General features: G+C 39.3%; 203 protein-coding genes and 2 pseudogenes (2 of these 205 only partly in view). 100 read left to right on the top strand and 105 right to left on the bottom strand.

Annotated elements, in window-relative coordinates; translation table 11 throughout:
• Positions 1 to 1,121, top strand: partial view of a S8 family serine peptidase gene (locus H5092_RS09250; protein WP_154902977.1) — the end only. It extends 1,381 nt beyond the left edge of the window; the window shows 1,121 of its 2,502 coding nt (coding positions 1,382–2,502); its start codon lies off the left edge, out of view; its stop codon occupies positions 1,119 to 1,121.
• Between the two features lie 65 nt (positions 1,122 to 1,186).
• Here H5092_RS09250 and puuE read toward each other — a convergent pair whose 3' ends face one another.
• From puuE to xdhA, 8 genes are read right to left on the bottom strand one after another with little or no spacing between them, the layout of a single operon-like run.
• Positions 1,187 to 2,119 carry an allantoinase PuuE gene (gene puuE / locus H5092_RS09245; protein ID WP_182733388.1) on the bottom strand — a complete coding sequence of 311 codons (933 nt, stop codon included), beginning with the start codon at positions 2,117 to 2,119 and terminating at the stop codon, positions 1,187 to 1,189.
• 1 nt (position 2,120) lies between these two features.
• Complete coding sequence (locus H5092_RS09240) at positions 2,121 to 3,332, bottom strand: urate hydroxylase PuuD (RefSeq protein ID WP_182733387.1); 1,212 nt, start codon at positions 3,330 to 3,332, stop codon at positions 2,121 to 2,123.
• A gap of 5 nt (positions 3,333 to 3,337) precedes the next feature.
• Complete coding sequence (gene guaD, locus H5092_RS09235) at positions 3,338 to 4,702, bottom strand: guanine deaminase (protein WP_182733386.1); 1,365 nt, start codon at positions 4,700 to 4,702, stop codon at positions 3,338 to 3,340.
• A 2-nt stretch (positions 4,703 to 4,704) separates the two neighbouring features.
• Entirely contained in the window at positions 4,705 to 5,043 is a 339-nt protein-coding gene (gene uraH, locus H5092_RS09230) for a hydroxyisourate hydrolase (protein ID WP_182733385.1), read from the bottom strand.
• A complete protein-coding gene (gene uraD, locus H5092_RS09225) occupies positions 5,040 to 5,540 on the bottom strand; it encodes a 2-oxo-4-hydroxy-4-carboxy-5-ureidoimidazoline decarboxylase (RefSeq protein ID WP_024606698.1) in 501 nt (166 codons plus the stop codon). Before uraD ends, uraH begins: the two co-directional genes overlap by 4 nt.
• Complete coding sequence (gene xdhC / locus H5092_RS09220; protein ID WP_182733384.1) at positions 5,537 to 6,427, bottom strand: xanthine dehydrogenase accessory protein XdhC; 891 nt, start codon at positions 6,425 to 6,427, stop codon at positions 5,537 to 5,539. The genes uraD and xdhC overlap by 4 nt, the downstream gene beginning before the upstream one ends.
• Positions 6,420 to 8,759: a xanthine dehydrogenase molybdopterin binding subunit gene (gene xdhB / locus H5092_RS09215; protein ID WP_182733383.1), complete on the bottom strand. Its 2,340-nt coding sequence runs from the start codon at positions 8,757 to 8,759 to the stop codon at positions 6,420 to 6,422. The genes xdhC and xdhB overlap by 8 nt, the downstream gene beginning before the upstream one ends.
• Entirely contained in the window at positions 8,746 to 10,245 is a 1,500-nt protein-coding gene (gene xdhA, locus H5092_RS09210) for a xanthine dehydrogenase small subunit (RefSeq protein ID WP_182733382.1), read from the bottom strand. The genes xdhB and xdhA overlap by 14 nt, the downstream gene beginning before the upstream one ends.
• Positions 10,246 to 10,443: 198 nt before the next feature.
• Here xdhA and H5092_RS09205 point away from each other — a divergent pair, with 198 nt between their 5' ends.
• The 9 genes and pseudogenes from H5092_RS09205 (at position 10,444) to H5092_RS09165 (ending at position 19,872) form a co-directional block, all read left to right on the top strand.
• The gene (locus tag H5092_RS09205) at positions 10,444 to 12,003 is read left to right on the top strand and encodes an ABC transporter ATP-binding protein (protein ID WP_182733381.1); all 1,560 of its coding nucleotides are present in this window, start codon (positions 10,444 to 10,446) and stop codon (positions 12,001 to 12,003) included.
• A complete protein-coding gene (locus tag H5092_RS09200; protein ID WP_182733380.1) occupies positions 12,000 to 13,103 on the top strand; it encodes an ABC transporter permease in 1,104 nt (367 codons plus the stop codon). The genes H5092_RS09205 and H5092_RS09200 overlap by 4 nt, the downstream gene beginning before the upstream one ends.
• A 3-nt stretch (positions 13,104 to 13,106) precedes the next feature.
• Positions 13,107 to 14,033 (top strand): ABC transporter permease, encoded by a 927-nt coding sequence (locus H5092_RS09195; protein ID WP_182733379.1) that lies wholly within the window; start codon positions 13,107 to 13,109, stop codon positions 14,031 to 14,033.
• 72 nt (positions 14,034 to 14,105) lie between these two features.
• Positions 14,106 to 15,173, top strand: a complete 1,068-nt coding sequence (locus tag H5092_RS09190) for a BMP family ABC transporter substrate-binding protein (RefSeq protein ID WP_182733378.1) — start codon at positions 14,106 to 14,108, stop codon at positions 15,171 to 15,173.
• 74 nt (positions 15,174 to 15,247) lie between these two features.
• Positions 15,248 to 16,623: pseudogene (locus H5092_RS09185) on the top strand (uracil-xanthine permease family protein).
• A 29-nt stretch (positions 16,624 to 16,652) separates the two neighbouring features.
• Positions 16,653 to 17,387, top strand: coding sequence for a DUF5020 family protein (locus H5092_RS09180; protein WP_182733377.1), 735 nt, complete (start codon positions 16,653 to 16,655; stop codon positions 17,385 to 17,387).
• 137 nt (positions 17,388 to 17,524) lie between these two features.
• Positions 17,525 to 18,121: an RDD family protein gene (locus tag H5092_RS09175; protein ID WP_182733376.1), complete on the top strand. Its 597-nt coding sequence runs from the start codon at positions 17,525 to 17,527 to the stop codon at positions 18,119 to 18,121.
• Between the two features lie 135 nt (positions 18,122 to 18,256).
• Positions 18,257 to 18,658 (top strand): hypothetical protein, encoded by a 402-nt coding sequence (locus tag H5092_RS09170; RefSeq protein WP_182733375.1) that lies wholly within the window; start codon positions 18,257 to 18,259, stop codon positions 18,656 to 18,658.
• A gap of 578 nt (positions 18,659 to 19,236) precedes the next feature.
• Positions 19,237 to 19,872, top strand: a complete 636-nt coding sequence (locus H5092_RS09165; protein WP_004334621.1) for a trimeric intracellular cation channel family protein — start codon at positions 19,237 to 19,239, stop codon at positions 19,870 to 19,872.
• A gap of 2 nt (positions 19,873 to 19,874) precedes the next feature.
• Here H5092_RS09165 and H5092_RS09160 read toward each other — a convergent pair whose 3' ends face one another.
• Together H5092_RS09160 and H5092_RS09155 are read right to left on the bottom strand one after the other, a co-directional pair.
• Positions 19,875 to 20,309, bottom strand: a complete 435-nt coding sequence (locus H5092_RS09160) for an N-acetyltransferase (RefSeq protein WP_182733374.1) — start codon at positions 20,307 to 20,309, stop codon at positions 19,875 to 19,877.
• A gap of 96 nt (positions 20,310 to 20,405) precedes the next feature.
• The gene (locus H5092_RS09155) at positions 20,406 to 21,872 is read right to left on the bottom strand and encodes a DASS family sodium-coupled anion symporter (protein ID WP_182733373.1); all 1,467 of its coding nucleotides are present in this window, start codon (positions 21,870 to 21,872) and stop codon (positions 20,406 to 20,408) included.
• Positions 21,873 to 22,156: 284 nt separating this feature from the next.
• Between H5092_RS09155 and H5092_RS09150 the strand changes: the two genes are divergently transcribed.
• From H5092_RS09150 to H5092_RS09085, 14 genes are all read left to right on the top strand, one after another.
• Positions 22,157 to 22,996 carry a DUF417 family protein gene (locus H5092_RS09150; protein ID WP_182733372.1) on the top strand — a complete coding sequence of 280 codons (840 nt, stop codon included), beginning with the start codon at positions 22,157 to 22,159 and terminating at the stop codon, positions 22,994 to 22,996.
• Positions 22,997 to 23,006: 10 nt separating this feature from the next.
• Positions 23,007 to 23,258, top strand: coding sequence for a Rho-binding antiterminator (locus H5092_RS09145; RefSeq protein ID WP_165744461.1), 252 nt, complete (start codon positions 23,007 to 23,009; stop codon positions 23,256 to 23,258).
• A gap of 235 nt (positions 23,259 to 23,493) precedes the next feature.
• Positions 23,494 to 23,814, top strand: coding sequence for a hypothetical protein (locus H5092_RS09140; RefSeq protein ID WP_024596161.1), 321 nt, complete (start codon positions 23,494 to 23,496; stop codon positions 23,812 to 23,814).
• A 111-nt stretch (positions 23,815 to 23,925) separates the two neighbouring features.
• Positions 23,926 to 24,324, top strand: a complete 399-nt coding sequence (locus H5092_RS09135; RefSeq protein ID WP_024593234.1) for a hypothetical protein — start codon at positions 23,926 to 23,928, stop codon at positions 24,322 to 24,324.
• Positions 24,325 to 24,402: 78 nt separating this feature from the next.
• Positions 24,403 to 24,825, top strand: a complete 423-nt coding sequence (locus H5092_RS09130) for a hypothetical protein (protein ID WP_182733371.1) — start codon at positions 24,403 to 24,405, stop codon at positions 24,823 to 24,825.
• Positions 24,826 to 25,141: 316 nt separating this feature from the next.
• Positions 25,142 to 25,726, top strand: a complete 585-nt coding sequence (locus tag H5092_RS09125) for a GNAT family N-acetyltransferase (protein ID WP_182733419.1) — start codon at positions 25,142 to 25,144, stop codon at positions 25,724 to 25,726.
• A 188-nt stretch (positions 25,727 to 25,914) separates the two neighbouring features.
• Positions 25,915 to 26,376, top strand: a complete 462-nt coding sequence (locus H5092_RS09120; protein WP_182733370.1) for a hypothetical protein — start codon at positions 25,915 to 25,917, stop codon at positions 26,374 to 26,376.
• A gap of 252 nt (positions 26,377 to 26,628) precedes the next feature.
• Positions 26,629 to 27,006 carry a hypothetical protein gene (locus H5092_RS09115; RefSeq protein WP_310736008.1) on the top strand — a complete coding sequence of 126 codons (378 nt, stop codon included), beginning with the start codon at positions 26,629 to 26,631 and terminating at the stop codon, positions 27,004 to 27,006.
• Between the two features lie 123 nt (positions 27,007 to 27,129).
• Entirely contained in the window at positions 27,130 to 27,642 is a 513-nt protein-coding gene (locus H5092_RS09110; RefSeq protein WP_024596157.1) for a hypothetical protein, read from the top strand.
• A 171-nt stretch (positions 27,643 to 27,813) separates the two neighbouring features.
• Positions 27,814 to 28,038 carry a ribosomal protein L7/L12 gene (locus tag H5092_RS09105; RefSeq protein ID WP_007378552.1) on the top strand — a complete coding sequence of 75 codons (225 nt, stop codon included), beginning with the start codon at positions 27,814 to 27,816 and terminating at the stop codon, positions 28,036 to 28,038.
• A gap of 363 nt (positions 28,039 to 28,401) precedes the next feature.
• Positions 28,402 to 29,940, top strand: a complete 1,539-nt coding sequence (locus H5092_RS09100) for a glucan biosynthesis protein (RefSeq protein WP_182733369.1) — start codon at positions 28,402 to 28,404, stop codon at positions 29,938 to 29,940.
• A 236-nt stretch (positions 29,941 to 30,176) separates the two neighbouring features.
• A complete protein-coding gene (locus H5092_RS09095) occupies positions 30,177 to 30,539 on the top strand; it encodes a 2OG-Fe(II) oxygenase (protein ID WP_007584341.1) in 363 nt (120 codons plus the stop codon).
• Entirely contained in the window at positions 30,533 to 30,781 is a 249-nt protein-coding gene (locus H5092_RS09090; protein WP_182733368.1) for a DUF1272 domain-containing protein, read from the top strand. Before H5092_RS09095 ends, H5092_RS09090 begins: the two co-directional genes overlap by 7 nt.
• 43 nt (positions 30,782 to 30,824) lie before the next feature.
• Complete coding sequence (locus H5092_RS09085) at positions 30,825 to 31,127, top strand: hypothetical protein (RefSeq protein WP_024596154.1); 303 nt, start codon at positions 30,825 to 30,827, stop codon at positions 31,125 to 31,127.
• Positions 31,128 to 31,254: 127 nt separating this feature from the next.
• Here H5092_RS09085 and H5092_RS09080 read toward each other — a convergent pair whose 3' ends face one another.
• The 7 genes from H5092_RS09080 to H5092_RS09050 all read right to left on the bottom strand — a co-directional run bounded on the left by H5092_RS09080 (position 31,255) and on the right by H5092_RS09050 (position 38,947).
• Positions 31,255 to 32,538 carry an allantoate amidohydrolase gene (locus tag H5092_RS09080; protein WP_182733367.1) on the bottom strand — a complete coding sequence of 428 codons (1,284 nt, stop codon included), beginning with the start codon at positions 32,536 to 32,538 and terminating at the stop codon, positions 31,255 to 31,257.
• A gap of 14 nt (positions 32,539 to 32,552) precedes the next feature.
• Complete coding sequence (locus H5092_RS09075) at positions 32,553 to 33,782, bottom strand: alanine--glyoxylate aminotransferase family protein (RefSeq protein ID WP_182733366.1); 1,230 nt, start codon at positions 33,780 to 33,782, stop codon at positions 32,553 to 32,555.
• 3 nt (positions 33,783 to 33,785) lie between these two features.
• Positions 33,786 to 34,610: a sulfite exporter TauE/SafE family protein gene (locus H5092_RS09070; protein ID WP_007378545.1), complete on the bottom strand. Its 825-nt coding sequence runs from the start codon at positions 34,608 to 34,610 to the stop codon at positions 33,786 to 33,788.
• Entirely contained in the window at positions 34,598 to 36,199 is a 1,602-nt protein-coding gene (locus tag H5092_RS09065; RefSeq protein WP_182733365.1) for a gamma-glutamyltransferase family protein, read from the bottom strand. Before H5092_RS09065 ends, H5092_RS09070 begins: the two co-directional genes overlap by 13 nt.
• The gene (locus H5092_RS09060; RefSeq protein WP_182733364.1) at positions 36,196 to 37,398 is read right to left on the bottom strand and encodes an amidase family protein; all 1,203 of its coding nucleotides are present in this window, start codon (positions 37,396 to 37,398) and stop codon (positions 36,196 to 36,198) included. Before H5092_RS09060 ends, H5092_RS09065 begins: the two co-directional genes overlap by 4 nt.
• A 409-nt stretch (positions 37,399 to 37,807) precedes the next feature.
• Entirely contained in the window at positions 37,808 to 38,290 is a 483-nt protein-coding gene (locus H5092_RS09055) for a putative 4-hydroxy-4-methyl-2-oxoglutarate aldolase (RefSeq protein WP_182692420.1), read from the bottom strand.
• 3 nt (positions 38,291 to 38,293) lie between these two features.
• Positions 38,294 to 38,947: a TetR/AcrR family transcriptional regulator gene (locus H5092_RS09050; RefSeq protein ID WP_004334664.1), complete on the bottom strand. Its 654-nt coding sequence runs from the start codon at positions 38,945 to 38,947 to the stop codon at positions 38,294 to 38,296.
• Positions 38,948 to 39,394: 447 nt separating this feature from the next.
• Here H5092_RS09050 and yddG point away from each other — a divergent pair, with 447 nt between their 5' ends.
• On the top strand, positions 39,395 to 40,315 hold the full coding sequence (gene yddG, locus H5092_RS09045; protein WP_182733363.1) for an aromatic amino acid DMT transporter YddG: 921 nt from the start codon (positions 39,395 to 39,397) through the stop codon (positions 40,313 to 40,315).
• Between the two features lie 56 nt (positions 40,316 to 40,371).
• On the opposite strand, the gene H5092_RS09040 is transcribed toward yddG, so the two are convergent.
• Both H5092_RS09040 and H5092_RS09035 read right to left on the bottom strand, forming a co-directional pair.
• Positions 40,372 to 40,887, bottom strand: coding sequence for an ankyrin repeat domain-containing protein (locus tag H5092_RS09040; RefSeq protein WP_004334678.1), 516 nt, complete (start codon positions 40,885 to 40,887; stop codon positions 40,372 to 40,374).
• Positions 40,888 to 40,985: 98 nt separating this feature from the next.
• Positions 40,986 to 42,512 carry a catalase gene (locus H5092_RS09035; RefSeq protein ID WP_039488381.1) on the bottom strand — a complete coding sequence of 509 codons (1,527 nt, stop codon included), beginning with the start codon at positions 42,510 to 42,512 and terminating at the stop codon, positions 40,986 to 40,988.
• A 427-nt stretch (positions 42,513 to 42,939) separates the two neighbouring features.
• Between H5092_RS09035 and H5092_RS09030 the strand changes: the two genes are divergently transcribed.
• The 5 genes from H5092_RS09030 to H5092_RS09010 all read left to right on the top strand — a co-directional run bounded on the left by H5092_RS09030 (position 42,940) and on the right by H5092_RS09010 (position 49,942).
• The gene (locus tag H5092_RS09030; protein ID WP_182733362.1) at positions 42,940 to 43,614 is read left to right on the top strand and encodes an HAD family phosphatase; all 675 of its coding nucleotides are present in this window, start codon (positions 42,940 to 42,942) and stop codon (positions 43,612 to 43,614) included.
• 372 nt (positions 43,615 to 43,986) lie between these two features.
• Entirely contained in the window at positions 43,987 to 45,708 is a 1,722-nt protein-coding gene (locus tag H5092_RS09025; protein WP_165723387.1) for a cytosine permease, read from the top strand.
• Between the two features lie 60 nt (positions 45,709 to 45,768).
• A complete protein-coding gene (locus tag H5092_RS09020; RefSeq protein WP_182733361.1) occupies positions 45,769 to 47,292 on the top strand; it encodes a mannitol dehydrogenase family protein in 1,524 nt (507 codons plus the stop codon).
• Between the two features lie 2 nt (positions 47,293 to 47,294).
• Positions 47,295 to 48,212 carry a carbohydrate kinase gene (locus H5092_RS09015; RefSeq protein ID WP_182733360.1) on the top strand — a complete coding sequence of 306 codons (918 nt, stop codon included), beginning with the start codon at positions 47,295 to 47,297 and terminating at the stop codon, positions 48,210 to 48,212.
• A 260-nt stretch (positions 48,213 to 48,472) separates the two neighbouring features.
• The gene (locus H5092_RS09010) at positions 48,473 to 49,942 is read left to right on the top strand and encodes a carbon starvation protein A (protein WP_004334688.1); all 1,470 of its coding nucleotides are present in this window, start codon (positions 48,473 to 48,475) and stop codon (positions 49,940 to 49,942) included.
• 84 nt (positions 49,943 to 50,026) lie between these two features.
• On the opposite strand, the gene H5092_RS09005 is transcribed toward H5092_RS09010, so the two are convergent.
• Positions 50,027 to 50,545: a TetR/AcrR family transcriptional regulator gene (locus tag H5092_RS09005; RefSeq protein ID WP_182733359.1), complete on the bottom strand. Its 519-nt coding sequence runs from the start codon at positions 50,543 to 50,545 to the stop codon at positions 50,027 to 50,029.
• Positions 50,546 to 50,934: 389 nt separating this feature from the next.
• Here H5092_RS09005 and H5092_RS09000 point away from each other — a divergent pair, with 389 nt between their 5' ends.
• The 3 genes from H5092_RS09000 to H5092_RS08990 all read left to right on the top strand — a co-directional run bounded on the left by H5092_RS09000 (position 50,935) and on the right by H5092_RS08990 (position 52,822).
• On the top strand, positions 50,935 to 51,555 hold the full coding sequence (locus tag H5092_RS09000; RefSeq protein WP_182673696.1) for a glutathione S-transferase family protein: 621 nt from the start codon (positions 50,935 to 50,937) through the stop codon (positions 51,553 to 51,555).
• Positions 51,556 to 51,604: 49 nt separating this feature from the next.
• The gene (locus H5092_RS08995; protein WP_182733358.1) at positions 51,605 to 52,297 is read left to right on the top strand and encodes a cupin domain-containing protein; all 693 of its coding nucleotides are present in this window, start codon (positions 51,605 to 51,607) and stop codon (positions 52,295 to 52,297) included.
• Positions 52,298 to 52,441: 144 nt separating this feature from the next.
• A complete protein-coding gene (locus tag H5092_RS08990; protein ID WP_002960091.1) occupies positions 52,442 to 52,822 on the top strand; it encodes an STAS/SEC14 domain-containing protein in 381 nt (126 codons plus the stop codon).
• A gap of 95 nt (positions 52,823 to 52,917) precedes the next feature.
• Here the strand turns inward: H5092_RS08990 and H5092_RS08985 are convergent, their stop codons facing one another.
• Positions 52,918 to 53,805, bottom strand: a complete 888-nt coding sequence (locus tag H5092_RS08985; RefSeq protein WP_182733357.1) for a LysR family transcriptional regulator — start codon at positions 53,803 to 53,805, stop codon at positions 52,918 to 52,920.
• Positions 53,806 to 53,924: 119 nt separating this feature from the next.
• Between H5092_RS08985 and H5092_RS08980 the strand changes: the two genes are divergently transcribed.
• The 3 genes from H5092_RS08980 (at position 53,925) to H5092_RS08970 (ending at position 55,966) form a co-directional block, all read left to right on the top strand.
• Positions 53,925 to 54,803: an MBL fold metallo-hydrolase gene (locus H5092_RS08980; protein ID WP_182733356.1), complete on the top strand. Its 879-nt coding sequence runs from the start codon at positions 53,925 to 53,927 to the stop codon at positions 54,801 to 54,803.
• Between the two features lie 40 nt (positions 54,804 to 54,843).
• On the top strand, positions 54,844 to 55,494 hold the full coding sequence (locus H5092_RS08975) for a DsbA family protein (protein WP_024595727.1): 651 nt from the start codon (positions 54,844 to 54,846) through the stop codon (positions 55,492 to 55,494).
• 82 nt (positions 55,495 to 55,576) lie between these two features.
• On the top strand, positions 55,577 to 55,966 hold the full coding sequence (locus tag H5092_RS08970) for a nuclear transport factor 2 family protein (protein ID WP_149603532.1): 390 nt from the start codon (positions 55,577 to 55,579) through the stop codon (positions 55,964 to 55,966).
• 45 nt (positions 55,967 to 56,011) lie between these two features.
• Here the strand turns inward: H5092_RS08970 and H5092_RS08965 are convergent, their stop codons facing one another.
• The 3 genes from H5092_RS08965 to H5092_RS08955 form a co-directional block, all read right to left on the bottom strand.
• The gene (locus H5092_RS08965; protein WP_182695369.1) at positions 56,012 to 56,959 is read right to left on the bottom strand and encodes a carbohydrate kinase; all 948 of its coding nucleotides are present in this window, start codon (positions 56,957 to 56,959) and stop codon (positions 56,012 to 56,014) included.
• A 113-nt stretch (positions 56,960 to 57,072) separates the two neighbouring features.
• Positions 57,073 to 59,469 carry a TonB-dependent siderophore receptor gene (locus H5092_RS08960; protein ID WP_182692364.1) on the bottom strand — a complete coding sequence of 799 codons (2,397 nt, stop codon included), beginning with the start codon at positions 59,467 to 59,469 and terminating at the stop codon, positions 57,073 to 57,075.
• 171 nt (positions 59,470 to 59,640) lie between these two features.
• A complete protein-coding gene (locus H5092_RS08955) occupies positions 59,641 to 60,867 on the bottom strand; it encodes a sugar MFS transporter (RefSeq protein ID WP_039488390.1) in 1,227 nt (408 codons plus the stop codon).
• 176 nt (positions 60,868 to 61,043) lie between these two features.
• On the opposite strand from H5092_RS08955, the gene gtfA reads away from it, so the two are divergent.
• Positions 61,044 to 62,516, top strand: coding sequence for a sucrose phosphorylase (gene gtfA / locus H5092_RS08950; RefSeq protein ID WP_182733355.1), 1,473 nt, complete (start codon positions 61,044 to 61,046; stop codon positions 62,514 to 62,516).
• A gap of 95 nt (positions 62,517 to 62,611) precedes the next feature.
• Here gtfA and H5092_RS08945 read toward each other — a convergent pair whose 3' ends face one another.
• Positions 62,612 to 63,643 carry a LacI family DNA-binding transcriptional regulator gene (locus H5092_RS08945; RefSeq protein WP_182695370.1) on the bottom strand — a complete coding sequence of 344 codons (1,032 nt, stop codon included), beginning with the start codon at positions 63,641 to 63,643 and terminating at the stop codon, positions 62,612 to 62,614.
• 80 nt (positions 63,644 to 63,723) lie between these two features.
• Positions 63,724 to 64,617, bottom strand: a complete 894-nt coding sequence (locus H5092_RS08940; RefSeq protein WP_024596981.1) for an AraC family transcriptional regulator — start codon at positions 64,615 to 64,617, stop codon at positions 63,724 to 63,726.
• A gap of 171 nt (positions 64,618 to 64,788) precedes the next feature.
• Between H5092_RS08940 and H5092_RS08935 the strand changes: the two genes are divergently transcribed.
• The 6 genes from H5092_RS08935 (at position 64,789) to H5092_RS08910 (ending at position 70,141) form a co-directional block, all read left to right on the top strand.
• Complete coding sequence (locus tag H5092_RS08935) at positions 64,789 to 66,309, top strand: aldehyde dehydrogenase family protein (RefSeq protein ID WP_182724079.1); 1,521 nt, start codon at positions 64,789 to 64,791, stop codon at positions 66,307 to 66,309.
• Positions 66,310 to 66,647: 338 nt separating this feature from the next.
• Positions 66,648 to 67,037 carry a hypothetical protein gene (locus tag H5092_RS08930; protein WP_182733354.1) on the top strand — a complete coding sequence of 130 codons (390 nt, stop codon included), beginning with the start codon at positions 66,648 to 66,650 and terminating at the stop codon, positions 67,035 to 67,037.
• Positions 67,034 to 67,267, top strand: coding sequence for a hypothetical protein (locus H5092_RS08925; RefSeq protein ID WP_007379016.1), 234 nt, complete (start codon positions 67,034 to 67,036; stop codon positions 67,265 to 67,267). Before H5092_RS08930 ends, H5092_RS08925 begins: the two co-directional genes overlap by 4 nt.
• Before the next feature lie 632 nt (positions 67,268 to 67,899).
• Positions 67,900 to 68,259: an AAA family ATPase gene (locus tag H5092_RS08920; protein ID WP_182733353.1), complete on the top strand. Its 360-nt coding sequence runs from the start codon at positions 67,900 to 67,902 to the stop codon at positions 68,257 to 68,259.
• Between the two features lie 658 nt (positions 68,260 to 68,917).
• Positions 68,918 to 69,271: a MerR family transcriptional regulator gene (locus H5092_RS08915; protein ID WP_096794380.1), complete on the top strand. Its 354-nt coding sequence runs from the start codon at positions 68,918 to 68,920 to the stop codon at positions 69,269 to 69,271.
• 60 nt (positions 69,272 to 69,331) lie between these two features.
• A complete protein-coding gene (locus tag H5092_RS08910; RefSeq protein ID WP_007377192.1) occupies positions 69,332 to 70,141 on the top strand; it encodes an SDR family oxidoreductase in 810 nt (269 codons plus the stop codon).
• Positions 70,142 to 70,180: 39 nt separating this feature from the next.
• Here the strand turns inward: H5092_RS08910 and H5092_RS20685 are convergent.
• Both H5092_RS20685 and H5092_RS08905 read right to left on the bottom strand, forming a co-directional pair.
• Positions 70,181 to 70,354 (bottom strand): annotated as a pseudogene (locus tag H5092_RS20685) (IS110 family transposase); the annotation flags it as partial.
• A 62-nt stretch (positions 70,355 to 70,416) separates the two neighbouring features.
• A complete protein-coding gene (locus H5092_RS08905) occupies positions 70,417 to 71,319 on the bottom strand; it encodes a LysR family transcriptional regulator (protein ID WP_182733352.1) in 903 nt (300 codons plus the stop codon).
• A 130-nt stretch (positions 71,320 to 71,449) separates the two neighbouring features.
• On the opposite strand from H5092_RS08905, the gene H5092_RS08900 reads away from it, so the two are divergent.
• Positions 71,450 to 72,208 (top strand): SDR family NAD(P)-dependent oxidoreductase, encoded by a 759-nt coding sequence (locus H5092_RS08900; RefSeq protein ID WP_182733351.1) that lies wholly within the window; start codon positions 71,450 to 71,452, stop codon positions 72,206 to 72,208.
• A 243-nt stretch (positions 72,209 to 72,451) separates the two neighbouring features.
• Here H5092_RS08900 and H5092_RS08895 read toward each other — a convergent pair whose 3' ends face one another.
• The 10 genes from H5092_RS08895 to H5092_RS08850 all read right to left on the bottom strand — a co-directional run bounded on the left by H5092_RS08895 (position 72,452) and on the right by H5092_RS08850 (position 88,824).
• Positions 72,452 to 75,385, bottom strand: a complete 2,934-nt coding sequence (locus tag H5092_RS08895; RefSeq protein ID WP_182695376.1) for a TonB-dependent receptor — start codon at positions 75,383 to 75,385, stop codon at positions 72,452 to 72,454.
• 241 nt (positions 75,386 to 75,626) lie between these two features.
• Positions 75,627 to 77,753, bottom strand: coding sequence for a glycoside hydrolase family 16 protein (locus H5092_RS08890; RefSeq protein WP_182733350.1), 2,127 nt, complete (start codon positions 77,751 to 77,753; stop codon positions 75,627 to 75,629).
• Positions 77,754 to 78,196: 443 nt separating this feature from the next.
• Positions 78,197 to 78,988: a sterol desaturase family protein gene (locus H5092_RS08885; protein ID WP_182733349.1), complete on the bottom strand. Its 792-nt coding sequence runs from the start codon at positions 78,986 to 78,988 to the stop codon at positions 78,197 to 78,199.
• Entirely contained in the window at positions 78,981 to 79,661 is a 681-nt protein-coding gene (locus H5092_RS08880; protein ID WP_076924246.1) for a CDP-alcohol phosphatidyltransferase family protein, read from the bottom strand. The genes H5092_RS08885 and H5092_RS08880 overlap by 8 nt, the downstream gene beginning before the upstream one ends.
• 42 nt (positions 79,662 to 79,703) lie before the next feature.
• Positions 79,704 to 80,342, bottom strand: coding sequence for an ATP-binding cassette domain-containing protein (locus H5092_RS08875; protein ID WP_170071288.1), 639 nt, complete (start codon positions 80,340 to 80,342; stop codon positions 79,704 to 79,706).
• 55 nt (positions 80,343 to 80,397) lie between these two features.
• A complete protein-coding gene (locus H5092_RS08870) occupies positions 80,398 to 82,152 on the bottom strand; it encodes an ABC transporter permease (protein WP_182733348.1) in 1,755 nt (584 codons plus the stop codon).
• The gene (locus H5092_RS08865) at positions 82,149 to 83,483 is read right to left on the bottom strand and encodes an ABC transporter substrate-binding protein (protein WP_182733347.1); all 1,335 of its coding nucleotides are present in this window, start codon (positions 83,481 to 83,483) and stop codon (positions 82,149 to 82,151) included. Before H5092_RS08865 ends, H5092_RS08870 begins: the two co-directional genes overlap by 4 nt.
• Positions 83,470 to 84,288 (bottom strand): DUF547 domain-containing protein, encoded by an 819-nt coding sequence (locus tag H5092_RS08860; RefSeq protein WP_182733346.1) that lies wholly within the window; start codon positions 84,286 to 84,288, stop codon positions 83,470 to 83,472. The genes H5092_RS08865 and H5092_RS08860 overlap by 14 nt, the downstream gene beginning before the upstream one ends.
• A 2-nt stretch (positions 84,289 to 84,290) precedes the next feature.
• Positions 84,291 to 86,444 (bottom strand): FAD-dependent oxidoreductase, encoded by a 2,154-nt coding sequence (locus H5092_RS08855; protein WP_039488400.1) that lies wholly within the window; start codon positions 86,442 to 86,444, stop codon positions 84,291 to 84,293.
• Positions 86,445 to 86,463: 19 nt separating this feature from the next.
• The gene (locus H5092_RS08850; RefSeq protein ID WP_182733345.1) at positions 86,464 to 88,824 is read right to left on the bottom strand and encodes a TonB-dependent siderophore receptor; all 2,361 of its coding nucleotides are present in this window, start codon (positions 88,822 to 88,824) and stop codon (positions 86,464 to 86,466) included.
• A gap of 417 nt (positions 88,825 to 89,241) precedes the next feature.
• Here H5092_RS08850 and H5092_RS08845 point away from each other — a divergent pair, with 417 nt between their 5' ends.
• Positions 89,242 to 89,655, top strand: a complete 414-nt coding sequence (locus H5092_RS08845) for a hypothetical protein (protein WP_002960120.1) — start codon at positions 89,242 to 89,244, stop codon at positions 89,653 to 89,655.
• Between the two features lie 93 nt (positions 89,656 to 89,748).
• Here H5092_RS08845 and H5092_RS08840 read toward each other — a convergent pair whose 3' ends face one another.
• Entirely contained in the window at positions 89,749 to 90,174 is a 426-nt protein-coding gene (locus H5092_RS08840) for a hemerythrin domain-containing protein (RefSeq protein ID WP_008134499.1), read from the bottom strand.
• A gap of 331 nt (positions 90,175 to 90,505) precedes the next feature.
• Between H5092_RS08840 and H5092_RS08835 the strand changes: the two genes are divergently transcribed.
• The 3 genes from H5092_RS08835 to H5092_RS08825 are packed head-to-tail and all read left to right on the top strand — an operon-like array spanning position 90,506 to position 91,322.
• A complete protein-coding gene (locus tag H5092_RS08835; RefSeq protein WP_076924239.1) occupies positions 90,506 to 90,760 on the top strand; it encodes a hypothetical protein in 255 nt (84 codons plus the stop codon).
• A 59-nt stretch (positions 90,761 to 90,819) separates the two neighbouring features.
• Positions 90,820 to 91,074: a hypothetical protein gene (locus tag H5092_RS08830; protein ID WP_096794392.1), complete on the top strand. Its 255-nt coding sequence runs from the start codon at positions 90,820 to 90,822 to the stop codon at positions 91,072 to 91,074.
• A gap of 29 nt (positions 91,075 to 91,103) precedes the next feature.
• Positions 91,104 to 91,322, top strand: coding sequence for a DUF6500 family protein (locus H5092_RS08825; protein WP_024591904.1), 219 nt, complete (start codon positions 91,104 to 91,106; stop codon positions 91,320 to 91,322).
• 32 nt (positions 91,323 to 91,354) lie between these two features.
• On the opposite strand, the gene H5092_RS08820 is transcribed toward H5092_RS08825, so the two are convergent.
• Both H5092_RS08820 and H5092_RS08815 read right to left on the bottom strand, forming a co-directional pair.
• Positions 91,355 to 93,274, bottom strand: a complete 1,920-nt coding sequence (locus tag H5092_RS08820) for a GGDEF domain-containing protein (RefSeq protein WP_182733344.1) — start codon at positions 93,272 to 93,274, stop codon at positions 91,355 to 91,357.
• 179 nt (positions 93,275 to 93,453) lie between these two features.
• Positions 93,454 to 95,109 carry a pseudouridine synthase gene (locus H5092_RS08815; RefSeq protein WP_182733343.1) on the bottom strand — a complete coding sequence of 552 codons (1,656 nt, stop codon included), beginning with the start codon at positions 95,107 to 95,109 and terminating at the stop codon, positions 93,454 to 93,456.
• A 316-nt stretch (positions 95,110 to 95,425) separates the two neighbouring features.
• Here H5092_RS08815 and poxB point away from each other — a divergent pair, with 316 nt between their 5' ends.
• On the top strand, positions 95,426 to 97,150 hold the full coding sequence (gene poxB, locus H5092_RS08810; RefSeq protein ID WP_182733342.1) for a ubiquinone-dependent pyruvate dehydrogenase: 1,725 nt from the start codon (positions 95,426 to 95,428) through the stop codon (positions 97,148 to 97,150).
• 553 nt (positions 97,151 to 97,703) lie between these two features.
• Here the strand turns inward: poxB and H5092_RS08805 are convergent.
• The 3 genes from H5092_RS08805 to H5092_RS08795 all read right to left on the bottom strand — a co-directional run bounded on the left by H5092_RS08805 (position 97,704) and on the right by H5092_RS08795 (position 101,268).
• The gene (locus tag H5092_RS08805) at positions 97,704 to 98,930 is read right to left on the bottom strand and encodes a threonine/serine exporter ThrE family protein (protein ID WP_182733341.1); all 1,227 of its coding nucleotides are present in this window, start codon (positions 98,928 to 98,930) and stop codon (positions 97,704 to 97,706) included.
• A gap of 116 nt (positions 98,931 to 99,046) precedes the next feature.
• A complete protein-coding gene (locus tag H5092_RS08800) occupies positions 99,047 to 100,276 on the bottom strand; it encodes a glycosyltransferase (RefSeq protein ID WP_182733340.1) in 1,230 nt (409 codons plus the stop codon).
• On the bottom strand, positions 100,273 to 101,268 hold the full coding sequence (locus H5092_RS08795) for a LacI family DNA-binding transcriptional regulator (protein WP_182733339.1): 996 nt from the start codon (positions 101,266 to 101,268) through the stop codon (positions 100,273 to 100,275). Before H5092_RS08795 ends, H5092_RS08800 begins: the two co-directional genes overlap by 4 nt.
• A gap of 166 nt (positions 101,269 to 101,434) precedes the next feature.
• Here H5092_RS08795 and H5092_RS08790 point away from each other — a divergent pair, with 166 nt between their 5' ends.
• From H5092_RS08790 to H5092_RS08780, 3 genes are all read left to right on the top strand, one after another.
• The gene (locus H5092_RS08790) at positions 101,435 to 103,897 is read left to right on the top strand and encodes a prolyl oligopeptidase family serine peptidase (RefSeq protein WP_182733338.1); all 2,463 of its coding nucleotides are present in this window, start codon (positions 101,435 to 101,437) and stop codon (positions 103,895 to 103,897) included.
• Between the two features lie 71 nt (positions 103,898 to 103,968).
• Complete coding sequence (locus H5092_RS08785; RefSeq protein WP_024595057.1) at positions 103,969 to 104,586, top strand: LysE family translocator; 618 nt, start codon at positions 103,969 to 103,971, stop codon at positions 104,584 to 104,586.
• An 80-nt stretch (positions 104,587 to 104,666) separates the two neighbouring features.
• Positions 104,667 to 105,158 (top strand): DUF2798 domain-containing protein, encoded by a 492-nt coding sequence (locus H5092_RS08780; RefSeq protein ID WP_182733337.1) that lies wholly within the window; start codon positions 104,667 to 104,669, stop codon positions 105,156 to 105,158.
• 52 nt (positions 105,159 to 105,210) lie between these two features.
• On the opposite strand, the gene uvrA is transcribed toward H5092_RS08780, so the two are convergent.
• Positions 105,211 to 107,769, bottom strand: a complete 2,559-nt coding sequence (gene uvrA, locus H5092_RS08775) for an excinuclease ABC subunit UvrA (protein WP_182733336.1) — start codon at positions 107,767 to 107,769, stop codon at positions 105,211 to 105,213.
• A 268-nt stretch (positions 107,770 to 108,037) separates the two neighbouring features.
• Between uvrA and H5092_RS08770 the strand changes: the two genes are divergently transcribed.
• The gene (locus tag H5092_RS08770; RefSeq protein WP_024597346.1) at positions 108,038 to 108,442 is read left to right on the top strand and encodes a hypothetical protein; all 405 of its coding nucleotides are present in this window, start codon (positions 108,038 to 108,040) and stop codon (positions 108,440 to 108,442) included.
• 13 nt (positions 108,443 to 108,455) lie between these two features.
• Here the strand turns inward: H5092_RS08770 and H5092_RS08765 are convergent, their stop codons facing one another.
• Genes H5092_RS08765 through H5092_RS08755 form a run of 3 tightly spaced genes read right to left on the bottom strand, consistent with a single transcriptional unit; the run spans position 108,456 to position 112,163 of the window.
• Complete coding sequence (locus tag H5092_RS08765) at positions 108,456 to 109,244, bottom strand: LytTR family DNA-binding domain-containing protein (RefSeq protein WP_024597345.1); 789 nt, start codon at positions 109,242 to 109,244, stop codon at positions 108,456 to 108,458.
• The gene (locus H5092_RS08760) at positions 109,241 to 110,281 is read right to left on the bottom strand and encodes a sensor histidine kinase (protein ID WP_182733335.1); all 1,041 of its coding nucleotides are present in this window, start codon (positions 110,279 to 110,281) and stop codon (positions 109,241 to 109,243) included. Before H5092_RS08760 ends, H5092_RS08765 begins: the two co-directional genes overlap by 4 nt.
• Before the next feature lie 28 nt (positions 110,282 to 110,309).
• Positions 110,310 to 112,163 carry a CIA30 family protein gene (locus H5092_RS08755; protein WP_182733334.1) on the bottom strand — a complete coding sequence of 618 codons (1,854 nt, stop codon included), beginning with the start codon at positions 112,161 to 112,163 and terminating at the stop codon, positions 110,310 to 110,312.
• Between the two features lie 1,052 nt (positions 112,164 to 113,215).
• Between H5092_RS08755 and H5092_RS08750 the strand changes: the two genes are divergently transcribed.
• A complete protein-coding gene (locus tag H5092_RS08750; protein WP_182733333.1) occupies positions 113,216 to 114,193 on the top strand; it encodes a helix-turn-helix domain-containing protein in 978 nt (325 codons plus the stop codon).
• A gap of 362 nt (positions 114,194 to 114,555) precedes the next feature.
• Here the strand turns inward: H5092_RS08750 and H5092_RS08745 are convergent, their stop codons facing one another.
• The 7 genes from H5092_RS08745 to H5092_RS08715 form a co-directional block, all read right to left on the bottom strand.
• Complete coding sequence (locus tag H5092_RS08745) at positions 114,556 to 115,482, bottom strand: DMT family transporter (RefSeq protein ID WP_182733332.1); 927 nt, start codon at positions 115,480 to 115,482, stop codon at positions 114,556 to 114,558.
• A 101-nt stretch (positions 115,483 to 115,583) separates the two neighbouring features.
• The gene (locus H5092_RS08740; protein WP_182695406.1) at positions 115,584 to 116,291 is read right to left on the bottom strand and encodes an AraC family transcriptional regulator; all 708 of its coding nucleotides are present in this window, start codon (positions 116,289 to 116,291) and stop codon (positions 115,584 to 115,586) included.
• 310 nt (positions 116,292 to 116,601) lie between these two features.
• The gene (locus tag H5092_RS08735; protein WP_310736007.1) at positions 116,602 to 116,946 is read right to left on the bottom strand and encodes a sulfotransferase; all 345 of its coding nucleotides are present in this window, start codon (positions 116,944 to 116,946) and stop codon (positions 116,602 to 116,604) included.
• Between the two features lie 35 nt (positions 116,947 to 116,981).
• Positions 116,982 to 117,587 (bottom strand): hypothetical protein, encoded by a 606-nt coding sequence (locus H5092_RS08730; RefSeq protein WP_182711695.1) that lies wholly within the window; start codon positions 117,585 to 117,587, stop codon positions 116,982 to 116,984.
• Positions 117,588 to 117,629: 42 nt separating this feature from the next.
• Positions 117,630 to 118,049: a glycoside hydrolase family 19 protein gene (locus H5092_RS08725; RefSeq protein ID WP_182733331.1), complete on the bottom strand. Its 420-nt coding sequence runs from the start codon at positions 118,047 to 118,049 to the stop codon at positions 117,630 to 117,632.
• 692 nt (positions 118,050 to 118,741) lie between these two features.
• Positions 118,742 to 120,322 (bottom strand): sulfotransferase, encoded by a 1,581-nt coding sequence (locus H5092_RS08720; protein WP_182733330.1) that lies wholly within the window; start codon positions 120,320 to 120,322, stop codon positions 118,742 to 118,744.
• 85 nt (positions 120,323 to 120,407) lie between these two features.
• Positions 120,408 to 122,825 carry a TonB-dependent receptor gene (locus H5092_RS08715; RefSeq protein WP_182733329.1) on the bottom strand — a complete coding sequence of 806 codons (2,418 nt, stop codon included), beginning with the start codon at positions 122,823 to 122,825 and terminating at the stop codon, positions 120,408 to 120,410.
• 478 nt (positions 122,826 to 123,303) lie between these two features.
• On the opposite strand from H5092_RS08715, the gene H5092_RS08710 reads away from it, so the two are divergent.
• Together H5092_RS08710 and H5092_RS08705 are read left to right on the top strand one after the other, a co-directional pair.
• Positions 123,304 to 124,398, top strand: coding sequence for an NADH:flavin oxidoreductase/NADH oxidase (locus H5092_RS08710; RefSeq protein ID WP_182733328.1), 1,095 nt, complete (start codon positions 123,304 to 123,306; stop codon positions 124,396 to 124,398).
• 75 nt (positions 124,399 to 124,473) lie between these two features.
• Entirely contained in the window at positions 124,474 to 125,670 is a 1,197-nt protein-coding gene (locus H5092_RS08705; RefSeq protein ID WP_182733327.1) for an MFS transporter, read from the top strand.
• A gap of 72 nt (positions 125,671 to 125,742) precedes the next feature.
• Here H5092_RS08705 and H5092_RS08700 read toward each other — a convergent pair whose 3' ends face one another.
• The 4 genes from H5092_RS08700 to H5092_RS08685 all read right to left on the bottom strand — a co-directional run bounded on the left by H5092_RS08700 (position 125,743) and on the right by H5092_RS08685 (position 130,044).
• The gene (locus tag H5092_RS08700) at positions 125,743 to 126,606 is read right to left on the bottom strand and encodes a DMT family transporter (RefSeq protein WP_182694245.1); all 864 of its coding nucleotides are present in this window, start codon (positions 126,604 to 126,606) and stop codon (positions 125,743 to 125,745) included.
• A 232-nt stretch (positions 126,607 to 126,838) separates the two neighbouring features.
• Entirely contained in the window at positions 126,839 to 127,582 is a 744-nt protein-coding gene (locus H5092_RS08695; protein ID WP_002960591.1) for a FadR/GntR family transcriptional regulator, read from the bottom strand.
• Between the two features lie 427 nt (positions 127,583 to 128,009).
• Positions 128,010 to 128,996 carry a Gfo/Idh/MocA family protein gene (locus H5092_RS08690; RefSeq protein ID WP_182733326.1) on the bottom strand — a complete coding sequence of 329 codons (987 nt, stop codon included), beginning with the start codon at positions 128,994 to 128,996 and terminating at the stop codon, positions 128,010 to 128,012.
• 37 nt (positions 128,997 to 129,033) lie between these two features.
• The gene (locus H5092_RS08685) at positions 129,034 to 130,044 is read right to left on the bottom strand and encodes an AraC family transcriptional regulator (protein WP_182716293.1); all 1,011 of its coding nucleotides are present in this window, start codon (positions 130,042 to 130,044) and stop codon (positions 129,034 to 129,036) included.
• A gap of 102 nt (positions 130,045 to 130,146) precedes the next feature.
• Here H5092_RS08685 and H5092_RS08680 point away from each other — a divergent pair, with 102 nt between their 5' ends.
• A complete protein-coding gene (locus H5092_RS08680) occupies positions 130,147 to 131,751 on the top strand; it encodes a GMC family oxidoreductase (RefSeq protein ID WP_182733325.1) in 1,605 nt (534 codons plus the stop codon).
• Between the two features lie 27 nt (positions 131,752 to 131,778).
• Here H5092_RS08680 and H5092_RS08675 read toward each other — a convergent pair whose 3' ends face one another.
• The 3 genes from H5092_RS08675 to H5092_RS08665 form a co-directional block, all read right to left on the bottom strand.
• On the bottom strand, positions 131,779 to 132,594 hold the full coding sequence (locus H5092_RS08675) for a class I SAM-dependent methyltransferase (RefSeq protein WP_182695219.1): 816 nt from the start codon (positions 132,592 to 132,594) through the stop codon (positions 131,779 to 131,781).
• Positions 132,595 to 132,597: 3 nt separating this feature from the next.
• Positions 132,598 to 132,999, bottom strand: coding sequence for a hypothetical protein (locus tag H5092_RS08670; protein ID WP_002960599.1), 402 nt, complete (start codon positions 132,997 to 132,999; stop codon positions 132,598 to 132,600).
• A 67-nt stretch (positions 133,000 to 133,066) separates the two neighbouring features.
• Positions 133,067 to 133,486 (bottom strand): DUF3429 domain-containing protein, encoded by a 420-nt coding sequence (locus H5092_RS08665; protein WP_182716295.1) that lies wholly within the window; start codon positions 133,484 to 133,486, stop codon positions 133,067 to 133,069.
• Positions 133,487 to 133,767: 281 nt separating this feature from the next.
• On the opposite strand from H5092_RS08665, the gene ahpC reads away from it, so the two are divergent.
• Together ahpC and ahpF are read left to right on the top strand one after the other, a co-directional pair.
• Positions 133,768 to 134,337 (top strand): alkyl hydroperoxide reductase subunit C, encoded by a 570-nt coding sequence (gene ahpC / locus H5092_RS08660; RefSeq protein ID WP_002960601.1) that lies wholly within the window; start codon positions 133,768 to 133,770, stop codon positions 134,335 to 134,337.
• Between the two features lie 155 nt (positions 134,338 to 134,492).
• Entirely contained in the window at positions 134,493 to 136,067 is a 1,575-nt protein-coding gene (gene ahpF, locus H5092_RS08655) for an alkyl hydroperoxide reductase subunit F (RefSeq protein ID WP_182692532.1), read from the top strand.
• Positions 136,068 to 136,184: 117 nt separating this feature from the next.
• Here ahpF and H5092_RS08650 read toward each other — a convergent pair whose 3' ends face one another.
• From H5092_RS08650 to H5092_RS08635, 4 genes are all read right to left on the bottom strand, one after another.
• Positions 136,185 to 136,442, bottom strand: a complete 258-nt coding sequence (locus H5092_RS08650) for a hypothetical protein (RefSeq protein WP_182692531.1) — start codon at positions 136,440 to 136,442, stop codon at positions 136,185 to 136,187.
• A gap of 58 nt (positions 136,443 to 136,500) precedes the next feature.
• Positions 136,501 to 138,519: an ATP-binding protein gene (locus H5092_RS08645; protein ID WP_182711688.1), complete on the bottom strand. Its 2,019-nt coding sequence runs from the start codon at positions 138,517 to 138,519 to the stop codon at positions 136,501 to 136,503.
• A gap of 172 nt (positions 138,520 to 138,691) precedes the next feature.
• Positions 138,692 to 138,913 (bottom strand): hypothetical protein, encoded by a 222-nt coding sequence (locus H5092_RS08640; protein ID WP_002960604.1) that lies wholly within the window; start codon positions 138,911 to 138,913, stop codon positions 138,692 to 138,694.
• Between the two features lie 205 nt (positions 138,914 to 139,118).
• Complete coding sequence (locus H5092_RS08635) at positions 139,119 to 139,892, bottom strand: undecaprenyl-diphosphate phosphatase (RefSeq protein WP_182692529.1); 774 nt, start codon at positions 139,890 to 139,892, stop codon at positions 139,119 to 139,121.
• Between the two features lie 236 nt (positions 139,893 to 140,128).
• Between H5092_RS08635 and H5092_RS08630 the strand changes: the two genes are divergently transcribed.
• Genes H5092_RS08630 through H5092_RS08620 form a run of 3 tightly spaced genes read left to right on the top strand, consistent with a single transcriptional unit; the run spans position 140,129 to position 142,250 of the window.
• Positions 140,129 to 140,416, top strand: a complete 288-nt coding sequence (locus tag H5092_RS08630) for a hypothetical protein (protein ID WP_182692528.1) — start codon at positions 140,129 to 140,131, stop codon at positions 140,414 to 140,416.
• Complete coding sequence (locus tag H5092_RS08625) at positions 140,413 to 142,008, top strand: PepSY domain-containing protein (protein ID WP_182733324.1); 1,596 nt, start codon at positions 140,413 to 140,415, stop codon at positions 142,006 to 142,008. Before H5092_RS08630 ends, H5092_RS08625 begins: the two co-directional genes overlap by 4 nt.
• The gene (locus H5092_RS08620) at positions 142,005 to 142,250 is read left to right on the top strand and encodes a hypothetical protein (protein WP_182733323.1); all 246 of its coding nucleotides are present in this window, start codon (positions 142,005 to 142,007) and stop codon (positions 142,248 to 142,250) included. Before H5092_RS08625 ends, H5092_RS08620 begins: the two co-directional genes overlap by 4 nt.
• A 9-nt stretch (positions 142,251 to 142,259) precedes the next feature.
• On the opposite strand, the gene H5092_RS08615 is transcribed toward H5092_RS08620, so the two are convergent.
• On the bottom strand, positions 142,260 to 143,096 hold the full coding sequence (locus H5092_RS08615; RefSeq protein WP_182733322.1) for a patatin family protein: 837 nt from the start codon (positions 143,094 to 143,096) through the stop codon (positions 142,260 to 142,262).
• A gap of 167 nt (positions 143,097 to 143,263) precedes the next feature.
• On the opposite strand from H5092_RS08615, the gene H5092_RS08610 reads away from it, so the two are divergent.
• Positions 143,264 to 144,136: an SMP-30/gluconolactonase/LRE family protein gene (locus tag H5092_RS08610; protein ID WP_182733321.1), complete on the top strand. Its 873-nt coding sequence runs from the start codon at positions 143,264 to 143,266 to the stop codon at positions 144,134 to 144,136.
• Positions 144,137 to 144,375: 239 nt separating this feature from the next.
• Here the strand turns inward: H5092_RS08610 and H5092_RS08605 are convergent, their stop codons facing one another.
• Positions 144,376 to 145,815, bottom strand: a complete 1,440-nt coding sequence (locus tag H5092_RS08605; protein ID WP_182724046.1) for a diguanylate cyclase domain-containing protein — start codon at positions 145,813 to 145,815, stop codon at positions 144,376 to 144,378.
• 197 nt (positions 145,816 to 146,012) lie between these two features.
• Between H5092_RS08605 and H5092_RS08600 the strand changes: the two genes are divergently transcribed.
• Positions 146,013 to 146,906: a cation diffusion facilitator family transporter gene (locus tag H5092_RS08600; protein WP_002960617.1), complete on the top strand. Its 894-nt coding sequence runs from the start codon at positions 146,013 to 146,015 to the stop codon at positions 146,904 to 146,906.
• Between the two features lie 74 nt (positions 146,907 to 146,980).
• Here H5092_RS08600 and H5092_RS08595 read toward each other — a convergent pair whose 3' ends face one another.
• On the bottom strand, positions 146,981 to 151,480 hold the full coding sequence (locus H5092_RS08595; RefSeq protein ID WP_182733320.1) for an EAL domain-containing protein: 4,500 nt from the start codon (positions 151,478 to 151,480) through the stop codon (positions 146,981 to 146,983).
• 166 nt (positions 151,481 to 151,646) lie between these two features.
• Here H5092_RS08595 and H5092_RS08590 point away from each other — a divergent pair, with 166 nt between their 5' ends.
• The 3 genes from H5092_RS08590 (at position 151,647) to H5092_RS08580 (ending at position 154,321) form a co-directional block, all read left to right on the top strand.
• Positions 151,647 to 152,198, top strand: coding sequence for an isochorismatase family protein (locus tag H5092_RS08590; protein WP_182733319.1), 552 nt, complete (start codon positions 151,647 to 151,649; stop codon positions 152,196 to 152,198).
• A gap of 148 nt (positions 152,199 to 152,346) precedes the next feature.
• Positions 152,347 to 153,813 (top strand): methyl-accepting chemotaxis protein, encoded by a 1,467-nt coding sequence (locus H5092_RS08585; RefSeq protein WP_182733318.1) that lies wholly within the window; start codon positions 152,347 to 152,349, stop codon positions 153,811 to 153,813.
• Complete coding sequence (locus tag H5092_RS08580) at positions 153,797 to 154,321, top strand: DUF6436 domain-containing protein (RefSeq protein ID WP_182733317.1); 525 nt, start codon at positions 153,797 to 153,799, stop codon at positions 154,319 to 154,321. The genes H5092_RS08585 and H5092_RS08580 overlap by 17 nt, the downstream gene beginning before the upstream one ends.
• Before the next feature lie 61 nt (positions 154,322 to 154,382).
• Here the strand turns inward: H5092_RS08580 and H5092_RS08575 are convergent, their stop codons facing one another.
• Positions 154,383 to 154,940 (bottom strand): TMEM165/GDT1 family protein, encoded by a 558-nt coding sequence (locus H5092_RS08575; protein ID WP_024605680.1) that lies wholly within the window; start codon positions 154,938 to 154,940, stop codon positions 154,383 to 154,385.
• Positions 154,941 to 155,282: 342 nt separating this feature from the next.
• On the opposite strand from H5092_RS08575, the gene H5092_RS08570 reads away from it, so the two are divergent.
• Entirely contained in the window at positions 155,283 to 155,477 is a 195-nt protein-coding gene (locus tag H5092_RS08570; protein ID WP_002960627.1) for a (2Fe-2S)-binding protein, read from the top strand.
• A 65-nt stretch (positions 155,478 to 155,542) separates the two neighbouring features.
• On the opposite strand, the gene bfr (H5092_RS08565) is transcribed toward H5092_RS08570, so the two are convergent.
• The 5 genes from bfr (H5092_RS08565) to H5092_RS08545 all read right to left on the bottom strand — a co-directional run bounded on the left by bfr (H5092_RS08565) (position 155,543) and on the right by H5092_RS08545 (position 161,023).
• Positions 155,543 to 156,007 (bottom strand): bacterioferritin, encoded by a 465-nt coding sequence (gene bfr / locus H5092_RS08565; RefSeq protein ID WP_002958984.1) that lies wholly within the window; start codon positions 156,005 to 156,007, stop codon positions 155,543 to 155,545.
• Positions 156,008 to 156,020: 13 nt separating this feature from the next.
• Positions 156,021 to 156,491 carry a bacterioferritin gene (bfr, locus tag H5092_RS08560; protein ID WP_002958985.1) on the bottom strand — a complete coding sequence of 157 codons (471 nt, stop codon included), beginning with the start codon at positions 156,489 to 156,491 and terminating at the stop codon, positions 156,021 to 156,023.
• 272 nt (positions 156,492 to 156,763) lie between these two features.
• On the bottom strand, positions 156,764 to 158,899 hold the full coding sequence (locus tag H5092_RS08555; RefSeq protein WP_182733316.1) for a TonB-dependent receptor: 2,136 nt from the start codon (positions 158,897 to 158,899) through the stop codon (positions 156,764 to 156,766).
• Between the two features lie 72 nt (positions 158,900 to 158,971).
• Positions 158,972 to 160,042: a PepSY domain-containing protein gene (locus H5092_RS08550; protein WP_182695205.1), complete on the bottom strand. Its 1,071-nt coding sequence runs from the start codon at positions 160,040 to 160,042 to the stop codon at positions 158,972 to 158,974.
• Between the two features lie 114 nt (positions 160,043 to 160,156).
• Positions 160,157 to 161,023, bottom strand: coding sequence for a cation diffusion facilitator family transporter (locus tag H5092_RS08545; RefSeq protein ID WP_182733315.1), 867 nt, complete (start codon positions 161,021 to 161,023; stop codon positions 160,157 to 160,159).
• 251 nt (positions 161,024 to 161,274) lie between these two features.
• On the opposite strand from H5092_RS08545, the gene H5092_RS08540 reads away from it, so the two are divergent.
• The 8 genes from H5092_RS08540 (at position 161,275) to H5092_RS08505 (ending at position 171,184) form a co-directional block, all read left to right on the top strand.
• Complete coding sequence (locus H5092_RS08540; RefSeq protein WP_182733314.1) at positions 161,275 to 166,038, top strand: PAS domain-containing protein; 4,764 nt, start codon at positions 161,275 to 161,277, stop codon at positions 166,036 to 166,038.
• A 12-nt stretch (positions 166,039 to 166,050) separates the two neighbouring features.
• Positions 166,051 to 166,533 carry a GNAT family N-acetyltransferase gene (locus H5092_RS08535; protein WP_024608844.1) on the top strand — a complete coding sequence of 161 codons (483 nt, stop codon included), beginning with the start codon at positions 166,051 to 166,053 and terminating at the stop codon, positions 166,531 to 166,533.
• 79 nt (positions 166,534 to 166,612) lie between these two features.
• Positions 166,613 to 167,119, top strand: coding sequence for a hypothetical protein (locus H5092_RS08530; RefSeq protein ID WP_182724041.1), 507 nt, complete (start codon positions 166,613 to 166,615; stop codon positions 167,117 to 167,119).
• Between the two features lie 22 nt (positions 167,120 to 167,141).
• Positions 167,142 to 167,753, top strand: coding sequence for a superoxide dismutase (locus tag H5092_RS08525; RefSeq protein WP_154902934.1), 612 nt, complete (start codon positions 167,142 to 167,144; stop codon positions 167,751 to 167,753).
• A 74-nt stretch (positions 167,754 to 167,827) separates the two neighbouring features.
• A complete protein-coding gene (locus tag H5092_RS08520; RefSeq protein WP_182733313.1) occupies positions 167,828 to 169,180 on the top strand; it encodes a DNA-3-methyladenine glycosylase 2 family protein in 1,353 nt (450 codons plus the stop codon).
• Positions 169,180 to 169,650: a methylated-DNA--[protein]-cysteine S-methyltransferase gene (locus H5092_RS08515; protein WP_182716314.1), complete on the top strand. Its 471-nt coding sequence runs from the start codon at positions 169,180 to 169,182 to the stop codon at positions 169,648 to 169,650. The genes H5092_RS08520 and H5092_RS08515 overlap by 1 nt, the downstream gene beginning before the upstream one ends.
• 72 nt (positions 169,651 to 169,722) lie before the next feature.
• Complete coding sequence (locus H5092_RS08510) at positions 169,723 to 170,517, top strand: amino acid ABC transporter substrate-binding protein (protein WP_182716315.1); 795 nt, start codon at positions 169,723 to 169,725, stop codon at positions 170,515 to 170,517.
• A gap of 82 nt (positions 170,518 to 170,599) precedes the next feature.
• Positions 170,600 to 171,184, top strand: coding sequence for a thymidine kinase (locus H5092_RS08505; protein WP_182716316.1), 585 nt, complete (start codon positions 170,600 to 170,602; stop codon positions 171,182 to 171,184).
• On the opposite strand, the gene ltaE is transcribed toward H5092_RS08505, so the two are convergent.
• Together ltaE and rlmF are read right to left on the bottom strand one after the other, a co-directional pair.
• Positions 171,167 to 172,171 carry a low-specificity L-threonine aldolase gene (gene ltaE / locus H5092_RS08500; protein ID WP_182733312.1) on the bottom strand — a complete coding sequence of 335 codons (1,005 nt, stop codon included), beginning with the start codon at positions 172,169 to 172,171 and terminating at the stop codon, positions 171,167 to 171,169. The genes H5092_RS08505 and ltaE overlap by 18 nt on opposite strands.
• A 40-nt stretch (positions 172,172 to 172,211) precedes the next feature.
• Positions 172,212 to 173,144: a 23S rRNA (adenine(1618)-N(6))-methyltransferase RlmF gene (rlmF, locus tag H5092_RS08495; protein ID WP_182733311.1), complete on the bottom strand. Its 933-nt coding sequence runs from the start codon at positions 173,142 to 173,144 to the stop codon at positions 172,212 to 172,214.
• Positions 173,145 to 173,272: 128 nt separating this feature from the next.
• On the opposite strand from rlmF, the gene H5092_RS08490 reads away from it, so the two are divergent.
• A complete protein-coding gene (locus tag H5092_RS08490; protein WP_182712354.1) occupies positions 173,273 to 174,175 on the top strand; it encodes an alpha/beta fold hydrolase in 903 nt (300 codons plus the stop codon).
• Positions 174,176 to 174,490: 315 nt separating this feature from the next.
• On the opposite strand, the gene H5092_RS08485 is transcribed toward H5092_RS08490, so the two are convergent.
• The 3 genes from H5092_RS08485 to H5092_RS08475 form a co-directional block, all read right to left on the bottom strand.
• A complete protein-coding gene (locus H5092_RS08485) occupies positions 174,491 to 175,924 on the bottom strand; it encodes a sulfotransferase (protein WP_182733310.1) in 1,434 nt (477 codons plus the stop codon).
• 249 nt (positions 175,925 to 176,173) lie between these two features.
• Entirely contained in the window at positions 176,174 to 178,756 is a 2,583-nt protein-coding gene (locus tag H5092_RS08480; protein ID WP_182716321.1) for a TonB-dependent siderophore receptor, read from the bottom strand.
• A 317-nt stretch (positions 178,757 to 179,073) separates the two neighbouring features.
• Positions 179,074 to 179,247: an oxidoreductase-like domain-containing protein gene (locus H5092_RS08475; RefSeq protein ID WP_154902924.1), complete on the bottom strand. Its 174-nt coding sequence runs from the start codon at positions 179,245 to 179,247 to the stop codon at positions 179,074 to 179,076.
• A gap of 103 nt (positions 179,248 to 179,350) precedes the next feature.
• Between H5092_RS08475 and H5092_RS08470 the strand changes: the two genes are divergently transcribed.
• Together H5092_RS08470 and H5092_RS08465 are read left to right on the top strand one after the other, a co-directional pair.
• Entirely contained in the window at positions 179,351 to 179,773 is a 423-nt protein-coding gene (locus tag H5092_RS08470) for a hypothetical protein (protein ID WP_002959004.1), read from the top strand.
• Positions 179,774 to 179,860: 87 nt separating this feature from the next.
• Entirely contained in the window at positions 179,861 to 181,225 is a 1,365-nt protein-coding gene (locus H5092_RS08465; RefSeq protein ID WP_154902923.1) for a M17 family metallopeptidase, read from the top strand.
• A 39-nt stretch (positions 181,226 to 181,264) separates the two neighbouring features.
• Here H5092_RS08465 and H5092_RS08460 read toward each other — a convergent pair whose 3' ends face one another.
• Complete coding sequence (locus tag H5092_RS08460; RefSeq protein ID WP_182733309.1) at positions 181,265 to 181,651, bottom strand: VOC family protein; 387 nt, start codon at positions 181,649 to 181,651, stop codon at positions 181,265 to 181,267.
• 70 nt (positions 181,652 to 181,721) lie between these two features.
• Positions 181,722 to 182,801, bottom strand: a complete 1,080-nt coding sequence (locus H5092_RS08455; RefSeq protein WP_182712350.1) for a ketoacyl-ACP synthase III — start codon at positions 182,799 to 182,801, stop codon at positions 181,722 to 181,724.
• A gap of 153 nt (positions 182,802 to 182,954) precedes the next feature.
• Between H5092_RS08455 and H5092_RS08450 the strand changes: the two genes are divergently transcribed.
• The 6 genes from H5092_RS08450 (at position 182,955) to H5092_RS08425 (ending at position 187,318) form a co-directional block, all read left to right on the top strand.
• Positions 182,955 to 184,262 (top strand): amidohydrolase family protein, encoded by a 1,308-nt coding sequence (locus H5092_RS08450; protein ID WP_182733308.1) that lies wholly within the window; start codon positions 182,955 to 182,957, stop codon positions 184,260 to 184,262.
• An 8-nt stretch (positions 184,263 to 184,270) separates the two neighbouring features.
• Positions 184,271 to 184,675 carry a DUF4440 domain-containing protein gene (locus H5092_RS08445; RefSeq protein ID WP_024595765.1) on the top strand — a complete coding sequence of 135 codons (405 nt, stop codon included), beginning with the start codon at positions 184,271 to 184,273 and terminating at the stop codon, positions 184,673 to 184,675.
• Positions 184,676 to 184,736: 61 nt separating this feature from the next.
• The gene (locus tag H5092_RS08440) at positions 184,737 to 185,978 is read left to right on the top strand and encodes a HAMP domain-containing sensor histidine kinase (protein ID WP_182733307.1); all 1,242 of its coding nucleotides are present in this window, start codon (positions 184,737 to 184,739) and stop codon (positions 185,976 to 185,978) included.
• The gene (locus H5092_RS08435) at positions 185,975 to 186,502 is read left to right on the top strand and encodes a response regulator transcription factor (RefSeq protein WP_182733306.1); all 528 of its coding nucleotides are present in this window, start codon (positions 185,975 to 185,977) and stop codon (positions 186,500 to 186,502) included. The genes H5092_RS08440 and H5092_RS08435 overlap by 4 nt, the downstream gene beginning before the upstream one ends.
• A 27-nt stretch (positions 186,503 to 186,529) precedes the next feature.
• Positions 186,530 to 186,952, top strand: a complete 423-nt coding sequence (locus H5092_RS08430) for a thiol-disulfide oxidoreductase DCC family protein (RefSeq protein ID WP_182692720.1) — start codon at positions 186,530 to 186,532, stop codon at positions 186,950 to 186,952.
• 87 nt (positions 186,953 to 187,039) lie between these two features.
• Positions 187,040 to 187,318: a peptidylprolyl isomerase gene (locus H5092_RS08425; protein WP_004588770.1), complete on the top strand. Its 279-nt coding sequence runs from the start codon at positions 187,040 to 187,042 to the stop codon at positions 187,316 to 187,318.
• A 67-nt stretch (positions 187,319 to 187,385) separates the two neighbouring features.
• Here H5092_RS08425 and H5092_RS08420 read toward each other — a convergent pair whose 3' ends face one another.
• The 3 genes from H5092_RS08420 to H5092_RS20680 all read right to left on the bottom strand — a co-directional run bounded on the left by H5092_RS08420 (position 187,386) and on the right by H5092_RS20680 (position 189,670).
• Positions 187,386 to 187,730, bottom strand: a complete 345-nt coding sequence (locus tag H5092_RS08420) for a TonB family protein (protein WP_029771693.1) — start codon at positions 187,728 to 187,730, stop codon at positions 187,386 to 187,388.
• A gap of 106 nt (positions 187,731 to 187,836) precedes the next feature.
• Positions 187,837 to 188,568, bottom strand: a complete 732-nt coding sequence (locus H5092_RS08415; protein WP_154902917.1) for a MauE/DoxX family redox-associated membrane protein — start codon at positions 188,566 to 188,568, stop codon at positions 187,837 to 187,839.
• Positions 188,569 to 189,547: 979 nt separating this feature from the next.
• Entirely contained in the window at positions 189,548 to 189,670 is a 123-nt protein-coding gene (locus H5092_RS20680) for a hypothetical protein (RefSeq protein WP_259397865.1), read from the bottom strand.
• 38 nt (positions 189,671 to 189,708) lie between these two features.
• Here H5092_RS20680 and H5092_RS08410 point away from each other — a divergent pair, with 38 nt between their 5' ends.
• Positions 189,709 to 190,407, top strand: a complete 699-nt coding sequence (locus H5092_RS08410) for an immunity 49 family protein (RefSeq protein ID WP_182733305.1) — start codon at positions 189,709 to 189,711, stop codon at positions 190,405 to 190,407.
• Positions 190,408 to 190,463: 56 nt separating this feature from the next.
• Here H5092_RS08410 and H5092_RS08405 read toward each other — a convergent pair whose 3' ends face one another.
• The 5 genes from H5092_RS08405 to H5092_RS08385 all read right to left on the bottom strand — a co-directional run bounded on the left by H5092_RS08405 (position 190,464) and on the right by H5092_RS08385 (position 194,295).
• Positions 190,464 to 191,123, bottom strand: a complete 660-nt coding sequence (locus H5092_RS08405; protein ID WP_182733304.1) for a DsbA family oxidoreductase — start codon at positions 191,121 to 191,123, stop codon at positions 190,464 to 190,466.
• A gap of 114 nt (positions 191,124 to 191,237) precedes the next feature.
• Complete coding sequence (locus H5092_RS08400) at positions 191,238 to 192,458, bottom strand: Xaa-Pro peptidase family protein (RefSeq protein WP_182733303.1); 1,221 nt, start codon at positions 192,456 to 192,458, stop codon at positions 191,238 to 191,240.
• 101 nt (positions 192,459 to 192,559) lie between these two features.
• Positions 192,560 to 193,168, bottom strand: coding sequence for a flavin reductase family protein (locus H5092_RS08395; RefSeq protein ID WP_182733302.1), 609 nt, complete (start codon positions 193,166 to 193,168; stop codon positions 192,560 to 192,562).
• A gap of 9 nt (positions 193,169 to 193,177) precedes the next feature.
• On the bottom strand, positions 193,178 to 193,900 hold the full coding sequence (locus H5092_RS08390; RefSeq protein WP_154902913.1) for an SDR family NAD(P)-dependent oxidoreductase: 723 nt from the start codon (positions 193,898 to 193,900) through the stop codon (positions 193,178 to 193,180).
• Positions 193,897 to 194,295 (bottom strand): thiol-disulfide oxidoreductase DCC family protein, encoded by a 399-nt coding sequence (locus H5092_RS08385; protein WP_154902912.1) that lies wholly within the window; start codon positions 194,293 to 194,295, stop codon positions 193,897 to 193,899. Before H5092_RS08385 ends, H5092_RS08390 begins: the two co-directional genes overlap by 4 nt.
• Before the next feature lie 120 nt (positions 194,296 to 194,415).
• Here H5092_RS08385 and ppc point away from each other — a divergent pair, with 120 nt between their 5' ends.
• The gene (ppc, locus tag H5092_RS08380) at positions 194,416 to 197,061 is read left to right on the top strand and encodes a phosphoenolpyruvate carboxylase (protein WP_002959021.1); all 2,646 of its coding nucleotides are present in this window, start codon (positions 194,416 to 194,418) and stop codon (positions 197,059 to 197,061) included.
• A 136-nt stretch (positions 197,062 to 197,197) separates the two neighbouring features.
• Positions 197,198 to 198,124, top strand: coding sequence for a cytidine deaminase (cdd, locus tag H5092_RS08375; RefSeq protein ID WP_182733301.1), 927 nt, complete (start codon positions 197,198 to 197,200; stop codon positions 198,122 to 198,124).
• Positions 198,125 to 198,222: 98 nt separating this feature from the next.
• Here the strand turns inward: cdd and udp are convergent, their stop codons facing one another.
• The gene (gene udp / locus H5092_RS08370) at positions 198,223 to 198,978 is read right to left on the bottom strand and encodes a uridine phosphorylase (protein WP_007582384.1); all 756 of its coding nucleotides are present in this window, start codon (positions 198,976 to 198,978) and stop codon (positions 198,223 to 198,225) included.
• Between the two features lie 454 nt (positions 198,979 to 199,432).
• Between udp and H5092_RS08365 the strand changes: the two genes are divergently transcribed.
• The 7 genes from H5092_RS08365 (at position 199,433) to H5092_RS08335 (ending at position 209,550) form a co-directional block, all read left to right on the top strand.
• Entirely contained in the window at positions 199,433 to 200,542 is a 1,110-nt protein-coding gene (locus H5092_RS08365; protein WP_182733300.1) for an arginase family protein, read from the top strand.
• Between the two features lie 129 nt (positions 200,543 to 200,671).
• Positions 200,672 to 201,361 (top strand): transporter substrate-binding domain-containing protein, encoded by a 690-nt coding sequence (locus H5092_RS08360; RefSeq protein WP_182733299.1) that lies wholly within the window; start codon positions 200,672 to 200,674, stop codon positions 201,359 to 201,361.
• A gap of 147 nt (positions 201,362 to 201,508) precedes the next feature.
• Entirely contained in the window at positions 201,509 to 202,810 is a 1,302-nt protein-coding gene (locus H5092_RS08355) for a hemolysin family protein (protein ID WP_002959027.1), read from the top strand.
• A 285-nt stretch (positions 202,811 to 203,095) separates the two neighbouring features.
• On the top strand, positions 203,096 to 204,265 hold the full coding sequence (locus tag H5092_RS08350; RefSeq protein WP_182720159.1) for an efflux RND transporter periplasmic adaptor subunit: 1,170 nt from the start codon (positions 203,096 to 203,098) through the stop codon (positions 204,263 to 204,265).
• 12 nt (positions 204,266 to 204,277) lie between these two features.
• Positions 204,278 to 207,412: an efflux RND transporter permease subunit gene (locus tag H5092_RS08345; protein WP_182733298.1), complete on the top strand. Its 3,135-nt coding sequence runs from the start codon at positions 204,278 to 204,280 to the stop codon at positions 207,410 to 207,412.
• Entirely contained in the window at positions 207,409 to 208,827 is a 1,419-nt protein-coding gene (locus H5092_RS08340) for an efflux transporter outer membrane subunit (RefSeq protein WP_165742544.1), read from the top strand. The genes H5092_RS08345 and H5092_RS08340 overlap by 4 nt, the downstream gene beginning before the upstream one ends.
• Before the next feature lie 96 nt (positions 208,828 to 208,923).
• The gene (locus tag H5092_RS08335) at positions 208,924 to 209,550 is read left to right on the top strand and encodes a TetR/AcrR family transcriptional regulator (protein ID WP_002959031.1); all 627 of its coding nucleotides are present in this window, start codon (positions 208,924 to 208,926) and stop codon (positions 209,548 to 209,550) included.
• Between the two features lie 66 nt (positions 209,551 to 209,616).
• On the opposite strand, the gene H5092_RS08330 is transcribed toward H5092_RS08335, so the two are convergent.
• The 6 genes from H5092_RS08330 to H5092_RS08305 all read right to left on the bottom strand — a co-directional run bounded on the left by H5092_RS08330 (position 209,617) and on the right by H5092_RS08305 (position 215,294).
• Positions 209,617 to 210,729 (bottom strand): HupE/UreJ family protein, encoded by a 1,113-nt coding sequence (locus H5092_RS08330; protein WP_154902906.1) that lies wholly within the window; start codon positions 210,727 to 210,729, stop codon positions 209,617 to 209,619.
• Positions 210,726 to 211,751 (bottom strand): hypothetical protein, encoded by a 1,026-nt coding sequence (locus H5092_RS08325; RefSeq protein WP_182733297.1) that lies wholly within the window; start codon positions 211,749 to 211,751, stop codon positions 210,726 to 210,728. The genes H5092_RS08330 and H5092_RS08325 overlap by 4 nt, the downstream gene beginning before the upstream one ends.
• A gap of 54 nt (positions 211,752 to 211,805) precedes the next feature.
• Positions 211,806 to 212,315, bottom strand: a complete 510-nt coding sequence (locus H5092_RS08320) for an Ig-like domain-containing protein (RefSeq protein WP_024600513.1) — start codon at positions 212,313 to 212,315, stop codon at positions 211,806 to 211,808.
• 11 nt (positions 212,316 to 212,326) lie between these two features.
• Complete coding sequence (locus H5092_RS08315) at positions 212,327 to 213,919, bottom strand: DUF4331 domain-containing protein (RefSeq protein WP_182712336.1); 1,593 nt, start codon at positions 213,917 to 213,919, stop codon at positions 212,327 to 212,329.
• A gap of 158 nt (positions 213,920 to 214,077) precedes the next feature.
• On the bottom strand, positions 214,078 to 214,761 hold the full coding sequence (locus H5092_RS08310) for an anti-sigma factor domain-containing protein (RefSeq protein ID WP_182716340.1): 684 nt from the start codon (positions 214,759 to 214,761) through the stop codon (positions 214,078 to 214,080).
• The gene (locus H5092_RS08305; RefSeq protein WP_182716341.1) at positions 214,758 to 215,294 is read right to left on the bottom strand and encodes a sigma-70 family RNA polymerase sigma factor; all 537 of its coding nucleotides are present in this window, start codon (positions 215,292 to 215,294) and stop codon (positions 214,758 to 214,760) included. The genes H5092_RS08310 and H5092_RS08305 overlap by 4 nt, the downstream gene beginning before the upstream one ends.
• A 349-nt stretch (positions 215,295 to 215,643) precedes the next feature.
• Between H5092_RS08305 and H5092_RS08300 the strand changes: the two genes are divergently transcribed.
• Positions 215,644 to 217,263 (top strand): diacylglycerol kinase family protein, encoded by a 1,620-nt coding sequence (locus H5092_RS08300; protein WP_024591821.1) that lies wholly within the window; start codon positions 215,644 to 215,646, stop codon positions 217,261 to 217,263.
• 51 nt (positions 217,264 to 217,314) lie between these two features.
• Here the strand turns inward: H5092_RS08300 and H5092_RS08295 are convergent, their stop codons facing one another.
• Together H5092_RS08295 and H5092_RS08290 are read right to left on the bottom strand one after the other, a co-directional pair.
• A complete protein-coding gene (locus tag H5092_RS08295) occupies positions 217,315 to 217,623 on the bottom strand; it encodes a VF530 family DNA-binding protein (protein ID WP_024591820.1) in 309 nt (102 codons plus the stop codon).
• A 54-nt stretch (positions 217,624 to 217,677) separates the two neighbouring features.
• Positions 217,678 to 217,980, bottom strand: coding sequence for a DUF1496 domain-containing protein (locus H5092_RS08290; protein WP_002959040.1), 303 nt, complete (start codon positions 217,978 to 217,980; stop codon positions 217,678 to 217,680).
• A gap of 126 nt (positions 217,981 to 218,106) precedes the next feature.
• Here H5092_RS08290 and H5092_RS08285 point away from each other — a divergent pair, with 126 nt between their 5' ends.
• Positions 218,107 to 218,340 (top strand): TIGR02647 family protein, encoded by a 234-nt coding sequence (locus tag H5092_RS08285; RefSeq protein WP_007375551.1) that lies wholly within the window; start codon positions 218,107 to 218,109, stop codon positions 218,338 to 218,340.
• Positions 218,341 to 218,351: 11 nt separating this feature from the next.
• Here the strand turns inward: H5092_RS08285 and maiA are convergent, their stop codons facing one another.
• A complete protein-coding gene (gene maiA / locus H5092_RS08280) occupies positions 218,352 to 218,981 on the bottom strand; it encodes a maleylacetoacetate isomerase (RefSeq protein WP_182724024.1) in 630 nt (209 codons plus the stop codon).
• Positions 218,982 to 218,983: 2 nt separating this feature from the next.
• Entirely contained in the window at positions 218,984 to 220,285 is a 1,302-nt protein-coding gene (gene hmgA, locus H5092_RS08275; RefSeq protein ID WP_182733296.1) for a homogentisate 1,2-dioxygenase, read from the bottom strand.
• Positions 220,286 to 220,436: 151 nt separating this feature from the next.
• Here hmgA and H5092_RS08270 point away from each other — a divergent pair, with 151 nt between their 5' ends.
• Entirely contained in the window at positions 220,437 to 220,868 is a 432-nt protein-coding gene (locus H5092_RS08270) for a MarR family winged helix-turn-helix transcriptional regulator (RefSeq protein ID WP_182733295.1), read from the top strand.
• Between the two features lie 52 nt (positions 220,869 to 220,920).
• Here H5092_RS08270 and H5092_RS08265 read toward each other — a convergent pair whose 3' ends face one another.
• The 3 genes from H5092_RS08265 to H5092_RS08255 all read right to left on the bottom strand — a co-directional run bounded on the left by H5092_RS08265 (position 220,921) and on the right by H5092_RS08255 (position 228,481).
• A complete protein-coding gene (locus H5092_RS08265; protein WP_182733294.1) occupies positions 220,921 to 224,040 on the bottom strand; it encodes a TonB-dependent receptor in 3,120 nt (1,039 codons plus the stop codon).
• Between the two features lie 336 nt (positions 224,041 to 224,376).
• Positions 224,377 to 227,583: a TonB-dependent receptor gene (locus tag H5092_RS08260; protein WP_182733293.1), complete on the bottom strand. Its 3,207-nt coding sequence runs from the start codon at positions 227,581 to 227,583 to the stop codon at positions 224,377 to 224,379.
• 43 nt (positions 227,584 to 227,626) lie between these two features.
• Complete coding sequence (locus H5092_RS08255) at positions 227,627 to 228,481, bottom strand: S1/P1 nuclease (RefSeq protein ID WP_024594577.1); 855 nt, start codon at positions 228,479 to 228,481, stop codon at positions 227,627 to 227,629.
• Positions 228,482 to 228,732: 251 nt separating this feature from the next.
• On the opposite strand from H5092_RS08255, the gene H5092_RS08250 reads away from it, so the two are divergent.
• Both H5092_RS08250 and H5092_RS08245 read left to right on the top strand, forming a co-directional pair.
• Positions 228,733 to 229,599 (top strand): hypothetical protein, encoded by an 867-nt coding sequence (locus tag H5092_RS08250; RefSeq protein ID WP_182712369.1) that lies wholly within the window; start codon positions 228,733 to 228,735, stop codon positions 229,597 to 229,599.
• Positions 229,592 to 230,536 (top strand): hypothetical protein, encoded by a 945-nt coding sequence (locus tag H5092_RS08245; protein WP_024594579.1) that lies wholly within the window; start codon positions 229,592 to 229,594, stop codon positions 230,534 to 230,536. The genes H5092_RS08250 and H5092_RS08245 overlap by 8 nt, the downstream gene beginning before the upstream one ends.
• Positions 230,537 to 230,565: 29 nt before the next feature.
• Here the strand turns inward: H5092_RS08245 and ushA are convergent, their stop codons facing one another.
• Positions 230,566 to 230,686, bottom strand: the 3' portion of a protein-coding gene (gene ushA, locus H5092_RS08240) for a bifunctional UDP-sugar hydrolase/5'-nucleotidase UshA (protein ID WP_182716350.1). 1,511 nt of this gene lie beyond the right edge of the window; the window shows 121 of its 1,632 coding nt (coding positions 1,512–1,632); the start codon falls outside the window, past its right edge; it ends in the stop codon at positions 230,566 to 230,568.

The following is a 230,686-nucleotide window of genomic DNA, read 5'->3' as shown; positions in this document are numbered from 1 at the left end:
AAGCAGGCCAAGCTACTAACTACACATTTACAATTGGTTCAATTGCCGAATGGGATGAAGAAGTAACGCTTGAGTTATCAACAACATTAGGCGGCGCTTATTTATCATCGCTTACAGCGCGCCCAGGCGATGAAGTAATGCTAAATGTTGAAACCGATACTAACACTCAGTGGGGCGAATACGAGCTTACTGTAACAGCTACAGCTGGTGATATTGTTAAAGAGCAGTCAGTTAAATTAATGGTTCAACCTGTTGGCTTAAACGACTTTACTTACAGCAGTAACACAAGTGTTGATATTCCTGATAACTCGCCAGTAGGTGCAGTGTCAGTAATTAATGTTCCTGATGACTTAACAGTATTTGGTACTACTGCTGATGTAGATATTTCGCATACTTACTCAGGCGACTTAGTGGTTAAGTTAGTATCTGCTCAAGGCACACAAGTAACGCTACAAAGCAATGTGGGTGGTTCAAACGACGACATAGTTAGAAGCTTTACTTCTGAATCATTTAACGGCGAAGTTGCTACAGGCGATTGGACACTACAAGTAGAAGATACTGCTGCAGCCGATACCGGCACAATTAATGGCTGGTCATTAACGCTAAGCGCTATTGGCGAAGTTAGCCCACAACCACCACGTGCTAGTTTTGACGTTGAGACACAAGGCTTAACAGTTAACTTTATTGATTCAAGCACTGATTCAAATAACGATATTACACAGTGGAGCTGGAGCTTTGGCGATGGTGCAACATCATCTGATCAAAACCCTATGCATGTGTATGCAGCATCAGGTAATTACGATGTAGAACTAACGGTAACAGACAGTGAAGGCAATACAAGTACATCAACTCAAACGGTTGTTGTAAGTGATGTAGAGCTAGAAATTACCTTAAAACGTGCTAATAAGTCTCGCCTTGATACTATGCGTGTAGAGCTTAGTTGGGAAAGTGTTGGCGCTGAATCACTAAGTGTTTACCGTAATGGTGAGCTTGTAGATACTACTGCTGACCGAGGTCGTTACCGCGACTACGTACGTGGTGCTACATTACCATCGTACGATTACCAATTATGTGTAACTGAAAATGTATGTTCTAACATCATTACGGTTTCATTTAACTAACTACTCCTAAAGTGACTTTAAGCCCAGCATTGCTGGGCTTTTTTTATGTTTTAAAAAAATATAAACTATGCTTTTTTATACGGATGGGTTTTAAGCCAGTGCTCGGCTATTTGCTCACGTGTGGCAAACCAAACCTGATCATGCGAGCGAGCATATTCTAAAAACCGTGCTAATGCTTTTATTCTTCCTGGTCTGCCAATTAGGCGGCAATGCAAACCTATCGACATCATTTTTGGGGCGTTTTCACCTTCTGGGTCGCCTTCCTCGTATAGTGTATCGAATGCATCTTTTAAATAATTATAAAATTGATCCCCGGCATTAAAGCCCTGCACGGCAGCAAAGCGCATGTCGTTTACATCAAGCGTGTAGGGCACTATTAACTGTGGTTTACCTTCTTTAATACTGTAAAAAGGTAGGTCGTCGCTGTAATCGTCGGCATCATATAAAAACGAGCCATTTTCTACCACAAGGGCTGCTGTGTTAGGGCTTGTGCGCCCTGTGTACCAGCCTTTGGGCTTTTTACCTGTGAGCTTTTTAATGACATCAATGGCTTGTTGCATATGCTCGCGTTCGGTTTGCTTATCTATATTTTGATAATTAATCCAGCGCAGGCCATGGCTTGCAATCTCGTGGCCCGCTTTAACAAAGGCTTTAGCTACATCGGGGTGGCGCTCAAGGGCCATCGCCACTGCAAAAATGGTGACCGGTATATCGTATTTTTTAAATAAACGCAGTAGCCTCCACACGCCAGCGCGTGAGCCATATTCGTAAATAGACTCCATGCTTATATGGCGGTCTTCAACATGCGGGGCACTGACTATTTCTGATAAAAACGTTTCGGCCGCTGCATCACCATGCAGCACGCAGTTTTCGCCGCCTTCTTCGTAATTTAATACCACTTGCAAGGCAATACGTGCTTTATTGGGCCAATTTGCATGGGGTACATCTGGACCATAACCAATTAAATCGCGCGGGTAGTTTTTAAATTGCTCGCTCATTTTATTGCTCCTCTTTAAGTGCTGAGAGCCAAGCGCCTAGCGTTTCGCGCTCTGTGTCTGTCATTTTGGTCATATTGGCCAGTGGCATATCTTTGGTTATAACCGCGCGGGTATGAATAAGCGTGCTGGATTTTTTTACATCACTAATAGAGTCGAGTTTAAAGCCTAGCGGCGCGGTTTGAAAAAGCTCAGAGGTGGGTGTTTCGCTGTGACACTGTGTACAGTGCTTGCTAATTATATCCCACGCTTGTGCGTCGGTAATACTTGTTTGTAAAGGCGCGCTTTCGCCTGCATTTGTTGGTGTACTGGGCCAAGGGGCTATGGCGAGCATAAGAGCAAAAAAAGCTGCAATACCGCTTACAAGTACTGAGGGTTTATTAATACCTTGATGTTTTAAGTTAAAATAATGGCGTATCCACATACCAATACCAAACAGCGCAATTAAAATAAGCCAGCCAAAGTTGTGGCTGTAGGTATAAGGAAAGTGGTTGCTCAGCATTATAAATACCACAGGTAACGTGGCGTAGTTATTATGAATAGAACACAGCTTTGCCTTTAAACCTGGCGCTGAATCAGGGATTCTACCGGCTTCTACTTCACTTACCATATAGCGTTGCCCTGGCATAATAATGTGATACACATTGCCAACCATACAAGTACCAATAAGTGCACCTACATGAATATACACAGCGCGGTCGCTAAATAATTGATCAACCCCAAAAGTCCACAGAGCTAATAAACCAATAACTACAGCAATAAACACTTTGCCGTTTTCGACCAGTGAGGTTTTACACAATAAACGATAAACACCATAACCTAAGCCAATAAAACCAAGGGATGCGCCAATAGCTGCAAATTTACTTAGCTCACTTTTACTGTTATCAATTAAATACACATCGGCGCCAACATAATAAAGTAAGCTAAATAGTAATATACCGGTGATCCACGTTGTGTAGGCTTCCCACTTAAACCAGTGCAAAGTATGCGGCATTTGTTCAGGGCCATTTTGATACTTAGCCACTTCGTAAAAGCCACCACCATGCACGGCCCATAAATCGCCTTTTATGCCTTTATCTATTTTCCACTGCGGTGGTGTTTGTAGGTTGTTATCAAGCCATGCAAAATAAAATGAAGCGCCAATCCATGCTATACCAGCAATAACATGAAAATAACGCAGTACTAAATGAGCAAGCTCAAATAAATAGTTTTCCATAACGGTTAAGCCTCTTCTAATACCGGTGAGCGGGTGTCTGAAAATTGATTGTTATCATCGCGCTTATACACACTTTTACCCATAATGTAGGTTTGCTCAACGCAGCGGTCGTCGCCTAACATCATCATTGCAAATAATTTTTCATGCAGGGTTTTGGCATGCTGTATTCTAAATTTTAAAAATGGGGTTGCTGAACAATCCATTACAATAAAATCGGCTTCACAACCGGCTTCAAAATTACCAATTGTCCCTTCTAAATCGAGCGTTCTAGCACCGCCGAGTGTTGCTAAATACAACCCTTTAAATGCTGAAAACTTTTGACCTTGTAATTGCTGAATTTTGTACGCTTCGTTACCTGTTTGTAGCATAGAAAAGCTTGTTCCCGCGCCTACATCGGTACCCATGCCTACGTTTATGCCGTGCTCTTCACAGGCTTTTAAATTTAAAAGTCCTGATCCTAAAAATAGGTTTGAGGTAGGGCAGTGCGATATTGCCGCATTGTTATCTGCAAGGCAGCATAGCTCGCGCTCAGATAAATGAATACTATGGGCAAATACTGAGCGTTTACGTACCATTTTTGCTTGCTCGTACACGCCTAAGTAATCTTCGGCTTCTGGAAATAGTCCTTTTACCCATTCGCACTCGTCTTTGTTTTCAGATAAGTGTGTATGCAGGTAGGTGTCTGGGTATTCTTCAAGCAACTGAGTACATTTTTGAAGTTGCTCAGGGGTTGATGTGGGGGCAAAACGCGGTGTAACTGCGTAGCTTAACCTATCAATATTGTGCCATTTTTCGATGAGGGCTTTAGATTCGTCATAACTTGTTTGCGCGCAATCAGATAAGTCGTCAGGGCAGTTACGGTCCATCATTACTTTACCGGCAATCATGCGTAAATTGCGTTTTTGTGATTCTTTAAAAAACGCATCAACCGATTGCGGATGCACAGTGCCAAATACAAGGGCAGTGGTTGTGCCATTGCGCAGCAGCTCGTCTAAAAAGCGGTTAGATATCTCTTTTGAATAATGCTCACAGGTAAACTTTTTTTCGGTTGGGAAGGCGTATTCGGTGAGCCAACTTAAAAGCTGCTCGCCATACGCGCCTACCATTTCGGTTTGCGGCAAATGTATGTGTGTGTCAATCATACCAGGCATAACGAGTTTGCCATCGTGGCGGATAGCACGCGCTGATTTATCAATTGTAGGCAGTATGTCGTGCTCATAGCCAAGTTTAACTACTTTGCCGTGCTTGATAACTAATGCGCCTTTTTCAAAAAAACGATGGGCGTTTTCGCCAGCAATGGCAGGGTCGTCAACAAAGTCGAGTATATCGGCACAAACTACTGTTAAGTCATTATTGTTTTGTGTGCTCATTATTAGCTACCTCTGTATGTAGAGTAGCCAAACGGGCTAAGCAACAATGGGATATGATGATGTTTAGTATCTTGTAATCTAAACGTTATTTGTGCCTCTGGGTAAAACGCAGGGGTAGGTTGGTTTTGGTAATAACTATCTAAATCAAATACTAGCTTATAAGTTGCAAATTCTACTTCTGTATTTAGCCAGTCGGTAATACGCCCATCGGAATCTGTTTTGCCTTGGGTTAGTTGTACCCATTTGTTATTTGTAAGTTTAAATAGCTTAACAGCAACGTTTGCTGCTGGTTTTCCGGTGCTGGTATCAAGTATATGGGTGGTTATAGGGCTTTTGCTCATAGCAGTGACTCCAATCTTATTTTTGTTATTTTGGCTTGTTCGCCCGCGGCTATATTTAGCTCTGTACTGCGGGTGTTGTGTATGCGCTGCTCTATGAGTTCGAGCATTTGTTCGGCCGTTTTACCGGTGGCGCACACAATAAAAATAAAGCCAAACTTGTTCAGGTACTCTTTATTGAGGGCAATCATTTTGGTAAGTACGGCTTCGTTTGCTTTGCTCATACCCGATTGCTCATGCCCCGCTTTTTGTGCGGTAGCAGCGTATTTTTTGCTAAGGGTTGATAAGTCGCCTATTTGCGGGTGGCCTTCAAAGGCAGCTAAATAGTCGCTTTCGCCAAGGTTATCCCATGTGCTTTGTGCGCATTCAAACAGCTGCTGAGCACTTTTAAATGGCATTGCTTTTACCATGCCCGCCACCCAGTTAGGGGCCGCGCAGCAATGCTCAAGTGCTTGTTTTACTTGTGCATCATTTAGCGTATTTATTTGTAAACTACTCATGCGTTTACTTCCTCTTGCGTGGTGCTAATTAAGGCATTTTTTAGTGTGCGCCATTGCAAGCCTTGGCGTTTTGGCTCTTGGGTTTGCATAGCCTGATAAAGGCCAATTAGCTGTCCACTAATCGAAATAGCCACTTCCATTGGTAATTTGCCCGAAATGTTATTAAGCCCAACAGGGCAGGTCATTTGCTGCATTTGAACGGCTGTAAAATCGCGATGTGCTAGGCGCTGCTTAAAGCGTTTGGCTTTAGTGTCAGAGCCAATTACACCAAGCCAATTGGCATCGGCGCGTTTAATAATGGCTTGGGTGAGTGCAAAGTCGAGCTGGTGGTTATGGGTCAATATTAAGTAGTTGTTAGCTTTAGGCGCACGTTTTACTTGCTCTGTTGGTTCTTCATCAACCACTTTTACTACGTTATTTGGAATAGCCTGTGGGAATACATCGGCGCGGCTATCTATCCAGCGTATGCGCATAGGTAGTTGTGCCAATATACCAATAAGCGCCTGTGCTACGTGGCCTGCGCCATAAATGTCTAAGGTAAAGCGCTCGCATTGCATGCATTCAAGCATAACGGTGGCAGCCCCGCCGCAGCACTGGCCTAAATTTGCACCTAGGTTAAATTGCTCAATTACTTGGGCGGCTTCGCCTTTGGAAAGTAGTTCGCGGGCTTTTTCTATTACTACGTACTCAAGATGGCCACCGCCAAGGGTGTCGTAAATATGCTCGCCGCTTATTACCATTTTAGAGCCTGTGCCGCGTGGGGTTGAGCCATTGGTGCCAAGTACCGTGGCAATTACATAGTTAGTGCCGCTTTGTTCGTGCTCGTTTATAGCCTGCGCCCAATTTTGCGTATGAAAACCCTGAAACGACTCATTTAAATTAGTCATGTTGATGCTCCTTAAACCAGCTAGCGGTTTGCTCAATTGCACTCAATACTCGCTCTGGGGTTGCGGGTGTATCCAGTGGGGCGGTGTATTTGTAATCAGCCACACTGCTTATTGCATTACGAATGGCGCTCCATACACTAAAGGCCAGCATAAATGGCGGCTCGCCTACGGCTTTTGATCTAAACACGGTGGTTTCTGGATTTGCTGAGTTATAAAGATTGACGTTAAATTCGGCAGGGGTATCGCCAATGGCTGGTATTTTGTAGTTGGCTGGGCCAAAGCTTGCAAGCTGGCCTTTATCATTCCATTGTAAGTCTTCGGTTGTTAGCCAGCCCATACCTTGCACAAAGGCGCCTTCAATTTGGCCTATATCAAGAGCTGGATTAATTGAACTGCCTACATCGTGCAGTATATCAACGCGAGTTACCGTGTTTTCGCCAGTTAGGGTATCTACATCTACTTCGCTGAGTGCTACGCCGTGAGCGTAGTAAAAAAATGGGCGGCCTTCACCTTTGGCTCTGTCGTAATGAATTTTTGGTGTGGCGTAATAACCGGTAGATGAAAGCGATATACGATTCATGTAAGCAAGATTCGCAAGTTCGCTAAAGCTAATTTCCCCTTTACTAAAAGTAATGAGGTTATCTTTAAATGTAATACTTTGGCTGTCTACTTCAAAGTGCTCGGTAATAAAGTTTATTAAGCGCTCTTTTATTGTGTTTACTGCATTTAGCGCCGCCATGCCGTTTAAGTCGGTACCGCTTGAGGCCGCTGTTGGTGAAGTGTTTGGTACTTTGTCGGTACGCGTAGCACTAATACTTACCGCGTTAAAATCGACCCCAAAGCCATGGGCCACAATTTGCGCAATTTTGGTGTTCAGCCCTTGGCCCATTTCGGTGCCGCCGTGGTTTAAATGTATAGAGCCATCGCTATATACATGCACTAATGCACCGGCTTGGTTTAAGTGTTGTACAGTAAACGATATACCGTATTTAACCGGCGTCATTGCGAGGCCTTTTTTTATAATAGGTGACGATACGTTAAATGCTTTAATAGCCTCTTTACGTGCCCAGTAGTCACCCGACTCCTCAAGCTGAGCAATCATATCTATTAAAATATGTTGCTCTACGGTTTGATGGTACGGCGTGGTATCGCGGCCTTTTTTGTATAAATTAAGTTTTCGGATCTCAAGCGGATCTTTACCTAATTTGGCGGCTATATCGTCCATTATTAGCTCGCCCATAATCATGCCTTGCGGGCCACCAAATCCTCTAAATGCGGTATGGCTTACGGTATTTACTTTACAGCGATTACCCTTAATTGTGGCGGCTGGGTAGTAGTAGGCGTTATCGACATGAAACATGGCGCGGTCTACAATTGCATCTGATAAATCAGGCGAGTAGCCACAAAATCCGTTTACGGTAATGTCGGCACCTTCTATTAAACCATTTTCGTCAAAACCAACATGATAGTGATTATAAAACGGGTGGCGCTTACCGGTTAATTTAAAATCGTCGCTACGGGCTAGGCGCATTTTTACTGCGCAGCCAAGGTGGTAAACCGCAAGAGCTGCAAGGCATGCCCATGGTGCGCCTTGGGTTTCTTTGCCGCCAAAAGCACCGCCCATACGGCGGGTTTCTACGTTTACAAAGCTAAATGGCTTTTTTAAAATTTTAGCGACTAAGTGCTGCACCTCAGTAGGGTGTTGCGTAGAGCACTGAACATGAATGCCCCCGTCATTATCAGGTTGCGCCAGCGCAATTTGGCCTTCTAAATAAAAGTGTTCTTGCCCGCCTATGCTTATTTCGCCTTTAAGCTGGTGGGTTGCGTCATTAATGGCGTTTTCGCTGTTACCACGGTTAAGTGAATGGGGCGGCCTTACCCAATGCTCTTTGCTAATGGCTTCTTTAATATCAAGTATGGGTGTAGTTTGCTCACACTCTATAACCACCAAGCGTGCAGCGCGGCGCGCTATTTCATAGGTGTCGGCAACGACAATTAATACAGGTTGCCCGTGGTATTGAATTTCATGGCTGGTCAGCAGTACATCACCAGGAAATACCGGGCCAATATCTAATTTACCCGGAACATCTTCGGCCGATAAAATACGTTTAACGCCTTCAACTGCCAGTGCGAGACTGGTATCTATTGATTTAATAAAGCCGCTTGTAACAGGGGCGAGCACTGGGTAGGCATGCAGGCAACCGTAAGGCTCAGGGTTATCGTCGGCAAAATTTGCACTGCCACAAACTTGTTTAATAGCGCTTTCGTGATATTTAGATTCTCCAACGCTACCACCTTGCGCTTTTAGTTTATCCATTTCAAAGTGACGCATGTGAGATCCTCGTAATGGCAATGTTGTTATTGTTGCGTGCTTGTGGCTCACAAAACTCAATACCAATGCGTTGTAATAAGTTTTTGCTTACCGTGGTGCGGTAATGCGCACTGCTTCTTACATCGCTCATGGGCGTAAAGTCATCGTTAATAGCCGTTGCTGCGTCTATAAAACTACTTACTTGTAATGATTGAGATATCAGCTTTTGCTCAATATGATGTGCGCGCTTAGGAATAGCAGCCATACCGCCCATAGCGCAGCGGGCTTGAGTAATCATGTTTTGTGAATGCTCTATAGCAAGCACCAAACACACGGTAGATATATCGTCTTCAAAGCGTTTTGATATTTTATAACAGGCCAGTTTTAGCGACTCTGGGCGCTTTGGAATGGTGAACTTACTAATTACTTCATCGCTTTTAAGAACCGTTTTTTTGTAATCAATGAAGTAGTCGGCAACTTTAATAGTGCGCGTACCAGCGCTGCTTAATAAATCCATTGATGCATTAAGAGCGATTAAAATGGGAGCGGGATCGCCAATAGGAGAGGCATTCCCTATGCTGCCACCAAGCGTGCCGCTGTTACGTACTTGGCTTGATCCTAAGCGTTCAAATAGCTCTTTTGACTCTGGGTAATGGTTATAAAATACTTCAACAAATTGGCTATAAGGGAGTGCTGCACCAATGTGTAACTCACCGTTATTATCTGCCAAGGTGCAAAACTCCTTTACTTGGCTAAGGGAGATAATTACATCTGGTAAGAGCATGTTTTGGCTAAGCTCAATGGCAAAGTCGGTGCCACCAGCAACTAAATGTGCATAAGGATAAAGCGCTTTTAGCTCAACAAGTTGCTGGGCAGTTTGTGGTAAGTAAAATTTACGAGGACCATTTTTTAAAAATGGAATATCGTCATCATATTGCGTATTAAGTGATGCTTTAAATTGAGCGGCCATTGCTGAGTACGGTTCAGCTTTACGCTCATAGCTATAGGCTTTTTCGGCTGCAAGTAATATAGGGCTATAACCTGTACAACGGCATAAGTTACCGCCAAGTGCATGAATAACCGCTTTTTTACCAGGGTACGTTGGCTCATTAATATAAAGAGCCAACAAACTCATTATTATACCGGGCGTGCAAAAACCACATTGCGAACCATGGCACTCTACCAGTGCACGTTGTACGGGATGTAAATCGGTTAAGTTTGGGTATAAGCCAGTAGTCACAGCCTCTACCGTTACTATATGTTTTGCATGCGCATTACCTAATAACAATAAACAGCTGTTCATTGTTTTGTATTGCCAACTAGTTTGCCCGTTTGCATTTATACGCTCTTCACCCACTAAAATTGTGCACGCGCCACAGTCGCCAGTTGCACACCCTTCTTTGGTGCCCACTTTCCCTTTTTTGGTGCGTAGCCAGTCCAAAATGGTGAGACTTGGCGAACATTCTTGTACTTCAATTGGTGTGTTATTTAATAAAAATTGAATCACACAGACCCCCTTAATTTTTATAAAGCCCTGATACATAAAGGCTTGGCGTATGTTTTTTCTTGTTGTTTGCGCACGGGTAAGAAAAATACTTTTTCATCTTGGTAAGTATATTGCAGTTACCATGCCATTGTTGACCGGTTGGTCAGTTGATGTTTTGAGTAGGCTAAATTGCTCATTAAGTACAAATAGGCCCTAATAATGAATAATAAATACCGCCTTACTATGCAGGGAATGACAAAGCAGTATCCCGGATGTATAGCCAATAATGACGTAACCTTAAAAATTAAGCATGGTGAAGTGCATGCCTTATTAGGTGAAAACGGTGCAGGTAAAAGCACATTAATGAAAATGCTTTATGGTGTGATTAAACCTGACCAAGGGGACATGTTTTTCAACGGTCGTATAATGAATATAAAAGAGCCTGCTGATGCGCGTGATTTAGGCATTGGAATGGTGTTTCAGCATTTTTCGTTATTTGAAACACTTACGGTCGCCCAAAATATTGAACTAGCGTTAGGTGATTTAGCAGGGCATAGCAGCACGCTTGCGGGTCGAATTACGAAAACATCAACACGTTATGGTATGCCATTAGACCCCCATAGACTGGTATCAACACTTTCAACTGGCGAGCGCCAACGAGTAGAAATTGTTAGATGCTTATTATTAGATATTCAGTTACTTATTTTAGACGAACCCACTTCAGTACTGACTCCACAAGAAGTCGATGCATTATTTAAAACCCTAAAGTCACTTAAAAAAGAAGGCTGCTCTGTGCTGTTTATCAGCCATAAACTGCACGAAGTGATTGAGCTATGTGACAGTGCGACCATTTTGAGAGGCGGGAAAGTAAGCGGGCATTGTATTCCTAAAAACGAAACTAGTGAGTCAATTGCTAGGCTGATGGTAGGCGACAACACGCCAATTAGTAACCAAACTCGCAGAGCTTTGGGTACTGCGGATTTTTTAACCGTTAATAATCTAACCACCGCCGCACAAGCATTATTTGAAACACCCCTTAAAAACATTAACTTTGCAGTACAGCAAGGCGAAATAGTGGGGATTGCGGGTGTTGCTGGCAACGGACAAGAAGAGTTATTAAAAGTGCTTTCGGGGGAGCAAATTCAAGCTAGTAGTAGCGCCATTAAATTTAAAAATACCGTAGTTGATGCACTGTGCCCGCTAAAAAGGCGCCGCCTTGGGCTTGCATGTGTGCCAGAGGATAGGCTTGGGCGAGGAGCTGTGCCCACTATGGATTTAGCACAAAATGCACTGCTTACTAGTTTTGATAATGGGCTGGTTAAAAATGGCTTTTTAGTAAAACAAAAAATTACTGAGCTTGCTAATAAAATCATTACAAAATACAAGGTTAAAACGCCAAGTTTTCGCACTCATGCAGCTAGCCTTTCAGGTGGTAATTTACAAAAATTTATTATTGGTCGCGAGGTAGAGCAAAGCCCAAAACTACTCGTTATGTCGCACCCTACTTGGGGTGTAGATATAGGTGCACAGGTGGCGATACATGAAGCTATTTTAAAGCTTCGCGACGAAGGGTGTGCGGTACTCGTTATTTCAGAAGATTTAGACGAACTTTATAAAATTTGCGACCGTATTGGCGCAATTTGTGATGGCAAACTGTCTCCCATTTTAAATACCGATACCGTACCGCTTGTGCAGTTAGGGCAGTGGATGGCTGGCGACTTTAGCGATGTTTTTAATAACCAGCCTAAAGTACACACACCACAAGGGGCACTCGCATGATTAAGTTAGAACCACGTGTTGAACGCTCACCAGCTTGGAGTTATCTCTCTCCTGTTTTAGCTATTTTACTCACATTAATAACCGGTTACGTGGTGTTTGCCTTATTAGGGCATGATCCTTTAAATGCCTTGTATACATTGCTTATAGCACCTGTTGCCGATTGGTATGGTGTAACTGAGCTACTTGTAATGACCATTCCTATTTTGCTATGCGCCTATGGCTTAGCGCTTTGTTATAGAGCATCGGTTTGGAATATAGGCGCAGAAGGGCAACTGCTTATTGGTGGTGTATGTGCAAGTGCTGTAGCCGTTAACTTTGTTGATTCAACAAGTGCTTTTGCAATGCCACTTACATTACTCGCTGGTATTGCTGGTGGCATGTTGTGGGCGGGGCTTGCTGCTTTTATGAAGCTGCGTTTAGACACCAATGAAATTTTAGTCACCATAATGCTCAACTACATAGCAGTAAATGTATTGCTGTGGGCTGTTCATGGGCCACTCAAAGATCCTCACGGTTATAACTTTCCTGAAAGTGCATTGTTTGGCGATAGCACGTTATTGCCTGTTTTATTCGACGGTACTCGATTGCACTTAGGCCTGGCGTTTGCGTTATTGGCGCTATGCGCCACATGGGTTTTTATTAGTAAAACCTTTATAGGCTTTCAAATACAAGTACTTGGGCTTGATGCATCCGCGGCCAAAATGGCGGGTTACAAGCGAGCATTATTAATTGCCGGAGTGCTAGTTATTAGCGGGGGCTTGGCGGGGCTTGCTGGAGCGGGCGAAGTAGCTGGGCCTATTGGGCAGCTGGTTCCGCAAATATCACCCGGTTATGGCTATGCCGCCATTATTGTTGCTTTTTTAGGGCGACTCCACCCAGTAGGAATTACGTTTGCGGGTTTATTAATGGGGCTTATTTATATGGGAGGTGAGCTTGCGCAAATTAACATGGGATTACCTAACGCTATAACCGGTATTTTTCAGGGGTTAATGCTGTTTTATTTACTCTCGTGCGATGTGCTTATTACTTATCGCCTTAGATTTTCGCTGCCATTTAAACAACAAAAAGCGCAGCCAATACATATTGCACAGGAGTCTTAAATCATGGAATTAGATGTAATTACTAATATTTTATACGCCACTATTCGTACAGGCACCCCCTTATTGCTGGTGGCGCTGGGTGAAATGGTATGCGAAAAAAGCGGCACCTTAAATTTAGGGCAAGAAGGCATGATGCTCTTAGGCGCGGTGGCAGGGTTTATAACTATGTACCAATGCGACAACCTATTTATTGGTTTTACTGTAGCAGCTTTGGTCGGGGTTATGGCCTCACTTATTTTTGCTTTTGTAGCACTTAATTTAAATGCTAGCCAAGTAGCGGCAGGTTTAGCGCTGACTATTTTTGGTACAGGCCTTTCGGCATTTTTAGGTGCTGACTATGAGGGAAAAACCATTAACGCGTTACCTACTTTAGCAATTGCAGGGTTTGAGCATATTCCGGTTTTAGGCAAAGCGCTATTTTCGCAAGACGCCATTGTGTATTTAAGTTGGGGTTTAGTGCTTGGTGCGTATTTGTTTTTTAAATACCACAGAGCAGGGCTTGCAGTACGAGCTATTGGCGAAAACCCAAGTGTGGGTAATAACTTAGGATTACCTGTAATGCGTACACGTTATTTAGCCGTAATGTTTGGCGGCGCACTGGCTGGCATTGCGGGCGCATATTTGTCGTTGGCTTATACACCACTTTGGACTCAAAACATGACGGCAGGGCGAGGTTGGATAGCCCTTGCTTTAGTGGTGTTTGCAAGCTGGCGTATTGAGCGCGTAATGCTTGGCGCTTATTTATTTGGCTTTGCCAGCATTATGCACTTAGTGGCACAGGCTTTTGGGTGGGCTGTGGAGTCTAACTTACTGGCCATGTTGCCTTATGGTGCAACGCTTATAGTACTGATTATGCTCAGCAAAAATAAACAAAAATTAAAAATGTACGAACCCATGTGGCTAGGTAAGTCTTGGCACAAGGGTCATTAAATTAATTACAAAATCAATAAGGTAAATCACCTGCTTCAACAGGATATTAAAAATATAACACGGAGAATAACAATGAAAAAACTTATAACAGCACTCGGGGTTGCATTGAGTTTAGGCATAAGCGCATCTGCTATTGCAAAAGATAGCGTAAAAGTTGGCTTTGTATATGTAAGCCCCATAGGTGAGGCCGGTTGGACTTATACACATGACTCTAGCCGCCACTACCTAGAAGAAAAGTTTGGCGACAAAATAGAAACCACTTTTGTCGAAAGCGTACCAGAAGGAGCGGATGCAGAGCGTGTTATTACGCAACTGGCTAAAAGCGGGCACGATTTAATATTTACCACGTCGTTTGGCTACATGAACCCAACACTTAAAGTGGCTAAACGATTTCCTAATGTAAAGTTTGAGCATGCCACAGGCTATAAACGCGCAAAAAACGTAAGCACTTACTTTGATCGCATTTACGAAGGACGCTACCTAACAGGTGTTATTGCAGGGCACATGAGTAAAACCGACAGTATTGGTTATATTGCTGCGTTTCCTATTCCGGAGGTAATACGCGGTATAAATGCATTTACGCTTGGCTTGCGCTCAATAAAGCCGAATGCAAAAGTAAAAGTAGTGTGGGTTAATAGCTGGTTTGATCCGGGTAAAGAGCGTGAAGCTGCCGATAGCCTAATAGATCAAGGCGTTGATATTATTACTCAACATACTGATTCGCCTGCACCACTGCAAGCAGCGCAAGCCGCTGGTATTTACGCTATTGGCTACCACTCAGATATGAGCGGATACGGAAAAAAAGCACATTTAACGGCGGCGGTTCATCATTGGGATGAATTTTACGCAGACCGTGTACAACAGGTACTTGACGATAAATGGCAATCGCAAGATATATGGAAAGGGATAGGCTCAGGGATGACTCGCTTAGCGCCGCTAAGTAAAGACATTCCAAGTAATGTTGTGAGTGAAGTGAACGCGATTTCAGACAAAATTGGTAAAGGTGAATTTCATCCATTTACTGGCCCTATAAAAAATCAGCAAGGTGAGCTGATTATTGATGCGGGTAAAACAATAGACGACAAAACCTTGTTGGGTATGGATTTTTATGTTGAGGGCGTTGAAGGGCAGCTTAAATAAGCGGTTAACGCAATAACAATGAGTTAATCACTTAGACAAATACAGTGGCTAACTTGCAAAACGTAGAGGTTTATATGTCAATAAATACAAGCTCGTCTGACGATATTATATATGCAGTTGATGACAAACCAGGCGTAACTGAATCATTTTTTGCCGCACTACAGCATGTACTCGCAAGCTTTGTAGGTATTATTACACCCACGCTTATTATTGGCGGTGTGCTTGGTTTAGCTGCTGAAATACCTTATTTAATTAGTATGGCATTATTTGTATCTGGTGTGGGCACGGTTATACAAGCGCGGCGTGTTGGCCCTGTGGGTTCAGGATTAATATGTGTGCAAGGTACAAGCTTTGCCTTTTTAGGGACTATTTTAGCAACAGGCTTTACCGTTAAAGCCACCGGAGGCAATAACGACGAGGTCCTTGCCACTATATTTGCAGTGTGCTTTTTGGCCGCTTTTGTTGAAGTATTTATTAGTTTTTTATTAGTAAATTAGGCAAAATAATTAAGCCAGTAGTTACTGGTGTGGTCATCACTACTATTGGTATTTACCTAATTAAAGTAGGTATGACTGATATAGGTGGCGGGCAATGGCTACTTACTAATATGCCTGAAAAATTTGCTTCAACGAGCAACTTAATTGTTGGTTTTTCGGTTGTTGCTTTAGTGGTGCTGCTTAATGCAAGTAAAAACCAATGGGTGAGGCTAACGGCTGTGGTAGTTGCAATGATACTTGGCTGGTTACTTGCGTTTGTATTAGGTATCGCTAATTTTAAATTAGGTGAATTTGACCTAATTGCTATCCCACTGCCTTTTAAATACGGCTTTAATGTTGATTTTGGTGCACTCATAGCCTTTGGTTTTTTATACCTTATTACTGCAATTGAATCGACAGGCGATATTACTGCCAATTGTGCGGTTTCTAAGTTACCTGTTAGAGGACCTAGTTACTTAGCACGTATTCGCGGCGGTATTTTAGGTGATGGTGTTAACTCGATGATTGCCGCTTTATTTAATACTTTTCCTAATACTACTTTTAGTCAAAACAACGGCGTTATTCAGCTAACTGGAGTTGCCAGCAGACATATAGGCCTGTGGATCGGCAGTATTTTAATCATTCTTGGTTTGTTTCCTGTGATTGGTGCTGTATTACAAAATATACCTAAACCTGTTCTGGGCGGTGCAACGCTTGTAATGTTTGGCACCGTTGCCGCCGCGGGCGTAAAAATACTCGCAAGCGAAAAAATAAATCGCAGAAGCCTACTTATTATTGCAGTGAGTTTAGGGCTCGGGCTAGGTGTTAGTTTTGTACCAGAGTTGTTTGCAAACGCACCTAAGTTAGTTACCGCTATATTTGGTAGCGCAGTGACGGTATCGGGTATCACCGCAATAATAATGACGTTGGTACTACCAGAGAATTACTCAGCAAGTACAGATCATCTTAACTAAACTAATAAAAATCATTAAAGGGATTAACAATGAAAATCAAAATAATAAAAAATATAGCGTTCGTAACTGCAATTACAATGTGCTCTACAGGTGTATCGGCTAAAGAGCTTTGGTCTGATTTTAGTATTACCGCAATGACAGGAGCCGACTACCTAGAGCCGTTTTCAGGTACTGAAGATGATAGAAGTGTTGTTACTATAGAGCATGCATCGGGACATACTTGGGGCAGTACGTTCTTCTTTATGGATAGGCTAAGTAATCCCGATGAAGTGTACGGTGAGCTAAACATAAACCCTACTCTTTACAAGCCACAAAATAGCTTTGTTAAAGAGGTGTTTTTAGGCCTACAAACAGAGTATGGCTCGGGAGATACGGATCAAAATAACTATTTATTAGGGGGCGGTGTATCACTTGATGTACCTGGCTTTCAATATTTTAATGTGGCTTATTATCGTCGTTTTCAAGATGATATAGGTATTCAACGTGAAGATAATAACCAAATAACAGTCACGTGGGGCTACAACAAAGGTAACTTTAGATACGATGGCTTTTTAGATATTGTAGATAGCACCGACACAATGTTTGGTAAAAGTGAAGGTGGCTTTAACTTTACCTCGCAGATTAAATACAATATTGCCCCTATGCTCGGCTTAGATACAGGCCGCCTTGATGTGGGTATTGAGTATGTTTATTGGAAAAATAAATTTGGTGTAGATGGGCAAACCGAACATAATCCAAACTTGCTAGTTAAATGGCATTTTTAACAGCAAATTGAATGGTATTTAATTAATAATTAAAGGCTACTTTTTAGTAGCTTTTTTATTTGATTATTTTAAATAATTGAATAGCTTAAATTAATTGTGTTAAATTACTTTTTAATAACACTATATGGATTTTTTGCATGGATTCTGAAATTGATTTTTCTACCTACACTTTAGATGAGCTTTACTCATCAGCGAGAGCTATAGATCGCGAAGCCTACCCAGAACGAGCAAAAGAAATAGACGACTTAATTGAAACGCGAGAAGCACAGAGCCCATCTGAAAATATTGTATCAAAAGTAGCAGGAGAAAAAGCAACGCGCTCAGATAGGCTAGTGGCTGCTATTGTTGATGGCGTTTTAGGTGTTGTTTGTTTTATACCTGTATTCATACTCGTAGGGTTTGATAATTTAAGCCAACCAACACTTACTTTATCTGCAGGTTTGCTAGGTTATGGCATATTAAGCACGTTAGTGCTTCATGGTTACCTTATGTACCAACGCGGACAAACAATTGGTAAATCTTTAATGTCTATCCGTATTGAAAATTTAGATGGTACACAAGCAAGCTTTACTACAATTTACTTTAAACGCATGCTTTGTATGCAACTATTATCACTTGTCCCTTCGGTAGGTCAGTTTATAGCTGGTTTTGTTAATCCATTATTTATATTTGGAAAAGATAAACGATGTTTACATGATCATTTAGCGGGAACAAAAGTGAGTTATGTAGATTAATCAGAATATTAATTATGGCAGCTTTGCCCGGATTTAAGTTTGATTAGCAAAAGTTACAAAATGGCGTATTTCACTAAATTGGTAATATAATTAAAAAACCTTACCGATTTTTTTGACTAGTAACCAAGGATGATTATGAAAAACAACACACAACTAATTTTAGCACTAGCGGCCTCTTTAATTTGTTACTCAACATATATTGTATTGATAGATAAACCTTTTAGTTTGCAAGCGTTTAACCTGTTTTTATTTCCCGTTATTTTATATTTTGTGTTTATTCGTTCGCGCAATGTTGAGCAAAGCCCGTTAAAGGCTGTACGCGTTGAGGGGCAAATATTATACGTTTATAAGCAAGTGTTTAATATTAACGATATTAACAAAGTTGTCATCGACAAAACTAAGAGGCACGGTGTATTTGCACTACCGTATAATCAAGTTAATGGTAAAACAACTGAGTTTATTTTCAATAAAGATGCGTTTGAATCTTTAAAATCCTACCTTTTACAAAACATTCCAAATGTAAAAATTATTGAATAAAGTAAAGAAGTAACAATGAATTTAAAGAGCATATATTATTCATTGGGTTTCTTACTGCGGCGAAAATCAATGAGGTGATAAATGAGAATATTTAGGAACACAAACGAGTTTGATAAACTGTCGAGGTGTTACGCATGTATTAAATGTGGTACTTGGGTGAGCATAAAAGCCCAAAACTGTATGCAGTGCCAGCATAGTTTTACCAATAATGATAAAAGCTCAATGCAAACACTCTATAATCAAAATAAAGAACAAAACTGGCAACATGCAATATTGCCTATTATTTTTGTAATATTGGTAATAGCTTTATTGTTCATTTAATTTTTGCTTAAAATTTAAAAGTGCTCGACTGCAACTCTGTAACAAAATCCCTCTGTACTTTAACGTGTAAAAACTACCCATAATTAAAATAATTACTCTTGTTAATCCTTCACTAAATATCACATAGCTAACGTTTTTTAATAAATTAAATAAGCTTATAAATTTCAGTCACTTAAATTTTTGGTTTATTTATATTTACTCAGTTTTTTGGCACGTAAGTTGATACAACTCCTAATAAACTTTAAAAAGGAATTACCATGACTGCTGAATACTTTATGGTACTAGGGTTACTCGGTGTTGCATTTTTTGCTGTTGCAGGGGCATTGCTTGGGTATGAAAAAAACATTAGTGGCTTTGGCGTCGTAGTGGTTGCAACCGTTACTGCACTAGGGGGCGGTACCCTCAGAGATATACTTTTAAACAAACCGGTATTTTGGATTGCAACCCCAGAGTATTTATATTCAACCTATGGGGCCGTTATAGCAACAATTGCCTTTATTCGATATTTACCGCGCGTTAATAACTACTACTTTTTATTGGTAGACGCTGTGGGTATGGCGCTATTTAATATTATGGGGATAGAAAAAGCACTCATTAATGGCTCTGGCATGGTGGTCGCAATTACCATGGGTATCACTACAGGTATATTTGGTGGTTTAATACGTGACGTAATTTGCCGTGAAGTACCAACTGTTATGCGCAGCGAACCTTACGCCTCTGCGTGTTTAGCGGGTGGCGCAGTTTATGCTGCTTTATTTAGCCTTAATGTAGATTACATTTGGTGTATTTTAGGCTCATTTTTCACGACTATCTTTTTAAGATTAGGCTCTTTGCATTGGGGTTGGCATTTAACTATTTTCAGAAAAAAAGACTTCAGAGATCAAAGCGACTAATTTTAGCTACGAGTAGCTCGCGTTTGCATGTGGTACTCGTAATTATCCTCATCCGTTATAGTAAAACCCAGCCGCTTATAAAGTCCTAATGCTGGGTTGTTTTTAAGCACGGTGAGTTTAATGGGTTTTGACTGCGCATTTGTAATAACTTGTTCAATAACCGCTTTCCCATACCCTTTATTTTGGTGCAATGGATGTATTTGTAATTGCATTATTTCAACGTATTGAGCGTGTGTTTGGTATTTTAAAGTACCAATTGGTACCTCATTTATAACTATAAGATGGGAGCAGTCATATTGATCATTAAGCCTTAAAACATGCTGTTGATCTGTTAAAAATAACCCGGCATTTTCTAAGTGTTCGACCATAGTCAGTTTTCTGAGGCTTAATAAGTAGTCTCGGTCTGAATATGCTGCCTTTATAAATTTAAAAACCATAGTGCTCCCTTGCAACAGCCTCAATGTTTATATTTGTAGAACTAACTAAAATAAGTGCGCAGTATTAAATGTGCAAGCCAAACTAACAAGGCAATATTACCAATACCCAAGTGCTTTCCACCAAAGCCCGCCAATAATTCCCCATACACTTAAATTAATAACGCTCATTATAAGGCCCATTACCCACCAGTCTTTTAACGATACATAGCCTGAGCCAAACACTATGGGTGATGTGCCTGTTGCGTAATGTGTTAACGACATCATCAGTGATGAGGCGCCAGCTAACAGTAAACCTAAAAATAAAGGCGGAGCGCCAAGCGCTAAACCTGCGGCGTAAAATGCGGCAAACATAGCAGTGATATGTGCTGTGGTACTGGCAAAAAAGTAATGAGCATAAAAATACACAGCTACCAATATAATAGCCGATACAATCCAGTCAAAGCCCAGTTGCGCAATGTTGCTCTCAACAAGTGTTGAAAACCACGTTACCAAACCTAGTTTATTTAAAAAAGTGGCCATCATTACTAATGCAGAAAACCAAACAACGGTATCCCACGCTGACTTTTCTTTAAGTACATCGTCCCAGCTTAATACACCAGTCACTAATAAAACCGACAAACCCAAAAAAGCCACTGCGGTTGTATTAACTGCGTATTCAGCCCCTAAAATCATTGCAGGCACGCCGGCCCATAAAATAAGCAGCATAGCAAAAACACCCACCATTATTTTTTCGCCATAACTCATTGGGCCCATTTCAGTTAATTTAGATTCTGCGTAGGTTTTAGCGTCGGGCGTACTTTTAACTTCAGGTGGGTAAATGGCATAAACAACCAAAGGCACAAGGGCAATACATAGCAAACCAGGAACAAGCGCTGCCAGCGCCCACGTACTCCAAGTAATACTAATATTTGCACCAGTAGCATCTGCAATCAGCTTTACAATTAGCGGGTTAGGAGCCGTGGCGGTAATAAACATAGCTGATGTAATAGGGTTTATATGGTAGCTAACTAAAGCAAGGTAGTGGCCAATTTTACGAGATGTGCCTTCCTCAGGGGAAGAGCCAAAGCTTGTTGCTATAGACTTCATTATTGGGTGAATAATAGCGCCGCCTCGCGCGGTATTACTTGGCGTTACAGGCGCTATAACAAGTTCAGAAAGTGCGAGTGCATAGCCAATACCAACTGTTTTTTTACCAAAAAGAGAAATAAAATTATAGCCAATACGATTTCCCAAACCAGTTTTAGCTAAACCCCGAGAAATAATAATAGCAATACCAATCAACCAAATTAATGAGTTAGAAAAGCCACTTAATGCATCTTTAATAGCGCCAGATGGGCTGTCATTAGTTACGCCGGTTAACGCAACAGAAGTAATAGCTAACATAGCAATGGCGCCGATAGGCATTGCTTTACCAATAATGGCAACTACAGTACCAATAAATAAAGCGAGCAAATGCCATGCGTTTTCGGTAACACCTTGCGGAGGCGGTACAGCAAACCAAAGTAGTAAAACAATGGCTATAGAAATCAGTCCAGAGGTAACTCGAATATCAGTACCCTTCATTAAAAATGTCCCTAAGTTTTAGAAATGCATGCATTCTGTTTATTGAAAAGACGACGTTATTCTACTTCATTTAATAATAAAAAAGATGACGCACATCATATGAATATTAGACTTATTTAATTTTATTAATAAAGAGGAAATAAACTATAAACTAAAGTGATTGATTACATTACCCGATAAGAGCTTACAGTGTGCTTAATTAACTCTGATTTTTAAGAGTTAGCTTGAATTGTTTTATAGGTTCGTAAGGTCTTTATAAACCTCAACGAATACTTGGAAATACAATGAACTTAAAACTAACCAATAACGTGATTACTTTTTTATTAACGAGTAGCTTTTTACTACTTGGCTTGTCGTTTGCGTTAGGAGCAAACCCTAATACGTTAACGGCTACGTTTAGTTATTATGGCGTTGATTCGCTAATGTCTGTATCTGCGTTAGGTTTAATTAGTGGCTCATTTATGATTGCCTTAGCGTTTGCCACCGTGCTCGCTCGCCTTAAACTAATGAAACCTACACCAGCACTTTTACTTGCAGCAATTATAAGTTTAGTAGCATTACTTACCTTGTTTGCCAGTAACCGTTGGATGGCGCAACTTGGTGGCTTTCCAATCATTGGTAGCGGGCAGGGCATAATTAAATACTTTGCTGTAGTGCCTTTGTATTTGTTTTTGTTTTATAAAGACAAACTTACCGACAAACAACACGTACTATTAAACTTTATACCTGTTGCTATGGTTTTATTATGGATTGGCGGCATGAAGTTTTATGAGTTTGAAGCAAAAGGCATTGTAAGTTTAGTAGAAACCTCACCGTTTATGTCGTGGTTATACACGGTATTTAGCGTACAAGGCGCGTCTAACATGATTGGCGGGTTTGATGTATTATTTGCTGTGTTATTGGGCTTAGGGCTATTTTTAAATAATAAAAAGCTAATTATTGTAAGTGGCTTAGCGTGTTTAAGCGTATTTATGATGACCCAAACATTCTTAATTACCGCAACCGGTGCATTTAGTTCATCCACTTTATTGGATCGTTTAGGGCAATTTGTAATTAAAGATTTGTGGTATATAGCCAACCTTGTTGTTATTGCTTTTTTAATGATTTTTAAGCCGACTAAATAAAGAGAGCGTTATGATCAGTTGCAACCAATACGACTACATCGAAATTGCTTGTATGCACCATTTAAGCATTGAGCTTATATTAAAAAATGGTGATGGTGTATGTGGCGTAGCAACTGACACAAAACGCAATGCTAATAGAGACGAATGCATAGTTGTTAATGTAAATAGCGAGTTGAAACTCATTGTGCTAACTACAATCAGCGTACTTAAAGCGCATGAGAAAAACCCATACTTTGACCATGTGAATTTTGAAGTAAAGTAAATGCCTCACTCATTCGTTTTTATCATAAATAAAGCCCTATTTTTGTTTTGTCCAATAACATTATTAAACACCGTTTTGGTGAAAAATAACAAAGGGTTTTTTGTAACATATTTAATTACTTGTTTACATTGAAGTTGTTTAGTGGAATTATTGAACACTGTAATATACGCCGTTTTGGGGTGCTATAAATCCCCAAAGTGGTGTTGAATAAGCTGTTAGGTGTTTAAGGATAAGCATGAAAAAGTATCTACCTTTAATCATATTAATAATCTCTGGTTGTGTTGGAATGAAAACTTATAAAGGTGTCATAGTCCAATATAGCGATGTAAGCAAAAATTCTGATGGGACGTATTCAATTGAGGTTCTTGGTCATACCGATCTTAATGAAACAGATATGGTCGAATTGGTAGAGCTCAAAGGAAAAGAGTTATGCAAATCTAGTGATATATACGTTAAAAAATATAAAATGGGTACTTATGGCTCGCATAGTCAGTTTGGTTCTGTCTACCCACCAAAGATTAACGCAACAATTGACTGTAGTGTAAACAATGCATAACAGGCTGTTAAACAAGGATAAAAATAGTTGGCTTTGTTCCTTTGTTGCTAATTTAACTAACTATTTTCTGCCTGTTAACAGGCTCTTTATATAACTACGTGAGGAGAGATGATGAACAAGGAAACTATAGGGAAATACGTCGCAGTTCTGGGATTATTGCTTTTCTGGGCACCTCTTTGGGGAATTGTTGATTCGTATTTAATTATGTCCTCTTCATTTCAAGAGATAACGCTGTTTGGAAGTAATGAACCTAAAATATCACAAGAAGAAATGTCATCAACAGCTTTGTCTACAGTAACAGGGTTCATCTTATTTTTAGTTGCACTTTGCTTTTTAACATTTTCCGTTGTGGGCTTAAACTATCGAACTAAGTGGCTTTTTTGGGCACTAATAATATATTCAACATTGTTACTCTTCATGTTCCCTGTTGGTACAGTGTTAGGAGTAACTGTGCTGGCAGCGCTAGTTTTGAACAGGGAAAAATTTGGACTTGACGGTGACCTTACATAACAAAGCCATTAACCGGATTTGTGCAAGAGCGCCACAAATCGGTTATGGTAGGCGTTAGCTTTCTAAGAAGGTTTCGAGTTGAGAACAATATTTAGCTTTATTTTAGCCTCTTTAATTGTTGCATTTTTAGCGCCAATGGCAATTGAAAGGAAATTTACTATTATGCCTTTTAGTATATTTATTTGGACGTTAATAGTTGTTCTAATTTTGGTTCCAGTAACAGCATTTCCCATTTATAAATTTATCACTAAAAGCTGTGGTTATTCGCTAAATACAGTGCTCAAATCTTCAGTTATATCTACTTGCTTAGTTTCTTTCTTTTTTGTTTTCCCTTCAGGTTTAGATAGCTCAATCATTAATGGTAAGGTATTGGTCGAAAATGGTTCAATTACGTTAATAGGTTATGGATATAGCTTTTTACAATTATTTTTATTTTCTATAGTAGGCCTTGTTGCTGGTATTGTATTTTACGTTTCAAAAATAGAGTTAAACAAAAGCTAAAGAGTTAGGATGAGATTCATTCTAACTTTTACATAAATAATAAATTAAAGCAGCGGGTTAAGTGAGTTTTATAAAAATGAATCACGCAAAAAGCTGAGCTACAATGAAAGAAAGAGTAAAAAGACACTCACACTAAATTATCCAGTAATACCCTCCAAAACATCAATTAAAACAACAGTTAACAATTTTTTATATTCCACGTGAAATACAGTAATAGATTGAACCAAAATAGGAACTCAGCTATGGTTTGTTTATCAATAAAAAATTAAAAAACGAGTTAATCTACAGGCTTGTTATATTTCACGGAGGATTTAGGTTGTTATTTCCAACTTTAGAGACAAATCGCTTAAGGTTAGATCAATTATCAAAAGAAGATTCAAATAGTTTGTTTGAGTTGTTCTCGGACAATTCAGTTGTAGAATATTATGATTTAGAGGTGTTTACTGAACTGTCACAAGCCAGCCATTTAATTGAGTTTTTTAATGCTCGTTTTAAAGAAAACTCAGGTATTCGTTGGGCTATTCGCCTAAAAGAAACAGATCAACTTATAGGTACTTGCGGCTTTAATACTTGGAGCCCTAAAATGAAAAATGCTGTTATTGGATATGATTTACTGCCTAAATATTGGGGTAAGGGTTTTTCCACTGAAGCAGTTCATCGAATAGTTAAAGCCGCATTTTCAGGTGACTTATCTTGCGGTAAACTTAATCGTATTCAAGGCGATACTGTTCTTGGAAACTCTGCATCTGAGTCACTCCTTTTAAAAGTTGGGTTCAAAGAGGAAGGTATAAGGCGTCAAAGTGGTTACTGGAAAAATCAGTTTCACGATCTTAAATGCTTTGGCTTAATTCAGTCCGAGTACTCTGAGATACGCCAAGTTAGGATAATAACAAACAGTTAGCACACTAAATTTCCAGTAATACCTTCCAAAACGTCAATTAAAACAACACCGAGTCCTCTTCTTATATTTCACGTGAAATACAATAACGATTGAACCAAAATAGGAACTCAGCTATGGTTTGTTTATCAAAAAAAATAAAAAACGAGTTAATCTACAGGCTCGTTATAATTCAAATCAGATAGGTGTTTATGCGTTATATATATTTTTTCTTACTATTATTTTTAAGTGGTTGTGCTTCAGCCCCAAGAGATGCTTTAACTTTTGACCAGGTACAGCTACCTCAACCAAATGAAGAGCAAAGTGTCTTAGTATTCCATAGGTTGTTTACCCCACCAGCGGCATCAGATATGCGTGTAAGTATAAATGATAAAAAAATTGTAGCACTACCAAACAATACTTTCTCTTACATAAAATTACCTGCGGGCAATTACGATTTAAAAATTAGCTGGAGCCCACTCACAGGAGTGTGGAGGAATACAAAACAGCTAATAATTGCACCTAATCAAACTAAATATTTACAATTAAATAGCAGTGTTTATACGGCAATGGGTGTTGAACTAGGTTCGAGTAAACATGATCCATCTAACAAAGAGGCCGCAGAGATCTTGTTAAGAGAGTGCTGTAAATATGTACAAGCTACCGAACTCTAATAGTTGCTTAAACGGACTTCTAATAGTTAGTTTTTTTGTTCGTACCTAGCTTATTGTAACCAGCTATTTTACGCTGTTTAATTGAGGCGTTGAGATTGTAGAATTACTCTTTTTATGAAAACAGCCTGTTTAATGGGTAATACATTTATTACACATTACTTTAAAATGCTTAGAGTTAATTAAAGAAACTAATTAATTGAATTTGGCTATAGAAGTTATTCTACAGCCTCGTTGTATTGCTAAAGGATTATCGTGAAATGCTCTAGGATTGTACTCTTTTCAGTAGGCTTGTATTTATTGCTAGTTGCTTTATCAACAATAGCAACAAAGATTGTTGGCTTTGATGAAATGACTCAAAGTACCTCATTAACTTTTACTTATTACGTCCTCGGATTTGTAACCTCTTTAATCGTTTATTGTTACCTAGGCTATATGCAAACAGTGAGTCCGTATAAACAAGCCTTTTTAGTTGCGGCGGTTTATTGGTTTATTGATCTAAGTGTCGGTGCCTTACTATACATTTTATTAGAAATATCAATGGATCCTCTGATATATTTAATTTCAGCTTTGCTGCATGTTATTGCTGTTTTATTAGGTACATTACTTGGTATTCAATTACGTCGAAAATAGTTGGGCGTAAATAAACAAATCGTAAAGCAGAGCAAAAACAGCTGGTTTTTGCTTTTTCGCCCTAACCTTAGATAACAACCTTACGGCCTATTTATTCGGCATAAGTAAAAAAGGAATTTAAATTTGCTATTCGATTGGTTTAGCTCTGAAAAGCCAAATGTTTATTTGGGATCGTTAGCTGTAGCTAATAACAGCCATTTTTCTAAGGTAGAGTCGTTTTTTTATATAACGGGCGATTCACTACAAGATCATATGCACAAGAAGCTTGAAGATATTTTTTGTCTTCACAGTATTTCGTCTATTAAAGAGCCTAAAAAGTCAGATATTGGTTTAGATGTTGTGATAGTTACTTTGCATGGTGGTGATGCATTCACTATAGATTTTGATACAGCTATTATTCCGCTATTTTGGCGACCAAAAGTTAAGTTAGTATCGCGCTTGTATAATATTAAACACAATAAGACGATTAAAACGTTCAGCGTTTCTAAATCTGTTACGTGGCGCGAATTCATAGCTAAAAAATTTAGCTTAAGAGGCTTTTTTCGTTGGGGTCCTTTGTACCATAACGAAGACATGGAAATACTGTTGTATAAAGCATGCTACGAGTTATTAAATAAAATGCGAAAGGCTATTTAACCAGTAGCCAATAAGAATAATTAAAATAAGATAAAATAAAAATACATTTTGCTCTTGGTGAACATTATTACAAACAAAAGAGGAACTCAGCTATGGTTTGTTTATCAATAAAAATAAATAAAAAACGAGTTAACCTACAGGCTCATTATTTTTCGAACATCGAGGATATTTATGGAAATTGAATATATTTGGGGTGTTTTAGCGGTTATTGCAGTTTTATTTATATTAATATTTGGTAACTCAATACCTAAGCATGGCAGCGTAACTGAAGGTGATGTTATTGTTGCTTTAAAATCAGGTCATAAAGTTAGAGCAATAAAATATTATAGATCTGTTCATGGTGTAAGTTTGAAAGAAGCTAAAGATGCTATTGAAAAATTAACTTCAAAAACATAAAAACATGCCCTGAAGTGAGGGCCAAATAAAACTCAGCCATTAATTGCAAGTTTTAAAAGGGGTGAGCCTCTTCGTTTTCCACCACCTAAATACAACCCTTATCCATTTGAATACCAGCGATCTAATAATAAATTGGGCTATCCCACTTATTTTCACTTCAGCGATATCATCAAACGCGCGCAATATCCCTTAAAACCAATACCTAAAAAAATAACTATGGGAGGTCCTGTAGTCAAATAACTATATTTTAGTAAACACTAGTTCATATTACGTCACGTAATATCCATACAGAACTTTAAGTTAAACATACGTTCGTGCAGCGTTCCCATTTTTATTTGACTCAATTTATTGGACATTCTTTTTATGAAATTAAAGTTATTTATCGCAATTATTTTTAGCACTTCGATGTCGTCTTACGCGACAGAAGCAGTAGATAAAACGGAGTTTTCATTCGAAGACTTAAAAGCCCTAGCAAAAGCCTCAGCCGAAAAGCCCTATACGCCAACTAAGGTGCCAGCGCCGGAGTTAATCGATAAAATTACGTATGACGAACACTGGAAAATACGCTTTAAAGAAGATGAAACCTTATACCCAAGTGGAAAAAAGGCGCCCGTACAATTATTTTACCCTGGCCGATATTTTCCTGAGCCAGTAAGTATTTACATCAGAGATGATAAAAATCAGGTTCAAAATGTACCTTTTAGTAATGACGTTTTTGATATGCCCGATAATAGCCCAGCTCACGATCTCCCAGAAGGGTTTGGATTTGCAGGCTTTAGAATAATGCGCCCAGATATGAAACCCGATTGGATATCTTTTTTAGGCGCGTCTTATTTTCGTACCGACGGCCCAGAGGGGCAATATGGACTCTCGGCCCGAGGTATCGCGATTAATACGGGCATGAATCAGCCAGAAGAATTTCCGCGTTTTTCTGCATTTTGGATTGGCCCCGCAGAGAAAAAAGGTGAAAGTGTGTCTGTTTGGGCATTGCTTGAAGGGCCTTCTATCACTGGTGCTTATCGATTTGGTTTAAGTAAAGATAACAAAGAAGCCAAAGGCCATATTACCTCTGTAACGGCTAATTTGTATATGCGCGCCGATGTTGAGCGTTTAGGTATAGCGCCATTAACCAGTATGTATTGGTACTCACAAAAAGATAAAACAGAAGCTAAAGATTGGCGCCCAGAAATTCACGACAGCGATGGCCTGGCGATTCACACAGGATCGGGTCAATACGTTTGGCGCCCATTAAATAACCCTCAGTCGGTGTCGACCAATAGCTTTATTGATGAGAACCCAAAAGGGTTTGGTTTAATCCAAAGAGATCGTGACTTTAATAACTACCAAGACGACGGCGTATTTTACAATAAGCGTTCATCAGCGTGGATTAAACCTACTGGCGATTGGGGCAAAGGCGCAGTTCAGTTAATCGAAATTCCTACAAAAGATGAAACGTTCGACAATATTGTTGCCTACTGGGTGCCCGAAAAAGAGGCGCGCAAAGGTGATGAGTTTACCTTTTCTTATGATATTGAATGGCGTCCACTCGATCCAAAATCAAAAAACCTTGCAAGCGTTGTAAATACTCGCCAAGGCTTAGGCGGAATTCCCGGCCAGCCTATTCCTGAAGGCGTTAACAAGATGGTGATTGATTTTGAAGGTCCAGTATTTAAAGGCTTAGATAACAAAAGTGGTATAAAGCCGATTGTTGAAGCCAGCAACGGTGAAATATTAGAACCTATTGGAGTTTATCCGGTAGTTGGTACAAACCAATGGCGATTAGCGTTTGACTACAAACAAGCTAACAACAATCCGGTGAACATACGCGCGTATTTAGTTGATAAAAATGATGAAGCTATAACTGAAACATGGGTAAGTGATGCAAAGGTAACGATTAAATAAGACCTTAAATAAGCATTAAAGTAAAACGGGTGGCTATATTTTGGTTTACTAATCAATTATAGCCACCATAATGTCTTTTAAAGCGCCAATCAAAACACCATTAAAACTCCCTTTTATATCCCACCTAAAATACAGTAATCGATTGAATCAAAATATGAACTCGGCTATGGTTTGTTTATCAATAAAAATAAAAAAACGAGTTAACCTGTAGCTTGTTAGCTGTTTCGAGGGATTGTATGTTTTTTTTGAGTAAATTATTTTGTTGGGAGCGAGGCCGACAAAAATCAGGCTACGATAAAATGTTGATTTGTGGTGCTACGTGGCCAATTAAATTTGATACATATTTGCTTAAATTCCCACAAGGAAGTGAAATAGCACCACACACAGACAAAGTTGAATCTGGTAAACACTATCGATTGAATATAGTGCTTAAAGAAGCAGATTTGGGTGGTGAGTTTATTTGCAGTAATCCGATATTTGAAACAAAGCGGGTTAAGCTATTCCGCCCTGATGTAAGTGAGCATCAGGTATCAAAAGTTATAAAAGGTAATAGATATTTACTCAGCATTGGGTGGATAAAAGGGAGCGCTAAATGCTAGATTTAAGACCTAATTGTGAATGTTGTGATAAGAATCTACCTGCAAAGTCCACAGAGGCTTTTATTTGTTCATTTGAATGCACATTTTGTTCTGGCTGTGCTCAAACGGTATTAAATAACGTGTGCCCAAACTGCTCAGGTAATTTGGTTCAGCGGCCAATTCGCCCTTTGGCTGCACTAAAAAATTACCCAGCATCGACTAAACGGGTATTAAAAGAAAGTGCTTGTTCGCCAAGCACATAAAAACATAAAGTATAATAATTACATTTCTGGGTATGGAGATCTGATGAGAAAATCCTTTGAATTTACTGTTAAGTCAATCAAAGTTAAAATAATTAACACTTGGTTTAGTGGTGCTAAATTATATGTGAATGGTGACTTACGAGATACTGACAAAACTTTGTTAGCTATTAGGAATAATACTTTACTATCTGCAAATTTAGGTGAGTTGGGTGTTCTAGAAATCAAGCCATTATCGGGTTTAATTACCGTCGAAATGGATGCATATTTGGTTAATGGTACAAACATTCAACATGTATATAGCTCACATAAACGCCTTAGCCTAAAAGAGCAAAGGGCAGCCCGATAAAGCTACTTTAAATAACATATATTCCTGCATTTACCTGCCTTCAGTAATAACCTCCAAATGACTTTGAGGAGGTTTAAGCCCCTAAGCATACCAAGTTAATATACTTGGTTTACTCGATTACCTTAAATCACTCACACTCTTTCACATAAAGTAAAAGCGCGCTGTACATTACACTGAGTGCCTTTGTTACATCGCTGTCGATAACCGCTTCTGCTGGGTGATGGCTTATACCGCCAGGGCTGCGTATAAACAACATGCCAACGGGGCAAATTGGAGCGATTGCCATTGCATCGTGCCCAGCGCCTGAGGCAAGTGAAGGCGATGCTTGGTTATTGAGTTTACATGCGCTTGAAAACAAATGCTGAATAGTGGTGTCGCACGCTACGGCATCGGCGGCATGCGTCCATTGCCAATCAAGCGTTAAACTGCGTTTGCTTGCTATAGATTGTGCACTGCTTTGTATGGCGCTTAGTAAATTAGCGAGATCGGTGTCGCTTTGTGCACGTGCGTCTAGGCTTATGGTTGTTTTGCCTGCAATCACGTTTGTAGCCCCAGGGCGAGACTGTATTTGCCCTACGGTGGCTACTTCGCCATTACTCGCACTTTTTGCTAGTTTTTCAATTTCGGTTACTAATTCAGCGCAGCCTGCTAGTGAATCCTGACGTAAATTCATAGGGGTTGTACCCGCATGACCGCTTTGGCCTGTTAGGGTAAGCATGGCGCGTTTTGCCCCTGCAATAGCCGTTACAACCCCTAACGCCTGATTAACCGATTCGAGCACCGGACCTTGTTCAATATGAGTTTCCCAGTAACCTAGTAATTCGTTTTTGTTTAGTGCGGCCTTTGCGTAGTCGTTAGGGTTTAGGCCAAAGTCGAGCATGGCTTGGCGCATAGTTATGCCGTTTGTGTCTTCAATGTTTAGCCACTGTGGATCAAATTCGTTAGCGAGGGCTTTTGAGCCAATTAAAGTTGTGGCAAAGCGGGTGCCTTCTTCATCGCAAAAGCCCACTACATCTAAATGAAAGGGCAGGTCGAGCTTTAACTTATGTGCAAGCGCTGCAATTTCTATCCCCAGCAGTACACCTAAAATACCATCAAACGCACCTGCGTTTGGTACTGTGTCGAGGTGCGATCCTATAATTAAACGTTTAGCATGTGGGTTTGATGATTTTAGTCGCCCCCAAAGGTTGCCCACTTCGTCTTGCCACGATTGCATGCCTGCCTCAACCATCCACGATGCAGTAACAGCGTTACAGTCTTTGTGCTCTTTTGATAAGTACACGCGGTGAATACCGCCTTGCATTTGCGATAGTGCGCTGAGGGTTTTACAGCGAGATAAAGCGCGTGTTGCGTATTCATCAGCAAGTTCTTTATCTAATAAAGGGCTGTGTTGTGGGCTTACAATCGTCATGCTAAATCCTTTTTTTATTTATAGTGAGCAAGGGCGGCAATAGAGGCTTCGCCTTTAGGGCCTTTGTAACCGTTGGCATGTAAGCAAGCGTCTAAGCTTGCGAGTGTTTGTAATACAGCATCTTTGCGGGCGTTGTAGCCCATAGTGCCAATACGCCAAATTTTGCCATGCAGCGGGCCAAACGAGGTGCCAATTTCTATTCCGAAATCGGTTAGCATTTGTCCGCGTACGTGATCGGCATTAATGCCCTCGGGTATATACACACCCAGTACGTTGTTCATTTTATGTGTTAAATCACCAAATACATTTAAGCCGAGCGCTTGAATGCCTGTTAGCATGGCATCGCCATGTAATTTGTGGCGCGCTACGCAGTTATCCACGCCTTCTTCAATAACAATGCGAGCACATTCTGAGGCGCAATACAGCATGCTGGTGGCTTCGGTATGATGGTTGAGGCGCTCCTCTCCCCAGTAATTCATGATCATGCCTAAATCAAAGTAGTTTGAGCGTACAAATGGCTCGGTGCCATCGGTATGGTCGGCCGTGCGAATACCTGCTTCTACCTTTTTACGTTTTTGGATCCACTCGGCGCATTTGTCGCTTAGTGTTAATGGCGCAGACCCAGAAGGACCGCCTAAACACTTTTGCAGACCAACAGAAAGTGCATCGAGTTTCCATTCATCGGCAGGAAGTTCGTTGCCCACAATAGATGCGGTAGCATCACAATAAAATAGTACATCGTGCTTTTGGCAAATATCGCCAATATGCTCAAGAGGTTGGTTCATGGTGGTGGATGTATCGCCTTGTACCATAGCAAGTACATGGGGTTTTACATCAACAATGGCTTTTTCGATTTGTTCTGGCGTAAACACTTCGCCCCACGGTACTTCTATTGTGTGCACCTTTGCGCCAACGCGTTCTGCTATTTCAGCAAGTAGGTGGCCAAAGCGCCCCATAATTGGCACAAGGACTTTATCGCCTGGGCGTAAAATTGAGCATAATACGGCTTCAATCCCTGCGCGCGATGTGCCATCTATTAGCATGGTCCATTCGTTTTTGGTTTTAAAAATTTCGCGGTAACGTGCCATGGTTTCGTTCATAAAACCGGTCATTACTGGGTCGTATTGGCCTATAAGCTGCGCCGACATAGCACGTAAAACACGAGGGTCGGCATTAATTGGGCCTGGTCCCATTAATAAACGCTGTGGTGGGTTTAAGGTTTGAACTTGCGTGTTATTAAACATATTTTAGGCTCCCAGAGTCTGAATAAGCATGCGTATGCCGGTTATCATTAAGACAACGGCAAAGGCGCGTTTTAGTTGTTTTTGATCCAGCTTGCTACCAATTTTTACGCCAATAGGCGCAAATAAAATAGTTAGCGGAATAATAAGAAAAAAGGCAGGGAGGTTAACCAACCCCCACGTACCTAGGGGAGCATCGGTTGGCGTTGTGCCAATACTTAATAAGGTAATAACGCCAGGTAGTGCAATCAATAAACCAAAAACGGCCGCAGTACCTACTGCAACATGGGCGCGTACATTAAATGCGTTTAGCATAGGTACGCCAATAGTGCCGCCACCTATGCCAATCATTACCGACAAACCACCTACAATACTTGCCATAACGCCTTGACCAAATTTTCCTGGCAGTTGTTTTACAAGCGCGGGTGCGCCGGCTCTAAATAGCATGTTTAAACTGACTAAAATAGCAATACAGGCAAACATAAGTACCAGTGCATTACCGCGTATTGAGTGCGCTAAGTAGCTGCCTACAACGGCCATAACTAAAATAAATGGTGCCCAGTATTTTATTAGCGCAAGGTCAATATTCCCTTTGCTATGATGCGAGCGAATAGATGAAAGCGAAGTAGGTACTATGGTTGCAAGTGATGTAGCGGTGGCTATCATCATTGCCGACTCTGGGCTTACGCCAAAACCTTGCAGTAAAAAATACAGCACAGGGACGATAACAATACCGCCGCCTACACCAAAAAGTCCTGCTAAAATACCGGCAAAAATACCGGTTGCTATTAAGGCTACTATAATTGGCCATTGATTTATTATTTCTGACATTGTGTTCCTGCTGTAGTTACTGTTGCACGTCCATCTGAACGAGGATCTGTTGCAGCTTCAAGGCTTGTAGGTGTATCTAAAATAGCCCCAGCGTGCCCCATCATTTCGTTATTATTATCAACGCTTACCCAATCGTGGTCACGTTGATTTAATTCATGTTCTATATGAAAAACTAACTCTTTTTCAATTTTTAAATTTGTACTCGTATCGCCCCATGTGCGTCCAAGTAACCAACGAGGGTCGCTAATTGCTTGTTTTATTGATTTATTTCGCCACGCGTAGCCTGCAAAAACAGCGGCTTGAGTTTGTGGCTGCCCTTCACCGCCCATTGTTCCGTAAGCAAGTCGACGACCATCGCTAAACTTTGCCAGTGCTGGGTTAAGTGTATGAGCGGGCTTTTTATTTGGCGCAAGGGCGTTGGTATTATTACTCGCATCAATATCTTCATTGTTTAAACTAAAGCTTAAACCACGGTTATTCCACACAAAGCCGCCTTCACTCATTAATATTCCGCTGCCAAATTCCCAGTAAATACTTTGGATAAAGCTGACTAATTGCCCGTTTTTATCTCTGGCTGCCATCCATACAGTATCGCCAGGCTCTGCGTTAAATGGCCATTTTTTGGCTTTACTCATATCAATATTATTAGCAAGTTCGCTTAAGCGATTATCGGTTAGTGCGTTTTTATAATCGTCTCCTAATGCTTCAGGGTCAGCCCAAAGGGTAGGGCGATGGGTAAAGCTTTGTTTAGTTGCTTCAACAATTAAATGTGTCCAGTCGGCATCGGTTTTAGCTAAATGCTTTAACTTATTTACGGCACCAATTATTTGTAGTGAATGCACGCCTTGTGTTGGCGCGGGTAAGTTGTAGCAATTAATACCACTGAGGTTTGCATTTAGCGCAGTAACTACCTCGGCTTTAGTATTTGCAATGTCACCTGCGGTAATTGAGCTGCCTGCTTTTGCTAAGTCGGCGGCAAATGAGTTGGCAAGTGCGCCTTCATAAAATGCGTTTAAACCATGCTTTGCTAGGTATTCAAACGTTGCTGCAAGTTTAGGGTTTTTAAAATGCTGGCCTTCTTGTAAGGGCTTGCCATTGGGTATGTAGAGGTTTTTAAACGCGTCATTGGTATTATTTGCAGCAGCTAGTTTTTCGCAGCCTGCTTGCAAGCTTTTTGTAACGGTAAAGCCCTCGCGAGCAAGTGCAATGGCGGGCGCTAAAATTTTTGACAGTGGTAGTGCTGCGTGCTCATCTAGTTCAAGCGCTTTTTGCCAGCCGCGTATTGTACCCGCTTGAGTTAGTGCGCTTAATCCGCCGCGCTCTGGTATTTGCGTGAGCGAGTTATAGGGCGTTGTATTAGTTGCTGCGCGGCCGCAGGCGTCAATAGCGGTAGGCGTTTTTTGGCTTGGGTTATCGATAAGCCAAAAGCTGTCGCCACCAATTGAGTTCATATGTGGATATACAACGCTAATAGCAGCGGCAGCCGCTACCATAGCCTCGGTAGCTGTACCGCCTTGTTTTAGTATATTTATACCCGCCTCTGTTGCCGAAAAATGAGACGCGGTAAATGCAATGTTGTGTGTGGTCATGCCGGTGTGTCCTGTTTAAAGTGTGCAGCTAGGTGCTTAACGCAAGCAAGTAGGCTTTTATCGTTACCGTGGCTCATCATTAATGAAAAACCATACGGATGATCATTTGCTAAATCAGCCAGCGGTAAATGCACTTGCGCTGAGCCACTAAGCCCTGCAATTGCCGAAAGCGTAATAATTTGCATGCGTAAGGCGCTTGTGTCGGCGCCTAATTTAGGTGCGGTTGTGGGGGTGGTTGGCAAAAATAAACAGCTGTTTGTATTTAGGTTTTTAGCTATTAGTGTTTGCCATTGGGTTTGTACTTTTAGTGCTTCTTGTTCTTCTTGAACAGTTAGGGCAAGCGCCATATTAAAACGTGCCGCAATTGCTGGAGCAAACTGGGGAAGTTGCCCCGGCAATTGAAGCCGGTCTTTATGCGTTTTTGCGATTGCTCGCCCTTGCAGTACTCTAAAACTATCAGCAAGTTCATTTAATAAGCTGCTGTTAGGTAGTTCAAATTCTTTATGGTGCTTAAAATTAGGCTTGGTTTTTTCAAGCAATTGTTTAAGTGGGGCTTGTAAAACAGGGTCAACGAGTTCAAATAACGGCTCGCAAATAACTAAGGTATCAACGTTATTAATAGCTTGATTTGGTAGCAGTACATTACCTACATCGCTTAATAGCTCGGCGCTTTGGGTAAGCCAACCTATGGTATCAAAAGGCGGAGCCAACGGTATTAGGCCGTCTTTTTCAATCACGTTATGGCTTGGCCTTATGCCATATAAACCACAATAGCTGGCGGGTATTCTAATTGAGCCGCCGGTGTCGGTGCCTAAGCCAATATCAGCTAAGTTAGCAGCAACTGCAGCAGCAGACCCCATACTCGAACCACCGCAAGCATGCCCTTTTAATTTAGGATTTTGCGCAGCGCCATAATGTATATTATTACCCTCTAAGCTATAAGCCAGCTCGTCAGTATGGGTAAAGCCTATAAAGTTACAACCAGCGGTCATGAGCTTATTAACCGAGCTTGCCGTATTTTGAGCCGGTTTAGCTGTTTTAAACCAGTGTGGGTTGCCTGCGCTGTTAAGCTCGCCCTTTACTGCAAATACATCTTTTACAGCTAAGCGATTGTTTGCAAGCACTCCAGAGTGGTTTGTTTGCCACAGGGTAGGACCGTGATTGCAAAATATACCTTTGTTGTTTTTTTTATCACTCATTTGCAGCTCATTATTATAAAACTGACCAAGTACTTACTTATTAAGTTAAGAGTGATTAAAAAGCGGGCTGGTTATTATTATTATGAATACCAATTTTATTAAAAACATGATCATTCTATCGGATTAAATAGCGCACTCACTGCGTCATTTTCTTCGCGTTATAATAGATCACTAATTTAATGCAATTGCTAAAGCTCCGCTTTTTAATCGGTAGTTTTGATTTTATAGTGCTTAGACTAAGCAAGAGGAATGCCATAAATTAAAATCCTGTCCAACTGGTCAGGATTTGGTGGGTTGTATGAGATTTGTAAGTGTGGGCTATAAAAATAGTGAGATTAAAATGAGCTAAAACAAACCAATTTGGTGCGCAGATGCACCAAGTTGGTCTTTATTTATATGGTTTTAAGTGCTAAATAAGGGGCGTTTTACTGATGATTAAACCGTTAATATCAGCGTAAACCCAATTGTTAGGTTCAATAGTGGTGCTAAGCATGGTAACAGCTTGGTTTTTATCACCAAAGCCGCGCTTTAAGGTACTACGCGGTGTAGAGCCTAGCGCCATTACAGGTAAGTTCATCGTGGCAAGTATTTCTATATCTCGGCAACAGCCATTTATTATTACGCCTTCCCAGCCATTATTTAGGGCACGCTCAGCCATAATATCGCCTATAAACGCAAAGCGTTTGCTCGCAAACCCGTTTATAACCAATACTTTACCTTCACCATTTTCATGCAATATATCGGCGGCAAAAGAGTTGTCTTCTGGGCAGGTAACGGTAACTACTTTGCCATAAAACGTGGTTTTTTTACCAAAGTGATAAAGGCCGCTGTCTGCTACTTGCACGTTATCGCGATGATCGTCAAATAAATCGGGTGTAGTAAAGGATGTCATGGGTTAAGTCTCACTTTGCTCAGGTATTTTAAGACCAATACCTTTTAAAATTATGTGGGCAATTGATTGCGTAATTTGTGCCACATCGGTTTCGTCGTACTCTAATTTGTTCATTACGAGTAAAACCTCAGCCTGAAAGTCGGCGTAATATTGCGTGGTAGACCAAATAGTAAAGAGCAAATGGTAGGGATCAACCTTATCCATTTTATCAGCGTCCATCCATGCTTGAAGTACATCAACCTTTTGTTTAACCCAAGGGCGGGTATTGGTTCTAAAGTAGTTTTGTAAATAGGGTGCACCGCGCAGTATTTCACTGGCAAATAAGCGAGATTGCATTGGCTGATTTACGGCCAGTATTACTTTGCTTTTAATATAGTTATAAAGCACGGTAGCTGGATCGTCGTTAATTGTGACGTTATCGAGCCCTAAGTTCCAATTAGCTATTATGCGGTCAATCACAGACTCGTACAGACCATCCTTACTTTTAAAGTAATACAAAATATTAGCTTTTGGCACCTGCGCTTCTTTAGCAACCATGCTCATACTTGCTCCGTCGTAACCTAATTGCGAAAACAATTGCTCGGCGGCATCTAAAATTAGTTTTTGGTTTTTCTCGCGTGTGACTTCTTTTTTATTTGGCTTTATTTGTGTGGTCATTATAAAGTTTGCGTGTTTAACGTATTGATTGATTGTAGCTTTACTGACCAAAAGGTCAATTACTAAAAAGGGTGAATGCTAAAAACAAACGAGAGGTTTAAGCTATTAACTTTAGGGTCTGTTGATCTTTGCGGATTAAAATTTGTTCAAACTAGGGGCTATTTAATCACGGCGCGAGATTTGTAACCTAGTGGGCTAAGTAAAAACCGAGCAACAAAGAGTAAGTAGCCCCTAGGAAGAACCCTTTGGGCAGCGCCTGTTTGGCATTAATGCTACGTTATCGCCCATTAATGGGGAATAACCACACTATATAGGCTCTGCCTTGCCTAAATACCAAACAGACTGCTGCAAATTCAACCTTGAAAGAACAACAGACCCTTATTGTTTAATTAAATAATTACTGTTAGTTTAGTTTCAAATTTACGAGTAGTACTTTTGGATTGGCAAATGGATTTTATAAGCAAAAATAAATACACGCTTTATGGAGTCGCGGCCATATTACTGTGGAGTTGCTTAGTTGCATTACTACGGGATATTTCTGAGTTGTTTAGCCCCATTGGTGGTGCGGCGGCTATGTATTCTGTCAGTGCGATATTTTTAATTTTGGTTATGGGAGTGCCCAAGTTTAGTGGTTTTTCGAAACGTTACTTGGGAGTAGGTACTTTATTATTTGTAGCGTACGAAATTTGCTTGGCGCTTTCTATTGGTATGGCAAACAGCCGTCATCAGGCAATGGAAATGGCGGTTATTAATTATTTATGGCCCACGCTGACTATATTGCTCTCTATTATTATTGGTCGTAAAAAAGTAAGTTACTGGGTTTACCCAAGCATGATCATTGCTTTTTTAGGCGTTGCTTGGTGTATTACGGGCGATCAAAAAATGTCGGTCGATACGCTTGTTACTAACTTTGCTGATAATCCTGCTACTTATTTAATGGCATTAGCTGCAGCGTTTATATGGGCTATTTATTGCGTAGTTACGCAAAAGCTGAGTAATGGTAAAAATGCTATTACGTTATTTTTTACTGTCACGGCAATGAGTTTGTGGGCGCAATATGGTTTTAGTAATGAAGCACCATTAACGTTTTCACTGGGCTCAAGCATAACGTTGCTATTAGCTGGTGTAGTAGTGGGGAGCGGTTATGCACTGTGGAATCAAGCTATTATTGGCGGTAACTTAATGCTTTTGGGAACACTTTCGTACTTTACACCGGTGTTTTCTACTATTATTTCGGCGTTGTATTTATCTATTACGCTGAGTGCTTCGTTTTGGCAGGGGGTTGTACTGGTAACAGTGGGCTCGCTAATTTGCTACTTTGTAACGCGAGAAAAGCCTAAACAACCTCAAATAGCGTCTGCAACATAAGACTAATTTTATTAAAAATAAGCCCTATTATTTTAGGGCTTTTTGTTGCGTGCAGATTATTTTGCATTATTTACCTGCGCTAGTAACTCTATAACTTTTTGTTGACCAAATGTTTGTGCAAATTGCTCGGCTGTTTGACCGGCTTTGTTTTGATGCGCGTTATCGCAATCAAGTGATACGAGTGTTTTAGCTATACTAAATTCACCTCTAAAAATAGCGGCCATTAGCGCTGTGTTGCCACGGTTATCTTCTAGACAGGCATTAGCGCCTAAGTGTAAAAGTGTGTTAACCGTGTTTTTATTACCATGGTAAGTAGCAATCATTAACGCGGTGTAGCCTTTATTGTTGTAGCTGTCGATAGGAATACCGGCATCTACAAATTGCTCTATTACAGCTGTGTCGTTTGTGCGTGCTGCGGCAAAGTAATAAGCAAATAAACTATCGTATTGAGTTTTTGCAGAATGTTGGGTTTCAGATTGCGTACTGGGTGTTTGTGTATCTGATGTATTTTGAGCGTAAACGCTACTGGTAAAGCTCAGAAATAGAGCGACTATAATTAATAAATTACGCATAACAATTGTCTCTTATAAAAGAGGAAGGGTTTATTCCTTCCTCATGATTGTGGTTTAAATAGCTATTTAGTTGGGACTAATTGCTTTTAACTAGTTGCTTATAAGTTAGCGGCTAGTTGTTTAACCATTTTAAGGTCGCCGTTTACAGCTTTAGTTAAGCGTGTACCGTACTCACTATCAGCTTTGTAAAAGTGGCTAAGCATTTTGTGTTTAACACTGCTGTTTTGCACTTTGCCTAAATCGCCTGCTAGGTTATTAATTAGGTTTGTACGTTCTTGCTTGCTAAAACCACGGTATATAACACCTGCTTGCGCGAAGTTTTGCTGCTTTTTAATCGCAGCTTGTTGTACAAAGCCTTTTAGCTCTGTGTTACTTCTACGTGCAATTGGGTTTTCAGCTACGTTTTCTTGGCTTGGCTGGTAGTTCACATTGCTTGTAGTGTTACCAATATTCATTGCGCCGTCTTGGTTGTAGTTAACCACTTCAACTTTTGCACGGTTAATTGGCAGTTGCTGGTGGTTAGCACCTAGGCGGTACATTTGTGTATCAGCGTAAGAAAACATACGACCTTGTAATAGTCTGTCTTCTGATGGCTCAATACCTGGAATAATGTTTGCCGGTGCCATTGCTACTTGTTCCGTAGATTGGAAGAAGTTAGTTGGCATACGGTTTAGGGTCATTGTTCCTACTTTAGTTTCTTTAATGTCTAACCACATTTTTGTTGCATCTAACGGGTTGTAATCAAAGTCATCAAGCTGCGATGGATCAAGCGTTTTAATGTACAGATCCCATTTAGGGAAATTGCCTTTGCCAATTTCGCTGTAAAGGTCGCGTGTTAAGTGTTGGAAGTCTTGGCTTTGCACTTTAGCTACTTCTTTTGCGTCAAGGTTATCAATACCTTGTTGGCTTACCCAATGAAACTTAACGTATTTAACATCGCCCGATTTGTTAATCATTTTGTATGCATGTACACCCCAACCGTCCATTTTACGAAGACTTGCTGGTGTACCGTAGTCGCTGTAAACCCACGTTAGCATTTGTGTAGAACCTGGTTCGTGCGAGAAAAAGTCAAATACGCGGTTAGGATCTTGAATGTTATCAACCGGAGATGGTTTTAAAGAGTGAACCATGTCTGGAAATTTAATCGCATCGCGAATAAAGAACACCGGTAAGTTGTTACCTACTAAATCCCAGTTACCTTGGTCTGTGTAAAACTTAGTTGCAAAGCCACGTGGGTCACGCAGTGTTTCTGGGCTGCCTTTTGAGTGAATTACCGATGAAAAACGAACAAATACGTCTGTTTCTTTACCAGCTTGTGCAAACGGTGCTGCAATTGTTAAATCGTCTAGCTCTTTTGATGCTACAAACACACCGTGTGCGCCGGTACCACGAGCATGCACAACACGCTCAGGAATACGCTCACGTGCAAAGCGTTGCAGTTTTTGAATTAGTTGCACGTCTTCTAGTAATACACTGCCACGTTCGCCAGCAGTAATTGAATTTTGGTTGTCGCCAACAGCTGCGCCGTTATCTTTAGTAAGAGTTGTTGCTGCGCTTGCCGGTAATGCCATTGCAAGTGCCAGTGCAGTTAGTGTTAATTTTGTTTTGTTTATTTGAGTATTCATTGTCGACCTCATCTATTTAAAAGTGCCGGCAGTGGTGCAGGCTGTTAATCTGTTAACGATAGTATTAATTTTATTAACTTCGGTAAAACTGATTAATTAGATTGATGTTATTTGTAAAATAGATGAGATGAATTTGCAGATACACTTTTTACATTAATGTAATTTTTTTACTACGACCTTAGTCGCAATATGCTTTTATAAAATTTATTAAATACAAAGGTTTTTAGTTTTATCTGGCGGTATTTTCACCAAGCTGGTGCGTTTTATACTTACAGTGTGTTGACATATTCGCACAATAAAGGGAATATGCTCAACCAGTGAGCTTATGCTCATTACTGAGTTGCACTAAAAAGTTGCACAATATTAATCGCGCTTAACTCGTTATACTTAAATTAGCTAAACCAAACAGTGTTAATAAGGTGACAAGATGAATACTAATATTGAGCTAGTGATATTTGATTGTGATGGCGTTGTTATTGATAGCGAAATTTTAAGCGCACAAGTACTCATTAATATGCTTGTTGAAAAAGGCGTTGAGATTGACCGCGCTTATGTACAGCAACACTTTTTAGGCTGCAACTTTAAAACAGTAAGCCAAAAAATAGCGGATGCATTTAATGTCACTCTTCCTGAAAGCTTTGAAGGTGACTACCGCGAGGCACTATTAAACGAATTTGAAACCGGACTAACCACGACTGATGGTATAGAAGACGTACTTAACAATTTAGCTGTGCCTATTTGTATAGCCACTAGCAGCAGCCCAGCACGCACCGCAAAAGCGTTGAGCGTAGTGAGTTTAAGTAAGTACTTTAGCGATACGGTTTTTACCAGCAGCGAAGTTAAGCGTGGTAAACCGGCGCCTGATTTATTTTTACATGCAGCTAAGCAAATGGGTGTAAAGCCAGAGCATTGCTTAGTAATTGAAGACAGTAAAGCCGGCGTAAATGCAGGAATTGACGCCAATATGCAAGTACTGCATTACAGCGGTGGGCAACATATGCAAGGCTCTGTTAATCATGTACACAGTGCTTACCCAAATGTTGATCATTTAACGCATTGGCAAGATTTTTTTAGTGCATACCATGCACTTAAAAAGCAGTAAACACGCAGCTTTTTAAATAAACAAAGTTTTTAACGTGATTTGCTCGCCTTACACACTGACAGGCAAGTAAACGCAAAATATAAATGTAGATGGTTTTGCTTTACTAAAAATAAAACAAAACATGGCAAAACATCATGCGTTTATAAGCCAAATTATAAAAGGCAAAGTATTTAGGTACTATACAAATCTGCTTGGATATGGGGTTTATTTAACGATAAGAAAATTGCACTGTAACTAGGCAAAAATTTTTATATCTAGTTGTTCTAAATATAAAATTTTTAACGACGTTATGGGGTAATTTAACTCGTTAAATTATTCAAATAGTTATGCAGATTGGTATTAAATGCTTTGCTGTTAACAATAGGAAATACCATGGCAACGAGTCCACACACACAAACATTTAAAGATGTAAACGAAGAGCAACTTCCTGTTGCTAATAATAAGCTTCACGGCTGGAAGCATTTTGCAGGGCTATACGCCGGCGAACATGTTGCGGCTACTGAATTTGTTATTGGTGCAACGTTTGTTGCATTAGGCGCTTCAACCATCGACATTCTACTGGGTTTATTAATAGGTAACCTGTTAGCAATGTGTTCTTGGTGGCTGATTACTGCACCCATTGCAGTAGAAACCCGCTTAAGTTTATATAACTACTTAAACAAAATTGCTGGTAACTCAATGACCAAGCTCTATAACTGGGCTAACGTGGTTATTTTTAGTGTAATATCGGCCGCGATGATCACGGTATCCTCCACCGCCGTGCGGTTTTTGTTTGATATACCTGCGCAACTTGATTGGTATCCAAATAGCTTTTGGTTTGTAGCCATTGTTTTAGCTGTTGGCTCCATTGTTGTATTTGTTGCGATGTATGGCTTTTCTACGGTTGCTGACTTTTCAAAGCTGTGTGCGCCGTGGCTATTTGTTATATTTATTGCAGGCTCGTTTGCGTTATTCCCTGAGCTTTCAAATCACGTATTAGGTTCTACCTCTTTAACTAGCTTTAGCGACTTTATGACCATAGGCGACTCCTCCATATGGACGGGCACCAATGCCGATGGTGAAAAGGGCATTGGCCTATTAGAAGTGATTGGCTTTGCATGGGCTGCTAACTCAATAACTCACTTTGGTTTAATCGACATGGCTATTTTTAGATTTGCTAAACGCAAAAGCTATGGTTTGTTTTCTGGTGTGGGCATGTTTTTTGGTCATTACTTAGCGTGGATCTCTGCCGGTATTATGGGCGCAGGTGTTGCGGTATTACTTAAAACAACTATTTCATCACTTGATCCGGGCGATGTTGCATACCATGCATTAGGTTGGACTGGCTTTGTTATTGTAATTATTGCCGGTTGGACTACAGCTAACGCAAACCTTTACCGTGCAGGCCTTGCAGCGCAATCTATATTTGTTAATCAATCACGTGAACGCACCACCGCTATTGTAGGTGTTGTAACCGTAATTATTGCATGTTTCCCGTTTGTATTTTCTCAAATGCTTCCGCTACTTACTTACGCAGGCTTATTAGTTGTACCAGTAGGCGGCATTGTGTTTGCTGAGCATGTGTTATTTCCTAAAATTGGCCTAACACGTTACTGGGCTAAATATAAAAATATTACCCGCAGCGTACCGGCTATAGCATCTTGGGCGTTAGCACTTGTGTTTGGCTTTGGCTTAAACGCAATTGATGTAATGTCGTTTTACTACTTATTTATTCCTACATGGATTTTCACCATTGCTGTTTACACGCTTTTAGCTAAAAAATACGGCGCTGGTGACGACTACACACAAGAAATTGCAGCAGAAAAACAAGAGCAACGTGATATTAAAGAATATCAAGCAGCTGAGGCTAAAGACATTCCAAAGCCAGTAATTGACAGCTCTGTATTTACCAAAGTACTTAACGCGGTTTCTACTGTTTCGTTGGTTATTATTTTTATATTTGCCAGCCAAGTGATGTTTTTCAGTGAAACTATGAGTATGTACAGCGCTAATAAATCGCAATTCGAAATAGCCTGTTTTATTTGTACTGTTATTTATTTTGTTACTGCGTACTGGTCGTTAAAACGCCATAAAGTACTCAATACAGCATCGTAATTACTTATCGTAATACAGTATCGTAATTTATATTTTATCTTTGTTTAGTAAGGTCACACCATGACACAATACCAACACACTGACGCTCTAGTTACAGGGCTAAACCAACAGAGCTTGGCTCAATTACCAAGCCATGTTGATACACCAACCTACGACCGTAGCGCAGTTAAAGCCGGTATTGTACATATTGGTGTGGGCGGTTTTCATCGTGCTCACCAAGCAGTGTATGTTAACGAGCTTTTAAAAACTCCGGGCTCTGAGCAATGGGGTATATGCGGTGTTGGTCTTTTAGAGGGTAACCGTGGTCTGCGTGATATTTTAAAGCAGCAAGATTACCTTTACACGCTTACTGTTAGACACCCAGACGGTACAATAGATAACAAAGTAATTGGCTCAATGATCGACTTTTTGTTTGCTCCAGAGGACAAACAAGCGGTAATTAATAAGCTAGCGCACAGCGATACTAAAATTGTGTCGCTTACTATTACCGAAGGCGGTTACAACTTTAACCCTGCAACGGGCGAGTTTGATTACAGTAATCCAGATATTATTAACGACATTAATAACCCGAACGACCCAATTACAGCGTTTGGCTACATTACGGCTGCGTTAAAACTGCGTAAAGAACAAGGCCTAGGCGCGTTTACAGTACAGTCGTGCGATAACATTCAGCACAACGGTAACGTAACACGCAAAATGCTTTTAGCCTTTGCTACAGAACAAGACAAAGACCTAAGCGAGTGGATTGAGCAAAACGTATCGTTTCCAAATGCGATGGTTGACCGTATTACACCGGTATCTAAAAAGAGTGATATTGATTACGTGGTTGATGCATATGGTGTTAGCGACGAGTGGCCAATTACCTGTGAGTCGTTTACACAATGGGTAATAGAGGACACATTTAGTGACTCTCGTCCAAATTGGGATGTTGTTGGTGCACAGTTTGTTACTGATGTAACGCCTTATGAAACCATGAAAATACGTTTACTTAATGCAGGGCATTCTGTGCTTGGTTTATTAGGTTCAATCCATGGCTACGGCACTATTGACGAAACGGTATCGGATGAATTATTTGCCACATACCTACGTGCTTTTATGGATAAAGAAGTAACCCCAAATCTTGAAGCACTTGAAGGCATTGACCTTGAAAGCTACAAAGATACGTTAATAGAGCGTTTTGCTAATCCTAATATTAAAGACAGCCTAGCGCGTATCTGTAGTGAAAGCTCAGCTAAACTGCCTAAGTTTTTAATTGCCACAATTAACGAAAACCTAGTACAAGGTCGAGATGTATCACTGGCAACGCTTGTTATTGCTACTTGGTGTTTGTACAGCGATAAAGGTTTAAGTGAAAACGGCGAGCAACTTGAAATTCAAGATGCGATGCACAAAGAGCTTAATTCTTACGCGCAAGAGACTCAAACTAGCCCAATTGCATTTTTAAAGTTAACGAGCTTGTTTGGTAAGCTTGAGCATAACGAAACGTTTACTGCTGAATATAAAAAGTCGATTGCTGCGTTGTATGCACCTAATAGTAAAATTAAAGCCATTATGCAGGCTGTACTTGATCAAAAGAGTAACTAATTATGAGCATTTTAATTAATCATAAATCAGGCGAAAACGTAAGTGTTAGCTGTTTTGGCGAAGTACTGTGGGATTGTTTTGATTCAGGTAAACGCTTAGGTGGCGCGCCACTTAACATGTGTGTGCGTATTAACTCACTTGGCATTAAAGCCGACATGATCAGCGCTGTTGGTAACGACGAGTTAGGCGCTGAGCTACTAGGCGAAATTACTAGCAAAGGCGTAAGCTGCGAATACATTGCTATTAATAGTGACAAAAAAACTAGCATGGTTGAGGTAACGCTCGACAGTGGTGGCTCTGCAAGTTATGAAATAGTGGCAGACTCTGCGTGGGATAATATAGCGCTTACCGATGAGTTACTTAGTAAAGTTAAAAGTAGCGATGTATTTGTATTTGGCAGCCTAATTGGGCGAAGCGAAGCGTCTTTAGCAACATTAAATCAACTAGTTGATGTAGCAAACTTTAAAGTATTTGACGTAAATCTACGTGCACCGCATTACAAGCTAGAAACACTTGTAGATTTAATGAATAAAGCAGACTTTATTAAGTTAAACGATGAAGAGCTATACGAAATTGCAAAAGCGATGGGTTGTAAGTTTCATTCGCTTGAACAAAATTTAGCGTTTATAGCACAGCAAACAAATACCGATTACTTATGTGTAACCAAAGGTAGCCACGGTGCTTTATTAACAATCAAAGGCGAGAATTTTTATAATTCAGGTTATTTAATTAGCGTAATTGACACTGTTGGCGCAGGGGATTCGTTTTTAGGTTCGTTAATTTATCAGCTTTGTAGCAACGACGACGCGCAATATGCCGTTGACTTTGCATGTGCCGTTGGAGCAATGGTCGCCGAAAGTTCTGGTGCAACACCTACTTTAACGCATCAACAAATTAGTGAGTTTATGAACCCACTTTAAAAAAACATTGTGTGTGAAAGCGGTTATACGTAAAAGTTTAACCGCTTTTTTTTGTGCCTAAAATAAGACATAGGCGATAAGTGAGTGTTAAGTGCGCAGGTTGCGTAAATAGTGGCTTATATCGATTATTGTATTAGCTAAACGTCTTATTGTTTGAGGGTTAAAGCTTTGTTATCGTTCGTCGATTATTCACGGATTGAAAAGGCGGGGCGACACACAATGCGCTCTATAACTAAAATACAAAAAGAGAAACGTGCTTTATGATCATCTTTTTTATCTGCCTCACTATTTTAATACTGGGCTATAAGTTTTACAGCCCATTTGTTGAAAAACAAGCCGGTTTGGATTCAACTGCTGACACACCACAAAAACGCTTTAGCGAAGGTGTTGATTACGTAGCTATTCACCCTGTACGAGCATTTTTAATTCAGTTTTTAAACATTGCTGGCGTAGGTCCAATATTTGGCCCAATTTTAGGTGCTTTATACGGACCAGTTGCACTAGTATGGATTGTACTTGGTAATGTTTTAGGTGGAGCTGTACACGACTTCTTCTCAGGTGTAATGAGTATAAAAGAAGACGGTAAAAGCCTACCAGAAATCGCAGGCCATTATTACAACGTCGTATTTAAAGGCTTTATGCTTGTATTTACTGCCATGCTACTGTTTTTTGTAGGTGTAGTATTTATTATGAGCCCTGCCGGTTTGCTAAGTAACCTTGATTTTTTTGAAGGTACAATACTGGCAAACAACACCTTTTGGGTACTTGCTATTTTAGCGTATTACTTTTTAGCTACCTTGCTACCAATTGATAAAATTATCACTAAGTTTTACCCAATTTTTGGTGCGCTAATGATTGTAATGACAGTGGCAATTGCTATTTCATTACTTATTAATGCGCCGCACTTACCGGTACCAAGTGACTTTTTAGCTTACTTTGAAGCTGATCACGCACATGACTTTTTAGAGCCAAACCCAGATGGATTACCAACATGGCCATTGTTATTTATAACAATTACCTGTGGTGCTATTAGTGGTTTTCACTCTACTCAAGCGCCTATTATTGCGCGCTGTTTAACTAACGAAAAATACGTACGTCCAGTTTATTACGGCGCTATGATGTGTGAAGGTATTGTAGGTTGTGTATGGGCACTTGCTGGTATTGCAGCGTTCCCAGATGGTTACGCAGGCTTAAAAGCATTGCTTGACCAAGGTGGTCCAGGCTTAGTTGTTAACCATGTAGCTAACAGTTACTTAGGCGTATTTGGCGGTATAATGGCAATTATTGCAGTAGCCGTATTCCCAATTACTTCTGGTGATACAGCGTTCCGCTCATTACGTTTAACTGTTGTTGATGCGTTTAATATTCCACAAAGCTTACGTAATCGCTTACTAGTGGCGGTGCCTATACTTGCTATAGCGTACTTTATGACGAAGCTCGATTTCTCATTAATTTGGCGCTACTTTGCATTTTCAAACATGCTGCTTTCTACAAGCGTATTATGGCTTGCCACTAAGTACTTGTTTGACCGTGGTACATTCCATTGGATTGCCAGTGTTCCTGCTGTTATAGCAACAGCGGTAACGGTTTCTTATATTGGCACTGCAGCAATTGGTCTTAACTTATCAAGCGATTTAGGTAAACCTATTGGCGCTGTAGTAACAGTGATTGGCTTAATTGTTTTAGCAATTGTGCACTCTAAGCATAAAGTTAAACCAACAGCGGTTTAATAATCACATAAGTTATTTCAAGCATTAAAAAAGCGAGCTATTGATAATCAATAGCTCGCTTTTTTTGTGTACTAAATTTAGGTATTACTGAGTTGCAAGTTCAAAGTAACTATTATCGTCGAGCGTTTTGCTTATCATCATAGCGCCCTCAAGCAGGCTCACTGTTTGAATAGCTGCTTGAGCGGGGTTAGGCTCACCATTAGTTAAGTGTGCAGCGCTAAGCCATGTTAGGTTTTGTTTAAAAAAGCGTTTTACTTCAAGGCGTACTTTATCTGGAAGGCTATCGCTTTCGGCTCCTAGTAACCCACATAAACACATTTTTTTATCGGTTACTAATGCACGTCTAAAAAGCTGAGTGTACACATCAATAGGATTTTTACCGCTTGCTTTAAGCTCGCTTGGCTCGCCTAACGCAGCTAAAAAAGAATTAGTATATTGATGAGCAAGCTCAGCACCTAAATCGGCCTTAGTCGCAAAGTGATAGTGCACACTGGCGCTTTTAATGCCGACTTCGCAGGCTAGCTCTCTAAAACTAAAATTACTGTATCCGCCAAGGCGCACCTTGTTTTCAGCTGCTTTTAATAAAGCTTCTTTTTTACTCATTTTTAATATTTCCTATCTGCAGTAACACCAGTTTTATTAAAAACATGATCATTGTATCGCATTAAGTAACACACTAACTGCGTTAAAAATTATTCATACAGAATAACTAGATGTCATGATTTTCGCCTCGTTATTGCGCTATTTTCCTAGCGCAATAATAGATCACTTATTTAATGCAATTGGTACAGCAAAATTATCGACCAGTAGGTAGTTATTTACAAGTGTTTTTACTTTTAAGCAACTCCATAATTTTATTATGAATTAAGTTAAATCCCATAAATCAGAAAAATTTAAACGTTGACTTAAATTTAGTTTAACATTATAAATTACCTATCGATAGGTAGTTTCTGCCATTGGCTCACTTTTAAACAATAAAGATAGAGATTGCTATGAAAATTTATGATGTAGAAAACTTTCCAAATCCACTTCGTGTTCGTATCGCTTTAGCTGAAAAAAATGCCACTTCAAATGTTGAGTTTGTACCTGTTGATTTATTAAATGGTGAACACAGAACAAAAGCCTTTTTAGCTAAAAATCCATTAGCAGGTGTACCCGTATTAGAGCTAGATGACGGCACGTTTATATCAGAAAGTACCGCTATTACTGAGTATATTGATACCGCATTTGAAGGCCCATCTTTAATGGGTGAAACCGCAAAAGAGCGTGCAGTAATTAACATGATGCAAAAGCGTGCAGAATCTATGGTGCTTGACGCTGTGGCAACTTACTTTCATCATGCAACTGATGGCTTAGGTCCTGAGCTTGAAACATATCAAAATGTGGCTTGGGGTGAAAAACAAGGCGAAAAAGCGCGCCAAGGGTTTAGCTATTTTAATGATGTACTAGCGCAATCGGCGTTTGTTGGCGGCGAGCAGTTTAGTATTGCTGATATTACATTGTATGCTGGGATGGTATTTGCTGGATTTGCACAAATAGCAATCCCGAATGAGTTAACCCATTTAGTTGCATGGCAAGAAAAAGTAGCAAAACGCCCAAGTGTTGCAGCTTAATTAGGTTATTAGTTTAAAATTTAAGTGAAGTTACGCTTAGGAGCCAAATATGAAAATAGCTGCCGATTTTAGTAAACGAGTTGTGGTACATAGCGAATCACTTCCGTGGGTTGCATCGCCAATGGCGGGCGTTGATAGGCGAGCGCTCGATAGAGTGGGCGACGAAGTTGCTCGCGCAACGACCATTGTTCGTTATGCACCTGGGAGTGAATTTTCGCCGCATGTACATACAGGCGGTGAAGAGTTTGTTGTGCTTGAAGGGGTATTTCAAGATGAGCATGGTGACTTTGCGGCAGGTTCTTATATCCGTAATCCACCGCAATCAAAGCATAAGCCGGGGTCTGAAAATGGCTGCGTTATATTTGTAAAGTTATGGCAGTTTCAACCAGATGACCGAACGCACGTCCGTTTGCAAACAAACTTGATGCAAAGTACGGCGCACCCTAGTTTTAAAAATGTAGCCGTAACCCCTTTATACAAAGACGATTTTGAAGACGTAAGCTTGTTGGACTTTAAGCCCAACGCCTGCATGGTTATAAGCGCAAAAGGCGGAGCTGAGCTGCTAGTACTTGAAGGCTCATTTGATGAGCAAGCCGATACCCTTGTAAAAAACAGTTGGTTAAGAGTGCCTATTAATAGCTCTGTTAACGTTAAAGCGGGAAGTAATGGTGCAAAAGTATGGCTTAAAACGGGCCATTTAACTGATGTAGAAAACCAGATATCTCGCGTACAAAATGCGTAATTGAGTCGTTTATTTGAGACTATTTAATGATCTAGCTCAGAACTATTTATTGATTTAGTTCAGGACTATTTATTGATTTAGTTCAGGACTAATTAATTTTAGAAGGTGTACTTTTACCACTCAGCCTATTTAAGGAGAGCAGTAATGGTACACACAACACATGGTTTATCGATTGGTCTTGAACGTGCAGGAAGAGAGTTTTTTTTAAAACTTAAAGCCGTTGGTACGCTTACTCACGACGACTACAAAATAATTACCCCAATGATAAATTCAGCTCTTGGCGAAGTTAAGCACCCAGTTGTAAACGCCTTAATAGATGGTAGCGAGCTTGAAGGTTGGGAATTACGCGCAGCGTGGGACGACCTCAAGTTAGGTGTTAAGCACTCTAAAGAATTTAAAAAAGTAGCTATTTACGGTAATAAAGAGTGGCAAGCTCGAATGGCCAAAATAGGTAACTGGTTCATATCGGGTGAGGTTCAATACTTTGAAAATGCTACCGCAGCCATAGATTGGCTAGACGAATAATAAATCCCTTCTTTCAAAAAATAGCGCTTACAAAGCGCTATTTCAACTCTTAAATAAAGGACTTATAGCGAACGTTTAATAGTTTTCGCTTATTGTTAAGTATCAATTTTATCAAAATACGTTACTAAGCTATCAATAAATGAACGAAGTGCAAGTGACTGATGTTTCCTAGAGCGGTAAATACCGTATATGCTCAAAGTTTGTGGTTTAAGGTGTGGTAGTAAATGTATTAACGTTCCATTATTTATATATTTCTGCGCAGCAAACTTAGGTTGTAGAGTTATTCCTTGATTATTAAGAGCAGCTTTTAACAGTAAGCTCGAATCATTAGCACTGAAGTTACCAGCAATCGCTACAGATACGGGTTTTTCAGGGTGTGAAAAATGCCACATACTTTTTTCAAACCGTGAATAGTTCAAACAGTTATGGCGACTCAAATCATCCGTAGTTATAGGCTTAGAGTTTTTTTCTAAATATTCTGGGCTTGCACATAATACTGAATGGCATTTCCCAAGTGGGCGAGCAATTATATTAGGATCTAAGTCATTGGTAATTCTAATTGCTAAATCTATTCGCTCTTCTACCAAATTTGTAACGTGATTACTAATTTGTACATCAATACTGACTTCGGGATGAGCGTGCAAGAATTGTTGCAACATATCTGGTAGTACATCATGTGCTAAAAAAGGCGAGCACGACAACCTAATTTGCCCGTTTAATCTGTTATTACTTTCTATTGGCGCACTGATGTTTTGGGCGATGGCAATGAGCTCTCGGCTATGATTAAGTACTTTTTCACCCTCTGACGTGAGTGTTATTTTTCTTGTTGACCGATGGAGTAGTTGGGTATTTGCCCACTTTTCCATTTGATTCAAATACCGTGTAACCATAGATCTAGACATATCTAAAGCACGGGCAGCACCGGCTAGACTTTTCTGCTCTACAATTTTTATAAATACATCAGCTGCAATAATTCTATCCATTCACTTTACCTATATGTTCGATTTATGCAACAGATAGTTGCATTCTGCCTAGTTTTTCATTCTTAAATTGCAACATACAATAGCCTCATCTTAACGAAATAACAAACAGGCTACTGAGAATGAAAAAAGTTAAACACGTATTAGCAGCAACAGCTTTATTAGCAAGCACATTAATGCAACCGGTATTAGCGCAAAGTGAATTAGTTGTTGATGTATATAACCCACAAGACAAAAGTATTTTTGCTGTTTCATCAAGCATTATAAGTGGTGATAACGAAGTGTTATTAGTGGATGCCCAATTTCAGCGTAATGATGCACAAGCATTGGTTGAAAAAATAAAAGCGAGCGGTAAAACATTAACAGCTGTTTATATTAGTCACAGCGACCCTGATTTTTACTTTGGTTTAGATGTAATTAAAGCTGCTTTTCCAAAAGCAAAGTTATTAGCGACTAAATCAACAGTAGAGAATATTAAACGCTCAATGCAAGGGAAGTTAAATTATTGGGGGCCTATTTTAAAGAGCAATGCACCTAAAGAACTTATTTTGCCAGAAGTAATGCTATCTAATAGCCTAACTATAGATGGGAGAGAAATTATTATTAAAAATTTACAGCATGATTCAAAGCATACTTACCTTTGGATCCCTTCTATAAAAACAGTGCTGGGTGGGGTTGTAGTATTTGATCAAATGCATGTGTGGTTGGCCGATTCGAGCACTGCTGCAGAGCGTCAAACTTGGCAGTCAACATTAGATAACATCGAGAATTTAAAACCACAGACTGTTATTCCAGGTCATTTTTTACAGGGCAGTAAACAAGACCTTTCTGGTGTGTCATTCATGAAAGGATACTTAAATAAAGCGGATAGCGCTGCAAAAAATGCAAAAAACTCAACTGAATTTGTAGAGATAATGACTCAAGCTTACCCTGATTTAGGTGCAAGAAGCATCTTAGAGTTGGGCTCAAAAGTGGTTATGGGTGAGATGCAATGGCACTAAGTGCCCTTGCGTTAAGCAATTATTTAGATAGGAAATATTAATGAAAAACGTAACGTTACATATAATTGTTGACCCTTTATGTGGTTGGACTTACGGCAGCGTGCCCTTGATCACCGCTGCTGAAAATATTGATGGTTTAATTGTAAAAGTACACAGTGGAGGTATGCTAACAGGTGATAATGTCAAACCTGTGACTCCTGCATGGCGTGAATTTGCACTTAAAAACGACAGTGTCATAGCGAAGAAAACCGGTCAGGTATTTGGTAGTAACTATACTGATGGGCTTTTAAAAACCAACGATATTATACTCAACTCGGCTCCGGCTATTACCGCTATATTGGCAGCGCAAGCGCTTGGTATATCAGGTGGGGAAATGCTTAATAGTATTCAACATGCTTATTATGCTCAGGGTAAAAACATTATGCAGCTGCATGTACTGACTGATATTGCATTGGAGCTGGGTTTAAACAAGGCCTTATTTGAAACCCACTTTAATGCGCTAGAAGGCGGTGCAACAGATCAACATATAGCACAAAGCCGAGGCTTATTGCACGATATTCATGGGCAAGGCTTTCCTAGTGCAGCATTTGAATTTAACACAGGTAAGTGGCAAAAAGCCGATATAGCCCATTATTATGGAAAAACTGAGCAGTGGGTTACCTACTTACAGCAATCAGTTGCGCTAGTATAGTGTGATGAAATTTCTAAATAATAAAGCTGTTTATATTACAGCTTTATTGAGCTTCCTTTTTATAGTGCAAGGGTGTGCAAAAATGAACAACATAGACATAATTAAAAGTACGTATGAAGGCAAAACATCACAAGAGAATGGGCAAAATTTAGTTGCTCATGCAAGTGATACTATTACTTGGAAAGAGGCTGACGGTTTTGCTTATGCTGGTACATACCATGGTATGAATGACATTACTGAACATGTTTTTCAAAAGCTTGCAAGCGAGTGGTATAACTACACGTTTACGCCACAAAACTACTTATCCCAAGATGATACTGTCGTAGTGTATGGCACGTACTCTGGTACTTATATTAAAACGGGTAAAAAAATGCAAGCTAGGGTCGCGCATATTTGGCAGCTTAAAAATCAAAAAATAACGCACTTTGAACAAATAGTGGATAGTAAAATGGTGTTTGATGCTATGCAGTAACTACGCGTTACTGCATATATTTGAACTTAAAAAACATTAGGTCTATTAAAGTACATCAGCCAGCACAGGTAATGCCGGAAATGCCCCTTTAGCTAAACACGCTTTAGAGCCACATTTAAGAGCGAAGTGCAGGGCGCCTTTTACGCTCGCTTTATCATTTAGTTTATCTGCTAGTGGTAAATCACTTCCTAAGTTATTTAAGTAGTATAAAACCCCCGCTATAAATGCATCACCTGCGCTTGTTGTATCTACGGCGTTTATTTTTGGTGCCGATTCGTTAAGTGTAAATGCGCTGTGGTAAACCGTGGCAGGCTCTGGTCCATCGGTTAAAAACACCAGTTTTACTCCGGTATTTAATAGCATTTGAATGTAATCATCGCTCGTTGTATCGCTATGCTGAGCTAAAAAATTAAGTTCGTCACGCGAGAGTTTTACTATGTCACAATAGGTGTAACAGGCTTTTACATTGCTTGCTATATCGTTTGTGTTTTCCCACAAGCTGTAGCGTAAATTCACATCAAAACTGACGAGCTTATTATTCGCTTTTGCAAGTTCTAGCGCTTTAACCGTTGTGTTGGCAATTGCTGATTCGGTTAATGTGTTTGAACAAAAGTGTAGTGTGCTTATTTCTTGCCAATTTATATGCGCTAAATGCGCCTGCGTTAATAGTACATCGGCTGTGTTATGGCGATAAAAGCCAAAACTACGCTCGCCGGTTTCATCAAGGCTTACTATAACCATGGCGGTTTGTGAGCCTGGAATGGTAAATAAATAGTCTGTATTTACATTGTATTGCGCTAATGCATTACTTAATTGATTGGCAAAATGATCGTCCCCTTTACCACCACAAAATGCAGCCTCTGCGCCGAGTTTTGCGTAGCCAACAGCTACATTGGCAGGCGCGCCACCTGGTATAGGTAAATAGGCTGAGTTATTAGCATCTTGTGGCAGCATATCAATTAATAGCTCGCCTAAGCACAGGAGTTTAGTCATTTGGAATATCCTAAAAAGCCTAGCAAGGCTAGGCTAAAAAACGTGAAGGGTGTTATTTATTCATACTTTAAAAGGCGCTACAGTGACTACTCACCGCAGCGCAATACACACATTTAGTTAAAAGCGTATTTTAAAGTTACCGACGTTGTGCGGCCGTTAATAGTACGGGCACGAATAATGTTATTTTCAGGTACTGAACCTTCTTCTGCTTCTGTAATACCTACTGTATCGAAGAGGTTATTCACATTAAGCGCAATATTAAGGTTTTCAGATAAGTCATAGCTTACAAAGCCATTTACCTGTGTGTAGCCGTCAAATTGTAGATCGTTATTATCTTGAGCGTATGCATCGGTAGTACCAATGAAACTTACCCCTGCAGCGCCTTTTTCATAGTTGTAACGTGCCATTAATGAGTAAATTAAATCGGCTTGACGACGTGGTGTATTACCTACAACATCTGGGTTAAGCGCATCTTTTGCTATTTCTGCATCGGTCCAAGTTAAATTACCGCGAAAATCCCATGCATCAATAAAGTAAGTAGATTCTATTTCAATCCCTTTTGCTTCGTATTCACGGTCAAAAAACGTTTGTGATGTTGCTTCAAAATTTTGCTCTTCAGTTTCGGCAAAAAACGCAGTAGCAAACACTGATAATGAATCAAAGCGCTTTTTAACACCAAACTCAAACTGGTTTACTTCATCAACAGCGTCTTCTTTTGCAACAGAGCCGTCGGCGCGTACTTTACCAAATAAAAGACGGTCAGCATTTGCACGCCCACCTTTACTAATACGTGCAAACGTAGCAAGGCTTGGGTCAATTTGATAATTAGCACCAATTGAATAAGAAGAATAGTTCCAGTCATAGTTTACTGGGCTGGCGTTGGCAATATCAATACCTGCAACGTTTTGCTCAGGGATTGATATTTCTCCGTCGCGGTTCATATCTACAGTTGATGTTACGGCACCTGCATAGTTACCGCGAGCTTCGCCACTGTCGTAACGGGCACTTGCATCAATGCTTACGTCGCCTAATTTAGTAGAGAATGCAACGTATGGTGCACGGGTGTCGTACTCTGTGTCGTAATCACGTTGGCAACAGTTTCCCCAGTAAGGTGTGCCATATGCATATAAACCATTTTCTGAAAATTCAGTACCGTCAGCTGCAGTAACATTTAATAATGCAGCATTGTCGCCTTTAAGCTCCATAAGGTATGAATTCCATAACCACGACATAGCAATGTTTTGTGTTGACGCGTAATAACCAAAGGTAATGCTGGTGTCATCATCAAACGATTTAGTTAGTTTAAAGTCGTTAACTAATGAATCGAAGTCGTTCATTGTTACGTCAAACGTATGAATTCGCATAGCAAGGTCGTCGTTAAATGCAGCGCCCGTGTTTGCGTTACTGAGTGTTGCGCCTACACCACCAATGCTCTGTGCAATAGATGATGCGCTGCCAACCTCTGCAGGAATAAGCGAGTTAAAGTTGCCGCTTATTGATGATTTACGAAAACGGTTTTCGATACGCCAATCGTTATCTAAATCAAATACAGCTTCAAAACCAACAGAGTCAACCTTTGGATTCATACCATCGCGAATATCGCCGCTACTGATTTGGTTTTCACCATTTAAACGTACTGTTTTAGTAAATAACGCTGAGTGAGGTGTGTCTGATTGCGCATCAAAGCCAGCAATAGAGTCACCATTTGAGTACATTGGCATTGGAAGGTAGCCAACACTCTTATCGTCTAAGTGTTTGTAGTAAAGGCGAACGTAACCGTTGTCGAAATCTTTTGTAAGGTTAGCTTTTATTTGGCCACCTTTATTAGACGTGTAACCTGTTTCGCGCGGGCCTTCGCCTTGTCGAACAAAGCCACCAACATGAAAACGCACGCTATCGGTTAAGTAAGTGCCGTATTCAAAGTCTGTACGAACGCTGTCGTAATCTAAGCCAAGTGTTGTAGATACACTGCCAGATTCGTTTTCGCCATTTTTAGAGATAAAGTTAATAATGCCACCAGGTGCATTACTTGCGGCAGTAGATGCTGAGCCACCACGAATCGATTCGATAGTTTGCACAGTGTTATCTAATCGCATAAAAATATCTGAATTACCAAAAGCGATATCACCGTATTGCAGTACAGGTAAACCATCTTCTTGTAATTGTAAAAATTTTGCACCGCCTGAAGCAACTGGCAGGCCACGAACAGCAATATTTGCATTACCTTCGCCACCTGTCGATTCTGCACGGATACCAGGAATGATTCTAAAAGCCTCGGCTGTTGAGCGAGGAGTAGACACCTGAACTTGTTCAAGTGATACGCTACTAACTGAAACGCTTGAAGCCATGATTGTTGTTCGGCGTGGTACGCCGGTTACAACAATTGTTTCAAGACCTTTGTTTTGTGATGCTTCAGGTGTTGCTTGGTCTGTTTCTTGTGCGTTAACGCCTTGACTTACGGCAAGTGCTAAAGCGCTGATTAAATATAAAGGTGTATTGTGTGTTGTCATGTGAACGCCTCGTTGTGTTGAACCCAGTAGGATTTGTTATTTTCACTTAATCGATTAAGTAAAAATAACAAATATTTTACAATAAGCAAATTATTTTGTGTTTAATTTGCTCTTTTATTATTTATATGTTGATTTTAAAAGTATTTTTTATTGTATTGAGATACAAATTTATCAAGCTGTTGGGTTATTTTCTTGTAAAGCACTCATTGATGGGTCGCGTAAATAATTGAACAACATAGCTACAAATAAAATCACGGCAAACCCTGTTGCTAAGTAAAAACCATAGCGCACATGGCCAAAGTAATCGCTGATCATACCCATAAATAAAGGAGCTAAAGCAGCCGATAATGCGGTAAAAAATAATATAACGCCGGCTACGGCTCCATGGCGCTCAGCAGGAAAACACGATATACCTTTAGAGTTTAAAGTTGGATAAACCATAGACATAAATAAACCTGAAAGAGGTAGTAACCCTACAGCCCAGTCAACGCCACCAATAAGTGTACCCACATAACAAAGTGCAATACCTAAGCTTAAATAAGCCATAACACCTTGCCAGCTATAACGATTTAGTAACCATACGGCAATAAAACGACCTGCAGCACGTAGTATAAAAAATATAGTAAGTGCATAAGTGGCAAGGAGCGGCCAAGAGCCTGTGTAGTCCTTTAATAGCGTCGGCATCCATACATAAATAGCCACTTCAGTCGCTACATAAAGTGCAATAGCTAAAGAAAAGCCAAGTGCATAAGGGTTTTTTACCATTTTCATGGTCGTGGCCAAAGAGGCTGGCTTTTCAGTTGTTTTAACTACGTCAGGGTAGTCTGCGCGCCATGCTAATAAAGCAAGGATTAAACACATTACGCCCGCAGTAATATACAGGTATGTCCAACTAACGTTTTGCACTAATAAAACACCAACTAGGGCAGGGCCTACAATAGCGCCAATGCCAAAAAAGCCCTCAACCTTGTTCATAGTTTTAGTATGGTCGTCGTTACTATGTGAAATATCGCCAAGCAATGCCAGTGCGCCGGTTTTAAATAAACCAATGGCCAGGCCTATGCAGCAAAGCAATACTAAAAAGAAAGTAAAACTGGTGCTAAATGCAAATAAAAAACAACTCGCGGAAAATATTAATAGACCTAGCATAATGGTTTTTTTACGGCCAAGGCTGTCAGCTAAAAAGCCTAAAAATAATCCACTAAAGGCAATGAGTGCCATAGGAGCGTAATGAAATGCACTAGCTTGAGTCATGCTCAAACCGAAATCTTTTATAAGTTCGGGGATTATCATGCCGACTGCGTCAGAGGTCATGGCAAACATAAAAAACATCATGTATGTAAGCCAGCGTATTTGTTGCAGTGGGTCGCTGCTTACGTGAGTGTGTGATTTTGTCATGTGTTTATTCCTCGTTAAATTCTCTATTAATACTTCGTAAGTCAGTCAGTTGCTTACTGTAGTATTACGTGAGACACGAAATTTGTATGTAAAATTATTAAAAATTACTTGTAAATTCTTACTCGCTAGTTAAAGATATATCTTAATCGATTAAGTTTCAACATGGTAATCACACAATGATGAAGAATAAAGTTCAATTGATCACATATGCTGATCGAATCACTGGCCAAAATATAGGCGCGCTAACCACACTTTTAAACGGCCCTTTAAAAGGCGTATTTGGTGGTGTGCACTTATTGCCATTTTACAATCCTATTGATGGCAGCGATGCTGGCTTTGACCCTATTGACCATAGTGAAGTTGATTCTAGAATAGGCACTTGGGAAGACATACAAGTATTAGGTAAAGATCTCGACTTAATGGCTGACCTAATTGTTAACCATGTATCGGCGCAGTCTTTTCAGTTTCAAGATGTATTAGCTAAAGGTAAGCAATCAGAATTTTGGGATTTGTTTTTAACCAAAGATGATGTATTTCCAAATGGTATGAGCGAAGCTGAGCAAAAAGCAATTTACCGCCCACGTCCTGGTAGTTGCTTTACCCCAATGAAATGTGGTGATGGTAAAACGTATGACTTCTGGACCACTTTTACCGATAACCAAATTGATATAAACGTAAAAGTAGAAGCCGGTGTTGCGTATTTAAATAACGTACTCACTAAATTTTCGGCTAACAATGTAAATATTATTCGTTTAGATGCGGCGGGTTACGCTATTAAGCAAGCTGGCACTAACTGCTTTATGCTTGATGAAACGTTTGGCTACCTAGATAACTTATCTAAGCAAGCAAACGATTTAGGCATGGAAACCATTGCAGAAATTCATAGCCATTATCAAACTCAGGTAGAAGTGGCAAAACGCGTAAATATGGTTTACGACTTTGCGTTACCACCGCTTATTTTACACAGCTTATTTAACAACGATGTAGATGCACTGCTCAAATGGTTACAAATTTCGCCACGTAATTGCTTAACTGTACTTGATACACATGACGGTATTGGCATTATTGACGCAGGTCCAATGGGCGACAAACCAGGGCTATTAAATGCACAGCAGATTGATAACCTAGTAGAAACAATGCACGCCAACAGCAACAACCAAAGCCGCCAAGCTACGGGCGCTGCGGCGAGTAATGTCGACTTATATCAAGTTAACTGTACGTACTACAACGCATTAGGCGCTAAAGACTTTGATTACTTACTGTCGCGTGCAATTCAATTTTTTGCTCCAGGTGTACCACAAGTTTATTACGGCGGCCTATTTGCTTGCGAAAACGACATGGAATTACTGACAAATACAAATGTAGGCCGTGATATTAACCGCCCATATTTAGATGCAAATATAATCGACAAAGCCTTAAATAAGCCTGTAGTAAAAGGTTTAATTGAATTAATTAAAATTCGCAATTCACACCCTGCATTTGCAGGTGAATTTAGCGCCCAAGGTGAAGGCAGTATGTGTTGTTTATCGTGGCAACTAGATGAGCAAACTATTTCACTTACTGTTGATATTAAATTACGCCATGCACTTATTACGCAGGTAAATGGTGATGAAGAAACAACGATTAACTTAAATTCATTTTTAGCTTAATGTTATAAAAGTAATTTACAAACGCCATGTAAAGCAAAAGCCAAGCTTAAGTAGCTTGGCTTTTTAACACATAAAACTATTACAAGGTTTGTAAGCTAACTACTCGCACCAATCTCTAATTCGTAACTGACTTCCTGAGTTTTTTCTTCTTTAGAAATAAATAATTCGGCGGCTATAACGCCTTTTTCTTGGCTGTTTTGATGAATGGTGGTGAGGCGAGGCACAAACCGGGCTGCTTCATCAATACCATCAAAGCCCACAATACGCAGTTCTTCACCTATTTTTATGCCTTGTTTTATTGCTTCTCGCATTGTGGCAAGCGCAATTAAATCACTCATACAAATAATAACGTTAGGACGAGGGGAGGCACTTAAAACCTCTTTAGCAGCAATATTAGCAAAACGCTCGCTACTTTCAGGAATGTTCCAAATACGATCGTCAGCTACCGTAATATTTGCCTCGCTTAAAGCGCGTTGATAACCACGTAAACGTTGATGCGAAATAGATTGTCCGGTTTCAAATTCGTGGTGTTCATACACGCGGCATAATACGTTTTCATCAAGTAATCTAAGCCCTAATATAGCCACTTTATCGCTTTGATTATGCAGTACGTGTTTAGCAATTTCGTAACTTGCTTGCTCGTTATTAATATTTACAGAGGCATTGCGAGCAATATCAAAATCAATTGTCACTACATGTTTAGACACTGTTTTTAACTGCTCAACTAACGCGTTATTACGAGGGCGGCCATAACAAATAAAGCCATCTACCAAGTCGACCACGTTGTTAAGGTTACCGCTATTACCTGAAAACAATAAAACATTAATGCCGTTTTTTTCAAGCACCGAGGTAACACCGCGCATAAAGCTGCTAGCCACAGGGTCCGACACCATGTATTCCACACTATCGGGCAGCACTAAAGCGACAATATTAAATGTGCCATTACGCAACGATTGCGCGGCCTTATTGGGCCCGTAATAGCCCAAAGTTTTACACGCTGCAAGAATATCGTCTCGGCGTTTAGCCGATAGCTGATCAGGGCGATTAAACGCATTAGATACTGTCGCGTTAGACACACCTAACTCTTTAGCAATACTTTTTAGGGTCCAGCGGGTTTGCTTACTCATACCAATTCTTTACTCAATACACATGTTAATAAACTAACATATTCAGGGCGTTAGCAAAGTAAAAAAATAAGATTTTAGGGCTAATGTCGGCATTCTTTAGGCGCAATGCCAAAGGTTTGTTTAAATAGGCGACTAAAGTGGCTCGCGCTATTAAATCCAACATCAAAGCACACTTGGCTAATTGCATGGCCTTGTAGTAATTGAGTACGCGCTTTTTTTAGTCTTAACTGTTGCTGCCAAAGGGCTGGGGTAGTGCCAAATGCGAGTTTAAATTGATGATAAAACTTACTTCGGCTCATACATGCTATTTTGCATAAGGTATTTATGTCGAGCGTTTCACTTAAGTGTTCTTCAATATAAAGCAGGGCATCGCTCACTTTTGTTTTAAGGCGTGGCTTATCGCAGCTAGCTAGCAATAGCTCGCGGCTTTGTTGTTGTAATAAACGGGTGATCAATTCGTTCAACGACAAATCAATCAAGTAATGTCGCTGTGCGCCTTGCTCACTAAATAAATGCACCATGCGCTCTAATAATTGCTGCGTTTGAATATTATGTTGGGTATGCACTAACTGAGGTACATATTCAAATAAGCCATCGTGTGCAAAATTTTGCTGCATGTTTAGTGCATTCGCCACGCTCGTTATTTTATCTGTGCTAATTTCAATGGCTAAACAGGTGGTTGGGGCGTGCATTGATGCTTGTGGAAAATCAATTAAAACACCTTGCTCTGGCGCTAATACAAACGACTCGTGTGGTAAAAATACTTTATGGTATTGGCTCCTTTCTACGTGCATTACCTTTTTGCCGCTTAGCATGGCACAAAACAGCAGCTCGTTTGAGTGCAGTGCTACCTTTTGCGCGCTTTGATACGTGTCGTAAATACTCAACTCACTGCTATCTGCAGCGAATGTGACTTTATTTTCTATTAATACATCAAGTTGTTGGCGTTTTTTGTTTAACTGAGATGTGTGCATATCAATCCTTTAGGTTTTATTAGTTTGGACTCACAGACAACTTTTGTGGACAGCTAATCAAGTTTTTAGGTACTTGTTAGTTTAATGTCAATCAACATTGATTAAATATAAAGCATTTTGTTTTATATAAATGTTCGACCTTTAGCTAACAACAATAAAGAGAGCACACACATGATATATGCAAATCCAGGTAGCGATGGCGCACTCGTAAACTTTAAACAACAATACGGGAACTACATTGGCGGAGAGTGGGTGAAGCCAGTAAATGGCCAATACTTTGATAATATAAGCCCAGTAAACGGTAAGGTATTTTGCCAAATACCGCGTTCAGACAAAGACGACATAGAGCTGGCTCTCGATAAAGCGCATGCAGTGCGAGAGCAATGGGGCACAACGTCGGTGACCGACCGAAGTAACATACTGCTAAAAATAGCCGACCGAATTGAGCAAAACCTAGAGTTACTAGCTGTTGCCGAAACATGGGATAACGGTAAAGCAATTCGTGAAACACTCGCGGCCGATATTCCGCTAGCGGCAGATCACTTTCGCTACTTTGCAGGGTGCCTACGATCGCAAGACGGCACTATAGGTGAAATAGACGCAACCACCGTTGCGTATCATTTTCACGAGCCACTAGGTGTGGTTGGGCAAATTATTCCGTGGAATTTCCCTATTTTAATGGCCGCCTGGAAACTAGCGCCAGCACTTGCTGCAGGTAACTGTGTAATTTTAAAACCGGCTGAGCAAACACCAGCTTCTATTTTAGTTTTAATGGAGATAATTGGCGATTTACTCCCTGCAGGCGTATTAAATATAGTAAACGGCTTTGGTAAAGAAGCGGGTGAAGCACTGGCAACAAGCAAGCGTATCGCTAAAATTGCATTTACGGGTTCAACGCCTGTGGGCTCACATATTTTGAAATGCGCTGCTGAAAATATTATTCCTTCAACGGTCGAGCTCGGTGGTAAATCACCTAATATATTTTTTAATGATGTAATGGAAAAAGACGATGCGTTTTTATCCAAAGCTATTGAAGGCGCCGTGCTTGCTTACTTCAACCAAGGCGAGGTGTGTACGTGCCCATCAAGGTTGTTTATTCAAGAAGATATATACGAGCAGTTTATTGAGCGCATACTCGAACGTACCCAACAAATTAAACGCGGTAACCCACTCGACAGCGAAACCATGGTGGGCGCTCAAGCTTCAAAAGCACAGTTTGATAAAATACTTAGTTACATAGACATAGGCAAAAAAGAAGGCGCTGAAGTACTCACCGGCGGCAACGTAGAGCAGCTAAATGACGATTTAAACGGCGGTTATTACATACAACCTACACTGCTTAAAGGTACAAACGACATGCGTGTATTCCAAGAAGAGATTTTTGGCCCTGTTATTTCTATGTCGACCTTTAAAGATGAAGCCGAAGCACTCGAGCTTGCCAACAGCTCTGAGTTTGGTTTAGGTGCAGGTGTGTGGAGCAGAAACATGAATCGTGCTTATCGTATGGGTCGCAAAATAGAAGCAGGGCGAGTGTGGACAAACTGTTACCACATGTACCCAGCACATGCTGCATTTGGTGGTTATAAAAAATCAGGAATAGGGCGCGAAACGCACAAACTAGCACTTGATCACTACCAACAAACTAAAAATTTATTAGTGAGCTACAGCGAAGACCCGCTTGGCTTCTTTTAAAAAATTTTAATACAACAATCACTCAGTAATGAGCGCTGCATATTTGCGGCGCTTTTTCATTTTAAGGGGTCCATTGCACCACTTACTGCTTGTTGTAATACATAAATAGGATACTAATTGAATTAAAATGTTGAAACTTCAGGGCTTTAAATAATTCATTAACTGCGTTAAAAAAGTGATTTAATAATATGAGTTTTATAAAAAGCTGATTCATAGTTAGCTAGTTGTTTACATAAGATTATTTGATGGCTAAGATAAATACATCGTAATTTATGAAACTTTACGGTCTATAAAACGATAAAGGCCTCAGAGAGAGTAACTAACTTTTTGTCAACGATATGGAGATCATTAAGTACCCAAAAGAATTTTACATCCTACCCGAAGAGCTTTTCCGCCTCGGAAATGCTTCAAGTCCTCGTCTATCGAATGTTCGAGCTCGTGATGTTGATGTTACAACCGTAAATGGAATTAAGGTTATTATCGCAAACGGAAAAGGGATCAGCGTTTTCGATATAGAAGGTATCAACAATGCACCAATGACTGGTTGGGTTTGGAGGTTTCCACCGAATACCCAGCCGCCTCATGGATTGAAGATGGTTCAGGATAAGCCACACCATTACTGTATTTCGCCCACTCGGAATATGCCGGTTGACAAGTTCAAGGGACTTCTTGAGGAAATGGCCCTAAAAGCATCTCGAGTATTTAAGAAAGAAGGAAAGATTGTATGAGTCAGTTCAAGCTTGAACTTGCAGGATCAGAGCTAAAATACGTGCTAGAGGGTCTCATAGCACTTGAACAAGAAATGGCAAAAATATGTGAAACGTCAGATGACTCAGATGAGATTGCTGATGTAGGCAATGATTTGATTGAGCTGCGCTTGTTACTAAATCCTTTGAAGGAGAGAGCCATCAGTCAGTTCGGAGATAGTATAACTGATTTTTCGCGGGATGAGTTATAAGTTAAAAAGTAAGTTTGGTGTCAATACCTAATTTTAAACCAATTTAGGGTTCCAGATGACACCATCTCTCACCATTAAATTCATGATCGCTACCAGCTTTCGTATGAACGCAATGATAAATAAATCACAAAGCACAATAAGCAACACACCCACCCTACGCAAAAAGCTGAGCAATGTAGACAAAATGAAAGTAAAAATAGACTGCCCAATAGGGCGACGACAGCTGTTTATTAAAGAATGGCAAGCGATTTTGCTGTATTGAACCGGCTTTTCTTTAGGTTAAAAGTGCAATATTACCGTCAACAAAGGCATGACACAGCCAAGCGAAAGTGAACGCCCAATGGCAACTGTATTGCCTTGTTCATAATATAGAAAAACTGCAAAATACGATGCATTAAGAAGGGAAAGCCCTTTTACTCTAAATAAAAGCCACTCAAACACCCGTAAATCCTTCCAAAACGCCAGTTAAAACAATACCAAACCAGCTTTTATATTCTATGAAAAATACAGTGATCGATTGAATCAAAATAGGAACTTAGCTATGGTCTATTTATCAATAAAAATAAATAAAAAACGAGTTAATCTACAGGCTCGTTAAAGGGCTTCAGCCGACTTAAAATATGGATGTTTAAATGAGACTACATGAGTTACACATAAATAATTTCAGAAAACTAAAAAATTGCTGCATTAAATTTAGAGACACAACATTTCTTATCGGACCAAATAATGCAGGTAAATCCGGCGTTTTTGCTGCATTAAACCACCTTCACAAAAACTCAAACCTTGATAGAGAAGATTATTCTAAAGAATATAATGAGGAAGAAGAAAGTTATTCCTATGAAAGTGAAGTAGAAGTTATTGCTGAATATCATAATGTGCCAATTGAAGCTAACAGTTGGCTTGGCTTTAAAGGTCGTATTATTACTGTAGTGGGTTATGGTCAGTGGTGCACTTGCAAAATGAATTCGGGTATTTTAAGGATAAAAAATTGAGTCTTGGAAGGTGGGATGACGCAATACTCAAAAGCCTCTTATTTGTGGGAATAGGCATTGCTGTCTCGGCTTTATTTACTGGTTTAGCACCATCATCAGTAAACGACCTCTTAGGGTTGGTTGTTACATTTTTACTATATGTGGGTGTTTATCTGTTTATTTCTATCGTAGGTTGGTTAGTAATTGGGTTTCCACTTCATTTTTTAATAAGCAAATACACAAATCGTTCCTATTTATATTATGCTGCTATACCAATGGCGTTTGTTCTACCGTCCTTGTTTTATAAAGGTTCATTGTTGTTTGGTCTCGCAGCACTATTTCAAGCCTTAATATTTCGTTTTTACGTTTACAAAAAAATATACCAAACGCATCAAACCTGATTCCGCAAGCAGGCCGGTTTTTTGCAAAACACGGCGCAAAAAAGCGTCCAACCTGCTCCGCTGTTTATGTGGGCGTTATAACCCTTTTTAGTGGGGTGGCCGTGTTTAGAGGATTAGGTCAATGGAAAAACTCATTGAAGCCTGCTCACCAAGTTTACTCTCAAACGGGCTAATAACAGCTGGCTATTGTTCGTGCTTCACACATTTCAGCCAACGTTCTTTAGCCGTTTAATGTAAGCATTAGACGATTATCTATTCCATCACTCATAAGGATTACTATGTTAATAGGTCGTGTTTCTGAATTGACTGGAGCAACTCGAAAAGCTATTCGGTACTATGAGTCAATTGGTTTGATAACGCTTCCAAATAGAAAAGGTAGCTACCGTATTTATAGTAATCATGATGTTATGGTTATAAGTATGATTTGTCGTGCTAAAACCCTTGGGTTTAGCCTCGGTGAAATCAAGGATATAGTGTCTAAAAAAACGGAGGAAAAGAAACTTCCTATTGATTTGATTCACCTACTTATAGATAAAAAAATATCACTTTTAAAACAAGAGATTGACGAGATTTTGCTGAAAAATGAGAATTTGAAGCAATTTAAAATAGATTTAGTTAAAGAATTCACTTGACCTTCCCCTCAAGGGCAAGGCTTACAGTTAACTGATAATTAACTCATAGGATGATTTATAGTGAAAAAGCTGAATTTAGAAAACACAAATATATTAATTACAGGCGCATCTTCAGGCATCGGGAAAGAGTTTGCTAAACAACTCGCTAGCAAAGGAGCTAATTTAATCCTAACAGCCAGAACGCATAGCGATCTAATAAGTTTAGCGCAAGAGTTAGAGCGTGAACATAGGAACATTTGGATTAAAACTATTCCCGCCGATTTAAGTGAACTAAATGGCCCTAAAAAATTATTTGAACAAATAAATGATTTAGGCTTGTCAGTTGATTATTTGATTAATAATGCTGGTTTTGGAAAATTTTGTGAGTTTTCTGGTGAGAGTTTTGAAACTTATCATAAAATGTTGATGTTAAATGTTAATGCATTAGTTGAACTTACTCATTTATGTTTGCCTGCAATGGTAAATAAAAATAGCGGCGGAATTATTAATGTAGCATCTATTGGTTCTTTTCAACCTTTACCATACCAGACTGTTTATGGTGCATCTAAAGCTTTTGTATTAAGTTTTTCAGAGGCTCTTACCGGAGAATTATTAGATAAGAATATTCGCGTCATGGCCTTGTGCCCCGGTACTACAGAGTCTCGTTTTATGGAAAATGCTAATGCTGATACATCCAATATGAACTTGGCTCCTGCAAGCAAGGTAGTTAAATCTGCGCTCGCGGCTTACGAAAAAAATAGAATGTATACAGTATCGGGTAAGATTAATTACGTAGTCTCTTTAATACCTCGATTATTTTCACGTAAAAGGACAGTCAAAATAGTTGTTAGCATGTTTAAGGACAATGTACTGGGAAAAAGCTTAGTTTAAGGTTCATATAAGGACATGCCTTGAGGTGGACAGCAAGCACTAAAACTCACTTTCCACCGCAAATTTTAATAGTGGTGAACCCTTGCTTTTCAATACAGTTAAGTAAGTTGATTTATCGTAGGGCGTATGTGTTTTTAAACACCTAAACAGTATTCGTATCCACTTAAATGCTAATGTTCTGATGATGCTATTATGGGGTTTTCCTTTACTTCTTGCTGCCAACTATCGTGGCTAAGTAACGATGCTTTAGCGCAAAATGAATAACGCACAGATTATTACTTTGTAAAGACGCTCAATTGTTCTTCAAGCCAAAGCATAAATGCACTTACGCGCTTGGGTAGGTGGATCCTATTTGGGTACAAAATATTGATTGGTAGGTCGGGCATCGCGTATTGAGGCAAAACTTGTATAAGTTCGCCAGATTCAAGGTATTTACTTATACCGTGAATAGGTGATTGAATAAGCCCGAAACCACTCAGTACTGCGCTTAAATATGCCTCTGAGGAGTTAACAGTAAGCTGGCTTTTCATCGTTATTGATTGCAATTGATTATTGCTATCTAAATATTCGAAACCCGGATCAGGGATACCAAGTGTTTGACTGTAGCGAACAATGTAATGATTTTTTAAATCGTTAAGAGTTTTAGGTAAACCATGATTTTTTACATAATAACGGCTTACGCAATTTAAAACTTTAAAGCTGCCCAAACGTCGTGCAATTAACGATGAGTCGGTAAGTTCGCCCACTCTTACTACGCAATCAAATCCTTCTTTAATGACATCTACTCGTCTATCGGAGCTGCCAAGTTCTATTTCAAGATTTGGGTGCATTTTTAAAAACGAACTTAAGTTTGGAATTATGGTATCTCGACTAACAGCTTGTGGCATATCTACACGTATTCGGCCTGTTAAACCTTTATCCTCACTTACAAATAAATTTTTTAAATCGTCAGCGTCGCTGATAATTCCCAGTGCACGTTGATAAAATAGCTCACCGTCTGAAGTCATATTTACGGTGCGTGTAGTACGGTGTAATAAACGCGTATTTAATGTACTTTCGAGCATGGTTACTGCTTGCGATACACTTGATTTAGGAAGATTTAAGCTTGTTGCTGCTTTAGAAAAACTACTGAGTTGCGCTACTTTAATAAAAATACGTATTGCGTTTAGGTCTTTCATAATACCGTTTATTGTTCGTTTATTTTGAACAGTGTAACTCTTTTCAGCCTGTTTATCTTTGTTGCTTGAAAAAATATACTGGCTTGGAGGTTATTTAACTCCCCGCTTTTATTTTCAACAGGATATAACAATGAACAAACGAATTGCAGTGATCACCGGTGGTAATCGTGGACTTGGTAAAAGCACGGTGCTTTGCCTTGCAAAGCAAAGTATCGATTGCATTTTTACTTACCGTAGTCATGAAAAAGAAGCAAAAGAGGTTGTAAAGCAAGTACAGGATCTAGGCTCTAAAGCGGTTGCATTGCAATTAGATGTAAGTGATATGCTCGGCTTTGAGGATTTTGCACAGCAACTACAAAATGTCCTGCGGACTCATTGGCAACAAAGTGAGTTTGATTACTTAATTAATAATGCAGGGGTGGGGCTTACTAGCAGTTTTGCAGACACAAGTGAATCAACTTTTGATACGTTGATAAATATTAACTTAAGGGGAGTATTTTTTGTTACCCAAACATTGTTACCCTTTATAAAAAACGGTGGTCGTATTATTAATTTATCAAGTGGTTTAACGCGTTTTTCATTACCAGGTCATATTACTTATGCAATGACCAAAGGTGCAATAGAAGTAATGACAAGGTATTTAGCTCAAGAACTTGCACCTAAAAATATTACGGTAAATGTTGTAGCCCCTGGTGCAATTGAAACCGACTTTGGTAATGGTGTCGTTCGTGATAACGATGAAGTAAATGCGTTTATTACATCACAAACGGCAATGGGCAGAGTTGGTGTAACAGACGATATAGGGCCTATGATTGTCAACTTATTAGCGGACGAAAACCGTTGGATGACAGGCCAGCGACTTGAGGTATCGGGCGGTATGTATATGTAATCATACCAACCGACATGAATCTTTGAGCAATTTAGTGAATTAAATTGCACTATAACGTCGCTGAAATTTTTATTTAGAACAACTAGGTACAAAAATTTTTGTCTAGTTCTAGCGTAATTTTCTTAACGTTAAATAGACCCCATATATAAACAGATTGGTACCATTTATTAAAAATTATAACTTGAGAGAATAAAAAACCGCTCAGTGAGCGGTTTTTTGCATTTTTTACTAAAGGAAATTTAGTTAGAACGTGTAACGAGCACCAATTGAGTAACGAGGACCGTATTGATTAGCAAATAAGAACTGCTCTTCGTAACGTCCGTAACCTTCTTCGGTTGCATTATTTAAGTTTATGCCATCAAAAAATACCGTTACGTTTTCGTTTACATCGTAGTTAACGCTCATATCCCACTGGCCATACGCTTTAGCATATTGCGGAGGCGCATCAGCTGAACCTTGCGCTTGGCCAACACCAATTAGGTATGAGTCGCGCCATGCATAAGTAATTTTAACTGATAGGCCGTCTTTTTCGTAAAAGCCTTGGAAGTTAGCTGAGTCACTTAAGCCTGTAAGCGGTGCTTGTTGGTCAAGGCTTTCGCTATCAAATTCAACGTCGCCATCTACAAACGTTGCGTTAACACCAACACCAAAACCGGTTTCACCAATTAAGTGCTGAACAGCTACTTCAAAACCATCTACCGATTTACTGTCGGTGTTTTGTGGTTGGCTAATATTCCATGTAATTAGCGGATCGTCGCTGTTAGGTTCAATAACGCCATTTGCATTGCCGTAACCGCTGGCAATCATTTGTGCAAAAATAGCGTCGGTTGTTGCTTGCTCACCACGTGATTCAATATCGCTTACGGCTTGTAAGTAACGAGGGCCGTTTAAAATATCGTGCAAGCCATCAATAGTAGTTTGCGTAATGGTGGTTTGAATAAAGTTATCAACGTCTTTTTTAAAGTAACCTACAGATGCGTAGCTGCCTTCTGCGTAGTAATATTCAAGTGATAAATCAAGGTTTGTTGATTCAAACGGTAGTAGGTTTGTATTACCTTGGCTACCTGTGCGAGAACCTGGTTTTGGGCTGCCTGTTAAACTACGGCCACCGGCTAAATTACCTAGTGGTGCACGCGACATTGTTTTACCCCAAGATACGCGGGCTACTACGTCTTCAGTTAAATCAACACTTACGTCGATTGAAGGCAGTAAAACATCGTAATCACCTTGTTGCTCTAAGAAGTTATCATCGCCGCCAGCAGCGTATTGCATGATCCACTCAGAAGCGCTGATCCAATTAACTTGATCTTCAACGCGTTGACGTACAGTACTGGTTACATCTGTTTGCTCATAGCGTAGGCCTGCATTTACTTTTACGTAGTAGTTACTTACGTCAAATTCCCAGCTTGATTGAACATAAAAGCTATTAGTGATTTCTTCTACGTAGCTTTCGCTGTCAATACCATCCATATATGCATTTGCGGCGTATGCATCGCCGCCTGTCACATCAGCTGTTAAGTAAGCAATTTGGCGCGCAACAGCTTCGTCAAAATCGTAGGTATAGTAGTAACCAGGTTGTAAGTCACTGCCGCCCCCTTCAAATTGATCTAAAAGGCCCGATGTATCGTGACGGGTAAACATGCCGTCTGGGAATATTTCTGTATATGATGGGTTAAAGCCTGGACCACCTACTAAACCACTCCACGCGGTGTAACCACCGGTGTTTTGTTCTGTACGTGATGCGCCAAATTTAACTTTAACTAAACCAATGTCATAACTTTCGTTATACCATGTTGTATGTAGCTGTAATTGTTCAATGTTTGACTCACCCGGTGAGTGAGTAAATTGACTAAAGTTTGAATCAATTTCGCCAGGCGTTAATTCACTTGTGCCATTTAACCAATTAACTTGTGCACTGGGTACTTCGCCTGTGCGGTAATCATAAATTTTATTAGCTAGCTGATCAGAACCTAAAATTACTTGGCCGGCACTTCCCAGCCCATTGTCGGCGCCGTTATCGGTTTCGTTTTTAGAGTCGTGGTAATCAAGCTCTACGTGCCACGTGTCGCTAATTTCCCAATCTAGGTTTAAACCAAGTGAGCGCGCTTTTACTTCTGTAGTGCCTTTGTTGGCTGTAAACGAGGCATCGTTACCGCTAATATCAGCATAAACAGCCGTACCATTTTCATCAAGCTCGTAGCCATTAATATTGCTACCAAAGTCGTTCCAAATACCCCAACCAATACTTTGAGAACCTGTTACAGCTTTACTTGCGGTGTAATCAAGTGTTGCTACAAAGCCATCTACCGGTGCATATTGAAAGGTAACTTGTCCGTTTGTACGTTCACGTTCTACATCTTCAATAGAGTAATTCATGTCTTTAGGGAAGTAGTAGTTACCTGCAGGGTCTGTGCGGTTATCAACGACGTTGCTGCTATCTAATTCAGGTAAGTCTACGTTTGCCTGCCAGCCTTGAATATTGGCACTTTGTTTTTGAAAGTCACGCTCTTGGTGCGAAAATGAAAAACCGAAACCAAAAGTGTCATCTACAAAGGTATTGCTGTAAACAGTAGAAAACTCTGGTGTTACGTCATCGCCAGCTTCGTTCGACGAGTCGTGGTTTGCTTTAACGGTTGCCGAAAAATTTTGACCTGGCTTTTGAAAAGGTCGCGCAGTAGAAATATTAACCGTTGCACCTAAGCCACCGCTTGGCACGTCTGCACGAGCTGTTTTAAACACTTCAAGCGCACTTACGCCTTCAGAGGCAACGTTTTCAAGGTTATACGAGCGTGTATAACCTGTGCCCGGCATTTGGCGGCCATTTAAGGTAATCAAGTTAAACTCAGGGCCAAAACCACGTACTGTAATTTGGCTACCTTCACCGTTAGCGCGGCTTACCGATACACCGGTAATACGCTGTAATGATTCTGCTAAGTTTGTATCTGGGAATTTACCCATTTCTTCAGACGAGATAGCATCTACAATACCCGAAGAGTCGCGTTTCATATCCATAGAACGAATAAGTGAACCACGAATACCTTTTACTTCAATAATTTCTACATCAGGCTTTGCTGATATGTCTGCTTCTGCAGCGATAGCTGTGTTTAATGTGCTCGCAGCAATGATGAGAGACACAGAAGCCGCAAGTTGGCTCTTTTTAAAATTGAATGTGTTCATAATAGCTCTGCTTTATAAAATGTTGTTCAAGAGTGAAGGTGCTGTGTAATACCAATTTTATTAAAAATATGATCATTCTATCGCATTAAATAACTCACTAACTGCGTTAAAAATTATTTATATAGAACAACTATATGTCAAAATTTCGCCTTGTTATTGTGCTATTTTCTTAGCGCTATAATAGATCTCTTGTTTAATGCAATTGGTATAAACACCTAGAATTTTGTCAGTGAAATCTAAATTATGGGTTTGAAATTTTTACATTATCAACACGATATACTGCGCCAGCACCTTGGCCCCAATTAGGAAAAATCATTAATACATCTATCGCACTTACATCTAAACCGGCAGCCGATAAGTCAGAAAGTGTATAAGTATATGTTTGCCATTCGTTTAAAGCAGGGGCAATGCCTTCAACACTTTCAGTAAGTGCAAGCTCTACGGCAGAGTCACCTTCGTTTGACTCAACTTTGAAAAACCATGGCGCGTCGGGTGTGCTTGGCATACTCGTAACTTTCATATCAAACGTAATTTGACCAACCGTTATGATAGCGCTTGCATCAAATGCCTCACCGCTTCCGCCAACAGATGTACGGCTGTTAAAACCCATTACTGTAGGCGTATCATTTATTGTAAATTCCGCTGTTATACCATGCTCTTCATCATCCATTGCTTCCACTGGCGTAGAGCCGCTACAGCAGTCCCACATTGGCCAATCAAGATTTTGAGTATCTGTGAACACATTAAGCTCTGGAAAATCTTGGGTGATTTTTACATCGTCTACTCTATATACAGCGCCATTACCAGTGCCCCATGCAGGAAAAATCATCACTACATCAATAGCGCTAATATCTAAGTTTGCTGCAACAAGATCGGTTAATTTAAATGTATATGTTTGCCATTGTCCTACAACAGGAGCAATACCTTCGACGCTTTGAGTAATAGGTAATTCGGCCGCAGTTGGTGCATCTCCTGCACTTTCAAGCTTAACGACCCATGTAGAGTTTGCATCAGCAGGTGCGCTAGTTACTTTCATTTTAAATTGAAAATACCCTTGTGCTAACAGGGGCGTAGCATCAAAAGGGGAGGCTACACCCGCCTCATCAGTGATGTTTGCCGCTCTTGAAATAAAGCCATTTACTGTTGGGTTTTCACCAACACTAAACTCAACTGTATTACCTTGCTGTTCATCAACAACTATTGCAGGAGTTGAACCTCCGCAACAATCCCACGCAGGCCAATTAATATTAAAAGAATCACCAAATATGGTTAATGGAGTAACTCCTCCTGCTATAGGAACTGGGGCATCACCCTCAAGTAAGGCATCGTCTAAGCTGTTGTAACCAGGACGAATGGTTTCACAACCTTTACCAGTATCAGTGTTCGATGCACATTGATAAACACGTACGTAATCAATAGCAAAAGTTTGGCCATTTTCAAATGCGCTAGCGTCTACACCTAAATCATTTACGTTTTCAGGCCAGTCACCGCCTACTGCCAGGTTTAGCAATAAGTGAAAGTCTTTATCAAATGGTGCGCTATCCCAATGCGTTGTAAGTTCGCCAGAACCTTGTTCAAAGTATTCTGCAAACCAACCACGATGTTTTAAGCCCGCAGGCTCATTTTTTGAATTATATAAAACCTCAGATTGACGCTGAGTTGCATAAAGGTAACCATCTACGTACCAGCGAATTTCACCTTCTTGCCATTCAACAGCATACGTGTGGAAATCATCTGCTGGATTAGTATCTTCAGGGAATTTGTATTCTTTACCTGTATAGCTGTTATCTGGCCATGCGCGTCCGTAATGAAGGGTGCCGTGGATACTAGACTCTATACCGCCGTCTTCATCTGGTGTTTTGAGGTTTACTGATTCTAAAACATCTATTTCACCAGAACGAGGCCAAGTGCCGTAAACCTCATCAGTTGGTAGCATCCAAAATGCCGGCCAGCTACCTTGTCCTGATGGAAGCTTGGCGCGCACTTCAAAACGGCCATACGTAAAGTCGGCGTTATAACGCGTATTTAAGCGTGCTGAAGTATAAGGTTTTTCTGCACCTTCCTCAGCGGGTAGGGCAACAATGTTTAACACACCGTCTGCAATAAATGCATTTTGCTCGCTGTCGGTGTAACACTGTTTCTCGTTGTTACCACCGCCATCGCAGTTTAATTCATAGTTCCATTTGTTTGTATCAATGGTTGTGCCTTCGAACTCGTCGCTCCAAACCATTTGCCAATCTGAAACTGGCTCAGAGGCATCTACATTTTCAAAATTTGATTTAGTGGCAGAGTCGCCACCACAGCCAGCTAACGTAATTAAAGAGATAGCGGCAAGTAAACGTGTAATGTGCGTTGTTTCAATGTTCATAACTGAACCCCGGTTTCAACAGATTATTGTCAGATTAATTGTTTTTTGAGCTTTGTTTTTTCATTCTGTAAGCGCTTACATTTTGATATGTGTTTTGTAAGCGCTTACAAATGATATTGTGGAGTACGCAAATGGTCAACATATTTGTTTATTTTATTTACAATTAGTTTACGGTAAGACCAGTTTACCAATTTTAGATTGTATATAAATTGCAGTTTATACAATTAGTTATGTTGTTTGTGTTTTTTGATGGGAGCGTGAGCGGAATATTTTTTACGTCAAAAAAGTAGGAAAGGACTTAACAATTAAAAGGTTAGTTACAGGTATATTTATAGTATTTAAGGAGTATTTTGTTTATACCACTCTACATAAAAGCAATTTTAAGTGGATTGGTATTGGTATTGGTATTGTATGAGATAAAATATGCTTGTTTTTACTTGTTTTTACTTGTTTTTAAAAGGCATTGTAAGTAACCCCAAAAGCGACGCATTTTGGTTTTGGCTTGAGTATTCTTTTAAACCAATATTTATATCTGCGTCGGCTTTTGTTGCTTTATCTTTGTAGCTACCAAATAATTTATCCCACCAAATTACACTAAAACCATAGTTTGAGTTAGTTTCGCTAACCACTTGGCTATGGTGAATTCGATGCAATATTTGCGTCATTAAAATTAAACGCAGTGATTTTTCAATGGCATTAGGTAGGCGTATATTTGCATGATTAAATAATGCTAAACCATTAAGTGCTATTTCAAAAATAAGTACCGCAATGGCAGGTACGCCAAGAGCAGTTATTGCAATGAGTTTTATAAGTATGCTCAGTACAATTTCGATAGGGTGAAAGCGCAGCCCTGTACTGGTATCTACGTGTGCATCGGCGTGATGTACACGGTGCAAGCGCCATAAAATAGGCACGTTATGAAATAACCTATGTTGCCAATAAATTAATATATCGAGTAAAAGTATGCTCAATATAATAATTAAACTGCTTGGTAGAGCTATTTGATTAAATAAGCCTATGCCGTGCTCTTGATTGTAAAGTGCTACGGCGGTTAGCCCAATGGGAACCACTAAGCGCGCAACAACTGATGAAGCAAACACTAACCCAAAGTTAGCAAACCAACGTGTACTGCTTTTTATTGGTGATTTGCGCGCTGGTTTTTGCGCTTCAAGCAGCATCATTATAACTAAAATGCTAAAAAAGAAGCCTAAGCGCCACCATACTTCATTAGTCATCTATTACCTCAGAATTTGAACTGCTAGGCACGTTTTCAGCTGCTTTGTTAGCATCGGCTTCTTGTTGCTTAAGTGTGTGATAACCGCCATGTATACGGGTAAAAATAGTTATGCCACACGCAATAGCAAAAATGCTCGCCATAACCGCAAAGTGCTGCGGCCAAATACAAAATGCAATAAATAGCGCTATTGTTTCAGTGCCTTCGGTTAAGCCGTTTAAGTAGTAAAAGCTTTTATATTTAAATTGCGGTTTTTCGAGTTTAAATTTTTCGGCGGCAATCGCAAAAGCTAAAAAGCTTGAACCCGTACCAATAAAAGTAGCAAGTAATAACGATCCCGCTATCGCGTTTTGCTCAGGGTTTGCCAAAATAAAGCCAAGCGGAATAGCCGCGTAAAATAAAAAGTCGAGTGTGATATCTAAAAAGCCACCTGCGCTTGAACTTTGGTTTGCATAGCGTGCTAATGCGCCATCAAGTCCATCTAAAATTCGATTTAAAGCAATGGCAACTAATGCGCCGTACCACATTTCAAACGCCAGTAATGGCACGGCTAATAAGCCAACTAAAAAGCCAACCACGGTTAGCTGATCGGCGGTTATGCCGCGTTTATGCATAAGCATAACCACAGGTGTTAACAGTGGCTTAATTACAGGGGTGATAAATTTGTCTAGCATGTTTGTTGCCTTATGCGTTTAAAGCTGTGTATTAAAGCCATATTAAAGAGCTGCACTTAACGTAATGAGTTTGCCATTTGCAGCGTCGGCATCGCTATGATCATGAGTAACCATAATTGCAGGTAGCTTATGATCGCGTATTTGGCTAAACACGAGTTCGCGTGTATCAACACGCAGTTGGGTATCGAGTTTGCTAAAGGGTTCGTCAAGTAAAATGGCTTTAGGTTCGCTCAGCAGCATACGTAATAATGCAACACGGGCTTGTTGCCCACCTGAGAGGTTGTCGGGGTGGCGATTGCCCATGTCTTTAAGACCGACTTTCTCAAGTGCGTGTTCTATTTTTTCAAGGCGTTGTTTTTTATTACCTTTGGGCATTGCAAAGGCAATGTTACCAGCAACAGTTAAATGCGAAAACAATAAAGCGTCTTGATAAAGCACTCCAATATGGCGCAAGTGTGGAGGGGTGTTATCGATATTTTGACCATTAAGCCACACCTCTCCATTGGCCTTAAAGCTACTTGGTAAAGTACCCGTAAGCCAATTTAATAAGCTTGATTTACCACTGCCTGATGGGCCCATAATAGTCAGAATTTCACCGCCATTAACTTGCTCGTTTAAGCTAAGTAACAGTTCATTTTGGCGATAAAGCTGACAATTTTTAATCTGTAACGATGACTGCATTAAAAAACCTTAACCCTGATAGTGTTAAACATGGGTGCTTTACATATGTGCACGTTTAAACACGTGCACTTTTGAAAAAATATTTAGGTAAACCCCATGCCAGTATAAATCCAATAAGCGGTAACACCATTTGCATAATAGCGTACACGGCACTGGTGCGTCTGCTTGCGCCATTGGCAAGCGTAACGGCTTCGGTTGTTATTGTGGCTATACGCCCGCCGCCAGCTAAAAGCGTGGGGAGGTATTGTCCAAAACTAATAGCTAAGCCCAGTGCGGCTGCAATTAAAATAGGGGCAAACAACTGTGGTAGTTTTACTTTAAAAAACACCTTACATGGCGCTGCGCCTAAGCTTGCTGCAACATGAGCGAAACGAGGGTCTAAACGTCTATAGCTGCTCGCAAGTGACAAAAACACATAAGGCAGCACAAATAATAAATGCGTAAGTACTACATTAAAAAATGCGGCTTGGTTATTTACCAATTGTTGTATCCATACTAGCCCAAATAAAAAGGCAATACTGGGCACTAATAACGGTAAGTAAATAATTAAACTGGTAAAACGAGAAATAGGTTTATCACTCAACTGCTCTGATTCTAAACACAATAAAGTAAGAATAATGGCAAATAGCGTGGTTACTAAACCGATTGCTAGCGTATTAAAAAGCGGGCTGCCCATTTGCATTAGCGCACTTTTAAAATGCAGTAGTGTAAATTGTTCAGGCATTGCATCTGGAAAGCGCCAAAAACCTGCAACCGACCACATAACTAAACCAATAAGCGACAATAGTATAAAGCTAATTACTAATGCGGTGAGTACGACCGTTATTTTTTGCCAATAAAATCCGCCGTATTCACGCACCCCATTAGTGAGCGAGTCGCTAAATAATACTTTTATGGCTTTTTCTCCGGCAAGCCAAAGGGCTAACAACCCGCCTGTAACAGCCAGTTGTAATAAAGCACCTGCTGAGGCTTTAATACGCAGGTTTAAATCAACATCGTTAAACCAATGCATTATTGCAACGGCCAACGTGGGTGGTGTATTTGGGCCTAAAATGAGTGGCATTTCTACACTGGCACTTGCATAGGCAAGCACGGCTAAAAGGGGTAGACGCAGCAGCGGATAAAGACTTGGCAGTATTACTTTAAAAAAGGCCGTCATTGGGCAATAACCCAAGTTAAGCGCAACCTTATGTTGTTGGCGTAATTTTTTGCCAAGCTCAGGTTGAGCAAGTACGCCCAGTGCCATTAATAATAAAAAGGGAAGCTCTTTGAGTGTTAAGCCTAAAATAATACTAATACCGAATGAATCATGCGGAAACATGCCGTTTGGCGCAAGTTCCCAGCCGCTTAACCAAGGCGACGCTAAGCGTGAAATCATACCTGAAGGGGCAATTAAAAACCCCACCGCAATAGCGGCGGCGGCATGAGGTATAACTAATATAGGGCTCAATAAACGCTGAATTCGGTTAAGCCACGGGCTGTTAAAAAACGCAGCTAAAATCATTAAGGTAATGATAAATGCAAGCAAAGTACTTATTAAGCCTGTTGCAACGCTTAGAGTAACCATTTGGGTAAGGCCAGGTGTTTGCCAAAGGGCATTAAAACCTTGCAAGCTAAACGTTGTTTGCTCAAGTACGGGCGCATAACCAAAGGCTGGCAGCAATACGCTAATTAAGCCACCAAGTACGGGTAATATAAGTAAAGCGAGTAAAAATCGCGGGCTAAATTTTACAATGCGCGTAAACATATCGGTGCTGCACTGCGTTGTTGCTTTGGTATTTACTGGTACACTTTTTGAAATGACGCTCATTGGCTTACTCCATAACGGGTTTGCCAACCTTGCATAATGGCGTTTACCCAGCTTGGATGAGGTTCGCTCAATGTGCGTTTAATACTGTTTAAAGGCAGTGCACTTGGATGCGGTTTAGCTGTTTTAAATAAGGCTTGCTGATCAGACGTTAACGTTGATTGAATAAGTACGCTTTTATCACCCCATATATGCGCTTTTTGTTTTTCAGCTTGCGCCTCAGGGCTCATTAAAAAATTAGCCACTAATTGCGCACTTTGCTGGTGGCTTGCATTGTAAGGGATTGCCACGAAATGGGTATTACTTAAACTGCCATCACTCATTGCATAGCTGCGAATGCTGTTTGGTAAATCATAGCGTTTTACAGCTGCCGGTACTTCTGGTGCTGAAAAAGTAAAGGCTAAACTCAACTCTGTATCGTCTACTAAGCGGCGCATTTGAGCACCACTTTGCATAAAATGAGTGCCACCACGCCAAAGAGTTGGGTGTAATTTATCTAAAAAGTCCCACAGTGGGTTTAGCACTTGCGCTGTATTTTTAGTTGTAGCTGGTTGGTTTAGCTGCGCTTTAATATTTTCGCTGCTTTGCTGATGCAGTAAAACTAAGGCGTATTTTAAAAAGCTCATACCTAAAAAGTCAGGCGGCTTTGGGTAACTAAAGCGACCAGGGTTTTGCGCGCTCCAGTTTAATAATTCGTTTAATGTCGTCGGCAATTTATTGTTTGCCTTTCCATTTATTGCAATGCTGTCGTAATAAAATGTAAGTGACGCTTGCCCCCATGGAGCCTCCATACCATTGGTAGGTAAACCAAAGTCAAAGGTTACAGCAGGGTTGTTAGCCGGATCGGTTAATGCAAAGTAGGGGAGTTTATTAGCCCATTTTTTTAAAAGCAGAGAGTGCTCACTCATGGTGGCAAAGTTAGCCCCGTTGATCCACATTAAATCTACGCTGCCTTGGTTGTTATTGTTTGCTGATTTTTCGGCAAGTACACGGCTTACTGCTTCGCTGGTATCGCTTAATTTTACATGCACTAGGTTAATGTTGTACTTAGTTTTAACTTGCTGAGCTGCCCATTGAATATAGGCATTTATTTGCGCGTCGCCGCCCCATGCATAAAAGTATACATCTTGATTGCGACCAAGTGTTTGAACTTGTTGCCAGCGAGATCCCTGTTGTGTGTTAATTACTAAATTACTTTTACTATTTGAGTTAATAACGGGATTAGCAAACGCAGTGCTCGAAAAAACAGCTAAATTTACGATTGCACAAACGCAAAACGCGACACAGCAAAAGCTGTATCGCGTCAGTGTTTGCCAAAACTTAATGACGAACATTTAAATCCCAGTTGTAGTCTAAAAATTTAACTTTCATGTCATCATTTTTAAGTGCTGTTTGCTGAGCGGGTATCAGTTTAAGGGCATCAGGATACTGCAAGAAAAACTGCTGTAGCGTGTTTGCACCTCTAAAGCCTTTTTCAAAGTCATCGCCGTACCACTTAAATATTGAAGACACGCTTAGCGTATTCTCTTGAGCCATATTACGTGTCATATCTGATAAAAAGCGCACTGTTTGCTCTTGCAATTGGCTCTCTAAATCAGTGGCTGTATAGGCTTCTTCTCGAAGCGCTGGGCAACCAATACTCGCGCAATTTACTGCAAAGTGAATACGTGGGTCGTTGTATTTACCGCTGCCACGTATTAAACCATGCTCTATATCATCAAGGCTGCGAGTTTTGCCAAGTAATGGCACAAACTCTTTACTCCATGGTGAGCTAAAAAAGCTCCCTAAGTCTTTAATTGATTTAAGATCTGGGTACTTAGTTAAAATAAGCTCAACAGTCCACGCATTATAAGCATTGATTAAAAAAGCGAGTTGCTTAGGCTTTTTCCACGCGTCAAATTCGCTTTGCGTTACAGCCGTTAACGAATCTAAATACGTTTTTAGCTGTGCATGCTCACGTTTTATAGCAGCGTAATCAACCTCAGTACTGTGATTATGATTAATAGCGACAACATGCTTATTTAACAATGCATTCCAGCTATCGTGCATGTTTTGGGCTTGGGCCGAAAATGACGTTGCAAACGATGTTACAAATAAAGCCGAACCAAGTAGCAATGCTTTTAGAGGTGTTTTAAACATAATTAACCTCGACGCCAAGTGTGGTATTTTTCAAGCAAGTTAAGCACTTTTTCAGGTGCATGAGCGCGTTTCCACTCACCTGCTGCGTATTTGTTACCTTCAGCCCAAGTAGGGTAGCTGTGTATAGTACCGAGTATTTTGTTAAGGCCTAAACCGTGTTTCATTGCCAGTACAAACTCAGCAATTAAGTCGCCAGCGTGTTCAGATACTACAGTAACACCCAATATTTTGTCTTTGCCTTTGGGTGTAATCACTTTAATAAAGCCTTTTGTAGCGCTGTCGGTAATTGCACGGTCTAGCTCTTCAAATTCAAAGCGAGTAATTTCGTAATCTATGCCTTTGTCTTTTGCGTCTTGCTCGTTTAAGCCAACACGTGCTACTTCTGGGTCAATAAACGTAGTCCACGGAATAACACGATAATCTACTTTAAACTTTTTAAGATGACCAAATAAGCCATTTACCGCTGCGTACCAACCCTGATGAGCTGCCACATGTGTAAACTGGTATGGACCTACAATATCGCCTGCTGCAAAAATATTAGGGTATAGCGTTTCCAAGTATTCGTTAGTTACTACTGTGCGGTTTGTTTCTATGCCTAGCTCTTCAAGACCGTAACCTTTAAGGCGCGCACTTCTACCAACGGCACATAATAGCTCGTCGTATTCAATATCTATTTCTTTGTCGTTATGTTTAACAACGATATATTTTTTGCCATCGCGAGCTTCACAGCGAAGTGCTTGGTGCGATGTTAAAATATTAACGCCACTTTCGGTTAACGCTTCGTGAGCAAAAGTAGACACTTCAAGATCTTCTTTGATCATGATGCGCTCCGCCATTTCAATTTGCGTAACGCTTGAACCTAAACGTGCAAAGCTTTGTGCTAATTCGCTACCAATTGGACCACCACCAAGTACTACCAATTTTTTAGGTGCCTCATCTAGCTCTGCAAATTTATTCCACAATGTATCGCTTGTTACATAGCCTGTTTCTTCAATACCAGGTAGTGGCGGTACAAATGGGCGTGCGCCAGTTGCAATAACAATGGTGCGTGCCGTGAGTGTTTGCGTGCCACCGTCGTTAAGTTTAATTTCTACAGTCCACGGGTCTATTAATTTACCGTAGCCTTTTACAACATCTACGCCTAAGTCGGTGTAGCGCTCAACACTGTCGTGTGGTGCTACATCTGCAATAACTTTATGTACACGTGCCATAACTTTTTTGAACGAAAACTGCGGTGTTGCATTTTCTAGGCCGTAGTTTTCACCATGGCGAATTTGTTCTGCAATTTTAGCGCTTTTAATAACTGCTTTACTTGGAACACAACCATAGTTTAAACAGTCGCCGCCCATTTCGCCCGCTTCAATAAGGGTTACTTTTGCTTTAACAGCAGCGGCTATATAACTTGTTACCAAACCACCTGCGCCTGCGCCAATAACAATCATGTTACGGTCGAATTTTTTAGGCTTAGTGTAGTTTTTGTATACGCGACGTTTTTTAAACACGTTTAAGATTCCTTTTGCAATGAATGGGAATATACCCAATAAAGCGAATGATAAGATTAAGTTGAATGATAAAATTCCAGATAAGCTCTCTATTTGCGCCAGTTGTGTACCTGCGTTAACAAATACAAATGTACCGGCGAGCATACCTGCTTGGCTTACCCAGTAGTAAGTCCATGACTTTATTGAAGTAACACCCATTAATAGGTTTATTAAAAAGAACGGAAACACCGGCACTAAACGAAGAGTAAATAAGTAAAATCCACCTTCTTTTTCAACGCCTGCATCAATTGCAGCTAAGCGCTCAGGAAAGCGTTGTTTAATAGTGTCGCGTAGTAAGTAACGCGATACTAAAAAGGCAAGTGTTGCGCCAATAGTTGATGCAAAAGATGCAACCAATAAGCCTTCAACTAAACCAAACAATGCACCTGCTGCAAGTGTTAAAATAGCTGCGCCCGGTAACGAGAGAGCTGTTACAACTACATACAATAAAAAGAATCCACCAATAACTAATAGCGGTGACTGCTCTTTGTATTGGTTAAACTGATCCATCGACCCTTTTAAGCCATCAAGCGTAAGTAGTTGGTGTAAGTCAAAATGAAAGAACAGGCCGACGGCGGCCGCTGCAATCAATAATAAAAATATTTTTTTAATCATGTTCTCTCTCAAACCGCTCTTAAAAATTATGGGTTAGTGTTAATTTTGCGTTTATTGGCAATTCAGGAAATGCCAATGTTGCGCCAAAGTAACCGCCTTCAAATACTGGGCGCCAGTTTTTTTGATTCGTTACGTTGTTCACATCTAATCGTAACTTGGTACTAGGCGTAAAAGCATAGCTAGTATTTACGTTTAGTGTGTACTGATCACGAATTTTTACCGTCGCCAAAAAGTCTAATGGGTAACTCTTTGTATATAGACCTGAAAAACCCGTTTGCCATTTCGAATTAATTGAATAATTTCCGTTAAAGCTGAAAGATTGCTCAGGGATGCCCTGCACACGGGTGTTTGAAGGTGCAAAAGCGGTAAAGCTAGGTGCGCCAACACTGGTACCTTCAATAATATCTGGACGTGAGTTGTCAAATGCATCAGCTACTTGAGCCGAATCTTGACTACTTGCAGAATTATCGTAGCGAGCGTCAATATAGCTGTAGCCGGCACTTAACCAATAAGGGTAAGCATCATAGAATACTTGGCTTTCAAAGCCGGTAGTACGAATGCCGGTATTACTACCATCGCGATTACGTAAACTACGACGTTGGCTAAACACTGCACCATCGGCGTACCAATCACTGTCGGTTGGTGCGTATTTTAAACCGAATTCAACTAAGGTATTTTCGGTTGAAAAGTTTTGCGCGCTAATCGTGTTGTCACCACCAAGAGACGTGCCGCCAGCCATGCTATTTGATGTGGCTTCGTTGTAACTTGCTGCACCATAAGTGGTGTAATCACCATTTAATCGGTAATTAAAGCTTACTTGCCCCGAATGTAGCTTATCGTTAATGCTATCGCTCGCTGCAATTTCACCCTCTGGTGCTATTGGGTCGTGCGCGTCTACGTCATAAAAATCAATGCGGTAGCCAACACTTGTATGAAACTTATCTGTCCAATCTGAATCTTGCTGAATAGCAAAACCCGTTTGCCATGAGCGCGAATCGGTAGTGTCTGATAAGTTAAAGTCGCCGCTGCCATCGTTATTAATATCGTACTGACCACCAGGGGATACAAATACACCTGGGCTAATTTCAATTAAACGCGCTTGTTGTGAATCAGTTAAAGGAATGCGGCGATTTGAAATTGGGCCAGTTAAATCAATAGGTAGGTCGGCTTCTGTTGTAAATTGGCTGTAGCCTAGCACGCGGTTGTAACGCACATCAAAAGCAAAAATTGTTTGCTGTTCGTTGCTCCATTGGTAAGTCAGTTCGGTACGGTTCTGCGCGGTATCGGCACCATCTATAATTTCAACAAAGCTATTTTGTGCAATTTCTTCGCGTTGTAAGTGCTGAAAATACGTAATGTTTTTTATTGATGCGTTGTTTGAAAGTTCACGCTTATAAATACTGTGTAGTAAATAGGTAGTGGCTTCGTTTTGATTGTCAGGGTCGGTAAGTACTGTACTACGGTCTATTTTTACTTGCCCAGTAGGTGAAACAATAGAACCTGCCGCTGGAACTGTACTGCCATTTACTTGCACGCCTTGGCCGGTAATATAAAGGCCATTATCTATTAGCGCTTGAGTAGGGCGGTTAATACCTGCGTTATCGGTAAATTCAACTTGGTATAACTCAAAGTTAATATCCCAGCTGCTCTTGTCATCAGGTAACACCCTAAGTGCTGCAAATAGGCTGTCGCTTTTCGTGCCCGAAAAGTCGTAGTAACTGCCGTTATCAATGTGTTCAGCGCTTACTCTAAAACCTACTTTGTCTTTTACTATAGGTGCACTGTAATCAACTAAAACGCTGTACTGATCCCATCGTCCTGCCGATACCGTTGCTTTGCCTTTACTGTCGTCAGTTGATGCTTTTTTAGAATGTAAGTTTACAAAACCACCGTTGCGTTGGCTTGAACCAAATAATACCGGTGGCGCGCCTTTTACTACATCTATTTGTTCTATAGAGTTGAACGATAACGGCACGCCAAAGCCATTATTACCTGCTTGGCGGCGTGTACCATCTTGGAAAAGCTCACCTAGTTGCCCACGAATAGTAGGTAAACTTGGTGCCCCAAAACCACTGGCTGAATAGGTATTAGGGCTTACTGCAAGTACGTCTTGTAAAGTCGTAATATTGAGTTGTTCTATTAACTCGCTTGAAATTGGTGTTACTGATCGGGCTATATCTCGTAGAGCTAAGTTGTCGCCAAAAGGGCCGTCTACATTGGCATTTTTAACCGAAAGACCTTGAGATCTAATAACTTGGCCTGCCACCTCAATACGCTCAATTGCGCCTTCTTTTGCTGTTTTTGATTCTTCGGCTGCAAAAGCATTAAGTGGTGTATTTAATATGGTGGCTAGGGAAAGTGCTAAATATGCGTGTTTCAAACGTTTTCTCTCTACGGTTAAAATGTTGTTGGCGATAAAGACCGAAAGGATTAAAAATAACTTTCAGTAAAATTTTGATTCTTTTTGTTTTTTAGAACATAACAAAACAGATGCATTATAAAGATGGTAATTAAGTAGTATTGTTTTATTAGTTGATAAAATATTAATACAGCGATTGTACTAGACTGAATGTAAATATATGCTTTTAATAGAATTTTTAATTATAGACTACTTTCAACCTGCTAACATTTTAAAAGAGTTAACTTTTATGCAGCATTTTTAAATTACTTAAATAAGCTTCACTTTTAGTACTGCATGGCTTAACTAATGAATTTAATTAAAAATTTTTGAAATAAAAAATAACTTATACGGTCTAGGTTACTTCTACGTTTATTAATATTCATTTAAGGAAATTTTATGACAGGTTCAATGAATTCTGATGTGCAAAACCGTTTGCAGTGGTCACTTTTATCTTTGCGTTTAGGCGTGTTTATTGTAATGGTTATGTGGACATTCGATAAGTTTGTTAATCCTGGGCATAGCGCACGTATTTTTGAACATTTTTACGGTATTAGTGGCTCTACAGATATAGTGGCTTACATTATTGGTGCGGTGCAGTTAGTGCTTGTTTTAGCATTTTTAGCAGGTATTAAAAAGCGTATAACGTACGGTATCATTTTTGTAATGCATGGCTTATCTACGCTTTCTTCTTACAACCAGTACATAGATGGCTTTAATAACTTATTATTCTTTACTGCATGGCCAATGTGGGCTGCGTGTTTTGCACTTTACTTATTACGCGACCAAGACGTGAAATTTACTGTAAAGTAATAAAGTACATGCAAAAAAATTGGTTATAAGCCATAAGGCTTATAACCAATAAGTACACAGGGAGTGTGTGGAAGTCGGTTTGCGTGTTTACAACTAATGCATAGCGTCGTTGTATTGCTCAGCAAGGCTCTCTTTTTGCCCTTCGGTAAGTGCTTTACCCGCTAATTGAAACACTTCGTGTTCTTCTTCACTTAAATGATGATGTACCAAATGGTGTAGCTTTTTAGCTGCAACTAACCATGCAGACGAGCTCATTTCGGTATCTTCAAGTTGTTCAATTAATTCATCAATTTCGTGATGTTCAGCTACGCTGTGGCGCGCTTTTTCATGAGTTAAGTCATCAAACATAAGTGGGTTATAAAAGTAACGTTCTTCAAATTTTGCGTGATTTTCTAATTCTGTTTTTAGCTCATCCATTAGCGTGTGGCGCTGCTCTGTGTCGCCGTGTGTTTGAATAAGCGCATCTACCAATTCTCGTTGTTTGTCATGGTCATGACGTAGTGCTTCAAAAATATTCATAACTAGTCCTTTTACAATTTATTTGCTTATATCATTAACTAGCAAACTAAATGCCAAATATTAAGTTATTGTATTTTAATAAATTTAATTTAATCTTTTATTCTTTGGCTGCGATCACTGTAAATTTTACAGTGATATGAATGCAATAATTTCAGGCTTTCGCGCAGTTCAATTATAAAAGTGAGTATAAATCCCTACAGAACCTTACAAATATTTACTGGTTGTTTATTTTATTGCAGTGATAAAGTGTCAGTGTTATTTGGGTACAACCTATATATTACTCTCACACATAAAAGCAGGTAGCACGTTAACTTAATAGGATAGTTTAAGGATGAACATAAAAAGCCCCGTCGCCGCATTATTGCTGTGCGCTTTACTGAGTGCATGTAGTACAGCCCCGCGTTCTGACCCTAACTTATGCATTGAAGAGGCTGAAATGGTTGATCGAAATGGCGCTCAAACAAGCTCACAGGTTTACAATCAATGCATTAGCGCACAAATTAAAAAGGATGAAAAAAATAACACTTTTTTTGATGCCATCGGTACGTTCTTTTTTGAATTTTTTGTAATGGTGGTAGAAAAGTAAATAGGCTAACTTGCAACTGTAATTTAAAGTAAATAAGTTGCGTAAAAATAGGATTAGTTATGAAGCAATTATTGATAGCAATTCCACTTTTTTTATTACTAAGCGCTTGTGCGGCGAAGCCTTACGCAGGCTCGGCAAAATGTATGGAACAAGCAGATATTGCATACGAAACCGATACACTTAAAAATGAGACACTAGATAATGAATGCAAAGCTGCAAAAGTAAATACGCCTAATAAAGAGCTTGAGAATCATGGCTTGGTTGATAGAAGCCTTTTACAGCTAATCGTTAGCTTTTTAAATGGCGTATTTTAATAGTAAAAATATAATTAAATAAGGTATGTATGAGGGAAGAACTAAGAGCAAAAATAATTACCGTGTGCGATAAAAAAATAGCAGTTAAAGGCGAAAATGTAGGGCTTTCTTTTTATGCATTTTTTGCTAATAAAAACGACGACCCAGAGCTACTTATGGAAGCTGCTACTTGGTGGATACACACCCATAAATTAGATCATTTTGTAAAAGCACATAAAATTAAACAGATGGTTTTAGATGGACTTTAGTCAATTAACTGAGCAAGTACTTTTAGCTGTATTTAATCAACAACGACTTGGTTTCTTCCGTTTTCTTTTGCTTTATAAAGTAATTTATCTGCATGCTTAATAAGAACATCTAGTGTGCTTTTTAAAGGGCTACTTACAGAGGCTCCCACACTAAAAGTGATTTTTGTATCACTAGGAAGGTCTTTTATATTACTACAATGCTCGGTAAACCTAGTGGCGAGCTGGTCAAAGATATCTCGAATAGCTAGTTCGTCAACCGAATTTAGTGCAAACAACCATTCTTCGCCGCCGTAGCGGCCAAACTGATGATCACCACTTAGTGTTTCTTTTGCAGCCTTTACAAAGGAAATAAGAACTAAATCTCCAACATCGTGACCAAATTGGTCGTTAACTTTTTTAAAGTAGTCTAAGTCAACAATTGCTATCGTCATTTTACCTTCACTGAGCTTTGCTTCTGCTGCGCGCATTATTCCTCTGCGATTAGGGCTATTTGTTAGATAATCTGTTAATGAAATATCGTGATATTTTTGACGTTGTCGAGCTTGCCGATAAAATAAAAATAATGAAGCAATCACTAAAATAAACGCTATAGCAGCGCTAAGTCGCCAAATTATTTTTTGTTGGTACTCTTCTTTAGCTTGTAGTTCACTAATGTCTTTTGCGTACTCTAGTTGCTGTATTTTTTCTTCTTTTTCTTTTACTTCAAACTGTACCTGTAGTGTTTTTATATTACTTTCACTGGTAGCTTCGTAGTGTTTTTTTGTATAAAGGAGCTTTTGTTCAATTGCTTCAAAAGCCTCGTCAGTGTAGTTGAGGCGTCGCTTTAGCTCATAGCGTTTACTTAAAAAATCGGCTTTATAAATACTGCGGCTGAATTTATCTAAGTTTAAAAATACCTCATCGTTTGCTTCATTTGCTTGATCAAGTAAATCTAGTTTTATATATATGTCAGCTAACAAAATGAGCGATGCGAGTTGCATGTCGTGTACACCTGCAGAACGAGCAAGCTCAATGTTCTCTTTAGTTAAAGTTAAAGCTTTATCGTAGTTTGCTTGTAAGTACTCAATGCTAGCAATTGAGTATTGGGCAAAGGTTAAGCCTTTTTGCATATTAGCTTTTTTAAAATAGAGCAATGCTTTGTCTAGGTATATTAAGGCATCTTTAGGTTTTTTTATCTCGAGCAATATATTGCCTAAACTCCAATATGCTTTTGCAGTAAAAAGCCCATCTTGTGTTTGCTCATATGCTGCAACCGCTTTTTTTGCATAATATATGGCTTTGTCTTTTTCGTTTAGATAATTATATGCATCGGCTATTTTTCTAAAAAAGTATCCCTGAGATGCTGAGTCGTCATCTTTTAATGCTAATTCTAGCCCTTCTAGTGCAACATTTAGGGTCTTTTTCAATGCATCAGTATCGGTGTAATAGTAAGCAAGTGCTCGTAAAATAATAATTTTTTCTTTAGATGAATGCTGTTGCAAGCTCTCTTCTAATTTTGTGGCTAGCGTGTGTGCTGGAGCTGGGTTTGCATCCCTCGCTAGAGACTTGAGTTGTGATTCGAGAAATAATAAATACACACTTTTTTGGTTTGGTAACTCTTTGTTCTTTAAGTAATAGGATAAGTGAGTATTTAACGCTGTGTATTTTTCTTGTCTAAAAAGTAACTCCGCATACAAAGCGGCCGCTTCTAGATGAAGCTTTTCCCAATTTTGATCTTTGCTTATTTTAAACGCTTGAGTGAGTTTGTCTCCATTTTGAAGATAGTCTAATTCATTTAGTTTTATGTTATTGATGAGAGTTTGAGTCGTGTCAAAGTCTAGCGCATGTGAAGTTGCATTTAATGAATCGCCGTTAGCAGAGGCAAGTTTACTAAAAAGTAAAAATAAAAGGAGAACAATATACTTTGCCCATAAAGTATTACCTAAAATCTTTATTTGTGTATTGTTAGCCATGTTAATCCTTTGCTGATTTATTTTTATTATTGAAATACTTATTCACAGTGCTTAATAAACTTGGGTTTGAACAGTTTTTTTTACACTTCTCATTGAAAAAATAAGACCACAAACGATATCAATTTAATTAATAAAAACAAACACATTATATAATATAGTCGCTGTAGTTATGTGTTTTATTAAAAATCAGCGGCTACTTCAAACTCTAATCGTTTAAGCGTAATAGGGTGAGTAAATGCTAAGTATTCTGCATGTAAATGTAATCGTTCGGCTTTTTGCCCGTAATGTGTGTCGCCTATAATTGGCATGTTTAAACCTAAGCTGTGCGCACAATGCACTCTTAATTGATGAGTTCGCCCTGTTTTAGGGTATAACTGTAATCGGGTAATATTGTTGTTACGCTCTAAAACCTGCCAGGTAGTAAGTGATGGCTTACCGTGTGTGTAACACACCATTTGGCGCGGTTTATCATCAAAGTCGAGCACTAAGGGTAAATCAATTACTCCGCTATCCTCAGCTACGTTACCATTAACTAATGCGACATAACGTTTATCTATAGTGCGTTCAATAAACTGCTTTTGCAGTGCTTTGTGCACGCGTTTATTAAGCGCAATCATCAATAACCCAGAAGTCGACATATCTAATCTGTGTACAATTAGTGGCCCTGATGCCTCTGGAAACTGCGTTTTGATTCGCATATAAACTGAGTCATCAATATTAACGCCAGGTACCGATAAAAACTCAGCGGGCTTATTTACCACAAGTAAGTCGTCATCTTTATAAACAATACTTAAATCTTTACCCTGAGCTGGGTTGATAAGTAGCGGGTTATCTTCAACATCTAAACCCTTTAGCATATGCCCAAGTATTGGTTGGCATTTACTGTAACAAGAAGGGTAGTAATTCTTATGCTGCCTAATTGCTGATTTAGGTGCTGCTCCCCACCAAAACTCTGCCATAGCAAGTGGCTTTAAGTCATGTTTATAGGCGTATTGTAATAATTTAGGCGCTGCACAATCGCCAGCACCCGAAGGAGGAGTGTGCTCAGGTAATGCTGCAAAAATAGCATTTAAATCTGTAGTTTCACCATTTGCATTTAAAAATTGGTACTGTGCAAATAGCTTTTTTTGTAAGCTTTTAGAAAGTGTTTTACGGCGCTTTTTTAAATGAGCAATTTCATCAGAAATATTGATGTGTGTTTGCTGCAGTGACTCGATTATATTTTGCCAATAGGATTTAAGTGCCAGCAGTTGCTTTTTTTCTACGATGCTTTGCCCTGCAAGCTTATTTTTTAACTGCTCAAAATCACTTTCGCTAAGTTCTAATTCACCTTCGGTACGTTGTATTTTTCGCTGCTGACGACCGGCTTGCATTACTGCCTGTTGAGCTAATAGCGCTTGCTGGTAGCTCTGTGTTGCATCATCAAGTTTGCTATTAACTTCAAGCAGTTGTTCACTATTTTCTAATTGCTCAATTTGAGCATTAATATCGTTAATTATTTTACTTTGAGCCAAATAGCTATCGTCTTGAAGTTGCATGCTAGAAACAGGCGGCACAAAACTAATATTGCCTTTATCACCTTCAATTTGTCCCGAATAAGCACTTAAAAAGCCTAATTGTTGCTTAGCATTTTGCACCACTAAAACCCCAAACATTTTACCTGCATTTTCTGCTTTTAAATGCGCTAACGTTTCAAGCTGTTGCTGTAATTGTTTAGTGGCTGCTACAGCTAATGGTTGCGGCTCGTAATAAAAAGGGAAAGTAAACTTTTCAGGAAGCGCGAGAGCATCAATATTTTGAGAAAATAATGTAAAGCAAGAAGCAGAATTTGACATAGAAGTAAGAGAAAAGCATTCAGTAAAATAATTGAGCGCATAATAACATATTCATAGTTAAGCCACTAAAAATCTCGCACCCGCATATTCATAAACACTTTAAAGCGGACATTCATGTTTTATGTATCAGTATGGGGTCGCAGCAAGCATAGGCGTTTGTTAGTAAAGTCTCAGTAGTAATATATTTATCATTATCAAAATATTTAAGCTTATCGATTCTCAATAATTGAGCGCATTTCGAAACGATGACTTACTTGATAGATCAGAGGCGAAAAATCAATTTACAGAATAACTGAATATTTAGGAGTTCTATATTATGAGTCAAAATATTGCAAGTTTTATCACTAAAACTCTCGAACAAGCTGGCGTAAAACGTATTTGGGGAGTCACTGGCGATTCACTTAACGGCATTAGTGAAAGTCTGCGAAAAATGGGAACAATTGAATGGCTAGGAACGCGACATGAAGAAGTTGCCGCATTTGCAGCCGGTGGCGAAGCCCATTTATCAGGCGAGCTTGCCGTGTGTGCGGGTTCTTGCGGGCCAGGTAACCTTCATTTAATTAATGGCTTATTTGATTGTCAGCGCAATAATGTACCAGTATTAGCAATTGCCGCACATATTCCTTCATCTGAAATTGGCAGTAGTTATTTTCAAGAAACCCATCCGCAAGAATTATTTAAAGAATGCAGTGTGTATTGTGAAATGGTGTCGAGCCCTGAGCAAATGCCGTACCTGCTTGAAACAGCAATGCGACAAGCAATATTAAACAAAGGCGTGAGTGTACTTGTGCTACCTGGCGACATTGCATTAAAAGATATGCCTAAAGCTATCAAACCAAATTGGAACGTGCCAAAGCCAGCAACACATACTCCCGCTTTATCTGATATTGAAGCGATGGCGACTTATCTTAATAAAAGTAAAAAAGTAACCTTATTGTGTGGTGCTGGTTGTAAGGATGCCCACGACGAAATTGTTGCGCTAGCCGAAAAATTACAAGCGCCAATTGTGCATGCCATGCGCGGTAAAGAATTTATTGAATACGATAATCCTTACGATGTTGGTATGACCGGATTTATTGGTTTTGCATCGGGCTATCATGCAATGCAAGAAGCCGATACGTTATTAATGATTGGTACTAGTTTCCCTTATCGTGCTTTTTATCCCGAAAATACCACCATATTACAAATTGATAATCAGGCTGCGTCACTCGGGCGACACGTGCAAATTGACTGTGGCGTGTTAGGGGATACTAAAAATTCAGTGACCACACTGCTTGATTATATTAAAGGTGAACGGAGCAGTTCGCACTTACAAAAATGTGTTAAAAATTACAAAGAGTCTCGACAAGATCTTGATGAACTTGCCAGTGGCAAAACCTCGCAAAACTTAATTCACCCGCAATACCTAACGCGTTTACTCAACGAGCAAGCAGCTGACGATGCTGTTTTTACTTGTGATGTAGGTACGCCAACAGTGTGGGCTGCGCGTTATTTATCAATGAATGGTAAGCGTCGCTTGATTGGCTCGTTTAATCATGGCTCTATGGCAAATGCGATGTCGCAGGCAATGGGGGTTCAATCTGTTGATAGAGACCGCCAAGTCATTGCAATGTGTGGTGATGGTGGCTTTTCGATGTTAATGGGGGATTTAATCTCACTTAAGCAGCTTAATTTACCAATAAAGATTGTTGTTTATAATAATCGCTCACTCAGTTTTGTGGCTATGGAAATGAAAGCCAGTGGGTTTTTATCAAGCGATACCGATTTAGAAAACCCAAGTTTTGCTAACATTGCACAGGCCTGCGGCTTAAAAGGGATTCATGTGGATGACCCTGAAAAATTACCATCGGCAATGAACGAGATGATGAACCACTCAGGACCTGTTGTTTTAGAAGTCGATACTGCAAAACAAGAGCTTTCAATGCCACCGCAAATCAAATTAGAGCAAGCAAAAGGCTTTAGTGTTTACATGATGAAGGCGCTGATAAACGGCAAAGGAAACGAGATTGTAGAGCTTGCCAAAACTAACTGGTCACGCTAGTTAGTTACTTCCCTATTGAGTATTTTTGCTCAATAGGGAAGTGCCAAGTAATAATCCTCACTATCATCTTTTATTATTAATAAGCTAAGGCTGCTGTTTGTAAGTGATTGAACCGAAATAGAAAATAATATATGGTTTATCATTAAATTAATAAAAACACGCATGAAATACCTCTACTCATAGAGGGAACGGAGCAATAATGAAATGGAAATCGGTTTTACTGTCGCTGGCTGTTTTATGGCTTATTCAAGCTCAGCAAAGCAGTTTACGCACCAGTTAATACGCAAATATCTAGCCTATTGCAAGTAAATTCAACGCAGTTAGCGCTGAAAATAGCTGCTTGAGATAGATTTATTATCCAGAGTTTAGGTTATTTAGAAAGCGCTGAACTGTTTTTACGTTGGAATCACTATGAGGTTTTTGAGTTTGACTCAAGTGCAATGTAATGAGCTAAAACATTTAGCATTGGCCTCAATTGCTACTTGGTAGTTGTTTTTAGTTTAATGTTTTACTCGCTTTACTCAATTAAAGTAAAGCGAGCGCTCAGTATCAGTTACAAACTCTTTTTAGGCGGTAGGGCGACGTTTGCAAATATTAGTCCTGCAACAAGCGACATAAATATTAAAAACGTTTGTTGGCCTATGTGTTCTGCGTATATAAAGTCTTGGCCTTCAATGAGTGAGTTTAAGCCAATATAAGTTTTGCTACCTGGTACTAATACAATTAAGCCTTGCATGGCCACAATAGAAGCTGGCGCATTAGCAACGCGGTTAAACAAGTTACTAAATATACCCACCGATAAAGCACCCACAAACGTACCTAACGTGTAATCAAGATACATAGCCGAGCCAATACTGGTGCCATACGCTATAAAGCCTGATGCAATAGACCAAACCGCATGCTTAAGTTTGGTTCTAAAAATCACGATTAAGCTGCTACAAAGTAAAAATATAGCCAGCCATGCGGTCCATTTTGGTAATGGCTCAGGTTGTACAAAGTCGGCTTGCCCAAAGAGTGCAAAGCCAATACCTATACCAATGAAACCACCAAAATACAGTTTAAACAACAGCATAAACGAGTCCATTACCCTTGCTGTGCCCGACACTAAATGCCGCGCTGCAAGCTCTGCTAAACCAAGCGCAAGTGCTAAACCGGGTATAAATACAATAATGGCCGAAAGTACTACCAAGCGTATATTTATTTCAGGCGTTATATACACGCTTACTGCACATGCAAGTACTGCTGATATTATGGCAACTAATGGCTCAAGCATGTGAGCTACGCGTTTTGAGCGACCAGACCAAAGCACAAACACATAAACGACTAAAGTAAGAAGCGATGACCAAATAACATCAGTCCAGCTAGTACCCATTAACATTGCAAACGCACCACCAGAAGTTGCAAAGGCAACGCCCGTAACAAGTTTATTGTATGGGTTTGGCATGTCGTAGATAGCATCTAGCTGGGCGTCAACTTCTTGTAAAGTTAGCTTGTCGTCAAGCATTTGGTTTACAAGGTCGTCGGTGTCGGCAAGTGAGCCTAAATCGTGATCGCCAGGGTCTACACGCGCAACATGGGTGTACTCGTCTTCGTGGCCATCAGTCCAAATAACAAACGTTACCGAAGTTGGCGACATAACAAACGACGATTTAAGTCCTAAATATGTAGCCACTTCCATTAGGTGGGCTTCTAGGCGGTAAGCAGGCGTACCATACTTGTGAAGCATTTTACCCAATTTAACGATAAATTTGCGTTTTTCTGTAAAGGTTGCAGTTTTCAAATCTTTTTGGACCAAATATTGCGATAACTAAGCTAAAAATATAGACAATACAGCTAAAACTGCCCACGTTTGATGGGCGCGATTTTAAACACTAATTGGTGTGTGTCTAGTCATTTTTAATCTAATTTTTTATTTTTTTCAGCTATCCATTGCGACATGTATTGAGTGCTGCGCATTGTATGATGTTTGAGCATTTGGCCTGTAAAGTTTTTTTCGCGATGAGCCTCTAAATCGCTACTTATTGAATCGATTTTTTTAATTAACACCGTACTCAATTGTGCTTTATCGTAAAGCGTATTAAGGAGCGTGTTGCCATCTTGCTGCGCTTGTTCAAAGTCACTTTGATTGGTGTACATTTCAACAGCAGCATTGGCAAAATCGTCGGCGGTGTTGGCTATTTTACCAGGCCATGGTAAATCGTTATGCATGCCCTCTGCACCAATATAGGTGGTAACGCTGGGTGTTTGCATAATCATGGCTTCAAGTAATTTACCTTTAATGCCTGCACCAAAACGAAGTGGTGCTAAACATACGCGTGCGCTTTGCATTACATCAAACGCATTATCGGCCCAGCCTTTTATTAAAAACCCTGTTTTAGGGTTATTTAGTGCCGTGGCTTTTGGTGGTGGGTAGGAGCCATAAATATGTAGTTCTGCTTTTGGGAGTTGCTTGCGAATAAGTGGCCATATTTTTTGTAAGTAAAGTACAGCATCCCAGTTTGGTGCGTGTCTAAAGTTACCTATGGTCATAAAGTGCTGGCGCTGCTCAAACGTTTTTGTACTTGTAGGCAGTGAGCTTAAATCGACCATAAATGGTAAATGGTGTAATAAGCTTGGCTCTATTTTAAATACGCTGTTTAGCAGGCTCATTTCATAACTTGAAATAATTAAGCTTAGGTCGCAGCGTAAAATAGCGGCAATTTCTCGTTTTGCTATGTCTGAGTGTAAATCGCTGGTTGTAAACTCGCGCTCACCTTTAAAGGCTTCGTGGCGAGCGTTACGCAAACATTGTAAATCTTCGGTATCTAATATTTTAATGGCATTTGGGCAATGTTTATCGACGCGCCAGCCAAATTGTTCTTCCATCATAAAACGGTCAAACATGACTATGTCTGGGTTATAAACTTTAACGTATTCGTCAAAGCTATCGCAGTTTAGTGCAATGCTTTGGCTGGTTATACCAAAGTCGTCAAGGTTTACCATGTGGTCGGTGCGCTGCGCGGGCGTTGCAAATTCAACGTCCCAGTTTTGCGCTCTAAATGCATTTAATAACGACATCATGTGCGTTCCCGCAGCAGACGAATTTGGCTCTGGCCATACGTAGCCAATTACCAGCACTTTTTTCATTGGCTAGAATCTCTAATTTGTAAGTTTACATTTACCAGTGTTTTTACTGGCGGGGCTGTATTTTGTAGTAGCTCTTGGAGTATTAAAAGGCACCGCTTAGCTATATCAGTTGTACTAATAGCCACGGTGGTTAAGTGATTATTTATAACCGCGCTATTAGGAATGTGGTGGCAACTCACTACTTTAATACAGTGATGAGTTAATGAGTTAATAGCGGCAATAACACCTTGAGCAATAATATCGTTTGCACACACCACTGCGTTTAATGTGGGGTTGTGTTTATATGCTTCTATAAATGCATTTTTAGCGCTAAGGGCTGTGTTTACTGCGCAGTCAATGGGTGCTAATGGTGTAATGCTGTGCTGCGCGCATGCGGTATTAAAGCCACTTTGCAGTGCTTGTGAATCACTTAAAGTAAGTTCACTGCTTATAAATGCTATGTTTGTCACGCCTTGTGCGAGTAAATGCATACTGGCTACGTGGCTGGCTTTTTTATAGTCGGGTAATACACACGGAGCTGCGCTAAAGGGCACTTCACTCATTAAGGTAATTACTTTGTGTTGCGCGCTGAGCGCATCAAGCCATTTGGGGCAAGTATTAGCAACGGGGCAAATAATAAATGCAGCCGCGTTGTATTCTTTTAAGTTTTTAACTGCGTTTGCTTGTAGCTCAAGGCTATTATTACTGCTTACAATCATGGCTTGTAAGCCATTGTCGTTTAACAAAAGTTCTAAGCTGGTAGCAAGGTGTGCCATAGCTGGGTTAGTTAAATCATTTATTACTATGGCCACTAAGTTAGAGCGTTTTGAGCGCATAGCAGCGGCATCACGATTATAAACGTACCCTAGCTCATCTATCGCTTTGAGTATTTTTTGTTTACTTTTATTGCCCACTTTATCGCTTTGGGTAAGCACCAACGATACGGTTGATTTTGATACACCAGCACGCTCTGCAACATCAAAAATGGTGACTGATTTGGCTTTGTTATGCATTGTATTTTAAGTACCGCAGTGGTGAATAAATAGCGCTGTAGTTTAGCTTAATCAGCACTATTAAGTCATCTTTTAGAGGTGTATAACTTACCTTAATACTTTATGAACAAAGCAAAACGTGTTTATATACGCCTATAAGAGTAAAAAATAACAAAAGGATAAAAACATGAGCGCTTTTAGGCTGTTAGTTGTCTTTATTTGTTGTGCGGCATTAGTCCCAACAAGTTACGCCGAGCAGGGCTATCAAACCCCATCACCCGAACTTGCAGCATTGGTTGACGCTAAGTTAGCACCCACTAGTTACTTATCGAGCGATGGCCAGTGGCTAGCGCTTTTTGAGCGCAAACGTGTAGTAACCCTTGATGAACTTGCAAAAGAAGAGCTTAAGCTTGCAGGTATTAAGCTAAACCCCGCTAATTTTTCGCGCTCTCGTGTGAGTGCCAAATTTAGTGCCGTGGAGCTTAAGCATGTTCAAAGCGGGTCGGTTATTAGCATTAACAACTTACCTAATGGCATTATCCGCTCACCTAAATGGTCATCTAATAGTAAATATTTAGCCTTTGTTGTTGAGCAACCAACCCAAGCCAACTTATGGCTTTACAGCGTTGAAACCAAACAAGCAAAAGAGTTAACTAGTGCTGCGTTAAATTCGGTACTAACTGCATCGCCATATAAATGGCTGCCAGATAGCAGCGCCATTGTTGCAAATCTTGCTGTTAATTTTGGTAAACCAAGGCTTGAAAATAACAGCCAAAATGTAGTGCCTGTTATTCAACAAAGTACTGGCGAAAAAGCGCCAGCACGTACTTACCAAAATTTATTAACCAGCCCGTTTGATGAATCACAGTTTAAGTTTTACGGCCAAGGGCAATTGGCTTACATAACGCTTGATGGCAATACTCAAGCAATAGGTAGCCCTTCTTTATTTAAATCGTTTTCAGTATCACCTGATTCTACCAATATTTTAGTTGCCGGTATTAATGAGCCGTTTTCGTATCAAGTGCCTTACAGCCGCTTTGCAAGCACGTGGCAAATATGGGGCATGCGCGGCTATGCATTAGCAGAGCTGGCAAAACAGCCACTTGCCGATAATATTCCACAAGGTTACGACAGTGTACGCACTGGCCGCCGTGATTTTGAATGGCGAGCCGATCAAGGTGCTGAAGTTATTTGGGCCGAGGCGCAAGATGGCGGCGACATGAAAACCGACGTTGAGCATCATGATTATGTTTACAGCTTACGTGCACCATTTAAACGCGAGCCTAAATTATTTGCCAAAGTAGAGCGCCGTTATGCGGGAATGGAGTGGGGCAACGAAAACGTAGCAATGCTGACAGACTGGCGCTTTAGCGATCGCCAAGTACGTACTTACATAGTGCAACCACGAAATGCCGACAGAAACCGCGTGCTATTTTCAGAGCGTAGTTACAACGATGCGTACAAAGACCCGGGTAATGCCATTTACGAGCGCAACGATTTAGGCGCAAACGTAATTAAAATTGTAGGCGGGCGTTATATTTACCTGCGCGGTAATGGTGCTTCAGAGCAAGGTAATGTGCCGTTTTTAGATAGGTACGATGTTAAAACAAATAGCAGCAAGCGTTTATGGCAATCACAAGCGCCATACTATGAGCGTGTTCGTGCACTACTTGATGACGAAGGTGAGCGCTTTATTACTATTCGCGAATCTAAAACTGAGCAACCTAACTTTTTTATACGTGATTTAGATAACGACACGTTAACGCAACTAACGACATTTGAGCACCCGTACCCTGCATTTAAAGGCGTAACTAAAGAGCAATTACGTTATAAACGCGACGACGGTGTTGAGCTTTCGGGCACGCTTTATTTACCACCAGGGTACGATAAAACACAAGGCCCGTTACCGGTACTTATGTGGGCTTATCCACTTGAATACAAAGATAAAGCCGTTGCATCGCAAGTACGCGAATCGCCTTATGCGTTTACCTACATTGGTTATTGGGGCCCAATGCCTTACCTTGCTAAAGGGATTGCCGTGTTTGACGACCCTAAAATGCCAATAGTGGGTATTGATGGCAGCGAGCCAAACGATAACTTTAGAAAGCAGTTAGTATCAAGTGCGCAAGCAGCTGTTGATGTATTAGTTAAAAAAGGCATTGCCGATAAAAACAAAATTGCCATAGCAGGGCACTCGTATGGTGCATTTATGGTTGCTAACTTATTGGCTCATAGCGATTTATTTAAAACAGGTATTGCCCGCAGTGGCGCGTATAACCGCACATTAACACCGTTTGGTTTTCAAGGAGAAGAGCGTGATTTTTGGCAAGCACAAAGTGTGTACGCTGATATGTCGCCGTTTTTCCATGCTGAAAAAATTAACGAGCCAATGCTAATGATCCATGGCCAAGAAGATCCTAATTCAGGAACCTTCCCAATGCAAAGTGAGCGCATGTACGCAGCCCTTAAAGGTTTAGGTAAAGATGCTCGCTTAGTAATGCTCCCTTATGAAGCACATGGTTACCGTGCGCGTAAAAGCTTATTACATGTGTTGTGGGAACAAGAACAGTGGTTAGATAAGTATTTGTTAAATGATACAGCAGAGCCAGTAGAGGTTATTACTGACCCCGTGGTAAGTGCTGGTCAATAGTAATAAAAATGAGTAAGCAACAGCGCGGCTACTTATAGCCGCGTTTTTGCTTTTAATATGAGAGTAAATTAATGATTGATGTAGCAGCACTTGCGGTTTTTATTCCTACGTTCTTTTTTGTGTCGATAACGCCTGGTATGTGTATGACCCTTGCCATGACACTCGGTATGAGCATTGGCGTGCGCCGCACATTATGGATGATGATAGGCGAGCTGTTAGGTGTCGCAAGTGTTGCCATAGCTGCGGTATTAGGTGTTGCAAGCGTAATGCTAAATTACCCAGATGCGTTCGCTATTTTAAAGTGGGTAGGCGGTGCGTACTTAATTTATATTGGCGTTAACATGTGGCGAGCCAAAGGAAAAATGTCGGTCGATACCTCAAAACCAAGTGACGTAAGTAGGAAGTCGTTATTTACGCAAGGTTTTGTAACCGCAATTGCTAACCCTAAAGGGTGGGCGTTTATGATTTCACTACTGCCACCCTTTATAAGTGTTGAGCATGCTGTAGCCCCTCAGCTTTTAGTATTGCTTGGTGTTATAATGACCACCGAGTTTTTAAGTATGTTAGCTTACGCAACAGGCGGTAAAAGCTTACGTTTATTTTTAAGCCGTGGTGATAATATTAAATGGATGAACCGTATTGCTGGTAGCTTAATGGGGTTAGTTGGAATTTGGCTTATTTTTGGTTAGCTCAAAAAGTGGTTGATATTGTCAATTAATTTGTTATAGTTGATTTTGTCATCTATTTAACGCTTAAGGCATGCCCAAAAATGAGTACACCCGTATCAGCAAACCCAGTAATGGTTGAGCCTAAAAAAACACCTGTAATTTATAAAATACTGGTTATGGTAAGTATTATTACCTTAATTGGCGGTACTCTAACTGGCATTATGACTTATGTGAATGTGGGTGTTACAGAGCATTTTTATGCAGATTGGTTTACCTCATTTATAAGTGCAGTATTGGTTATGGCGCCTGTTGGTTTTGTAATGATGACCTTAATGCATAAGCTAGTTAATAAGTTATTTCCTAGTAGTAGCGAGCTAAAACGTAATTTAGTGATTAGTGTTTTTATGGCGCTGATCATGGAGTCGGTTATGGCGTTTGTTACCGCTACTAATAATATTGGCTATGCAGATATGCGTGTATTTGTAACTGGATGGGCTGAAGGGTTATTAGCCGCATTACCAATAGGTTTAACTATAATGCTGATAATGTCGGTTACGGTAAAACCTAAAATAGAACGCTTTTTAAAAAGCTAATAACAAAAAAGAGCCATTGGCTCTTTTTTGTTATTTAGTGTTTACCTGCTCTTTAAATTGCACGATTCAAAAAAGGTGCTGTTCGGCTTATTTTAGATTGGGCTACCTCTGTAGGTTTCCCTTGCGCTACAATTAAGCCGCCTTCTTCGCCAGCACCGGGTCCTACATCAATTACCCAGTCACTATTACGGGCTACTTGCATATCGTGTTCAACCATAATGACGGTATTGCCAGCATCTACTAATTTATTTAACTGCGACATTAGCATTGATACATCCGATGGGTGCAGGCCTGTGGTTGGCTCATCAAGAATATAAAGAGTGTTGCCGCGCTGTGCACGTTGTAGTTCAGTTGCTAATTTAATACGCTGGGCTTCACCGCCCGAAAGCTCAGTTGCAGGTTGTCCTAAACGCAAATACCCAAGACCTACTTGCATAAGTGCATCGAGTGCTCTTAGTATTGCAGGTTCGTTTTCAAAAAAGGTATGCGCCGATTCAACCGTTAAATTTAGAATATCGCTGATGTTTTTATCACGATATGTAACCTCTAGTGTTTGCTCGTTATAGCGCTTGCCATGACACACTTGGCAAGGTGAATAAACGCTAGGTAAAAACAGCAGCTCTATACTCACAAAGCCAACGCCTTCACAGTTTTTACAGCGACCCTTAGCAACATTAAATGAAAAGCGACCAGCATCATAACGGCGCTCTTTTGCTTTTTGGGTTGAAGCAAATAGTTTACGCACATGATCAAACAAACCCGTGTAGGTAGCTAAATTTGAACGAGGGGTACGGCCAATCGCTTTTTGATTGACGGTAATCAGGCGGCTTATATTATTTATTCCTTCAATGATTTTTCCGCTGGTGTGTGTTTGCAGTTCTTGTTCGAGTAAGTCGGCTTCGTCGGTGGGGGCTTCCGGTATTACTTTTTGCCCAAGTGCTTCGTAAACAAGTTCTACTAACGCTTGGCTTACTAGGCTTGATTTACCCGAGCCCGAAACCCCAGTAACGGTTGTCATAACACCCAGTGGAAATTCTGCATTGAGTTTTTTAAGATTGTTACGCTCAATATCAGCTAATTTTAACCACGCTTTTGGCTGCCTTTGCTCCTTTTTTTGCGCGCTGTTTTGAGTAGACTCTTGACTGGCGTTTTTAGCAAAAAGGTGGCGGGCAGTGTGCGAATTTTTTACTTTGCTTAACCCTTCAACAGGGCCGCTGTAAATAATGTTGCCACCATGCACACCTGCATCAGGGCCTACATCAACAATCCAATCGGCATGTTTAACAACGCTAACATCGTGCTCAACAACAAATACAGAATTGCCAGCCGCTATTAACTCGTCGAGCGCTTTTAAAAGTGCTTGAGTGTCTGCAGGGTGTAAACCCGCTGAAGGTTCATCTAGCACGTAAACCACCCCAAATAATTTAGAGCGAATTTGTGTGGCAAGTCGCAATCGTTGTAGTTCTCCGGGTGAGAGCGTTGGCGTTGTACGCTCAAGCGACAAGTACCCTAAACCAAGCATGGTTAGTGCTTCAATACGAGTGAGAATGTCACTGGCAATGCGCTGCGTAACAATGGCTTGCTCTGGATTTTTTGTATTTTTATTTACTTTGGTATTGGCGGCGTTACTTAGTTTTTTAGCAAGCTCGTTTAATGTAAGTTGAGATAGCTCGCCAATATCAAGCCCTGCAAATTTAACACTTAACGATGCTTGTTTTAATTTTTTACCTTGGCAAGTAGGGCACTGCGATATCTGCATAAACTGTGATACGCGCTTTTTAGTACGCGGGCTTTGGGTAGTAGCAAAAGACTGTAAAACAAAGCGTTTAGCGCTTGAAAAAGTTCCCATGTAGCTTGGATCTTCGTTATTTTTTATCGCATTTTGTGTTTGCTCATAGGTGTAATCTGGGTATACCGGCACAGTAGGTGTTTCGTCGGTAAATAAAATCCAATCCCGTGCTTTTTTAGAAAGTTTGTTCCAAGGTTTGTCTATGTCATAACCAAGGGAAGTAAGAATACGGCTTAGGTTTTTACCTTGCCATGCTGGTGGCCACGCTTCAATGGCGCGCTGGCGAATAGTTTTTGTATCGTCTGGCACAAGTAGCTTTTCGGTTACTTCAAACACTCGGCCTATTCCTGAGCATTCTGGGCACGCACCTTGTGGCGTATTCGGCGAAAACGCATCAGCATAAAGTATACCTTGGTATTTTGGGTATTCACCTGCGCGTGAGTAAAGCATACGTAGCGCGTTAGAAATAGTTGTTATGCTGCCAACTGATGAGCGAACCGACGGTGCGCCGCGTTGCTGCTGCAAAGCAACGGCAGGCGGTAGCCCTTCAATAGAATCAACATCGGGCTCATCAACTTGATCTATCAACCTTCGGGCGTACGGCGATACTGAATCAAGGTAACGGTGCTGCGACTCAGCAAACAGCGTTCCAAACGCAAGCGACGACTTTCCAGAGCCCGATATTCCTGTAAAAACAACCAATGCGTTACGAGGTAAATCAACGTCTACATTTTTTAAGTTGTGAACGCGCGCCCCTCTTACTTGAATGCTGTTACTGGGATCAGATAAATCCGTTGTTGAGTTTTTATGTGTGCTTGCCATACGTTTATACTCCTGTTTAATCGCGCTTTTTACTTTAAGTTAGCTTTGAATTATTTACTCTTATCACTCGTTATTACCTCAAAGTAGCGCAAGCACACTGAATGAGCGCTTAGTCTGTAGTGGCGCAGCCAAAGCGCTGGATAAAATTGTGATGATTGTTTGTTTACATAATAGGTATGGAATGCGAATATAATTTAAACAGTTATTGTTATGTAATTTATTAGGTAATTTACTAGGTATTTTACTAGGTAATAAAAAGGAACTCACAGTGAAGAAAGCCTTAGTGATCATTTTATTGGTGCTTTCGTGGGCAAGCCAAGCCGACTCTATCAAAGCGCTAAATGTTGACCGTGCAGTACCAAATAGCATGCACTTATCGTTTGCAAACGATAGCAACATAACCCCTAAAAAAGGGGATTTTAAAATCGTTAATTATGTATTAATGAGCAATGAAGAGGGCGAACGCTGGGCTGTTATAACGCTAACTAACTTATCGTCGGGCAATCGAGAATTAGGCGAGGAGCACTTACTTGCACTTTTTGCTGACGGCAGCCGATTTATGCCAATGGAATTTAAACTCGGTTTTAAAGGCAACGAAACACAATCGGTAACTGTATCGTTTGCCGATTATAAATTCCCTATTTTAAGTGTGTATTCGAGTAACGACCAGTAGCATATTGGATAAGTTAAATATGCAGCAATTGCTTTAACTTATCTGCACCGGCTCTGCTGGTGCTTAGTTCAGATTTAATATCGTCATTTACAATCACCATAAGTTTGCCATTAAACCAGCGCTGTATTTCTTTAATGTGGTCAATATTAACCAAATAACTGCGGTGGATTCGTACAAAGTTATGTGCTGCTAAAGCATGCTCAAGCTGATCAAGTGTATCGCTTAAATGATGAAATGTATCGCCATTCCACGCCAAACTATTGCCCTGCTCCGATTTAATAAATTTAATATTACTAGGGGAGAGTAAAAATATCCGCTCACCGTTTTTACTAATGAGCTTATTTATAGTGTTTTTGGTTAATGTAAACGTTTGCTCGTTGGGTTCGTGATTGACTAGGGTATGTGCACGTTGTTGCTCTAGTTGCTGCTGCGCTTTGGCGAGAGCTTTTTTTAGCCTAGCAATAGGAAAAGGTTTGAGTAAGTAGTCAGTTGAGGCGTGCTCAAAAGCTTCAATAGCAAATTGGTCATACGCGGTTGTGTAAATAATAATGGGCTGGTAGTTAAGTAAATCAATAAGCTCAAGGCCGTTAATTTCAGGCATTTGAATATCAAGTAATACCACATCAGGGGTCAACTCATTGATTAATGTAATAGCCTCTTTGCCATTTGTAGCCATAGCCACCAATTCAACATGCTCCATTAAACTTAATTGATGGCTTAATTTTTCGCGAGCGGGAAGCTCGTCATCGGCAAATAATACGCGCATTTTAGTAATAGTATGTTGCTGGTTTTTGCTGTTCATAGTGCTAGCTCCAACGTAACCACTGCACCATTATTATTGCTCAGTAGTACCTTACTTTTACCAAGTTGTTTGACGCGCTTGAGTATGTTTTTCATCCCTACACCATTGCCATGCCCGTGCTTTATTACATCGCTCGAAAAACCCTTACCATTATCGCTAATTTGTATTTTAACGCCGTTTGGAAGCTCACTCAGGGTTATATTAAGTATTAGAGAAGTTTGGTTGGCGTTGTGTTTAATGGCGTTTTCAATAATTGGCTGAATAAGTAGCGGTGGTAGCGATATGTCTTTAAGCCTATTGGGAATATGGTAATTAACCTGAAGTTTATCGCCAAAGCGTGCTTTTTCAATATTTAAGTATTTTTCTATTATTGTAAGCTCTTGCTGTAAAGGTATTTGCTGTTGCTCGGCGGTATCAAGGGAGTACCTTAAAATATCAGCAAGTTCATGCAGTACTTCATCGGCTAAATCAGGGTTTGTATGAATATAGGCCGAAATTGTATTTAAGCTATTAAACATAAAATGAGGGTTTAGTTGATATCGTAATGTAGCAAGTTGGGCTTGTTTAAGTGCGTGTTTTTCGGCTGTTGCGCGTTTTTTGTTTTCAATAAAAATACTGGTAAAGTAAATACACGATCCCCAAAGTAAGCCGTTAAATACAACAAATACTCCCATCGATTTATGCCCATCAAAAAGCTGTGTGAGTAATATATCGGTAAGCACATTACCAAGTGCCATAAATACAACTGCAATTAACCATTCAAATGCTATTTTGTTAATGTGTTTATTGCGAAGGTAAAAAATAACTGCTGCCGCACTCCAAACAGGAACCCAGTAAAAAGTTACGAACCACACAGTTGCAGCGAGTGCACTACCAGTAGTAAAGGGGGCGGAGTTCGCGATTATTAGCCCAAGGGCATAAGCAATATCTACAATAAGTAGAGTAAAAAAGCTGTATTTATAAAATGGATGTTTGAGCATAATAGGTGCTTCTTTTTGTAAGTGATTAAACCATAACAAAAAACAGTCAAAACCCAAATGATTTTGTGTTTTGACTGCTACTCATTTAAAAGTAAGTTAGCTCTTTGATTTGTAGTGTGTTTTTTAATGACTCAATGCTTGCGCCTGGCATTTTACGCCACATTAAGTTAACCCCAGTTAATTCTGTTGCCGACCACGTAACTGGGCTACCAAAACCAAATTGTTTAAGTGTAGTGAAGGGAATATCAAGCGTGGTCCATTCATCGCGCGGCTTTAAAAGTACACTAAAGTGATCCCAATCCTTTACATCACTATGATAAACAGACAAAGCAAAAGGCGTGGTAGACCCTTTATACGTTAAGCGCACACCTTTAAATGCTGAAGCATCAGCCGGTGATGTAAATTTTATTTCAGCGCCTGCCCACGCGCCAAAGCTTGTTGGCTTTGTAATAGTTGTATCTATAGTTAAGCTATTTTTATGCGTGGTAAGCGTTGCCACAGATTGACCACCCATTACCGAGTCGCTTAAGGCTTGCCATGGTGTATCACCGGTGAAATCATCAATAACATGCTGCGCTTGGCTGCTTTTAATTACTTCATTACAAGTGGGGCCTTGTGGCTTTATGGCTTTGTTTTGAGCAATAAGCGCTGGGCGGTCTACTTGTATACCTGCTTTATAAACCTCTGAGATAGTGTGAATATGGTTTATATCATCAAGTGGGTTTTGCTTAAGCAGTATAAAGCTTGCCTCAAAGCCTTTAGCAAGCTTACCAATACTATCTGCTTTATTGATCGCTTGTGCGCCGTTAACCGTTGCCGCATTAATTATTTCACCATTAGTTAGGCCCGCTTTTTTAAGTGCATCTAACTCGTTATGTAACCCTGTACCATGGATTGTGTATGGGTTTCCGGCATCAGAGCCGGTGCCTATAGTGATATTAGCTTTATGTAACTTTTGAATATTTGCATAAGCGGTTTTACGTTTACTCCATGCTTGTTCTTTCCATTTTGAAGGCGCAGGCACATTTTCAAACAAGCACTCTTGAAGCTTTTCGGGAATGGTTTTTAGTAACTCGTTTTGTGAGCTAATAGTATGGTTATGCTTTTCATCGCTATGGTTGTGGTACACCGCAAGGGTAGGAATGTAGGTTACATTATGCTGTTTCATTAGCGTAATAAACTCATCATCTATCGCTTCGCTATTAATACCGTGGGCTAAAGCCGTTGCACCGACCTTAATAGCGCGTTTGCCATCATCTAGTGTAGAAACATGCACAAAATACGGTAAATTAGCCGCTTTAGAGCGCTTACCAAGATCGCTTAATTGGCTATCAGTCAACGATTTACCCACACCGCCAAAGGTTTCAATAACCGCTTTAGTTACATGGGGTTGGGTGCTTATATGTTTTTTCCATAGCGCTGCTATGTCTTCATTTTTGGCAATTTCGTAAGCGTTGCCACCAAACTGCGTGCCATGCCCGCCAGGGTTGGTAAACAATGTACCTGCATAAAAAAGGTTAGGGGTTAGTTGGGCTTCTTCTAATTGAGCGGCTTCGTTTAGGGTTTGCTCAAACGAAAACAAATCAACAATGTTAGTTACGCCTAAATACAAATTAGAATTAAAGTGTGATTTAACCGGCAAATACTGAAACTCAGTAAAGTTACTGCCTGATGAACCCAAATGTACATGTAAATCAATTAAACCAGGTATTGCATATTGGTTGTTGGCATCAATAGTTTTATCGGCGTTTTGTAGTGGGTCGGTCGCTTTGGCAACGTTTACAATTTTACCATCGTCAATATAAAGCGAACTCGGCGCAGAAAAGCTTTGCGAATTACTTTGGTATACACGAATGTTGTCGACTCGCAGGTCAATGGCATGCGCACTAAAGTGGCTTGTTAAACTCAGTGCTATAACTGTTTTTGTAATAATGTTCATGACTATATTCCTTATCAAAATAAGTATTTGGCGTTTTGTTGATAAGGAATTTAGCGAGTTTTTTAACCTGCTTCATTAATGTTTATCTGAATCGACATTATTTGCCGTTGAACCGACACTAAAGTAAATAAACGTAGTGGTGCGCTCAGACTAACTGAACTAAATATTATGAATTAGCGATAGATCCCTGCGGCGGGTATGCCTATTTTAAGACAGGGTTTTAAAATTTAATCTTGTTTGAATGACTTTTAAAGGCGGCTAGGAGCGATTAACAGCCGCTCAAGCATCTTGTAATTGGAATCCATTTTTCTCTATAGCTGACGTTCGAACCTGCTTTACTAAAGCTAACTATTAGCCGAAAGCTGACATTAGTTTTTGTAAAAGAATAAACAGATTATTGGTAATTCAAACCAATATATACTGCATGTTTGAGGGGCTAGTGTAAGCTCGTTGCTGCCTTTGAACTTCCATCACTTGATGTTCATTTGAGCCTAAAGCAGTCAGTAATGAATTCGGTTTCAAGATCGCTTTGTGAGTATAGAAGACGCTAGCATTTAATTTTTACACAGATTTCTAATGAATTAATCATGTCAAATTACTGAAAATTATCAATAATAATGTAAATTAACAACTTAAATCGAGCAACCGTTAGCCAACAAAATTGACCCATTCCTAACATTCTTTTTTTGAGGTGGTTTAATTATGGATGCCCTAGTTATGCTATAGGTGATTTTAGCAATTAAACACTAAACTCTTCCCTAAACGAGTGACAAAATTGGATCAAACGGGCACCTTTAAAGCTTTTGGGCTGGAAGACCTGTCTGATGGGGAAATTTTGCCATAGATTGACAGCTTAGTTATATTTAGGATGTCTGATTTGGTTCGACTCTCAAAATGAAAAACTAACTTGCTAGCACCAAATAAAATGTTTAAATTTAGCTGTTTAGCCTAATTGCAACCGCTGGTTGACAAATTAACAACTTGACTTGCTGGTCTGCAACTACCTGACTTTCTATGCTTACCGCTCAACAACAAATGAAGGAATGAACTTTATGATTTTAGCAGAAAAGATTGTCAGATTAAGAAAACAAGTTGGTTGGTCGCAGGAAGAATTGGCTGAAAAGATGAATGTTTCTAGGCAGTCAGTGTCTAAGTGGGAAAGCACTAATAGCATACCTGATTTAAATAGGATAATTATGTTGGCGGAGCTTTTTGACGTATCTACTGACTTTCTACTAAGAGATGAGAATGAAGCTTTTAATTCTCATGATGAAAATAAAAAGCCTGATATCATTCAAATTAGTTTAGAACAAGCAGCAAAATATATTGAAAATAAGATGGAAGTGTCGGCCTTAATCACTAAAGGAGTTATACTTTGTTTATGCTCAGTAGTACCTTTGTTTTTCTTCTTGGCAATGGCTGAAACCAATCGATTGAACCTGACAGGCAATATCGCAGCAGCGATAGGAGTTGTGTGTATTGTAGTTATGGTCTCTATGGGAATAAATTTTTTTCTCAGAGCCAACCAATATGAAAGCGATATAGCGGTAATAGATAATGAAGCATTTGAATTAGCCTATGGTGTACATGGTGTTTTCAATGAAAAATTAACAAAGTTCAGACCTACCTATAATCGAAGATTATCGTTGGGTATATTTATGTTCATTATCAGTTTTGCACCTCTTATGTTTGCTAGTATGCTTTTCAGAGGCCCAAGTATAACTCTAATGATGCTAATTGTACTTATGCTCATCATAGCCGCTGGGATATACATTGTGTCTCCTGTTGCGGCTAAATACGAGGCTTATAACAATATTCTAAAAGATGGGCCTCTAGATACCGTAAAGAGTAGACGTGTAAAACGTGCTGAAAAACTCGCTGCATTCTACTGGCCTTTGCTAATCGCTATCTTTCTTGGTTGGAGCTTATGGACTATGGATTGGGGCGTAACTTGGATAATTTGGCCTGTAGGGGCTGTACTTTTCGCTGCACTGGTTGGATTAATGGAGTTGCTGGATAAAGAAGAGTGATGAACATGATATGCATCTTTATCAGCGATACAAAAACCTAATCTTAACCAGTAACTTTCTAATATGGCAGAGATTAGGGGGATACAAATAAGTCATCTAAATATAAATACTTGAACAACCGCTATGCTGGCATTTACGATCATCAATCTAGACCTAAATTCAAATACTATAAATGGCACTTTAGCGAAGTTCGGCTGTGAGCGTGAGGCAGACTGTGAGAAATTATGATGTATGAAGTCAATACTCGTCTCCTTGGTTATTACATTTTATGAACGTTCGTTACGAGCGTTCATGTTTTTTACTTTATATAAATGAATTATACCCTATGGTAAGCTTTTAAAAGCATTGTCAATGCTCTTAAGCTACATAGATTTAATAGGTACTCTTAATTGCTTTTGAGGTTTGATGGTTTGCATTAATAGGCATAGTGATACCAAAGCCACACCTATCCAACCAATTATCTTAAACCTTTCACCAATAACGAAAACGGCTAAAACAGTTGCAACTAATGGTTCTATTAAGGTAATTAATGTCGCTTTACTTGCATTTATATAATTCAAGCCAAAACCAAATAATAAGTATCCTAAAAACATTGGAATTACTGCCATATACAAAGATACCAATGCATTGGTTGCGCTTGAAAATAAGTTATCACCTGTAAACCATAATGAAGGGAGTAACAATAAAGCAGCACAACCAAACAGTCCTGACATTGACGATTTCGAATGAACTCCACTTTCAATTAAACTCCTTGCTGCCCATGAATAACCTGCATAGGTTAATCCAGCAATACACCCCAAAAGAATACCCAGGCTCTGTTGATTAATACTGTATGAAGGATCATTACTCTGATCTCTACCTAACGTTAATAAAGTAATACCTATAGCTCCAATAACAAAACTCAGTACCCATTCCAGTGATATATTTTTTTTACTAATTAGGCTTTCAAGGATTGCAGCAAAAAAAGGTGCCGTAGCAATTGAAACTACAGTGCCAATTGCAACACCTGATAAACGCATTGAAGTATAAAATGCTAATGGATAGATAGCGACAGAAGCGGCACCTAAAAGTAATACCTTAGGCTTTGAAATCATGAGCTTATAATCTATAAATAACGTTTTTCGTGCTGTAATAACAAGTAGCACTCCCCCTATTCCCATAGAGAATGCACCAATTGCAAACGAACTCACATCAGGGGAATAGCTTGCTGCGGTGCCTGTTGTTCCCCACAAAAAACTAGCAATAATGATAGCAATTACACCTTTAAAACTTCCGTGATGACTTTCCATTGTGAAACCTGTTTTTTATTATTTCAATACAGAAATTGTATGCTAATGATGAAAGGAGTTTTTAACAATTAAGACGCTATCGTTGACAATAAAGACTAAGTTTACTTTTTGAATTTATTAGGTGGTAGGCCAAAGAATTGTGAAAACTTTCGGCTAAAGGCTGACGGCTCTTTGTAGCCTACTTTTTCACCAATGATTGATAGTGGATAATCTGTGTGTGTTAGTAAAGCTTGCGCTTTTTCCATACGAAGTTTGGTTACGTATTTCATCACAGTCATATTTGTTTGTTGCTTAAATAGTTTCTTAAACTGCGTTTCGCTTAGAAAAGCAGATTCAGCCAGGCGTTTAATGTGAAGTTGCTCTGCAATATTTTGCTCTATGAAGGATATTGCTGTACCAATACGGTTATCTACTTTTGACAATAAAGGTTGCTCTGCAAGCAGTAAACTGAACATTTCAAACATCGCCTGTTCTAATTGAGCATTAACTTTATTTTCTAATTGGTTTTCGATAAAGGTTAAGTAACTTTTAAGGGCTGAGTTAATTGCAAAAACAATACAGTGAGAAGATGAAATATTTAGGGGTAGGTTTTTCATGTCCACAACTACAAATCTAGCTTCAGTATCTGCAGTGAACAAGTGCTCTTCATTGGCTTTAACTACAACACATTCACTTGGCGCAACTTTACCATTGAAATCACCAACGCATATATTTATGACACCACGTAAAGGTAAAACCAATTGATTAAAGTGATGTGAGTGACGGGTTGGTTTTGTGCTATAAGAACGAATGGATAATAGATTTTTCATAATAACAGAAATGTATGGCCTTATTTTATCCTGATTTTGGTTATACATAGTAGAGCAATGGATGACAAAGTGAAGTGTTAGTTTTATTGGCTCTTTAACTTAAACCTCAATGACTGCAATGGTGGCTTAGCAGTCCCACTAAAGGCTTTGAAAGGTAATATCTGCTGTTGGCATTCTCCGCCACTCCACAACATAAAATGTTGATAATAATTGGCAAGGTATTTTACTGTGTCGGATGGCGCTTCGCTTATCCGACCTACACTTACACAAAGCCTCTTATTTGGCGTCTCTTACCGGTAAAATAAAGCGTTTACTCAATACTAATACCTTGTTTTAAAAGGTACTCCTCTGCTTTATCAGTATGGGGCTTAAATGCTTTCCAACGGCCGATTGCTTTATTGTTAAGTGGTTGGCGTACTTGTACTTTACTGGCGGTAGAGACCGGTGCGGTGTTTAAGTGAAAATCTATACACTGTGCTTGCCATTCTAAATTACAAAAGCTAACTAGCTCTTTTATTTGCTGCTCGGGCTGGGCGACTAGTTTTTCGTATTTTACTAATTTTATATTGCTATGCAGGGCGCTAAAGTGCTGCATGAGTTTATAAAAGCGGCTATTTAAAAAAGATAAATCCCCCATACTGGGGGCATTTATCACATTAGTATATGACCTTAATATAATTACTAGCGATGTTATTTTGAATTGGAAATTACTGGCCACTCGTCAACTAAAATGCCATTACCACAATCGTTGTCTGCATGTATTAAATTAGGTTTTAGATTAATCAGTTGTGGGAACGAAATGGTGTAATTGACCTTATAACCGCAAGAGCCAAAAGCAGAGTATAAGCGCAGAGACTTTAATTCATTCCCTATTTCACTAACTTCAATACTGCCGGTAATTAAATTAGTTTGCTTTAGCTCCCACTTATTATCAATAAAAGTAGGTTCTGACCAAGTTATGGGGTAAGCCATGTTAGTTAACGTCTTGACATAATAGGTCAAGTAACTGTCTTGATATGCTCCAGTGTTGCAAGCTAATGCAAGCAATTTATCACCCGAACTTAGCTTAAAAACTGAGACAAATCGATTGTTATGATGTTCGTCTTTGATAGAACAGTTGTCGTTTTTATTTAGTGAGCCAAGAAGCTTTTTTTGAGTTAATAGCTCAAAATCTAGAGGCAACTTTTGACCAGAGGGTATCTGCATTTTTAAGGGTTTATTATTCTTAATATCTGCATTGAGTGAAGCGGCATTAACATGCGAGCATAATAAAAAGATCATAACAAATAAGGTCATATTTAATTTCACCAAGAGTTAATCCATAAAAGTATATGTGTATTAAGCTAACGCTACATTTGTTGAGAATAATAACTTTTCAAATTCAAATGTACCTCGTGACGCTTTCAATAGTCGCTCAAAAATTATAGCGTCATTAGCAATCTCTAAAGCGTGATCTTGACCATTAATTATTCTCCTAGCTCCAATATAATTAGAAGTTGCACCTGATATAAATTGGCCTAGCTTCGCTTTAGCAAATAAACCTTCTCGCATGCCATAAGACATTATTGCATATGCAATTTTATGATTAAGTGCTAGGTCTGGATTTATATAGAGCTTATCTCCAAGCCCTAAAGCATCGCCAACCTTTTTATAATTATAATCCCATGTTAATTGTACATAACCCCTTCCGTAATATATGTTTTTTTCTACAGTTGAAGTAGTTGGAACATCGTGTACGCTAACATGTAAGCAATCCATCGGATATCGGTAATGTGAGGATCCATTACACATTCAATCAAGAGTTTTTTTAGATCATTAAATGCTTGCTCATTAGGGAACTGCTTTTTATATATTTTAATGAAGTGTTCATAATCAATAACTTGAACTTGATTTAAAAGGGCAGCTTCTTTGTGCTTTTTTAGAAAGTTCTGACTTAATGAGGCTACAAGTGCTTTGTGAGTTAAATCATCAGGTATAACTTTTTTACTTGGGTGTTTATTACCCAATGCAGCGGATTGAAATAGCTTTAGTTGCTCTTCAGTTTTACTACCATAATATCCATCGGGCTTTAGTACTTTTTTACCGAAATACTTTTTTGTGTACCTAATAAAAGCCTTTGTAGTACTAAAACATCTAGTGGGGCATTCCTAGCACCGTGACCAACACTATTAGTTAACCTTGTTATATTTACTAAGTTTAGTTCTTTAAATATTAACATTTTAATCCTTTAATTTTTATCCTTTAGTAACTATACCACTCACTATGTGGCCCCTTCAAGGGAACATTAGCTGAATTTTATTCCATTTATATTATTCCTTTTCTATCAATATTTGTCAGTAAGCATTGGCAACTGTGTTAGTTTGATCGTCACAGTGCTTATATTTATTTTAAAAAGTAATTACCTGACTATAAATTAATTAAGCGAATTTATATAAAATAGAAGTGATATTTCATCCTATAATATCTTGTTGTTTTAAGTAGGTCTCAGCCTCATCAGTATGGGGCTTAAATGCCTTCCAACGGCCAATTGCTTTGTTGTTAAGTGGTTGGCGTACTTGCACTTTACTTGCAGTAGAGACCGGTGAGGTGTTTAAGTGAAAGTCTATACACTGTGCTTGCCACTCTAAATTACAAAAGCTAACTAGCTCTTTTATTTGCTGCTCGGGCTGGGCGACTAGTTCTTCGTATTTTACTAATTTTATATTGCTATGCAGGGCGCTGAAGTGCTGCATTAGCTTGTAAAAACGGCTGTAAAATTTTGCAGTGTCGAGTAAATCGAGCGAGTACGCGTAGTAGGGGTTATTTATAGTAAATAACTGGCGATAGTTACCAATGCAGGTGTCCATTGGGTCGCGTAGCATGCAAATAATTTTAGCGTTTGGCAGGGCTTTGGTAATTAAGTCGATATAAAAAAAGTTAAACGGGAGTTTATCTATAAAGTGCTTATGGCTGCCTGTTATTACGCGTGTTGCGTTTAAATAGGTTGACCCAAGCTGATTAAAATCAAGCTCGTAGGCTTTACTGAGTGTTTGAGTGTCGAGCACATGGGGTGTTTGTGTTTGGCTGAGCCTTTTAACACTTAAGCCAAAGTCTTGCAGTTCACCGGCTGACTGCACGTCGCTGTGGCTCGATAAAATACGCTCTACCAATGTGGTGCCAGAGCGGGGCATGCCTAATACAAAAATAGGCTCTGCCGTTGGGTTACCTTGTGTCAGCGCTTGTGTGTGCTGTTCACTTAAGAGTTTAATATGTTCAAATAACTCAGTTGAGCTTTTATGATCAAACGGCTGTACAGCACGTTTTACTACTTTACCTTGCTCTAACGCGTTAAAAGCGTCTGAAAACTCACCAATATCTTGATACTCTTTAGCTAAAGCATGGCCAATATGCAGTTTTGCATCGGGGTTTGTTACTTGCTCAAACACGTTTTTTAAGCGTTCAATATGATTGTTTTGTGTACTTACTTTAGTTAAATCACTTAATGCAAAATGACTTTGATGGTGCAGCTGGTTAAGCGCTATGGCATTTTCAAAAGCGTGTTGGGCTTTATCAAATAGCCCTAAAAACTTAGCACTTACACCGTAGTTATAATAAAACTGAGGTTGAGCTTTGTTAGCTGCTGTAGACAGTGTAATAGCGCGCTCAAAGTAGTTAAGTGCTTGCTCGTGAATACCTGCTTGAGTAAGTGCAACGCCGAGTGTGTCGGCATCAAGTGCTTTAGTTATTTGCTTTAATGGCACCGATAGTGCGGTGTTTTTTGCTTTTTGTAATTCGCCAGTAAGTGCGTAACATTTAGCAAGTTGCGCGGTATATTCAATACTTTTGCCAAGGGTGAGGGCTTTTTCGATGAGCTTTATTGCTTTGTGTATTTGCCCAACAGTTAAATTAACCATTGCCAGCAAAAAATACCCATCAGCAAAGTCTGGTTTGAGTGTAACTAACTCCACTAGGGCTTTGTGTGCTTGCTCTATTTTACCTTGGTTTAGGGAGTGTATTGCGCTTTGATGAAGTTGCTTTAAATTTGGCTGCATGGTTTTTGGTAATTATTTTGTGAAAGAAAATAAAAAGGCTCAAATAAATTTGAGCCTTAAAACATTGTTTAAAAATTACTATAAATTATATTTCAAATTTGTAGTTAAATTTAACACCTACCGTAAGCGGGCGATTAATGTAATGGCCGTAGTTACGTTGTATGTCGGCACCATTTGCTGATGTTATATCGGCATCTGAACGACGAACGGATGTAACCGCGTATTTGTTGAATAGGTTATCAACATATAGGGTAGTTGACCATGCATCAGCTGTTAATTTAGCTGATATATTACTTAAGCTGTAACCTGGTAGTGTTTCGCCGTTATCACGAAGCCCTACTCTTGAAAGCACGTCGCTTTGCGCAGTTAAACCGTAGTTAATATCAAGCGTTTTGTCGTTAAACACGTCTGTTTGATAGTTTACACCCATCGAAAATTGATTTTCAGGTGAGCCTGGTAAACGGTCGCCGTCTTCTGCGCCATCGGTACCATCGGCATTAAACAAAAATGGTGCGTCTGATGTTAGCTCTGCTTTTGTGTAGGCATAAGTTGCGTAAACTGAAAACGAGTCAGATAAAATGGCACGGGTCGAAATTTCTACCCCTTTTGCATTAGCGCTGCCTGCGTTTGAAAGGTACGTTAATTGACCTATATCTGTAGCGCCCGTAATTTGTGCATCATCCCAATCGATGTTAAATAACGCGGCGTTAAAGTGTAGTTGGCTTCTAAACCATGTACTCTTAAAGCCTAACTCGTAGTTTGTTGTGGTGTCGGCTTCAAATAATAATTCATCAGGTTGACCACAACCTGTTTGTTGATCCTCAGAAATAGGTTCCTCACATGACACTAAACCGTTTGAACCGCCAATTCTAAAGCCTTCACTTACTGTTACATAGCCCATTACTGAATCAGTAAATTGATATTTAGCATTAAATTTAAATAAGTTACCGTTATCGCCAGCGTCATCTTTTTCATATGCAACTGTGATGTCGTCAGGACCCGCACCACCGTACAATGTATTGGCTAGTGGGAAGTCAAAAGCTGCTTGCGACTCTACATCGTATTCATAAAAACGGGCACCAATGGTAATATCTAATTTGTCGGTTACTTGGTAGCCAACTTCACCAAATAGTGCAGACTCAGTGACTTTACTTTTTGTAAGCTCTAAGTATTCTAATGAGTCTGGTCTTAGCTGCTCGCCACCAAAGTTATCGATAGCGAATTGGTCAAACCCAGGCGTAAACTCTCTGCTTGATGCTTCGGTTTCTGTTTTGTTGTAAAAGCCACCCACAATCCAGTTAAAGTCGCTGTCGCCTTGCGACACTAAGCGAATTTCTTGAGTGAAGGTATCTTCTTCATCTATTTCACGGGTAAACGTTGAAAACGAAGGAAACTCTTCATAGCCGTAATCAAGACGAATAAGTAAGTCTGTTTGGTCGCGTTGGCCGTCGGCATCAAAGCTCGAAATACCAGTAGCCGATACCAGCTCTGCAAAACCTAGGTCGGCTTTTAGCTCAAGGCTTAGTAATTGATCTTTTTTCTCGCGAGGTTCTTCAAAGCGATAAGCCGACTCGTATTTACCTATTACGTCGCTTAAACCGTTGTTTGCATTAAGGCTGTTGTAATGAACAATCGAGCGGCCTTCGCTGTCTTGGTTTTGGTAAAAGTAGTTAAGCGTACCTTCAAACGATTCATTTGGTTTAAAGCGAACAGAAATACGACCAGTAGTGGTGGTTTCGCCGTTGGCGTCTTTTACATTTTTAAGGTTGTTGTTAACTGCTGAGCTATCGCTCCAATCTGGATCTGGCAACGAGACGCCAGGCTCACGTACTACATAACCGTAATCGATAAAACCAGGATCTTCATATACGTTTAAGCTTGCGCGTACTGCTAATTTATCTTCAATAATAGGAAGGTTAAATATAAAGCCGCCTTCGCCACCTAAAGAGTCACTTTCTTTTGTTTGAAATAGGTCGCCGTATACTTCAAGCGATGTAAAATCAAGCTCAGGCTGTTTAAGCATGTAGCGAATTGCACCGCCTAATGTGCCTGCACCATAAAGGGTGCCTTGTGGCCCAATTAATACTTCAACGCGCTCAATATCTACTAGGCGCATATCTACCGAAACTGGAATTTCGTTTATATAAGTAGATACTGTGCCGCCATCTGACGATGGACCAGAAGAATTTGTATTTAAACCACGAACAATAATAGGCGAGCCTGAGCGGCCACCTTGATCGGTGATTGTTAAACCAGGTACCCAGCGTGCTACATCCGCAAGCTCATTGATATTTTGATCTTTCATAATATCTGCATCAAGAGCGGTAATATTTAGCGGTGCATTTTGCACAGAGCCGCTGCGCCTTGTTGCTGTAACTTCAATTACTTCGAGTGATTTGTTTTTAGCGGCAACTTCTTCTTGAGCAAGAGCGGCATTTGGTAATAAAAATACGCTAGAAACAGCGCTCGAAATAGCCAAGGTTAACAAGCTTGGTTTAAACATAAAAAGTGATCCCCAGTTCAAATGTTTTACATTAGTAAATTAAGTTAAGTAGTTTATCAGGGAGTGAAGTAGCTGGGAATATTTAAATTGAATTTTAATTCACTTTTATAGAATAAATATGGCTTATTTTCAGGGTTTTTATTTGGTTAATAGGCAATACAAGCAATAGCTTAGTGGAATTAGGTACAGTTAGGTTAAAAATTACACCCTTGTTTAAAGGTAAATAGTCATTCATGTTTTAAAGCTGGTGTTATGACGTGCTCGTTAAACAGATTATTACATTAAAATTAATATTTCATAATGTCATTACTTATACTTTTATTAGCACTATTAAAGTGTATTTTGATCCCCATTAAGAGTGTTAAGTCGCCATTACTAGTGACAGTTTAAGTTATTGAGTGAGCGTGTTTGATTGCCGCTTCGTATTCTCTTTTTTATTTTGTCCGCACTTTTTTGTGCGTGTTTTTAAGGATTAACAATGAGCCAACTATTTTCGCCTTTATCACTTGGGCAAGTATCGTTAGATAACCGTATTATTATTGCCCCTATGTGCCAGTATTCAGCCAATAATGGCGCTGCTAGTGATTGGCATACTATTCATTTAGGCCAATTGAGTTTAAGTGGTGCAGGGTTACTTATTTTAGAAGCAACAGCAGTAAACCCAGAAGGGCGTATTAGCTACGGCGATTTAGGGCTTTGGAATAACGAAACCCAGCAAGCACTAGGCAAAAGCCTAAAAGCAGTAAGGCAATACAGCCCTATGCCTATTGGTATTCAGTTAGCGCATGCTGGACGCAAAGCATCGACTGAAAAACCATGGGACGGTGGCGATGCCATTGCACCTGATGATGTAAATGGCTGGCAAACGCTCGCACCTTCGGCAATTGCGTACGACGCTAACAGCCCAGTGCCAAAAGCAATGAGCCAATCTGACATAGATTCACTAATTAAAGATTTTGTAAGTGCAGCTAAACGCGCTGATGAACTCGGCCTTGATTTAATCGAGCTTCATGGTGCGCATGGTTACCTGTTACATCAATTTTTGTCGCCACTTTCAAACAAGCGAGATGACAACTACGGTGGCAGCCTAGAAAACAGAATGCGCTTATTACTTGATGTGTTTAAAGCGGTAAGAGCGGTATTCCCCAGTAATAAAGCAGTGGGTGTGCGTATTTCGGCAACCGATTGGGTTGAAAGTGGCTGGGATTTAGATCAATCGATAGTGCTTAGTAAAGCGCTTGATGAACTAGGTTGTGATTTTATTCATGTAAGTACGGCGGGCCTAAGCCCAGAGCAACAAATACCAGTTAAACCTAATTTCCAGGTACCGTTTGCAACAGCCATAAAAGAAGCAGTTAAAATGCCTGTTATAGCGGTGGGTTTAATTACACAGGCGCAACAAGCCGAAGATATTATTAGTGAGCAGCAAGCCGATGGCGTAGCACTAGCGCGTGGTATTTTATATAACCCGCACTGGCCGTGGCATGCAGCTGCAGAGCTTGGCGCTACAGTAACTGCACCTAAACAGTATTTACGCTCAAGCCCACATGGGCAGCCATCACCAATAAAATAAAGTTTAGTTTTTTTGTAGAAACCCAACCCGCGTTTGCGGGTTGGGTTTTATTATTTTTATAAAGTAGAGACACACATGACCCAAACAGGCGTTTCAGCGCAACCCCTTAGCAATACACTCGTTACTATTATTGCTTTGTGTTGCGGTCTTATTGTTGCCAATATTTATTACGCTCAACCTATTATTGAGTTACTTGCCCCAGAAGTTGGATTAAGTGCGCACAGTGCTAGCCTTATCGTATCGCTTACACAAATAGGCTACGCTTTGGGGTTGTTTTTTTTAGTACCACTAGCTGATTTAGTTGAAAATAAAAAGCTTATGTTGGTCACTCTTGGTGTGTCGTTTTTGAGTTTAGTGGGTACGGCACTTGCTGATTCACCTAATGTAATGCTTATTTTGTGTTTGATGATAGGTATAAGTTCGGTTTCTGTTCAGGTGCTTATTCCACTTGCTGCGCATTTATCGTCTGACGAAAAACGCGGACAAGTTCTTGGTAATATTATGGCGGGTTTGTTGTTAGGTATTTTGCTAGCAAGACCTATATCGAGCTTAATAGCCGATCACTTTGGTTGGCGCGCCGTATTTTACTTTGCAGCAGGGTGTATGGTGTTTATTGCTGGCGTAATTTATTTTGCTATTCCAAGTAGGCAACCAACCCATAAAACAACGTATTTTAAGTTATTAAAATCGCTTAAACAATTAATGATAAGCCAGCCAGTGCTGCGCCAACGTTCACTTTTTCAAGCGTTAATGTTTGCATCGTTCAGCTTATTTTGGACGAGCGTACCGGTTGTGCTTGCCCGTGAGTATGGTTTATCTCAATCAGAAATAGCACTGTTTGCACTAGTGGGTGCGGCAGGTGCTGTAGCAGCCCCCATTGTTGGGCGTTTGGCAGATAAAGGCTATACACATCAGGTATCGTTACTGGCCAAAGTAATTGCAGCAGTGTGCTTTTTACCAAGCTTATTTGAGTTACCTTACGGCATTATAGTATTGGCATTAACCGGTGTGTTTATTGATTTTTCTGTGCAGGCCAATATGGTATTGGGTCAACGTGCAGTGTACGCACTAGAGCCACAAAGCCGTGCGCGTTTAAACGCTATTTACATGACTAGTATATTTGTAGGTGGCGCAGTAGGCTCGCTTATTGCCAGCCCACTATATGAAGCAGGCGGTTGGACTGGTATTGCACTGGTGGCTACCGGCATGCCGCTTATTTCGTTGATTGGCTATTTGGTTACAACTAAAAAGCAAAGTAAGGCTGTGAGTTAAAAAATTACCAGATAAAACACAATAAAGTCACCATGTTGTGTGGTGACTTTATTTAGCTTATTTGGTAGTTAATTAAGTAGCCTGTTTTTTTGCGTTTGAAAACGAGCTACCAACAGATGCAATAATCACAAGTAAAATAGCGAGCCACTGCCATAAAGTAAGTAATTCACCCAGTATAATAAACCCTGCGAGCGAAGCTATTGCAGGCTCTAAACTCATCATTACGCTAAACCCTTGTGAAGGCATGTTACGCAGTGCAACCATTTCAAGTGTGTAAGGCAGTGCGCTTGATAAAATAGCAATACCAATACCCAGTGGGATAATTTCCCACGTAAACGCGGCGCTTTGCATAATGCCACCGTAAGGCACTAGCACTATAGCGGCAACAGTCATGCCCAGTGCGACAGTGGCACCACCAGAGCTTTGTGTGCCGGTTTTTTTACCAAATAATATATAACCTGCCCAACATGCACCGGCACCAAGAGCAAGCGCTACACCTAATGGATCAAGGCTATCTTGCCCGCTCATATCTGGAAGCAGAAGCAAAATACCAGCAATAGCACAGGCAACCCAAAATAAATCACGTTTGCGGCGTGATGAAAATAAGGCAACAGTAAGCGGGCCTGTAAATTCAAGTGCTACACCAATGCCTAGTGGAATGCGTTCAATAGCGTAATAAAACAAAATGTTCATGCCGCCTAAACTTAAACCATACACAATTATAGGAATACGATTACCCGTAGTGGGTAAGTGTTTCCAAGGTTTAAACACTAAGCAAAGTATAAAGGCAGAAAAACCAAGCCTAAGGGCCGTCGTACCCTCAGGGCCAACAATTGGAAAAAGCTGTTTTGCAAACGACGCGCCCGTTTGAATGGTCATCATGGCAAGCAATACACACACGATAGCCAGTAAATAACTTTTTGAAGATGCTTGCATTTTTATCCTTGAGTTGAGTAACTCTATCAATTAGTTATGTAATGCAGGGAGTATAAAAGCTAAACCCACCCGATATTAATGGCGGCATAGTATCTTTTTTTAAATTTATAGGTAAGTGTTTGCGACCAAAAATAACGCAATAAAAAGTATATTAAATAGGGAAGGTAAATAAAGTAAGAGGTAAAGTTAGCAAACAGGCGTTTGCTAACTTTAATCAGTTGGTTAAAAGGCCTTAGTGGGCACTTTTATTAACTAAGCCATCGAGCGAGTAGAGGCCTCGTTTTTCATCATTTTTGCGTTTAATTTCTTCAAGTGCACGCGATTCTACAGCGTCAAATAAAGCGTTAATTAAGCGGTTAAAATGTTTGTGCATTGCACTGCGCGCTGCATTTGCATCATGCGACTTTAGGGCTGTATAAATAGCGGTGTGTTCATCCATAACGCACTCGTTATTGTTTTTACACACACTGCCATAGTCAGCAACAATTTGTGGATTTGTTAAACGTAAATCCCACAAGTTAGACACTGCAAATTCAAGTGCTTTATTACGCGTTGCTCTAGCTATAATTTCGTGGAACTCACGATCGGCTTGCTCAACATATAGGCCTTTTTCCATAGCAATTAATGTTTTATTTAGTTGCTCTAGTTCTTCTTCTGTAATGCTTTGAGCAGCTAGAGCGGCAATTTCGCCTTCAATTAATGCGCGAGCTTGAGTAAGTTCAAATGCACTGATCTCTTTTGATTTTATAGATGCATTTTTTTGTTCTACTACGTAAACACCAGAGCCAGTTTTAACTTCAACTCGGCCACGTACTTCTAATGCGATAATAGCTTCTCTAATGGTAGGGCGGCTTACATCAAACATTTCTGCAAGTTCACGTTCAGGTGGTAAACGACTCCCAGCAGAAAATTCGCCTTGATTTATTAAAGACTCAATTTTATCAACTATGCGCCAAAATAAGCGACGATTACCCATACTTTACCTTCATTACCTTAAGGAATAATGGCCTCTGGGGCCTATAAGTCAAAACCAACTGTTAATATCAGAGGTTACCTTAAAATTCACTATTATGTCAAAATTCTAACGCGATGTTAGGGTTAAAAACCACTATACACCAACGGTTGCATTCTTGTATTACCAATTTAGTTTAAAATAATGTAATTGGCCAGCTTGATTGGTAATGTTTTTATGTGTTAGGTTAGATTTAAGGTTATTGAGTAATAAATATTGGTAATAAACCGAGTTGGGTTGTCAGTGTTAAGTTTGTTGTAGAAGTATTTGATTGCCCATGGATGGGGATCGCTATTTTAAAGTGTTTTGTAAAATGTGTCGTTGTACGAGAGCTATTTAAGCTTTCTTCTGGGCGTTAGCTGTCGTTGGTTAACGCCCATATTTTATTTAATTAGTCGTTAGGGTACACAACCCCAAGCTGTTTGCGCGCTTCATCAAGAACGCTCATTACGTTACTGGCTAAAATGTGCGTATTAACAGGTGACTCAAGGATATTTTGCTTCACTAATGACATGAAATGCTCAACTTCGTATTTCATAAAGTGCTCATCAAACGGCTGGGATATAATCTCTACATCACCATTATTAGCAATAAATTCCACTTTTTTAAGTTGCGATACGGCTTCTATACGTATGCGCCCAAGCTCGCCTTGTATTTCGGTTATGTTGTCGCCTTGCGATATTTTGGAGTAACTAATAACGGCTTGTTTATCTGCATAGTTTAGTAATACATCGCCCGCACCATCTACACCAGTATCGAGCAATACGCCACTGGCACTCACGCTTTTTGGTGCCCCCCAAAGTGCAATTAATAAATACAGCGGGTAAATCCCTAAATCAACTAAAGCACCATTTGCAAACTCGGGTAAAAATGTGTTTGGGCGTTCTCCATTTTTATACTTATCGTAACGCGATGAGTATTGACTGTACTGGCCAATATATTTACGTGGTGTGCCAATTTTTACCATTGCCTGTTGTAGCTGTTCATAGTTAGGCAAGTGAGTGGTCATCATGGCTTCCATGTAAAGGCGCTGATGCTTTTTTGCTGTAGCTATAATGCTTGCAAGCTCTTTAGAATTGGCAGCTGATGGTTTTTCGCCAAGGACATGTTTACCCGCTTCTAGACACATAACGGCATATTGTTTGTGTAAGCTATTAGGGGCGGCTATGTAGACAGCATCGACATTTTGATCTTGGCAAACTTGCTCGATTGAGGTGAAAATTTTTGCTTGTGCATTTTGTGGGTGTTTGGCTAAAAATGCTTCGCCGCTAGATACTGCGCGCGAGCACACCCCATATAAATTAAAATCGTTTAACGTATTTGCAGCGGCTAACAATGTGTCGCTAATAAAATTGGTGCCAACAATAACAAAGTTCATGCTCACTCCTTAGCTTAAATAAAAATAATAAGAGTATTTAGTTTAACATTTTTTTAGTTCTATATGCTCGAGGAGAACATCCAAACCAGCGTTTAACATTAACACTTAGTGTTGCTTGTTCCTGATATCCTAAAAGCTCAGATATGGTTGAGATTGTAAATTGGTTTTGCGCTAAATAGTGTGCAGCTAAAGCGCGGCGAGTGGCATCTTTTAGTTTTACAAAACTCGTATTATGTTTGATAAGTTCTCGATGCAGAGTACGCGGGTGCATACCCAGCGCAGCTGAAATAGTTTGGTTACTACATTGATAAATAGGAAGCATAGGCCTAATTAGCGCACTAACTTGGTTGGGCAACGGTTGTGTGTGTTCTTTGTTTTTTGCCAAGAAGTTTAGCGCTGCTTGTACTTTATTTAGTTTAGGGTGATCAAGCTCAAGAGTTAAATCACTTTTTGAGATTACAATGCCAGCGCTGTTGCGATGCTCTATAACGTTACAACCAAAGTAAGTGTTATAGGCACGAGTATTAGTACTTAACTTTTTTGGCAAAAATATATTAATTGGTTTACAGCGGTTATTACTCAGCTTTTTAATAACAGCTAATGCTAAACCAATGGTTAGCTCAATAACTTGGTTTATGTGCGGTAATGGTTTTAAATTAATTTCGAATGATAAAAACAAGCTTTTATCATTCTCTAAAGGGTGCGAGTTTAAGCTAAGTGCAGGGCTGTGTAAGTGAAGGTATTTAATAACCCAATTAAGTGCATCACCTAAATTAGTACTACTTTTGGCAGCTATTGCAATATGTCCTAAAATATCAAAATTTTGTCTACTTGCGAGCTTAAGGCCAAAACTAGAGCAATTGAACTTACAAGCACAGTACTCTAAAAGCTCAGCGTAATCTCGATAAGATAAATATTGGTTATCGAGATTTTTAAAGTCAACGTTATTAATATTACAGCTTTGCATTATTTCATGCGGATCGCCGCCAAATTCGCTAATTAGCGTGTCTATACCTTGTAATGACGTGGCTCTGATTAGGCTGCTCATGGTTAACCCCAAATAAGTGATGTCTAAAAATATCAAGTTTTATTGGGTTTTTCTATGCACTATTACTGTTAAGGCCATTTAAAACTTTTATGAAGGTACACCATGAACAATATAACATTTGATTACATTGTGATTGGCGCAGGCAGTGGCGGCTGCGTTATGGCATCACGATTGTCTGAGGATAAAAATGTCAGTGTGTGTTTAATTGAAGCTGGCGGCAGCGATAAAAGTGCATTTGTGCAAATGCCAGCTGGCATAGCAGCGAGTGTGCCTTATGGCATAAATAGCTGGCATTACAATACGGTGCCACAAAAAGAGCTTAATAACCGCTGTGGTTTTGTGCCGCGCGGCAAAGTATTGGGTGGCTCAAGCTCTACCAATGCAATGGTTTATATTCGCGGTCACAAATACGATTACGATAATTGGGCACAGCTTGGTAATGAAGGCTGGGATTTTAAGAGTTTACTCCCGTACTTTATTAAATCTGAGAACAATAAAGCGTTTATAAATAATGAGCTGCACGGAACAAAAGGCCCGCTACATGTACAAGAGCTAAGTAACCCAAGCAATGTAAACCAATATTTTTTAAATGCCTGTGCTGAGCAAAGCGTTAATTTAAGCGACGATATAAATGGCAAAGAGCAAAGCGGTGCGCGTTTATCGCAGGTAACTCAGCACAATGGCGAGCGTTGTAGTGCGGCAAAAGCATATTTAACACCGCATTTAAACCGCCCCAATTTAACGGTATTAACCCATAGCCACGTTAATAAAATAAATATAGCTAATAAGATAACGCAAGGTGTGCAAATAGAGCGTAATAAAGAAGTTATTAATTTACTTGCTAAAAAAGAGGTAATACTTAGTGCTGGCGCTATTAATTCACCACAAATATTAATGCTTTCAGGCATTGGCCCAAAAGAGCAGTTAAGTGCGCATAATATTAAGGTTCAGCACGTACTTGAAGGTGTTGGCGCTAATTTACAAGATCACTTAACGGTAGTGCCACTTTATAAATCAAAAACAAGTAAAGGCACATTTGGTATAAGCCCGCTTGGCATTGCCAGCATTTTAAAAGGATGCGTTAACTGGTTTAGTAAACGAGAAGGGCGATTAACCAGTAATTTTGCAGAGTCGCACGCGTTTATTAAATTATTTGAAGGCTCGCCAGCGCCCGATGTGCAGCTAGAGTTTGTAATTGGGCTGGTGGACGATCATAGTCGTAAATTACACACTGGGCATGGTTACAGTATACACAGCAGTATTATGCGCCCCAAAAGCCGAGGCACGATTACATTAGCAGATAACAACCCGCGTAGTGCACCGCTTATTGACCCTAATTACTTAAGCCACCCAGATGATTTAACTGTAATGCTTGCAGGCCTTAAAAAAACACTCGCTATTATGCAAAGCAACGCTTTTGATAACATACGCGGTAAAATGCTCTACCCGCTTGATATAAATAATGATGAGCAGCTAATTGAGTTTATACGCCAAACTGCAGATACCGAATATCACCCGGTCGGGACATGTAAAATGGGGCAAGACTCAATGGCAGTGGTAGATACTAATTTACGAGTACACGGGGTAAGTAACTTACGCGTAGTTGATGCGTCGATTATGCCTACTATTATTACCGGCAACACAAATGCGCCGGTAATTGCGATTGCTGAAAAAGCGGCTGATTTAATTAAACACGAAAACGTATAATTGAATTAACAATAGCAGGGCTATTAATTAGCGATAAAACTCATTTAGCCATTGTTGCCAATCGCTTTCAAGATGTAGCATTTGCTGATGCTTTTTAGCGTTTAGATGCTTGGCTTCGTCCTCGCTTGCCACATAAGGCCCAACGCGGCATAGGGGGCAATGGTTAGATGTTAAGTATGCAGGCTTTGTAAGGCGTGAGCTTAATTCGCTAGTATGTTTATCGAGACTTTTTGGGCTGAAAACGTAAGTTATGCCGCTTGTGTCTTTAACGTGTTTATCGCGGTCAACATTACGAATTTTATAACCTTCAAAATGGCTAATATCAAATGGGATTTGGCCTAAATAATCTGCGGTTAAACCGTTATTTAAACTCCCTTCTATATTCCACTCACGATAAGGTTTTACATCCTTTGAGGTGATGTAACAAAGCATTGGCCCATTTTTATCAAGCGCGTATTCGTTAGCGTATTTAATAAATTGGTGCAGTAAAGCGCGGTTTAATACGTTCATACTGGTTTGGCGCGTGTTGTTTTCAAATGCTTCACGGCCAACAAATGCAGGTATAAGCGGAAACTGAAAAATAACCACATCAAAGCTGTGCTGGTTTTCACTTAGAGCTTGCCAACATGCAGGGTTTGTTACATCAAAACTATTAAGTACCTCAACGTTATGCGCTTTTAAGTTGCTAAGTGCATTGTGCTGGTATTTTTGCTCAATAGTAGTTTGGTCATCGTAAGTGGATGCAACCAAAGCTTTTGGCGATAGATGAGTGTAAATAGCATTCGAAAACGATAAATCGCCATCGCCTACGGTGAGTATTCGCCATTGAGGATTTAAATACATATTTTATTTAGCGTTTATGTTTGTAGCAGTATTATTTATATCGCTATTTGTTTGTGAGTCTTTTGCTAGTAAACGATGAAACGCAAGTCTGGTTTTTAAACCTTCAATAGCGATTTGTTTAATAATAAGATTAAAGGTAATTAAAATGGCAAAGGCAATATGAATAGGGCCGTGAGTAAATCCTGCATCTGTATCGTACAGTGTTAAACCGAATAGCAAAAATAAGACGACTAAAAATATTTCGAGTAATTGACTTGAATAAAAGCTTAAACGACCTTCGCTTTTATGATCTTTTTTAATGCGAATAGCACAAAAAAATGGGATCACTTTGATTTTAAATGCAGCGTTTTTTTCTACGTAGTTTTCGCCAAGTTCGTCGAGTTGTTGGCGTAGTTGGTCAATCATGGTGTGTCCTCAAATAGCAGTGCGCGGATATTACCTTATTACCACGCAATATTTAAGTTTACAGCTGCTATTTAGGATAAATACTCATACCAATAGTAAGGATATGACACACAAACACAACAGAGGTTAGTACAAAGCGCATTTTTTGATAATCTTTATGATAGGTTTGCCATTGCGGCGTGGCTTTTTCAAATAAAAGTACTAACCAAAAACTAGCACCTAACCAAGCGAGTGCCCACTCAACAGGTAAAAATGATAAAAATGGTATAGGTATTACAGGCGCAACAGCTTTTATAGCATTGTTATAAGTTTGCTCTCCGGCGCGCCATAAGTTACCCGCCATAAATGCTAAAATGGCGATACTGTAAAAAGTAAAAAACTCCAAGTTAAGGCTATTACTGCCAAACATGAGTGGCCAACCTACACACCCTAGAAACGGGATTAAGCCTAGGTAACCTAGCTGTATATGGTTAACAAATTTTTCCATTACGGTGTGCCTTATATTTGATGACTTATTTGAAGCGGGGCTATTGTAGCAGTATTGCGATTAGCGGTCTTAATAATTCGCCAGCGTTTACAATTCAGATAATGCTTACGATAACAATGATTATATAGTTCAACCCAAAAAATCGATTGTTTTAATCTAAACAATCAATTTTATTTAATTTCCTATTGGCCTTATTGTATTAATCAAGCCAACGCAGAAGGTCGTTTAAAACGAAAGCGTTGATTACTTTTAAAATACATAAACACAGATGAGGAAATACCATGAGCACTTCATTAATCAATACAAAATTACAACCATTCAATGCAACCGCTTACCACAACGGTGACTTTGTAGAATTGTCTGAAAAAGATGTTCTAGGTAAATGGTCTATCTTCTTCTTTTACCCAGCAGACTTTACATTTGTATGTCCTACCGAATTAGGTGACCTTGCAGATTACTATGCACAACTTCAAGAAATGGGCGTAGAAGTTTACTCAGTATCTACTGACACTCATTTTACTCACAAAGCATGGCATGACACGTCAGACACTATCGGTAAAATTACTTACCCAATGATTGGCGACCCAACAGGGCGTATTACACGTAGCTTTGGTGTAATGATTGAAGAAGAAGGTTTAGCACTTCGCGGTACATTTGTAATGAACCCAGAAGGCGAAATTAAAGTAATCGAAACTCACGATTTAGGAATTGGCCGAAGCGCTAAAGAACTAGTTCGTAAAGTACAAGCTGCACAATACATTGCAACTCACGATGGTGAAGTTTGCCCTGCATCTTGGCAGCCAGGTGAAGACACACTTGCACCTTCACTAGATTTAGTTGGTAAAATCTAAATATAGGTTTACCCACTTTTATAAGGGCAGGTAACTGCCCTTAAATCAACGAACATTCGTTTGTTGGTGCCTCCTATATCAATATACTTGTTTAAGCACATGCATTATTTGGCATGGGAGGCTTGCTGTTTAAATTTTCCTAAAAGGGTTAAGCCATGTTAGATAACAACATAAAAAATCAATTAAAAAGCCATTTCGAATCGCTTACTCAACCTGTTGAGCTGCTTATTGCCTTGGATGACAGCAAAAAATCAGCAGAAGTAGAAAGCTTAGCAAACGATTTAGCCTCACTAAGCGATAAATTTACTGTAATAAGCAATCCTGATACAAGCGCACGTCGCCCGTCAATGGTAGTACATTCGCCTATTAAAAAAACTCATGTTACGTTTGCAGGCGTACCTATGGGTCATGAATTCACAAGTTTAGTGTTAGCACTTTTGCATACTGGCGGACACGCAAGTAAAGCTAAAAGCGAAGACATTGAGCAAATACAATCGCTTACTCAAGAGCTGAACTTTGAAGTATACATAAGTTTAAGTTGCCAAACGTGCCCGCAAGTAGTGCAAGCACTTAACACTATGGCAGCGACAAACAGCAATATTAAAGCCACCATGATTGACGGTGCATTATTTCAAGATGAAGTAGAAGAACGAAATATTTTAGCTGTTCCGGCTGTATATTTAAATGGCGAACCATTTAGCCAAGGTGCACTAAGCCTTACTGACATACTTAACAAAGTAGATAGCAAAGGGGCTGCTAAACAAGCAGCAGCGCTAAGCGAAAAAGACGAGTTTGATGTACTGGTAGTTGGTGGCGGCCCAGCGGGCGCGTCGGCTGCAATTTACTCAGCACGAAAAGGGTTAAATACAGGCATTGTTGCTGATAGATTTGGTGGACAAGTTGCCGATACACTAGCAATAGAGAACTTTATTTCGATTAAAGCGACTGAAGGGCCTAAATTGGTTGCCCAGCTTGAAGAGCACGTTAAAGAATACGATGTAGATGTAATGCATAATCAGCGTGCAGCGGCACTTGGTTATAACAATGGTTACGAAATTACACTAGAAAATGGCGCAGTACTTAAAGCTAAGTCGCTCGTACTTGCAACTGGTGCACGCTGGCGCGAAATGAACGTACCAGGTGAGCAAGAGTATCGTGGCCACGGTGTGGCATATTGCCCACATTGCGACGGCCCTTTATTTAAAGGCAAACCTGTTGCTGTAATTGGTGGTGGTAATTCAGGTATAGAAGCGGCAATCGATTTAGCTAATATTGTGCAAAGCGTTACGGTACTTGAATTTGCAGACACACTACGAGCCGATGAAGTGCTTATTCGTAAAGCTAAAAGCATGGCTAATATTACTATTATAAAAAGTGCACAAACAACCGAAGTACTTGGTGATGGTAAAAAAGTAACTGGCTTAATGTACACAGATAGAGTGTCGGGGGAGAGCAAAGAGCTTGAACTTGCCGGTATATTTGTACAAATAGGCTTAATACCAAATACCGAGTGGTTAAAAGACAGCGACCTTGAATTAAGCAAATTTGGTGAAATACTAATTGATGCTAAAGGCGCAACTTCATTACCAGGCATTTATGGCGCGGGGGATGCAACCAATACTCCGTTTAAACAAATTATTATTGCAATGGGCAGCGGTGCAACAGCAAGCTTAGGCGCATTTGATTATTTAATTCGTCACTCTGAAGAAGCTGATCAAAGCGCTGCTTAATGTAATTAGTAAAAACTCTCTTGATATAACAGCAAGGCTACACCCATAGCTGTTTGTTAACCCAAGCCGCCCTTCTCCAAAGGCGGCTTTTTTAATGCTTAAGAATTAGCACACGATTTAATCGCACCCACCACCAGAATCGCCGCCGCAATTTGTATAAGAATGTGATGAGTTACTGCTAGAGGAAGCTGTTGAGTCACTGCCAGTATAAGCAGATGATCCACGTGATGACTTAGCACTGATAAATGTAACTAACAGCAATACGCCTGATACGATAACTATTGTTATTGATGAGCTCCATTGCCCAGTGGAAACGCCTTTAAATACTGCAACAATAAGGACAGTTAGTAATATAGTTCTAATTATGTTTTTCATTGTTAATGCCTTATCTAACTATATTTAGCACGCGGTTAAGTGTGCAAAGCTAATATTTTTAAAGCTTTAGTAATTGCGCCGCTGACGCAATAGCGACTTCTAAAGAATGCATTTTAAACGGTTTTGAAATAAACATATCCATACCAGCTTGTTTGCACGCTAATTTATCTTGCGATGAAGTATTGGCTGTAAGGGCAACAATATAGGTTGAATCGTGCGGACAGATACTTTTTGATCGCAGTTGTTTTGTAGCCTCAAAACCATCGAGTATAGGCATAATACAATCCATAAAAATAAGATCGTAATGCTTTTGCTCGCATTTAAATATGGCATCTTGCCCATCTACTGCAAAGTCTGGCTTTATATTGAGTTTATTAAGCGACGCATCAAGAACTAGCCTGTTTATGTCGTTGTCATCCACCACTAAAACAGAAAGCTTAGAAGCGTTAATGTTTATTTTTGATAGCGGATTTAGCTCTACTTTTTGCTCTTTACCTAGCTCTATAGGGATACTTAGCGAAAAAGTAGTTCCCTGATTAACTTTACTACTGACCTTGATTGTTCCACCCATGTACTCAACAAGTTCTTTAACTATTGCGAGGCCAAGTCCTGTGCCTCCTTTACTGTTTTTAGCATCTACTTCTTGAGTAAAAGGGGAGAATAAAGATTCAAGAAATTGGCTAGTCATGCCTCTTCCCGTATCGGCGACTTTAATGTTTAGCGTTAATTTATTATTGTTATTAATCACAGACGTGTGCAGTTTTACACAACCACGCTCAGTAAATTTTAACGCATTACTTAATAAGTTGGAGGTAATTTGACTTAGGCGTGTGTTATCGCAATATGCCCAGCAGCTATCAGAAATTTCATTTTTTACTTCTAGTTCTACATTGCTGTTTTTAAATAACGGGGTGTACAAAGAAATGAGATCAGTAAATGTTGTATTTAATAAAACATCCGTGGGTTCTAGTTTTAACTCACCGTGGTTAATTTTAGAAAAATCGAGTACTTCGTTTATTATGCTCAAGAGTATATCTGCGCTACGCAGCGCGACTTTTATTTTTTCGGTTCTCTTTTGTTCGTTATGTTCATCTATTAACGTAGTAAGCATGCCCGTAATACCATTTAGCGGTGTTCTAAGTTCGTGGCTTATTTTTGCAAAAAGCATGCTTCTATCTTCGAGTAATCGCTCGGCTTGTTCTTGTTTATTTTTAAGCTCTTCTCTTAAAGCCACTGCTTCGGTAATATTTTGAAAGGTACCAAACAAACGTACACAGGTATCACCGTCAAATTCGGCTTCACCAAATGTAGATACCCAAATGGTCTGATTTTTGGCTGTAATAATTTCAAGCTCTAGATGCCACTTTTCTCCGTGTTGTATAGCAAGCTCAACTGCTTTACTTATTTCGTCTCTGCTTGTACCTTCTTTATAAAAGTTAACTGCAGATTCAATTTCAGGCTGATAGTTTTCATCAACTTGATGGATTTGTTTAGTTTGCTGACTCCAATAAATTTTATTATTAGTAAGGTCAACTTCCCACGTGCCTATATTTGCTATGCTTTCTAGTTTTAATAAGCTATTGCTGTTTTTTATTAATTTTTCTTTAGTGATGCTGCGAGCTAGTTCTGCCCCTAACCACTGCGCAAATAGCTCAATATAGTCGTAGGCGGCATCTGTAAATACTGGAGATTGATTGGCAGAAGAAAAATTTACAGTTCCAAATATATCGGTACCTATTTTAATAGGTGCCCCAATATATGACTCAAGTTTAAAGTTTGCATAGCAAGGATGGTCAGCAATTGCGCTTTGTGAGACGTTATGAAATGCAAGTGCAGAACCCGCAGTAAGAGTGTGTACACAATAGGTGCCATCTAAATCAAATTGAGTACCTATTTCTAATGCATTATCTGGCGTAATGGCATGTAGCACGGTATAGCAGTTTTTCTCGACCTTACTAATAATAGCTAAATCAAGGTTAAACACTTTAAGTCCAAATGCTAGTAGCTGATGGGTTTTTTCATCAAAGTCTAAGCTTTGGTTAGATACTATGTCGTGAAATTGCCTAAGAAAATTCAATAGTAAATATCCTGTTGGTTTTAGAACTGAGTCTATAGCTTGATAAAGCACTAGTTTAACAAAAAAATTAAATATATTTAGTTAATTATTACTTTATATAAACTTTCTCTAATTAAGCACAACTGATTTAAACACAAACTGCGAGTAAGTTGCTCGCAGCTTATTGTGTATATTAGTAGGTTGAGTTTGGTGTGTACTCAGGGTTGATATCGCCGTCTACTTCCTCTGGGTCAACATCGTTAATAAGCAGTGTTTCACGTACAGCTTCAATGTGATCAAGTACGCTTTGGTAGCGCTCGCCATATTCATACTTTGTCACTTCAATCGCTTTAGGCATGTAAGTAAAAGCTATTTTTAGGGCGTGGAGTGCTTCTTCGTTTATTTTTTCGCTCATAGTGTTCTCTTATGTGTAGGCTATAGCTAACCTGAGTTCTGAATAATAAATCTATCTCAAGCAGCTTTTTTAGTGCTAACTGCGTTGAATTTCCTTGCAATAGACCAGCTATTGACGCGTAAATTTGCCTTGTTTTCACCAAAAATTTCTAGCTAGAGAGAGACAGACTTAAATATCGTTATTATTTACAGTGTTTTTAAATCTCTTAACCAGAATTTAGGTTAGTTAGTAAAATAACACCAAATACGATTCGGTAAAGACCAAAACTAACAAAAGTGAAATTTTCTAGAAAGCGTATGAATAGTTTAATAGTAAAATAAGCAACTATAAAAGACGTTAAAAAACCTACAGCAAGGGCAGTTAGGTCATCTAAGCTAAACAGTTGGTAATGTTTAAGTAAGTCGTACCCTGAGGCTGCTGCAAGTACAGGTAAACCAAGTAAAAATGAAAATTCAGCGCTGGTTTTTCGGTTTAAACCACACAACATGGCACCAACAATAGAGCTCCCAGCACGACTAGTCCCCGGAATTAACGCAAATACCTGTGCTACGCCAATCCAAAGTGCTTGTTTATAAGTAACTTGGGTTACATCGGTAGTTGTGCAGTGAGCCTCTTTATAACTGCGCTCTAATAGTAAAAAGATCACACCGCCTACAATAAACATAACACCTACTACTGGTACGCTAAACAGTGTTTTTATTACATCACTAAATATAAAACCAATAATACCCAAAGGAATAAATGCAATGGCAACTTTCACCCATAAATTGAAATATTTAGGGCTAAACTTGTCTTTATAGTTGGCTAGTACCGCCAAAATGGCGGCAAGTTGGATAATGACTTCGAAGGCGAGGTTAGTGTCTGTTGATTCAATGCCTAACCACTTTGACGCTACAATTAAGTGCCCAGTTGATGATATGGGTAAAAATTCTGTTATACCTTCAATAATACCTAAAATAATCGCGTTAATTATATCCACGGTTTACTGCTTCCTGAAAAATTAAAAAGCCCGAACTCGGCTTAACTGAAATGACGCATTACTGCGTACCTAAATTGCGAGGCGTAGCATAAAAGCTCTTAAAGCAAACCAACAGTATTTTTAGACTTAATGTGTTTAATAAATTGCATTAAGTGTTAAATGCACAATATAATAACAATTGTTATCATTTGCATATGATGTTTTGTATATGTTTGGGCAAATTTAATGAGCGAATAATGAATAATAAAAAAACGTTTACAGCTACACGGCGAAGGCACCTAATTGCATGTGTGCTAGCGCTAATTACTGCGGTAATAATGATTCCGGGTATGACAACTTATTTACCGTTTCAAATGAATGAACAAATATTACTGCCTATTTTACTCTTTCCTGTTATTTGGACTGCGTTGTTTATTTATGCGTATTTGGCGCAAAAGGTATGGCAACCGTTTGTTGTAATGTTTGCACTGTGTGTATTACATGGTTTATTGAGTTTTTGGGCATTAACGCAGGGGCAGGGATGAAGTCGATTACTTTAAAAAAGCTATTTTTATTACATAGCTGGGTAGGAATTATTACTGCTGTACTGCTATTTATTGTTGCATTTAGTGGGGCGTTAGCAGTGCTGTCGCGACCTGAGTTAAAAATATGGGCAAATCCAGAGCTACAATCTAGCCAACACGTTGCCAGCGCGCAAATTAATCGACTAGTAAACGAATACCATAAACAGGTGCCTAGTGAATTTGGCGAAAACATTCATGTGTTTTTACCAAGTGGACATAACTTTCATTTATTAACGTTGGTATTTGAATCCCACCATGGCGATGAAAACTATGACCAAGAGGTGGCCAGAGTATTTCAATTTCATCCCAATACATTGGCGCTGGAAAATACTTACTATGGGCCTAGTAAAGAATTTTACGCTAATAAAAAAACGGATGCGCCAACTTATATAGGTGAGTTTCATGCAGATTTGCATTTAGGGCGACCAATTGGGTTAATACTCACTGGTTTTTTAGGTTTAACACTTTTAGTAAGTGCAGTGACAGGCTTGTTTATTCATCGTAAATTGATAAAAGAGCTCTTTACGTTTAGGCGAGATAAAGGATTAGATATTGCAGTAAGCGATGCTCATAAGGTCATAGGTATTTGGGGCAGCGTATTTAATATTGTAATTGGTTTTACAGGATCATTTTTAGGGCTTGCGACCGTTATTTTATTACCAGCAGCTGCGTTTGTGAGCTTTGGTGGCGATCAAGATAAGTTAATAGAAACGTTTACCGCTATTCCTGAGCCGGTAGTTAGCCACATTAAGCAACCTACAAAAATAGACACTATTTTAGACAATGCTCATAGTCTTTACCCTGAAGCAATAATTAGGGATGTCACAATAATGGCGCATAACGATGCGAATGCGCAGGTGTATTTGCGTTTGTTAGGTGGCGAGGCTGTTGCTTCTCAATTACTGCATTATAAAGGCAATGGTGAGTTTGTGCAGTCGATGAGTAGTTTTGGTGATATTTCAGGTGTTTCGATAAAAGTAATTGAGTTGATGTTTCCGCTGCACTTTGGGAACTTTGCAGGGGTGTTTGTAAAATTACTTTGGGTATTGCTTGGCTTAAGTACTGCGCTTTTACCTATTTCGGGCATGATGATGTGGCTAGCAAAGCGTACACGTGGCAGTAGCCCGTCGCTGAGTGTGCAGGCATATGCACGCTGGAATCGTTTTATTATTGGTAGTTGTGGAGGCTTGGTATTAGCAAGCTTTGTGTTATTTCCTTTGCAAGTTGTACTTAATTATACCGTTATTGGTGTGGCGCAAAATAGCTTTTTTGGACCCGTGTTTTTTTATACGTGGTTGGCATGGTTACTCTTAAGTGTATTGCCTATAGGTTATAAAAACTATTTTAAGCTGACTCTTTTGCTATGCGGCGCTTCGCTTGCTTTGGTGCTGCCGCTCAATATTATATTTGGCGTGAGCAATGTTATTAACCTTAATAGCTCGCTTGTCGCGATAGTAGATATAAGTTTTATGGTGGTGGGTATCGCGTGTATTTTTGGTGCCTTAAAAATAAAAAACACACAAAAATTACAAGCAGAGGTACAACCCGCATGAACGAACTACTAATTATAATTGCCATGGTAAGTCTATTATTAATGATGCTTAATATACGCAACAACACACTCACAATACCCACTAAAGCTTTTTTATGTACACTGCTATTTAGTTTAGCGCTGATATGCTTTATGAGTGTTTATGGTATTTTAGGCGGTGCAATATGCACCGTTGTAGGAGCTATGTTAGCAGGGTTACTAACTGCAGTTATTGCGGGTAAAGCGCCGCAATTATTAGGGTAAAAAATGCAGTTATTTAGCTAAAAAGGCCTTAGCAGCATCAACTCCCATATTGTAACCACTATTAAGTATTTCAAACTTTTTAGTGGTTCGGCCAACTTTAAAATTAGCTGGTGGAGCAATAATATTGATTTTGCAGTCATTTGGTGGATTCATAATAAAATCGATAGACTTATTATAAAAATCAGCCCTATCTAAGGTCGCTTGAACTAATGCAGGATAGTTTTTATACATTTTTTTAGTAAGCCAAGGTGCCTTACTTAGCTTTTTACGATAGCCTAAACATTGAGACAAAATAACAGTTATTTCGCGAGCGCCCATTTCGTAAGCTTTTATTACCGGAATTGAATCTGCAACACCGCCATCGGTCATCGCTATGCCATTAATAATAGGGTAGTCACGATATGCAATGGGTATAGCGCATGATGCTTTTAATTGATGCACCATATCGGCGCTGGTGGCTTTTAAATAGTGTGCTTTGCCTGATTCGATTGCCGTAGATACAATATAAAACTCTTGTGGAGTTTGTTCGAATACCTCTGTATGAAGGCGTATTTCGCGAATTGTTTCTTGCCATAACCAATCTAAATCAAATAAATGACCACCTTTAATAAAGCGCGCTAAATTAATAAATTCAGGACGGCATGAATAGTCGGTAATCACTTTATAATTTCGCATTGGTTGTTTGCATAAAAATGCGGCTATATTAGTTGCTCCGGCTGAAACACCAAAATAGCGTTCAAATGGCTGGTATTGCTGTTTTAAAAACTCATCAAGCACACCAGCGGCAAATATACCGCGCATTGCACCGCCTTCAACGACGAGTGTGTTTTTATTATTGTTGTTCATGGCCAATCCTTTTTATGAAATTTGATGTTATCAACTCAGTCTAAAAAATGCGATAGAGATTACTGAAGATGATAAAAAATTAAAGCCGGGTACACATCGCGAAACTCACTGCTTTCTGGTAAGGTTTAGTATTACAAGGCTTTGTTAATAATAAAGAATAACTACTTATGTTTGATCCTAGCGTAACCATTTTTGAAAGCACACAGAGTCAGCTTGCAGAAAGTCCTCTTTGGCATCCTATGCTGAACACTTTTTTTTGGGTCGATATAAATAAAAAATTACTTTTAAGCAAAAATATACACAGCAAAAGCCAACTAAAAACCGTGAATATGCCCGATACGCTCAGTGCAATAGCGTGGATTGATGAGCAGCACTTATTGCTAGGGACAAGTACTGGTATATACAAATACCATATTAATTCAAGCACTCGCCATCTTATTCTTAATATTGAAAATACACAGCTAAATCGACGTTCAAACGACGGCCGTGCTGATCCATGGGGTGGCTTTTGGTTAAGTACAATGGATGTAAATGCTAAAAAAGGGGATGGTAAAATATACCGTTATTATAAAAACCAGCTTAAAGCCGTTGTAAGTGGTTTGAGTATCCCAAATGGATTGTGTTTTGATAAGTCCCGTTTACGCGGTTATTACTGCGACTCTTTAACGAGTTGTATTTATGTATTAGATTTGGATGAGAAAACTGGTGAGCCTTGCGCTGAGCCACGTGTTTTTTATCAATTTAATAATACTGATGTTGACCCCGATGGCTGCGTAACCGATAAATTAGGCAATTTGTGGCTAGCTGTTTGGGGAATGGGATGTGCTATGTGTTTATCCCCAAGCGGTGAGCTAATTAAAACAATAGAGCTTTGTGCATTAAAACCGACGTGCACCGCCTTCGGTGGTGAAAATGCTGAGTTACTACTTGTGACATCGGCATTTGATGAAGCGATTAATAATACTGTTGGTGAACAAGGCGCTGTATTTCAGATCTCCGGTATAAAAAACGGGCAGTTTGAGCCGCCCGTTTTACTGTAACTTGTAATTTTCAGTGATGATTAGCTTTTAGGCGTAACCCACATAACACCCACTTCTTTTTTAGTTACTAAAACCTCAGTACCGGCGATAATTGGTTGCTCACTTTCAACGCATTACTTAACTTACTACGCGTAAATCACTGAGTAGTTGTATTGTTTATAATTTCAGGTGTATGGACTATCACTACAGCAAACTTTAAAGCACTAAAACTCACTGCAGTGCGGCTCTTTAGTCGGTTTTTAAAAACTAGCTATTTTATTTCTACCTGTTTCTTTTGCGTTATAAAGGGCTATGTCGGCGTTAGTTATAACCTCTTTGGGTTTTGTTTTGTGATTGGGTATGAAACTATAAAACCCAATGCTTAAAGTGAGGTATTTACTGACAGTTGAAAAGTTATGTTCAATTGCGAGTTCTGCGATTTTTTCCTGAATAAGAACAGCAAACCTTTGACAGTGTTCTGTGTCGACTGCAGGTAAAACTATCGCAAATTCTTCACCCCCGAAACGAGCTGCTAGATCACCTTCGCGTTTACAAATATAGTGTAGCGCTTTGGCCACTCGCTTTAGCACTTCATCGCCAAGCTGATGCCCATAGTTATCGTTATAACGCTTAAAAAAATCAATATCACACATAATTAAACTGATAGATTCTTTATTACGTGCACAACGCTTAATTTCGCATTTTAAAGTCTGATCAAAACAACGTCTATTAGCAATGTTTGTAAGGCCATCCGTATTGACTTGTTTATTGAGTTTTTGGTTGGCGTTAATGAGTTGCTGCTGAGTTTGTTGAAGCTCTTGCTTATAATTTAAATTTTTGAAAGCATTAGCAAGCATTTCACCTACTAACCTTAGGCGAATAAGGTCTAAATCTGTCCAGTCTTGCTTTTGAATTACACAATCACAGCCAATAAAGCCAACCAGTTCTTTGTCATAGCGTAAACCAATGCAAAGTACCGATTTTATTTCTTGTCGTTGGAAAATCGTTTTTTCGCTCATTGCTTGAATGGGGAGCAAAGATACATCATTCACTCTGAATAAATGGGTACGGGCCATCGAACTAAAAAAATAAGGGAGGTCGCTTTTTAAAAGGTTTTGTAAGTCGTCTTTAAAAGCTTTGATACCATCATTGACCCATTCGTGAGTGTTATTAATAGTTTTACCATCTTCGGCAAACTTAAAAAGATAACTCCTATCGGCATTGCAAACCGTACCGACTGCTTTTAATGCATAGTTAATATGCTTATCAACATCGTCATTTTGAATATCAATTAAGTCAGTTGAGATGTTCGATATAATATTATCAAAATCATATTGTTCATCCACGTTGTTATTTAATATATCGATAATAATAATGGAGTTTGAATTAGGTAAATTTGCAAATTTTACGTTGAGTAGCAATTTGGATGATTGTTTCGATAAAATAAACTGGCATTGGTTATTTGCCGTAAAATAATCAAAGAATAGCTCCTCGATCAACAGATTTTTTTTACTGTGATGATTGGTTAAAGTGATGTGTGAAAAATCAGTTTTATAAAAATGTGATTGGTCTTTTAAGTCAAACAAGTCCTGTGCCTGGCTGTTAACTTTAAATATATCTTCATTGGCATCATAAAGTAATACACAAAACGGCAATAACTCCAAGTTTTGCCATGCTTCTTCTGATAGGTTATTACTCACTCAACTCTCCATGTGTCCAAGCCATAATTAAATTCTTTTTCTTTACTAACTATTAGCACATTTTTTTTGATTTACTAAGTTTTTAGTGCGTTTGCGGGCAGTACGTATTATAATTGATACTGTATATCATTACCCATTTCTACTCTAAGCCATCTTTGGCTTATTTGCACTTTAAGTATAGGTTATTCAAGCATTTCATGACAGAAATCACTACACACCAAGCTTCTCGTCGTCGGTTACTCATTGCGCTAGCAATTACGTGTTCGTTTATGGTAATTCAGGTTATAGGTGCTTATTATTCTAATTCGCTTGCTGTTCTTGCTGATGCGGGGCATTTGTTTGTTCACAATAGCTCGTTATTCATCGCACTGATAGCATCAAGTCTCGCTATTCATTTTGCCAAAACCTATAACGATGGCCATCAACGAGCAGAGCTTTTTGGTGGCCTAGTGAACGGGTTTTTATACCTAGCAATCAGTTTAATTATTTTGTATGAAGGTGGTGAGCGCTATATACACCAACATGAAGGAAATGAGCTGGCTATCAATAGTTATTTAATGTCGGTTATTGCTGCTATTGGTTTTTTATTTCATGGGGCTGCTGCATGGGTTTTATATAAAGGCCGCAAAGCGAGTATTAATGTGTACGCGGTATTTTTACATTCATTCTTTGATCTGATTTCTACCGTCTCGACATTTGTTGCCGGTATTCTTATATATTTTACAGGCTGGGTTGTAATCGATATTTTATCGAGTATGTTAATTGCTTCTTTCGTATTATTCACCGGTATTAAGGTCATAATTAGTTGTATAAAAGGTTTACGCCTAAATAAAGCGAAACTTCCTAAAGTTACTGATATTGAAAGTAAAATTACAGATATGGAACATGTTCATAATGTCCATAATGTCACTGTAACGCGCAAATATAATGGTATTGTAGTAGGCGCACACGTTGTCCTTAAACAACATTGTACGATTGAAAAACATGATGAAGCGTGTCGTATGAAAGTAGAGCAATTATTAGCCGAAAAATTTAATGTACGTAATAGTGTATTACAAATTGAAAGCCATGAATGCCATCATATCCATTAATAGCATCTAATTAATATAAAAGCGTGTAATAATGATTAGCACGCTTTTAATGTTTCAAATCAAATCAAATCAAATCAAATCAAATCAATGATATTGCTAAAACAATCGCTTTTACGTAAGTCTTTAGCATTCATTGGTTTTGCAAAGTAATAACCCTGTAATACATGGCAGCCAACCTCGGCTAAAAAGAGCATCTGTTCGCGCGTTTCTACTCCTTCTGCAATGCAGTATAGATCTAAGTTTTCTGCCAATGAAAAAATAGTTTTAATAATTGATTCATCTCCCTTATCTATACCAATACTATTTACAAAGCTTTGATCTATCTTAATAACATTAATAGGGAATTGGCTTAAGTAGGTGAGTGATGAGTATCCTGTACCAAAATCGTCAAGCAGTAATTTAAACCCAGCAGCTTTTAGGTTTTGCAGCTGTTTGGCTGCTTTAAGCTTATCTTCTAATAAAATACTCTCTGTTATTTCGAGCCTTAATTGTCTTGGATGAACTTGAGAGTCCGCTAATATAGCCATTAACCGCTGTGTTATGTTTGTTTTTAAAATGTGTTTAGGCGATAAGTTTAAAGATATATAAAACAACGGGTTTTCGCTGAGTATAGGCGCAAGTTCAATTAGTGAACGGTGCAAGGCTTGCTCAGTAAGAAGTTCTATTAAACCGGTTTCCTCAGCTACAGGAATAAAAAGAGCTGGAGATATTAACTGGCCTTCATTTTTCCAGCGCATGAGTAACTCCACGCCATTTATTGTTTTTTCTTCTATGTCGATAATAGGCTGGTAGTGATTAAAAAATCGGTTGTCTTTTACTGCATCTTTTAAATCATTTTCAAGCAGTAACTTTTGTTTTATTAGCTCATTCATTTCATCGCTAAAAAACTTAAAGTCGTTTCTCCCGCCTTGCTTAGCGTGCATCATTGCAACATCGGCATTACGGATGAGTATATCTGTGGTTACAGCATCGAATGGGTATAGAGCTACGCCAATACTTGCTGAGATATTAATAGAGAAGTCTTCAATAATTACTTTATTAGCTAATTCATTACTAATTTTTCTTACGTTATCGCGAAGAGATTGGAGTGATTTTATATTTTGAATCAGCACTAAAAATTCATCACCACTTTGGCGGCCAAGTATAGCGTTTTCGCTAAGCATACCGCTTACTCTTTGGGTAATATTACATAACAACATGTCACCCACTGCATGCCCAAAAGAGTCATTAACAGGTTTGAACTTATCTAAATCAATAAATAATAATGCGCATTGGGTATTGTTTTTATCGGCATATTTAATCGCCTTTTCAATGTTTTGATACATTAAACTACGATTAGGTAGGTGCGTTAGAGGGTCAAAATTAGCCAAATAGCGCAGTTCGTTTTCAGCACGTTTTTGTTCAGTTAAATCTGTAATAACAATCACATAGTAACTTGCAGTGTCTTTTGTTACAGCTGTGGCACTTATATGTATTGGGTGTTCATTATTTCTTGCTGTTTTTATATAAACATCACTTTGCCAGTTTTCAGTTGGTTTTAATTTTTTTAAAATACTAGCAAACTCTCTGCACTTATCTTTACCAATTGCTTTAATAAACAATTTAGGGCTAATTTTGGTGGCCGTTTGCTCGTTTGAAAATGTTTCAATAAAACTATTGTTCGCAGAAAATGGCATTAAACGCTTATCGAGTATAAGTAACCAATCGTTTATTTGGCTAAACGCTTCACCTAAAATTTTTGCTTGTTGCTCATTAGCTCGTTGCTCGGTGATATTGGTATATATGCCAGAAACATATAGAGGCTCATTTGTTTGAGGATCGTATATAACTTGCCCTGTATCTTGATACCAGAGCCAATGGCCATTTTTATGCTGTAAACGGTAAGTTGCTTGCCAGTTTTGTTGTTTTTTGTACTTGAAGTAGTTTTCCCATTGGTTTTCAAAACGACGTCGATCGTCTGGGTGTATCAACGCTAAAAATTGATCTATATGCACGCGTTCTGGTAAGTCTGTATAGCCCAATTCACTTCCTCTGAGCGTATTTACGGAAGCGTCTTTAAAGTTATAATCCCATACGCCGCTTTTATTATTTTTAAGCGCGAGTTCTGTTTGCTTTTGCGAGTGAATAGTCGCTCTATGGGCTTGTTCAATTGCTACTCGGCGGCTGCGATACTGCCAAAAAATAAAAAATAACACCCCAAGAATTAAAATAATGTAGGCGGCTATAGCAATGGGCGATCTCCAAGGAGCATACGCCACGTTGATATTAAGTGTTGTAGGCTCGCTTGTAATAATACCATCACGATTATGTGCTGATATTTTTAGTGAGTAATTACCAGGTTGAAGCTTTGTGAAAAACACTTGATTAGATTGTAAATCTTCATATGTTAGAGACGTAGGCCCTAAAAGGATTACTTTATAATATGCTTTATCAATATTAGGGTAAGAGAAGTTAGAAAAGCTAACCGTCAATCCCATGTCTTCATAATTTAATTCAAGTGGTTTGCTAAGGTATTTATGAGGATTGTAATTGAGTTCCCTAGTAAGGAGGCTAATATCAGTAATGGCTAGATTACTTTTTTGTAGTTGTTCTTTTTCATTAAAGTCTAACGGATTAAAAAGTAAGGCTCCAGCATTACTGCCGAACATAAGCCTGCCATCGCTTAGTGTTGCTGCCGCTATTGGTGTAAATTGGTTTATATTCAAACCGTCTTTTACTGAAAAACTCACTACATTGAGTGTATCTAGGTCTATTTGATACAGACCATTGTCGGTACTTGCCCATAAAAAGCCGTTTTCATCAGGAAGTAGTGAATAGATAGAATCAGTATTAAACGAATTTTTTAATCCTATATAGTGCTTTCTTTCATAAGTAACGGGGTCAACGCCGAGCAAACCTTCGTGAGTGGTTGCTAACCATAAAATGTTTCGTTTTGAGTCTAAGTAAAAGTTTTCTACAGTGTAAAAAATATCTTCTTTAGGATTAAAAGACTGAAATATAGTCGTTAAAGTTTTCGTTTTTTCGTTGTACCTAAGGAAGCTTTTTGATGTGCCAAGTACAAACTCTTCAGGATGTGTGTCGAGGTGTTTATAAAAAGCGTAAGAAAATAAAGGATCGACTTGCTCTTTGAGCCCCTTAATAATTCTTGTTTTTCCTGTTGTTTCATTAAAAACATAAAAATTATCATCCGACATAAATGCATATGTGTCTGCAGATAACTGGGCAAAGCCAAATAAGTTGGATTGGTTAATTACATCTTTGTCTGTGTCTTTATTTTCAATAATTTTACCCGTTTGTTTATCAAACAGTTTAAAGCCATCGAAAGTAACAAGCCAAAGGAATTGATTATCACCAATTGAAGACGCAAAAATATCATAAACGGCAGATGCCCCGTATATTGCTTTTGAGTCGGTTGAGCTTAGATATACATCACTTTTATTTGTTGCTTTGTCGTACCGTGCAATTCCATCTTCTGTTCCTAACCAAATAATATTATTTTTGTCTTGGTAGGTGGCATGAATAGTATTGTTACCGGGTAAAGTAATGTGTTTAAAGCGTCGGGTTTTAATTGGCCATGTAAACACGCCCTGGGTTCTAGATGCGAGCCAAAGTACGCCGGACTTATCAACCATTAGATCGTTTATTGAGTTTTCATTAATATTAAACTTACTTTTTTCATAATTTAATACGAATTCTAGTTCTTTGGTTTCGCGGTGATAACTGAACAATCCACTTTCGGTTGCTACAAACTCCCCGTAAACAGTATTGGCATAATCCCATATATTATAATCAGGGATTAAAGTTGTAATATTTGCTGCAGATATATTTTTGGTATTATCGAATGCTAATTGATACATGCCTTCAACAGTACCAACAAGTAATCCTAATTCATTATCAACACTTAAGAATTTGACGTTTACATTATCTATCGTATTTTTTTCAGGGGGATGAAGAGGTATTTTTACAAGTTCTGAATTATCTATATTTGCAGTGTATAAACCATCATTTGTACCAATATATAAAGTGTTTTTATATATTGTTAATGACCGAATGTAGTCACCTTTATTTGGCAGGATTAGCTTAAATGTGAAGCGTTTACTCGTCTCATCAAATGTATATATTTGGGCATCTATGGCGAAGTAAAAAGTACCTTGTTGCTGAGTTATTGCAGAGATCGGAGAGAACATTTTTTGTTCTTTATCTATTTGACCAGAATAGATTTTTTCGGTTTTTAAAGTGAGGGGATCTATTATATAGGCACCAGAAAGATCTGTTGAGACAATGATTTTTCCGTCTTCGGCTTTAAATAATGCATAAATATAGTGTTTATCCAGGCCAAAGCCGCCACTAAAAGTTTTTACATTATATCCATCAAAACGGTTTAAACCCTGTTGGGTTGCTATCCAAATATAACCAATATCATCCTCTTGAGTCTGCAAAACGTAACTTTGTGATAGGCCTTCGTCAGTAGAAATTCGTTGTAATTGCTGAGCATAGTTTTGTGATGCAAAAGTGCTTTGGATGCATAGTAAAAAAGTAATGGTGATATGAAAAAAAAATTTGCTCAAACGCACTTATAAACACTCTCAGTGGAAGATAGGATGATGCTTAGCTAGATAGTAAATATAGCATAAGTTTTTATTTTTTAATTACAAATAATATACATAACGCTAAAAGTTCTATTTTTAAATAGTGAGCTACTCTATACAGATAATAGTAAATGCTTATAAGGAGAGTATAGTGCTTTTCTCTAATATTGATGCAAAAAACAGCGTGTTATTAGTTATAGACTTACAAGAGTTGCTTGCTCCTGCAATTAAAGATTTTCCGAATATTTTAAAAAGCACATTGCAGTTAGCTCAAGCGGGTATTATTCATGGCGTTCCATGTTTAGTAACGGAGCAATATGTGAAAGGTTTGGGCGAGACTAATCAGCAAATTAAAAATACGTTACCTAATGCCATGTATTTTCATAAAACGTACTTTAGTGCGTGTGCAGAGCCTGGTTTTGTTGATACGTTAAAAAGCCATGGTAAAAAGCAAGTTGTTGTTGTGGGCACTGAAGCACATGTGTGTGTTTTACAAACATGCTTAGATTTAATAGAAAATGACTTTGAAGTTATTATTGTTTACGACGGAGTTGGTTCGAGAAACCCGCAACATAAAAATTTGGCGATTCAGCAGCTACGTCAAGCTGGAGCTGTAATTTCATGCGCTGAAATAGTTATTTTTCAATGGACAAAAAAAGCTGCAACGCCTACGTTTAAGAAAATACTGCCTATAATTAAGTAGACCACATGTATATAATATAAATCAAATGTATTACTTTTTGATGTGTCGGTAGTTTATTATTGTGTTCAGTGAACTGAAACTCGTTTTTACACGTATATTGCAGACTGCTTTATAAAACAACAATGCAAACAACAATTTTAAGGCTTTTATGTCTAGTATTGGCCGGTTATTTATAATTATTTTCAGTCTTTTGTTTGTCGAGTCTATCGCTATAGGCTTGTATTTCGACACATTAGCGCAGGCTTTTATGATAGGTTTGCCATTGTGTTTATTACCTATATGGCTTTTAAAAACACAAGGTGATAGCCCTATTATCCCCCATGTGGTAGCTGCCGCCATAATGATGTTTTCTTTTTTGCACATACAACAAACTTTTGGGCTGATTGAAGTCCATTTTGAAATATTTATTTTAATGCCCATGTTAATTGTTTTTGTACAGTGGCGAGTGTTTATTACCGCTATTATTTTTGTAGCGGTACATCATTTATCTTTTTATTATTTACAAACTCAAAATACGGGTTTTTACGTATTTGACCCTGATAGACTCGCTTTTACTACGGTGCTAATTCATGCTGGATACGCAATAGTTGAAGTATTAGTTGCAGGCTATATTGCAAAAACGCTGCAACGGGAACGTCGTGCGGGCTTATCTTTAAGTTATGCGACAGAACAAATAATGAAAGATCCTGAAAACATTAAACTCTCTCTTCGCGCGGATGACACTAAAAGCGAAGCTGTAGCAGGATTTAACACATTACTAGATTACTTATCTGATGTTATTAAACAGGTACAAACACAATCAGAATCATTGCAAAAAAACTCACAAGAGCTTATTGATGTACACGATCAGTTAGCGAGTGGTGCGGTTCAACGCACACAACAAACCGATGATATTGCTAATTCTGGCGCTCAAGTTGCCAATGGCTTTAAACTTGTAGAAGAAGAAAGTGAGGTGCTTAAGCGCCAAGTTGACCATATTACACAATCTGCAGGTGATGCATTAAAAGAAGTGCTTCAAACAGACGCTAAAAGTAGAGAGTTGTTAACACTGCTTAACCATACCGAAGAAAAAATAAACCACTTAGTGGCAGCGGGCGATGTTATTTCAGGGCTTCTTAATGAAATATCAGGCATTGCTGAGCAAACAAACCTACTTGCTTTAAATGCCGCTATTGAAGCTGCCCGCGCAGGCGAACACGGTCGAGGTTTTGCTGTTGTTGCTGATGAGGTAAGATCTTTGGCCAACCACAGTAAAGCAACAACAGATAAAATTAGTCTTACATTAAAAGATCTTGTTAATAATAGTAAAACGTCAACGCAATCAATGAGTCAGTGTGTGAGTTTTGTAGTTGATTTAACAAGTATTAGTGCTGCAATGAAAGAAAATATTTCAGCAATGAGCGAGCAAATAGCCGCAGTATCTTCAAGCTCTGACTCAGTTGCACAAGTTGTAGCGGAGCAGGCAGGAAATACCGAGTTAATAGCAAGCAGTACTGATACTATGCGCCAAAATCAGTACCAAGATACGCAAATAGTGCAGCAGTTAACCGCTAAGGTGCAGTTAATCGATGTAAGTATTGATGTATTAGAGCAAAGCATTGCCAAGTTTAAATAAATCTAACTCTTTTGTATTTTCGCTTATAGCTATATGGCTTGTTTGTGTTGTTGCAGGGTTAGTTTATTTTCAGTTAGAGCAACTTAAACCGTTTGATAGCTCAAAAGTTTTATTGCAAAAGCACTGGTTTAATAACTTTAAAAAGCAATTGGACTGGGTTGACACTAATGAAGCGTCGTTAGTGCTTATAACTGAAAAAAATTGCGGGTGCACCATACAGGCTAAACCACATATTTCATCGTTAAGCTCTTTTGCTGCCAATAAAGCTATGAAGGTTGTACAAGTTGAATTAACACCAAAGCTTAAACTTGTTATTCCGGCAACGCCTGCCGCCGTTATTATTAATAAAAACGGTGATTTTGTTTATGCCGGTCCTCTCTCCGAAGGGTTAGCGTGTGCCCAGGGAAGTGGCTTTGTTGAAACTGCGGTCACTAATTTAGCTGCAGGTTTTAACTCAAGCCTCTTAATTACACAAACCAAGGGATGTTATTGTGTAAATAATGCGTAAATAACGTGCAGAAAAAATTAAGGCTCGCACTTAAATCAACAGTTACGAGCTTTAACATTGATTAAATTGTCACTAAGCCATAAATACCTAATGACACAAACACACAAGCAGCAATAGCACGTACGGTGTTTAGAGATATTCTTTTTAGTAATGCATTACCAGCATATATAACAGGCACGTTAGCAATTAGCATACCTAACGTGGTTCCTACCGTTACCCAAAACACAGACTGATATTGTGCGCCTAGCAACACTGTCGCTATTTGTGTTTTATCACCAATTTCTGCAATAAAAAATAATACAAAAGCAACTAAAAAAGCCCCGTAGCTATCGTATTTACTACTTACATCTTCGTCTTTGTCTGGAACTAATAGCCAAAGGCCAACAACAATAAAGCTGATGTTTACAAGCCAAGGTAAATATTCAGAAGAAAAACTATTACTTAACCACTGCCCAAACCACGCTGATAGGCCATGATTGAGTAAAGTTGCGGCTAAAATACCAAGAATAAGTGCGCTTTTATTACGAAAACGGGCAGCTAACAGGAGTGATAAAAGCTGGGTTTTATCGCCAATTTCGGCAAGTGTAACAGTGACGGTTGAGGTTAAAAAAACTTCCATTATTGATTCTTACAGGCGGGAATACTAAACCAAGGCAAACAACTATCTCCCGCCATGAGGATAGTGTCTACCTAGGTCTCGCCGATAACGCTTGCTACAACATTACAAACTTACCATGCACATGAGGTGCAATTATGTTGATAAGTTTACTCATTACTGAGCGGGCTACTCCCCTAAGAGGCGGCCATTATTCCATAACTTTACTTTTAGGTAAATATAGTTAAGAGAACAAATACCATATACTAATAAATAATTTATATTTATTAGTGAGGAAGCTATTGATAACAATTGTCGTTTAGATTAGTATGCACCTATTGAATGTAATTAACACGGTTTGTATTGATGTATATTTGTCTTTGTCACGGTGTGACTGATAAAAAAATTGAGCAAACAATTGACGATGGTGCAACGACCATGCGTGAATTAACCAAAGAGCTTAAAGTAGGCAGCCAATGCGGTAAGTGTTGTGGTTGTACTAAAAAGATCCTTAATCGCAGACTTATTCAAATTGCGGATGTAACGGATCAAGTTGCTTAATTACATATAAAATTTAGATATAAAAAAAGCAGCTTTTTAGCTGCTTTTTTTATGCTTGTTACTATTTACAGTTGAGACTGTAAGTAGTTTTTGATACCCGTATTTTTAATAAGTAATTGTTGGGTTTCTAACCAATCAATTTGCTCTTCTTGTTCATTTAAAATGTGATCAAGGGCTTCACGGGTAATGTAATCTTTTTTACTTTCAGCCAGTTTAACGGCGCTTCGTAACTCGTCAATAGTATCGAGTTCAAAACTCATGTTAGCAGCAATCATTTCTTCGCTGTTTTCACCAATACGTAATCGGCCTAGGTCTTGAAGATTTGGTAAGCCTTCTAAAAACAAAATACGTTCAATTAAACGATCAGCGTTTTTCATTTTTTGAATTGATACTTTGTAGTCTGCTTTATCAAGCTGTGTAAAGCCAAAATCTTTAAACATACGTGCATGTAAAAAGTATTGGTTAATACCAACAAGCTCATTAGCGAGTACTTTATTAAGCGCTGCAATAACGTCTTTATCGCCTTTCATAATATGCTCCCTACTAAGCCATTTGTGCTTGATGATAATTTTCAGAACCAATTTTATCAATTAGACCAAGTTGTTGCTCTAACCAGTAAACATGATCTTCTTCGGTATCAAATAACAGCTTTTCTAAAATGCTACGAGATTGATAATCTTGTTGTTCTTCACATATTGCGATTACGTCTTTAACACACGCAACTACTTCAAGCTCTAGTGTTAAATCGTTTTGCATCATGCTTTTTACATCGTTACCGATAAGTAAATCACGGCGCTTAGTCATATTTGGTACACCTTCTAAAAACAAGATGCGCTTGATAAGCCAGTCTGCGTGATCTTTTTCTTCTTCCATTTCGTGGTTAAGGCGCTCGTATAGTTTGTTTAAACCCCAGTCGTCATACATGCGCGAGTGTATAAAATACTGATCGATTGCTGCTAATTCGTTAGCTAACAATGTATTAAACGCATCGATTACTTTTTGATTACCTTTCATGATAAATCGCCTCAACTATTTCAATTGTATGCAGTGTAGTACATATAGCCTATATTGCAAGTTTTCTCTATAAAAATCATTGCGTTACTATTGGTTTTGATTCTTATTTAAGTTTGCGTTACTGCTTGGTTTATGGACAGTTTTTTATTTGTATTAGTATCTGAGAATGATTACTAGAGGTATTTATAAACAATAAGTAGAGATACTGCTTTTCATATTATCTTTTTAAATAAATAGGCATGCTGATGCCTATTTATTGAGTCTATCACTAATTAAAACTGGTATTTAGCACCCAGCGTTGCGGTTGTGCCTAATCCTTTAATATTATATCCACCGTAGGTGTAAGCCTGTGCGCGGGCAGGGTAGTAATCGCTATTAAATAGGTTTTCTATTCCAAAATACCCACTCCACCTGGCGTTAACATTGTATTGGCCACTTAAGTTGAATGTGTTGTAGCTACTAACAGGGCCCTGATCGCCAGAGTATTGGCCCTGTGCATTTTTATCAAAGCGCTTTCTGTTGCCTACATATAAAAAGCTCATTGCAAGCGATAGCTCGTCATTTGTTTGCCACGTTACATTCGCCGTTGCTTTGGGTGGGCTAATTTGGCTTGCGCCTAGGTAGTCATCAGCTTCGGTGTTTTTACCTTCTACGTAACTGTATGTGGCGCTTAATTTAAGGTCTTGGTTAATAGTATAATTAACTAACCCTTCGTAACCCCATATTTCTTGTGGTGCACGTACGGGTTCGTAAACACCCGTTACTTCATTATACTCATTACTTGTACCAAGCTCTGAGGTACTTCTGTAAAGAGCAAATTCAAAACGTACGTTTTCAAACTGTGAGGTAAAACCAATTTCGTAATTGTCGATTATTGAGGCTTGTGTTTGAACAAGTGCAATATCGTCAACAGTTGCAGCGCGAAGTAGGCGACCAATATCAGAAATATCAGAGCCCTGTGAATAACTAAAAAATGGGCTGAATGCATCTGTTAAATTGTATTTTATGCCTGCATTATACGTTGTAGCGTCATAGTTTATGGTATCACCACGCACATTTAATGGTACTGAACATTGAGATACGGTTTTGCAAAGTTTTAGCGTTTGGTAGTCACTTACACTCAAATCAATGCTTTCGTTTCTTACACCCGCTTTTACAATAATATCGTCGTTTATTACCCATTTGGTTTGTAAAAAGCCAGCCACACTTTTCATGTCCATTTCTGGCACCCACACACGGCCATCTACTAAAGGTTGCGATGTTTTATCATTTAAGGCATCAATACCGTAGATTAGAGTGGCTGTTAGGTTTTCAAAATCAAACTGGCTATTAAATGTAGCTCTTGCACCTTGCTTGTCTGATTTAATAACCGATTGACCACCGCTATAACCTTCATCAAGATTGGCTAAAGCGGTTGAGAAAAAGAATACGTTTTCTATATTTTGTTTATACAGATCGAGGGTCATTTGTGTGTTTTCAAACAACGCGTAATCAACATATTTTAGGGTTATATTTTCGTTGCCTTCTGGGCCTTGCGGTTTACCTTGTTTTTGAAGCGCTAATGGGACGTGTATAGCGTATGTTTTTTCCCCTATATTGCCATCGCCAGTAACATCGCCTAAATCAGTTTTTTGCTGTGAGCTGTAAAAGTTATAGCTGAACTGCAGTTGCTTTTCGTCGTCAAAATCATAAGTTAGTTTGGTAAAATAGTTTTGAGTTTCAGAGTCTGATAAACCATATTGCAAGCCTAAAATATCGCCCTGTGCATCGCGTTGTACGCCGTTTTCTTCATAGCTTGCCGTTAACAGGTAGCTTAGTTGGTCGAGCTTACCGTTTACTGCGGCTGATACTCTACCGCCACCACTTTCTGCTAATTTAACAGCGCTAAAGCGGCTTGAAATACTTATTTCGCCTTCCGGTTTACCATCACTACGCGCTTGTTTTGTTATGTAGTTAATAATGCCACCTGAGGCACCATTACCATAAATAGACGTTGCGCCTTTTATGACTTCAATGCGCGCTATTGCGCTGGAGTCTAACGTTTTTACGCCTAAAGAACCATTACGAAGAGGGGTTGATTGCGGTACGCCATCAATCATTATTAATGGCGCACGGCCGCGTAGTGTTTGTCCTGAATTACTAGAACTGCCTGTATCTGGGGCAAGGCCAGGAACCATTTGCGCGAGTAAACTTCCCAATTCTGAGCTTACTTTTAAATGCTGTTGTATTTGTTGCTGATTAATAACGGTGATCGAGGCTGGTACTTCGTCAATGCTTTCTGATATACGGCTGCCTGAAACAATGACATGCTCAAATTGATCAGAATTGTATTCATTTTTATTATTTTCATTTGCTAACGTGTTAGTACTTATTGCAACAGCGATAAGGCAAAGCGAAGTTTTTAACATGGGGTGTCTTAGTTGATAACAATTTACGTAATGGTAATCATTATCAACTAATGACGCAAGTGTTAATGAGATTTATTTCCATTTATGGCGTTTTAACCAGAAATACACACCGCTTACAATAAAAAATGCGAGTGAAAGGGCTATTAATAACCATAAAAACTGCACGATAGGACCTGCAAAATCACCAATGTGAAACTTATATTTGAAGTTCCATGCTTGTGTTGTGAAGTTTGTTTTACTGGCGTCAAATGAGTTTAATACTTTACCCGTAAATGGGTTAGTCCAAACCCAGCTGTAAGCGTGACTTTCGCCAGGGTTTTGCATTCTCAGTGCAATTGCTTCGTCATCCTTTTTAGGTAAGTAAATTCTATATAATTTACCGTCTGGAAATACGTTCTCTGCATTTTTAATTGCTTCATTGTAGTTTAAAGTAGCTTGAGAAGGGGTTATTACTTTTGGTGCTTTAGGTCTTTGTTCTACCTTGTTTAAGGTCACAAATTCTAATACCGATTGAGTTTGTGTTTTCCAGTTAAATGCCATACCAGTAAAGGCAATCAGCATAAGCGGTATAAAAAAGTAAACACCAAGCACTGTATGTAATTGATACATGAGCACTCTAAATTTGGCTTTTGGTTTTATAGCTAAACGTTTAACTCTGTTTTTGGGCTTTACCCATAAATAAAAGCCCAGTAATACATTTATTAAAAGTAGCAATGCACACACCGACATCCAATTTCGAAAGGTTTTTTCACCTTTACTGTTTTCAAACAACAGCCAACGATGTAATCCCATAGCAAACCCATAAATCGTATCGGTTGATTCATAGATGTTTAGTACACTCCCTGAGTAGGGGTTAACACTGGCGTAGTGTTTATTGGCTAACCGAAATTGCCATGCTGCGTTTGGCGCTTGTTCGGGCATAAAAAAGGTGATTTTTTGCTTAGTTTGAGCTTGTACATTTTGTATAAGTTCATCGTAATGCATTAAGTTTTTTTGGGGTGTTACTTGCCATTTCTCAGGCTCTATTAGGTGCTGTATGTCTTTTGCATAAATCATAACAGCACCGGTTAGGCTCACTATTAATAAAAATAGTCCGCTAATTAGGGCAAGGCCTAAATGAATTCTACGTAACCAAAGTTTCAAAAACGGTATCTCATTATGAGTTAATGACAATATTGTAAATGATAATACGAGCTGTTTTCAATTAAATAGTTATGTATTTGGTTTAGCTTGTTATTAAGAGCATTAAATTGGGCTTTAATTTGCGATTGGTCGGATTTCTATTATGCAATTTTCAATATTAAAATTGTCGTGTAAAAAGCTTTTTACTACTGGCAAATTAATTAAGTGCTGAGTGCCAATAATAAGCTCACAATAATTTTCTTTATCATCTAGTTGCCAAAGCTTAATGCTAACTACCGATTCGATATTAAATTCATTACTAATAGCATGTGATATTGCGTGTATATCAATATTGCTAGGCGCTGCTTGCATTAAAATTTTGCAGCTTTGCTTTAATAGTAAAATGCCATGATAAATTACATAAAGAGAAATAAGCACAGTGGCAATTAAGTCAACGATATACCACTGGTATAAAATAATTAAGGTGCCCGCAATAATAACAACAATAGATGCCATTGCATCTGATACGTTATGAATAAAGGCCGCTTTTATATTTATACTGTGATTTGCGCCAGCTCGGTAGGTTAAATATGCGGTTGCTAAATCAATAATCAATGCTATTGCTGCCACCCACACAACTATCCAACCATTAATTGGTTGAGGGTTTAAATAGCTCGAAATGGCTTCAAAAATTAAATACACACCAATTAATATCAATGTACTGCTATTAAAAAGTGTGGCAAGTATTTCAGCGCGTTTATAGCCAAAATGATGAGTGGTGTCAGCAGGTTTATTACCAATTTTACGTGCAACGAGCGCGATAAATATAGCGGCAGCATCACTTAAATTATGAAGTGCATCGGCTATAAGTGACAAACTGCCCGAAAATACCCCGCCAATAACTTGGGCTACGGTTAGCAATACATTAATAACCACAGCGACGGTTAGCTGTTTATCGCTCTGGTTTTCGTCTACATGACTATGTGAGTGATCGTGCGCCATAATGACCTCAAATGTATTAATTGAATATTGCTTATATCATGGCTGGTTTAAAACCGCTACAGATGTGGTAGCGTCAATAAATCTAATTATAAGTTAGTAATAAAGGCGTATATTTTAAAAAGTGTGAATTTAATATTGTAACGCTAAACACCCATTTTTTAAGGAGTTTACCGCTCAAAACTTGCGTCTTTATATATTTAGTGCATTAATGTAAGTAATATTAAATGATTATAAGTTGCTGGATATTAAGCATGCACAAAGGTTTAAACTTTGATGAATTAACAGGTAAAGGACAGTCTGTTCGAAGTAAGTTAATTATAACCTTTATAATTATAGCCTTAGGGCCACTATGTATACTTACTTGGTTTAGCCTTGGACATGTAAATAGCACGCTTAAGCAAAATGCAGACGCTGAACTAAACGAGCTTAATAATATAGGTAAGCAATTTGCTGATATTTGGTTTGCAGAGCATGTTAAGGATCTATATTTGCTTAGGGCGCAGTTTGATATTAGCCCGACTAAAAAACAACAATTAATAGCGCAATTTGTTGAGCAGTACGACTTTGTTAATAATGTAGAACTTATTGATGTAAACCTCGTTAAATCACTACCTTCATCACCCTTTTTTAATATTATTAAAGATCAACGTTTTAATAACATACTCTCTGGTATTAAAAATACAGGTAAAATCCAATTTCAGTCAATGACAGTCTCAGGGCGTGAGTATCATATTATTGGCTTACCGTTAGTAAATACCGAAAATAAGCTACAAGCCATATTGCTCGCAGATATAAATTTAAACGGCTTATTAAATAATCTAAGTAAAATACACGCTGCAAATAAAGACATAACATTTTATGTTATGCATAATAATAAAATTCAAAAAAATAATAATTCAGAAGATTCTCAACCACTATTTTTCTCTCAAAACGGCTCCCCAACGCAACGTGTTTTTTCTTACAGTAATAAAAATGAAGAGACTTTATACGGGTATATTGATTCTCTAGAGTTTTTAAATGAATCTGGATGGCAATTACTTGTAACAAAACCAAAAGAAGTTGCACTACAAGGTGCTAATTTTTATAAACAGCTTGCTTTATTAACAAATGCGGGGGCATTGCTGCTTATATTAACGTCATCGTGGTGGTTTGGGCGTCGACTTTCTAGACCTTTAATTAACTTAGCTAAAATTGTTGAAAGTATTACAAAAGGAGATAAGGTAAAAGTCCCTGTAATAAACGACAGTATTGAGTTTAACCAGCTTTCATTGGGTTTACGTAATTTAGTAGCCGTAAAAGAAGAGCAACACAGTATATTACAAAAGCAACGCTCTGCACTTCAAATTGCATTAAAACAATTAGCCGAGCAAAAAAGTGCATTAGATGAACACGCTATTGTTGCTGTAACTGATTTGCATGGCACCATCACTTTTGTAAATAAGAAATTTTGTGAGATTAGTGGCTACGATGAACACGAATTAATAGGTCAAAACCATCGCCTTTTAAATTCAGGAAAACACGAAAAAGCATTTTTTAAAAATATGTATAAAACGCTTAAACGTGGTGATATATGGAACGGGCAAATATGCAATAAAGCTAAGCATGGTGGCATATATTGGGTAGATACGACGATTGCACCATTTTTAGATGAAAATGGAAAACCGCAAAACTATATTGCTATTCGTAATGACATTACAGCCCTGAAAGTACAAGAGCTAGAGCTTGAGCAACACAAAACACAGTTACAGTTAGTGATAGACTCAACAGCCGTGGGTATTTGGGATTGGTATATTGATACGAATAAAGTGACGTTTAATAACCGCTGGGCCGAGATAATAGGTTACAAACTCAGTGAGATTGAGCCTTGTACTATAGATACTTGGTATACATATGCTCACCCAGACGACTTAGTGATATCAAATAAAAAACTTCAAGAGCACTTTGCCGGTGAGACTGACTATTTTGTTAGTGAAGCCCGCATGAAGCATAAAAATGGACATTGGATTTGGGTACTCGATACTGCAAAAGTAGTTGAGTGGAATACCGATGGCTCTCCAAAACGTATGATAGGTACGCATTTAGATATATCAGAACGAAAATCTACAGAGCTTGAGCTACAAGGAAGCCGCGATAGGTTTGCATCTTTGGTATCAAATATCCCTGGCATTATTTATCGATGTAAGTTTGATAATAAATTAAGCATGCTTTATATGAGCGAGCAAGCGAGTGGAATAACAGGTTATTCACCTGATGAGTTGATACATGATGAACCCCCCAGCTTTTTTGATTTGATATGCGAAGACGATTCTAAAAAAATAAAAGATGAAATTCTACGTTGTGTTAGCGCTAAGCAGTCATGGTCTGTTGAGTATAGGATTACAGCCCGCGATGGCTCCTTACATTGGGTAAATGAAAAAGGCCAAGCCATTTACGCAGATGATGGCAGCATATTGTATTTAGATGGATTTATTTTTGATATTACAGAGCGTTACAATACACAGTTAAAAATAAATCGTCAGCAAAGCCTACTTGAATCAATGAGTAAGCAAGGGCAGATTGGCGCATGGGAGATGGACTTAGATGCGCATACACTTTATTGGTCTGATGAAGTTAAAGTTATTCACGAAGTACCAGAGGACTTTGAACCGAGCATAGATACCGCTATTAACTTTTATAAACCAGGCATACACCGAGATACTATAAGTACCTTATTTGAGTGCGCAGTGACTTTAGGTGAAAGCTGGAGTGTAGAGCTTATTATTTTGACCTATTCTGGGCAAGAGCGTTGGGTTAAATCGATGGGCCAAGCTGAGCTTAAAGACGGTAAATGTGTACGTGTGTTTGGTTCATTTCAAAGTATTGATGCACATAAACGACTTGAACTTGAGAGCGAAAAAGCAAATCGTTATAACAAAAATTTAGCCGCGCTTACAGTCGCACCTGAGGTGCAAAATAGTGATGTAGAACAGGTTAAAAAGCTAGCCGTTAAATCTATGTGTGAAGTGCTAAATGTTACACGAGCTTCGATATGGATCTTTAACGAAAAACGAGATGTGATGACGTGTCATTGCTTATATATAAATGGTCAAGGGTTTGTAGATACCGACGCTATTTTAACTGCTAAAGACTACCCAGCTTATTTTAATGCTATTTATAAACATAATTTAGTGGCTATTGATGATGTTTATACTCACTCAGCAACTGTTGATTTTATTGAAGCATATGTAACACCACTAAATATTAAATCGATGCTTGATGCTGTAATTGCAACAGGCGATGGTAATTTAGGTATTTTGTGCGCTGAAACAGTAGGCGAGCATCACAACTGGACGCAAAGTGAAGAAACGTATCTTCGCTCATTAGCTACTTTAGTGGGAAGCACTTTAGTTTCTCAAAAACGAAAAGTAATTAGTGAGGAGCTAAAAGTAGCACTCGTGAAAGCTGAAGATGCAGCCATTGCTAAGAGCCAATTTTTAGCAACCATGAGCCATGAAATTAGAACGCCGATGAATGGCGTACTCGGCATGCTAGAGCTTGTTCAATTAGAGTCGTTATCTAAACCAATAGAAACAAAAGTAGATATAGCCAAAAAAAGTGCACATTCTTTATTGGGTGTAATTAATGATATTTTAGATTTCTCTAAAGCTGAAGCAGGTAAAATCGAGCTTGAAGAGATTAACTTTAATGGACGTGATTTAATTGGTGAAGTTGCTGCCGCACAAGCATTTACAGCTCAAGACAAAGGTATTGAAATTATTTTGGATCTGGTAGCGCTAGAGCCTTCGCAGTTATGCGGCGATCCTGGGCGCATTCGCCAAGTTATTACTAATTTATTAAGCAACGCCGTTAAGTTTACGAGTCAAGGCGAGGTTGTTGTAAGCGCGAAAATTAATAAAGTAGCTCAAGGTTTAGAGTTTGTTGTAAGTATAAAGGACTCAGGCATAGGAATTAGTTTAGAAAAACAAGAGCAATTATTTACCCCTTTCTCTCAAGTCGATGCATCAACAACGCGTGAATATGGAGGCAGTGGCTTAGGGCTGGCTATTTGTAAGCAGCTTTGTGAACTAATGGGGGGAGCTATCTCTCTCTCTAGCGAAGCCGGTAAAGGGAGTACTTTTACTGCCACTATAATGCTGACTCCGGGAGATCAAAAAGAACGTTATATTCCTAATATTAATATGGAAGAGCTAACCGTTTTGGTTGTTGATGATAACGAGACAAATCGAATTGTAATTTCACAGCAGCTTGAGCACTGGGGCGCTAAGGTTGCGCTTGCATGTGACGCACGCGAAGCTCTTGATATGTGCGCGCAGCAGTATAAAAGTAACAATTGCATGTATGACATTGCAGTGCTTGATATGCAAATGCCAGGAATGGATGGTATAGAGCTGTGTAAAGCACTAAAAGCACATGAACATTATAAATCAATGCCACTTGTAATGATGACCAGTATTGCTGGTATGGAAGGTGCGCAGCGCTATTCTAATGCAGGCTTTCAGGCATATTTCCCCAAACCTGTAACCACTGCCGATTTAATTTCTGCACTGTCGGTTATAACGAGTAATGCTGCAGGCGAGGCGCTCCCACTTGTTACGTCAGGCTATATTTCCTCACTTAAAAAAGAAAAAATGCAGGAGTCTTCCCAAATACTACTGGTGGAAGATAATCCAATTAACCAACAGGTGGCTAAATTAATGCTCAAAAAGCTTAATTGTGACGTTACTATTGCTGGGAATGGCCAATTAGCGATTGATATATTAGAAGCGCATGATTCAGGATACTTTAAGCTCGTACTTATGGATTGCCAAATGCCAGTTATGGATGGTTTTGCTGCAACCGCTGCTATTCGTAAAGGCGTGGCGGGCATACAGCATAAAAACATTAAAATAATCGCTATCACCGCAAATGCAATGAACTCAGATAAAGAGCGTTGTATAACAGCTGGAATGGATGATTACTTGAGTAAACCTATTCAATTAGATATTTTAAAAGATAAATTAGAGCAGTATATTTAAGGTAAAAATACAATGAGCCAACCCGTTATAATACGTGATGCAAAACCAAGTGACGCAAAAACAATTTTGCACTTTATTACCGAACTTGCCATATATGAAAAAGAACCTGATGCAGTAAAAACAGACGAGCAGGCAATTTTAGATACTCTGTTTAGTGAAGGTGCAACTGCGCACAGCATAATTTGTTTAGAAGGTGATGAGCCAATTGGTTTTGCGGTATATTTTTATAATTACTCTACCTGGTTAGGTAAAAATGGCCTATACCTTGAAGATTTATACGTAAGCCCAGATAGCCGTGGCAATGGTGCAGGTAAAGCCATTATGAAGCACTTAGCTAATAAGGCGATTAGTAATGACTGTGGTCGTTTTGAATGGGTAGTGCTTGATTGGAATAAACCCGCTATCGATTTTTACAATAGCATTGGTGCAAAGCCGCAAAACGAATGGATTATATATCGCTTAACAGGGCAGGAATTACTAGACTTTGCTAAATAGTTAATGAAAATCATTTGCATTTAGGTTTATGGGTGTGTAAGTTAAGTACACTCCCATAAATAAACGTGCAGATGATTATATGATCTCAAACCAAAAACAATCCCACTCAGATTTACTTTGTCTTGATCAAGCATTAAGCCCTTGGCAGTCGAATATAATGCAAGGTAATTATGCATTTGAACAAGGTGCACTTCTCGAAGCCCGCGATAAATACTTATTAGCTAAAACACTTGCAGATCATCTTCTTCAGCAGTTTTTATATGCTCAGATTAATAACAATGTCATCCATGCTATTGAGCATTGCATACCTGCACTTGTTGTTGCGTCGCATAATTTAGCTGACACCTATATAGCTATGCAACAGCCTGAAAATGCATGCAAATGGCTATGCGAAGTACACTTAACACTCTGTTCGCTAATTAAGCATACTCATTACGATATACAAAAAGTGAGTAAGCATCATTACACTAAAACGTCCTCTGAACTTGTATTATTTGCAAGACGCTATCATTTTTTACCTGAGCTAATAGAGCAAGTGAATTTTTGCTTATGCTCAGAGAGCACTACAAACAATCAACTGCACTAATTTAAAAGAAAAAGGAGTATTTATGGCTTTTACTTTGCCTGCACTTAACTATGAGTACGATGCGCTTGAGCCTCATATTGATGGTAAAACAATGCATATTCACCACACATTGCATCATCAAACGTATATCAATAAAGCCAATGCTGCTTTAGCAGATACTGTTTATGCAACCGCAAATGCTGAAAAATTACTTAAGGGAATAAACAGCCTGCCTAGTAATTTACAAAAAGCAGTACAAGAGCATGTAGGAGGGCATTTTAATCACAGCTTATTTTGGCAAGTAATGAGCCCAGAAGGAGGAGGGGAACCTGAAGGTAGTGTAGCTCAGGCAATAAATGAACAGTTTGGCAGTTTTGATAAGTTTAAAGATCAATTTACTGCTGCTGCAATTAGTCAATTTGGCAGTGGTTGGGCGTGGCTATGTGTGACCCCAGATAAAAAGTTGATTGTAGAAAATAGTGCTAATCAAGATTGCCCTTTAATGCAGGGAAATACCCCTATTTTGGGACTTGATGTATGGGAGCATGCCTACTATTTGAAGTATCAAAATAAGCGTCCTGACTATATTGCTGCTTTTTATAATGTAATTAATTGGACTGAAGTTGAAAAACGCTACCTAGCCGCAATAAGTTGAGTGCCGAATATGGCTAGTAATACAGTTTATTTTCTATAAGCTAGGCTCTATTAGATTAATTTATAGAGCCGTTTATGTACACTTCACATTGGCAAAAAGCACGTCAGAGTCGCGATCCTCGTTTTGACGGGCTTTTTTACGTAGCGGTAAAAAGTACCGGTATTTATTGCAGACCAATTTGCCCTGCACCAACGGCTCACGAAAAAAACGTTGCTTATTATCAGTTTGCCCATAACGCGGCGCAAGATGGTTTTAGGCCCTGTATTCGTTGCAGGCCCGATAGTGCCCCAGGCAGCGCAGCATGGCAGGGTACAAAAACGACGGCACTTAGAGCAAAACATTTAATAGATCAAAATGACGAGCACGACTGCGAAAAATTAGCAGCTCGTTTAGGCGTAAGTAGTCGTTATTTAAGGCAGTTGTTTAAGCAGTATTTTGGCGTGTCGATTACGCAATATCGATTATTTAACCAATGCCACTTTGCTAAAAAACTGATTCAAGAAACACATTTACCCCTTACCGAAATAGCGTTTTCCGCAGGCTTTAAAAGCATTAGGCGCTTTAATGATGCATTTTTACAGCAGTTAAATATAGCTCCCTCGAAGCTGCGCAGTGGCGATAAAAAGCCAACGTCAACACTCACTTTAACCCTGCCATTTAGGCCGCCTTATAATTGGCCTGCTTTGCAGGGCTTTTTACAAAGGCGCTTGATAAAACCAATGGAGTGGATAACACAAACGAGCTACGGGCGTACTTTTGCAACTGAGAAATATAAAGGAAGCTTTACCGCTGAATTTATAGCGAGTAAAAACCACTTTAGTGTGTCTATCAATATAGACAATACGGCGTACTTACAAACAGTTATAAATAATATACGCCGTGTGCTTGATTTAGATGCCGATATTAATTTAATTGAAACGCATTTAAGCGCCAATATAAACAATGCGTTTACAGTGTGCGAAGGGCTCAGACTTCCGGGGATTTGGTCAAGTTTTGAAGCCGGTATAAGAGCGGTACTTGGGCAACAAGTGAGTGTTACTGCAGCGCATAATTTAGTAACAAAGTTAGTTGATGAATTAGGCGAAAAAGAGGGCGATGCCGTTTATTTTCCTACGGCTAAAATTGTTGCTAATAGTGATTTTGCATTTTTTAAAATGCCACAAGCACGCAAAAATGCGCTACACAACTTAGCCCAATTTTGTGCACTAAATCCTGAAAATGACGATTTAGACGAATGGCTTAGCTTAAAGGGAATTGGTCCTTGGACAGTAAATTATGCAAAGCTGCGAGGACAAAGCCAACCCGATATATTACTTGATGGCGACTTAGGTGTTAAAAAAGCTCAAGCGGCGGCAAACCCTTTTGAGCCTGCTAATTGCGCTCCTTTTCGCTCTTACTTAACGTTTCAACTTTGGCAGCAATTATAATGATCATTCAAACATCAATTTCGAGCCCTATAGACGACATAATTATTCAAGCGACTGATAAAGGTGTGAGTTATGTTGGGTTTTATCCTCCAGTTGAGCACTCTTATACGCCATTTGAGCAAGTTACTAACAAGGCGGTGCTTATTTGCGCTGCGCAGTTAAATGAGTACTTTGCAAAAAAACGCACTATGTTTGATGTACCACTTGATACAACCGGTACGGTATTTCAGCAAAGTGTATGGCAAGCACTATTAACGGTGCCTTTTGGACAATCGCAAACATACGGCTATATTGCTAACCAACTCAATAACCCAAAAGCAGTGAGGGCAGTAGGCGCTGCTAATGGTAAAAATCCGATTAGTATTATTGTACCGTGCCACCGCATTATTGGCGCAAATGCAAAGTTAACGGGCTATGCTGGTGGGCTTGAAAGGAAACTGTGGTTGCTGAAACACGAAGGATTAATGTAAATTAATTGATAAAATATAGCCAGTCTGCTTAACTCAACCTATAATTTAAATAATCAACTAATAAAAATTATTATGCGTATTAATAGCTTAGTGTACTTTTTTATTGCCAGTTTAATGTTTACCGCTACTGCGTTTAGCAAGCCGCAAAGTCTCGTGTTTTGTTACGAAGACAAAAATATAGCACCCATGTTTTTAGGTGATGGCCAAAATATACCAACAGATAAACCTGGTGCATCAATCGAAATACTTCAACAACTTGATTTAGCATTGCCCAATGTAGCAATATCATTTGTTAGAAAGCCATGGCGTAGATGCTTAAACGATTTAGAATTTAATCGAGTTAATGCTGTTATTGCAAGTTACCGCAAAGGGCGAGAAAACGTTGCTGTTTATCCTGTTGATGAGCAAGGTAAGTTACAAGATGACTACGCAGTAAGTGAATTTGGCAGCTGTCTTATAGGGCGTTATAAATTTCATAAGGAATGGGAGACTCGTGAAGTATTTCAAAATAAAGCATTTACGATAGCTATTCCTAATGGTTATGGGCTAAATAGCGCGTTAAAAGAAGAACCATTTTTTATTCATAATACGTTTTCTAAAAGCAAAGCTTTTGAGTTGCTAGATAAGGGGGTAGTGCAGGCGAGCGTTGATCTATGCCAAGTAGATGGCTTAAAAGTGTCGAGTTATCCGTATGAGGGTAATAATGTTAAACCTATTTTTCCCCCTTACGAAACTAGCCATGGTTATCTTGTTTTTTCAAAAAAATTCTATGAAGAAAATAATGCTCTAAGTTGGGAAATGTGGCAGTGGTTATCAAAATTTGAAAGTGCACCTGTGTATATTAAATACTTACAAACACTTAAATAAACTCATTAAATTCGCGTTTGTAAATTGGTATTAATTTAATATTAAGGTAGCATAAGCGCACTTTTTATAAAATGGCACCGCAATGGCTCAATTATACTTTTACTACTCTGCAATGAATGCAGGTAAATCAACCACGTTATTACAATCTGCATTTAATTATAAAGAACGTGGCATGGAACCTGTGATCCTGACTGCTGCCATTGATGATAGACAAGGCGTGGGTAAAGTATCGTCTCGTATTGGGTTGCAAGCTGATGCGCATGTATTTGATGCCAGTAAAGATGTTTTTGATCTTATTCAATCACTCAATGATGATAAAAAGCGCCATTGTGTGTTAGTTGACGAGTGCCAATTTTTATCAAAAGAACAAGTAATGCAATTAACCGATGTGGTTGATGAACTCGGTATACCGGTATTGTGTTATGGCCTGCGTAACGACTTTAGAGGCGAGCTATTTATAGGGTCGCAATATTTGCTTGCGTGGGCTGATAAGTTAGTTGAGCTTAAAACTGTTTGCCACTGTGGACGTAAAGCAAACCATGTACTGCGTACCGATGAAAATGGCGAAGCAATAGCCGATGGTAACCAAGTAGAAATTGGCGGCAATGACCGATATGTTTCGGTATGCCGCAAACATTATAAAGCCGCGTTAAATATGGGCCGATAAAGCATTTAAAAATGTATCAATATCTTCGCGGGTTATATCTAAATGCGTAACTAGCCTAAGCTGCTTGCTTGGGCTAAATAATATGCCTTGTTGTTTAAGCGCTTCAGCAATATCTTTAATATTTATACTGCTACTGTATGTTGCGTAAACCATATTAGTGGTGTTAGTCATATCGACAGTAAAGCCACTGATTTCACTTAATTGTTGAGCCAAATAACGTGCATTTTCATGATCGTCTTTTAAGCGCTCTACATTGTGCTCAAGTGCAAATTGTCCAGCGGCTGCAAGCATTCCGGCTTGGCGCATACCGCCACCAAGTACTTTTCTCCATCGTCTTGCTTTATTAATAAGTGCTGGTGAGCCTAATAATAAAGAGCCTACGGGCGCCCCCAAACCTTTAGATAAACAAATAGAAACTGAGTCAAAGTGCTTTGTAATTTCAGTGATATCAACTTTTAGCTCAACAGCGGCATTAAAAGCACGTGCGCCGTCTAAGTGCAGCGCTAAACTATGCGTATTAACAAAGTCACGTGCTTGGGCTAAGTACTCAAGCGGGAGTACTTTTCCGCCAATGGTATTTTCTAAGCTGAGCAATCGCGTTTTTGCAAAATGACAATCGTCTGGTTTTATAGCCGTCGCTATTTTACTAAAAGGTATACTGCCATCAGCATCGTTTTCAATAGGCTGTGGTTGCACAGACCCTAAAACAGCTGCGCCACCACCTTCAAACTTATAATTGTGAGCATTTTGGCCACAAATGTATTCGTCACCTCGCTCACAGTGCGCCATTAACGCAAGTAAGTTGGCTTGTGTGCCTGAGCTACAATAAAGTGCGGCTTCAAAATTAAAACGCTTACACGCATAGGCTTCTAGTTGGTTAACGCTTTCATCATCACCATATACATCGTCACCAACCGGTGCGTTGTACATAATATCGCGCATTTCTTTTGTTGGTTTTGTAACTGTATCAGAGCGAAAATCTATCATGATTGCCTTATCCTTTTTATTATTTTTAATAAAATTGGTATTAATCAAGCTCGCTACAAATTTGCTCACGAGTGTCTTTATCAAAGTAGGTCCATGCAATAAAGCGGCTAATTTTTTGACCTTGTGCCATATCAACAATTTTATACTGTGCTATTGGGTGAGCTTTTAATACTTCTTCAAGGGCTGCAATATTATCTTTTTTAGAGACTAACGACGTAAACCACAGTACTTGCTCTGCAAAGTCTTCGCTTTCTTTAACCATATTAGAGATAAACTGTACTTCACCGCCTTCGCACCACAATTCATTATTATGACCACCAAAATTAAGCGTGCTACTGGGTGTTTTTCCTAAGTTTTTCCATTTACGTTCACTGCCTTTACTTGCCTCTTCTTCACTTGCATGAAACGGAGGGTTACAGAGCGTTAAATGGTATAGATCTTTTTGATTTATAACGCCTTCAAAAATATGTGATGCGTTTTTTTGTTGTTTTAGGGTTATTTTTAAACCATTAAACTGGGCTATTTGCTTTGCTATTTTCACCGAGGCTGTATCAATATCAGTCCCAGTAAAATGCCATTTATATTCACTTGTACCAGTAAGCGGATAAACTAAGTTAGCGCCAGTGCCAATATCAAGCACTTTAATTTGCTTACCTAAAGGTATTTGTTGTTGATTATCATCACTTAATAGGTCGGCCAAGTAGTGAATGTAGTCAACACGCCCAGGTATAGGTGGGCATAAGTTGTGCTCGGGAATATCCCAAAAATCAATATTATAATGTGCTTTTAAAAGAGCTTGATTGAGTGTTTTAACAGCCTTGTTGTCACTAAAATCAATGCTTTTAGTCCCTGCAGGTGTGGTTATAACAAAGGGCAGTAGAGCAGGATGCTCTGTTGTTAATAAATCGAAGTCGTACCCATTTTTATGTAGGTTACGAGGGTGTAATTTTGAACGTGCTTTATTTTCTTTCATGGCTTCATTTTAACAACAGATATGATGTGGTGATTGTAACAAATGCTGATGAGTAAAGTGCAGACATTTCCTTTGGTATATTTAATATTACTGGTAGGATGAGTTGAAAATAATAAAAAGGAATAACTGTGGCAATTTCTCAGCAATCAATAATTATTAATGTAGCTGATCAGCAAACACTTCATTTACGCCGTATTAGCGATGAAGATCAGCAAGGGCCTATCGTATTTTTTATGCATGGAGCAATAGAAAACGGTAAGATTTTTTACACGCACTCTAATAAAGGACTTGCCCCTTTTTTAGCTGAGCATGGGTATAGATGTTATGTGGCTGATTTACGTGGCCGAGGTGATAGCAAGCCAATCATTTCGAGCGAGTCCGAATATGGACAAACTGAGTCTATCCTAGAAGACATCCCTGCCTTTATTAAGCAAATAGAGTTGATTGAAGGCAAAAAGCCAGACTACTGGGTTGCTCACTCTTGGGGCGGGGTATTGATGAACAGCGCGTTTGCACGTTTTCCAGAATATATTAACGACGTTAAAGCATGTGTGTATTTTGGCTCTAAGCGTTCTTTATTTAATAATCATCCTCAAAAATTATTACAAGCCAATTTAATTTGGTATTTTATGGCGCCTTTACTTGCTAAAAAACATGGCTATTTAAATGCTAAAGGTTATAAGTGGGGCAGCGATAACGAAACTCAAAAGTCGCATTATCAAAGTATGCAATGGGCTAAAAAGAAGCCATGGATAGATTCTGATGATAATTTTGATTATGCAAAAGCGCTAAACAACCTGCATTTACCGCCAACGCTTCATATTGCTGCGGTAAAAGATAAAGCATTAGCGCAACCAATCGATATTCAAAAATTTATGGACGAATCGGGGCTAGGCATTCAACAAATGCAAATTTACGGTCGTAAACACGGGCATAATTTTGATTACGATCATATTAATATGCTTACCCACCCAAGTGCGCGTGATGATCAATTTAAAGATTTACTTAATTGGTTTAAAGCACATCCGTAAGGGCCTGTTGACCTTTCAGGATTAAAATTTGTTCAATCCAAGGAAGATTTAATCACGGCGCGAAGTTTGTAACCTAGTGGGCTCGGTAACTGCTCCTGCGTTACCCTACTGGCTTACATCCATGTAAGAATAAGTAAAAACCGAGCAACAAAGAGTTAATCGTCCCTAGAGAGAACCCAAAGGGCAGTGGATGTTTGGTCTTTATGCTGCGTTATCGCCTATTTATGGGGAACAACCACACTACATAGGCTCTGCCTTGCCTAAATACCAAACAGCCTACTGCAAATTTAACCTCGAAAGATAAACAGGCCCTAATTAATTCTCATCAAGTAACTTTAGAAGAGGTGTTTTGTAACGCTCCCACTTAGCGATTGCGGCGTTATTAATAGGTTGGCGAATAGCATGTTTACTCAAGGTCGTTACCGGTGTTTTTTGTTTATAAAATGCTAAGCAGCGCTCTTCAAAACTACAGTTTAAAAAACCAAGTAACTGCGTTAGCTGCTCTTTTGGGTTACTCACTAAATCTTCGTAACTGACATCATAAATTGGCATCTCTTTAAAAGAGTGCCAATGGCTCATCAATTTTTCATACAACTTATGATAAAGCTTAAACTCAGGTAGTGAGCAAAAGTAAGGCTCGTTTTCAGCAAAGTAATTAGTGAAGATAGAAAATGCGGTGGCATTAAAATCACGACTTAAATTTATAAATTTAGCATTTGGAAATAGAATATATATAAGTCCGAGCGACTGATAATTACTCGGCAGTTTATTTATTATAAAAGGTCTGATGGGCGATGCTGTTTTTAATGTTGTGATATACAGCTCGCGGGCTTTTTTGATTAAATCCGGCGTTAAATGTGCTAAACATTGCGGGTAAGTCACTCCCGTTTTTTGTTCGATAAAAGCAACTGCGTTATTACTAATACTCGTGCTCTCTCCTAGGCTCGAAAACTGACTATGGCTTGCCAACATTTGCTCCACAAGGGTAGAGCCACTACGAGGCATGCCAATAATAAATACAGGCGTGATATTACCCGTAAATTTTTTATCGGCAGAGGCTATAAACTCCTCGGTGTTGTATTTTATTATTTCATCGTAAAAAGGGATTAAATCTCTAGTGTTAAATTCACTTAATTTTTTTTGTAATTTATTCGCCAATATAAAATAATTAAATGCTTGCTCGGTATCCTCAAGTGCATCGTAACTGTTTGCTAATGCGTAGTAACACACCATTTTTAAACGTAAATTACTAGTTTGAGTTAATAAGTGGTGCAAATTACTTACATAATTATGTTCTTTATCAAAGCGACCTAATTGTACAAGTTCAAATAAAATATAGGCTGTTACAGGGTATACACCAATGCTGAGTGCATGAGCAAAAGTTGTATGAGCTTTATCTAACTCGCCATGTGTTAAATAGTGCTGTGCTAAGTAATAATGAGGTTCTGGATTATGACTTGCTAATTTTTTTGCGTATTCAAGCACCGTTAGCGCATCGTTTGGCGAATGAACACCGTTAAAAGCATCAGCAAGGGCATGTAATGGTTCAAGCATATGAGGCAAGCGCTCACAGGCTTTTTGGAGTAGGTATACAGCAGCGTCGTAACGTTCAAGTCGTAAGGCAATTCTGCCTAAGCCAAATAAAGCCTCACCATTTTCAGGGTTACTATTTAAAATTGCTTTAAAATGGAACTCGGCTTCTTTGAGTTTATTTTGTTGCAGTAGTTGGTTGGCTTTTTCAAGTAGCATAGTTATACCAATTTTATTAAAAAATAATCATTCTATCGCATTAAATAGCGTACTCACTGCGTTAAAAATTATTCATATAGAGCAACTATATATCATAGTTTTCGCCTTGTTATTACGCTATTTTCTGAGCGCTATAATAGAACACTTATTCAATGCAATTGGTATTGTTTATTATTATTTTTATTAACTATAAAATTAAAAAGGCGAAATGTATTTAACATTTCGCCTTTGGTTCTTCATGAAAATAGTTTAAAAAGTATATGTTGCTTTAGCGTAGTAAAAGCCACCGTTAATACCAAACGGAGATGTTTCGTAGAACTGACCACCCCAGTTGTTATTAGGGATGCCCGTTGCATCTGCAAAATCAAGTTTTTCAGCATCTTGGTCGAATAAGTTTTGAGCACCTACAGAGAAGCTAACTGATTCATTTAAGAAGTAAGTTACTTCAGCATCAATAGTGACTGCAGCATCTGCTGTTTTAGCTGTTGCATCATAATCAACGTGAACACCTTGGTATTCGCCGTAGTAGTTTGCACGAGCAAATGCAGAAACTGATTCCCATTGTTGAGACAATGTGAACGTTGCACGATGATTAGGTAAATCTTCTTCTAAACGCTTAACTTTAAACGCACCTGTAATTTCACTAAATTTAGTTACTTCAGTATCATTCCAGTTATATGCAAGGCTAAATGTAGAGCTACCGCCCATTAATTCAGCTGTATAGTTTGCAACTAAATCGATACCTTGTGTTGTTGTGTCAAAGTCGTTTGTAAAAAAGCTTACTTGAGCAAGACCTTGTACATTAGGTACTCCTGCTGCTGCAAGGGTATCTTTGTCTGCTTGGCTTAAGTTGATTTTATCTGATTGGCTAATACGGTCATCTACTTGGATGTTGTAGTAATCAAGCGTTAAAAATAATTCGCCAATTGTGTATACAGCACCAAGCGTATAACTTTGCGATTCTTCCGGCTCAAGCTCTGTACCACCTAATTGCACTGCAATTGGGTTTGTTGGTGGAAGAAGCGCTGAATCTTGTAATACACCGCCATCTAAACTTGTTTGTACATTACTTACGTTAGCTTGACCAACCGTTGGTGCACGGAAACCACTACTTACAGAACCACGAATATTTAAATCTTCAGTTAAATGGTATTGAGCCATTACTTTGTAGTTAGTGGTAGTGCCAAAGCTGTCGTAGTCTTCAAATCGAAGTGCTACGCCCATTAAGAAGTCTTCAGTAAACGGTGCTTCAACATCAACATATGCTGCATAGTTACGGCGAGAAAATTCACCTGCTTGTGATGGTTTAAAACCAGGGAAACCATTAGAGCCAATACCAAAGCCTTGTTCTGTTAAAGGGCCTGCTGTGTAAGATGCTTCATCACCAGAGACGATAGTAAATGTTTCTTCATGCCACTCAAAACCACCGGCAATGTTTACATCATAAGCTAAACCAAAGTCGATACCTTTTGATAAATCAAAGTTAAAGTTCTTCTCTAGCTGTTCGTATTTACCCGGGCTGAAGTCTCGTGGTGTATCTGCACCTAAAGAGGCATTAACCGTGTCGTAAATAAAGTAACGTGATTCATTTAAGCCAACAGTACCGCTTAAGTCATAGTAAGTATCTTTTAAGAAGCCACCAGTGAATCGACCTTTAGTACCAATAGTTAAAGAAGTATCAGTAATGTTGCCGCCAAAGTTAGGTGTAAAGCCACCTGGAAGCATCTCATTAAAGGCAAAACAATCTGGGTTGTTTGCTACACCATTTATGTAAGCAGGATCATCTAGTACATTGCCGTCTGTTATTGTGATAGTTGGACAGTTTGCACTCATATCAGGTGTTGTGTCGGCAACAAGTAATGTTTCGCCACCATCATTTGAGTAAACACCAGAACGTGTTTGCGGATTACGGTAATAAAAACCGCCACGTACATCACGTTCAGAGTAGTTACCAAACATGTAAAATTCAGAGTCGTTTGTTAGCTCTAAACCCACATTACCAAAAATAGTAATATCGTCATCTACTTCTGGTGCACCCCATACTTGTGCAAGAGAAGATACTTCAGGCACACCGGCAGCTGAAAGTGCTGCAGCATCGGCACGTTGAACTGAACGGCTTGTTGCATCAGCTGTTTTATATTGAAAGCTTAAATTAGCAAAACCATTGTCGGTAAACGGTAAACCTACGTTACCCGACACTTGTGTTGTATCGCCATCACCTTCATAAAATTGACCATGGCGGATTTCTAATTTACCACCTTCTGAAGCGTCTTTTAGTTGGAAATTCATTACACCGGCGATTGCATCAGAACCATACTGCGCAGCCGCGCCATCGCGAAGTACTTCTACTTGTTTAATCGCAATGCTTGGAATAACTGAAATATCTGCGCCTTGCGCGCCATCGTTAATACCACCGCCTAAAAATGCGATTACAGAAGCACGGTGACGACGTTTGCCGTTTAAAAGAACCAATGTGCTGTCTGACGGTAAACCACGTAAGTTAGCTGGACGAACAAGAGAAGCCGCATCACTGATAGGGTTTTGGTGTACGTTAAACGATGGTACTGCACCTTTTAAAAGTTCAAGCATGTCAGTGTTACCTGACTTTTCAAGCTCTTCGCCGCCAATAATGTCGATTGGAACCGGTGAGTCACCTATTGAACGAGGAGCTGAACGCGTACCTACTACGGCAATTTTCTCAACGTTTTTATTTACTTTAGTTTGTTCCTGCTCGTCTGCCGCAATAGCAGATCCAGAAATAAATAACCCTGCAGTGGTTGTAGCTAAAGCAAATTTGATTGCTTGGTTTAGCGCATTACTTTTTAATTTCATTCTAATTTTCCCCAGTTAGAATAATTCTTATTTTTGATGTGAATTTCACATCATTTGTTTTTAACTTAATTTTTTGTTTCACATAAGTTTGAGGTTTTAGCTCAAAAGCCTAATCAATTAAGCTTACTTTTTGTGAAGTCCTATCTACAGACTATAGATAAAAAACAGGAAGGGCAATTACTAATTAACCGTTTGATAACAAAAAGATTCAATTTAAGAAAAAATGCAACAGTGGTGCAAAGTAAAACTAAAATGAACTAAATAAGTGCAAATAAGGCTGTTGAGGGGAATATTAATGCGCTAACTGCATTTAAATGTTATTTATTTGTATCTTTTTTTGTGGGGTTTTCAATGTTTTGTGCGTACCGCCAAGCTGCTAATTTTTCTTTGTATTCATCCCATACGCAGGGACAGCAACTGCCACCACCGCAACATTCATCCGATTTTGGTTTTTCAGGTTTTTGCGGTAATTGATTTGTTATATTCTGCATTGTTGTATGTATTTAATACTAATTTGGTGCAAAGGGTAAGTTAAAGGGTGTTGAAAGTAAATTATTCTTTGTGAACCTGTGCTGCTGTGTGAAAATAAAAGTTATGCGATTATATAAAGTTATTCACCGTGCACCTTGGCGGGTAGTTAAAATTAGTAAAAAACGCCAACAGCTGCGTTTTCGCCGTGCTATGGTGGCGCTTAAAATCGCACTCGCCCAAGAAAAACAAGAAACTAAAGAAATGCTCTCTATTTATAGGCGTTACACTCAAGGCCACACAAGTAAAGAAGAGTTAAAACGCGCAAATGAGCAATTTGTTGATATTTTAAAAGGGTTAGGGCTCGGTGTATTTGCTGTATTACCTTTTGCTCCGCTTACAATTCCTTTAGTTGTTAAATTAGGGAGTTTGGTGGGAGTTGATGTACTGCCAAGTTCGTTTAATATGAACAAATCTATTAAAGAACTAGATGCTAAAATAGATCAAGAAAATCAAAAGCAAGAATCTAAAAATAGCTTAAAAAAGTAGCTAAAATCCCTTCAAATTAGCGATACCTTTTAGGTGCGCTTATTGATATGCTCTTAAGTACCATTTTTATATTATATGAGCTTTTTAATGAGTGCATTACTACGTCATACATCTTCTGGTATTCCTTTATCTTTTATTCTTAAAAACGAATTATCTGACTGGCAAGCACAGCAGCCTGCATTTATACAAAATTGGTTAACTAATACAGGTTTTGAAAAGCAAGGTGTTGCTTTAATTCCTGATGCTAAAACGGGCGAGTTAAGCCAGGTATTTTGTCTAATGCAAAGCAGCGATGATTTTTGGGCTGCGGGTAATTTAGCAAATACACTTCCTACAGGTACTTATCAAATTCAAGGCGACAGCGCTTTTGTAGAGCAGGTTGCTTTAGGGTTTGTACTTGGTGGTTACGAATTTAGTGAATATAAAGAAAAGCCAACGGCAAAGGCGCAATTAGCCATTAGCGATAAAGCGTTATATGAGCGCATTAGCCAACAAGCTGATGCCATTACACTTGCACGTGATTTAGTTAATACTCCAGCGGTAGATATGATGCCGCAACATTTATCGCAAGTTATGGAAGATTTAGCTGCAACTTACAATGGCGAATTTTCACAGTGGGTTGGCGATGAGTTACTAGAGCAAAACTACCCGACTATTCATATGGTGGGTCGTGCAAGCGAAAATAAACCGCGTTTACTTGATTTAAAATGGGGCGCGACAGATGCTCCATTAATTACGCTAGTCGGTAAGGGCGTATGTTTTGACTCAGGCGGACTTGATTTAAAACCAAGCTCTGGCATGCGTAACATGAAAAAAGATATGGGCGGCGCGGCGCACGTAATTGCACTAGCGCAGCTTATTATGGCAGCTAACTTACCAATTAGATTACGTGTACTTGTACCAGCGGTTGAAAATGCAGTATCGCGCAATGCATTTCGCCCAGGCGATGTTATTAAAACGCGCAAAGGTATTATGGTCGAAATTGATAATACCGACGCTGAAGGTCGCTTAGTATTATGTGATGCATTAAGCGAAGCGCAAAACGATAATCCTGAGCTAATTATTGATTTTGCTACTCTCACGGGTGCATGCCGTGTTGCACTGGGCACGGAGCTTCCGGGCTTTTTCTCAACAGAGCGCGATGTAGCAAATGGCATTATTGACGCCGGTTTAAGTGTACATGACCCTGTTTGGCAACTTCCGTTGTTTGAGCAATACAAAAGCTTACTAAAAAGTGATGTAGCCGATATGGCAAATTGCGCAAGCACACCGTTTGGTGGTGCTATTACCGCAGCGCTTTACTTAAAAGAATTTGTTGAACCAACAACACCGTGGGTACACTTTGATGTAATGGCATGGAACTTACGTGCATTACCAGGTCGTCCAACTGGTGGTGAAGCATTAGGTATTCGTGCGGTGTTTAATTACCTACAAAATCGTTTTAATAAGTAAGTTTTTGATTCAATAGTAAAAACTTGAGCTTTATGAGCTTTAAACCTCATAAAGCTCAAGTGGCAAGTTATCTGGATCGGCAAAAAAGGTAAACTTTTTGCCGGTTATTTCATCCACTCTAATATCCTCAACTTTTACGTCGCACGATTCTAAATACGTTTTTGCAATCTGTACATCCGCTACCTTAAAAGCTAAATGTCTTAAGCCTTGTGCTTCGGGATAGCTGGGTCTTTCGGGCGAACCATCAAACGAAAATAGCTCTATTTGGCTACCATCGGGCATGGCTAAATCTAATTTATATGAATTACGATCAGTTCTAAAGTGCTCATTAATAACGTTAAGTTTAAGTACATTGCTATAAAAGTGTTTAGAACGTGCATAGTCACTACAAATTATAGCAGCGTGATGAATACCTAAAAGTTTCAAATTTAATTCCTTAAAAAGCAAAAACGCACTTAAATAAGTGCATTTTATATGTGGCTTACTACATGTTGTGTTAGCTAGGCTCGGCTTCTTTACATGCTTTAACGGCCGGTGCTACAAGCTCTAAACCAGTTTTATCACATGGTGGTAAAGCAGCATCGCTTACACTAATAGGCGTTACACGTTCGCCCCATTTTATGTAACTTGCAGCCCACGTAAGGCCTGCACCAAATGCTGCAGACATAATGTTTGAATGCGGTTTAATTAACCCTTGCTCAACCGCTTCACATAACGCAATAGCAATAGTCGCAGCAGAGGTATTACCATAGTCACCAATGTTAACCATTACTTTTTCGTCAGGTACTTTTAAGCGATGCTGAATAGCCTGAATAATACGTAAGTTAGCTTGGTGTGGAACGAGTACATTAATGTCGTCAAGGCTTAAGTTGGCCTGTTGCAGTACGTCGTCGCAGGCTTCACTCATACCTTTTACAGCACGTTTAAAAATTTCACGACCTTCAAATAATAAATCAGAAGGACCAATTGGCTCATACTTATTTAAATCGCTACCAAAGTTGGTGATGTGTAAAATATCGCGGTCTTCGCTGTCACAACCGGTTTTGGTACCAAGTAAACCCGCTGGCGTATCGGCAGCTTCAAGTATTACTGCACCTGCGCCATCGCCAAATAAAACAGCGCTGTCGCGACGTGCCCAGTTTACATACCAGGTCATACGTTCAGCGGCAATAACGACTGCTTTTTTAATCATACCCGCTTGAATTTGTGCTGTAGCAGCTTGCAACGCATATAAAAAGCCCGAACATGCCGCGTTTGTATCCATTGCGGCAGCGCCTGTTGCACCAATATTTTTTTGCACTTGTGAGGCGGTATTTGCCACAACAGTAGAAGGTGTACAGGTTGCTAATATCACTAAATCAATATCTTTAGGATCAATGCCTGCGCACGCAATAGCATGCTTAGCTGCAACGGTTGCCAGCTCAGCGGTACTTACATGACTCACTCGGCGAGATTTAATGCCAGTACGCGTGGTTATCCACTCGTCGGTGGTATCAACTATTTCACTAATTTCATCGTTGCTAATGCTTGCTGGTGGAATGCATTTACCCCAACCAGTGATATGTGCGTAAGGCATAGTATGTTCTCTTAAGGTGGTCTGACATGTGTTACTAATGGGGGAGTTATACCAAAAAACGGCTTTCAAGACTAGTTTATAGCATGTTTTGTATCGTAAATATTCGCAATTACAGGTTATTTAAGGTAATGCTAGTATAAAAAAGGAGCAAGTATGAAAACAACACTAATAACAACATTCACTTCAATAACGCTGGCATTAATAACAAATGGGGCTTTTGCTCAACAGCATAAAATTATTTATGCTGGCAGTTTACTTGCATCCGAAGATCAAAAAGTAAAAACAGAGCAAACGTTAGTCATAACAGATAATACAATAACAGTCATTAAAAACGGCTACCTCACAAAAGCAGAACTTAACCTACCTGATGCCGATATTATCAATCTTAAAAATCAATTTGTAATGCCTGGTCTTATCGATATGCATGTTCACGTTACGTTTGAGCGAGATTCAAAAGCAAACCCTCACCGCTGGGCTACAGAATATGATGCCGATTATGCTTTGCGCTCAATTAAATATTTACAACGTACGCTCGATGCGGGTTTTACATCAGTGCGTGATTTAGGTAGCGATCACAAAGTAATATTTCCGCTAAAGCGCGCTATTGAGCGAAATGATATTAACGGCCCTCGCATTTTTGCAGCGGGTGATACAATATCGCCTACTGGTGGGCACGCAGATATGCATGGTTATCGAAAAGATATTACAGATGCGGTTACAGGCGGGATTGGTATTTGTAATGGCGCGGATGATTGTAGCCGTGCAGTACGCGAGGTAATTAAAAGTGGCGCTGATGTAATTAAAGTTACTGCCACGGGTGGAGTACTAAGTAATACCGCTGCTGGTGTTAACCAACAACTTACAGATGCAGAGCTGATTGCAATTGTTGATACGGCCCACCACTTAGGGCGTAAAGTTACAGCCCATGCACACGGTACACAAGGTATAAAAGCGGCCTTAAAAGCCGGTGTAGATTCTATTGAGCATGGCTCTTACTTAGATAAAGAGGCAATAAAGTTATTTAAAAAAACGGGGGCTTATTTAGTACCGACGCTTTTAGCGGGGGCAACGGTAAGTGAAGAGGTGCTTACAAACCCAAATATGCCACCGGCAATAGCCGACAAAGTGCGTGAAGTGACTCCGAAAATGCAGGCTTCGTTTAAACTTGCACTGAAAAACAAGGTTAATATAGCTTTTGGAACAGACTCTGGGGTGTCGCGTCATGGGCTTAATGCTAACGAATTTAGTTTAATGGTAAACAATGGTATGAGCGAAGCCCAAGCTATTAAATCAGCAACCATACATGCAGCTAAACTGCTGGGGCAAAGCGCACTCATTGGCGACTTGAGTGTTGGTAAACAAGCAGATATTATCAGTGTGAATGGCTCACCGCTTAAAAATATCGACGTACTTAAAAACGTACAATTTGTTATGAAAGCTGGGCAAGTTTATAAACAATAGGGAAGGTTATGAGCAGCAAAATAAAAGTGTCGTTGTTTAATCATTTGATTGACGCTGAGCGCCAGTTACTAGACCCAGAAGTTCGCCAATCTGAGCGCGCATTAGATGCTTTACTCGATGATGAATTTATCGAAATTGCTGCCAATGGCACTACATTTAATAAATACCAAGTACTAACTCGTTTACCTACCGAGGTTGTGCCACAGTTTTATAATCAGCATTTTAAGGGCCGAATGCTGAGCGATGATGTAGTGCAACTTAGTTACCAAGCTGCTTTTAGGCGCTCTGCTCGCGCTGAGTTTAATTATTCATTGCGTATGTCGCTTTGGCGTAAAAGTAATGAACAATGGAAAATGGTGTTTCACCAAGGAACGCCTTGTGCGCCGTTTTCAATTTCGATGGATGATGATTAAAAATCATATAACCGTTAAAATAACCTTATTAAACATTTGATTGGGCAATAACCTGTTGTTAATGCGTACCGACCCCACCATTAGTCGATTATTAATGCTGCGAAGCGGCGCTATTGCCGTGCAATTAATTGCGGTACTTAGCGTTTATTTTTTACTAGAACATCAAATTGCATTACTGCCTTTACTTATTGTTATTGCCGTTGAGGCTGTGTTTCAGCTTATTAGCCTATTTGCTTATCGAAATGTAAGCCGTGCTAAACCTTTGGGTATGTTGATGCAGCTAACTGCAGACGTATTATTTTTAACGGTTTTACTATCGCTAAGCGGCGGTGCAACTAATGCATTTGTTTCGTTATTATTGCTCCCAATAATGATCGCTGCTGTTACGCTGCAAGAAAAAGGATTAGCTTATATTGCGGTATTAGCCATTGCCGCATACAGTTTGCTACTTATAAAGATGCCCGATCACAGTATGCATCAAATGAATATGAGTGGTCATTTTATTGGCATGTGGGTTAATTTTGTTTTAAGTGCCAGCGTAATTGCACTTGTTATTGGCGCAATGAGCAGGGCACTTAAAGAGCGAGAGCGAATTATTGCAAACGTGCGTGAAAAACAATTGCGTAATGAACAGCTTGTTACCCTTGATGGGGCTGCTGCACAAATCACCCATCAACTAGCGACCCCAATTGCAAATTTACAGCTATTGTTTGAAGAGTTATTAGAAGAGCAACCAAACAACCCTATTGTTAAGCACATGCAAGCGCCGCTTACTCAGTGTAGTACGCAACTTAACGACTTTAGAAAACTCTCAGAGCAATTACGCCTTAAAAATTCGCAAGAGCATACCACCGTAAAGCAACTGCAAACGCAAATTACAGATACGCTTTTACTGCAATACCCTGATCAGCACATTAAATGGATTACGCCACCTATTGCGGCAACGCTATTGAGTGATGCGATGTTATTGCCTGCTATTTTAAATTTATTGCAAAACGCCGCGCTCGCTAATCAAAAACAAGGCCAAACTCAATTAGAGCTGAGTTGGCAGCAAGATAACTTACATAGTGAGTGCGTTTACTTGTTAATTCGCGATTTTGGCCCTGGCTTTTCATCATCGCAATTAGCAGAGCTTGGCGGGCAACTTATGCCAAGCGATCAAGGAATGGGGCTTGCTGTGCTTTTATCAAATGTTACTTTTGAGCGTTTAAATGGCTCACTTACCTTGTTTAACCATGCAGATGGCGGCGCTGTTGCCAAAGTTAAACTCGCTATTGTAAACATTGAGAATAACGCCTCATGAAGTTACTTATAATTGAAGACGACATTAATTTAGCCAGCACACTGGCAAGGCGCTTAACTAAACAAAGCTTTGCCTGCGAGGTGGCGCATAACCAAAGTGATGCGTTACTTGCTGCGCGTAAATTATTGCCCGACTTTGTTTTATTAGACATGAAACTAGGCGACGATAACGGACTTACACTCATAAAGCCGCTGCGTAGTTTGCTCCCCCAAGCTCATATTGTTTTACTAACCGGGTTTGCCAGTATAGCAACCGCAGTAGAGGCAATGCGTTTAGGCGCAAACGATTACCTTACTAAGCCGGTTGATATGGCAACATTATTAAAAGCGCTTAACACCGAGCCTGTGGCATTGGCATCGAATGTTATTGATGATGCGGTTATGTCGCCGGAGCGCTTAGAGTGGGAACATATTCAACAAGTATTACACAGTAATAATGGCAATGTGTCGGTTACCGCGCGGCAACTTAATATGCATAGACGTACTTTGCAGCGCAAGTTACAAAAAAAGCCGGTGCAGCAGTAATTTATTACTTAATTTAAGGAAAGTGTTATGAGCGATGATGCAGCTATATTAATGCAAAACCAAAAAATTATTTTATTTGATGCGCAATGTAAGCTTTGCAGCGCGTGGTGTAACTTTATTATTGCTCACGATAAAACTACTATTTTTAAATTATGCAGCGTGCAATCTCCAAAAGGAGAACTGTTGTTAACACACTTTGGTTTTTCAACCAGTGAATACGCTTCAATGGTGCTTGTTGAAAATGGTAAAGCATTTACACAAAGCCATGCTTTTTTTAATGTTGTTAAGCAGCTAGGTTACCCATACAAACTAGCAAACGTATTTAGTATTTTGCCAAATAGGTTTAATAATTGGTTATACGATAGGGTTGCTTTAAATAGGTATTCGTTATTTGGAAAATATCAGTATTGCAGAGTACCCAACCCAGAGGATGCAAAACATTATTTATAATTGGCTAAGTTAACTTAGCTATAAGTAGATGCTAGGTTTAGGTGGCTGTGCTAAAATCGCCGCGTTTTAAATTATCAGGGCTTTGAAATGGCAAGTACAGCGCACGCACTCCACATATTGGTTAAACACAAAGAAATAGCAGAAGACATTATTAAGCAATTAGGTAAAGGTGCCAAGTTTCAAACCTTAGCTAAAAAATACTCGTCGTGCCCATCAGGTAAAAAAGGCGGTGACTTAGGTGAGTTTAGACGCGGGCAAATGGTTCCACAGTTTGACAAAATAGCCTTTAATGGCGCAATTTTAGAGCCACATTTAGTTAAAACCAAATTTGGCTGGCATGTAATTAAAGTGCTTTATCGTACTTAATAAGCTCGCTGACAAATACTAAAAAGGCTGCACACTGCAGCCTTTAAGATATAATCTTACCCGATTATTAATTATCCAAATTAAACTCAATTGTCATTTCTAAGTTTTTATCAGGTACAGCAACACCATTAACAACTTTAGGTGAGTATTGCCATTTAGATAGGGCACGTTTGGCTTCGCTATTAAACACTTGTTCAGGTTTAGCGTTAATAACTTTAATATTATTTGGGCGCCCATAACTATCTACATCATAAGACATGGTAACAAAACCTTCTGTTTTGTTACGTACCTCTGCAACAGGGTATTTAGGGGGAACTGTTGATTTTACTGTTGCGGTAGGACTGTCTTGAAGTGGAGTTGTAGTACAGCCAGTAATGATTAGAGCGGCAATTATAGACAGTAAGTATTTCATTATAATTCCTTTTATTATTTAGTTAGTACCCTTTTTTACACTAAAAGACCAGTCATGTAAAATAATCCGCTTAGTTATCAAGCCCATTATTTAACCTGAATTAAGGTTATTTAATAAACATCCAGATACCCGCCGCAATCATAAACAGGTTTTCGGTTAGAGAGACAAACCCCAGCGGTACATTACTATCTCCGCCAACACAGGCACATTTAAGCTCTCGTTTGTCTATGTAAACAGCCTTAATCACCGACACGGCGCCAACACCCCCAATAAATAAAGAAATTGGTGCAACAATATAAGCTGAAAGCCCTGCAATCATGCCAATACTTACAAATGCTTCTAAAAATGGATACACATAAGCATATCTCACTACTTTCATCGCAAATAAATCATAGGTTATAAAAGAATTACTAAAGCTGTATAAGTCGCGTAATTTTTGAATAGCCAGTACGCCCATTGTTAACGCGACAAACAGCATAACTGTATGCATAGAAAAAAGTGCAAAGCCAGTCGAGTAGCTAAATGCAAAGGCAAGCAATAAGGTAACAGCAAAAATGGCCGTTACGGGAGTATAAGTAGTACCTTGTTGGCCAGGCTCCGATTTATTAAAGTAAGTGCGCAGGTCGTCATACCCGCCAATGCGTTCGTTATCGATAAATGTTTGTGGTGTGGTATCAACATTGTGCTTTTGTTGAAATGCATCGGTTTCTTCGCGCGAAGTCAGCGGCTTATCATCTACCTTATAGCCCTTTCGCTTAAGTAAATCTTTTGATTTGAGTCCAAACGGACATATATGTTCATCGGTTGCCATTCTATATAATGTTGCTGACTTAGCCATGTGTACTCCTTACTTTAAATAGTTAATTTATTTGTGCAGACAGTACAAATGTAGGTTTCAACATTGTTGGTCGCTTTGAAAAAAGGGTCTAAATAAATGTAATTTTTACCTATCATTCGCACAAAATTATCTCACAGAGCATGTAATAATTTTCTTTGCTAATAATGCACTTATAATGCCAGTGTAAAAATCTATTCGTGTAATGTTAATTGTGGCAAAGGAACAAATAGTAGATATGTTCCTATATTAGAAATTAACCATAAGCAATATCAACTACCTATTATTATGAAAAATACAGTCACGTTAATAAAATCTAAAGGTGTAGGGATAGGAGCTATCGCTATATTAGCAGGGCTCGTTTTAGCGTTAGGGGAGATAATACTGCCAATTAGCTGCTTAGCCAGTTTGTATATAGTTTATAAATATTTTCGATTGGCTAGGGTTATTAAAATAAACTTAATAACAGAGCAGGTAACAATAAATAATAAATCCCTCATAGGCTTTTTAGAAATATCGATTAAGACTTTCGAAAATACGCATCGCTGCGCGTTAATAATTAAAAATACTGAGGAGGAAATACTCAAGTCAGGGGCGCTCTATTACTGCGCTAGTAAGGATTGCTTAATCACTACAGCGGCGAATATGTGCATATTACAGTTGAGAACCAATAGGGCTAAAATGTGCAGTCTTATTTAGTTTTAAACTTGTCTTGTCCTGAAATGTGTAAACAGATTTCAGGACAAGACACTTTGAAAGAGATTGGTGACTATTTTCAATTGCACTATTCTCGTGTAAGTAAAATAGTGTCAAAAAGAAAGACCTGACCACCCTATTTACACAAGCCTTGGGCAACACTTTGCAAGCATTTGATAATTATTCTGGTAACATTGAATTTCGTAAAGTGCAACAGAAGTTTCAAACTGGCAGTAGTTTAAAACCAACGTTTGACGTGACAAATTACACCATTGGAAGTATCAAGTTATGAGCCATTTAAAGTACCACAATGACCATTATAAATTAGTGAATTTGCAAAATGCTTTTCAAATTCATTTAGAACGCTATGAGGACAAATGGTTTCGTTACTTGGAGAAGGAACCATCATTTTACAAGGCACCTCAAGCACGGTTAAGTTCAGATGCAATGAGTTGTATACGTGTTAGCTTTACTGCACAAAAAGCAGAAAAAGGGCTTGAGGGCGTGCCTATTATGCGCTTTGGCCTAGATTTATTGCATGCGCATTATAATTTAGTGTCAAACCCCGGGCAGCGCCATATTTTTACTTTAAAAGATCACGTATTTCGCTTAGAAGGTCGTGCTGAACATCGCTTAATCATGGTTGATGATTGGTTACTGCAATTAAGTTTAGCCCTGTGTTTAAGAGATGCTGATGCGACTGAGCTAATCTGTCGATGCGAAGAAAGTTGGCTTGAGTACCCTGACGCCCTTGACTTCGCACTCCTAAATTTTGTGCGAAATATATTTGTACAAGACGCAGACCAAACAGTGTTATTACGCGAGGTAATGGAAAAATCAGGCCCTGAGCATGTTGATGAATTTAGAGCGCCTTATGTGAACATGCTTTTCTTGCCTTATTTGGATGTGTGGGTAGCGCTTTTATCAAACGATGAAGCTCATTATAAACGGGCAATCTACAAGGCTATTGAATTACATTATACATTCTACAATGACCCACCTGAGGGCGCAGTTACGTGGACAGGCGATGTAGCTCTGCTAATAAGCGCAGTGGCTAGCCTTGCCTATGATAAACATGGTTGGCAAGTGCCCGACACCCCTTACCTGCCAAAGTGGCTAATTTATAAAGAGTTTGAAAATGCTTAAATTAGCATTGTTTGGCTACGAGGCTGCATATTGCAGCCTTTAATTTTGCTAGCTAACTAAGCGTCTTGCTTAGCCTCTTCTTCACTAATTTGTTTTAGTGCCTGAATAAACGAGTCGCTTGGTTGTCCGCCACTGATTGCATATTTATCGTTGATAATAAATGTAGGGACTGAGGTAATACCGAGTTGCTTAAAGCGGTCTTGCTCTTGTCGTACTGTTTGAACGTATTTATCTGAGTGTAAAATACTGCGGGCCTGTTCTTTATCAAGGCCAACACTTTCTACTACATCAAGCAGTGCCTCTTCTTGATTTAAGTATTTTAAATCGGTGAAGTGTGCTTCAAAAAAGGCGAGTTTTAGCTTCGTTTGCTTATCTTCTTCACGCGCCCAAGTAAGTAGGCGGTGTAAATCAAAGCTGTTGATCATGATGCGCTCACCATCAAAATTAAAGGTAAACCCGGCACGCTGACCTGCTTCGAACATGTTTTTACGATTTTCATCGCCTTGCTCTTCGCTTAGGTTGTACTTTTGCATTAAGTGTTCGTTTAAGTCTTGACCTTCAATTGGCATATCTGGGTTTAGTTCAAAAGGATGCCACGTAATATCTGCGCTCATTTCGTCTTTGAGTTGCTCTAGTGCAGTTTCTAGATTTTTATAACCCACTACACACCAAGGGCACATTACGTCTGAAACGATATCAATTTTAAAGTTTTTCATATTTATCCTTTTGAGGATTGCTTTGGTATAACAGGGGATATTGGGATGAACTGCACTTTATCAATACCAAACTAAAAAGAGCAGCTAAGCAGCTGCTCTTGAAGGTATTCAGTTTTAAGCGTTAAGGCCAAATGGGTCGTCAATACTATAACTTGGTTGTGTAAACCAATGAGGGCCGTTGTCGGTCATGTAAAAATGATCCTCTAAACGCACGCCAAATTCATCGGGTATAACTAACATTGGCTCGTTACTAAAGCACATGCCTGGGGCAAGTGGGGTTTTATCACCGCCAACTAAGTATGGCCATTCGTGAATATCTAGCCCAATGCCGTGGCCCGTTCGATGCGGGCAACCCGGTGTTTGGTACTGCGGACCTAGGCCTTGCGCCGCTAAATAGTTACGGGCGCCCGCGTCTACGTCTTCGCAGGTGGCACCGATTTTAGCTGCATTAAATGCCGCCATTTGCGCTGCTTTTTCATGATCCCAAAACATCCGTTGGCGCATTGTAGGTTCGCCAAATACATAGGTACGGGTAATATCAGATAGGTAATCGTGTACTTTACAGCCGGTATCAATTAATACCATATCGCCTTTTTTAAGTACTTGGGCGTTTTTAACACCGTGCGGAAAAGACGTTGCAATACCAAATAAAACAATACAAAAATAGTTACCTGGCGCGCCTACTTTTTGATGTGCTTGCTTAATAAAAGCTTCTACTTCGGTGGTGGTTATTCCCTCATAAAGCATGCTTGCTGTGGCTTGATGCACGGCTAAGGTCATATCCATCGCGCGCTGCATTAAGCTAAGCTCGTGAATTGATTTATGCATACGGCAATGCGCCGTTACAGGTTGTGCATTTATGAGGGTTAAACCCGTTTGTGCTTTATTAATGCCGTCGAATATAAAAAATTGTGCGCTTTCATCAATGCCAATGGTTGCGTTTTCATTAATGTTTAACTTTTTTAATACTTCGACAAAAAGTGCATAAGGATTTTCGTGCTCTTGCCACCCATGAATAGGCCCATCTATTACTTTAAACCCGTTTAGTGAACCAATTTCGAAATAAGGCGCAATGTATTGTACTCCACCAAGGGCGGGTAATATCGCGCCAACCATACGTTCGCTCGCGTACCATTTCATGCCTGTAAAGTAGGTAAGGTTGGTGCCAGCGTTTAAATAAATTGCATCTATGTTGTTTGCTAGCATATACGCTTGAGCCTTGGCTATGCGCTCTAAATGTTCGTCAGCTGCGATAGGGGTCAGCGTTTGCATCATGTTACTTAGGCTTGCCAGCGCTTGCTCGCTTGATTGTGTACCAATACCGATGGTGGTCATATTTTTCTCCTTGGATTTTTAGCTAGTGTGATTAATACCAAGGTAAAATTCAATGTTATGCGATAAGAGGCTATTAGTTTATAGCCTCTTAAAATGGCATATTATTTTTTAGCGTAAGGTAAACGCGTGAGTTTATTACTTGTGTGGTAGCTATCAAGCCCGGTTACTGCCACCGTTTCAATAGCCTGTAAATCTAAAAAGCCATCACTTTGAAGTGCTACTTCATCTAAATACACATCAGTGATTTCACCTATTACAAGCTCTGTGCCATTGATGGCTAAATGTTGGTTTTCTACAAATTTAACCGAGTACTTTAAGCGGCTTTCTTTAACAAAAGGCGCTGCAAAGTCATTTAAATATTCGGGCGTTAAACCTGTCGTCGCAAATTCCGACTCGCCTTTGTCGTAGCGGGCTGATGTTTGATGAGCTTGCTTATAAATAGCCTTATTAACCTGGTTAATGGTGTAACTACCGGTTTCGATTATGTTTTCGAACGTATGTCGAGGCACGCTATTTGGGCGCATTATCATGCCAACTAGCGGCGGGTGAGCCCCTAAATGAATAACAGAGCTAACAATGGCGAGATTAGTATTGCCTTGTGTGTCTTGCGTGCCAATTAAGTTGGCGCTTTTAAAACCCGAAAGCGAATTAATTAAATGAGTACGAGTGTGTTTTTCAAGTGCGTTTATGCGCTCTTTAGTAAAATGCATTAAAGGTCCTTACCACGGTATGGTTTCGCCTTGCCAATCTAAGTAGGCAGGCTCACCATTGAGTTCTAAATGAAGGTTATTAAAAGTAAGTGTAAATAGCTGCTTAGCTACAAATTCAGCTGTAAAGAGTTTTCCAGCGGGTACGTTTTTTTGAAATGGCTTTGAAAGCGCGGTATCAGTAGTCCCTGGGTGAAATAAAACGAGCTTGGTATTTTTAGCTCGGCGTGAAAGCTCAATCGCTGCGGTTTTAAATAGCATGTTAAGAGCAGCCTTAGAGGCGCGATACGTATACCAACCGCCTAATTTATTGTCGTTAATGCTGCCCACACGCGCACTGAGTGCTGTAATAGTACAGTGCGTTTTATGTGTTAAGAGCGGCAAAATACTCTGCAAGCAAAGTAGGGGAGTTAGGGTGTTTGAATTGAGAAGTTGGCTAAAATACTCAGCGTCTAAATCCTCCAGCTTTTTTTCGGGCATATGGGTTTCGTTGTGCAGTGTACCATTGAATATAATAACTTGTTGTATATCGGCACTTTGCTCTTTTAGGTAATTAGTAACGCGCGCTAAACTTTGTTTTGTGTAGTCAGTATGCAGGTGGACAACACTTGAGTCAGATTCAATACTTTTTGAACTAATACAAACTATCTGATGAGTAGGCGTGTTTATTTGTAGATGTTCTATATATGCATTTGCTATGGCACTGCTTGCGCCGAATAAAACAATGGTTTTCATTTATCACCTTTTGCTTTTAGTCCACATTCGCCGTTACTGCACTGAGTATTTGGCATTAAAAAGCGACTGATGGGGTGCCTATACTTAGCAAATAACAGGTATCCGCAGTCAGCGAAAAAGCGGATTATTGGCAAGCGAAAAATTTTCAACCAGCTATGTTTACCCACAATTTTCCATGCTTCGTACGTTACATCAAGCCCGTAAATCATTTCACCTGATTGCTTTTGGGCTTGCAGGTAGTTCATTGCTTTGTCTTTATCAATATACGGGTAGCGTTCACTAAAGTCGCTCGCGTTAAGATCTTCAAGCGTAATTAGATTTTTAGAGTCTGCGTGTTTTAGTTGCTGCATTTCGGTGCTGCAAAGAGGGCAGTTTCCATCGTAAAAAATGATCATGTAATCGCTTTGTGATTATTTTATATATACTTTTTTACGACAAGACATTGCAAATGGATCTATTAAATTTCTCTTCATGATGATATTAATAGTGTCCTACGAAACAAAGGAGAATGAGAAATGAGTGAACAATATGCCGCCTTGCGAGGTAATGTAAATTTACTTGGGCAATTACTAGGACAAACTATTAAGGATGCTCAAGGCCAAGCTATTTTAGATAAAGTAGAAGAAATTCGGGCTTTATCTAAATCATCTCGCAGTGGTAATGAAGACGACAGACAAGCGCTAATAGATGTTTTACATGCGCTTAGTGATGAAGAGCTTTTGCCGGTTGCCCGTTCATTTAATCATTTTTTAAACCTTGCTAATGTAGCAGAACAATTTCATACCGTTTCGCGTTTTAATGACGTTGGCCTTGGTCAACAAAACCCTCTCACTCAAACATTAAAAACGTTAGTTACAAAAGCAGAACAAGGCCAGCTAGATAGTAATCATTTGGCCGAAACACTCTCAAAACTCCACATAAACTTAGTATTAACCGCCCACCCAACCGAGGTGACGCGCCGTACTATTATTAACAAACATGTTGAACTAAGTGATTGCTTAGCGTCATTAGAGCGAAAAGATAACTTACCGCTAGAGCGAGATGCTATTTTAAATCGTATTGAACAGCTTATTAGCCAGGCTTGGCATACCGACGACATTCGCCGCTCTCGCCCAACGCCAGTTGATGAAGCTAAATGGGGTTATGCGGTAATCGAAAACAGTCTTTGGCACGCTGTTCCGCGCTTTTTACGTGAATTTTCAGCCAATGTGAAAGAGCAATTAAGTTTAGAGCTACCAAAAGATTACAGCCCGATTGAGTTCACATCTTGGATGGGTGGAGACCGTGATGGAAATCCATTTGTAACATCGCAGGTTACAGCAGAAGTGCTTGACCACGGTCGTTGGATGGCGCTTAACTTATATATTCAAGATTTAAAAACGTTATGCGCTGAATTATCTATGTCAGATGCCAGTGATGAGCTTATTGAGTTGGCAGGTCAAGACTTTGAACCATACAGAGCGGTGATCAAAAAGCTTAAAAACCAAGTTGCAGAGACCGTGGCTCACCTGGGCGCTAAAATTAAAAATAAGCGTAGCGATTCACAAGATTTAATTACTGACATTAATCAGCTTAAGCACCCTGTAGAGGTCTGCTACCGCTCGTTATTAAAGTGTAATATGAAAGTAGTTGCTGATGGCTTATTGCTTGATTTACTGTACCGTATTAATAGCTTTGGCTTGCGTTTAGCTAAACTCGATGTGCGCCAAGACTCGTCTCGTCACAGCGATGTTTTTTCTGAGCTGACTCGTTATTTAGGTTTAGGCGACTACAACCAATGGCAAGAGCAAGATAAACAAGCTTTTTTACTTACTGAACTTAACTCTCGCAGACCGCTTATTCCAAAACATTGGCAACCAAGCCCTGATGTTCAAGAAGTGCTAGACACCTTTGACGTTATTGCTAAGCAAGACGAACAAACATTTGGCTTGTATATTATTTCGATGGCGCGAACAGCATCAGACATTTTAGCAGTACAATTATTGCTAAAAGAAAGCGGCTGTAGCTTTGATTTACCAGTAGCACCCTTGTTTGAAACACTCGACGATTTAAACGCAGGCAGTGATGTAATTACTACATTACTTGATAATGTTTGGTATCGCGGGCACATTAAAAACACCCAAAATGTAATGATTGGTTACTCTGATTCTGCTAAAGATGCCGGCATGATGGCAGCAGGTTGGGCACAGTACGAAGCAATGGATAAACTAGTGCAGCTTGCTGATGAGCGTGGTATTGAACTTATTTTATTCCACGGACGTGGTGGCACAGTAGGGCGTGGTGGCGCACCTGCTGCACAAGCGCTGCATTCACAACCGCCAGGTTCGTTAAAAGGTGGTTTACGTGTAACCGAGCAAGGCGAGATGATTCGCTTTAAATTTGGTTTACCCGATGTAGCACTGCAAAGCTTAAATATTTACGCAGGTGCAGTACTACAAAGTAACTTATTACCGCCGCCGGAACCAAAACCGCAGTGGCGCGAAGTAATGAAGCTAATAAGTGAGGAGTCGTGTGAACATTACCGTAATGTAGTTCGCCACGATGAAAACTTTGTACCTTACTTTAGAATGGCAACGCCTGAGCTTGAGTTGTCTAAGTTGCCGCTTGGCTCGCGTCCTGCAAAACGTAATCCTAATGGTGGCGTTGAAAGCCTGCGTGCTATTCCATGGATTTTTGCGTGGAGCCAAAACCGTTTAATGCTTCCTGCATGGTTAGGTGCGTTAACTGGCTTAAAAGCTGCGCTTAATAAGTACGGCGCAGAAACACTCAACGAAATGAGCCTACAGTGGCCGTTCTTTAGATCGCGCCTAGAAATGCTAGAAATGGTATTTAGTAAAGCCGATTGCTGGTTGAGTGAGCATTACGATAATGCGCTGGTGGAAGATATGTACAAACCATTGGGTGTAACACTTCGTAAAGAGCTTCAAGAAGCGATTAGCTTGGTGCAATCACTTAGCCCACAAAAAAGCCTACTCGCCGAACAACCTTGGATTAAGGAGTCGATTAGTTTACGTAATCCGTACACCGATCCACTTAACCTATTACAGGTTGAGCTTTTACGCCGTGCTCGCTCAGAGGAAAAACGAAACGAAGGTGACATTGATAATGCGTTAATGATCACGATGACAGGTATAGCTGCAGGTATGCGTAATACCGGCTAACACTTTATTTTGTTAGGTATACCTATTGGTATTAAAAGGGAGCACGCGATGTGCTCCCTTTTTTTGCGTTAAATAGGCTGGTATTTAACATCCTAACCTTTTAAACTACTTAGCCATTGAATAATTAAAAAATATTATGGCTTCAGCAACTTTTACTGTACAGCAAGATACAGCACTTACAAATTCGCACTTCACATTAAGCGTAGCGCAAACAGCGTCATTACGTAGTCAATTAAAATCACAACGTGGCATATTAAATTTTAATAATATTAAAGCGTTATGCGCGCAACTCAATGTGTCTGATGATGTATTACTACAAGGTTTAGTACCTTTAGCTTCTGAGTATGCCGTTGCGCCAGTGTCAGATTTTCATGTAGGCGCAATTGTTAAAGCACTTGATGAAAAGGGTGAGGTAAACTTTTACTTTGGTGCGAATGTAGAGTTTGATCATCAAGCATTGAGTTTAGTGGTTCATGCAGAGCAATCGGCTATAAATAACGCATGGTTAAACGGCGCTAAAAAAATAGTTAAAATTGCGATTAGCGATGCGCCTTGTGGGTATTGTCGCCAGTTTATGAACGAACTCGCTGATGCGAAAGAGTTTGATATTTTACTTCCTGATCAGCAATTTAAACTTGCTGAATTACTGCCGCATTCATTTGGACCTACCGATTTAGGTAACGAATTTAGCTTATTTAACCCAAAACCACAGCAAGGTAATTTTAGCTTTGATGGCCTTGATGAAACCCTTGCGCGTTTTGCACTTAATGCGTATGTGCCTTACAGCCAAAACTTTAGCGCCGTAAAAATAAGTACATTTAGTGATGGTGATTTTTACGGAAGTTACGCCGAAAATGCAGCTTACAGTCCAAGTTTATCGCCACTACAAAGTGCACTAAGTCAGTTTTTTTTAGCTGGGCTTAGCTTTAACGAAAGTACGGTGAAGGGAATAACATTGTTCGAAACAGCGGGTCGTGAAAACCAGTCGCAAGTGGCAAAAGCTGTACTTGCCAGTTTTACGCATTTACCAGCACTTAAAGTAATTAGCGCACCACTTAAATAGTGGCTTGCTTACAATAAAGCACAGCCGGAGCTGTGCTTTATTAAAGCGAGTCATTCTATCGAATTAAATAACTCACTCACTAACTGCTATAACCTGTATTAATCAAGTAATACTTTAGCTGCTTCTAATACTACTGCTACAGATTTACGCTCAATTTCACCGTGGTCTACATTTGGTATTTCTTGGCGGGTACGATTAACAAGTACGCCTGCTACACATGCTGCTTGTAATCCAAGGGCTGCACACATAGTAAATAATGTTGCCGATTCCATTTCGTAGTTCATCACGCCCAATTTTTGCCACTCTTCGCAGCTACCTTGTAGTGATTTAGGAACGTAACCAGAGTGCGTATCGTAACGCTCTTGCCCTGGGTAGAATGTATCGCTTGATGCAGTAATACCAATATGAAAATCGATATTTAGGTTTTTACATGCTTGTACCATAGCTTGTGTTGCATAAAAGTCAGATACAGCAGGGTAGCTAAGTGGTGCAAAATGTTGGCTTGCACCGTCTAAGCGTACAGACGCTTGGCTAATTAAAATTTCGCCTTCGTTAATGTGTGGCTGAATTGCACCGGTTGTACCAATACGTAAAAATTTACGCACGCCAAGTTGTGCTAATTCTTCTACTGCAATCGACGTAGATGGACCACCAATACCTGTAGAACATACAACCACAGAGTGGCCGTTTAATTGACCTAAATAAACATGAAACTCGCGAGTTTGAGCAAGGCAGGTTGGGTTGTCTAGGAATTGTGAAATACGTGCTGCACGATCTGGATCGCCCGGTACAATCGCAAGTTTTGCACCTTTAAGATCGTCAATACATAGTCCTAAGTGAAATACCTTTTCCATAGCTAAGCCTTTTATAATAATTTGTTGTCAATCTAGCATGATTGCTAGAAACGTTTATCAAGTACAGGACGATTGTCCGTTTTGTCTTAACTCTTCCAATAAAGCCTTAATAATTTTAAGGGCTAATTTGATTTATTCACCAACTATGAATATTCACTCAAGTACTTATATACGTAGCCTTGTTGCGCTGTTGACATGTTCAAGCAGACATAATAAGTATCACTCAAGCGCGTAACTACGATTAAATGGATGATTACAGATTTTAATTAATATCAAATAAATTCAATGACTTAAGTTTTTAGTGAACACGTAAAAACTAACGTGTTTACTTATATTAAGCACTGACTTATTTAGCAAAGTGGCATTTATTTGAAGTTTAGGCATTTTTAGTGATTTTGCATAACTACTCAAAAGTAATTAGCTACGTACAGAATAAAAACCGAAGGAGTTTATTATGAGCACACAATTTGAAGCATTTAAAAACAAAGTTGAGCACTGTTTGTGCGCACCGGGCGATGGCGTATACACAGTAAATACTGCAAAAGAGCGCAAAGCCGCACTGCGTAATAAACTTTACGGACAAACTGAAAACGTTGATAACTTGTGGCGCGAGTCTTTAAACGAATTACCAAACTCACCACATAAAGCCGTTATGTTAGGTATTAGTTCAGACTGTGGCGGTGGGATATTACGCGGAGCAAACTGGGGGCCACTGTTTGTGCGCTCAGCTTTAATTGATCAGCAACCTCAGTGTCATTCGTTTGATTTAGGTGATGTACGTGTAATCCCACATTTACTTCATGACAAATACCTAAATGATGCAACCATTTCTAATTGCCAAAAAGCCTTATATGGTGATGAAGATAACGATTATTACGTAAGCCCGTTATCAATCACTGAAGATGTGTGCGACAGTTTTTACGCAACGTTTAAAGATAAAGGATTATTTGGTATTGGTGGCGATCACTCAATTAGTTACCCACTTACTAAAGCGTACTTAAAAGCAAAACGTGAGCAAGGTAAGCGCACGGCTATTATTCACTTTGACGCGCATACCGATTTACTTGTGGAGCGCTTAGGTATTGATTTATGTTTTGGCTCGTGGTGTACACATATACTAGAGTTTTTACCGGCGCCGCATCATTTAATACAATTTGGTATTCGCTCAAGTGGCAAGCCTAAAGCGCATTGGGAAAATACTTTTGGTGTTAAACAGCACTGGGCACATGAAATCATTGAACGCGGCGCAGCAGCGGTTGCTGCCGACGCTATTGCACAGTTAAAAGCCGATAACGTTGATGAAATATACGTAAGCTTTGATATTGATGCACTTGATGCAGAGTTTGCATCTGCCACAGGTACGCCAGAGCATCACGGTTTAACGCCTCAGCATGCGCTTGATATTTTATCAGCCATTGCGGATGAGTTTCCTATTACGGGTGCAGATATTATGGAGATAGCGCCATTTACCGACAGCTCTTTAGTTGGCCAATCAAGCTCAGAAACGACACTTAGAGAAGGCGCTAAAATTTCAGCCTTTTTAATTAGTGCAATGAACAAGTAAGCTGTAGAAGCTATAAATACTAGCACTATCAGCGTATAAGTGTGCATCACATGACTAAAAACTAGCAGTTCATAAAGCCTCAGCTATATTTATTAAATACATATAATGAGTTAGTTGAGGCCTCGCTAGATGAAATTGTTGATCTTTTTATTGTTCGTTAGCTGTATTAAAGTTGATGCAGCTGAAATTACAATAGTAACGGAAGTATTTCCGGACTTTCAGTATATTAATGAAGATAACAAACTCGTTGGCCGCTCTGTCGAAAAAGTTCATAAAGCGCTAGAAGGTACAGGTATAAACTACACTATGTTGGCGCATAGTTGGGCCATATCCTACAATGCAGCGCTACGCGATAAAAACACCTGTATATTTTCGATTGTTCGATTACCTAATAGAGAAAGTAAGTTTAACTGGGTAGGCGAACTGGAAAGCTTTGACTCTGCCATTTATGGTCTAAAATCCAGAGGTATAAAGTTAAACACACTCAATGATGCTAAAAAATACAAAATAGCAGTACTGCGTGATAACTTTAGTCATCATTATTTGCTTGAAAGGGGCTTTAGTGAAAGCAAGCATTTATTACTCATCGATAGCCTAGATAAAATAGATAAACTCATAAGCACTCGTCACCATATACTTGATTTTGTTATCCTCAACAAAAAGCAATTTAACTATCGAGTTAAAACAGAGCCTAAGCTTGAGTTACTAGAACCATTACTTGATTTAAACACAACTCAGTCTCCGTTATTTTTTGCCTGTAATATAAATATGGATCCGGCTTTAGTTTCTCAATTAAAAGTTGCCTTTAATAAAATTTAAGCACTTTAAACTCACTGTTTTACCTCTTAAATAATTGAAAATTAATAGCTTAAATATATTTCGTAAATATAAATTGCTGCGTTTAAAAAACCGATTATAATCCAGCTGCTTTTTGTTTAAAAAAGCGCTAACTTATTGGAGCGTTAAATGGGTGATTTAATCGGGATTAGCTTATTGATCTTGATCAGTGCGTTGTTTGCTATGTCAGAAATAGCAATTGCAGCGTCGCGTAAAATAAAACTGCGGGTAATGGCAGATGAAGGAAATATAAAAGCAGCAGCGGTATTAAAGCTACAAGAAAATCCAGGGGCTTTTTTTGCCATGATCCAAATTGCACTCAACGCGATTGCGATTTTGGGTGGTATTGTGGGCGAGCAGGCTTTATCGCCTTATGTTGAAAGTGTTTTAGTGCTTTTTTATCAAGGTGCACACTTAGAAAAAATTAGCTTTTTATTCTCATTTTTTACTATTACATCTCTGTTTATCTTGTTCGCCGATTTAATGCCAAAACGTTTAGCGATGATCATGCCAGAAGCTGTCGCTGTTAGAGTCGTTACAATAATGCGCTGGGTAACCTTTGCCTTAACTCCGCTAGTGATGTTTTTTAATGGGGTAACTAACTTTGTGCTGCGCTTATTTAAAGTGCCCGCTGAGCGAGAAGACAACGTTACAACTGAGGACATTGTTGCCATGATGGAAGCGGGTGCTGCATATGGTAGTTTGCAAAAGCAAGAGTATGAACTCATTGGTAATGTGTTTGACCTAGAAGCGCGGTTTTTATCAAGCGTAATGACGCCACGCGACCAAATTGTCTATTTTGATTTAAACGAATCTAGCCATGATATTGCGACCAAAATTATTGACCACCCTCATAATCACTTTTTAGTAGTGTCAGGAAATTTAGATAAATTGCATGGCTCTGTTGAATCTAAAGATATTTTACGACAAGTACTAAAAGGCGAAGCCGCCAATATAAACGATGAGCTGATTGATAAAGATGTTTTTTACTTACCGGAAACATTAAGCCTATCAGAAGCCTTAAATGCGTTTAAAAGCGCAGCAAAGCCATTTGCTGTTGTCGTAAACGAATACGCGCTTTCGGTAGGTATTGTAACGGTTAAAGACTTAATGAAAGGGTTTATGGGGGATTTAATTACTCATCAAGGTGATGAATTAATTATAGAGCGCGATAAAAATTCATGGCTTGTAGATGGGTTAACTCCAATTACCGATTTAGCAAAGGTACTTGATATAGAAGAATTTCCTGATCAGATGCACTATGAAACTGTCGCTGGATTTTTAATTTACAGTATGAAGCGAATCCCTAAACGTGCAGAGCATTTAACTTTTTCAGGCTTTAAGTTTGAAGTTGTTGATGTAGAGGGAATTAGGGTAGAGCAGTTGTTAGTTTCAAGAGTTATTAATCCACAGAACGACAACCCCCTTTAAAAAAGTAAGATAGTCGTTTATATAAATAGCCAAGCTGTTTTTGCTTGGCTTTTTTGTGCCTATTTAAAAGTTCTGTGCTTAAAATGAGTGGTTATTTCAATCTGTTTAATTGCTTTATTTTCAAACAGCTTTGATTCTATTTTCATCAAATTAACATTAAATGCTACCTAAGGCGTATATTGTATTCAATAGTGTAAGTTTGTGTAAATTTCTCCTTATTAAGATTCATTATCAGCGCATTTTAATTTAGAATGATCGTTCACTCTAAACTAAAAGGTATTTAACATGCAGCGTTCCCGCATCGCTTTATTTGTATTATCAGCCCTCGTCGGTTCTGTTGCTTTAACTGGTTGTGATCAGGCTGCTGAGCAGTCACAAGCTTCAGCTCCTCAAGCTGTGCCAGTGGGTGTACTGACATTAAAAAGCCAAGCGCTTACTCTCAAAAAAGAACTTCCTGGGCGTATCAGTGCATTTCAAATTGCTGAAATTCGCCCACAAGTAAGTGGTATTGTGCAATCTCGTTTATTTGTCGAAGGTAAAGAGGTTAAGCAAGGCCAAGCACTGTATCAAATAGACCCAGCTACATTTGAAGCAGACTTAGCAGCAAGTGAAGCGAGCGTTGCACGCGCAGAGGCAAGCATCGCCAGCTCTAAATCAAAAGCATCACGTTACGGCGAACTCTTAAAAATCAAAGCAGTGAGCCAACAAGATTTTGACGAAGCGGATGCTGCGTACAAACAAGCAAATGCTGAATTATTAACGGCTAAAGCGCAGTTAAAATCAGCACAAATTAACCTTGATTACAGCCATGTGTCTTCCCCTATTAGTGGTCAAATTAGTAAATCAAGCGTAACAGTGGGTGCACTTGTAAGTGCCAATCAAAGTACAGCACTTGCTACAGTAACTCAGTTAGATCCAATTTATATCGATTTAACACAATCGAGCAATGAGTTGACGCAACTTAAAAAAGCGATTGCATCTGGCCGTTTAGGTATTGATGCAAACAGCCAAACAGATGTTGAATTAATAATGGAAGATGGCTCGGCGTATTCTCACAAAGGAACGTTGCAGTTCTCAGAAGTGACTGTTGACCCAAGTACCGGCTCTGTAACTTTGCGCGCTAAGTTCCCTAACCCTGAAAAGCTATTATTACCAGGCATGTATGCACGTGCATCTATTGTTGAAGGCGTTAAAGCGGATGCGATTTTAGTACCGCAACGTGGCGTTAGCCGTAATTCAAAAGGCGAACCAACAGCAATGGTTGTCAGTAAAGACAACACAGTAGAAAGCCGCGTATTAAAAGTAGATAGAACTATTGGTTCTGATTGGCTTGTTACTGATGGCTTAAGTGATGGCGATAAGTTAATAGTTGAAGGTTTACAAAAAATCCGCCCTGGTGCACCTGTGAACCCATCTGAAATTCAATCGTCTGCTAAAGCCGATCAAGCTCAATAACGGAGAGTTTTAATGTCACGATTTTTTATCGATAGACCGATATTTGCTTGGGTACTCGCTATTGTAGTGATGCTAGCAGGTATTTTGGCTATACAAAGCTTGCCAATTGCACAGTATCCGTCAATTGCACCGCCAGCAATTAGTATCACGGCAACGTACCCTGGTGCATCTGCACGTACGCTTGAAGATACGGTTACGCAAGTTATAGAGCAAAAAATGAAAGGGCTTGATGGCTTACTTTATATGTCATCAACGTCTGAGTCGAGCGGTTCAGCAACGCTTACTCTTTCGTTTAGCGCCGAAACAGACCCTGATATTGCACAAGTTCAAGTGCAAAATAAATTAGCGACAGCAACACCACTTTTACCTGAAGAAGTACAAAGGCAAGGTGTCGTTGTTGCAAAGTCTGCGCGTAACTTTTTGATGGTATTAGGTTTTGTGTCTAAAGATGGCAGTATGACCAACATCGATATTGGTGATTATGTATCATCAAACGTGCAAGATATTGTTTCACGTGTTGAAGGCATAGGTGAAGTGCAATTATTTGGCTCACAATACGCTATGCGAATTTGGTTAGACCCTGCAAAGTTACAAAATTATAAGCTTACACCTGCTGATATTAGTGCATCAATTAGTGCGCAAAATGCACAAGTATCTGCCGGTCAACTTGGCGGTATGCCTGCCGTTGATGGTCAGCAACTTAATGCAACGGTGACAGCGCAAAGTCGTTTACAAACGGTCGAGCAGTTTGAGAATATTTTAGTAAAAACAAATCCTGATGGCTCTTTTGTCCGCCTTGAGGATGTTGCACGTGTAGAGTTGGGTGGCGAAAGCTACCGTGTTGTAGCACGCTACGATGGACAACCTGCTTCGGGTTTAGGTATTAAATTGGCCAGTGGCGCGAATGCACTTGATGCAGCGGCAGGCGTTAAAGCCGCAATTGAAGAGTTAAAACCTTATTTTCCTGAAGGGTTAGATGTAGTTGTACCCTATGACACCACACCATTTGTATCTTTATCAATTGAAAAAGTAGTTCATACGCTTATTGAAGCGATTATTTTAGTGTTTGTCGTCATGTATTTGTTTTTACAAAACTTCCGAGCAACGCTTATTCCGACCATTGCCGTGCCTGTGGTATTGCTTGGTACGTTTGGTATTTTGTACACCTTTGGTTATTCAATCAATACGTTAACCATGTTCGCGATGGTACTTGCCATAGGCTTACTTGTGGATGATGCGATTGTTGTAGTCGAAAACGTTGAGCGCTTAATGACCGAGGAAAAACTCTCGGCACTTGAAGCTACGCGTAAATCTATGGATGAAATTAAAGGCGCGTTGGTCGGTATTGCCATGGTACTTTCTGCGGTATTTATACCAATGGCATTCTTTAGTGGCTCTACCGGTATAATTTATCGTCAGTTTTCTATAACACTCGTATCGGCGATGGGGTTATCTGTTTTAGTGGCTCTTATTTTAACGCCAGCATTATGTGCAACGCTTTTAAAACCAAGCCATGTACATAACAATAACACGCTATTTGGCCGATTTTTTACAGGCTTTAACCGTGGTTTTGATAAAACAAACTCAGGTGCACAAAGTTTTGTGGGCCGTATGCTTACGCACTCTAAGCGCTATCTGCTTATTTATGGCGTGATTGTGGGCGGCATGGTTTATGTATTCTCAAGCTTACCAACGGCATTTTTGCCTGACGAAGACCAAGGTATTTTGTTTAACCAAGTGTCATTACCGGCAGGCTCCACAACACAACAAACACTTGAGGTTGTTAAAAAAGTAGAGAACCATTTCTTAAATGATCAATCCGAAGCAGTAAACGGTATTTTTACCGTGACTGGTTTTAGTTTTGCAGGTTCTGGCCAAAACTCAGCGATTGCGTTTGTTAACTTTAAGCATTGGGATGAGCGTCAGCGAGATGATTTATCTGTTAAAGCGGTTGCAGGTAAAGCAATGGGCTACTTTTCAACAATAAAAGAAGCCTTTGTTTTTGCCTTTCCGCCACCTGCAATTGTTGAGCTGGGTACGGCCAATGGCTTTACTCTCTTTTTACAAGACCGTGTTGGCCTTGGACATGATGATTTATTAGCGGCAAGAAACCAATTATTAGGTATGGCGAGCCAAAGCCCAATTTTAGCGGGCGTACGTCCAAATGGACAAGAAGACATGCCAGAACTTCAACTTGATGTAGATTTAGCAAAAGCTGAAGCACTTGGTGTTTCACAAGGCGATATAAACAGCACGCTTGCCACTGCTTGGGGGAGTAGTTATGTAAATGACTTTATAGACCGTGGTCGCGTGAAGAAAGTATACCTACAAGGTGATGCGCAATCGCGTATGGTGCCTGAGGATCTAAACAAGTGGTATGTGCGCAATGATAATGGCGACATGGTGCCGTTTTCAGCTTTTGCTAGCTCGTTTTGGACATACGGTTCACCACGCTTAGAGCGTTACAATGGTTTTTCAGCAATGGAGATTCAAGGTAGTGCAGCGCCAGGTTACAGCACGGGACAAGCAATGGATGAAATGGAGCGATTAGTTAAACAGCTGCCTAATGGTATTTCGTCTGAGTGGACCGGTATTTCATTCCAAGAGCGCTCAAGTAGTGGTCAAGCACCCTTATTATATGGCTTATCGCTCTTGTTTGTATTTTTATGTTTAGCCGCGCTTTATGAAAGTTGGTCGGTACCATTTGCGGTAATGATGATTGTACCACTGGGTATATTTGGTGCGATTATGGCAGCGCTTGGCGGTGGCTTATCTAACGATATTTACTTGCAGGTAGGTTTGTTGACCACCATTGGTTTGGCATCTAAAAATGCGATACTGATTGTAGAGTTTGCGATTCATAAAATGGAAGAAGGGCTTGGCTTAGTTGATGCGGCTATTGCAGCTGTTCGCCTACGTTTGCGTCCAATACTTATGACTTCGATGGCCTTTATTTGTGGTGTTTTACCGCTTGCTATTGCCTCAAGCGCGGGTTCTGGTGCGCAAAATGCGTTAGGTATTTCGATTATTGGCGGCACACTTGCATCATCAATATTAGTTGTTGTTTTTGTACCGTTATTCTTTGTGTTAGTGCGCCGTGTATTTCCTGGCAAAGCTAAAGAGACTACGAAGGAGAGCGCAGAATGAGCATTAAAACATTCAGCCTAAGTGCAATTGCTTTATTGGTGCTAAGTGGTTGCCAATTAGCGCCTGAGCAAAAAGACCTTGCTCTACCAGTATCTGATGCTTATGCATCAGATACTGGGCAAACCGCTGCGCAGCAATTAAATTGGCAGCAGTTTTTTAATGACGAAAAACTACAAACGTTAATTAGTCAAAGCCTTGAGCATAACAAAGACATGCAAATTGCAGTGCTTAATGTGCAGCGTGTGCGTGGTTTATATCAAATTGAAGACTCTGCTTTGTATCCATCCCTTGATTTAAATGCATCTGGTACGCGCCAGCGTTTACCGGCTGACTTATCAGGTACTGGCGATGCAGCTATTAGCTCGCAATACAGTGCAACAGTGGGTATTACCTCTTACGAGTTAGATATTTGGGGCAAAGTACGCAATCAATCAGCGCAAGCACTGCAAAACTTATACTCTACAGAGCTTAGCCAATACAGCACGCAGGTGTCTTTAATTTCAGAGTTGGCAAATGCGTGGCTAAATTATGCAACTGATTTGCAACTGCTAGAGCTTGCAAAAGAAACGCTTACCTCTCAGCAAGAGTCATTATCGCTTACGCAAAAAAGCTTTGATTTAGGTGCGACGTCTTCAATTACTCTTGAGCAGCTTAAAAGCACAGTTGCTACGGCAAAAGTAGACATAGCAACGTACAAACGTTTGTTAAAGCGTGATAAAAGTGCCTTAGATTTATTAGTAGGTAAATCTGTTTCAGCTGATTTACTGCCTAATAAAGACCTGACTAACTTGATCAGTATGCCAGAAGTACCCGTTGGTTTACCGTCTGATCTGCTATCACAGCGCCCTGATATTAAAGCCGCTGAGCATTTAATGCTTGCTGCTAATGCCAATATTGGTATTGCTCGAGCGGCGTTTTATCCAAGCATAAGCTTAACAGCCAACGCGGGGTCTGCTTCAAGTGACTTAAGTGGCTTGTTTGATTCAGGCTCTGGGACATGGAGCTTTGTGCCGACAATTAGCTTACCTATTTTTAATATGGGACGTAACCAAGCAAATCTTGATGTAGCAAAAGCAGATCAAGAAATTGCAGTGGCAACGTATCAGCAAAAAATTCAAAATGCGTTTCGCGAAGTTGCCGATGCACTTGCTGATAGAGAAGGTTACCAAGAGCAATTAAGTGCCCTTGATATGCTTATAAGTAGTCGACAAATCACGTTTGATTTATCAAAAATGCGTTACGAAAAAGGCGCAGATAGCTACTTGCAAGTACTTGATGCTCAGCGTACGTGGTACGGCGCGCAGCAGCAGTTAATTGCGGGTCAGCAAGCGTATCTTGCGAGTCAAATTAACTTGTACAAAGCGCTTGGTGGCGGATGGAATGTAGCCAGTGAAACAACTCAGGAAGAGAAATAATATTTGCGGCTTTTAAAGCCGCATTACATATTTATATGGCGAGACTATTTATAGCTCTTGCTTTACTGAGTTTATGACTTGGTAGTGGAGTTGAACATGAAGCCTAAAGCAAAAAGGCAAACAGATCCCGCGATAGCACTTGCTAGGCGTGAGCAAATTTTAACAGCTGCTGCAGAGTGTTTTCGCCGTAAAGGTTACCACGGTGCAGGTATGGCAGAAATATCTAAAACGGCAGGGATGAGTGCAGGGCATATTTATAATTACTTTGAAAGCAAAGAAGCGATTATAGAAAGCATTATTGAAAAAGACATGGAAGAAATGTTCTCTATCTTTCAAAAGTTTGAAGATCACCCTGGTGATGTTTTGGCGGCTCTTTTAGATGGCTTAAATATTGGCGTGCAAAGACACATGGATACAGGCTCGTGTGTTATTGATTTAGATATGATGGCAGAAGCGGGTCGTAATATTAAAGTTGCTACTCTTTTGCGTGAAACCGATATTCAAGCAAGAGGGCGCATGAGGCAGCTTTTAACAAGCGAGCGAAGTGCGCTCAAAGACATTGATGAGCGTGAACTTGAAAGCCGAATTAATGTTATTTTTTCGATGATGGCAGGGTTATTACTTAGAAAGTTACTTTACCCTGAGCTAACCGAAGAAACGGTACTCATAGCGCTTCGCCCTGCGATGAAAACATTACTGATGCCATTTGATAAAGCGCAGTAACGCTCAAAGTAAATAACTAAAAAGTAAGCTAGCCAATATTTTGGCTAGCTTTTTTATTTATACTATTTAAAAACGCTCGATTGACCACTGAAGTGCAACAATTGCGATAGCAACGGAGCCCATTGGCATTAACCATTTTTTATACCAAGTGTAGTGTCGTACATAAATGAGTATTGGTAAGGCTATCAGTAATATACTAAGTTGACCGATTTCGACGCCTAAATTAAACGCCAATATACTGAGCAGTTGATAGTCGCTCGACAGGCCAAGTTCGCCAAGTACGCTCGCAAATCCCATCCCATGTAGTAAACCAAAAGCAAAAGTAAGCCAACCTAAACGAAGTACCAACGGCCACACATTATTTAATGCTGCAAATAAAACCGATATAGCAATTCCAAGCTCTACCCAGCGACTATTTGGTGATACAAGGTTCATAGCGGTGGCGGTAAGCGTAATAGAGTGCGCAAGCGTAAACGCGGTTACTATCCATGCTGTGTGTTTAATAATGTGTTTTTTAGAGCTAATACCTTGCCATGCTTTATTGCTGCGTTTTAAAACACAGGTAAGTAACAAAGCGATTAAAAATAAAATATGATCAATACCAATCCAAATATGTAAAACACCTTGGTAAACGTATTGATTAAAGGTACTTAAATAACTTGTTTGTTCAAAGCTGAACGTTTGTTGTGCCTCATTGATATTAAATACACGAGATACACCGTTAATATTTACGATGGATTTATGGTTAGCATCAGTTTTGAAAAAAGCGGAATAGGAAAGGGTGATTGCTTCATTGTCATCACAGCTAAACTGCAGCGGAATAACCAAATAAGGTTGGTTAAAATGGTTATCTAGCTGATAGATACCTTCACTTTTTAAAGGGCATATTTGCGCGCTTTGCGTGATATTTAAATTTTCTTTAATGAAGTTATTAATTGAGCTGCGTTTTGCTTTTATTTCTGTCCACGAAATTTGGCCGTTTTTATCTAAATCCAGAGGCACTGCGTGCTCTAAGTCGGCAATATTTATTTGCCAAGTACCCGTGTATAGATTTTTGCTGGTGTCGTTATTGTTTTCGCTATTTAAGGTTATATAACTTGTACTTAGTTGATGGGCAAAGCTGTAAGTTGAAAAAATGCACAGCATTAAAGTGAGTATAAATAGATAAGGCGTTTTCATAGTGTATCTCGTTGCATCGCTTTTGCTTGAATAAGTAATTGCTCATCGGTGCTCATTTTAGCCTGCTGCCAATTAATATGAGCCCAGTAAAGTGCTTTTTCGCGATTTGGTTGTACATCAAGGTAATATTTAGCTAAGTCACTTGCATGAAAAGAATCTTTACGAAGCTCTCGTAGCGTAACTCTTTGCGCCATTGCATTTTGCCATTTTTTATCGCGTTTATTTAGTTTTTTTTCTGCGATTGAAAGCCTTAGTAAAATAGCATCTTCTAAATTACTTTTATCTGGAAGCAGTACGCTTAATGTATTTAATACTTGTTGAGGTTGATTTAGCGCAATTTGAATATCGGCCCATAACACAATGAGGCTCACAGGAGCTTGAACTAAATCTACGCTTTGTAAGTGAGACAAAGCTTGCTTGTAGTTACTTAGACGGTAGCTCATTTCACTTAAAACATGGTTTGTAGCTAAACTAGTTTGATTATTGTTTATAATTTTAACTAATGTTTGGTAGCTGTCTAAAACGCTTTCATGCTGGCTTTGTACGTCTAGTACACAAGTGCTAGCAGTAATGGTACTTACTTGACCAATCAAGGCAACACAGTGTTGTTTTGCCTTTGTAAATTCACCTTGGGTCATCAATATATTGGCCAGTAACAAATGGCTATTACTGTGCTTTGGCTCGGTAATCAAAACGTTGTTGGCAACGTTAATTGCTTCGTCAAAAAGGTGCTCTTTTTGTAAAACACGAGCATATAAGTAACCAATTTGAGATGAGGGTGTTTGTTTATATAGCTGGGCTAAACGGGTCTTAAGTAGCCCCTGTAAACGCTCTGTTTGGCCTACATATTGGCTGTTAGTGACTAATGTATTTATTTCCTCAACAGACAGAGAAGCACTAAGCGTTGAATTACTGTTAGCAATAACTGCGTCATCTTTTGGAGTATAAGGAGCCGCACTCACCGCGAAAGAGGTTAAGCAAATAGCAATAATAGTGAGGGGTTTAAGTACTGATAAATGCATTATAAATATCCTTTGAAAAAAAGCCATCCATGGCCTGTCAGCTTAATGACTTGGTTAGTTACCGCTTGTAGAAATTAATCCATCAACATCGGTATCAGTGTTTGTAAACACCCGACCATTAACAGTTAACGGCTCTGCATTTGGCGCTTGGTTAAATGCATCGGTTGCAAATTGAGCAAAGTCAACTTGCAGCGCCTCAATCGTAATACTTACTGTTGCAGTAACTTGCGAATTAACGCCATCACTTACACCAAACATAAAGCTATCTGAACCTGTTGCTTCTTTATTAGGTGTATAAGTAAAGTTACCATCACTGTCAACATTAACAGTACCGAGCATTGGCTCACTTGTTAACGAGTAAGTAAGTGAGTCGCCATCATTATCGCTTGCGTTAAGCATATCGGTAATGCTTACTTCAGTTTGTGTTGTTAGCATTGCATCGCTTGCTGTAGGTGCGGTGTTTACAACCGGTGTAGGTTGTTTTTTATCATCATCGCTACTACATGCTCCCAATGTTAATGCACTGAGGAGAACACAAATATGGGTAGTTTTTAAATTACGCATTATTTTACTCCTTATTTAGAGCCAGCAAGTGGTGTTGCAAGGTATGGGAATGTTGAGTCCATCATTGTTGCATCAATAGGTGCGCCGTCTGTAAATGGCACTGTGCCTGTATTAGCATCCTCTGGTGCACAAAGTCCTAAATCAGTGTCTTCACCATTTACAGGAATCGGATGACATAAACGACCCATCACAACACGAAGTGCAATATCAACCACATCATCACCCGGGCGACGACCATTTGGGAAGCCGGCTAAATCATTACCCGCTACACCAAATGCAGATTGATCAGCTTGCGCTGTTGCTGCAATGCCTGTATTTAAACGCAGCATTTCCGAAGGTGTTACAGTTGCTTGCTGATTAACGCCTGCAAAACCCGTTAAAAATGCAGTGATTAAATCAGTACGCGGGAAGTTAGTGGGTGCCAGAGTTTCTAAGTTTGCGTCAAGGGTCGTATTAACAGCATCTTTAAACAAAATGTTTAATAACTCAGGTAGTGCTGGGTGAGATACATAATCTAAAAATTGTGCATCGTCTTTAGGGTGCGCAGTAGAAAATGTGTCTTTGTCTTTAATGCCAATTACAAGCTCATTTACAAGCGGGCTACCTAGGCGTGAAACCTGAGTTAATGCACCACCGTTTACCGCATTATTAGCAAATTTAGCATTGGGGTTTAATACACGTGCTTGAGGTAAGCTTGCTGTTGTCCACGAACCTATTACGCCGTTACCTTCACCGACAATACAGCTTTTAGGTATTTCGATAGCGATTGATGTTACGTTTTTATCTGCAAGGTCGTCATTATCAGCTGATTGCGTTATACCACCTGGAAAACCACCGCCGTCACCAGCACCAGGGGCGCTATCACCTTCTACAGGTACATAGTTTACTAAATCAAATGTTTTACCTAGGTTAACTACAAACGGGTCTTTACGCTGTCCTACAAAAACTTGTGCCATGCTCTCACAGTTAGGAATTGAAACCTGATACACAAATTGGTCAGCATAAGTTTGATAATCGCTCATTGAACCAAATGTTTTATTACCCACATAATCAAGCGGTTTAGAAAATGTGCTGGAGTTTGATGCAGTGTTATTTAATAGCGTTGTTTCGCCAGTACGCTGCGCGCCGCTTATCATGCTTACTGTGTATGATTCGCTAAAATTTGCAGCGCTGTTATCTCCGGCAGATACACCGCCTACATTTTTAAGCGGTACAGACACGGTGCGTTGATTACCTTCAGGTCCAACAGTTAATTGCACACCTTGGTTATCATTAGGAAGCATGCTTTTAAAGTTAAACGCAAATGTAATATCTTCAACAGCATCGCCGTCGTTATCTATATGAATGCTGTAAGTAGCATCTGGGTCCATTGCAAAGTAATTAGGACCGCCGTATGCATCTTGCAGCGGGATGTAATTAGCAATTAATGTGACGTAATCGTCACGACCTTGCTCGTAACTATTAAATACATAAAAATCGGTAGAATCTAAAGTCGGGAAACGGCTTATATTTGGCGCTTCTCTGTGGCTAGACGCTTCACTTGGTGCACTTATAAACGTACTGCATACTACTACTGCGAGTATTGATGGAGTTAAAGCTTTCATGACTTTGTCCTTTAGTTTTGATTGAAGTCGTAGTTAATAACGGGTGAGAGTTCAGTATGGATGCAAAAAAGTTAAAATGTTTTTATTTTTTGTTAAAAACTTTAAGGAAAGGTTAGCTGCTTAATGTAAGCAGCTAATAAAAGGCTATAAAAGTAGAGCTACAGGAGTATAAGTTCTGTAGTGTATAACACCTCGGTTGGTGATCCATTTGGTGAACCACCAATAGGTTCTAAACTCACTGCTAGTAATGCAATATCACTTGCGTTAAAACGGTTATCTTTTAATAATATCTTGCTACCTTGCTTGGGCAGTAAACCCAATGAAATAGGTGTATCTTGCCCTTTTAAAATCATCCACAGCTCGTAATCTTTATTGGTTTGGGCAACCAATTGGCTACTGGCTTTAATTGAAAGCCCTTGCTCGCTTACATCAATAAACCACAATGATTGCTTGTCTTGATTTTGAACCAAGGCAATTTGTTGTGTTTGAACAACATTAGTAGAAGGTTGAATAATCAAAAAGGCTAAAACAATACATGCAGCTGTTGCAACAAAAGACCATGTACGCCAAATAGAAGGCTTAGTATGTATCACCGTTTTGGTGGGTTGTATTTGGTTTTCAATACGCTGTAGTATATTTATCCATACATCGTCACGTGGCGTTTGTGGTGTAATAGCACTGGCCAAGTTATTTAGGTTTTGCTCCCACATAATTGTTGCTTCACGTGCTTGATTTGAGTTAAGTAACAGACGCTGAAAACGCTTACGGGCAAGCCCTCTAAGTGTGCCAAGCACGTACTGCCCAGCAAGCGCGTCTAATAGTTCGGGTTTATTATAATTCATAATGTTAAACACCTTTGTAGCTGCATAAGCCCACGCCTGATCCAGCTTTTAACTGTACCTAAAGGCGTTTCTATATGATCCACTAACTCGCTATGACTCAGCCCCTTATAATAAGCTAAGTGAATAGCTTGTTTTTGTTGCGGCTCAAGCTGTTCGATACAATTGACCAGTTTCGTTTCTTCATCGTAATTAACGTCAACACTTTCATTTTCATTTTCATTTTCATATTCGTCATCGCCTAACGACTGCTCTTTTCGTACTTTGTGATAGCGCAGTGAGTCAAGACTTCTATATCTGACTATACTTATCATCCAACTAATAACGGTGCCTTTAGAGGCGTTATATTCAGATGCGTTATGCCAAATTTTTATAAAAGCGTCTTGTAGTGCCTCTTCTGCATAAGCCCTGTTAGTGAGCATATTTAAGCTAATAGCAAAAAGTTTGCCGCTAGTTTGTTGATATAAACTTGAGAAAGCATTTTTGTCTCCTTGTGCTGTTGCGCACAAAAGAGGGAGTAAATCATCGTTATCCATAGGGGTCCTGTTTTTCTTATTATCATTGAGTAAACGGTTGAGGGTGTGATTTGGATGCAAAAAAATTTAATTGCCTTTTAGATTAGCTGCTTTATACGTAAGTACAAGCAATAATCGGTCAGTGTTTGAAATTTAGACGTGTAAGTATAATTTATTCACATGTTTGTAAAAAATGCACAAAGAGCGGTCTGTAGTAGATTTTAGTTTATTAATTACTATATATATCAATGGCCTATTGTTCGCGTTTGAATTTTAAATGGCATTTATATGGCGTGATATTTGCAAAAGACTACTTAAAGCCGTTTAAATTAAGATTATAAATCGGCATTATTTTCACAAAGGAGAGACTATGTGGGCTGCAATTAGTTATTTACTATTAGCACTACTGCTTATTTTTATTGGTTGGGAAGTGAACTCTGTCTATTTTGCTATTGTTTTTTATTGGACTGCGCTGTCACTTTTATTAGTGAGTACCGCGTATATTTTTAATACAGCAAAAATATTTAGAAAGCGTGAAAATGGGGTGATCCCATTTTATATACGGTGGGCGTTTGTGCCATTTTTATTCGGTGTGCAAATTTATAATGCCTGGTCACGTAAGCGCGATAAAGTGCCGCCAATTCAACAAATAAACGAAAACCTATTTTTAGCTTGCCGATTATTTCCCTCAGATATAGACACATTAAAAGATAACGGGATTACGGCGATTTTAGATGTTACGTGTGAATTCGACGGACTCGAGTGGAGTTCAACACAAGAGAATATTAATTATTTAAACATTCCGGTGCTCGATCATAGTATTCCTACCCATTCTCAGTTAAATCAGGCTATTAATTGGATTCATCACCATATTAAAGAAGACCATCGCGTAGTCGTTCATTGTGCTTTAGGGCGTGGGCGCTCTGTTTTTGTCATGGCGGCTTATTTACTGAGCCAAAACAAAAATGCAGATGTGCATGAAGTACTTGCACAAATAAAAGAAACCCGCGAAACCGCAAATTTAAATAAGCATCAACTTCGCCATTTAGCTAAGCGACATAAAAAAGGCGAATTACTGATTAAAAACAAAGCCGTTTTAATTGCAAACCCTGTATCTGGTACACGATTATGGGAAGAAAAAGAGCACTTAATTGTTGCGCGGCTATCGGATTATTACGATCTGAAAGTACTCACTACTACAAAAGAAGTTAACGGTATTGAGCTGGCTAAACAGGAAATTGCGCAAAATCCGGATATTATTATCGCATGCGGGGGAGATGGTACGGTGGCCGAAGTTGCAAGCGTACTTGTAAATACACAATGTAAACTAGGCATCATCCCTATGGGGACTGCAAACGCCCTTGCGCATGTATTGATGGGTATTACCTCTAAATTTATTCCTGTTGAACAGGCTTGTGACTTAATTATAGATGGTCAAACAAGCATAATAGATACTGCTTATTGTAATAATGAATTAGTACTACTGCTCGCGGGTATTGGTTTTGAGCAATCAATGATAGAAAAAGCAGATAGAGAGTCGAAAAATAAGTCGGGGCAACTTGCCTATTTAAATGGTTTTTTTGAAGCGTTTGGCGAGCAAAAATCGCAGTTACTTAAAGTAAAACTCGATGATAATGAGCCAAAAGAAATATGTACTAATAGTTTTATTGTGGCCAATGCTGCGCCTTTTACAACGTTATTGGCTCAAGGTGGCGGGCAACCTGATCATAGTGACGGGCTACTCGATATAAATTGGTTAACACCAAATAATGAAGATTCAACCACAGTACTAAGTATTGCAGAGCTGATGTTTAGTAGCTTAACGCAAACACATTTAGCTATAAACTCTCATCATACAAATGCCAAAAGAGTAGAGGTTACAGGCGAAGGAGAGCTTAAGTACGTACTAGATGGTGAAGTTAAAACCGCTCAAAAACTAGTTATTACTATTGAGCCGGCTTCATTAAATGTGATTTGCAAAGAGCAATAAATCGCGTTAGTTATAATCAAAAAAGGAGCTAAATTAGCTCCTTTTTTTACATCACTTTTTAATTGATGGCCAAACAAACCCTGTTGTATCAGGCGCTTGAGAAGATGTTTCTCTTGGTGCACTTTTTGGTCTACGAATAGGCTTATTATTTATAGTGTGAATATAAAGTGCTTCCACTTTATCGCGAGCCCAAGGCGTTTTACGCAAAAACTTTAAACTCGATTTAATGCTGGGTTGATCAGTAAAACATTTAATTTTTACTTGCTCGCCAAGTGTTCTCCAGCCAAGTCGTTGTTCTAACTCAACAAGTATTTGTTCTAATGTTACCCCATGTAAAGGGTTTTTAGGTTGATTATTCATAGCCATACTACTTATTTAAACTGCATGCATTGTAGCTTAAATCAGCTTTTAGCGCTAATTCACAGTGATTGTTTTAGGAGCTGTTGGGTAAATAGCATTACCTTGCTTATCTATTTTAAGCCAAATGAGTTGGCTGTTACTGTGTTGGGGGGTTTTAGCACCACACAAAAGTGTAAAAGAGTGAACTTGTATTAATGCCCCTTCGCTATAGCGTTTGTTGTCGTACCAACAGTTAGCTTCTTCATTTACAAACTGGTTTGCATCAATAATTGAATGGGTTTTTAGCGTTGTTGCTTCACTAAGTATTGAATACGATAAGCTGCTAAAACAAAAGCATAGAATTAAAAAGTTACGCATTAGAAGCCTTTAAATAGGGAGGGTTAAAAATAATACATTAAGCTAAAAAACGTGCTAGTGTAAAGTACACAAAGTGATTTTAAGTATAAACTTAGTTATTCACAGAACAATAAAAAGGTGCACACAATGCAATTTAATCAAACAATGATCGAAGAATTCACACTATTAGCAAAGTTTCCTCGCGACAGTAAAATGCAGGGTATTAAATTACATTCAGACGCAGAGCCAAGCTTACTTAGCGCAGCGCAACGTTTATTTGAAAAAGGGATTATAGATAGCCCAGATGGCGGATATTTAACTGATCTGGGCTTAGATTTAATTGAGCACGTTACGGTTATTCATAGCGCGCTACAAAGTTAATCTAAATTAGCTTAATTTGCATCGGGTTGATTTTGCGGTGCAGCGTCATTAAATGCAGCTAATTTATTACAATGCTCGTAAATGGCTGCAATTTTTGGATAAGCGCTCATATCTACGTTAAAACGAATTGCATTAAATACTTGCGGCACTAAACAAATGTCAGCAAGTGTTGGTTGGTTACCAAAGCAGTAGTCATTATTTTCGTTTAGCATCAGTTCTATTTTTTCAAAACCCACTTCTATCCAATGTCGATACCATTTATTTTTAGCCTCGTTATCAACACCTAATTCGTTTGATAAATACTTCAGCACGCGTAAATTATTAACAGGATGAATATCGCAAGCAATGGCAAAGCTTAAGTTTCTTATTTGCGACTTTTGCCACGCAGTCCCTGTAATTAATGGCGATTGCGGATAAGTTTCATCAAGCCACTCAAGTATTGCAAGTGATTGTGCTAAAACACCATCATCGGTTTCAAGTGCAGGTAGTAAGCCTTGCGGATTAGTCGCTAAGTATTCCTTCCCAAGCTGCTCCGATTTTAAAAGGTTAACAATAGCAAGTTCATGATCGATTGCTTTTAAGTTAAGCGCTATACGCACTCTATAAGCCGCTGATGAGCGAAAGTAGCTGTATAATTTCATAATTAATCCTGTGAACCTGTAAATTGTTTTTTAATAGTACGCCAGCAATCGGTGTAATTTGGTTGGCGCTCTTTACCTTCTAATGCATATTTTGTCGGTGAAATTATATAGCGCGACTCAAACATAAAGGCCAATGTGTTTTCATATTTTTGTGGTGTAAGCTCAGCGTTTGAGGCTTTTTCAAATACGTCGGCTTCAGGTCCATGTGGCGACATACAATTGTGTAAACTTGCGCCACCAGGTACAAAACCATGCTCTTTTGCATCGTACACACCTTCAATTAAGCCCATAAATTCACTCATAATATTGCGGTGATAATACGGTGGGCGAAATGTATTTTCGGCTACCATCCAACGCGGTGGAAATATCACAAAATCGACATTTGCCATACCCTCAGTAGCAGAAGGAGAGGTTAGTACAGTGAATATAGAAGGATCGGGGTGATCAAAGCTCACTGTATTCATTACATTGAAACGCGATAAGTCGTATTTATAGGGCGCACTATTACCCGTCCATGCAACCACATCAAAAGGAGAGTGCTTAATTTCACAGCTAAATAAATTACCGTTAAATTTAGAAACAAGCTCAAAGTCACCCTCTTTATCTTCAAAGGCCGCTACAGGGTATTGAAAGTCTCTGTCGTTGGCATAACCGTTTGCACCAACAGGCCCTCGCTCTGCAAGCTCTAACGCATGGCCATAATTTTCACAAATATAACCACGGGCTGTATTATCAATTAAGTCAACTGAGAACTTAATTCCTCTGGGAATTACAGCAATTTCACCTGGTTTAATGCTTAACTTACCGCACTCGGTGTGAATTAATAACTCACCATGCTGAGGGACAAACAACATTTCGCCATCGGCATTGCAAAAGTAACGCCCTTGCATTGACTGATTAGCGACATATACATGAATGCCAATACCAGATTGCCCATTAGCACTGCCATTAGCAGCCATTGTTACTAACCCATCAATGAAATCAGTAGGCTGTGAAGGCATATCAATAGGATTCCAACGTAGCATTGTTGGTGGTGTTATGGCTTCAATGATTGGGGCTGTTCTTATTAGGCCGTTATCAATTGCTTGGTAATCACCTTGCACTACAGACGGACGAAGGCGGTAAAACCAAGTGCGACGATTTGAAGCGCGAGGAGCCGTAAATGCAGTCGAACTAAATTGCTCTGTGTATAAATCGTATTTAACTTTTTGTGGGCTAAATTGTCCTATTGGCAGTGCACCGGGTAGCGCTTGTGTTTCAAATTCATTACCAAAACCGGTCATATAACTTAATTGTGTCGCCATTACTGACTCCTGTGAGAGGGGGTTGGTTTAATATTATTTTTATTTCAGTTAAGATACTCTCAAGTGAGACTAATATCAAATGTGCAACTACGCATCCGTGTAAATATTAATGAACACTAAAGTAAGCCTTATAAAGCTGGGATAACTAAAAATGAAAATTGATTTAGCAACGTTTTTACCTTATCAATTAACGAATGTAGCAACACGTGTAAGTAATGACTTTGCCGAGGTTTATCAAACTAAATACGGTTTAAATATTCCGCAGTGGCGAATACTTGCTAATTTAGCGCAGTATGGTCAGAGCAACGCAAAGGATTTATGCACGCAAGCAAATATGGACAAGTCGACAGTGTCGCGTGTGGTAAAAGTTTTAATAGATAAAGGTTTAGTGAAAAGTGAGTTAAATGCACAAGATAAACGCGCGGCCTTACTTGTACTGAGCAAAGCAGGGCAAAACTTATATGAGCAAATAGCACCCGATGCACTGAATTGGGAAAAACAATTACTGAATACTTTAACCAACGAAGAATACGAAGTGTTAGTGGGTATTTTTGAAAAGTTAAATAACAAATTAAAGGCATAAAAAAGCCCACCAAAGTGGGCTTTTAAAAGATGTTTTAGGCTACAGTTCTAAATTAGAAAGTGTAACGAACACCTACACGCATTTGCCATACAGATGCATCAGTTTGTACTGATGTATTTGCATTATTCGCATTAAAGTCAGAGTAAACGTAACGACCCTGATCATCAAGTGATGTTGAAATCATGCTAGCGCCTACGAAAGGACCTTTCTTAAGTACGCCCCAATCGTCGTTTAACAGGTTAGTAAGGTTATCAATTACGAAGAATGCTTCACCTTTGTGACCTTCCATAAAGCCAGGAAGCTCTTGAGTTAACTTAAAGTTAAACTTAACAAACCAATCAGAGTTTTCTGCGTTACGGCTAGTTGTTTGACCACGTTCTAAACCATTTGATGCAATAAATTCATTGAATTCATTGATATCAGCAGCACTCATGTCGTAAACAACGTTAGGATCGTTTTCAAGTGGAACATACAATAGCTGGCGGTTACCATTCCAGTTTGAGTCACCGAAGGTACCGTCACTGCCATCAAATGTGTAGCTGTATGGTAAGCCTTTATATGCTTCACCGAATAGGTTAAAGCGAGTAGCAAACCCATCAACAAACTCATGAGTATAACCAAGAGTCATAGTAAAACGATGTGGAATTTCGTAATCAGATGAAGCAACACCTGGGTTACCTGGATCTGTAAGAGCAATATTACCGTAGTTTGAACCAGCTACAGAGCTTGTCATTGGGTTAACATCATCAGAATCTGTGTATGCATAACCAAAGTTAACGCTCACACCATTATCAAACATCTTGCTAACCGCTAATGAGATAACAGATGAATCACCGCTATCACCGCTCACATTTGTTAGTAAGTATTCGTTTTCACGACCTTCAATTGATTCGTATATAGGACGACCATCAAATGTAGTTTCGCCAGAATCTTGAAGTGCAATGTCACGCATTAATGCAGCATCTTTTTTCTTTGAATATAAGTAATCAAGAGAGATTACGTACTCGTTTTCAGTTGTGTACGTTGCACCAAGTGAGTATTTCCACTCTGATGGGATTTCAAAGTCTGGGTCAACAGCGTTTGCAACTGAATCGCCTGAGCCGATTACAGTGTCAGCTACTGCATCAAATTGAGACTGAGGTACTTCAAATCCTGGAGTACCATTATTTACATTAGGTGTTGCGAACAAGTCGATAGCACCAAACTGGTTTGCACTAATATTAGTAATGCCGTCGTTTGAGTAAGAGTTAGATAACCAAACATTAGGGTTACCGCCTGAGAACAAGCCAACGCCTGCACGTACTTCAAGTGCATCTGTAGCGTACCATTGGAAGCCTACACGTGGTTGAATTAGATCAATACCATCAAATGTACTTTGGTTACTGTAGCCATAGCGGTCAGTAAAGTTTTGATTTAAGTTAGGTACATCATCACTTGTATATTTGTCGTAACGTAGACCAAACGTGATGTTTGCATCTAAATCAGTGAATGAATACTCGTCTTGCACGTAAAATGTATGCTGAGCGTACGAAAAGCTTGCTGCTGCATCGTTTGGATCATTTGTAGCAGCTGCATTATTGTAGAAAATTGCACTTGCAATACCGTTTTCAAAATCATCAATATTGTTGAAACGGTATTCACCTTCAGTATGTTGAACGAATAAGTTAAATACATCTAACTCTTCAAACTCGTAACCAGCAGTAATTGTATGTTGATCTAGGTAGTAAGTACCTGCAACTTTAAATGTAGTTGTATCGTAATCTAAGTCATTTGATTGACGTGAGTCATCTGGACCAATATAAACTGTACCACCATCTTCGGTACGAATTTGCATTTCACCAAAGCTGCTTGCTGCATCTAGTGATTGTACTGTTGCATCTAGCTCAGACTTACCAATACGAACTTCAGTTGAGAAGTCATCTGACCAATCAGAGTAAACAGATGCAATGACTGAAGTGAATTCTGCACTTTGGTCATAAAAGTGGTTAGATAGTGATACACGGCTAGAGCCAGTATCAGACTGTGAAACAGTATTACCATCGTTGTAGTTATAGATTAAGTTTGCACGGTGATCTTCGTTGATGTTCCAATCTAGTTTAACTAAGATTTTTTCATCTTCAACAGGCATACTTGAAGGCATTCCGCCTACATCGTAACCATATACAGTTTGAGCAACGCTTGTGATACGCGAGATATCATCAGCAGTTACACTGCCACTGCTTAAACCATCGTAGTTAAACTGTTGAACACCTTCAAGTTTTTCATATGAAGTGAATAAAAATAGTTTATCTTCAATTAGTGGGAGACCTACGTTGAAGCCGTAACGTTTTTCAGTATAGTTACCGTTATCAACGTCATCACCTTCAATTTTATCACCCTTGAAAGAGTCGCTAGTGTAATCGTAGAAAACAGCGCCATGAACATCATTGCCACCAGATTTGGTTACAGCGTTTATGTTACACGATGTAAAACCACCGTATTGAACGTCAAACGGTGCAAGTTCAGCTGAAACTTGTTCAATTGAATCAAAAGAGAAAGGGGCGCGAATAGTAGGGTAACCATTTGAGCTTAAGCCGAAGTTATCGTTCATACGAACGCCGTCTAGCGTTAAGCTGTTGTAGCGAGGGTTACCACCACCACAGTTAATTGAACCACGGCTATCATCAATTGTGATACGTGGGTCGATACGGATAATGTCTTTTAAATCACGGTTAATAGCTGGTGTATTTTCAAGATCCGTTAGAGTAAATGTAGACGCCGGACCAGTACCACCAGACATAGCGCTAATTGGCGCGCCAGAAACTACAATTTGTTCCATGCTTGATTGTGACTCAAGAGAAACGTTTACTGGATAATCGTTACCAATATTAAGAATAATGTTATTGAATTCTTGGTCTGCATATACATCTGAATCAACAATTACTTTATAAGGACCGCCAACTCGCAGGCCTTTAGCTGTGAAATAACCTGCGTCATTTACTTCAGTTGTTTTTACTGATCCAGAAGGTACGTGTAAAATTGTTATTTTAGTGCCGGCTGCTGGGTTGCCGTTAGGCCCCATTACTTGACCTTTAATTGCAGAGGTCGTTTCGTTAGCCATTGCAGCGCCACTTACACCAACACATGCTGCAATAGCAAGTGAAAGAGCTGTTTTGCGTAATTGAGTTTTCATTTAATTTTCCCGTGTAGTTATTAATTAAATTTTTATATTTTTATTTTAAAATTTTTCAAAATAAACAGTTAAAGTTCATTTATTCAAAATCCGTTACTAGTGTACCTTATTTATTCGTTACAAATAAAATACAACTGCAATATATTTTTAATAAATAGTACTATTTTTGTCTATTTGAGTGTTTTTTTGAGCAATAACTCTATATCGGGGTATATATTACGTGGGCTTTATGACAAACATGTGAAATTGGGGTGTGAAAAACAAAAAACCCATTACAATTTTGCAATGGGTTTTGTTAACAAATAACTTAATGTGTTATTACTTACCTATTAAGACTTAAAACTTGTAGCTAATACCAACTTTAGCCTGCCAAGCTGATGAGCTAGTTTGGTATTGACTGTAGTTACGAACGTCAGCACCATTAAATTTGCCATCAATTATATAACGACCTTCATCATCTAACCCACCAAAATCATAAACAGCTTGATCAGAGAAACCTAAGCGTTTTTCAACACCCCAATCACTGTTTAGTAAGTTTGCGAAGTTATCAACCATGAAGTAAACCTCACCGCTGTGACCTTCAGCAAAACCTGGGATTTCTTGTTTGATACTTACATCCATCGTAGTAACCCAAGGTTGAGTACCTGAGTTACGGCCTAAAATTTCACCACGTTCTGAGATACCAGCACGATTTAGAAGCGTTTCTAATTCATTCCAAGATAAACCAGACTCATCCCAATTTACATTTGGATCATCAGCGCCAGTTGGAATGTAAGCTAGGTAAGCTGAGCTTGAGTAAAAGTCGCGTGTATCACCTAAGTCACTATCTTGATACATGCCCATAGTGTAGCTAAATGGACGGCCAGAGCGGCGTTCAAAATACACGTTAAACTTAGTTGCATAACCACTGAAAAATTCAGTGTTATACGCTAGGTTTATTTTAAAGCTGTGCTCTACTTCGTATGAACCACGATCTGCAAAGTCTTCATTACGGTTACGTGTAATGTTGTATTGGTAGTTACTTTGAGCACGAGAAGATGAACCCGATGAGGCCTCAGTTACGTCTTGGTGTGCATAACTTGCAGAAACATACAGGCCATTTTCAAATTCTTTTGCAATGCCGGTAGAAATAATGATTGAACGTCCATCGTCAGATGAATTAGTCATTGCAATATCAAAGTTATCAGCAAGGTCGCCAGTATAAATACTTTCGTTAATTACACGCTCACCATCAGCAGCAACACCAATTGGGTTTAAAGCAGTGTTATGCCATACAGCTTCGTTTTCTTTTTTATGGTAAGCAATTTCTGCTTGCCATTTGAAGCCTTCTCCAAGTAGTTCTGAGTCAAACTCGTATTCAAAACCAACTTGAGCTCTTATGCTCGATGGAAGCTCAAAATCAGGGTCAACATAGTTTGTGCTACCGGCACCTTGGACTAACGTGTCTTTAATAGCGTCAGGTACTTGCGTAATATCGGCTTGGTTATTGGCGTAATAATCATTAATAGCGCTTTGTGGTGCTTCAACAAATGTAATACCGTCATTTTGGAAAGAGTTATTGTACCAAACGTTTGGAATACCACCTTGGAATCGACCTATACCACCATTAATGGTTAATGCTTCAGTTGCATAATATTTAAAGCCAATACGCGGTAAAATTATATCCAAACCATCAAGATTCTCTTGATTGCTAAAGCCGTAAGTATTTAAAAAGTTTTCGTTTAAAGTTGGTTTATCGTCTGATGATAAACGCTCATAACGAACGCCAGCTGTTACTTCTAAATCATCACCAACATAAAAAGTATCTTCGATATAAAGTGCTAATTGGTTACGTGTCGCATCGTATGCAGTGTCATTTGGGTTATTTGTGTACGCGTTACTGTAAGAAAAGTCGTATGTACCTCTAAAGTTACCCACTTCACGGTTTGCAAAACCTTCGAAGTCATCAAATTCCCAAGAACCTAATGAGTTAGATGCAAATAAGTTATATAAATTTAGCGATTCATACTGCATACCAAAGTTAATTTCGTGCTCATCCATTAAGTAAGTGGCATCGAAAGTAAGCGTTAAGTTTTCAGTCGATGAGCTATTTGCATGGCGGAATTCATCTGTACCAAACTCATAAGCTGGACCACGGAAGTACTCTTCAACTTTCACAAAGCCAATATCAGAGTTAGTTAAGCTTCTTGATGATACATCTTTGTAAGCGATACCAATTTCAGTTGAGAAGTTTTCATTCCAGTCTGAATATAATTTTGTCGCAAAATTATTGAATTTAGTAGCGTAAGTATAACGGCTTGACGCTAAGCTTACTGTACTACCGCCAGTGCCGACATTTGTTTCGTCTTTATCGTCCTGCCATTGGTAAGTGAAATCTAAACGATGATCATCATTAATATTCCAACTTAATTTAACAAGCAATGATTCGTTTGTATCTTTAGGGTCACCACCTAGAGAATCGGTTAAGCCGTATTCATTATTTAAAATATTAATAAATTGGTTGTAGCTTTCTTCTGTTACATCATATTCATTCGTTGCACCAGAGCCTTCAAAACCGTAATCTAAATCAAGTTCACTTGTCCATTTGTTGTAGTTAACAAAGTAAAACAAAGTATCGTCGATTAATGGGCCGCCAACATTAAAGCCATAACGTTTCTCAGTTTGAATTGGTTCTACCTGATCAATAACGTATGTACGGTGTCCATCTTCATCTAAAACAGGGTTACCATCTGCATATACTTGAGAAATACTGTCTACATCACCTGCAATATCTGGCGTAGATATTTCATAAAAGCCAGAAAATTTAAACTCATTAGTACCTGATTTTGTTACTGCATTAATGGTACCGCCACCAAAGTTACCTTTAGAGGCTGAGAACGGAGATACATCAACAGAAATTTGCTCAATTGCATCAAGTGCTACAGGTGGTTGCGAAGTAGGGTAGCCACCGTAACTTAAACCAAAGTCATCATTTTGGCCAATACCGTCAACAGTTAAGCCGTTGGTACGCGGGTTACTACCTGCAAACGTTAGCTCACCACTACCATTAATGCTGGCGAGTGGGTTTAAACGCGCAATATCTTTAATGTCGCGGTTAAAGCTTGGCATATTTTCAATAGTGTCAGAGCCAAATGTACTGCTAGAGCCACCTGATTGCTGAACAATCTTATAACCAGACACTTCAATCTTTTCGATGTTTCGTGGAGCAAGCTGCGAGCTTAAACGGTAAGTTTCACCCAGATTTAGATAGATATTTTCAACAGTTGTATCGTTAAATTTATCAGAATCGATGATAACCATGTAAGGACCACCTACACGTAAGCCATTAGCGATAAACGTACCACTTTCGTTTGTAGTTAGCTCGCTAATAGTTCCCGTTGGTTGGTGAACTACTTTGATTTTAACGTTTGCAGCACTGCCACCTGAAGGCGTCGTAATTTTACCACGCATTGCAGATGAAGTATCAGCAGCCATTGCGCTTGTAGAAACACCTAGAGCTAAAATTACCGCTCCAGTTAATTTCGAAAGGCGAAGCTTAGTCATAATGTTGATTTCCCGTGTGTAGGTTATATAAATTTAATACTGTTTATTTATCAGTCGTCATTTTTAGTGCCGTATCTAACTCTTTTGCAGAAGGGTCAAATAAGGCGTTTAATAGTCCAGCTAGTCGAATACCCGCTTGTTGTAGGCGTGTTTTTACAATTGGAGTGTTGTTATAAATGTAGCTGTACCCAACTTCGTCGTTGGTGTACTTATAAATTTTTGTTGCTAAATTGTGTGATTCTTCAACCCAAGTTTTAGGTGAGCTTTGTAAATACTCAGCAATTAATTCGCTGTTATTTGTATCAATAAATTGAGCGTATTCAGTAAACGACAAGTTCTCGTTCTCAACTAACTTTGTATCCCAAAGGCTGTGAAGGTTTGTTTCTTCGTTAAAAAAAGAAACCTTAATACGGTTACCACCTCTGTCTTCACCTCGACCGGCATGAAAAGGTTGATGACTGTCGCCTACTAAATGCACTAAAAAACGTAAACTGAACTGTTTAGCATCTAAGGTGCTATTTTTATCGGTGAGCGTTTGCATTGAATAGTGAATACCCTCGAGGATATTACTTACGGATTCTTTGTTTTTAGTATGATCGTGATTGAAGCTGAAAGATTTTCCTGGGGCTGCATTAATGTAATGCCAACGAGATGATTTCTTTTGCCAAAAGTCGCCAGGAGCAGAGCGCATTTCATCAGGCCACGTTGATATTTGCGCAAGTGACTCACCATCTAAATAAGGTTTAATTGCTGCTTTAGTTGTTTCGCTTATATGAGATTGTGCAATCTGCCCTACAATACGGTGGCCATTTTGACCCCAAGCGTGTGAGTTAGTGCTTGTGAATATCGCACTAATCAAAAGCGCAGAAGATATCGAGTACTTTATATTGTTATGCATTAAAACTTCCTAAATGAATATTTCATGGGGTTGCTATAAGCTAATGCGGTCAATTGTCCTCATTTTTAATGTTGATAGGAAGGACTTATTAAAATTCATAATTTCTTATTCAATTACGTTTAAAATCAATCTCTTATATTTAATAGGTAAAATTACTTGTTGTAATAGGTAAGCGAAATTGTTCAAATACACTATATCGTCTATTTTTGGGTGGCATTGCTTTGAATTATAAAAATATTGTGTTGCACAAAATGTTAATTGTTACATTTTTGTTTCTATTGTTGGTCGTTACGTGGGTTTGCGGTCAAGTTAGTGTATACAATGATGATTTACATTTTCCGGTTATGATCGAAACCTCAACAGAGTGTCAAACAACTGCTACAAGTAATAAAGGCCAATTAATTGTTTTTACACAATCAAAAAAAATAGCCAAATTATTAACACAAAAGTTATGCTCTGATAACGTAGTAGCTAAGCAATATGGCTCGGTAAAAGGGTATTGGGGATATAGAACGGCAGATAGCTTTGAGTTTGTTGGTAAAGGAATTGCTGACCTAATTTTGGCTAAAAGTAATATTATGGCTGCATTTAAAGCGGAGTCGACCTATAACTACCAACCCGTAGTTGGTTTTTCTGACTACACGGCTTTTTTTATATCTTCTAAAGAAAAACCTCGAATTACTAAACAATATTTTTTAGATAAACGCATAGGTTTGCTTGATTATCCTACCAGCCGATCAGGGCATATTTTACCAAAGCAAATGTTTAAAGAACTGGATATAAATTTAGCTAATTTGAAAATCACTTATGCTAGTTCTCATAACGAATTACGCGATTTACTCGCCGACGGAAAAGTAGATATTATTGCTTCGTTTTGGAAAGAGAGTGACGAAAAACGTTTTTCAAAAAACTATATTACGCCTTTGAGTAATAATATTACTGGAACAAGATGGTATTTAAAAATGCAGCAAAACAATACTGATTTATTATGTGCAGTACAGGCAAATTTGCTTGATATGTCTAAAGATCAAAGTTTGCATTATTATCAAAATGCACAATCGTTTTGGAGTTGCGGTACTAGCTCAGTAAACTTAAAAGAGGAAGTTAGTGATGAGTAAATATAAACAACTACTTGTTTTACTATGCTTATTTTTAACTTTATCTTCTGTATTTTATATTTCTGTAATTCAAAAAAGCCAGCAAGTAACTAAACAAAAAATAACGCAGATAGAAAGGCAAATAGCACTCGACTTACCATTACTTGATTTATCAAATGAGCTGCTAAAGCATTCGGGGAATAAAGATGCGGTTAATAGCTACATTAAAACCTTAAATAGCTACATTAATTCGAACGATCTTAAAGTTGTTGCTATTGCACCAAAAGGCGAAATGCTAGCACCTGTAAACTTACACCAAATAACACGTAGTTTGAGCACTAATAACGGACCTGTATTAGTTGTATTTAACGTTCAGCAAACCCACTTTACATTAAGCCATTTTATTTACTATTTTATATTTTTAGTATTAAGTGTGTTGATTAGTTTTTGGGTAAAATTTGCATTTATTAAACAAAGTAATAAGCAGTTTAATAATGCACAGCATCAGTCAATTACAGAGCCTACGCCGCTGATGCTTATAGTTGACCTTAACGATAAAACACTATCAAGTAGTTGTAGTGCAGAGCAAAAAGTGGGTTTAGCCAATAAGCCATTATGCTTTTATTTAGCACTTGTAGAGTATTGTACAAATAACGATGATGTAGCGCTTAGTCATAATAAAGATGTACCTGAGGAGCTTCTAGAGCTCGCTAACAAGTATTTTTATAGGTTGGTAGAGCTTGGTCATACGGTTAGAAAAAGGCCTAATTTTAATAATAGCCTAGAAAAAACCTTGAGTGAGATACGTGCGGCATTAGATGAAGTACTTAGCGAGTGTCCTGAAGAAAAAGAGTTATATTACCCACCTAAAGCCTATGGAGAAGGCTCTCGTTCTCGTTTGCATAGTTATGGGCTGGCAAATATTAAAAAGGGTAATATTGAAATAAGAGGAAAGTAACTAGATTACTTTCCTCTTATTCTTAGAGGTTATTTAGGGGTAAACTCAGCCGCTTTGAGAGGGCTATTTTTTGAAATAAAGTCTTGAAGTGCTTTAGCATCTGTTTCGTCTGTACTTACAAAGCCTTTTTTATTTGTAAGTGCAGGATAA

Source organism: Pseudoalteromonas sp. SR41-7, from assembly GCF_014163935.1.
In the GTDB taxonomy this organism is placed as follows: domain Bacteria; phylum Pseudomonadota; class Gammaproteobacteria; order Enterobacterales; family Alteromonadaceae; genus Pseudoalteromonas; species Pseudoalteromonas distincta.
Note: the sequence above shows the minus strand (reverse complement) of the source record. Positions and strands in the feature narration are given on the sequence as shown.

What these genes read in the sequence shown, in the direction of transcription:
- puuE (WP_182733388.1), bottom strand. Translation starts at nt 2,119, where the DNA reads ATGAGCGAGCAATTTAAAAACTACCCGCGCGATTTAATTGGTTATGGT.
- H5092_RS09240 (WP_182733387.1), bottom strand. Translation starts at nt 3,332, where the DNA reads ATGGAAAACTATTTATTTGAGCTTGCTCATTTAGTACTGCGTTATTTT.
- guaD (WP_182733386.1), bottom strand. Translation starts at nt 4,702, where the DNA reads ATGAGCACACAAAACAATAATGACTTAACAGTAGTTTGTGCCGATATA.
- uraH (WP_182733385.1), bottom strand. Translation starts at nt 5,043, where the DNA reads ATGAGCAAAAGCCCTATAACCACCCATATACTTGATACCAGCACCGGA.
- uraD (WP_024606698.1), bottom strand. Translation starts at nt 5,540, where the DNA reads ATGAGTAGTTTACAAATAAATACGCTAAATGATGCACAAGTAAAACAA.
- xdhC (WP_182733384.1), bottom strand. Translation starts at nt 6,427, where the DNA reads ATGACTAATTTAAATGAGTCGTTTCAGGGTTTTCATACGCAAAATTGG.
- xdhB (WP_182733383.1), bottom strand. Translation starts at nt 8,759, where the DNA reads ATGCGTCACTTTGAAATGGATAAACTAAAAGCGCAAGGTGGTAGCGTT.
- H5092_RS09205 (WP_182733381.1), top strand. Translation starts at nt 10,444, where the DNA reads ATGAATAATAAATACCGCCTTACTATGCAGGGAATGACAAAGCAGTAT.
- H5092_RS09200 (WP_182733380.1), top strand. Translation starts at nt 12,000, where the DNA reads ATGATTAAGTTAGAACCACGTGTTGAACGCTCACCAGCTTGGAGTTAT.
- H5092_RS09195 (WP_182733379.1), top strand. Translation starts at nt 13,107, where the DNA reads ATGGAATTAGATGTAATTACTAATATTTTATACGCCACTATTCGTACA.
- H5092_RS09190 (WP_182733378.1), top strand. Translation starts at nt 14,106, where the DNA reads ATGAAAAAACTTATAACAGCACTCGGGGTTGCATTGAGTTTAGGCATA.
- H5092_RS09180 (WP_182733377.1), top strand. Translation starts at nt 16,653, where the DNA reads ATGAAAATCAAAATAATAAAAAATATAGCGTTCGTAACTGCAATTACA.
- H5092_RS09175 (WP_182733376.1), top strand. Translation starts at nt 17,525, where the DNA reads ATGGATTCTGAAATTGATTTTTCTACCTACACTTTAGATGAGCTTTAC.
- H5092_RS09170 (WP_182733375.1), top strand. Translation starts at nt 18,257, where the DNA reads ATGAAAAACAACACACAACTAATTTTAGCACTAGCGGCCTCTTTAATT.
- H5092_RS09165 (WP_004334621.1), top strand. Translation starts at nt 19,237, where the DNA reads ATGACTGCTGAATACTTTATGGTACTAGGGTTACTCGGTGTTGCATTT.
- H5092_RS09160 (WP_182733374.1), bottom strand. Translation starts at nt 20,309, where the DNA reads ATGGTTTTTAAATTTATAAAGGCAGCATATTCAGACCGAGACTACTTA.
- H5092_RS09155 (WP_182733373.1), bottom strand. Translation starts at nt 21,872, where the DNA reads ATGAAGGGTACTGATATTCGAGTTACCTCTGGACTGATTTCTATAGCC.
- H5092_RS09150 (WP_182733372.1), top strand. Translation starts at nt 22,157, where the DNA reads ATGAACTTAAAACTAACCAATAACGTGATTACTTTTTTATTAACGAGT.
- H5092_RS09145 (WP_165744461.1), top strand. Translation starts at nt 23,007, where the DNA reads ATGATCAGTTGCAACCAATACGACTACATCGAAATTGCTTGTATGCAC.
- H5092_RS09140 (WP_024596161.1), top strand. Translation starts at nt 23,494, where the DNA reads ATGAAAAAGTATCTACCTTTAATCATATTAATAATCTCTGGTTGTGTT.
- H5092_RS09135 (WP_024593234.1), top strand. Translation starts at nt 23,926, where the DNA reads ATGAACAAGGAAACTATAGGGAAATACGTCGCAGTTCTGGGATTATTG.
- H5092_RS09120 (WP_182733370.1), top strand. Translation starts at nt 25,915, where the DNA reads ATGCGTTATATATATTTTTTCTTACTATTATTTTTAAGTGGTTGTGCT.
- H5092_RS09105 (WP_007378552.1), top strand. Translation starts at nt 27,814, where the DNA reads ATGGAAATTGAATATATTTGGGGTGTTTTAGCGGTTATTGCAGTTTTA.
- H5092_RS09100 (WP_182733369.1), top strand. Translation starts at nt 28,402, where the DNA reads ATGAAATTAAAGTTATTTATCGCAATTATTTTTAGCACTTCGATGTCG.
- H5092_RS09095 (WP_007584341.1), top strand. Translation starts at nt 30,177, where the DNA reads ATGTTTTTTTTGAGTAAATTATTTTGTTGGGAGCGAGGCCGACAAAAA.
- H5092_RS09090 (WP_182733368.1), top strand. Translation starts at nt 30,533, where the DNA reads ATGCTAGATTTAAGACCTAATTGTGAATGTTGTGATAAGAATCTACCT.
- H5092_RS09085 (WP_024596154.1), top strand. Translation starts at nt 30,825, where the DNA reads ATGAGAAAATCCTTTGAATTTACTGTTAAGTCAATCAAAGTTAAAATA.
- H5092_RS09080 (WP_182733367.1), bottom strand. Translation starts at nt 32,538, where the DNA reads ATGACGATTGTAAGCCCACAACACAGCCCTTTATTAGATAAAGAACTT.
- H5092_RS09075 (WP_182733366.1), bottom strand. Translation starts at nt 33,782, where the DNA reads ATGTTTAATAACACGCAAGTTCAAACCTTAAACCCACCACAGCGTTTA.
- H5092_RS09070 (WP_007378545.1), bottom strand. Translation starts at nt 34,610, where the DNA reads ATGTCAGAAATAATAAATCAATGGCCAATTATAGTAGCCTTAATAGCA.
- H5092_RS09065 (WP_182733365.1), bottom strand. Translation starts at nt 36,199, where the DNA reads ATGACCACACACAACATTGCATTTACCGCGTCTCATTTTTCGGCAACA.
- H5092_RS09060 (WP_182733364.1), bottom strand. Translation starts at nt 37,398, where the DNA reads ATGAGTGATAAAAAAAACAACAAAGGTATATTTTGCAATCACGGTCCT.
- H5092_RS09055 (WP_182692420.1), bottom strand. Translation starts at nt 38,290, where the DNA reads ATGACATCCTTTACTACACCCGATTTATTTGACGATCATCGCGATAAC.
- H5092_RS09050 (WP_004334664.1), bottom strand. Translation starts at nt 38,947, where the DNA reads ATGACCACACAAATAAAGCCAAATAAAAAAGAAGTCACACGCGAGAAA.
- yddG (WP_182733363.1), top strand. Translation starts at nt 39,395, where the DNA reads ATGGATTTTATAAGCAAAAATAAATACACGCTTTATGGAGTCGCGGCC.
- H5092_RS09040 (WP_004334678.1), bottom strand. Translation starts at nt 40,887, where the DNA reads ATGCGTAATTTATTAATTATAGTCGCTCTATTTCTGAGCTTTACCAGT.
- H5092_RS09035 (WP_039488381.1), bottom strand. Translation starts at nt 42,512, where the DNA reads ATGAATACTCAAATAAACAAAACAAAATTAACACTAACTGCACTGGCA.
- H5092_RS09030 (WP_182733362.1), top strand. Translation starts at nt 42,940, where the DNA reads ATGAATACTAATATTGAGCTAGTGATATTTGATTGTGATGGCGTTGTT.
- H5092_RS09025 (WP_165723387.1), top strand. Translation starts at nt 43,987, where the DNA reads ATGGCAACGAGTCCACACACACAAACATTTAAAGATGTAAACGAAGAG.
- H5092_RS09020 (WP_182733361.1), top strand. Translation starts at nt 45,769, where the DNA reads ATGACACAATACCAACACACTGACGCTCTAGTTACAGGGCTAAACCAA.
- H5092_RS09015 (WP_182733360.1), top strand. Translation starts at nt 47,295, where the DNA reads ATGAGCATTTTAATTAATCATAAATCAGGCGAAAACGTAAGTGTTAGC.
- H5092_RS09010 (WP_004334688.1), top strand. Translation starts at nt 48,473, where the DNA reads ATGATCATCTTTTTTATCTGCCTCACTATTTTAATACTGGGCTATAAG.
- H5092_RS09005 (WP_182733359.1), bottom strand. Translation starts at nt 50,545, where the DNA reads ATGAGTAAAAAAGAAGCTTTATTAAAAGCAGCTGAAAACAAGGTGCGC.
- H5092_RS09000 (WP_182673696.1), top strand. Translation starts at nt 50,935, where the DNA reads ATGAAAATTTATGATGTAGAAAACTTTCCAAATCCACTTCGTGTTCGT.
- H5092_RS08995 (WP_182733358.1), top strand. Translation starts at nt 51,605, where the DNA reads ATGAAAATAGCTGCCGATTTTAGTAAACGAGTTGTGGTACATAGCGAA.
- H5092_RS08990 (WP_002960091.1), top strand. Translation starts at nt 52,442, where the DNA reads ATGGTACACACAACACATGGTTTATCGATTGGTCTTGAACGTGCAGGA.
- H5092_RS08985 (WP_182733357.1), bottom strand. Translation starts at nt 53,805, where the DNA reads ATGGATAGAATTATTGCAGCTGATGTATTTATAAAAATTGTAGAGCAG.
- H5092_RS08980 (WP_182733356.1), top strand. Translation starts at nt 53,925, where the DNA reads ATGAAAAAAGTTAAACACGTATTAGCAGCAACAGCTTTATTAGCAAGC.
- H5092_RS08975 (WP_024595727.1), top strand. Translation starts at nt 54,844, where the DNA reads ATGAAAAACGTAACGTTACATATAATTGTTGACCCTTTATGTGGTTGG.
- H5092_RS08970 (WP_149603532.1), top strand. Translation starts at nt 55,577, where the DNA reads ATGAACAACATAGACATAATTAAAAGTACGTATGAAGGCAAAACATCA.
- H5092_RS08965 (WP_182695369.1), bottom strand. Translation starts at nt 56,959, where the DNA reads ATGACTAAACTCCTGTGCTTAGGCGAGCTATTAATTGATATGCTGCCA.
- H5092_RS08960 (WP_182692364.1), bottom strand. Translation starts at nt 59,469, where the DNA reads ATGACAACACACAATACACCTTTATATTTAATCAGCGCTTTAGCACTT.
- H5092_RS08955 (WP_039488390.1), bottom strand. Translation starts at nt 60,867, where the DNA reads ATGACAAAATCACACACTCACGTAAGCAGCGACCCACTGCAACAAATA.
- gtfA (WP_182733355.1), top strand. Translation starts at nt 61,044, where the DNA reads ATGATGAAGAATAAAGTTCAATTGATCACATATGCTGATCGAATCACT.
- H5092_RS08945 (WP_182695370.1), bottom strand. Translation starts at nt 63,643, where the DNA reads ATGAGTAAGCAAACCCGCTGGACCCTAAAAAGTATTGCTAAAGAGTTA.
- H5092_RS08940 (WP_024596981.1), bottom strand. Translation starts at nt 64,617, where the DNA reads ATGCACACATCTCAGTTAAACAAAAAACGCCAACAACTTGATGTATTA.
- H5092_RS08935 (WP_182724079.1), top strand. Translation starts at nt 64,789, where the DNA reads ATGATATATGCAAATCCAGGTAGCGATGGCGCACTCGTAAACTTTAAA.
- H5092_RS08930 (WP_182733354.1), top strand. Translation starts at nt 66,648, where the DNA reads ATGGAGATCATTAAGTACCCAAAAGAATTTTACATCCTACCCGAAGAG.
- H5092_RS08925 (WP_007379016.1), top strand. Translation starts at nt 67,034, where the DNA reads ATGAGTCAGTTCAAGCTTGAACTTGCAGGATCAGAGCTAAAATACGTG.
- H5092_RS08920 (WP_182733353.1), top strand. Translation starts at nt 67,900, where the DNA reads ATGAGACTACATGAGTTACACATAAATAATTTCAGAAAACTAAAAAAT.
- H5092_RS08915 (WP_096794380.1), top strand. Translation starts at nt 68,918, where the DNA reads ATGTTAATAGGTCGTGTTTCTGAATTGACTGGAGCAACTCGAAAAGCT.
- H5092_RS08905 (WP_182733352.1), bottom strand. Translation starts at nt 71,319, where the DNA reads ATGAAAGACCTAAACGCAATACGTATTTTTATTAAAGTAGCGCAACTC.
- H5092_RS08900 (WP_182733351.1), top strand. Translation starts at nt 71,450, where the DNA reads ATGAACAAACGAATTGCAGTGATCACCGGTGGTAATCGTGGACTTGGT.
- H5092_RS08895 (WP_182695376.1), bottom strand. Translation starts at nt 75,385, where the DNA reads ATGAACACATTCAATTTTAAAAAGAGCCAACTTGCGGCTTCTGTGTCT.
- H5092_RS08890 (WP_182733350.1), bottom strand. Translation starts at nt 77,753, where the DNA reads ATGAACATTGAAACAACGCACATTACACGTTTACTTGCCGCTATCTCT.
- H5092_RS08885 (WP_182733349.1), bottom strand. Translation starts at nt 78,988, where the DNA reads ATGACTAATGAAGTATGGTGGCGCTTAGGCTTCTTTTTTAGCATTTTA.
- H5092_RS08880 (WP_076924246.1), bottom strand. Translation starts at nt 79,661, where the DNA reads ATGCTAGACAAATTTATCACCCCTGTAATTAAGCCACTGTTAACACCT.
- H5092_RS08875 (WP_170071288.1), bottom strand. Translation starts at nt 80,342, where the DNA reads ATGCAGTCATCGTTACAGATTAAAAATTGTCAGCTTTATCGCCAAAAT.
- H5092_RS08870 (WP_182733348.1), bottom strand. Translation starts at nt 82,152, where the DNA reads ATGAGCGTCATTTCAAAAAGTGTACCAGTAAATACCAAAGCAACAACG.
- H5092_RS08865 (WP_182733347.1), bottom strand. Translation starts at nt 83,483, where the DNA reads ATGTTCGTCATTAAGTTTTGGCAAACACTGACGCGATACAGCTTTTGC.
- H5092_RS08860 (WP_182733346.1), bottom strand. Translation starts at nt 84,288, where the DNA reads ATGTTTAAAACACCTCTAAAAGCATTGCTACTTGGTTCGGCTTTATTT.
- H5092_RS08855 (WP_039488400.1), bottom strand. Translation starts at nt 86,444, where the DNA reads ATGATTAAAAAAATATTTTTATTATTGATTGCAGCGGCCGCCGTCGGC.
- H5092_RS08845 (WP_002960120.1), top strand. Translation starts at nt 89,242, where the DNA reads ATGACAGGTTCAATGAATTCTGATGTGCAAAACCGTTTGCAGTGGTCA.
- H5092_RS08840 (WP_008134499.1), bottom strand. Translation starts at nt 90,174, where the DNA reads ATGAATATTTTTGAAGCACTACGTCATGACCATGACAAACAACGAGAA.
- H5092_RS08835 (WP_076924239.1), top strand. Translation starts at nt 90,506, where the DNA reads ATGAACATAAAAAGCCCCGTCGCCGCATTATTGCTGTGCGCTTTACTG.
- H5092_RS08830 (WP_096794392.1), top strand. Translation starts at nt 90,820, where the DNA reads ATGAAGCAATTATTGATAGCAATTCCACTTTTTTTATTACTAAGCGCT.
- H5092_RS08825 (WP_024591904.1), top strand. Translation starts at nt 91,104, where the DNA reads ATGAGGGAAGAACTAAGAGCAAAAATAATTACCGTGTGCGATAAAAAA.
- H5092_RS08820 (WP_182733344.1), bottom strand. Translation starts at nt 93,274, where the DNA reads ATGGCTAACAATACACAAATAAAGATTTTAGGTAATACTTTATGGGCA.
- H5092_RS08815 (WP_182733343.1), bottom strand. Translation starts at nt 95,109, where the DNA reads ATGTCAAATTCTGCTTCTTGCTTTACATTATTTTCTCAAAATATTGAT.
- poxB (WP_182733342.1), top strand. Translation starts at nt 95,426, where the DNA reads ATGAGTCAAAATATTGCAAGTTTTATCACTAAAACTCTCGAACAAGCT.
- H5092_RS08800 (WP_182733340.1), bottom strand. Translation starts at nt 100,276, where the DNA reads ATGAAAAAAGTGCTGGTAATTGGCTACGTATGGCCAGAGCCAAATTCG.
- H5092_RS08795 (WP_182733339.1), bottom strand. Translation starts at nt 101,268, where the DNA reads ATGCATAACAAAGCCAAATCAGTCACCATTTTTGATGTTGCAGAGCGT.
- H5092_RS08790 (WP_182733338.1), top strand. Translation starts at nt 101,435, where the DNA reads ATGAGCGCTTTTAGGCTGTTAGTTGTCTTTATTTGTTGTGCGGCATTA.
- H5092_RS08785 (WP_024595057.1), top strand. Translation starts at nt 103,969, where the DNA reads ATGATTGATGTAGCAGCACTTGCGGTTTTTATTCCTACGTTCTTTTTT.
- H5092_RS08780 (WP_182733337.1), top strand. Translation starts at nt 104,667, where the DNA reads ATGAGTACACCCGTATCAGCAAACCCAGTAATGGTTGAGCCTAAAAAA.
- uvrA (WP_182733336.1), bottom strand. Translation starts at nt 107,769, where the DNA reads ATGGCAAGCACACATAAAAACTCAACAACGGATTTATCTGATCCCAGT.
- H5092_RS08765 (WP_024597345.1), bottom strand. Translation starts at nt 109,244, where the DNA reads ATGAACAGCAAAAACCAGCAACATACTATTACTAAAATGCGCGTATTA.
- H5092_RS08755 (WP_182733334.1), bottom strand. Translation starts at nt 112,163, where the DNA reads ATGAACATTATTACAAAAACAGTTATAGCACTGAGTTTAACAAGCCAC.
- H5092_RS08750 (WP_182733333.1), top strand. Translation starts at nt 113,216, where the DNA reads ATGATTTTAGCAGAAAAGATTGTCAGATTAAGAAAACAAGTTGGTTGG.
- H5092_RS08745 (WP_182733332.1), bottom strand. Translation starts at nt 115,482, where the DNA reads ATGGAAAGTCATCACGGAAGTTTTAAAGGTGTAATTGCTATCATTATT.
- H5092_RS08740 (WP_182695406.1), bottom strand. Translation starts at nt 116,291, where the DNA reads ATGAAAAATCTATTATCCATTCGTTCTTATAGCACAAAACCAACCCGT.
- H5092_RS08730 (WP_182711695.1), bottom strand. Translation starts at nt 117,587, where the DNA reads ATGACCTTATTTGTTATGATCTTTTTATTATGCTCGCATGTTAATGCC.
- H5092_RS08725 (WP_182733331.1), bottom strand. Translation starts at nt 118,049, where the DNA reads ATGGATTGCTTACATGTTAGCGTACACGATGTTCCAACTACTTCAACT.
- H5092_RS08720 (WP_182733330.1), bottom strand. Translation starts at nt 120,322, where the DNA reads ATGCAGCCAAATTTAAAGCAACTTCATCAAAGCGCAATACACTCCCTA.
- H5092_RS08715 (WP_182733329.1), bottom strand. Translation starts at nt 122,825, where the DNA reads ATGTTTAAACCAAGCTTGTTAACCTTGGCTATTTCGAGCGCTGTTTCT.
- H5092_RS08710 (WP_182733328.1), top strand. Translation starts at nt 123,304, where the DNA reads ATGAGCCAACTATTTTCGCCTTTATCACTTGGGCAAGTATCGTTAGAT.
- H5092_RS08705 (WP_182733327.1), top strand. Translation starts at nt 124,474, where the DNA reads ATGACCCAAACAGGCGTTTCAGCGCAACCCCTTAGCAATACACTCGTT.
- H5092_RS08700 (WP_182694245.1), bottom strand. Translation starts at nt 126,606, where the DNA reads ATGCAAGCATCTTCAAAAAGTTATTTACTGGCTATCGTGTGTGTATTG.
- H5092_RS08695 (WP_002960591.1), bottom strand. Translation starts at nt 127,582, where the DNA reads ATGGGTAATCGTCGCTTATTTTGGCGCATAGTTGATAAAATTGAGTCT.
- H5092_RS08690 (WP_182733326.1), bottom strand. Translation starts at nt 128,996, where the DNA reads ATGAACTTTGTTATTGTTGGCACCAATTTTATTAGCGACACATTGTTA.
- H5092_RS08685 (WP_182716293.1), bottom strand. Translation starts at nt 130,044, where the DNA reads ATGAGCAGCCTAATCAGAGCCACGTCATTACAAGGTATAGACACGCTA.
- H5092_RS08680 (WP_182733325.1), top strand. Translation starts at nt 130,147, where the DNA reads ATGAACAATATAACATTTGATTACATTGTGATTGGCGCAGGCAGTGGC.
- H5092_RS08675 (WP_182695219.1), bottom strand. Translation starts at nt 132,594, where the DNA reads ATGTATTTAAATCCTCAATGGCGAATACTCACCGTAGGCGATGGCGAT.
- H5092_RS08670 (WP_002960599.1), bottom strand. Translation starts at nt 132,999, where the DNA reads ATGATTGACCAACTACGCCAACAACTCGACGAACTTGGCGAAAACTAC.
- H5092_RS08665 (WP_182716295.1), bottom strand. Translation starts at nt 133,486, where the DNA reads ATGGAAAAATTTGTTAACCATATACAGCTAGGTTACCTAGGCTTAATC.
- ahpC (WP_002960601.1), top strand. Translation starts at nt 133,768, where the DNA reads ATGAGCACTTCATTAATCAATACAAAATTACAACCATTCAATGCAACC.
- ahpF (WP_182692532.1), top strand. Translation starts at nt 134,493, where the DNA reads ATGTTAGATAACAACATAAAAAATCAATTAAAAAGCCATTTCGAATCG.
- H5092_RS08650 (WP_182692531.1), bottom strand. Translation starts at nt 136,442, where the DNA reads ATGAAAAACATAATTAGAACTATATTACTAACTGTCCTTATTGTTGCA.
- H5092_RS08640 (WP_002960604.1), bottom strand. Translation starts at nt 138,913, where the DNA reads ATGAGCGAAAAAATAAACGAAGAAGCACTCCACGCCCTAAAAATAGCT.
- H5092_RS08630 (WP_182692528.1), top strand. Translation starts at nt 140,129, where the DNA reads ATGAATAATAAAAAAACGTTTACAGCTACACGGCGAAGGCACCTAATT.
- H5092_RS08625 (WP_182733324.1), top strand. Translation starts at nt 140,413, where the DNA reads ATGAAGTCGATTACTTTAAAAAAGCTATTTTTATTACATAGCTGGGTA.
- H5092_RS08620 (WP_182733323.1), top strand. Translation starts at nt 142,005, where the DNA reads ATGAACGAACTACTAATTATAATTGCCATGGTAAGTCTATTATTAATG.
- H5092_RS08615 (WP_182733322.1), bottom strand. Translation starts at nt 143,096, where the DNA reads ATGAACAACAATAATAAAAACACACTCGTCGTTGAAGGCGGTGCAATG.
- H5092_RS08610 (WP_182733321.1), top strand. Translation starts at nt 143,264, where the DNA reads ATGTTTGATCCTAGCGTAACCATTTTTGAAAGCACACAGAGTCAGCTT.
- H5092_RS08600 (WP_002960617.1), top strand. Translation starts at nt 146,013, where the DNA reads ATGACAGAAATCACTACACACCAAGCTTCTCGTCGTCGGTTACTCATT.
- H5092_RS08585 (WP_182733318.1), top strand. Translation starts at nt 152,347, where the DNA reads ATGTCTAGTATTGGCCGGTTATTTATAATTATTTTCAGTCTTTTGTTT.
- H5092_RS08575 (WP_024605680.1), bottom strand. Translation starts at nt 154,940, where the DNA reads ATGGAAGTTTTTTTAACCTCAACCGTCACTGTTACACTTGCCGAAATT.
- H5092_RS08570 (WP_002960627.1), top strand. Translation starts at nt 155,283, where the DNA reads ATGTATATTTGTCTTTGTCACGGTGTGACTGATAAAAAAATTGAGCAA.
- bfr (WP_002958984.1), bottom strand. Translation starts at nt 156,007, where the DNA reads ATGAAAGGCGATAAAGACGTTATTGCAGCGCTTAATAAAGTACTCGCT.
- bfr (WP_002958985.1), bottom strand. Translation starts at nt 156,491, where the DNA reads ATGAAAGGTAATCAAAAAGTAATCGATGCGTTTAATACATTGTTAGCT.
- H5092_RS08555 (WP_182733316.1), bottom strand. Translation starts at nt 158,899, where the DNA reads ATGTTAAAAACTTCGCTTTGCCTTATCGCTGTTGCAATAAGTACTAAC.
- H5092_RS08545 (WP_182733315.1), bottom strand. Translation starts at nt 161,023, where the DNA reads ATGGCGCACGATCACTCACATAGTCATGTAGACGAAAACCAGAGCGAT.
- H5092_RS08540 (WP_182733314.1), top strand. Translation starts at nt 161,275, where the DNA reads ATGCACAAAGGTTTAAACTTTGATGAATTAACAGGTAAAGGACAGTCT.
- H5092_RS08535 (WP_024608844.1), top strand. Translation starts at nt 166,051, where the DNA reads ATGAGCCAACCCGTTATAATACGTGATGCAAAACCAAGTGACGCAAAA.
- H5092_RS08530 (WP_182724041.1), top strand. Translation starts at nt 166,613, where the DNA reads ATGATCTCAAACCAAAAACAATCCCACTCAGATTTACTTTGTCTTGAT.
- H5092_RS08525 (WP_154902934.1), top strand. Translation starts at nt 167,142, where the DNA reads ATGGCTTTTACTTTGCCTGCACTTAACTATGAGTACGATGCGCTTGAG.
- H5092_RS08520 (WP_182733313.1), top strand. Translation starts at nt 167,828, where the DNA reads ATGTACACTTCACATTGGCAAAAAGCACGTCAGAGTCGCGATCCTCGT.
- H5092_RS08515 (WP_182716314.1), top strand. Translation starts at nt 169,180, where the DNA reads ATGATCATTCAAACATCAATTTCGAGCCCTATAGACGACATAATTATT.
- H5092_RS08510 (WP_182716315.1), top strand. Translation starts at nt 169,723, where the DNA reads ATGCGTATTAATAGCTTAGTGTACTTTTTTATTGCCAGTTTAATGTTT.
- H5092_RS08505 (WP_182716316.1), top strand. Translation starts at nt 170,600, where the DNA reads ATGGCTCAATTATACTTTTACTACTCTGCAATGAATGCAGGTAAATCA.
- ltaE (WP_182733312.1), bottom strand. Translation starts at nt 172,171, where the DNA reads ATGATAGATTTTCGCTCTGATACAGTTACAAAACCAACAAAAGAAATG.
- rlmF (WP_182733311.1), bottom strand. Translation starts at nt 173,144, where the DNA reads ATGAAAGAAAATAAAGCACGTTCAAAATTACACCCTCGTAACCTACAT.
- H5092_RS08485 (WP_182733310.1), bottom strand. Translation starts at nt 175,924, where the DNA reads ATGCTACTTGAAAAAGCCAACCAACTACTGCAACAAAATAAACTCAAA.
- H5092_RS08480 (WP_182716321.1), bottom strand. Translation starts at nt 178,756, where the DNA reads ATGAAATTAAAAAGTAATGCGCTAAACCAAGCAATCAAATTTGCTTTA.
- H5092_RS08475 (WP_154902924.1), bottom strand. Translation starts at nt 179,247, where the DNA reads ATGCAGAATATAACAAATCAATTACCGCAAAAACCTGAAAAACCAAAA.
- H5092_RS08470 (WP_002959004.1), top strand. Translation starts at nt 179,351, where the DNA reads ATGCGATTATATAAAGTTATTCACCGTGCACCTTGGCGGGTAGTTAAA.
- H5092_RS08465 (WP_154902923.1), top strand. Translation starts at nt 179,861, where the DNA reads ATGAGTGCATTACTACGTCATACATCTTCTGGTATTCCTTTATCTTTT.
- H5092_RS08455 (WP_182712350.1), bottom strand. Translation starts at nt 182,801, where the DNA reads ATGCCTTACGCACATATCACTGGTTGGGGTAAATGCATTCCACCAGCA.
- H5092_RS08450 (WP_182733308.1), top strand. Translation starts at nt 182,955, where the DNA reads ATGAAAACAACACTAATAACAACATTCACTTCAATAACGCTGGCATTA.
- H5092_RS08445 (WP_024595765.1), top strand. Translation starts at nt 184,271, where the DNA reads ATGAGCAGCAAAATAAAAGTGTCGTTGTTTAATCATTTGATTGACGCT.
- H5092_RS08440 (WP_182733307.1), top strand. Translation starts at nt 184,737, where the DNA reads ATGCGTACCGACCCCACCATTAGTCGATTATTAATGCTGCGAAGCGGC.
- H5092_RS08435 (WP_182733306.1), top strand. Translation starts at nt 185,975, where the DNA reads ATGAAGTTACTTATAATTGAAGACGACATTAATTTAGCCAGCACACTG.
- H5092_RS08430 (WP_182692720.1), top strand. Translation starts at nt 186,530, where the DNA reads ATGAGCGATGATGCAGCTATATTAATGCAAAACCAAAAAATTATTTTA.
- H5092_RS08425 (WP_004588770.1), top strand. Translation starts at nt 187,040, where the DNA reads ATGGCAAGTACAGCGCACGCACTCCACATATTGGTTAAACACAAAGAA.
- H5092_RS08420 (WP_029771693.1), bottom strand. Translation starts at nt 187,730, where the DNA reads ATGAAATACTTACTGTCTATAATTGCCGCTCTAATCATTACTGGCTGT.
- H5092_RS08415 (WP_154902917.1), bottom strand. Translation starts at nt 188,568, where the DNA reads ATGGCTAAGTCAGCAACATTATATAGAATGGCAACCGATGAACATATA.
- H5092_RS20680 (WP_259397865.1), bottom strand. Translation starts at nt 189,670, where the DNA reads ATGATGGTTCCTTCTCCAAGTAACGAAACCATTTGTCCTCATAGCGTT.
- H5092_RS08410 (WP_182733305.1), top strand. Translation starts at nt 189,709, where the DNA reads ATGAGTTGTATACGTGTTAGCTTTACTGCACAAAAAGCAGAAAAAGGG.
- H5092_RS08405 (WP_182733304.1), bottom strand. Translation starts at nt 191,123, where the DNA reads ATGAAAAACTTTAAAATTGATATCGTTTCAGACGTAATGTGCCCTTGG.
- H5092_RS08400 (WP_182733303.1), bottom strand. Translation starts at nt 192,458, where the DNA reads ATGACCACCATCGGTATTGGTACACAATCAAGCGAGCAAGCGCTGGCA.
- H5092_RS08395 (WP_182733302.1), bottom strand. Translation starts at nt 193,168, where the DNA reads ATGCATTTTACTAAAGAGCGCATAAACGCACTTGAAAAACACACTCGT.
- H5092_RS08390 (WP_154902913.1), bottom strand. Translation starts at nt 193,900, where the DNA reads ATGAAAACCATTGTTTTATTCGGCGCAAGCAGTGCCATAGCAAATGCA.
- H5092_RS08385 (WP_154902912.1), bottom strand. Translation starts at nt 194,295, where the DNA reads ATGATCATTTTTTACGATGGAAACTGCCCTCTTTGCAGCACCGAAATG.
- ppc (WP_002959021.1), top strand. Translation starts at nt 194,416, where the DNA reads ATGAGTGAACAATATGCCGCCTTGCGAGGTAATGTAAATTTACTTGGG.
- cdd (WP_182733301.1), top strand. Translation starts at nt 197,198, where the DNA reads ATGGCTTCAGCAACTTTTACTGTACAGCAAGATACAGCACTTACAAAT.
- udp (WP_007582384.1), bottom strand. Translation starts at nt 198,978, where the DNA reads ATGGAAAAGGTATTTCACTTAGGACTATGTATTGACGATCTTAAAGGT.
- H5092_RS08365 (WP_182733300.1), top strand. Translation starts at nt 199,433, where the DNA reads ATGAGCACACAATTTGAAGCATTTAAAAACAAAGTTGAGCACTGTTTG.
- H5092_RS08360 (WP_182733299.1), top strand. Translation starts at nt 200,672, where the DNA reads ATGAAATTGTTGATCTTTTTATTGTTCGTTAGCTGTATTAAAGTTGAT.
- H5092_RS08355 (WP_002959027.1), top strand. Translation starts at nt 201,509, where the DNA reads ATGGGTGATTTAATCGGGATTAGCTTATTGATCTTGATCAGTGCGTTG.
- H5092_RS08350 (WP_182720159.1), top strand. Translation starts at nt 203,096, where the DNA reads ATGCAGCGTTCCCGCATCGCTTTATTTGTATTATCAGCCCTCGTCGGT.
- H5092_RS08345 (WP_182733298.1), top strand. Translation starts at nt 204,278, where the DNA reads ATGTCACGATTTTTTATCGATAGACCGATATTTGCTTGGGTACTCGCT.
- H5092_RS08340 (WP_165742544.1), top strand. Translation starts at nt 207,409, where the DNA reads ATGAGCATTAAAACATTCAGCCTAAGTGCAATTGCTTTATTGGTGCTA.
- H5092_RS08335 (WP_002959031.1), top strand. Translation starts at nt 208,924, where the DNA reads ATGAAGCCTAAAGCAAAAAGGCAAACAGATCCCGCGATAGCACTTGCT.
- H5092_RS08330 (WP_154902906.1), bottom strand. Translation starts at nt 210,729, where the DNA reads ATGAAAACGCCTTATCTATTTATACTCACTTTAATGCTGTGCATTTTT.
- H5092_RS08325 (WP_182733297.1), bottom strand. Translation starts at nt 211,751, where the DNA reads ATGCATTTATCAGTACTTAAACCCCTCACTATTATTGCTATTTGCTTA.
- H5092_RS08320 (WP_024600513.1), bottom strand. Translation starts at nt 212,315, where the DNA reads ATGCGTAATTTAAAAACTACCCATATTTGTGTTCTCCTCAGTGCATTA.
- H5092_RS08315 (WP_182712336.1), bottom strand. Translation starts at nt 213,919, where the DNA reads ATGAAAGCTTTAACTCCATCAATACTCGCAGTAGTAGTATGCAGTACG.
- H5092_RS08310 (WP_182716340.1), bottom strand. Translation starts at nt 214,761, where the DNA reads ATGAATTATAATAAACCCGAACTATTAGACGCGCTTGCTGGGCAGTAC.
- H5092_RS08305 (WP_182716341.1), bottom strand. Translation starts at nt 215,294, where the DNA reads ATGGATAACGATGATTTACTCCCTCTTTTGTGCGCAACAGCACAAGGA.
- H5092_RS08300 (WP_024591821.1), top strand. Translation starts at nt 215,644, where the DNA reads ATGTGGGCTGCAATTAGTTATTTACTATTAGCACTACTGCTTATTTTT.
- H5092_RS08295 (WP_024591820.1), bottom strand. Translation starts at nt 217,623, where the DNA reads ATGAATAATCAACCTAAAAACCCTTTACATGGGGTAACATTAGAACAA.
- H5092_RS08290 (WP_002959040.1), bottom strand. Translation starts at nt 217,980, where the DNA reads ATGCGTAACTTTTTAATTCTATGCTTTTGTTTTAGCAGCTTATCGTAT.
- H5092_RS08285 (WP_007375551.1), top strand. Translation starts at nt 218,107, where the DNA reads ATGCAATTTAATCAAACAATGATCGAAGAATTCACACTATTAGCAAAG.
- maiA (WP_182724024.1), bottom strand. Translation starts at nt 218,981, where the DNA reads ATGAAATTATACAGCTACTTTCGCTCATCAGCGGCTTATAGAGTGCGT.
- hmgA (WP_182733296.1), bottom strand. Translation starts at nt 220,285, where the DNA reads ATGGCGACACAATTAAGTTATATGACCGGTTTTGGTAATGAATTTGAA.
- H5092_RS08270 (WP_182733295.1), top strand. Translation starts at nt 220,437, where the DNA reads ATGAAAATTGATTTAGCAACGTTTTTACCTTATCAATTAACGAATGTA.
- H5092_RS08265 (WP_182733294.1), bottom strand. Translation starts at nt 224,040, where the DNA reads ATGAAAACTCAATTACGCAAAACAGCTCTTTCACTTGCTATTGCAGCA.
- H5092_RS08260 (WP_182733293.1), bottom strand. Translation starts at nt 227,583, where the DNA reads ATGACTAAGCTTCGCCTTTCGAAATTAACTGGAGCGGTAATTTTAGCT.
- H5092_RS08255 (WP_024594577.1), bottom strand. Translation starts at nt 228,481, where the DNA reads ATGCATAACAATATAAAGTACTCGATATCTTCTGCGCTTTTGATTAGT.
- H5092_RS08250 (WP_182712369.1), top strand. Translation starts at nt 228,733, where the DNA reads ATGTTAATTGTTACATTTTTGTTTCTATTGTTGGTCGTTACGTGGGTT.
- H5092_RS08245 (WP_024594579.1), top strand. Translation starts at nt 229,592, where the DNA reads ATGAGTAAATATAAACAACTACTTGTTTTACTATGCTTATTTTTAACT.